Origin of the sequence: Campylobacter armoricus, from assembly GCF_013372105.1 — a bacterium.
In the GTDB taxonomy this organism is placed as follows: domain Bacteria; phylum Campylobacterota; class Campylobacteria; order Campylobacterales; family Campylobacteraceae; genus Campylobacter_D; species Campylobacter_D armoricus.
In genome coordinates, this window is the sequence record NZ_CP053825.1 from 172,318 (window position 1) to 403,003 (window position 230,686).

General features: G+C 28.4%; 220 protein-coding genes, 2 tRNA genes and 2 pseudogenes (2 of these 224 running past the window's edge). 147 read left to right on the forward strand and 77 right to left on the reverse strand.

Annotation, left to right across the window (positions count from 1 at the left end; genetic code table 11):
• From infB to CARM_RS00990, 5 genes are all read left to right on the forward strand, one after another.
• On the forward strand, window positions 1-521 hold the final stretch of the coding sequence (gene infB, locus CARM_RS00970; protein ID WP_139426526.1) for a translation initiation factor IF-2. 2,074 nt of this gene lie to the left of the window's left edge; the window shows 521 of its 2,595 coding nt (coding positions 2,075-2,595); the start codon falls outside the window, past its left edge; it ends in the stop codon at window positions 519-521.
• A complete protein-coding gene (rbfA, locus tag CARM_RS00975; protein ID WP_039665062.1) occupies window positions 518-880 on the forward strand; it encodes a 30S ribosome-binding factor RbfA in 363 nt (120 codons plus the stop codon). Before infB ends, rbfA begins: the two co-directional genes overlap by 4 nt.
• Window positions 870-1,292: a ribosome maturation factor RimP gene (gene rimP, locus CARM_RS00980; protein WP_139426524.1), complete on the forward strand. Its 423-nt coding sequence runs from the start codon at window positions 870-872 to the stop codon at window positions 1,290-1,292. The genes rbfA and rimP overlap by 11 nt, the downstream gene beginning before the upstream one ends.
• 94 nt (window positions 1,293-1,386) lie before the next feature.
• A complete protein-coding gene (locus CARM_RS00985; RefSeq protein ID WP_236633123.1) occupies window positions 1,387-3,654 on the forward strand; it encodes an McrB family protein in 2,268 nt (755 codons plus the stop codon).
• The gene (locus CARM_RS00990) at window positions 3,641-5,044 is read left to right on the forward strand and encodes an McrC family protein (protein WP_139426521.1); all 1,404 of its coding nucleotides are present in this window, start codon (window positions 3,641-3,643) and stop codon (window positions 5,042-5,044) included. Before CARM_RS00985 ends, CARM_RS00990 begins: the two co-directional genes overlap by 14 nt.
• 13 nt (window positions 5,045-5,057) lie before the next feature.
• On the opposite strand, the gene CARM_RS00995 is transcribed toward CARM_RS00990, so the two are convergent.
• A complete protein-coding gene (locus CARM_RS00995) occupies window positions 5,058-6,977 on the reverse strand; it encodes a motility associated factor glycosyltransferase family protein (RefSeq protein WP_139452763.1) in 1,920 nt (639 codons plus the stop codon).
• 110 nt (window positions 6,978-7,087) lie between these two features.
• On the opposite strand from CARM_RS00995, the gene ribD reads away from it, so the two are divergent.
• On the forward strand, window positions 7,088-8,080 hold the full coding sequence (ribD, locus tag CARM_RS01000; protein WP_139424266.1) for a bifunctional diaminohydroxyphosphoribosylaminopyrimidine deaminase/5-amino-6-(5-phosphoribosylamino)uracil reductase RibD: 993 nt from the start codon (window positions 7,088-7,090) through the stop codon (window positions 8,078-8,080).
• Here the strand turns inward: ribD and sppA are convergent.
• The 3 genes from sppA to mqnF all read right to left on the reverse strand — a co-directional run bounded on the left by sppA (window position 8,070) and on the right by mqnF (window position 13,697).
• The gene (gene sppA, locus CARM_RS01005; protein ID WP_139424268.1) at window positions 8,070-8,969 is read right to left on the reverse strand and encodes a signal peptide peptidase SppA; all 900 of its coding nucleotides are present in this window, start codon (window positions 8,967-8,969) and stop codon (window positions 8,070-8,072) included. The two genes, ribD and sppA, sit on opposite strands and share 11 nt — an antisense overlap.
• Window positions 8,970-8,995: 26 nt before the next feature.
• Window positions 8,996-12,397 carry a S8 family serine peptidase gene (locus tag CARM_RS01010; RefSeq protein WP_176300979.1) on the reverse strand — a complete coding sequence of 1,134 codons (3,402 nt, stop codon included), beginning with the start codon at window positions 12,395-12,397 and terminating at the stop codon, window positions 8,996-8,998.
• Window positions 12,398-12,473: 76 nt separating this feature from the next.
• A complete protein-coding gene (mqnF, locus tag CARM_RS01015) occupies window positions 12,474-13,697 on the reverse strand; it encodes an aminofutalosine deaminase family hydrolase (RefSeq protein ID WP_139424272.1) in 1,224 nt (407 codons plus the stop codon).
• A 91-nt stretch (window positions 13,698-13,788) separates the two neighbouring features.
• Between mqnF and aroQ the strand changes: the two genes are divergently transcribed.
• Genes aroQ through mnmA form a run of 11 tightly spaced genes read left to right on the forward strand, consistent with a single transcriptional unit; the run spans window position 13,789 to window position 22,587 of the window.
• Window positions 13,789-14,271, forward strand: a complete 483-nt coding sequence (gene aroQ / locus CARM_RS01020; RefSeq protein WP_139424274.1) for a type II 3-dehydroquinate dehydratase — start codon at window positions 13,789-13,791, stop codon at window positions 14,269-14,271.
• Window positions 14,268-15,293 carry a M24 family metallopeptidase gene (locus CARM_RS01025; RefSeq protein ID WP_139424276.1) on the forward strand — a complete coding sequence of 342 codons (1,026 nt, stop codon included), beginning with the start codon at window positions 14,268-14,270 and terminating at the stop codon, window positions 15,291-15,293. Before aroQ ends, CARM_RS01025 begins: the two co-directional genes overlap by 4 nt.
• A gap of 1 nt (window position 15,294) precedes the next feature.
• A complete protein-coding gene (folK, locus tag CARM_RS01030) occupies window positions 15,295-15,768 on the forward strand; it encodes a 2-amino-4-hydroxy-6-hydroxymethyldihydropteridine diphosphokinase (protein WP_139424278.1) in 474 nt (157 codons plus the stop codon).
• An 8-nt stretch (window positions 15,769-15,776) separates the two neighbouring features.
• Window positions 15,777-17,156 carry a flagellar biosynthesis GTPase FlhF gene (gene flhF, locus CARM_RS01035; protein ID WP_139424280.1) on the forward strand — a complete coding sequence of 460 codons (1,380 nt, stop codon included), beginning with the start codon at window positions 15,777-15,779 and terminating at the stop codon, window positions 17,154-17,156.
• Window positions 17,149-18,012: a P-loop NTPase gene (locus tag CARM_RS01040; RefSeq protein ID WP_139424282.1), complete on the forward strand. Its 864-nt coding sequence runs from the start codon at window positions 17,149-17,151 to the stop codon at window positions 18,010-18,012. The genes flhF and CARM_RS01040 overlap by 8 nt, the downstream gene beginning before the upstream one ends.
• 14 nt (window positions 18,013-18,026) lie before the next feature.
• Window positions 18,027-18,383, forward strand: coding sequence for a hypothetical protein (locus tag CARM_RS01045; RefSeq protein ID WP_139424284.1), 357 nt, complete (start codon window positions 18,027-18,029; stop codon window positions 18,381-18,383).
• On the forward strand, window positions 18,370-19,056 hold the full coding sequence (locus CARM_RS01050) for an RNA polymerase sigma factor FliA (protein WP_139424286.1): 687 nt from the start codon (window positions 18,370-18,372) through the stop codon (window positions 19,054-19,056). Before CARM_RS01045 ends, CARM_RS01050 begins: the two co-directional genes overlap by 14 nt.
• Window positions 19,056-20,147 (forward strand): flagellar motor switch protein FliM, encoded by a 1,092-nt coding sequence (gene fliM / locus CARM_RS01055; RefSeq protein WP_139424288.1) that lies wholly within the window; start codon window positions 19,056-19,058, stop codon window positions 20,145-20,147. The genes CARM_RS01050 and fliM overlap by 1 nt, the downstream gene beginning before the upstream one ends.
• Window positions 20,137-20,976: a flagellar motor switch protein FliY gene (gene fliY / locus CARM_RS01060; RefSeq protein WP_139424290.1), complete on the forward strand. Its 840-nt coding sequence runs from the start codon at window positions 20,137-20,139 to the stop codon at window positions 20,974-20,976. Before fliM ends, fliY begins: the two co-directional genes overlap by 11 nt.
• The gene (locus CARM_RS01065) at window positions 20,973-21,608 is read left to right on the forward strand and encodes an LOG family protein (RefSeq protein ID WP_139424292.1); all 636 of its coding nucleotides are present in this window, start codon (window positions 20,973-20,975) and stop codon (window positions 21,606-21,608) included. Before fliY ends, CARM_RS01065 begins: the two co-directional genes overlap by 4 nt.
• Entirely contained in the window at window positions 21,571-22,587 is a 1,017-nt protein-coding gene (gene mnmA / locus CARM_RS01070) for a tRNA 2-thiouridine(34) synthase MnmA (protein WP_139424294.1), read from the forward strand. Before CARM_RS01065 ends, mnmA begins: the two co-directional genes overlap by 38 nt.
• 44 nt (window positions 22,588-22,631) lie before the next feature.
• Here mnmA and CARM_RS01075 read toward each other — a convergent pair whose 3' ends face one another.
• The gene (locus CARM_RS01075) at window positions 22,632-22,883 is read right to left on the reverse strand and encodes a helix-turn-helix domain-containing protein (RefSeq protein ID WP_139424296.1); all 252 of its coding nucleotides are present in this window, start codon (window positions 22,881-22,883) and stop codon (window positions 22,632-22,634) included.
• Between the two features lie 92 nt (window positions 22,884-22,975).
• Here CARM_RS01075 and CARM_RS01080 point away from each other — a divergent pair, with 92 nt between their 5' ends.
• Entirely contained in the window at window positions 22,976-23,257 is a 282-nt protein-coding gene (locus tag CARM_RS01080) for a hypothetical protein (protein WP_139424298.1), read from the forward strand.
• Entirely contained in the window at window positions 23,254-23,484 is a 231-nt protein-coding gene (locus CARM_RS01085; RefSeq protein ID WP_139424300.1) for a hypothetical protein, read from the forward strand. Before CARM_RS01080 ends, CARM_RS01085 begins: the two co-directional genes overlap by 4 nt.
• Window positions 23,485-23,536: 52 nt before the next feature.
• Here CARM_RS01085 and CARM_RS01090 read toward each other — a convergent pair whose 3' ends face one another.
• From CARM_RS01090 to CARM_RS01105, 4 genes are read right to left on the reverse strand one after another with little or no spacing between them, the layout of a single operon-like run.
• On the reverse strand, window positions 23,537-24,028 hold the full coding sequence (locus CARM_RS01090) for a phosphatidylglycerophosphatase A family protein (protein ID WP_039666543.1): 492 nt from the start codon (window positions 24,026-24,028) through the stop codon (window positions 23,537-23,539).
• Window positions 24,029-24,030: 2 nt separating this feature from the next.
• On the reverse strand, window positions 24,031-25,197 hold the full coding sequence (locus CARM_RS01095; RefSeq protein WP_139424302.1) for a sulfate adenylyltransferase: 1,167 nt from the start codon (window positions 25,195-25,197) through the stop codon (window positions 24,031-24,033).
• Window positions 25,175-26,050 carry a response regulator gene (locus tag CARM_RS01100; protein WP_139424304.1) on the reverse strand — a complete coding sequence of 292 codons (876 nt, stop codon included), beginning with the start codon at window positions 26,048-26,050 and terminating at the stop codon, window positions 25,175-25,177. The genes CARM_RS01095 and CARM_RS01100 overlap by 23 nt, the downstream gene beginning before the upstream one ends.
• Window positions 26,047-27,162, reverse strand: a complete 1,116-nt coding sequence (locus tag CARM_RS01105; protein ID WP_139424306.1) for a bifunctional 2-C-methyl-D-erythritol 4-phosphate cytidylyltransferase/2-C-methyl-D-erythritol 2,4-cyclodiphosphate synthase — start codon at window positions 27,160-27,162, stop codon at window positions 26,047-26,049. The genes CARM_RS01100 and CARM_RS01105 overlap by 4 nt, the downstream gene beginning before the upstream one ends.
• A gap of 107 nt (window positions 27,163-27,269) precedes the next feature.
• On the opposite strand from CARM_RS01105, the gene CARM_RS01110 reads away from it, so the two are divergent.
• Window positions 27,270-28,373 carry an Mrp/NBP35 family ATP-binding protein gene (locus tag CARM_RS01110; RefSeq protein ID WP_139424308.1) on the forward strand — a complete coding sequence of 368 codons (1,104 nt, stop codon included), beginning with the start codon at window positions 27,270-27,272 and terminating at the stop codon, window positions 28,371-28,373.
• Between the two features lie 9 nt (window positions 28,374-28,382).
• Window positions 28,383-29,546: a tetrahydrodipicolinate N-succinyltransferase N-terminal domain-containing protein gene (locus CARM_RS01115; protein ID WP_139424310.1), complete on the forward strand. Its 1,164-nt coding sequence runs from the start codon at window positions 28,383-28,385 to the stop codon at window positions 29,544-29,546.
• A 3-nt stretch (window positions 29,547-29,549) separates the two neighbouring features.
• Here the strand turns inward: CARM_RS01115 and CARM_RS01120 are convergent, their stop codons facing one another.
• From CARM_RS01120 to galU, 4 genes are all read right to left on the reverse strand, one after another.
• The gene (locus CARM_RS01120) at window positions 29,550-30,437 is read right to left on the reverse strand and encodes an alpha/beta fold hydrolase (protein ID WP_139424312.1); all 888 of its coding nucleotides are present in this window, start codon (window positions 30,435-30,437) and stop codon (window positions 29,550-29,552) included.
• Window positions 30,438-30,446: 9 nt separating this feature from the next.
• On the reverse strand, window positions 30,447-30,896 hold the full coding sequence (locus tag CARM_RS01125; protein ID WP_139424315.1) for a Dps family protein: 450 nt from the start codon (window positions 30,894-30,896) through the stop codon (window positions 30,447-30,449).
• Window positions 30,897-31,026: 130 nt separating this feature from the next.
• Entirely contained in the window at window positions 31,027-32,250 is a 1,224-nt protein-coding gene (locus CARM_RS01130; RefSeq protein WP_139424317.1) for a glucose-6-phosphate isomerase, read from the reverse strand.
• Window positions 32,244-33,071, reverse strand: coding sequence for a UTP--glucose-1-phosphate uridylyltransferase GalU (gene galU / locus CARM_RS01135; protein ID WP_139424319.1), 828 nt, complete (start codon window positions 33,069-33,071; stop codon window positions 32,244-32,246). The genes CARM_RS01130 and galU overlap by 7 nt, the downstream gene beginning before the upstream one ends.
• A gap of 74 nt (window positions 33,072-33,145) precedes the next feature.
• Here galU and CARM_RS01140 point away from each other — a divergent pair, with 74 nt between their 5' ends.
• A complete protein-coding gene (locus CARM_RS01140) occupies window positions 33,146-33,727 on the forward strand; it encodes an IMPACT family protein (protein WP_139424321.1) in 582 nt (193 codons plus the stop codon).
• 19 nt (window positions 33,728-33,746) lie between these two features.
• On the opposite strand, the gene CARM_RS01145 is transcribed toward CARM_RS01140, so the two are convergent.
• The 6 genes from CARM_RS01145 to CARM_RS01170 are packed head-to-tail and all read right to left on the reverse strand — an operon-like array spanning window position 33,747 to window position 37,467.
• Window positions 33,747-34,079, reverse strand: coding sequence for a hypothetical protein (locus CARM_RS01145; protein WP_139424324.1), 333 nt, complete (start codon window positions 34,077-34,079; stop codon window positions 33,747-33,749).
• Between the two features lie 50 nt (window positions 34,080-34,129).
• Window positions 34,130-34,462, reverse strand: a complete 333-nt coding sequence (locus tag CARM_RS01150) for a hypothetical protein (protein ID WP_139424326.1) — start codon at window positions 34,460-34,462, stop codon at window positions 34,130-34,132.
• Window positions 34,459-36,033: an ABC-F family ATP-binding cassette domain-containing protein gene (locus tag CARM_RS01155; protein WP_139424328.1), complete on the reverse strand. Its 1,575-nt coding sequence runs from the start codon at window positions 36,031-36,033 to the stop codon at window positions 34,459-34,461. The genes CARM_RS01150 and CARM_RS01155 overlap by 4 nt, the downstream gene beginning before the upstream one ends.
• Window positions 36,034-36,078: 45 nt before the next feature.
• Window positions 36,079-36,603, reverse strand: a complete 525-nt coding sequence (locus CARM_RS01160; protein ID WP_139424330.1) for a hypothetical protein — start codon at window positions 36,601-36,603, stop codon at window positions 36,079-36,081.
• A gap of 14 nt (window positions 36,604-36,617) precedes the next feature.
• The gene (locus CARM_RS01165) at window positions 36,618-37,232 is read right to left on the reverse strand and encodes a toxin-antitoxin system YwqK family antitoxin (RefSeq protein WP_176300980.1); all 615 of its coding nucleotides are present in this window, start codon (window positions 37,230-37,232) and stop codon (window positions 36,618-36,620) included.
• Entirely contained in the window at window positions 37,225-37,467 is a 243-nt protein-coding gene (locus CARM_RS01170) for a superinfection immunity protein (protein ID WP_201736623.1), read from the reverse strand. Before CARM_RS01170 ends, CARM_RS01165 begins: the two co-directional genes overlap by 8 nt.
• A 190-nt stretch (window positions 37,468-37,657) precedes the next feature.
• Between CARM_RS01170 and CARM_RS01175 the strand changes: the two genes are divergently transcribed.
• From CARM_RS01175 to CARM_RS01185, 3 genes are read left to right on the forward strand one after another with little or no spacing between them, the layout of a single operon-like run.
• On the forward strand, window positions 37,658-37,855 hold the full coding sequence (locus CARM_RS01175; RefSeq protein ID WP_039666558.1) for a hypothetical protein: 198 nt from the start codon (window positions 37,658-37,660) through the stop codon (window positions 37,853-37,855).
• Between the two features lie 52 nt (window positions 37,856-37,907).
• Window positions 37,908-38,906 (forward strand): nucleotidyl cyclase domain-containing protein, encoded by a 999-nt coding sequence (locus tag CARM_RS01180; RefSeq protein ID WP_139424332.1) that lies wholly within the window; start codon window positions 37,908-37,910, stop codon window positions 38,904-38,906.
• Window position 38,907: 1 nt separating this feature from the next.
• The gene (locus CARM_RS01185) at window positions 38,908-40,275 is read left to right on the forward strand and encodes a phosphomannomutase/phosphoglucomutase (protein ID WP_139424334.1); all 1,368 of its coding nucleotides are present in this window, start codon (window positions 38,908-38,910) and stop codon (window positions 40,273-40,275) included.
• Here the strand turns inward: CARM_RS01185 and tilS are convergent.
• Together tilS and rimO are read right to left on the reverse strand one after the other, a co-directional pair.
• On the reverse strand, window positions 40,256-41,218 hold the full coding sequence (tilS, locus tag CARM_RS01190; protein WP_176300981.1) for a tRNA lysidine(34) synthetase TilS: 963 nt from the start codon (window positions 41,216-41,218) through the stop codon (window positions 40,256-40,258). The two genes, CARM_RS01185 and tilS, sit on opposite strands and share 20 nt — an antisense overlap.
• Window positions 41,208-42,524 carry a 30S ribosomal protein S12 methylthiotransferase RimO gene (rimO, locus tag CARM_RS01195; RefSeq protein ID WP_139424338.1) on the reverse strand — a complete coding sequence of 439 codons (1,317 nt, stop codon included), beginning with the start codon at window positions 42,522-42,524 and terminating at the stop codon, window positions 41,208-41,210. Before rimO ends, tilS begins: the two co-directional genes overlap by 11 nt.
• A gap of 74 nt (window positions 42,525-42,598) precedes the next feature.
• Here rimO and prfB point away from each other — a divergent pair, with 74 nt between their 5' ends.
• Together prfB and CARM_RS01205 are read left to right on the forward strand one after the other, a co-directional pair.
• Window positions 42,599-43,693, forward strand: coding sequence for a peptide chain release factor 2 (gene prfB, locus CARM_RS01200; RefSeq protein WP_139424340.1), 1,095 nt, complete (start codon window positions 42,599-42,601; stop codon window positions 43,691-43,693).
• Window positions 43,694-43,718: 25 nt separating this feature from the next.
• Window positions 43,719-44,555: a universal stress protein gene (locus CARM_RS01205; protein WP_139424342.1), complete on the forward strand. Its 837-nt coding sequence runs from the start codon at window positions 43,719-43,721 to the stop codon at window positions 44,553-44,555.
• Between the two features lie 642 nt (window positions 44,556-45,197).
• On the opposite strand, the gene CARM_RS01210 is transcribed toward CARM_RS01205, so the two are convergent.
• Together CARM_RS01210 and CARM_RS01215 are read right to left on the reverse strand one after the other, a co-directional pair.
• The gene (locus CARM_RS01210; protein WP_139424344.1) at window positions 45,198-45,800 is read right to left on the reverse strand and encodes a BspA family leucine-rich repeat surface protein; all 603 of its coding nucleotides are present in this window, start codon (window positions 45,798-45,800) and stop codon (window positions 45,198-45,200) included.
• Window positions 45,801-46,015: 215 nt separating this feature from the next.
• Entirely contained in the window at window positions 46,016-47,059 is a 1,044-nt protein-coding gene (locus CARM_RS01215; RefSeq protein WP_139424345.1) for a YeiH family protein, read from the reverse strand.
• 100 nt (window positions 47,060-47,159) lie between these two features.
• On the opposite strand from CARM_RS01215, the gene CARM_RS01220 reads away from it, so the two are divergent.
• A complete protein-coding gene (locus CARM_RS01220; protein WP_139424347.1) occupies window positions 47,160-48,026 on the forward strand; it encodes a LysR family transcriptional regulator in 867 nt (288 codons plus the stop codon).
• Here CARM_RS01220 and murD read toward each other — a convergent pair.
• Together murD and mraY are read right to left on the reverse strand one after the other, a co-directional pair.
• Window positions 48,018-49,217, reverse strand: coding sequence for a UDP-N-acetylmuramoyl-L-alanine--D-glutamate ligase (gene murD / locus CARM_RS01225; RefSeq protein ID WP_139424349.1), 1,200 nt, complete (start codon window positions 49,215-49,217; stop codon window positions 48,018-48,020). The two genes, CARM_RS01220 and murD, sit on opposite strands and share 9 nt — an antisense overlap.
• Window positions 49,217-50,308: a phospho-N-acetylmuramoyl-pentapeptide-transferase gene (gene mraY, locus CARM_RS01230; protein WP_412842179.1), complete on the reverse strand. Its 1,092-nt coding sequence runs from the start codon at window positions 50,306-50,308 to the stop codon at window positions 49,217-49,219. The genes murD and mraY overlap by 1 nt, the downstream gene beginning before the upstream one ends.
• 45 nt (window positions 50,309-50,353) lie before the next feature.
• Here mraY and gpmI point away from each other — a divergent pair, with 45 nt between their 5' ends.
• Together gpmI and fabG are read left to right on the forward strand one after the other, a co-directional pair.
• Entirely contained in the window at window positions 50,354-51,832 is a 1,479-nt protein-coding gene (gene gpmI, locus CARM_RS01235) for a 2,3-bisphosphoglycerate-independent phosphoglycerate mutase (RefSeq protein ID WP_139424352.1), read from the forward strand.
• 14 nt (window positions 51,833-51,846) lie between these two features.
• The gene (fabG, locus tag CARM_RS01240; RefSeq protein WP_139424354.1) at window positions 51,847-52,590 is read left to right on the forward strand and encodes a 3-oxoacyl-ACP reductase FabG; all 744 of its coding nucleotides are present in this window, start codon (window positions 51,847-51,849) and stop codon (window positions 52,588-52,590) included.
• A 20-nt stretch (window positions 52,591-52,610) separates the two neighbouring features.
• Here fabG and acpS read toward each other — a convergent pair whose 3' ends face one another.
• The 3 genes from acpS to CARM_RS01255 all read right to left on the reverse strand — a co-directional run bounded on the left by acpS (window position 52,611) and on the right by CARM_RS01255 (window position 54,210).
• On the reverse strand, window positions 52,611-52,961 hold the full coding sequence (gene acpS, locus CARM_RS01245; RefSeq protein ID WP_139424356.1) for a holo-ACP synthase: 351 nt from the start codon (window positions 52,959-52,961) through the stop codon (window positions 52,611-52,613).
• Complete coding sequence (gene fliL / locus CARM_RS01250; protein WP_139424358.1) at window positions 52,961-53,506, reverse strand: flagellar basal body-associated protein FliL; 546 nt, start codon at window positions 53,504-53,506, stop codon at window positions 52,961-52,963. The genes acpS and fliL overlap by 1 nt, the downstream gene beginning before the upstream one ends.
• 65 nt (window positions 53,507-53,571) lie before the next feature.
• Entirely contained in the window at window positions 53,572-54,210 is a 639-nt protein-coding gene (locus tag CARM_RS01255; RefSeq protein ID WP_139424360.1) for a helix-turn-helix transcriptional regulator, read from the reverse strand.
• A 245-nt stretch (window positions 54,211-54,455) separates the two neighbouring features.
• Between CARM_RS01255 and CARM_RS01260 the strand changes: the two genes are divergently transcribed.
• From CARM_RS01260 to CARM_RS01275, 4 genes are read left to right on the forward strand one after another with little or no spacing between them, the layout of a single operon-like run.
• On the forward strand, window positions 54,456-55,880 hold the full coding sequence (locus CARM_RS01260; protein WP_139424362.1) for a catalase: 1,425 nt from the start codon (window positions 54,456-54,458) through the stop codon (window positions 55,878-55,880).
• 51 nt (window positions 55,881-55,931) lie between these two features.
• Entirely contained in the window at window positions 55,932-56,402 is a 471-nt protein-coding gene (locus CARM_RS01265; protein ID WP_139424364.1) for an ankyrin repeat domain-containing protein, read from the forward strand.
• A 60-nt stretch (window positions 56,403-56,462) separates the two neighbouring features.
• Window positions 56,463-57,866 carry an argininosuccinate lyase gene (argH, locus tag CARM_RS01270; protein ID WP_139424366.1) on the forward strand — a complete coding sequence of 468 codons (1,404 nt, stop codon included), beginning with the start codon at window positions 56,463-56,465 and terminating at the stop codon, window positions 57,864-57,866.
• Window positions 57,866-59,197 (forward strand): anaerobic C4-dicarboxylate transporter family protein, encoded by a 1,332-nt coding sequence (locus CARM_RS01275; RefSeq protein WP_139424368.1) that lies wholly within the window; start codon window positions 57,866-57,868, stop codon window positions 59,195-59,197. The genes argH and CARM_RS01275 overlap by 1 nt, the downstream gene beginning before the upstream one ends.
• Here the strand turns inward: CARM_RS01275 and CARM_RS01280 are convergent.
• Entirely contained in the window at window positions 59,187-59,855 is a 669-nt protein-coding gene (locus CARM_RS01280; RefSeq protein ID WP_139424370.1) for a helix-turn-helix transcriptional regulator, read from the reverse strand. The genes CARM_RS01275 and CARM_RS01280 overlap by 11 nt on opposite strands.
• 166 nt (window positions 59,856-60,021) lie before the next feature.
• On the opposite strand from CARM_RS01280, the gene CARM_RS01285 reads away from it, so the two are divergent.
• The 7 genes from CARM_RS01285 (at window position 60,022) to feoB (ending at window position 68,071) form a co-directional block, all read left to right on the forward strand.
• Window positions 60,022-60,384, forward strand: a complete 363-nt coding sequence (locus CARM_RS01285) for a Rid family detoxifying hydrolase (protein ID WP_139424372.1) — start codon at window positions 60,022-60,024, stop codon at window positions 60,382-60,384.
• Window positions 60,385-60,387: 3 nt separating this feature from the next.
• Window positions 60,388-61,827 (forward strand): C4-dicarboxylate transporter DcuC, encoded by a 1,440-nt coding sequence (dcuC, locus tag CARM_RS01290; protein WP_139424373.1) that lies wholly within the window; start codon window positions 60,388-60,390, stop codon window positions 61,825-61,827.
• Window positions 61,828-61,840: 13 nt separating this feature from the next.
• Window positions 61,841-63,004: a trans-sulfuration enzyme family protein gene (locus CARM_RS01295; protein WP_139424375.1), complete on the forward strand. Its 1,164-nt coding sequence runs from the start codon at window positions 61,841-61,843 to the stop codon at window positions 63,002-63,004.
• A 10-nt stretch (window positions 63,005-63,014) separates the two neighbouring features.
• Entirely contained in the window at window positions 63,015-64,379 is a 1,365-nt protein-coding gene (gene purB, locus CARM_RS01300) for an adenylosuccinate lyase (protein WP_139424377.1), read from the forward strand.
• A gap of 6 nt (window positions 64,380-64,385) precedes the next feature.
• Window positions 64,386-65,726, forward strand: coding sequence for an MmgE/PrpD family protein (locus tag CARM_RS01305; protein ID WP_139424379.1), 1,341 nt, complete (start codon window positions 64,386-64,388; stop codon window positions 65,724-65,726).
• 90 nt (window positions 65,727-65,816) lie between these two features.
• The gene (locus CARM_RS01310; RefSeq protein WP_139424381.1) at window positions 65,817-66,044 is read left to right on the forward strand and encodes a FeoA family protein; all 228 of its coding nucleotides are present in this window, start codon (window positions 65,817-65,819) and stop codon (window positions 66,042-66,044) included.
• The gene (gene feoB, locus CARM_RS01315; RefSeq protein ID WP_139424383.1) at window positions 66,044-68,071 is read left to right on the forward strand and encodes a ferrous iron transport protein B; all 2,028 of its coding nucleotides are present in this window, start codon (window positions 66,044-66,046) and stop codon (window positions 68,069-68,071) included. Before CARM_RS01310 ends, feoB begins: the two co-directional genes overlap by 1 nt.
• 3 nt (window positions 68,072-68,074) lie before the next feature.
• Here feoB and tenA read toward each other — a convergent pair whose 3' ends face one another.
• Window positions 68,075-68,740 carry a thiaminase II gene (gene tenA / locus CARM_RS01320; RefSeq protein ID WP_139424386.1) on the reverse strand — a complete coding sequence of 222 codons (666 nt, stop codon included), beginning with the start codon at window positions 68,738-68,740 and terminating at the stop codon, window positions 68,075-68,077.
• Window positions 68,741-68,885: 145 nt separating this feature from the next.
• Between tenA and acpP the strand changes: the two genes are divergently transcribed.
• From acpP to CARM_RS01340, 4 genes are all read left to right on the forward strand, one after another.
• Window positions 68,886-69,119 (forward strand): acyl carrier protein, encoded by a 234-nt coding sequence (gene acpP / locus CARM_RS01325; RefSeq protein ID WP_039617517.1) that lies wholly within the window; start codon window positions 68,886-68,888, stop codon window positions 69,117-69,119.
• Window positions 69,120-69,147: 28 nt separating this feature from the next.
• Window positions 69,148-70,362 carry a beta-ketoacyl-ACP synthase II gene (locus tag CARM_RS01330; RefSeq protein ID WP_139424388.1) on the forward strand — a complete coding sequence of 405 codons (1,215 nt, stop codon included), beginning with the start codon at window positions 69,148-69,150 and terminating at the stop codon, window positions 70,360-70,362.
• A gap of 1 nt (window position 70,363) precedes the next feature.
• The gene (locus tag CARM_RS01335; protein ID WP_139424390.1) at window positions 70,364-71,299 is read left to right on the forward strand and encodes an acetyl-CoA carboxylase carboxyltransferase subunit alpha; all 936 of its coding nucleotides are present in this window, start codon (window positions 70,364-70,366) and stop codon (window positions 71,297-71,299) included.
• 68 nt (window positions 71,300-71,367) lie between these two features.
• Window positions 71,368-71,443 (forward strand) — tRNA-Phe (locus tag CARM_RS01340).
• A 3-nt stretch (window positions 71,444-71,446) separates the two neighbouring features.
• Here the strand turns inward: CARM_RS01340 and CARM_RS01345 are convergent.
• Window positions 71,447-72,244, reverse strand: a complete 798-nt coding sequence (locus CARM_RS01345) for a ferritin-like domain-containing protein (protein ID WP_139424391.1) — start codon at window positions 72,242-72,244, stop codon at window positions 71,447-71,449.
• 74 nt (window positions 72,245-72,318) lie between these two features.
• On the opposite strand from CARM_RS01345, the gene kpsM reads away from it, so the two are divergent.
• The 24 genes and pseudogenes from kpsM (at window position 72,319) to kpsS (ending at window position 102,179) form a co-directional block, all read left to right on the forward strand.
• Complete coding sequence (gene kpsM / locus CARM_RS01350; RefSeq protein WP_139424393.1) at window positions 72,319-73,095, forward strand: capsule polysaccharide transporter KpsM; 777 nt, start codon at window positions 72,319-72,321, stop codon at window positions 73,093-73,095.
• On the forward strand, window positions 73,092-73,763 hold the full coding sequence (locus CARM_RS01355; RefSeq protein WP_139424395.1) for an ABC transporter ATP-binding protein: 672 nt from the start codon (window positions 73,092-73,094) through the stop codon (window positions 73,761-73,763). Before kpsM ends, CARM_RS01355 begins: the two co-directional genes overlap by 4 nt.
• Window positions 73,753-74,868: a KpsE/RkpR family capsule polysaccharide export protein gene (locus tag CARM_RS01360; protein ID WP_161593861.1), complete on the forward strand. Its 1,116-nt coding sequence runs from the start codon at window positions 73,753-73,755 to the stop codon at window positions 74,866-74,868. Before CARM_RS01355 ends, CARM_RS01360 begins: the two co-directional genes overlap by 11 nt.
• The gene (locus CARM_RS01365) at window positions 74,868-76,526 is read left to right on the forward strand and encodes a polysaccharide biosynthesis/export family protein (RefSeq protein WP_139424401.1); all 1,659 of its coding nucleotides are present in this window, start codon (window positions 74,868-74,870) and stop codon (window positions 76,524-76,526) included. Before CARM_RS01360 ends, CARM_RS01365 begins: the two co-directional genes overlap by 1 nt.
• Before the next feature lie 8 nt (window positions 76,527-76,534).
• Window positions 76,535-77,491, forward strand: a complete 957-nt coding sequence (locus tag CARM_RS01370) for a KpsF/GutQ family sugar-phosphate isomerase (RefSeq protein WP_412842180.1) — start codon at window positions 76,535-76,537, stop codon at window positions 77,489-77,491.
• Window positions 77,488-79,146 (forward strand): galactosyltransferase-related protein, encoded by a 1,659-nt coding sequence (locus CARM_RS01375; protein WP_139424403.1) that lies wholly within the window; start codon window positions 77,488-77,490, stop codon window positions 79,144-79,146. The genes CARM_RS01370 and CARM_RS01375 overlap by 4 nt, the downstream gene beginning before the upstream one ends.
• Complete coding sequence (locus tag CARM_RS01380) at window positions 79,136-80,551, forward strand: glycosyltransferase family 2 protein (protein WP_139424405.1); 1,416 nt, start codon at window positions 79,136-79,138, stop codon at window positions 80,549-80,551. Before CARM_RS01375 ends, CARM_RS01380 begins: the two co-directional genes overlap by 11 nt.
• Window positions 80,541-83,705, forward strand: coding sequence for a glycosyltransferase (locus CARM_RS01385; protein ID WP_139424406.1), 3,165 nt, complete (start codon window positions 80,541-80,543; stop codon window positions 83,703-83,705). The genes CARM_RS01380 and CARM_RS01385 overlap by 11 nt, the downstream gene beginning before the upstream one ends.
• Window position 83,706: 1 nt before the next feature.
• On the forward strand, window positions 83,707-85,293 hold the full coding sequence (locus tag CARM_RS08400) for an SGNH/GDSL hydrolase family protein (protein WP_236103543.1): 1,587 nt from the start codon (window positions 83,707-83,709) through the stop codon (window positions 85,291-85,293).
• Window positions 85,294-86,159: 866 nt separating this feature from the next.
• Window positions 86,160-86,519, forward strand: a pseudogene (locus CARM_RS08405) (alpha-2,3-sialyltransferase); the annotation flags it as partial.
• Between the two features lie 107 nt (window positions 86,520-86,626).
• Window positions 86,627-87,175, forward strand: coding sequence for a dTDP-4-dehydrorhamnose 3,5-epimerase family protein (locus CARM_RS01400; RefSeq protein WP_139424409.1), 549 nt, complete (start codon window positions 86,627-86,629; stop codon window positions 87,173-87,175).
• The gene (locus CARM_RS01405; protein ID WP_176300983.1) at window positions 87,172-88,293 is read left to right on the forward strand and encodes a GDP-L-fucose synthase family protein; all 1,122 of its coding nucleotides are present in this window, start codon (window positions 87,172-87,174) and stop codon (window positions 88,291-88,293) included. Before CARM_RS01400 ends, CARM_RS01405 begins: the two co-directional genes overlap by 4 nt.
• On the forward strand, window positions 88,290-89,351 hold the full coding sequence (locus CARM_RS01410; RefSeq protein WP_139424413.1) for a GDP-L-fucose synthase family protein: 1,062 nt from the start codon (window positions 88,290-88,292) through the stop codon (window positions 89,349-89,351). Before CARM_RS01405 ends, CARM_RS01410 begins: the two co-directional genes overlap by 4 nt.
• A gap of 58 nt (window positions 89,352-89,409) precedes the next feature.
• A complete protein-coding gene (locus CARM_RS01415; protein WP_139424415.1) occupies window positions 89,410-90,423 on the forward strand; it encodes a GDP-mannose 4,6-dehydratase in 1,014 nt (337 codons plus the stop codon).
• Between the two features lie 2 nt (window positions 90,424-90,425).
• Window positions 90,426-91,445 carry a D-glycero-D-manno-heptose 7-phosphate kinase gene (gene hddA, locus CARM_RS01420; protein ID WP_139424417.1) on the forward strand — a complete coding sequence of 340 codons (1,020 nt, stop codon included), beginning with the start codon at window positions 90,426-90,428 and terminating at the stop codon, window positions 91,443-91,445.
• Complete coding sequence (gene gmhA2 / locus CARM_RS01425) at window positions 91,433-92,038, forward strand: D-sedoheptulose 7-phosphate isomerase (RefSeq protein WP_139424419.1); 606 nt, start codon at window positions 91,433-91,435, stop codon at window positions 92,036-92,038. Before hddA ends, gmhA2 begins: the two co-directional genes overlap by 13 nt.
• On the forward strand, window positions 92,026-92,691 hold the full coding sequence (gene hddC / locus CARM_RS01430) for a D-glycero-D-manno-heptose 1-phosphate guanosyltransferase (protein ID WP_139424421.1): 666 nt from the start codon (window positions 92,026-92,028) through the stop codon (window positions 92,689-92,691). Before gmhA2 ends, hddC begins: the two co-directional genes overlap by 13 nt.
• Entirely contained in the window at window positions 92,688-93,581 is an 894-nt protein-coding gene (cysD, locus tag CARM_RS01435) for a sulfate adenylyltransferase subunit CysD (RefSeq protein ID WP_139424423.1), read from the forward strand. The genes hddC and cysD overlap by 4 nt, the downstream gene beginning before the upstream one ends.
• Window positions 93,581-95,005, forward strand: a complete 1,425-nt coding sequence (gene cysN / locus CARM_RS01440; RefSeq protein ID WP_139424425.1) for a sulfate adenylyltransferase subunit CysN — start codon at window positions 93,581-93,583, stop codon at window positions 95,003-95,005. The genes cysD and cysN overlap by 1 nt, the downstream gene beginning before the upstream one ends.
• Window positions 95,002-96,717, forward strand: a complete 1,716-nt coding sequence (locus tag CARM_RS01445) for an SLC13 family permease (RefSeq protein WP_139424427.1) — start codon at window positions 95,002-95,004, stop codon at window positions 96,715-96,717. The genes cysN and CARM_RS01445 overlap by 4 nt, the downstream gene beginning before the upstream one ends.
• Window positions 96,718-96,725: 8 nt before the next feature.
• A complete protein-coding gene (cysC, locus tag CARM_RS01450; protein WP_139424429.1) occupies window positions 96,726-97,310 on the forward strand; it encodes an adenylyl-sulfate kinase in 585 nt (194 codons plus the stop codon).
• On the forward strand, window positions 97,307-98,914 hold the full coding sequence (locus tag CARM_RS08410) for a hypothetical protein (RefSeq protein WP_244948520.1): 1,608 nt from the start codon (window positions 97,307-97,309) through the stop codon (window positions 98,912-98,914). Before cysC ends, CARM_RS08410 begins: the two co-directional genes overlap by 4 nt.
• 62 nt (window positions 98,915-98,976) lie before the next feature.
• Window positions 98,977-101,004 (forward strand): capsular polysaccharide biosynthesis protein, encoded by a 2,028-nt coding sequence (locus CARM_RS01460; protein WP_139424431.1) that lies wholly within the window; start codon window positions 98,977-98,979, stop codon window positions 101,002-101,004.
• On the forward strand, window positions 101,001-102,179 hold the full coding sequence (kpsS, locus tag CARM_RS01465) for a capsule polysaccharide modification protein KpsS (RefSeq protein ID WP_139424433.1): 1,179 nt from the start codon (window positions 101,001-101,003) through the stop codon (window positions 102,177-102,179). Before CARM_RS01460 ends, kpsS begins: the two co-directional genes overlap by 4 nt.
• Here the strand turns inward: kpsS and CARM_RS01470 are convergent.
• A complete protein-coding gene (locus CARM_RS01470; protein ID WP_176300985.1) occupies window positions 102,176-103,711 on the reverse strand; it encodes an SGNH/GDSL hydrolase family protein in 1,536 nt (511 codons plus the stop codon). The genes kpsS and CARM_RS01470 overlap by 4 nt on opposite strands.
• Window positions 103,712-103,875: 164 nt before the next feature.
• On the opposite strand from CARM_RS01470, the gene CARM_RS01475 reads away from it, so the two are divergent.
• From CARM_RS01475 to CARM_RS01485, 3 genes are read left to right on the forward strand one after another with little or no spacing between them, the layout of a single operon-like run.
• A complete protein-coding gene (locus CARM_RS01475) occupies window positions 103,876-105,012 on the forward strand; it encodes a DUF829 domain-containing protein (RefSeq protein WP_139424435.1) in 1,137 nt (378 codons plus the stop codon).
• Between the two features lie 9 nt (window positions 105,013-105,021).
• Complete coding sequence (locus tag CARM_RS01480) at window positions 105,022-106,389, forward strand: cytochrome P450 (protein WP_139424437.1); 1,368 nt, start codon at window positions 105,022-105,024, stop codon at window positions 106,387-106,389.
• Between the two features lie 2 nt (window positions 106,390-106,391).
• A complete protein-coding gene (locus tag CARM_RS01485) occupies window positions 106,392-106,745 on the forward strand; it encodes a M14 family metallopeptidase (RefSeq protein ID WP_139424439.1) in 354 nt (117 codons plus the stop codon).
• Here the strand turns inward: CARM_RS01485 and nusA are convergent.
• Window positions 106,742-107,833 carry a transcription termination factor NusA gene (gene nusA, locus CARM_RS01490; RefSeq protein WP_139424441.1) on the reverse strand — a complete coding sequence of 364 codons (1,092 nt, stop codon included), beginning with the start codon at window positions 107,831-107,833 and terminating at the stop codon, window positions 106,742-106,744. The genes CARM_RS01485 and nusA overlap by 4 nt on opposite strands.
• A gap of 123 nt (window positions 107,834-107,956) precedes the next feature.
• Here nusA and CARM_RS01495 point away from each other — a divergent pair, with 123 nt between their 5' ends.
• Genes CARM_RS01495 through CARM_RS01520 form a run of 6 tightly spaced genes read left to right on the forward strand, consistent with a single transcriptional unit; the run spans window position 107,957 to window position 112,148 of the window.
• Window positions 107,957-108,199, forward strand: a complete 243-nt coding sequence (locus CARM_RS01495) for an HP0268 family nuclease (RefSeq protein ID WP_139424443.1) — start codon at window positions 107,957-107,959, stop codon at window positions 108,197-108,199.
• Window positions 108,196-109,494: a tRNA (N6-isopentenyl adenosine(37)-C2)-methylthiotransferase MiaB gene (gene miaB / locus CARM_RS01500; protein ID WP_139424445.1), complete on the forward strand. Its 1,299-nt coding sequence runs from the start codon at window positions 108,196-108,198 to the stop codon at window positions 109,492-109,494. The genes CARM_RS01495 and miaB overlap by 4 nt, the downstream gene beginning before the upstream one ends.
• A complete protein-coding gene (locus CARM_RS01505; RefSeq protein ID WP_139424447.1) occupies window positions 109,478-110,101 on the forward strand; it encodes a lysophospholipid acyltransferase family protein in 624 nt (207 codons plus the stop codon). Before miaB ends, CARM_RS01505 begins: the two co-directional genes overlap by 17 nt.
• 4 nt (window positions 110,102-110,105) lie before the next feature.
• Window positions 110,106-111,071, forward strand: coding sequence for a hypothetical protein (locus CARM_RS01510; RefSeq protein ID WP_139424448.1), 966 nt, complete (start codon window positions 110,106-110,108; stop codon window positions 111,069-111,071).
• Window positions 111,068-111,619, forward strand: a complete 552-nt coding sequence (locus tag CARM_RS01515; RefSeq protein ID WP_139424450.1) for a hypothetical protein — start codon at window positions 111,068-111,070, stop codon at window positions 111,617-111,619. The genes CARM_RS01510 and CARM_RS01515 overlap by 4 nt, the downstream gene beginning before the upstream one ends.
• The gene (locus CARM_RS01520) at window positions 111,606-112,148 is read left to right on the forward strand and encodes a hypothetical protein (RefSeq protein ID WP_139424452.1); all 543 of its coding nucleotides are present in this window, start codon (window positions 111,606-111,608) and stop codon (window positions 112,146-112,148) included. Before CARM_RS01515 ends, CARM_RS01520 begins: the two co-directional genes overlap by 14 nt.
• Here the strand turns inward: CARM_RS01520 and CARM_RS01525 are convergent.
• Entirely contained in the window at window positions 112,135-112,941 is an 807-nt protein-coding gene (locus CARM_RS01525; RefSeq protein ID WP_139424454.1) for a hypothetical protein, read from the reverse strand. The two genes, CARM_RS01520 and CARM_RS01525, sit on opposite strands and share 14 nt — an antisense overlap.
• Window positions 112,942-113,013: 72 nt before the next feature.
• Between CARM_RS01525 and lgt the strand changes: the two genes are divergently transcribed.
• The 6 genes from lgt to CARM_RS01555 all read left to right on the forward strand — a co-directional run bounded on the left by lgt (window position 113,014) and on the right by CARM_RS01555 (window position 121,391).
• Complete coding sequence (gene lgt / locus CARM_RS01530; protein WP_139424456.1) at window positions 113,014-113,829, forward strand: prolipoprotein diacylglyceryl transferase; 816 nt, start codon at window positions 113,014-113,016, stop codon at window positions 113,827-113,829.
• 79 nt (window positions 113,830-113,908) lie between these two features.
• Window positions 113,909-114,688 (forward strand): fumarate reductase cytochrome b subunit, encoded by a 780-nt coding sequence (locus CARM_RS01535; protein ID WP_139424458.1) that lies wholly within the window; start codon window positions 113,909-113,911, stop codon window positions 114,686-114,688.
• A complete protein-coding gene (locus tag CARM_RS01540) occupies window positions 114,672-116,663 on the forward strand; it encodes a fumarate reductase flavoprotein subunit (RefSeq protein WP_139424460.1) in 1,992 nt (663 codons plus the stop codon). Before CARM_RS01535 ends, CARM_RS01540 begins: the two co-directional genes overlap by 17 nt.
• Complete coding sequence (locus CARM_RS01545; RefSeq protein WP_139424462.1) at window positions 116,656-117,381, forward strand: fumarate reductase iron-sulfur subunit; 726 nt, start codon at window positions 116,656-116,658, stop codon at window positions 117,379-117,381. Before CARM_RS01540 ends, CARM_RS01545 begins: the two co-directional genes overlap by 8 nt.
• The gene (locus CARM_RS01550; protein WP_139424464.1) at window positions 117,359-119,584 is read left to right on the forward strand and encodes a dynamin family protein; all 2,226 of its coding nucleotides are present in this window, start codon (window positions 117,359-117,361) and stop codon (window positions 119,582-119,584) included. Before CARM_RS01545 ends, CARM_RS01550 begins: the two co-directional genes overlap by 23 nt.
• Window positions 119,574-121,391: a dynamin family protein gene (locus CARM_RS01555; RefSeq protein WP_139424466.1), complete on the forward strand. Its 1,818-nt coding sequence runs from the start codon at window positions 119,574-119,576 to the stop codon at window positions 121,389-121,391. The genes CARM_RS01550 and CARM_RS01555 overlap by 11 nt, the downstream gene beginning before the upstream one ends.
• 230 nt (window positions 121,392-121,621) lie before the next feature.
• On the opposite strand, the gene CARM_RS01560 is transcribed toward CARM_RS01555, so the two are convergent.
• Window positions 121,622-122,038 carry a helix-turn-helix domain-containing protein gene (locus CARM_RS01560; RefSeq protein WP_039666620.1) on the reverse strand — a complete coding sequence of 139 codons (417 nt, stop codon included), beginning with the start codon at window positions 122,036-122,038 and terminating at the stop codon, window positions 121,622-121,624.
• A gap of 121 nt (window positions 122,039-122,159) precedes the next feature.
• Here CARM_RS01560 and CARM_RS01565 point away from each other — a divergent pair, with 121 nt between their 5' ends.
• Together CARM_RS01565 and CARM_RS01570 are read left to right on the forward strand one after the other, a co-directional pair.
• The gene (locus CARM_RS01565) at window positions 122,160-124,379 is read left to right on the forward strand and encodes a capsular polysaccharide export protein, LipB/KpsS family (RefSeq protein WP_139424468.1); all 2,220 of its coding nucleotides are present in this window, start codon (window positions 122,160-122,162) and stop codon (window positions 124,377-124,379) included.
• Window positions 124,376-125,542, forward strand: a complete 1,167-nt coding sequence (locus CARM_RS01570) for a glycosyltransferase (RefSeq protein ID WP_139424470.1) — start codon at window positions 124,376-124,378, stop codon at window positions 125,540-125,542. The genes CARM_RS01565 and CARM_RS01570 overlap by 4 nt, the downstream gene beginning before the upstream one ends.
• A 359-nt stretch (window positions 125,543-125,901) precedes the next feature.
• Here the strand turns inward: CARM_RS01570 and CARM_RS01575 are convergent, their stop codons facing one another.
• Window positions 125,902-126,915 carry a hypothetical protein gene (locus CARM_RS01575; RefSeq protein ID WP_139424472.1) on the reverse strand — a complete coding sequence of 338 codons (1,014 nt, stop codon included), beginning with the start codon at window positions 126,913-126,915 and terminating at the stop codon, window positions 125,902-125,904.
• A 688-nt stretch (window positions 126,916-127,603) separates the two neighbouring features.
• On the opposite strand from CARM_RS01575, the gene CARM_RS01580 reads away from it, so the two are divergent.
• From CARM_RS01580 to CARM_RS01595, 4 genes are all read left to right on the forward strand, one after another.
• Window positions 127,604-128,332 (forward strand): gluconate 2-dehydrogenase subunit 3 family protein, encoded by a 729-nt coding sequence (locus tag CARM_RS01580; RefSeq protein WP_139424473.1) that lies wholly within the window; start codon window positions 127,604-127,606, stop codon window positions 128,330-128,332.
• A 3-nt stretch (window positions 128,333-128,335) separates the two neighbouring features.
• On the forward strand, window positions 128,336-130,057 hold the full coding sequence (locus CARM_RS01585) for a GMC family oxidoreductase (RefSeq protein WP_139424476.1): 1,722 nt from the start codon (window positions 128,336-128,338) through the stop codon (window positions 130,055-130,057).
• A gap of 224 nt (window positions 130,058-130,281) precedes the next feature.
• Window positions 130,282-130,611 carry a MarR family transcription factor RrpA gene (rrpA, locus tag CARM_RS01590; protein ID WP_139424478.1) on the forward strand — a complete coding sequence of 110 codons (330 nt, stop codon included), beginning with the start codon at window positions 130,282-130,284 and terminating at the stop codon, window positions 130,609-130,611.
• Entirely contained in the window at window positions 130,608-131,060 is a 453-nt protein-coding gene (locus CARM_RS01595; protein WP_139424480.1) for a lipocalin family protein, read from the forward strand. Before rrpA ends, CARM_RS01595 begins: the two co-directional genes overlap by 4 nt.
• Here the strand turns inward: CARM_RS01595 and CARM_RS01600 are convergent.
• The 3 genes from CARM_RS01600 to CARM_RS01610 form a co-directional block, all read right to left on the reverse strand.
• Entirely contained in the window at window positions 131,057-132,139 is a 1,083-nt protein-coding gene (locus CARM_RS01600; protein ID WP_139424482.1) for an NAD(P)-dependent alcohol dehydrogenase, read from the reverse strand. The genes CARM_RS01595 and CARM_RS01600 overlap by 4 nt on opposite strands.
• 91 nt (window positions 132,140-132,230) lie before the next feature.
• A complete protein-coding gene (locus tag CARM_RS01605; protein ID WP_139424484.1) occupies window positions 132,231-134,123 on the reverse strand; it encodes a DUF1561 family protein in 1,893 nt (630 codons plus the stop codon).
• 67 nt (window positions 134,124-134,190) lie between these two features.
• Window positions 134,191-136,818, reverse strand: coding sequence for an AAA domain-containing protein (locus CARM_RS01610; protein ID WP_139424486.1), 2,628 nt, complete (start codon window positions 136,816-136,818; stop codon window positions 134,191-134,193).
• A 113-nt stretch (window positions 136,819-136,931) separates the two neighbouring features.
• Between CARM_RS01610 and hsdR the strand changes: the two genes are divergently transcribed.
• The 6 genes from hsdR to CARM_RS01640 all read left to right on the forward strand — a co-directional run bounded on the left by hsdR (window position 136,932) and on the right by CARM_RS01640 (window position 146,083).
• Entirely contained in the window at window positions 136,932-139,244 is a 2,313-nt protein-coding gene (gene hsdR, locus CARM_RS01615; RefSeq protein ID WP_139424488.1) for an EcoAI/FtnUII family type I restriction enzme subunit R, read from the forward strand.
• Window positions 139,234-140,166: a HamA C-terminal domain-containing protein gene (locus tag CARM_RS01620; protein ID WP_161593909.1), complete on the forward strand. Its 933-nt coding sequence runs from the start codon at window positions 139,234-139,236 to the stop codon at window positions 140,164-140,166. Before hsdR ends, CARM_RS01620 begins: the two co-directional genes overlap by 11 nt.
• Window positions 140,163-142,262 carry a DEAD/DEAH box helicase gene (locus CARM_RS01625; RefSeq protein WP_139424492.1) on the forward strand — a complete coding sequence of 700 codons (2,100 nt, stop codon included), beginning with the start codon at window positions 140,163-140,165 and terminating at the stop codon, window positions 142,260-142,262. Before CARM_RS01620 ends, CARM_RS01625 begins: the two co-directional genes overlap by 4 nt.
• Window positions 142,263-142,266: 4 nt before the next feature.
• Window positions 142,267-143,493 carry a restriction endonuclease subunit S gene (locus tag CARM_RS01630; RefSeq protein WP_139424494.1) on the forward strand — a complete coding sequence of 409 codons (1,227 nt, stop codon included), beginning with the start codon at window positions 142,267-142,269 and terminating at the stop codon, window positions 143,491-143,493.
• A gap of 87 nt (window positions 143,494-143,580) precedes the next feature.
• Window positions 143,581-144,609 (forward strand): virulence RhuM family protein, encoded by a 1,029-nt coding sequence (locus CARM_RS01635; RefSeq protein ID WP_139424497.1) that lies wholly within the window; start codon window positions 143,581-143,583, stop codon window positions 144,607-144,609.
• Window positions 144,599-146,083, forward strand: coding sequence for an HsdM family class I SAM-dependent methyltransferase (locus CARM_RS01640; RefSeq protein ID WP_133388546.1), 1,485 nt, complete (start codon window positions 144,599-144,601; stop codon window positions 146,081-146,083). The genes CARM_RS01635 and CARM_RS01640 overlap by 11 nt, the downstream gene beginning before the upstream one ends.
• Here CARM_RS01640 and CARM_RS01645 read toward each other — a convergent pair.
• The 3 genes from CARM_RS01645 to CARM_RS01655 are packed head-to-tail and all read right to left on the reverse strand — an operon-like array spanning window position 146,080 to window position 147,925.
• Window positions 146,080-147,258, reverse strand: a complete 1,179-nt coding sequence (locus tag CARM_RS01645) for a molybdopterin molybdotransferase MoeA (protein ID WP_139424499.1) — start codon at window positions 147,256-147,258, stop codon at window positions 146,080-146,082. The two genes, CARM_RS01640 and CARM_RS01645, sit on opposite strands and share 4 nt — an antisense overlap.
• Before the next feature lies 1 nt (window position 147,259).
• Entirely contained in the window at window positions 147,260-147,700 is a 441-nt protein-coding gene (locus CARM_RS01650) for a molybdopterin synthase catalytic subunit (RefSeq protein ID WP_139424501.1), read from the reverse strand.
• 3 nt (window positions 147,701-147,703) lie between these two features.
• Window positions 147,704-147,925 (reverse strand): MoaD/ThiS family protein, encoded by a 222-nt coding sequence (locus CARM_RS01655; protein WP_139424503.1) that lies wholly within the window; start codon window positions 147,923-147,925, stop codon window positions 147,704-147,706.
• Between the two features lie 64 nt (window positions 147,926-147,989).
• Here CARM_RS01655 and nspC point away from each other — a divergent pair, with 64 nt between their 5' ends.
• From nspC to putP, 11 genes are all read left to right on the forward strand, one after another.
• Window positions 147,990-149,153 carry a carboxynorspermidine decarboxylase gene (gene nspC / locus CARM_RS01660; protein WP_139424505.1) on the forward strand — a complete coding sequence of 388 codons (1,164 nt, stop codon included), beginning with the start codon at window positions 147,990-147,992 and terminating at the stop codon, window positions 149,151-149,153.
• A gap of 146 nt (window positions 149,154-149,299) precedes the next feature.
• Window positions 149,300-150,217, forward strand: a complete 918-nt coding sequence (locus CARM_RS01665; protein ID WP_236103593.1) for a formate dehydrogenase subunit gamma — start codon at window positions 149,300-149,302, stop codon at window positions 150,215-150,217.
• Between the two features lie 63 nt (window positions 150,218-150,280).
• Entirely contained in the window at window positions 150,281-150,961 is a 681-nt protein-coding gene (locus CARM_RS01670) for a TorD/DmsD family molecular chaperone (RefSeq protein WP_139424509.1), read from the forward strand.
• Between the two features lie 174 nt (window positions 150,962-151,135).
• Window positions 151,136-151,339: a twin-arginine translocation signal domain-containing protein gene (locus CARM_RS01675; RefSeq protein WP_139424511.1), complete on the forward strand. Its 204-nt coding sequence runs from the start codon at window positions 151,136-151,138 to the stop codon at window positions 151,337-151,339.
• A 15-nt stretch (window positions 151,340-151,354) separates the two neighbouring features.
• Window positions 151,355-154,177, forward strand: coding sequence for a formate dehydrogenase subunit alpha (locus CARM_RS01685; RefSeq protein WP_139493280.1), 2,823 nt, complete (start codon window positions 151,355-151,357; stop codon window positions 154,175-154,177).
• 10 nt (window positions 154,178-154,187) lie between these two features.
• Window positions 154,188-154,757: a formate dehydrogenase FDH3 subunit beta gene (gene fdh3B, locus CARM_RS01690; RefSeq protein ID WP_139424515.1), complete on the forward strand. Its 570-nt coding sequence runs from the start codon at window positions 154,188-154,190 to the stop codon at window positions 154,755-154,757.
• A gap of 57 nt (window positions 154,758-154,814) precedes the next feature.
• Window positions 154,815-155,543 carry a winged helix-turn-helix domain-containing protein gene (locus CARM_RS01695; protein ID WP_139424517.1) on the forward strand — a complete coding sequence of 243 codons (729 nt, stop codon included), beginning with the start codon at window positions 154,815-154,817 and terminating at the stop codon, window positions 155,541-155,543.
• Window positions 155,544-155,591: 48 nt separating this feature from the next.
• Complete coding sequence (yedF, locus tag CARM_RS01700) at window positions 155,592-156,170, forward strand: sulfurtransferase-like selenium metabolism protein YedF (protein WP_139424519.1); 579 nt, start codon at window positions 155,592-155,594, stop codon at window positions 156,168-156,170.
• Window positions 156,167-157,198: a selenide, water dikinase SelD gene (gene selD / locus CARM_RS01705; protein ID WP_139424521.1), complete on the forward strand. Its 1,032-nt coding sequence runs from the start codon at window positions 156,167-156,169 to the stop codon at window positions 157,196-157,198. The genes yedF and selD overlap by 4 nt, the downstream gene beginning before the upstream one ends.
• A 141-nt stretch (window positions 157,199-157,339) precedes the next feature.
• Window positions 157,340-160,837: a proline dehydrogenase family protein gene (locus CARM_RS01710; RefSeq protein WP_139424524.1), complete on the forward strand. Its 3,498-nt coding sequence runs from the start codon at window positions 157,340-157,342 to the stop codon at window positions 160,835-160,837.
• Between the two features lie 11 nt (window positions 160,838-160,848).
• A complete protein-coding gene (putP, locus tag CARM_RS01715) occupies window positions 160,849-162,330 on the forward strand; it encodes a sodium/proline symporter PutP (protein ID WP_139424526.1) in 1,482 nt (493 codons plus the stop codon).
• A 19-nt stretch (window positions 162,331-162,349) separates the two neighbouring features.
• On the opposite strand, the gene CARM_RS01720 is transcribed toward putP, so the two are convergent.
• The 3 genes from CARM_RS01720 to CARM_RS01730 are packed head-to-tail and all read right to left on the reverse strand — an operon-like array spanning window position 162,350 to window position 163,910.
• Window positions 162,350-163,432 (reverse strand): hypothetical protein, encoded by a 1,083-nt coding sequence (locus CARM_RS01720; protein WP_139424528.1) that lies wholly within the window; start codon window positions 163,430-163,432, stop codon window positions 162,350-162,352.
• Between the two features lies 1 nt (window position 163,433).
• A complete protein-coding gene (locus tag CARM_RS01725) occupies window positions 163,434-163,601 on the reverse strand; it encodes a hypothetical protein (RefSeq protein WP_158336262.1) in 168 nt (55 codons plus the stop codon).
• Between the two features lie 12 nt (window positions 163,602-163,613).
• Entirely contained in the window at window positions 163,614-163,910 is a 297-nt protein-coding gene (locus tag CARM_RS01730) for a hypothetical protein (protein ID WP_139424530.1), read from the reverse strand.
• 99 nt (window positions 163,911-164,009) lie between these two features.
• Here CARM_RS01730 and CARM_RS01735 point away from each other — a divergent pair, with 99 nt between their 5' ends.
• The 18 genes from CARM_RS01735 (at window position 164,010) to CARM_RS01820 (ending at window position 178,895) form a co-directional block, all read left to right on the forward strand.
• Window positions 164,010-164,255: a helix-turn-helix domain-containing protein gene (locus CARM_RS01735; RefSeq protein WP_039666645.1), complete on the forward strand. Its 246-nt coding sequence runs from the start codon at window positions 164,010-164,012 to the stop codon at window positions 164,253-164,255.
• An 81-nt stretch (window positions 164,256-164,336) separates the two neighbouring features.
• A tRNA-Sec gene (locus CARM_RS01740) sits at window positions 164,337-164,434 on the forward strand.
• Between the two features lie 24 nt (window positions 164,435-164,458).
• Window positions 164,459-165,709, forward strand: coding sequence for an adenylosuccinate synthase (locus CARM_RS01745; RefSeq protein ID WP_139424531.1), 1,251 nt, complete (start codon window positions 164,459-164,461; stop codon window positions 165,707-165,709).
• Window positions 165,706-166,125 carry a flagellar FliJ family protein gene (locus CARM_RS01750; RefSeq protein WP_139424533.1) on the forward strand — a complete coding sequence of 140 codons (420 nt, stop codon included), beginning with the start codon at window positions 165,706-165,708 and terminating at the stop codon, window positions 166,123-166,125. The genes CARM_RS01745 and CARM_RS01750 overlap by 4 nt, the downstream gene beginning before the upstream one ends.
• Entirely contained in the window at window positions 166,122-166,640 is a 519-nt protein-coding gene (locus tag CARM_RS01755; protein WP_167507498.1) for a MotE family protein, read from the forward strand. Before CARM_RS01750 ends, CARM_RS01755 begins: the two co-directional genes overlap by 4 nt.
• A 61-nt stretch (window positions 166,641-166,701) precedes the next feature.
• Window positions 166,702-167,253, forward strand: coding sequence for a DUF507 family protein (locus tag CARM_RS01760; RefSeq protein WP_139424537.1), 552 nt, complete (start codon window positions 166,702-166,704; stop codon window positions 167,251-167,253).
• Complete coding sequence (gene carA / locus CARM_RS01765) at window positions 167,250-168,368, forward strand: glutamine-hydrolyzing carbamoyl-phosphate synthase small subunit (protein ID WP_139424539.1); 1,119 nt, start codon at window positions 167,250-167,252, stop codon at window positions 168,366-168,368. The genes CARM_RS01760 and carA overlap by 4 nt, the downstream gene beginning before the upstream one ends.
• Window positions 168,365-169,027, forward strand: coding sequence for a sulfite exporter TauE/SafE family protein (locus tag CARM_RS01770; protein WP_139424540.1), 663 nt, complete (start codon window positions 168,365-168,367; stop codon window positions 169,025-169,027). Before carA ends, CARM_RS01770 begins: the two co-directional genes overlap by 4 nt.
• Window positions 169,028-169,132: 105 nt before the next feature.
• Window positions 169,133-170,599: a cytochrome-c oxidase, cbb3-type subunit I gene (ccoN, locus tag CARM_RS01775; RefSeq protein ID WP_139424542.1), complete on the forward strand. Its 1,467-nt coding sequence runs from the start codon at window positions 169,133-169,135 to the stop codon at window positions 170,597-170,599.
• An 11-nt stretch (window positions 170,600-170,610) separates the two neighbouring features.
• Complete coding sequence (ccoO, locus tag CARM_RS01780) at window positions 170,611-171,276, forward strand: cytochrome-c oxidase, cbb3-type subunit II (protein ID WP_139424544.1); 666 nt, start codon at window positions 170,611-170,613, stop codon at window positions 171,274-171,276.
• Between the two features lie 8 nt (window positions 171,277-171,284).
• The gene (locus CARM_RS01785; protein WP_139424546.1) at window positions 171,285-171,488 is read left to right on the forward strand and encodes a cytochrome c oxidase, cbb3-type, CcoQ subunit; all 204 of its coding nucleotides are present in this window, start codon (window positions 171,285-171,287) and stop codon (window positions 171,486-171,488) included.
• On the forward strand, window positions 171,488-172,366 hold the full coding sequence (locus CARM_RS01790) for a cbb3-type cytochrome c oxidase N-terminal domain-containing protein (protein ID WP_139424548.1): 879 nt from the start codon (window positions 171,488-171,490) through the stop codon (window positions 172,364-172,366). Before CARM_RS01785 ends, CARM_RS01790 begins: the two co-directional genes overlap by 1 nt.
• Window positions 172,366-172,578, forward strand: a complete 213-nt coding sequence (locus CARM_RS01795; RefSeq protein ID WP_139424550.1) for a DUF4006 family protein — start codon at window positions 172,366-172,368, stop codon at window positions 172,576-172,578. The genes CARM_RS01790 and CARM_RS01795 overlap by 1 nt, the downstream gene beginning before the upstream one ends.
• Before the next feature lie 2 nt (window positions 172,579-172,580).
• Window positions 172,581-172,682 carry a hypothetical protein gene (locus CARM_RS01800; protein ID WP_139424552.1) on the forward strand — a complete coding sequence of 34 codons (102 nt, stop codon included), beginning with the start codon at window positions 172,581-172,583 and terminating at the stop codon, window positions 172,680-172,682.
• The gene (locus tag CARM_RS01805) at window positions 172,679-173,254 is read left to right on the forward strand and encodes a hypothetical protein (RefSeq protein ID WP_139424554.1); all 576 of its coding nucleotides are present in this window, start codon (window positions 172,679-172,681) and stop codon (window positions 173,252-173,254) included. The genes CARM_RS01800 and CARM_RS01805 overlap by 4 nt, the downstream gene beginning before the upstream one ends.
• A complete protein-coding gene (locus CARM_RS01810; protein WP_139424556.1) occupies window positions 173,255-173,767 on the forward strand; it encodes a FixH family protein in 513 nt (170 codons plus the stop codon).
• Window positions 173,767-176,154, forward strand: coding sequence for a PD-(D/E)XK nuclease family protein (locus CARM_RS01815; RefSeq protein WP_139424558.1), 2,388 nt, complete (start codon window positions 173,767-173,769; stop codon window positions 176,152-176,154). The genes CARM_RS01810 and CARM_RS01815 overlap by 1 nt, the downstream gene beginning before the upstream one ends.
• Window positions 176,151-178,895: a RecB-like helicase gene (locus CARM_RS01820; protein ID WP_139424560.1), complete on the forward strand. Its 2,745-nt coding sequence runs from the start codon at window positions 176,151-176,153 to the stop codon at window positions 178,893-178,895. Before CARM_RS01815 ends, CARM_RS01820 begins: the two co-directional genes overlap by 4 nt.
• Here the strand turns inward: CARM_RS01820 and CARM_RS01825 are convergent.
• Window positions 178,892-179,308: a WG repeat-containing protein gene (locus CARM_RS01825; RefSeq protein ID WP_139424562.1), complete on the reverse strand. Its 417-nt coding sequence runs from the start codon at window positions 179,306-179,308 to the stop codon at window positions 178,892-178,894. The genes CARM_RS01820 and CARM_RS01825 overlap by 4 nt on opposite strands.
• A gap of 171 nt (window positions 179,309-179,479) precedes the next feature.
• Here CARM_RS01825 and rplM point away from each other — a divergent pair, with 171 nt between their 5' ends.
• The 10 genes from rplM to CARM_RS01875 all read left to right on the forward strand — a co-directional run bounded on the left by rplM (window position 179,480) and on the right by CARM_RS01875 (window position 190,566).
• A complete protein-coding gene (gene rplM, locus CARM_RS01830; protein WP_039617653.1) occupies window positions 179,480-179,905 on the forward strand; it encodes a 50S ribosomal protein L13 in 426 nt (141 codons plus the stop codon).
• A gap of 2 nt (window positions 179,906-179,907) precedes the next feature.
• Complete coding sequence (gene rpsI, locus CARM_RS01835; RefSeq protein WP_039617655.1) at window positions 179,908-180,297, forward strand: 30S ribosomal protein S9; 390 nt, start codon at window positions 179,908-179,910, stop codon at window positions 180,295-180,297.
• Between the two features lie 247 nt (window positions 180,298-180,544).
• A complete protein-coding gene (locus tag CARM_RS01840) occupies window positions 180,545-181,531 on the forward strand; it encodes an OmpA family protein (RefSeq protein ID WP_139424564.1) in 987 nt (328 codons plus the stop codon).
• A 3-nt stretch (window positions 181,532-181,534) separates the two neighbouring features.
• On the forward strand, window positions 181,535-182,179 hold the full coding sequence (locus CARM_RS01845) for an HAD family hydrolase (protein WP_139424566.1): 645 nt from the start codon (window positions 181,535-181,537) through the stop codon (window positions 182,177-182,179).
• A 117-nt stretch (window positions 182,180-182,296) separates the two neighbouring features.
• Entirely contained in the window at window positions 182,297-185,851 is a 3,555-nt protein-coding gene (nifJ, locus tag CARM_RS01850) for a pyruvate:ferredoxin (flavodoxin) oxidoreductase (protein WP_139424568.1), read from the forward strand.
• Between the two features lie 3 nt (window positions 185,852-185,854).
• Window positions 185,855-186,178 (forward strand): hypothetical protein, encoded by a 324-nt coding sequence (locus CARM_RS01855; protein WP_139424569.1) that lies wholly within the window; start codon window positions 185,855-185,857, stop codon window positions 186,176-186,178.
• Window positions 186,150-187,541: a pilus (MSHA type) biogenesis protein MshL gene (gene mshL / locus CARM_RS01860; RefSeq protein WP_139424572.1), complete on the forward strand. Its 1,392-nt coding sequence runs from the start codon at window positions 186,150-186,152 to the stop codon at window positions 187,539-187,541. The genes CARM_RS01855 and mshL overlap by 29 nt, the downstream gene beginning before the upstream one ends.
• Window positions 187,522-187,860, forward strand: a complete 339-nt coding sequence (locus CARM_RS01865) for a CDC27 family protein (protein ID WP_139424574.1) — start codon at window positions 187,522-187,524, stop codon at window positions 187,858-187,860. Before mshL ends, CARM_RS01865 begins: the two co-directional genes overlap by 20 nt.
• Entirely contained in the window at window positions 187,829-189,403 is a 1,575-nt protein-coding gene (locus CARM_RS01870; protein WP_161593838.1) for a GspE/PulE family protein, read from the forward strand. The genes CARM_RS01865 and CARM_RS01870 overlap by 32 nt, the downstream gene beginning before the upstream one ends.
• On the forward strand, window positions 189,400-190,566 hold the full coding sequence (locus CARM_RS01875) for a type II secretion system F family protein (protein WP_139424577.1): 1,167 nt from the start codon (window positions 189,400-189,402) through the stop codon (window positions 190,564-190,566). Before CARM_RS01870 ends, CARM_RS01875 begins: the two co-directional genes overlap by 4 nt.
• On the opposite strand, the gene CARM_RS01880 is transcribed toward CARM_RS01875, so the two are convergent.
• Window positions 190,556-190,738 (reverse strand): hypothetical protein, encoded by a 183-nt coding sequence (locus CARM_RS01880; RefSeq protein WP_039666669.1) that lies wholly within the window; start codon window positions 190,736-190,738, stop codon window positions 190,556-190,558. The genes CARM_RS01875 and CARM_RS01880 overlap by 11 nt on opposite strands.
• A gap of 124 nt (window positions 190,739-190,862) precedes the next feature.
• Between CARM_RS01880 and CARM_RS01885 the strand changes: the two genes are divergently transcribed.
• Both CARM_RS01885 and CARM_RS01890 read left to right on the forward strand, forming a co-directional pair.
• Entirely contained in the window at window positions 190,863-191,774 is a 912-nt protein-coding gene (locus CARM_RS01885; RefSeq protein ID WP_139424579.1) for an acyltransferase, read from the forward strand.
• Between the two features lie 83 nt (window positions 191,775-191,857).
• Window positions 191,858-192,091, forward strand: coding sequence for a hypothetical protein (locus CARM_RS01890; protein WP_139493258.1), 234 nt, complete (start codon window positions 191,858-191,860; stop codon window positions 192,089-192,091).
• Here CARM_RS01890 and CARM_RS01895 read toward each other — a convergent pair.
• From CARM_RS01895 to CARM_RS01945, 11 genes are read right to left on the reverse strand one after another with little or no spacing between them, the layout of a single operon-like run.
• Window positions 192,063-192,815 carry a TSUP family transporter gene (locus tag CARM_RS01895; RefSeq protein ID WP_139424581.1) on the reverse strand — a complete coding sequence of 251 codons (753 nt, stop codon included), beginning with the start codon at window positions 192,813-192,815 and terminating at the stop codon, window positions 192,063-192,065. The genes CARM_RS01890 and CARM_RS01895 overlap by 29 nt on opposite strands.
• Window positions 192,800-193,549, reverse strand: a complete 750-nt coding sequence (locus CARM_RS01900; protein WP_139424583.1) for a TIGR02757 family protein — start codon at window positions 193,547-193,549, stop codon at window positions 192,800-192,802. The genes CARM_RS01895 and CARM_RS01900 overlap by 16 nt, the downstream gene beginning before the upstream one ends.
• Window positions 193,549-195,378 carry a flagellar hook-associated protein FlgK gene (gene flgK / locus CARM_RS01905; protein WP_139424585.1) on the reverse strand — a complete coding sequence of 610 codons (1,830 nt, stop codon included), beginning with the start codon at window positions 195,376-195,378 and terminating at the stop codon, window positions 193,549-193,551. Before flgK ends, CARM_RS01900 begins: the two co-directional genes overlap by 1 nt.
• Before the next feature lie 10 nt (window positions 195,379-195,388).
• Window positions 195,389-195,823 carry a flagellar protein FlgN gene (locus CARM_RS01910; RefSeq protein ID WP_139424587.1) on the reverse strand — a complete coding sequence of 145 codons (435 nt, stop codon included), beginning with the start codon at window positions 195,821-195,823 and terminating at the stop codon, window positions 195,389-195,391.
• Between the two features lie 41 nt (window positions 195,824-195,864).
• Window positions 195,865-196,071 carry a flagellar biosynthesis anti-sigma factor FlgM gene (locus CARM_RS01915; RefSeq protein ID WP_139424589.1) on the reverse strand — a complete coding sequence of 69 codons (207 nt, stop codon included), beginning with the start codon at window positions 196,069-196,071 and terminating at the stop codon, window positions 195,865-195,867.
• Between the two features lie 60 nt (window positions 196,072-196,131).
• On the reverse strand, window positions 196,132-196,497 hold the full coding sequence (locus CARM_RS01920) for a rod-binding protein (protein ID WP_176300986.1): 366 nt from the start codon (window positions 196,495-196,497) through the stop codon (window positions 196,132-196,134).
• Window positions 196,497-197,543, reverse strand: coding sequence for a flagellar basal body P-ring protein FlgI (locus CARM_RS01925; RefSeq protein WP_139424591.1), 1,047 nt, complete (start codon window positions 197,541-197,543; stop codon window positions 196,497-196,499). The genes CARM_RS01920 and CARM_RS01925 overlap by 1 nt, the downstream gene beginning before the upstream one ends.
• Window positions 197,544-197,601: 58 nt before the next feature.
• Entirely contained in the window at window positions 197,602-198,264 is a 663-nt protein-coding gene (locus tag CARM_RS01930) for an RsmD family RNA methyltransferase (RefSeq protein WP_139424593.1), read from the reverse strand.
• Entirely contained in the window at window positions 198,257-198,652 is a 396-nt protein-coding gene (locus CARM_RS01935) for an ornithine carbamoyltransferase (RefSeq protein ID WP_139424595.1), read from the reverse strand. The genes CARM_RS01930 and CARM_RS01935 overlap by 8 nt, the downstream gene beginning before the upstream one ends.
• Window positions 198,636-199,340, reverse strand: coding sequence for an HdrB C-terminal domain-containing protein (locus tag CARM_RS01940; RefSeq protein ID WP_139424597.1), 705 nt, complete (start codon window positions 199,338-199,340; stop codon window positions 198,636-198,638). The genes CARM_RS01935 and CARM_RS01940 overlap by 17 nt, the downstream gene beginning before the upstream one ends.
• Before the next feature lie 9 nt (window positions 199,341-199,349).
• The gene (locus CARM_RS01945) at window positions 199,350-199,988 is read right to left on the reverse strand and encodes a DUF5644 domain-containing protein (RefSeq protein ID WP_139424599.1); all 639 of its coding nucleotides are present in this window, start codon (window positions 199,986-199,988) and stop codon (window positions 199,350-199,352) included.
• Window positions 199,989-200,085: 97 nt separating this feature from the next.
• Here CARM_RS01945 and CARM_RS01950 point away from each other — a divergent pair, with 97 nt between their 5' ends.
• The 5 genes from CARM_RS01950 (at window position 200,086) to fldA (ending at window position 203,599) form a co-directional block, all read left to right on the forward strand.
• Window positions 200,086-200,907: a thiamine-phosphate kinase gene (locus CARM_RS01950; RefSeq protein ID WP_139424601.1), complete on the forward strand. Its 822-nt coding sequence runs from the start codon at window positions 200,086-200,088 to the stop codon at window positions 200,905-200,907.
• Entirely contained in the window at window positions 200,876-202,009 is a 1,134-nt protein-coding gene (truD, locus tag CARM_RS01955; protein ID WP_139424603.1) for a tRNA pseudouridine(13) synthase TruD, read from the forward strand. Before CARM_RS01950 ends, truD begins: the two co-directional genes overlap by 32 nt.
• Window positions 202,010-202,094: 85 nt before the next feature.
• Window positions 202,095-202,412 carry a DUF2325 domain-containing protein gene (locus CARM_RS01960; RefSeq protein WP_139424605.1) on the forward strand — a complete coding sequence of 106 codons (318 nt, stop codon included), beginning with the start codon at window positions 202,095-202,097 and terminating at the stop codon, window positions 202,410-202,412.
• Window position 202,413: 1 nt separating this feature from the next.
• Entirely contained in the window at window positions 202,414-203,106 is a 693-nt protein-coding gene (locus CARM_RS01965) for a hypothetical protein (RefSeq protein ID WP_139424607.1), read from the forward strand.
• Between the two features lies 1 nt (window position 203,107).
• Window positions 203,108-203,599 (forward strand): flavodoxin FldA, encoded by a 492-nt coding sequence (gene fldA / locus CARM_RS01970; protein WP_139424609.1) that lies wholly within the window; start codon window positions 203,108-203,110, stop codon window positions 203,597-203,599.
• Window positions 203,600-203,625: 26 nt separating this feature from the next.
• On the opposite strand, the gene CARM_RS08565 is transcribed toward fldA, so the two are convergent.
• From CARM_RS08565 to gap, 10 genes and pseudogenes are all read right to left on the reverse strand, one after another.
• A complete protein-coding gene (locus CARM_RS08565) occupies window positions 203,626-204,684 on the reverse strand; it encodes a methyl-accepting chemotaxis protein (protein WP_425321096.1) in 1,059 nt (352 codons plus the stop codon).
• Window positions 204,685-204,942: 258 nt separating this feature from the next.
• Window positions 204,943-205,545: pseudogene (locus CARM_RS08570) on the reverse strand (cache domain-containing protein); the annotation flags it as partial.
• 166 nt (window positions 205,546-205,711) lie between these two features.
• Entirely contained in the window at window positions 205,712-206,119 is a 408-nt protein-coding gene (locus tag CARM_RS01980; RefSeq protein WP_139424613.1) for a pyridoxamine 5'-phosphate oxidase family protein, read from the reverse strand.
• Complete coding sequence (locus CARM_RS01985) at window positions 206,119-206,823, reverse strand: EI24 domain-containing protein (protein WP_139424615.1); 705 nt, start codon at window positions 206,821-206,823, stop codon at window positions 206,119-206,121. The genes CARM_RS01980 and CARM_RS01985 overlap by 1 nt, the downstream gene beginning before the upstream one ends.
• A complete protein-coding gene (gene dut / locus CARM_RS01990; protein ID WP_139424617.1) occupies window positions 206,820-207,512 on the reverse strand; it encodes a dUTPase in 693 nt (230 codons plus the stop codon). Before dut ends, CARM_RS01985 begins: the two co-directional genes overlap by 4 nt.
• 11 nt (window positions 207,513-207,523) lie before the next feature.
• The gene (locus tag CARM_RS01995) at window positions 207,524-208,072 is read right to left on the reverse strand and encodes an ATP-binding protein (RefSeq protein ID WP_139424619.1); all 549 of its coding nucleotides are present in this window, start codon (window positions 208,070-208,072) and stop codon (window positions 207,524-207,526) included.
• Window positions 208,073-208,199: 127 nt separating this feature from the next.
• Complete coding sequence (locus tag CARM_RS02000) at window positions 208,200-209,831, reverse strand: hydrogenase small subunit (RefSeq protein WP_139424621.1); 1,632 nt, start codon at window positions 209,829-209,831, stop codon at window positions 208,200-208,202.
• A 3-nt stretch (window positions 209,832-209,834) separates the two neighbouring features.
• Entirely contained in the window at window positions 209,835-210,515 is a 681-nt protein-coding gene (locus tag CARM_RS02005; RefSeq protein ID WP_139424623.1) for a triose-phosphate isomerase, read from the reverse strand.
• The gene (locus CARM_RS02010) at window positions 210,512-211,714 is read right to left on the reverse strand and encodes a phosphoglycerate kinase (protein WP_139424625.1); all 1,203 of its coding nucleotides are present in this window, start codon (window positions 211,712-211,714) and stop codon (window positions 210,512-210,514) included. The genes CARM_RS02005 and CARM_RS02010 overlap by 4 nt, the downstream gene beginning before the upstream one ends.
• A 1-nt stretch (window position 211,715) precedes the next feature.
• Window positions 211,716-212,711 carry a type I glyceraldehyde-3-phosphate dehydrogenase gene (gene gap, locus CARM_RS02015; RefSeq protein WP_139424627.1) on the reverse strand — a complete coding sequence of 332 codons (996 nt, stop codon included), beginning with the start codon at window positions 212,709-212,711 and terminating at the stop codon, window positions 211,716-211,718.
• 59 nt (window positions 212,712-212,770) lie between these two features.
• On the opposite strand from gap, the gene nadD reads away from it, so the two are divergent.
• From nadD to CARM_RS02030, 3 genes are read left to right on the forward strand one after another with little or no spacing between them, the layout of a single operon-like run.
• Window positions 212,771-213,316, forward strand: a complete 546-nt coding sequence (gene nadD, locus CARM_RS02020) for a nicotinate (nicotinamide) nucleotide adenylyltransferase (RefSeq protein ID WP_139424628.1) — start codon at window positions 212,771-212,773, stop codon at window positions 213,314-213,316.
• 13 nt (window positions 213,317-213,329) lie between these two features.
• On the forward strand, window positions 213,330-213,659 hold the full coding sequence (rsfS, locus tag CARM_RS02025) for a ribosome silencing factor (protein WP_012661160.1): 330 nt from the start codon (window positions 213,330-213,332) through the stop codon (window positions 213,657-213,659).
• A 10-nt stretch (window positions 213,660-213,669) separates the two neighbouring features.
• Window positions 213,670-216,054 (forward strand): tetratricopeptide repeat protein, encoded by a 2,385-nt coding sequence (locus tag CARM_RS02030; protein WP_139424630.1) that lies wholly within the window; start codon window positions 213,670-213,672, stop codon window positions 216,052-216,054.
• Window positions 216,055-216,086: 32 nt separating this feature from the next.
• Here the strand turns inward: CARM_RS02030 and CARM_RS02035 are convergent, their stop codons facing one another.
• From CARM_RS02035 to CARM_RS02075, 9 genes are all read right to left on the reverse strand, one after another.
• Window positions 216,087-217,451, reverse strand: coding sequence for a M48 family metalloprotease (locus CARM_RS02035; protein WP_139424632.1), 1,365 nt, complete (start codon window positions 217,449-217,451; stop codon window positions 216,087-216,089).
• A gap of 9 nt (window positions 217,452-217,460) precedes the next feature.
• On the reverse strand, window positions 217,461-218,051 hold the full coding sequence (locus tag CARM_RS02040; protein WP_139424634.1) for a LemA family protein: 591 nt from the start codon (window positions 218,049-218,051) through the stop codon (window positions 217,461-217,463).
• Window positions 218,052-218,060: 9 nt separating this feature from the next.
• Complete coding sequence (locus CARM_RS02045) at window positions 218,061-220,343, reverse strand: BspA family leucine-rich repeat surface protein (protein ID WP_139424636.1); 2,283 nt, start codon at window positions 220,341-220,343, stop codon at window positions 218,061-218,063.
• A 147-nt stretch (window positions 220,344-220,490) separates the two neighbouring features.
• Window positions 220,491-220,865, reverse strand: coding sequence for a DUF1090 family protein (locus CARM_RS02050; RefSeq protein ID WP_139424638.1), 375 nt, complete (start codon window positions 220,863-220,865; stop codon window positions 220,491-220,493).
• A gap of 55 nt (window positions 220,866-220,920) precedes the next feature.
• Window positions 220,921-221,988: a DUF4153 domain-containing protein gene (locus tag CARM_RS02055; RefSeq protein WP_139493259.1), complete on the reverse strand. Its 1,068-nt coding sequence runs from the start codon at window positions 221,986-221,988 to the stop codon at window positions 220,921-220,923.
• Between the two features lie 487 nt (window positions 221,989-222,475).
• Window positions 222,476-222,850, reverse strand: a complete 375-nt coding sequence (locus tag CARM_RS02060; protein ID WP_139424644.1) for an HIT domain-containing protein — start codon at window positions 222,848-222,850, stop codon at window positions 222,476-222,478.
• Between the two features lie 42 nt (window positions 222,851-222,892).
• Window positions 222,893-224,284 (reverse strand): class II fumarate hydratase, encoded by a 1,392-nt coding sequence (gene fumC / locus CARM_RS02065; RefSeq protein WP_139424646.1) that lies wholly within the window; start codon window positions 224,282-224,284, stop codon window positions 222,893-222,895.
• Between the two features lie 128 nt (window positions 224,285-224,412).
• Window positions 224,413-226,212, reverse strand: a complete 1,800-nt coding sequence (gene glmS / locus CARM_RS02070) for a glutamine--fructose-6-phosphate transaminase (isomerizing) (protein WP_139424648.1) — start codon at window positions 226,210-226,212, stop codon at window positions 224,413-224,415.
• Window positions 226,213-226,215: 3 nt separating this feature from the next.
• Complete coding sequence (locus CARM_RS02075) at window positions 226,216-228,570, reverse strand: nucleotidyltransferase (RefSeq protein WP_139424650.1); 2,355 nt, start codon at window positions 228,568-228,570, stop codon at window positions 226,216-226,218.
• A gap of 116 nt (window positions 228,571-228,686) precedes the next feature.
• On the opposite strand from CARM_RS02075, the gene mqnE reads away from it, so the two are divergent.
• Window positions 228,687-229,751, forward strand: a complete 1,065-nt coding sequence (gene mqnE / locus CARM_RS02080; RefSeq protein WP_139424652.1) for an aminofutalosine synthase MqnE — start codon at window positions 228,687-228,689, stop codon at window positions 229,749-229,751.
• Window positions 229,752-229,759: 8 nt separating this feature from the next.
• Window positions 229,760-230,686 carry the 5' portion of an NCS2 family permease gene (locus CARM_RS02085; RefSeq protein WP_139424654.1) on the forward strand. Its footprint extends 390 nt past the window's final position, so only the first 927 of its 1,317 coding nucleotides appear in the window; its start codon is at window positions 229,760-229,762; its stop codon lies off the right edge, out of view.

Below are 230,686 nucleotides of genomic sequence, written 5' to 3' on the forward strand. Positions count from 1 at the left end.
TAAATATCATACATAGCGGAGTAGGTGGTATAACGCAAAGTGATATAGAGCTTGCAAGTGCTAGTGAAAATTCTATTATCATAGGCTTTAATATACGCCCAACCGGAGAGATTAAAGAGCGTGCCAAAGATAAGGGTGTAGAAATAAAAACTTATAATGTAATTTATAATTTATTAGACGATGTTAAAGCTTTACTTGGTGGTATGATGAGTCCTATCATCTCAGAAGAGCAACTTGGTCAAGCACAAATTCGTCAAGTTATAAATGTGCCAAAATTAGGTCAAATAGCAGGATGTATGGTAACAGAAGGCACTATAAATCGTGGAGCTAAGATAAGACTTATTAGAGAAGGTGTTGTAGTATATGAGGGCAATGTAAGCTCACTTAAACGCTTTAAAGATGATGTAAAAGAAGTAGCAAAAGGCTATGAATGTGGTGTAGGTATAGAAGGATGTAATGATATGAGAGTGGGTGATTATATAGAAAGCTATAAAGAAGTTGAGGAAAAAGTAAGCTTATGAATCCATCAGAGATTAAAAAACTTCGCACAGAAAGCATTTTAAAAGAGCTTATACCTGAAGCTTTATCAAATTTAGATAATGCAAATTTAAAAAATTTATGCGTTGTTGATGTGGAGTGTAAAAAAGGTAGATATGATGCCTTTGTATATTTAGATAAGATGTTTTTTAATACTCATGAACAAGAAATTATACTAAATCAGCTTAAAAAAGCTTCAAAAGCTTTGCAAAATTATTGTATGAGTGAGCAAGGATGGTATAGATGTCCGAATTTTCATTTTAAATTTGATGATAGATTAGAGTATCAAAACCATATGGATGCACTTTTTGAAAAGATAAAAAAGGAAAGAAATGAATCTTGAAGCTTTGTGTAAAGAAGTCAGACTTAGTTTTTATGATGATGAGTTAGTAAGTGAAAATGGTAGAAAGATTTATAGAATTTATGTGCAAAAAGAAGGTGGTGTAAGGCTTGATGATTGTGCTAAGTTAAGTGAAATTTTATCACCTATTTTTGATGTAGAACCGCCTGTAAATGGAGAATATTTTTTAGAAGTTTCAAGCTGTGGGCTTGAGAGAAAATTAAGCAAATTAGATCATTTTGCAAAAAGTATAAATGAACTCGTAAAAATCACTACAAATGAAAAAGAAAAAATTGAGGCAAAAATCATCGCCGTAGATGATGAAAATATCACTTTAGAAAATTTAGAAACTCAAGAAAAAACTACTATAAATTTTAGCGACATAAGAAAAGCTAAAACCTTCATACAATGGTAAAAATTTAGAAATCTAAATTTTTACTTATCTTTTGTATAATTAAATTTAAATACATTATTTTGTAATTTATTATAAAATAAAATAGGATTTAGATATGAATATTATTTTAGATGAGAAACAAAAAGAAAGTAATAAATTTTTAGAATTTCAAAGAATTTGGACTTTAGAAAAAGTTAAAAGTATGAGTCTTGAAGAATATACAAATCTTAAACATGAAAACCCAAATTATTATTGTTATTGGTTAGATGTTTTATTAAAAGAATATGCAGGATTTGGAGGAAATGATGCTGGAAAATTTGGAATTTATCGTTATAAAAAACCACCTAAAAAAGATGATTATTTGTATGATAATAGATATGCTTGGAGAAAAAATCTTGGAAATACTAAAGATGAAGTTTTTGAAAAAGTAAAAAAAGAAATAGTTAAAGTTATAGAATATTCGCAAAATAATAATTTAAAATGCATTGATAAAGAAATTTTAAATGAAATTTTACCTTTTGGTTTAAAATGGAAGATAGCGTTTCATTATCAAAATCCAAATGATATTAAGATTGTTAATATATTTAAAAAAGATATATTAGAAGCAATATGCAAAAATGAATTTAAAAGCAATTTAGAAATTTATGAATTACATAAAAAGTTGTTAAAAGATAAAATTTATACACTCGATAGTATGAGAAATGAAGTTTCGGTTCCATTATGGGGGCATTATTCAAATTTGAATACTAAAACAACCGAGCAAAATAAAATTAATTTTTCTATATACTTAAATAAAGTTACTAAAAAAGATGGTAGCAAACTAAGTGAAGGAACTAAAGAAAATTATATAGAAGATATTTCTCGAATTTCTACCAAATATTTGAATGTAAATCTATATAAATGTGATATAGAACAATTTGATCTTAAATGTAAAGAATTAGAAAATAATAAAAAATATTTAGATCAGAATTCTACAAATAAAAATAGATATTCAAGTGCTATAAAATATTATAGAGATTTTCTGATTAATTCTTCCGATAAAGAGTTTTATAATAACAAAGAAACAAATAAAGGATTGAATGTAGAAAATCCACCTTTAAATCAAATTCTTTATGGACCTCCAGGGACAGGAAAAACTTATCAAACGATAGATAAGGCTTTAGAGATTATATCAAAAGAAGAAAAAATACAAATTCCAAGCAAAGATGATAGAAAAAATAGAAAAGAATTGTTTGATAAGTATGTAAAAAACGGGCAAATAGTTTTTACTACTTTTCATCAAAGTTATGGATATGAAGAATTTGTAGAAGGCATAAAACCTATAATAAACAATGATGAAAATTCTCAAGAAGTAAATTATAAAATAGAAAATGGAATTTTTAAAGAGCTTTGCGAAAAAGCTTTGGAAAATAGAGATAGTATAAAAAGTTTTAATTTTTATATAAATGATTTGAAAGAAAAAGCGAAAGAAGATGGTAATAATCCAGAAAAATATTTCAAACTACCAAATACAAAATATTCTATTCAATATAGGGGTGGAAAAACATTTAGAATTAAATTTGATGATATGAGTAAAAATCATAAAGATTATCCGGTAAATATAGATAATATAGAAAAATTATATAAAACCTCTAGTGTAGATGAAATATATAATTTAGCGTATGTTAGAGCTATATTAAATTATTTAAAATCGCAAGGTTTAAGAGATTATGAAGAGAAAGATGAAAAAACAAATTTACCTTACATAATCATCATAGATGAGATCAATCGTGGTAATGTAAGTAAGATTTTTGGTGAGCTTATAACCTTGATAGAGCCTAGTAAAAGGATGGGTGAGCCAGAAGGGCTAAAAGTAAGATTGCCTTATAGTGGTGAAGAATTTGGGGTGTCTAAAAATGTTTATATCATAGGGACTATGAATACAGCCGATAGAAGCATTACTTCACTTGATACAGCCTTAAGAAGACGCTTCGAATTTGTAGAGATGATGCCTGATGTAAGCAAATTATCTACAAATTGTGAAGGTGTTAATTTGCAAGAATTATTAAAAGCTATAAATACTCGCATAGAATACTTGCTAGATAGAGAAAAAACTATAGGACATGCATTTTTTATAGGTGTTGAAAATTTAAATGATTTAAAAAATGTTTTTCAAAATAAAATTATCCCACTTTTGCAAGAGTATTTTTATAATGATTATGCATTGATTGACGCGGTTTTAAATGAAAATGGTATGCTAGAAAAACAAGATACAAATAATGATTATTTGAAAAATATTACAAATTTTATAGAAAGAGATAATGGTATTTATAAATTTAGTGATAGTCAAAAATGGGATGAAACTACTTTTAAAAAAATATATATGAATAATGAAAACAAGTAGTACTTTTTCTATCATCGAGCACCAAGATTTTTCTAAAAAAGATTTAAAAGAAATTTTCAAAGAAAAGGCTGAAATTTTCTATGAAGAATTGGAAAATTTTGTCAAAGATAATGAAAATTTTTTAGGATTTAAAAATAAAAATACTTTAAAAGCTAAAAATTATGTGGGTATTATACAAACAAAAAGCGGTGTTTTGGAAATTTTACCAAAATGCACGGATTCGGATAGTTATAAAGAAAAAAAAGATAAATCTTTGAGTGTTTCAAAGAGTAAATTAAAATATGCTTATACAATAAGCAACGATAATAAACTATATACTAATTTTAGCTATTTCCAAGAATATAAAATTTTGAAAAATATCAAAATAAAAAAATGGTATAGTTTAAAAGAAGTAAATTTTGACCCTAAAATTCTTTTGATTAATATGCTAAAAACTTTAAAAAATTCTCCATTTAAAAAATCTCAAATTTCATCTTTGCAAATTTCTAAAATGCCTTTGTTTGAGATTTTCATTAAGATGTTTTTAGATGAATTTGATAGTGTTATTACAAAAGGTTTAAAAAGAGATTATGTAAGTGTTGAAGAAAATAGAGCTTTTTTGAAAGGAAAGCTGCTTTTTAATGAAAATATTAAACAAAATTTAGTCCATAAAGAAAGATTTTTTACCCAAAGTGATGAATTTATTTTAGATATAGCTCCAAATCGCTTGATAAAATCAACACTAAATTTTTTGAAATCAAAAACAACTATGTATAAATTCAAAATCACAAAAGCTTTGCAAATGCTAGATGAGGTGGAATTTTCTACAAATTATGCAAAAGATTTTGATTATAAAATTTCAAGACATTTTGATTATTATGAAAATATACTTTCTTGGTGCAAGATTTTTTTACAAAATCAAAGCTTTGCGCCTTATAAAGGTCAAAAAGAAGCTTTTGCCTTGCTTTTTCCTATGGAGAAAATTTTTGAAGATTATGTAGCTTATATGTTTAAATTTGCAAATCCAAATAAAAATATCAAAACTCAAAGTAGCGGAAAATATCTAGCAAATAAAAATGGTGAAAAATGTTTTATGTTAAAGCCTGATTTGTATATAGAAAATAAAATGATTTTAGATACTAAATGGAAAATTCCCGATCAAAATAGTGAAGATAAAAAGCATGGTATAGCACAGAGTGATTTGTATCAAATGTTTGCTTATGCTTGTAAATTTAAGATAAATGATATAAAGCTTGTTTATCCACTTTGTGAAAGAACTTTTGAATTAAGAAAAAATACCAAAGAAAATTTTATATTTAATGCAAGTAAGCATTTATGGTTTGAAAATGAAAAATATTATTCTAAAGATGATATAAAGGTGCAAATATTTTTCGCACCTTTGCCTTTTTAAAATTTTCTAAACTCTACTCTAAATCCTTAAAATATAATTTAACTTTTTTTATTTTTTGAATATATTGATGTAAATTTTGATTCTCAAGTTCTTTTTCTAAATTGATAATATTTTTTTCTAAAGTAATCTTTAATGCTTTTATATGTTCATTTAACATTAAAATCCATTCTAAATGCTCTTTAATCCAAAGATAATTTTTGTTAAAAACATCTTCTTTTGTTTTAGGGTTTAATACATAAATTCGAGCTAAGTTAAGTTCAAATTGAGTATTTAAAGGATTTGTAAGTTCTTTTGAAATTAAAATTTTATCTATTCTACTTTTAAAATTATCTAATTGCTCTATAATATTTTTAAAATTTTTCTCATCATTGTTTAAAAAATATAAAGTATTATTAATATACAAACATTCTTTTTCTAAAGTATTACAAATTTTTATAGCTTTATGTACTTTATAAAATGCCTTTAGCATTAATTCTTTTTGTTTGTTTTGATTTAATTTTTCAAGTTTTACAAAAGGCTTATTAAGTTTTTTTGTTAGTAATTGTTCGCATATTTGTTTGAAAGGTTTTTCTATGGTGTGATTGATTCTAGCTCCACCTTCAGTGCAATTATAGGTTGTGATATTTAGGTATGTTTTTGCATTAAACACAGCTTCTTCTATTTCTGTTTTAAAAAGTATCCAAGCTTTATGTGTTTTAACTAAACCATTACCACCATAAGCTAAAACTTCTTCATGCTCATAACTAGTGCTTTCGTAATTTGCACTATAGTGATATTCTTTAGGATGAGAAGAGCCATCTTTTGCATAGGCTAAGTCTTGTCCTATAAAAATGATATTTTTGTGTTCTAAATGTAGAGCTAAAATATAAGCCATAGTTGCTACACTATGTCCCATATCCATATAACCAAAGTCATGCAATCCTATAAAATGAGTAAAAAAAGTATAGTATGTAATAGGAAGTATTTTTCTATTATTTGTATCAAGATATTTAAAAGTATTAGGATGAGTTAAAGATTTTAATACAAACACTATATCTTTATCAAATTCTTTAAAATCATTATTAAAAAATTCACTTGTAACTTCAGTTCTTTCCAAAGATAAAACATAATCAGGTTTTATATCATATTTTGCTAGTATAGGATAAGCACTATCAGCACAAAATATACTAGCATAATTAGCATATTGTTTTAACAAAGGAAGTTGTTTGATTAAAGAAGGTCCAGTTGAAACTATAATAGCATTGTTTGCTTGTTTTTTTCTTTTTAAACATAATTGCTTAAAAGAATAATTACTAATAATTTTAGGTAAATTATAGATAAAATTTTCTATACCCATTAGAGCATCTTGGGAAGAATTTCCATATCTATACATAGATTGTTTAATATGAAGTTGCATATTGGAATTAGTATTTAAAATATCTTCTTGATATTTTTCATAATAATCACAATGAATATCTAAAAAATACACACGCAAGAAATTAAAAAAAGGACCATTAGAGCAAATTTCATTATATGAGTTGATATTAATTATATTAGTATCCAAAACAATCAAAGCATTATTTTTTAATTCTTCACTAAAATCTATATAATGAAAACTTAAATAAATAAATTCTAATTCTTTTTCAAAAACAACAATCTTTTGTCTGTTTTTATTTTGTAAAAGAGCTTTATATAAAATTCCATTTCCAAATCCATAAAAATAAAGCACAGGATATAAAAGATATTTATCATTGTATAAATTTAATTTTTCATTTAATTGCAAAAGCACATCTTCATAAAGCCTATACCCCCCCCCATTATTTATAAAATTAATATCTAAAGGATCATTGCCTATAATTACTCTAAAATGATTTTGTTGAAAATTTTTTAATTTTTCTTTTAATGGTATGTTATTTAATGCGTTTATGTTTTTTTCAAATAAAGTTTTTTGCATGGGGTTCCTTATTAAAATTATTTTTTATTCTATCAAATTTCAACTTGTGAATAAATTGTATATAAAATATTTTTTGCTATATTTTTTAAAATAAAACGATAGAAGGCAATATGAATCACGAATTTTATATGAATTTAGCCATAGATGAAGCTTGGAAATATCAGCTTTTAACCTATCCCAATCCAGCCGTAGGTTGTGTGATCTTAGATAAAAATGGCAAAATCTTAAGCATAGAAGCACATAAAGAAGCAGGCAAGGCTCATGCAGAACTTGAAGCAGTAAGCAAAGCCTTAAAAGTGCTTAATCCAAATTTAGATTTACCGCAAAATCCAAATGATTTGCATGAATTTATTTGCAAAAATCATCAGGGTTTATTAAAAGGCTCTATTGTTTATGTGAGCTTAGAACCTTGCAATCATCAGGGTAAAACCCCACCTTGTGCAAAACTTTTTAGTACGCTTGGATTTAGTGAAGTTTTTATCGCTACCAAAGATGAGCATAAGCTCGCAAGCGGTGGAGCAGAGTTTTTAAAAAATCAAGGCATAAAAATTCACATGGGAATTTGCGAGCAAAGAGCCAAAGAGCTTTTAAAGCCTTTTTTAAAATGGCAAAAATCAAGCTTTAAATTTTTTAAACTCGCTCTTTCGCTAAATGGTTCAGCATATGGAAAAATAGTAAGTTCTAAGGCAAGTAGAACTTATGCTCATGCATTACGCTCAAAGCTTGATTTATTGGTAGTAGGTGGTGAAACTATAAGGCATGATAGACCTATTTTAGATGCAAGATTAGCTCAAGATAAGGCGCCAAATTTATGCATACTAAGTCATCAAAATTTAGAAAGTTTTGATCTAAAAATTCCTTTATTTAGCGTGCCTGAGAGAGAAATTTTTACAAGCATTCCTAGTGAAGCTAAGTTTATCATGTATGAGGGCGGGGAGAATTTTTTAAAAGCCTTTAAAGATGAGTTAGATATGCTTTTGATTTTTTCAAGCTCAAATTTAAATACCTTTGAAAATGTTAAACTAGATATGAAGCTAAAGCCTTTATACAAAGGCTTTTTAGAAAATGATACTTATGGATTTTATGAGATTGTTAAATCTTAGTAAATTTTTGTGAGCTTACTTGTGTGAAAAATTGTGCTAAAGTGTTAGCAAAAAAGCTAGCACTTTGCTCTTCTAATCTTTTTAAGAATTTATCTATAGCATCTTCTTTTTGCCAGATAGGGTTTTGAACTTTAGCTAGTTTTTCTAACTCTTTTTTGGCTTGCTCGTAATTGCCTATTTTATCAATGAGTTTTAATTTTAAAGCCTCATTAGCTAAAAACACTTTCGCATCAGCCCATGAGTTTGTTTGGTTTAAGTCTAGCTTGCGATTTTGTGCGACAAATTGTGTAAAAAGCTCATAGCTTTGATTAGCTAAATTTTGTAAAAAGTCTTTTTCTTCTTCGCTCCATTTGCGCATGAAGGTTCCTGCTTCTTTATAGCTTCCTGCTTTGATAGTTTGTTCATTTATGCCAAGTTTTTGTGCAAGCTCGCTTACTTCAAAACCTTGCATAATTACCCCAATAGATCCTACAAAACTAGCAGGATTAGCAATAATCATATCAGCTCCTACTGCACTTAAGTAACTCCCACTTGCTATAGTTCCACCCGCATATACCACTACAGGTTTTTTAGCTTTAAGATCTTGTATAGCAAGAGCTATTTCCATACTTGGAGCAAAAGCTCCACCAGGACTATCTATAAAAAGTAAAACGCCTTTTATGGCTTTATTATCTTTGAGTTTGTAAATTTGCTCTAAAAGATTGCCCGCATCGCTAATTTCACCTTTAAGGTTGATTTGAGCTAAGTTTGCATTAGAAAGCTTAGCATTATCCCCGCTTGGAGCAAGGATTAAAAACACGATAAATAAAAATACAAAGGTTTTAAAATAAGTGTTGATATAAGAAATGATTTTCCCAAGTCCTTTGAAAAATGATTTTATAATTTGCATTTTTTTCCTTATTTTTAGCTATTTCATCAAAAATTAAATCCAAAATTTGAAACTAAATTAACATTATATTGATTTTTGTAAATCTCATTTAATAATTTTATATCAAAAAAGAATGATTTGTTTGGTTTTAAATTCAGACCAAGATTGATATTTAATAAATTAGTATCTAAATTATAATATTGCTTAAATTTTTGATTTTTAAAATCTATAAAATTTGCGGTATTGCTTAATTTTTTCCCTGTTAATCTTCTTTCGTATAATATAGAACTTGTTAAGGTATTATATCCTTCAAAATTTGATAGTATATAAGAAGATGTTATACCTAAAACTACAGAAGTGCTATTGTGTTTGATATCATCATAAGATTTTGAAAAAATTCCACCATTTTCACTAAATGCGTTTTGTTGAAAATAATTATAATTAAAATAAGTTAAAGGAGTAATGTTTAGATTAGTGTTATGATTAAATTCTTTAGCTATCCCTAATTGAGTAGAAGCTATTAATCCTTTGTATGAACCTTGGATATCATTTGAATTTAGTATATATCTTTGCATATTGTTTGAGTATGTTCCAATACCTGCTCCACTTAGAATTTTAAAATGACTTAAATTTAAAATATAATTGCTAGATAAATTAACATTTCTTGTTTTGATATTAGATGTTGAAAAATCAATATTAGAATATGATGTACTTAAATGTGTTACAAGAATTGAAGAATCAATTTCCCCTCCTATACTAACATTAAGTCCGCAAGAACTTCCATGAAAGTCGTCTCCAAATATTTTTTTTAAATTAGGTCCAATTTGAAAAATATACTTTTGATTATCATAAAAATTGAAACCAGTTATATCGTCTTTATATAATATATTTGTTGGGTGAAAATTACTAGCTAATTTTATATTTTCTATAGGTTGGTTAATAAAAGTTGGATTAAGAGCCCAAAGCATATTGTTTTGTCCAAAACTGCTGTAAGTATTCAACAACTGAACTGAATTAGATAAATAATCATTTGATTCTAAACTTTTTAAGTTATCTTGCATGGTCTTTTTGTCTGTATTATCTAAAAAAGCAAAATAATTTTTATAATCATCGCTTAAATTATCCATTGCTCTAATGCTTCGTAATGATTTACCTATTGTGCTGTTTTTGGTATTGTAAGCATTATTTTTTATGATTGGTTTTACTATGATTTGAGAATTATTGTCTGGTTCAGGTTTTGGTTCAGGTTTTGGTTCAGGTTTTGGTTCAGGTTTTGGTTCAGGTTTTGGTTCAGGTTTTGGTTCAGGTTTTGGTTCAGGTTTTGGTTCAGGTTTTGGTTCAGGTTTTGGTTCAGGTTTTGGTTCAGGTTTTGGTTCAGGTTTTGGTTCAGGTTTTGGTTCAGGTTTTGGTTCAGGCGCGGGTTTGTTGATATTAACTTTATCTTTATCTAATACAGCAACAAAGTCAATGTTATTATTTCCTGATATTTCAACTTTTTCAAAATCACTAATGCTATCTTTTAAACCAGCTAAATCAATAGTAACAGCACTTCCGCTAGTATAAAACATAGGCAATGGTATATATTGTAATTTTCCACCTTCTATTTGATAAGTATTTGCTATAAGTTTTGAATTTCCACTATTTCCAAAATCAAGTTGCAAAACAGCATTATTTTTTTGATTATATAAACCTTCTATTATCAAATCACTCAGATCTTGATTTCCAGGTCTTACAATTCCTTGGTTATATAAATTATTTTTTATTAAACCATTTCCACTAAATTTACCATTAGTTAAAACTTTAACTTCACCATTGATGATACCTTTATTATTTTGTGTTTTTATGAGAGAAAGTTCGCCTTCTTTTACTATAGTTTTACCCAGATAAGTATTTTCTCCACTTAAAATTAACTTTCCTTGACCATCTTTGATAAATCCAACATTTAAATTTTGTATTTCATTTTTTGGAGAATTTAAAGCATCAAGTCTGTGTAAATTATCATCCCATTTTTTTTGAGATATGTTATTGCTAAAAATCGCACTATATCCTTTTGTATCTATGGTATAGTATGCTTCTTTCTCTCCATAAATATCAGTTATATCTTGTAAATTTAGTCTATTTGCATCTAAAATACCTATACCATTTATAGCCTTTTCAACATCTAAAATACCTTGCCCGAATAATTCTTCTTTTCTTAAACTCATGATTGCTTTGTAATCATCTTGTGCATTTGCCATTAATTTATAATTATCAATGGTATTTTTTAGAATATTATCTGCTTGAAAACTCCAATAACCAGCTTCGATTAAATCATTTTTTATTTTTTCTTTATCATTAGGAACAGGTGTATCTATATAAATAATAGTATAATAAATTTGTTTTTTTCTAGTGGAAGTATTAAAAAGCTCGGTTTCTTTAATTGTTAGTTTTGGAGCTATATAGTTTTTATTTGCAGTGCTTAATAAAACATCAGCAATTTGTTTTCCGTTTAAAAATGGATATTTTTGTGATACTAAAGCAGCAGCAGCACTTACCATAGGTGCTGCCATAGAAGTACCGCTCATTTTAATATATAAATTTTTATCAGGTCTTCCAAAAACAGGATTAATATCATATGCACCATTAGCTGAATTTATAAAGCTACCAGGTGCTACTAGTGAAAAATTTTCAGCACCTTTTAATCCATTGCTATATGCAGCTATAGCATTAGATGATAAAATTAAATTACCATCTTGATTTTTAGTGATTTTAGATGAATCAATAGCACCTACACTAAGCCATGATCTAACACTTTCATCATAATAAGGAACTACAGCACTTAATCCAGGTGATATTATACCTTCATTTCCAGCCGCAAACACTGATAAAATTTGTTTTTCTTTTGCAAGTTTGGTTAATTCCTCAATCGTTTTGTTTTGATTGGCTAAATTTATAAAATATGAAGAAGAATTTTCTTTATATTTTGGTCTATACCATCCTGGTTCATTCATTCCGACTATAGGATATAAAGATGCATTCCAGCTATTATTGATTATTTTTACATCTTTATTGATGAAATAATTATACACATTATATGGTATTATTTTATTACTTCCATTATTGTAACCAAATACTTGAATCCCATACATTTTTGCATCATATGCAGCCCCATAAGGTTGGTTTTTATTTTGAAACTTTCCTAAAATAATTCCAGCAACATGTGAACCGTGAGTATCTACTGTTAAATCAGGAATATAAGGTTTGTTATTATTTAGTTTAGAATATTGCTGATCAATGATTTGTCCTTGCAAACTAGGATGATTTGCATTAAAAGCAGAATCTATAATGCCTACATTTACATTTTTTCCTGTGATATTAAGATCATGTACTTTATGGATATTAATAACCTCAAAATCACTTAAAGCAAAAGTCTTACTAGTAAAAATAAGTGCTATTAAATATTTTCTCATATCTCTTTCTTGATTCTTAATTTTTTAAATTTGCTATATTTTAATTAAGTATAACAAAAATATTTTAATTTTTATTCTATATCGTTATTTCTTTTCCTTCTATAAAGAGTTTTAAAACTTCTTTACTTTGTAAAATAAATTGCAAAGGAAGTTGATTTAAATTTGCACTATTTGGTAAAGCAAAAAGACTAAAATCTGCTATTTTTCCTTTTTGGATTTGACCTAAGTTTAAATTTATGGCTTTTGCGGCCTTGTTAGTTGCCATTAAAAGCAGTGTTTTGGCAAAATTTTCTAATTCAAAACCATCATGTATAAGTAAATTTGCTCTCATTTCATCAAGCATACTTAAAGATATATTTGAGCTTGAACCATCAGTTCCTAGGTGGATATTAATGCCACTTTTCAATGCAGATTTTAACTTAAAGGTGTTTTTACTTAAAAGTCTATTAGAAAATACACAATGAGTAATAGAATGTAAATTTTTATCTAGTAAATCCCACTCTTTAAAATAAACACAATGAGTAAATAATGTTCTTTGCCCTTTAAAAAGCCTCAAAAAGTTTTGTGGTGTGTAAAATGGCATAGGATTTTTACTAAATTTTGCCAAGCTTTTTTTAAAACCACCTTTTTTAAACCTTAGCCAGTTGTTTTCATGATTACTTTCAAGAAAATGTGTGCTTAGTAAATGATCATTTTTTTTAGCTAGCTTGATAGCAAATTGAGCAAGTTTTAGATGAGTTGAATAAGGTGAATGAATTGAAATTGCTGGAATAAATTTAGAATTTTTAAATTTTAAACTAGCATTGTATCTTTGTAAAAAATCTTTTTCCTTCTCTTTTAAAAAGGTTTCATTAGATCCTAAAATTTCATTAAAAAATACTATTCTAGCTTGTGAATTAGCACAAGGTTTTAAATCACTCCCAAAGCTAGAAATTTCACCTATGGTAGCAGTACCACTTTTTAACATTTTATGAATATTTTGAGAGATAAGTTTTTCTTTAGCTTTTTCATTGAGTATTTCGCGGTTATTAAAAACACTATCAAGCCATTTTAAAAAGTCCCCAAAAACTAAATTTCCATTATTTGCACTAAATTCTAAATGTGTGTGTGGATTGATAAAAGCAGGTAAAAGTAAAGTGTCTTTTGGAATTTGTATAAGTTTAGCTTGTGGATAGTATTTTTGTAAATTTTCTAAAGTGTCTATTTCTAAAATATTATCATTAAAAAGAATAGCCCTTTCTTCTAAAATATTAAATTCATCATCGCAAGTTAATATAATTTTGGGTGCTATTATAAACATTCTATAAATCCTTAAAAAGAAAAAATTATAGCTAAAATTTATCTTTAAAGTGCTACAATATAGTAAATTTTACTAATATAAAGGTTAGATTATGAAAGTTATGGTTATACAAGGTCCAAACATTAATATGCTAGGCATGAGAGAAACTCACATTTATGGCAATATGAAAATGGATGATATTCATGAGCAAATGAAATTAGCTGCAAAACAAGCAAATGCAGAAATTGAGTTTTTTCAGAGTAATTTTGAAGGTGAATTGGTTGATAAAATTCAAGAATGCTTAGGTAGTGTAGATGGAGTGATCATAAATGCGGCTGCTTATGCACATACTTCTATCGCAATTCGTGATGCGATTGCAGCGATTAATCTACCTGTAATTGAAGTGCATATTAGCAATACTTACAGAAGAGAAGAATTTAGACAAAAAAGTATGATAGCTCCAGTTTGTGCAGGTAGTATAGTAGGTTTTGGTCCTTTTGGTTATCATATGGCTTTAATGGGACTTTTCCAAATTTTTGATCAAATCAATGCATATAAAGCAGCTCAAGCAAAAGCACAACAAGCAAATCAATGAATTTTATCTTAAAAAACGAAAATGCACTTTTTTATGAGTGTGGCTATTCTTGTGATAATGCTTTATTTTTAAAACTTGAAGATGAAGCATTTTTCATCACTGATGCAAGATATAGTTTTGAATCTAATGAATTTATAAAAAATGCTAAGGTGGTTTTAGCACAAGATCTTTTTGCTAGTGCTAGAGAGCTTTTGGAAAAAGTAGGAGTTGATAGAGTATGTTTTGACCCAAAAGACTTTAGCTATTTTGAATTTAAAGAGCTTAGCAAGAGTGCAAATATCGTTTTTGAAGAAAAATTAGACTTAAGTAAAAACAAACGCATTATAAAAAATGCCAAAGAATTACAACTTTTGCAAAAGGCTGTAGATTTTGGCAAAGAATGCTTTGAAGAATTTGCTAAATATATTAGTCAAGAAGGTCATGGAAAAAGTGAAAAAGAATTGCATTTTAAAGCATGTGAAATTTTTCAAAAAAAAGGTGCCTTAGGACTTTCTTTTTCACCTATTGTAGCTATTAATGAAAACGCAGCTAAAGCACATGCTTTACCTAGTGATAAATGTTTAGAATATGGAGATTTATTATTAGTTGATGCGGGTGTGGTTTATCAAAGGTATTGCTCTGATCGAACTAGAACAGCTTGTTTTAATGAGAATGGAATAATTTTTGATAAAAATAAGCCAAATTTTAAAGACAAAGAAATCACGCAAATTTATGAAGTAGTTAAGCAAGCTCAGTTTCAGGCCATAGAAAAAGCACGCGTTGGTATGAGAGCAAGTGAGCTTGATTTTATTGCAAGAGAAGTGATTAAAAATGCAGGCTTTGAAAAAGAATTTATTCATAGCTTAGGGCATGGAGTGGGGCTTGATATACATGAACTACCAAACATTAGTCCAAGAAGTGATTATGAGTTAAAAGAAGGTATGGTTTTTACCATTGAACCTGGAATTTATATCAAAGATAAACTTGGCATTAGAATAGAAGATATGGTCTATCTTAATAAAGAAAAGGCAGTGGTATTATAACTTGCTGATTAAAGGAGCTAGAAGGTTAGAAAAAATTCGTTTTTTTCCTTTTTATTCAAAGGCAGATAAAAAAGGAAAATATATAGCTATTATAGGACTTGGAAGTAATATAGAAGATGAAAAAAAACGCTTTCGAGGTTTATTTAGGCTTTTTATACAAGATAAACGCTTGCAAATATTGCAAACATCGCCATTTTTGATTAATAAAGCTTTTGGCTTTGAAGAGCAAAAAGACTTTACTAATGCAGTGATGGTTGTTAGCACAAGTTTGCATGCAAGAGCACTTTTAAAAGTTTTGTTTTTTTATGAATTTAAATTTAGAAGAAAAAGAACTTTTAAAAATGCTCCTAGAACGCTTGATTTGGATTTATTGTATTTTTCAAAAAAGGTGCGAAAAGATGAGTATTGTATGGTGCCTCATGTGGGGGTAAATGATAGAATTAGTGTAATTTTGCCTTTGGGCATGTTAAGATAAGGAAAAATATGGGACAATTGATTCATACTTTTACGGTTGAAAGCACAGATGAGATTATACCTAAAGTTAAACAAGATTATGGCGATAAAGCTTTAATAGTAACTAATAAGCAAATTCGTCCAAAAACTATTAATCAAAAGCCTTTATATGAAGTTATAGTAGCGATTGAAGAAGCTGATTATGAAGAGCATTTAAAACAAAACAATTTACCTATACCACCAAAGAAAAAACCAACTACCCCAAATTTTCCTGAAGCTAAAATTCAAACACCAAAGCTTGAAGATGAAAAAGAAGAAGATGTAGTACTTGATTTTTCTTCAAAAGCTAAACAAAAACCTATAAATCCTTACTTAAATACAAATAAAAAAGATGATAATTTTTTAAATTTAAAAAATAAACTTTCTCAAGTTAGTTCAGAGATTAGTAAGGTTTCTAATTATCAAGATTTCTCCATGCCAAATTCAAATTATGATAAGAAAATAGAAGCCTTTGAAAAACAAATGAATAAACTCAATGATAAAATGAATTTGCTTGTGGATATGATGTGGGATGATAAGACCGATTTACGCAAAGAACTGGTTATACCACCTGAATTTGCAAGTATTTATAAACAGGCTAAGGCAAGTGGTATGCAAGAAGCACATTTAGAAGCTATTATGAAAGCTACTATTGAAAATATGCCAAGCACTATGAAAGCTAATCAAGAAGCGGTTCAAAGATATTTTTACTCACTTTTGCGTAATATGCTTCCATGTCGCTTAGAAAGTGAAATTAAAAAGCAAAAAATTATGATGTTAGTAGGTCCAACAGGAGTGGGTAAAACTACTACTTTAGCAAAACTTGCTTTTCGCTATGCGTATGGAGATAGACGCTATAAAACAGGTATCATCACACTTGATACCTATAGAATAGGTGCAGTAGAGCAACTTTTCCAATATGCTAAGATGATGAAACTTCCTATTATTGATAGTATCGAGCCAACAGATTTAGATGATGCAATAAGAAGTTTAAATACTTGTGAAGTGATTTTAGTAGATACAACTGGAAATTCACAATATGATAAAGCAAAACTTGAAAAGACTAAAGAATTTTTATCACATTCTAATGCACAAATTGATGTAAATTTAGTTCTTTCGGCAAATACAAAATATGAAGATTTATTAGAAACTTATAATAATTTTTCATTTTTAAATATCGACACCTTAATCATTACAAAATTTGATGAAACCAAAGTGTTTGGAAATGTGTTTTCTTTGCTTTATGAAACTGCTACACCAATGAGTTTTTTTTCTTTGGGGCAAGAAGTACCTGATGATATAGAAGTAGCAAATAGTGACTTTTTAGTGCGTTGTGTATTAGAAGGTTATAGGAGAGAAGAAAATGAGTAATCAAGCAGAAAAATTAAAAGATTTGATAAAAAATGATAATTCAAATGCAAAGCATACTCATTTTATAGCAGTAACTAGTGGTAAAGGTGGTGTTGGTAAAAGTACTTTTAGTGCAAATTTAGGCAATATCTTGGCTAAAAATGGTTATAAAGTAGGGCTTTTTGATGCAGATATTGGGCTTGCGAATTTAGATGTAATTTTAAATGTGCGTGTGGAAAAAAACCTTTTGCATGTTTTAAAGGGTGAGTGCTCATTAGAAGATATTTTAATTGAAGTTAAGCCAAATTTATGGCTTATCCCAGGTGAAAGTGGTGATGAAATTTTAAAATATAATGATAAAAATATATATGAGAGATTTTTAAACCAAACAAGCATTTTAGATGATTTAGATTTTTTAATCATTGATACAGGAGCAGGTATTGGTGGCAATATAGGAAATTTTCTAGAAATGTCTGATGAAGTTATAGTAATCACTGTTCCTGATCCTGCTGCTATTACTGATGCTTATGCTACTATAAAAACTACTTCAAAAACTAAAGAGAATTTATTAATGGTGTTTAATGTTGTCAAAAATGAAAGCGAAGCATTAAGAATTTTTGATAATATTAAAAAAGTAGCTGATATTAACATTAAGCATAATTTAGATTTAGAATTTTTAGGATTTTTGGGTCAAAGTAAAGATATTAACTCAAGCATCAAAAAGCGAACTTTGTTTAGCGATGATGATACAAATGCAAGTGATGAGCTAAAAGTTATAGCTTCTAAGCTTTTATATAGATTGGAACAAAAAGTGCTTAATAATGTAGGAGATAAAAGCATTATGAGTTTTTTTAAAAAGCTTTTGGATCGTTTTTAGATTGAAGGAAAAAGATGAGACCAGAGAATTTTGTAGCTTTTTTTACTGTTTGCGGGTTTTTTATAGGCTTAATGTTTACCATAGTTAATATAGAAGATGCGTTAGAAATAGTTGTATATACTTGTTTGATTACTTTTGTATTTTATGTATTAATTCATATAGTGATTATGATTTTTGTAGATGTTAATAAGATTAGTGGTAGAAGTTTTAATAAAGAAAAATATGAAAATGAAAATAATAGCTTTATAGCAGAATTAGCTGCAAGAGAAAAGAAAATGGATTATTTGCTTGAAAAACTTCAAGAAGAGCGTGATGATCTTAAAAAGCTTGAAAGCTCTTCAAAGAGAAAAGTAAAACATGCAGCCGCATAATGCCTATGCTTCTACGCTAAAAAAAGAACAAGATGAATTAGTCATCTCCTATATGCCAGCATTAAAGGCTATGGCTTTTAGACTTAAAGAGCGCTTACCTGCTAGTATTGATGTAAATGATTTAATTAGTATAGGCGTAGAAGAGATGATAAAACTTTCACGCCGTTATGATAAAGAACAAAATGATAATTTTTGGGGTTTTGCGAGAAAAAGAGTTAATGGGGCTATGCTTGATTATCTAAGAAGTTTAGATGTAATGAGTAGAAGCAATAGAAAAATTATCAAAGATATTGATGCTATCATAGATGAGTTTTATCAAGAAAATGAAAAAGAACCTGATGATGAGTATTTAGCACAAAGACTTAATTTAGAAGTAGAAAAGGTAAAAGAAGCAAGAGCAGCTCATGCTATATCGCTTGTTATGCCTTTGGATGAACAGCTAAATTGCTTTAACGATAGCAATATCATAGAGCAAATAGAAAAAGAAGAATTAATAGAAAAAATCAATGCAGTTTTAGAAGAATTCAAAGAAAGAGAAAAGCTTGTAATACAGCTTTATTATTATGAAGAATTAAATTTAAAAGAAATCGCAGAGATTTTAGAGATTAGCGAGTCAAGAATTTCACAAATTCATAAGCGTTTGCTTAAGAAGATTCGAGAAAGGCTAGTTTAATGGCTGAGATACTTTCCCAAGAAGAAATTGATGCTCTTTTAGAAGTTGTTGATGATGATAGTGATGAGAGTACAGCTACATCAAAATTAGAAGAAATAGAAGATAAAAGAGATATAGTTGTATATGACTTTAAGCGTCCAAATAGAGTTTCTAAAGAGCAACTTCGCTCTATTAAAGGGATTCATGATAAACTTGCAAGAAATCTTGCTTCACAAATCTCATCAATGATGAGAAGTATAGTTGAGATTAAACTGCATTCGGTTGATCAAATGACTTATGGTGAGTTTTTGATGTCTTTGCCTTCACCAACAAGCTTTAATGTTTTTTCGATTAAGCCTTTAGATGGAAATTGTGTTTTAGAGATAAATCCAAGTATTGCTTTTCCTATGATAGATAGACTTTTGGGTGGTCAAGGAGAGAGTTTTGATACTTTAAGAGAGCTTACAGAAATTGAGCTTAACTTGCTTGATTCTATTTTGCGTATTATTATGCAAAGATTAAAAGAAAGCTGGATGAATGTTACTGAAATTTATCCAAGTGTGGAAGCAAAAGAATCAAGTCCAAATGTTGTGCAAATTGTTTCACAAAATGAAATTGTCATTATGGTGGTAATGGAAATTATCATTGGAAATTCAAGTGGTATGGTGAATATTTGTTATCCTGTTGTGCATTTGGAAAGTATTTTGAGTCGTTTGGCAAATCGTGATATTATGATGGGTGAAACTTCAGCTAAAAAGTCAAGAAATAAAGAACTTAAAACCTTGATCGGTCGTGCTGAAGTTATATATGAAGCTATGCTTGGTAAAACTTTTATCAATGTGAATGAATTTTTGGATTTAAAGCAAGGAGATATTTTAAAACTTGATAGAAGTGCAGATGATAAAGCAATAGTGGCTATTGATAAAAAGGAAGTATTTTTAGCTCAAGTTGGGCTTCATAGATTTAGAAAATCAATTAAAATCTTAGAGCTTATTAAAACAGATAAAGATGAAATCAAAGAAATGCTTGAAAGATATGAAGATGAAAGACGAGCAAAAGCAAATTCTTATGATGATAATGAAGAACTAGAAGAGGAAGACGATGATCAATGATTTTTTAGGCATATTTGTCAATGAATGCGTAAGTACCATAGAAGGTTTAACTGGAAAAAGTGCTGAATTTAGTGAATATTATGAGTATGATGTAAATTCTCAAGATTCTATGACTCCACCATTAGTTAGTGCTACTTTTAGCATTAATAGTGAAATGAAAATGAAAGTTCTAGCTAGTGCGGTTTTAATGAGTGCAATTGGTGAGTGGATGATGGGAGAAGAAGAAATCTCCAAAAATAGTGAGCTAAATGAAGATGAAATGGATGCAGCTAAAGAAGCTATACAAAATATTATCTCAGCATTTTCCACAACCTTAGGTGCTCAAAAAGAAATTCCAAAAATGGAATTTAGTTTAGAAAATTGTGAATTTGTTGCAGATAGCTTAGAACTTGGTGGTTTTCACAAATTATACTTATATAATGTAAAAATAGCTGACTTAGAAGAAAAAGTTTCTTTGGTTTTTGATGAAAAAATTTATAAAGTTCTAACTAAAACTGATTTAGAAGAAATTGTTGCAATAGATGAAGAACATGTACAAGATCACAAAGCTTTAGCAAATGTTGAAGAATTAAGAAATATTGGTTTAATTATGGATGTACGCTTGCCTATAAGGGTGCGTATAGGTAGTAAAAAAATGCTTTTAAAAGATGTTTTAACTATGGATATAGGTTCAGTAATCGAGCTTGATCAATTAGCTAATGATCCTTTAGAAATTTTAATAGGTGATAAAAAAATTGCTTATGGGGAAGTGGTGATTGTAGATGGAAACTTTGGAGTACAAATTACTGAAATTGGATCTAAAAAAGAAAGATTAGAACAATTAAGATGAAAGAATGTATTATTGAAGATATTACTTATCTTCAAGAATTAGATAAGATTCAAAAGGGTATTACTTTTTTTGGTTCAGCAAGATTAAAAGAAGATGATGAGTATTGTATATTGGCTTCAAGTTTAGCGAAACGATTAGCTGATGAGGGTTATAGTATTATCAGCGGTGGAGGTGGAGGTATTATGCAAGCTGCTAATTATGGTGCTATGCAAAGCCAAACTCCACACTTAAAATCTTTTGGATTTAATATACATTTACCATTTGAGCAAAAAGCAAATGACTTTTTAGAGTATAATATCACTTTTAAGAGCTTAGCCATTCGCAAAATGGCTCTTATTCAAAAGAGTCTAGCTTTTGTGATTTTTCCAGGCGGCTTTGGAACATTAGATGAATTTTTTGAAATTCTTACTCTTAAACAACTTAGTTTTAAAAAAGATGTTCCTATTATTTTGGTCGGGCAAAAATTTTGGCATACTCTTGATAAATTTATCAAAACTTCTTTACTAGAACTTGGAACTATATCTAAAAATGATGAGTTAAAGTATAGTATAAATGATGATTTAGATGAAATTATAAGAATAATAAAGGAAAAAGATGAAAATTCTTGTTGCGATGAGCGGGGGTGTAGATAGTTCAGTTAGTGCTTATAAGTTAAAACAAGCTGGATATGAAGTTCAAGGGTGTTATATGAAACTTCATGGCAAAGCAAACTATCATGAAGAAAATATTCAAAAAGTAGAAAAAGTTGCTAAATTTTTAGACATTAAATATCATATTTTAGACTTACAAGAAGATTTTAAAAATCAAGTTTATATGCCTTTTATAAATACCTATAAAGAAGGAAAAACACCAAATCCTTGTGCTTTGTGTAATCGCTTTATCAAACTTGGTAAGCTTTTGGAATTTGCTAAGAGTTTGGGTTGTGAGAAATTAGCCACGGGTCATTATGCAAGGATAGAAAATGGTTTGATTAAAACTGCAGTTGATGAGAGTAAGGATCAAAGCTATTTTTTGGCAAATGCAGACAAAGAGGCTTTAGAGTATTTGATTTTTCCTCTTGGAGAGATGAAAAAAGAAGATGTGAAAAAATTTGCTTCTACAATTGATGTTTTAAAATCTTTTGCAACACAAAAGGAAAGTTCTGAAATTTGTTTTGTGGAAGATACTTATGTGCAAGTTTTAGATCAGTTTATGGATACTAAAATTCCAGGTATTGTAAGAGATAGTAGTGGCAAAGAAGTGGGAAAACACGAAGGTTATATGCACTATACTATAGGTAAAAGAAGAGGTTTTGAAGTGCGTGGGGCGCATGAGCCACATTTTGTATTAAAAATTGATCCTAAAAAAAATGAAATCATAGTAGGAAAAAAAGAAGAGCTTAAGATAAGTGAATTTAATCTTGATGATATTAATTTATTTATCGATGCTAAAGAGCTAGAATGTGAAGTAAAAATACGCTATAGATCAAGATCAACCCCATGCAAAGTCTTCATTAGTGATGATAAAAGTGCTAAAATCATCTTACAAGAGCCTGTTTATGGACTTGCTAGCGGACAAATGGCGGTATTTTACGACAAAGATTTAGTTCTTGCAAGCGGATTTATAAAATAAAAAAGCTAAAGGGTTGCACCCCTTTGGCATTGTATTCTTAATAGTTATTCTAATAAATCTGTTAATGGAATTTCTAAGCTTTTGGAAATTTTATATAAGTGCTCTAAATTAAAATGTTTACCATATCGATTGCACTCACAATTTGAATAAAACGCAACGGATTTTATGCCTATATCTAACGCTAATTCAAGTTGTGAAATTCCCTTTTTTTCTCTAAATTTTCTTATATTTGATGATATTTTTTTATAAAAATTTAGAATTTCTTCTTCACTAGAATTACTAAAGTCATCTTTCATTTTTTATCCTATAGGATTAATATGAAATTAAACTTTACAAGGATATAATTTTTTTAAATATATCCTATAGGATAAATTAAAGAGGTAATAATATGATAAAGAAAATTATTAGCAATGGTAGAAAGAGAATTTTTGACACGATCAATACAAAAGAAGTTAAGATAAAATATCTTGAAAATAATGAAATTTGTATCACACTAATAAACAAAGAAGATAATGAGTTTAATAATTTTAGATTTAATTGTTTGGAAAAATTTAAAGATGATATTTATAAATTTCTTACAGAAGAAACACAAGAAAACTTAATGGAAATAAAAAATTCTATTGTTCAATTTATTTATCAAGAAAATTTAATGTTAGGAGTTAGTCAATGAAGAAAACTATAATATTATGTGTTTTAGCAAGTATGAGTTTTGGTTATGTTGGTGATTGTAGATATCAAGAAAATATGTATGAACAAGCATTAAAACAATATGAGTATAGTCAAGCTGATTGGGATTATAGAGAGCTTAAAGAAGCTAAAAGAAAATTAGAAAGATGTTATAGAGAAAAACAACAGGAATATCTAAAACAAATGAGTGATTATTTAAATCGATATTAGTGGTTTATTCTAAAGATTTATTTTTAGAATAAATAACTAATAGATATAAGTATTAAAATATCTCCATAATGCTTATATCAAACCATAAAAGATCAAATTTAAGTAAAATTCCATAAATTACTGCACTAAACAATCCTGCGAAAATTCCCGCTAAAACATCATCTAGCATTACGCCTAAACCGCCTTTAGTTTTTTTGTCAATTTTACCTATGATAGAAGGTTTTGTGATATCAAAAAATCTAAACAAAACAAAAGAAAGTAAAAAAGTAAAAACACTCTGCCCACAAATTGCCAAAGCTAAAAACACACCTACAACTTCATCTATAACGATGTGTTTATCATCATGTTTGCCTGTTTGTTTTTCGTATTGATCGATGATTTTTATAGAGACTAGGAAAAGTAAAATTGCAAGTAAAATTAAAGTGCCTATGCCAAGATATCTTAGTATAAAAAAAGCAGGGATGAGTGCTGCTATCGTGCCAAAAGTTCCTGGAGCTTTACTTACACTACCTGAATAAAAAAAAGTTAAAAATAGTTTTTGCATGATTACACCATATATGACATTTGATGGAGTTTTATAAGTTGCTCGTAAAATTCTTTATCGCTTCTATATTCTAAAATACCATGCGTAGGAAAAAGGTTGCTATAAATATTTTGTTTATTATGGAAGCGATTTGGAAAAAGCTCAGATAAAATCAAAGCCGAAATTTCTCTTCTTATAAAAACTGCTGGTGGAATGATACCAAGTCTAAGTAAATTTTTTAAAGAATCTCCGTGGTATTTCATATGATGATGAGCTCCATGTGGGCATGATTTTGTGCTAACTATCATTTTGCACTCATCACAAAATACGAACTCAGGAAGTATAGTTACTTCTATATTATAATCTTTTGCAAAATCATCAAGAACGGTAAATGCTTTATTTTGGTTAAAATACATTCCAAGCCCTGCGTGATTTTGTCCTACGAAAAGTTTATTACAATCAAAACTTTTAGCTAAAGCACATTCAAGTATAGGATTTAAATGTGAGGCAAATATTTTTATATTATATAAAGGTATAAGTAAAACCCTAGAAGATGGTAGGTAATTTTGTGCAAAAATATCAAAACAACGCTTTTTGAGTTTTAAGTTTAAGCCATTATTTTCATAAGATTCTATAAGGAAAATAATCACTAGATCAGATTGTTCTATGGCCCATCTTAAAATTCTCTCATGTGCTCTATGAAAAGGATCAAAGCTTGAAACAATAGCTGTGATATTAGAAGGATTTAGTCTTTTTTTAATTTTTTCAAAATCTTCTTTAATGGCTTTAATGCGATTATTGTAAATTTCAAATTCACCACTTATGCAAGTTTTTCCAAAATCATCAATCAAACACGCATTAGGTCTAAAAATATCATTAGTATTTTTATCGTTTTTGAATTTGCTTTCTAAGATTATATGTCCTATAACTTTATCATCACATATAAATTCGATTTTTTCACCAATTCTTGCATTTTCTAAAGTTTTTTCATTTTCTTTTGTGTTTGCTGGAGCAAAGGTTAGAGTGTAAGGAATTTTTTGATTATGGATCATTCCTGTAGCTAAAACTTCATCTCTTTCTTTTTCATTCATTAATTTTGTAAAAGAACCAAAAATACCTTCTTTTATAAAACATAAAACTTCGTATTCTTCTTCTGAAATTATAATGCTATTTTTTCTTTGTAATGCCATATTTTTTCCTTTTTTCCCATAAAGATTTTCTTGAAATTCCTAATTTTTTTGATAAATCAGTATCAGGAAAGACATTTTGATAACTAATAATAATATGTTTAACATAATCATCAATAGTTAAAATTCCATTACTTTCAAAAGTTTTTTCATCAGTGTTTAACTCTACAACTTGGAATTTATCACATTCGATATTTGAATTTGTATGAATGATAACTGCTTTTTTTAAAGCAAGATTTAATATCTTCTCTTTTTCTAAAGCTTTTAAATTTTGAAAATTGACTAAATAATATAAAGAATTATCTTTAAAAATTTTATCTAAATTTTGATGATGAGAAAGATCAATATATATATTTGCAATATTATGTTCATTAGTATAATTAAAAACAAAATGATCAGCAAAAATTTGATTATTTGTTTTTAAAATCAATGGAAGTTTTATTTTTTTATAATCAATAGCAGGTAGTTTTGCTGTCTCGAATTTATGTTTTAAATAAGATTGATAAGTATGATTTAATATACTCATTTTTTTAAATTCTTGAAAATGCTTGATTTTGCGCGTAAGTTCTTCTATCATAAAAGGTTTTTGTATATAATCACTAGCTCCTGCTTTTAATGGTGTTAAAACCGTATCTGAACTAATATAAGAAATAAGCAAAATAATAATTTTGTGTTTAAAAATTTCTATAATATGTTCAAAATTATTCATACTAGTAGAAAGTAGAATGATTTCATAATCATATTCAGTAAGTTCATTAATATTTGCTATTATATTACATTCATAACCTATAGAATTAAGTTTTGAACCTATACTTTGAGCTAAATAAAATTCATTTTCTACAATTAAAACTTTCATAATTTCATCCAATCAAAATATTTTAAATTTACACTTGCTAAAACAGCAATCCCTTCTTTTCTTCCTATAAATCCTAAGTGTTCTGTGGTGGTAGCTTTAATATTGATTTTATTTGGAGTAGTTTTTAAAATTTTGGCTATATTAAATGCAATATCTTCTTTAAAATCTTTCATTTTGGGTGTTTGGGCTATGATGGTAATATCAGCATTTACAAGCTCAAAACCATAATTTTGCACTAAAGTATAAGCACTTTGTAATAAAAGCATAGAATCAGCGTTTTTATACTGCATATCATTATCTGGGAAAAGCTCACCAATATCTCCAAGTCCTGCCGCGCCTAAAAGTGCGTCAATTAATGCATGAGCTAAAACATCTCCATCAGAATGTGCTTTTAAACCCATACTTTCATGCACTTTTACTCCACCCAAAAGTAAGGCTCTTTGCTCTCCAAATTCATGCACATCAAAGCCACTTCCATTAAAAATATCCCAAGATGGCTTTGGCAAATTTAAGTTTTTTAAATCTTCTTTAAAAGTGATTTTTTTAGCTAGTTCTTCACCTTGCACATACCAAATTTTACCGCCTATGGCTTGAATTGCCGTGCTATCATCAGTAAAACTTGTATTTTGTTCTAAAGCTTTTTTTAGCATATTTGTGCGAGAAAGTTGTGGGGTTTGTATGAGTTTGATTTTATCTCTTTCTATAGCTTCTTGAGCATAAATTGTTGTATCACTTACCTTTAAAACAGGGGTGATACAATCAGCTTTATCATAATTTTCTATGATATTATCAAAAAGGTTTTTAGAGATTAAAACTCTTGCTACATCACTAACTAAAACATATTCACTTTGCACTAAATTTAAAGCATTAAGTAAAGATTGTGCTCTAGTTTCACCACCTTTAACAAAATGATATTCAGGGGCAAATTTTTTCATATAAGAAATATTACTAGAAGTAACAACTACCTGTTTAAAAGGATAAAAAGAACTTAAATTTTTAGTAACATACAACCATAATGGTTGATCCCCTAGTCTTAAAAATTGTTTTTTCACTGGGGAATTAAATCTTGAAGATTCTCCGGCAGATAGCATAATCAAGGAAATATCTAACATTTGTTACACCTTAATTTTTTGTTGATGTTACGATATTATACACCATAAAAGCCAAAATTTATATTTATGTTAGTAGAATTAATTATTTTAAATAAAAGGAGAAAACATTGAAGGAAAAAATAGAAGAAAGACTAAAACAAGTTGTATATCCAGGATTTAAAAAGGATATAGTAAGTTTTGGTTTTGTTAAGAAAATTGAGATTAACGAAAATAAAGCTCATATTATAGTAGAAATTGTTTCGGCTAATACTCAGGTTTCACAAGAGCTTAGAGAGAATATTGTAAATGTTTTAAAAGATTTAAATTTAGAACTTAATTTAGAAATTATTCAACCAAAAATACCTGAAGAAAAAAGTAATTCAAGAAGTGGTAAAAATATTGCTCCACAAATTAAAAATTTTCTTATGATTTCAAGTGGAAAAGGTGGAGTAGGCAAAAGTACTACAACTTTAAATTTAGCTATTTCTTTAGCTAAAATGGGTAAAAGAGTAGGGCTTTTAGATGCTGATATTTATGGACCAAATATACCAAGAATGTTAGGTGAGAGTAAAAGTAAACCTGAAATTGTAGGGCAAAAAATTCGTCCTATTTTGTCTCATGGAGTTTATATGATGAGTATGGGTGTGCTTATAGAAGAGGGTAAAGGTTTAATGTGGCGTGGTTCTATGATTATGAAGGCTATTGAGCAGCTTTTATCTGATGTGCTTTGGCCTGAACTTGATGTATTATTACTTGATATGCCTCCTGGAACGGGTGATGCACAAATTACTCTAGCTCAAAGTGTACCAGTGAGTGCAGGGGTGTGCGTAAGTACTCCACAAGTAGTATCTTTGGATGATAGTAAAAGAGCACTAGATATGTTTGAAAAATTGCATATTCCTGTTGCAGGTATCATAGAAAATATGAGTGGTTTTTTATGCCCTGATAATGGTAAAGAATATGACATTTTTGGAAAAGGTACCACAGAAGAAATGGCAAAAGCTTATAAATGTGAAGTTTTAGCTCAAATTCCTATTGAAATGAGTGTAAGAGAAGGTGGAGATAGTGGAAAACCAGTGAGTTTTTATATGCCTGAAAGCGTAAGCTCAAAAAGATATTTGCAAGCTGCTGAAAAAATTTGGGAATTTATAGAAAAGGTTAATCAAGAAGGTAAAGTAGATAATTCAGCTATTCAACCTGTAATGAATGGCAAAAGCGCGTGCTCGCAATAAGGAGAAACAATGGCAATAGAAAATAAAGAAGAGTTTTTAAATTTAATCAAACAAATCGAACAAAGGATTAATTATAAAAAGCCTAAAGCTTTTGCTATAGCAAGACTTGATCTAAGTCAAGTTGATTCTAGTAAAAAGCTTCAAGCTAATTTTGGTGTGATTAATTTTGAGCAAAATTATGCTGCTGCTGCAGTGATGTTTGAAGCATTTTTTAGAAGAGGGGTTGATATTGATTTTAATGAAAGTGAATTTGTAGCTACTTTGATCAAAGAAGATTTAGATTTTGCACTTGAATGTTTTGCACCATTTTTACAAGAACAAGGCCATAAAAATATAGAAGTTATAAAAGCAGCAAAGGAAAATTTTAGAGAAAATACTTTTTCTTTTGTTTGTATTTTTGAAGATGAAGCACCAAAAAGCTTAGAAAGTGTGTATTTAAAACTTTACTTGCTTTCAAACAAAAAAGTGCCTTTAAGAAGCTTAAATTTAACAGGTGCCTTTGGAATTTTACCAAATGTTGCATGGAGTGATAATAAGCCTATTGATTTAGACTTTTTAAGAGAAAATGAGATTGATTTAAAAATGAGTGGAAGATATCCAAGGATTGATTATGTGGATAAATTTCCAAGATTTCTAGCTCATGTAATTCCTGAAGATAATACTAGAATTTTAGAAAGTTCTAAAGTAAGAATGGGTGCGGTCTTGGCTGCAGGTACTACTATAATGCCAGGTGCTGCTTATGTGAATTTTAATGCAGGAACAACTGGTGCTTGTATGGTGGAAGGTCGTATTAGCTCTTCAGCTGTGGTAGGTGAGGGAAGTGATGTAGGAGGCGGTGCTTCTATACTCGGTGTTTTAAGTGGTACCAGTGGTAATGCTATTAGTATAGGTAAATCTTGTCTTTTGGGTGCAAATTCAGTTACAGGAATTCCTTTAGGGGATAATTGTATAGTTGATGCAGGTATTGCTGTTTTAGAAGGGACTAAATTTGCTTTAAGAAATAAAGATGAACTTCAAAAAATCAATCCTGACTTTAACTTTGATAAAGATATATACAAAGGTTTAGAATTAGCAGGATTAAATGGTTTGCATTTTAGACAAGATTCTCAAAGTGGAGTGATGATAGCAGCTTTTAATAAAAAGGCTGTAAAACTTAATGAAGATTTGCATTAATTCTTAGCCCTTATGGGTTAAGAATTTTAAAAATTCATCTAGTTTGTAAATGCAAACGCTAGGATGATGCTTGATACTTCCTATACGCAATAAAATTTCTTCGCTATCTTTTTCATAAAGCTTTTGCACAAAATTAAAATTCCACCATTTGTAAGTTTTGAAATTTAAATTATAAGTAGTATTTATATGAAAATTTATATAAGAGTATTTTTGAAAATTCTGTCTTAAACCAGGTGCTTGAAAAGCATAGACTTCTTTTACTACACTAGGAAAGGTTCTTGCAAAAGTTTGAGCTAAATATCCTCCTAAAGAATGTCCTATGATTATGAGATTTTTATCGATGGTGTATTTTTGTTTGAGTTGGTTGTAAAAATACTGCATGGATTGAATTTGGCCTTTTGGAGTTTTGTTGAGTAAAATCAAAAAATCACTATAAAAATCTTTAAAATCAAAACACAAAGGATTTAAATCACTTCCTGCGAAAGCTAAAATGTTGTTTTTTCTTTTTTTATCATAAATAAAATTAGCTCTAAAACCCATTTTAGATTGTGGATGTGTTTCATTGATGTGTTCAAGTATTTCATAATTTTTTACAAATTTTAAAGCTAAAAATGCATTGTTTAAACCACCTACAGGGATTTTTTCTTTTTTATAAAAAGGATTAGTTAAAGCTTTTATAATGGCTTTGTGTTTTTGCAAACCTTCTTTTTTCAAGCTTTGATTTAAATATACATTAGCACAATAAGCTACTAAACTATAATCATATAATTTTTGCAATAAATCGATATTTTTTTTAAAATGAATTTGAAATTTAAATAAGAGTAGTTTTTCTTGAGAGGTTAAATTTGTTTTTTGACTTAAAGCAATAAAGCTTTGCAAGTCAAAAAACATTATAAATTCTTACATAGAGCAAGTATTTTGGATAGTTGAATTAAGCATCCAAAGAACTTTTTCATATTTTGCGATATTTTCTTGAGCAAAAGCTGCAGTTGTAGTATCACTTGCTTTTTCAGCTTCTTCATTTAGTTTTTTAAATTCAGCTAAAAGGTATTTATAATCTTCTCTAATAAGCTCTAAAACTTCTATTGGAGTAAAGCAATCTTTTTGAGCCTTAGGTGCTTTTGCATTTTCTAGTAATGTTTTTGAGCAAACGATAGCTTTTTCTCCAAGTTGCAAAGCCCTTTCAGCACAATCATCAAAAAGTTCAGCCATTTCTTCATAAGCTTTTTCTGTATATTCATGAATTGAAAAAAATTGCAAACCTTTTACATTCCAGTGATAATTGTGAAATTTAATCCATAAGCTATGAGCATCCGCTTGTAATTGTAATAATTGTTTTGTTACTGACATGTTATCTCCTTTTTTTATTTTTGAAAATTATAACACAAAATTCTTAAATAATAATTATTATTATATAATAAATTTTAATGTTAATAATTATTATATATTCATTATACTCTTTTTTTATAATAAAGCAAATTTATTTACTTAACATATTTTTGAGTATTAATTTCCCCACTTCCACACCAGGTTGATCATAAGTATTAATCCCAAGCATAATTCCACAAGCTGAGGTAAATAACTCATAATAATACATCAAATATCCGCAATGATAAGCATCTAATCTTTCAAGTTCTATCACATCAACACTTAAATTTTCAGCAATCAAAGCATGCATGGTTGCATCACATTGAGCATTTAAAAGATCGTGTAAATTGACTTCATTAGTAAAATCACAATTTTGCAAATGATTAAAGCTTATATTTGGGATACTAGGGGATTTTTGACTATCTTTGATTTTTAAAAAAGTAACGGTTTTATCTTTGGGTCCATCCATGATAAGTTGCAAAAAGCTATGCTGATCTCTAGCGCCAATTAAAGCAACAGGAGTTAAACCTATGCGTTTAAAGCCTTGTTTTTTACCTAGGCTTTCAGCAATTAGTTGAATATACCATTCATTAAAACCTTTAAAAGCATCTCCATAAGAAAAAAGTACATTAATATGCGCACTTTTATGTGTGCAATAATGATAAGCTTTTTGCAAAATTTGATCACATTTTTTTTCAAAAAAATCCACATAACAAGCTTTTGCACCTTCTAATAAGGCTTTGGTATCATAGCCACAAAAGCTCAAAGGAACAATACCAATAGCAGATAAAACACTAAATCTACCTCCAACATTTTTAGGTATAAAAAAGCATTTTATATTTAATTCTTCACCTAGTTTGTGAAGTTTTGATTCAAAATCAGTAATAAACACAAAGTTTTCGTGTAAATTTTCATTTTTAAAATTAAAATGAGCAATGATGAGCTTAAATAAAGAAATCACTTCTATAGTTGTGCCTGATTTACTTGCTATAATGAAAAGTGTTTTTTGTGGGTTTATTTTTTGCATAGTTTGGGTAAAAGTATGTGAGGAAGTATTGTCAATAATAAAAAGTTTTTTTTCTTCTACTTGATCAAATAAAAGCTCTTTTAAAGCTTTAACCCCACAACTTGATCCACCCATACCAACTAAAACAATATTTTCTATATGAGTTTTAGTAGTAATAAATTCTTTGCTTTCTTTGATTAAATCAAAGCTTGTATCTACTAAGTGATAATATCCTATATCGCCACTTTCCAACTCATCATTCATTCTATTTGCATAAGCGGTGATTTTTTTAAAATCTTGGGTTTTAAAAAATAAAGTGTTATTTAGCATTTTTTGCTTTTCTCATAAAAATAATTAGTTGCCTCGACAAAGCCTTCTACGCTTCCACAATCAAATCTTTGTCCTTTAAATTTATAAGCTAAAACCATATTATTAGTTGCTTGTGAAAGTAGTGCATCGGTTAGTTGAATTTCTCCGTTTTTACCTGCTTTAGTATTTTCTAAAATACCAAAAATATCAGGTGTTAGAATGTATCTTCCTATGATGGCTAAATTACTCGGAGCATCTTTTGGATCAGGTTTTTCTACCATAGAATTTACCATGATTAAATCTTCTTCCACGGCATTTCCGGCTATAACTCCATAATTTGAAACTTGATCAGGTTCAACTTCCATCACAGCTATAATAGAGCAGCGGTATTTTTCATAAATTTTTACCATTTGAGCTAAGACATTTACCCCATCTTCATTCACACATAAATCATCTGCCAAAATCACTCCAAAAGCTTCATCTTGCACCAAAGGCTTTGCTTTTAAAACTGCATCTCCTAAACCTTTCATTTCATTTTGTCTTGTAAAAGTAAAAGTGCAGCGATCTATAAGTGTTCTTATTTCGCTTAAAAGGTATTCTTTTTTAGTGCCTGCGATTTGATGTTCAAGCTCATAAGAAATATCAAAATAATCTTCCAAAGCTCTTTTTCCACGCCCTGTAACAAAGCCCATAGTTTCCATACCAGCTTCTAAAGCCTCATCTACTCCATAGTGAATTAAAGGTTTGGTTAGTATGGGTAACATTTCTTTAGGTAGGGTTTTTGTAGCAGGTAAAAATCTAGTCCCATAACCTGCTGCTGGAAAAATACAAGTTTGAAGCATATAAATTCCTTAAAATTTTATAAGTTGTTTTGATTATAATTTTATTTAAATATTATAGCTAATTTAAGGAAAAAATGAAAACCATTGATCAAATTTATCAAGAAAAAATAGAAATCAAAAAATCAACTTTTTTATCTTTTTTATGTCCTTTTGAAGATTTTCAAACTTTAATGCAAAAACTAAGAAGTGAGCATTTAAAAGCTGTGCATTTTGTATATGCTTATAGATATTTAAATGAATTTGATCAAATTATAGAAGATAAAAGTGATGATGGTGAGCCAAAAGGAACTTCTGCTATGCCTTGTTTAAATGTCTTAAGAGGAGCTTTGCTTGTTAATTGTGCTGTGATTGTGGTGCGTTATTTTGGAGGGATTAAGCTTGGCACGGGTGGGCTTGTAAGAGCTTATAGTGAAGCCACAAATGAAGTCATCTTAAAGGCAACACTTTTAGAATTTGAGGCTAAAAATATTTTAAAGCTAAATATACCTTTTCATCTTTATGCAAGATTTGAGCATTTTTTAAATAAAAATAACATTTCATATGAAAAAAAATTTCAAGAAAATGTTGAATTGATTTTAAGTGTTAATGCAAAAGAAGAAGAGGAATTTAAAAAATTTGCAAAAGAGTTTGAATTTAGCGGACTTGTTTGGAAGTAAGCAGTTGCTTACTTCATTTTTATAAAGAACTTAAAAGATCTTTTACTATATCTTTTTGCGGCTCTTGTTTTTCTTCTATATTAGCTTGCATAGGAGTTTCGTTTTGTCCTCTAAAACGATAATTATAAATATTTGACATATTTGAGCTAAAAATTCCTGTGCTAAATTGATCTTGACTCATAGCTTTTGAAAAAAGCTCATCAAGTTTTAAACTTTGCTCGTTTAAATTTTCACTATTGTTTTGACTAAGTAAAGACATAAAGTCTTCATTAGCTCCTTGAGTGCTTTTATAAGCACCACTTTGGCCATATCCATACTCTTTAACCGATAAATTATCATGGCTAACTTGCATGTTTTCTCCTTTCAAAATATTACAAGGAAAAAACAAGCAAAAATCATTCCTTAATCACCATGAGTTGGGTAGTATTCAGCTTCTATTTCGTTGTTTTTGATAAACTCTTCTCTAGCTTTATTACAGCGTTCATCTCTTAATTTTCTATAAGCATTTCTACTTTCTAATTCTTGAGGTTTTAAGGGGCGATCTTCCAAAAAAGAAATGTGAAAATAAGTATCATCTTCTTTGCTAAATTTCTCATAAAATTCTACATAATCAAAATAATCTTTTTCACTTTGAAAATCTACGCTTTCTTCTACATAAATAGTTGGACCAAAACCTCTGTGATTTTGAGTAAAATGCCCAAAACCAGCTGCATATTTTATCTTAAACGAATTCACTCTAAACCTCCTAAAAATTCGTCATAACTTCCTTTGAAATCTGTTAATTTCCCATTTTCTAAAAACCATATACGATTAGCAAAAGCACTAATTAACTCTCTATCGTGGCTTATGCATATCACACAGCCTTTGAAATTATACAAGGCTTCGCCTAATGCAATGATACTTTCAAGATCTAAATGATTATCCGGTTCATCTAAAAGCAAGAAATTTCCACGCTCTAACATTAACTTTGAAAGCATTAAGCGGTGTTTTTCACCTCCACTTAAACTAGAAGCCATTTTTTCTTGATCGCTTCCGCTAAAAAGCATTCTACCAAGACATTTGCGAATTTCATCTAAATCTTTGAATTTTTCACTCATTAACCATTCGTAAAGTTTCAAATCTTCATTAATTAAATTTGTCGTATCTTGAGCAAAATATCCCATTTCTATAGTAGCACCAAGGTGAATGTGACCACTATCAGGCTCTAGTTTTGTAGCAATGATTTTAGCCAAAGTACTTTTTCCTACACCATTTGCACCGATTAAGGCTATTTTATCACCTTTTTCTAATTTTAATTCTAAATTTTCAAATAAAGTTTTATCATAAGCTTTGCTAATGCCTTTTAATTCTAAAACTTCATTTCCTATTTCTCTATTAGTTCTAAAAACTATGCTAGGATCACGCCTGCTTGAAGTTTTAATCTCTTCAAGTTCAAGTTTTTCTAAAGCTTTGGCTCTACTTGTAGCTTGTTTGGCTTTTGAGGCATTGGCACTAAAACGGCGTATGAAATTTTCTAATTCTTCTCTTTCTTTTAAGGTTTTATCGCGTTTGAGTTCAGCTTGTTTAGCAAGTAAGGTTGAAGCCATATACCAATCATCATAATTTCCAGCAAAATCGCGTATTTGCTTAAAATCCACATCTAAAATTCTTGTACAAACTTTATTTAGAAAATGTCTATCATGGCTAATTACTACTAAGGTTCCCTCATGTCTTAAAAGCTCATTTTCAAGCCAAGAAATAGCTTCTAAGTCAAGGTTGTTTGTAGGCTCATCTAAAAATAAAATATCTGCACCTAAAAACAATACTTGAGCTAGTAAAACTTTAAATTTATCTGCACTTTGTAAAGTGCTCATGAGAGCATTAAAATCTTTAATATTTAAAGAGCTTAAAATTTTTTCACATCTAAGCTCACAATCATAGTTTGGATCTTCTTCTGCTGTTATGATTTCAAGCTCGCTTAATCTATCATTGATTTCATCGGTAAATTCTTCACTCATATAAAGTTTTTCTTTTTCTTTTAGTGCATCATATAATCTTTTATTTGCACACATTACCGCATCTTTGATAGTGTAGTTTTCAAAAGCAAATTGATCTTGACCTAAAACAGCGATTTTTAAATTTGGATCTATGCAAATTTCTCCACTACTTGATTCTATTTGACCTGAGAGAATTTTTAAAAAGGTTGATTTACCAGCTCCATTTGCTCCTATAAGTCCATATCTTTCACCGCGATTTAGTTTTAAATTAACATCTTCAAATAATAACTGATTTGCAAAACGCATCGTAAGATTTTTAACTTCTACCATTAATATTCCTAAGTTTTTGCTTGCAATTGTATCAAATAATGAGTATTATTTAAAATCTTTTGCAACTATTTCTTTTAAAATTTTCTTATGTTCTTCAAGAGAATCATAAAATACATCTATTGCAAAACCCGTAATAATTGCAATATAAATTTCTGATTCTAGTTGTGTTATGCTATAAATTCCTTCTATTTTTATATATTGTAGTGTATTAATATCTGCTGGTAGGGTGGGTGAAGATAAAAAAGGTGAAGAAGTTTTAACACTACAAAATCTAGTATTTGGAAAATTATTGCTATTAATGATAAATTTAAAATTTTGAAAATCAAAGTTAAAATTTTTAATTTCATCGAAAGTTTCGATTTTGCTTTTTTCAAAAAATGTAGCTGTTTCAAAATCATTTTGATTTAATTTTTCTTTTATAGCCATATTAAACATTTCATCATAATGTGAGATATAAAAATCCTTTAATTGTTGGTCTAAAAGAGTGATGATTTTTGGATCATCACATCTTGGTAAAAAATTTGCAAAAATAAAAGTTTGGAAAAACAAAAGTAAAATTATTTTTTTCATAAAAATCCTTTTGCTTATTTTTGAATTAATCTTCCATTTTCAAATTTTTGTTCATTTACTATAGCACCATTTCTATATGTTCTAAAAATACCATTTTTTAAATCATTTTTATATTCTTCTTCTGAAATTAAGGCTCCATCTGGACTATACTCTTTAAAAATTCCATCCTTTTTGCCATCTTTATTATAGTTTTGCTCTGAAATAATATTCCCATTAGAGGCATATGCTTTATAAGCACCAATGAATTTTCCATTTTTATAAGTTCCTTCAGCCTCTATTTTTCCATCATCATAATAAGATTTAAATTGTCCATCATATTGATTGTTTTTAGTTTGTGCCTCAAGTTGAAGTTGTCCATTTTCAAAATATTGTTTTATAAATCCTTCTTTTTTACCATCTTTGTATTCTTCTTCGCTTTGTAATTGTCCATTACTAAAAAAAGTTCTTTTAATTCCATGAATTCTAGATTGAGAATTATAAGGAATTTCTTCTTTAAGATTTCCATTTTGATACTGGCTTTGATTTACTTTAACCGTATCACTTGGTTGTCCTGGAAATTTCTCTCCACTGCACGCTACAAATAAACTCATTAGTCCTATTAAGGAAATAATTTTAACTTTTTTATTCATTTTTATCCTTTGATGTTATTTTTTCGTTTTGTATGATTATTGTTTGCTGTGATTTATTTATGAAAGACCATATTAAACACACAATCCATACTATTAAAGTCCATCCTAGTAATAGATTTAAAGCAATAATTGCAAGCCAGTTACTATGTTTTCTACAAACTGCTATTACCGATGGAAGCATATATAAAGTCAATAATATAATAGCTGTAGTATTGCCTATCTCTTCAGCACTCACATTCAACTCCTCCTTAATTTTTAATTCAGATTTTATTTTCAAAATTATAGAAAATAAATATAAAATTAATCTTAAAAAACATAATATTTATTTATTTTTTTAAAAAAAAGAATAAATATTATGCTGTTTGCTTTTAAATAATTTTCAAGTATTCTCAAAAATATCAATTAAAATAAAGAAGAATATAAATATGACAAAACGAGATATAGCAGGCTTTTTAGGAGTTGATGTGCAAACATTGCGTAATTGGCAAAAGACACGCCCTAACCTTTATCGCGTGATTATGCAAGGTTTGGCTATTGAAGAAGCTGTAAAAGAAAGCAAAGAGCATTATGAAAAACTTTCGTCTATTGCAAAGGATGCACAAAAATATGTATTAAAAAAATAATTCAAAATTGTTGTATAATTTTTAAAATTATTTTTAAGTTAAGGTTATTTGATTGAGTTTAGTTTTGTTATCTTTTTTACCTTCTTTTAGTCTTGTTTTGGAGTTTTTAGCTTTATTTTTAGCTTATTTTTTTAAGCAAAATAAGATTTTTTTCTTGCTTTTGTTGATTTTATGTGCTAGAGCTTTATCTTTAGTAGCAAGTGAGTATCAAGCACATTTGTTTATCTCGGTGTTTTTGCCTTTTTCTTTTGTGCTTTTTGTGTTTTTGCAAGATAGTAAGCTTGTGTTTGAAAGAATTAATCTCATTAAATTTGCTTATTTAGCCTTTATGGGGCTAGTAGCATTGATACTTAGTACAAGTACTAATTTTAACGCAAGCATTACAAGTGAAATTTTTGGCCTCTCAATACAATTTTTTAAGCCTATTAGCGAGTTAAGTTTTTGTGTGTTTTGGGTAGGATTTGTATTTTTATTATTTTCATATTTTAAAAATAATGATTTTCATTTTTTACTAGCTTATATGGGTTTGAGTGTGCAATTTTTATTTTATAATAATGTCGATTTGGGTTATTATGAATTTGCCTCTTTAGTTCTAATAGGATTTTTGGTATATAAAGCTTATAAAATAGCCTTTTTTGACACTTTAACTAATTTACCAAATTTAAAAGCCTTAAGAAGATATGCACAAGGGCTTGAAAATTTTCATCTAGCTTTGATTGAAGTAAAAAATATCAATGAAATTTATCATCAAAAAAGCTTAAAAATGGGTGAGTTTATAATGCATGAATTTGCTAGGATTTTAAAAAAAGCTTTACACGCTAGGGTTTTTAAAGATGATAAGGATTATTTTATCATTGTATTTGAAAATGAAAATATGGCCTTTGTGCAAAGTAAGCTTCAAATGCTTGAAAATTTTATGCAAAAATATACTTTTGAATTTAAAGAGCAAAGTGTAAAATTAGAAATTAAACTTTGTTTATCAAGCAAAAATGAAAACATAGAAGAGAGTTTAAAACAAGCAAAATTAGAACTTAGAAGACAAAAGGATTAAAATGCTAGATTTGATTTTTAGAGAGTATGATATAAGAGGACTTTACCCAAACGAATTGAATGAAAAAAGTGTAAAAGCCATAGGCTATGCTTTGGGTTTAGAAATGAGAGCAAGAGGTTGTGAGAAAATAAGTGTGGGTTATGATGCAAGATATAGCGCAAATGAACTTTTCAACTATTTAATTAGTGGTTTAAATAAAGCTAATATGCAGGTATTTAACATAGGCTTAGCACCAACTCCTATGGGGTATTTTAGTTTATTTTTTGATGATATTTTTGATGCAAATATCATGATAACAGGCTCACACAATCCAAAAGAATACAATGGCTTTAAAATTACAATTAAAAAAGAAAGTTTTTTTGGTGCTGATTTGAAAAAACTTTCTTTAAAAGTGCAAGAGTATTTAGAACTTGAAATCAATGATGATTTAAGATATGAAAATTATGATATTAAGAGCTTGTATATAGACTTTTTAGTTAAGCATTTTTCACATCTTAAAAGCTATAAAGAAAAAATCATTATTGATTGTGCAAATGGAGCTACTGGAGTGATTATAAAGCCTTTGGTGGAAAAATTAAATCTTAATGCGCAAATTTTATTTGAAAATCCTGATGGAAATTTCCCAAATCACGCGCCCGATCCAACAGAGCTTGAAAATTTACACGCATTGCAAGTTGCATTAAAAGAAAATGAAAATGCAAAAATGGGCTTTGCTTTTGATGGAGATGGAGATCGTTTAGTAGTCGCAAGTAAAGATTATGTATTTAAGGGCGATGAGCTTTGCTATTTATTTGCTAAAAATATAAAAAATCCTAGAGTTTTAGGTGAAGTAAAATGCTCTAAAAATCTTTTCGATGAGGTAGCTAAATTTGGTTTTATCATGATGGGTAAGACCGGACATTCTAATATTAAAAAAATGATGAAAGAGCAAAATATCGACATAGCAGCAGAGCTTAGTGGGCATATTTTCTTCAAAGATAGATATTTTGGCTATGATGATGGAATTTATGCATTTTTAAGAACTTTAGAACTTTTAGTAAATGGTTTTGATATAGAAAAATTAGTTAAAGAGTTGCCAAAACTTTATGCAAGTGAAGAGATTAAGCTTAAAGTCAGTGAGGAAAATAAATTTCAAATCATAGAAAGATTTAAAGAAAAAGTAAAAGCAAATGCTTTTGAAAATGTGCTTGATTGTAATGAAATTGATGGAGTTAGAATCACCTTTAAAGAAGGCTGGGCACTTTTGCGTGCTTCTAATACAAGTCCATATCTTATCATGCGTACTGAAGCTACAAGTGCTGAATTTAAAGACTTTTTGGAATTAAGAGTAAAAGAACTTTTTGAAGAAATTATAAAAGAGCTTGCATAAGTTCTTTTACATCAATATTTTTTGTGTATAAATATGCTCTTAAGAATTTAGGGATTTTTGCTTTTCTATAAATTTCTTTAAATTCTTTTGGCATTTTCTCACAACTTACAAAAGGAAAAATCAAAGCTTTTTCTTGCATATAAACAATACCTATTTTATGAGAAATCACCCCATCGCTTTTTAATGCTTCTTGTCTTTGTTTAGCACTTAAAAGTACTCCAAGTTTTTTAAAACATTTTGCGATTAAGCTTTCATCTTTTTGAGTTATATAAATATTTTTAAATTCACAAATATTCTCTTCTTTTAAGTCTTTTTCTAGGTATTTAAAGCTTTTTTTTACTCCATTTGGATAAAGCTTTAAAAACTCATTAGCAAAATTTTTGCGTATGAAATTTCTAAAATATTTCTCATCATAATTACTCTCATCATGAAAATAAGTGATATTATTTTCTTTTAGGTAGTTTGAAATTTCTTCTTTTGGAGTTTCAAGCAAGGGTCTTATGATGGTAAAATATTTTCTTTTTTCAATATCTTTAAAACCAAGTAATTCTCTAAGCCCTGCACCTTTAGAAAACTGCATTAAGAACCATTCTAGTTTATCATTTAGATGATGAGCTAATAAAAGATTGTCATAAGAGTGATTTTTGCAAAGTTTTTCAAAAAACTCATAACGCAAAGCTCTTGCATGGGCTTCGAAATTTTTTGTTATTTTGGGTGCGGTTTTGATATAAATTTTTTTATGAAAACGCTTGGCTAATTTTTTAGCACTTTGCTCTTCTTTGTCGCTATTTTTGCGAGTTTTATAGTTTATAAAAGCAAGGTCAAAATCTATATTTTTTTCTAAAAGCATGAAAAATAAAGCACTAGAATCACTCCCATGAGAAAATGCTAAAAGATTTTTCCCCTGCTTTAAATGATTTAAATATTTGCTATCAATCATCAAGCTTTCTTAAGGCTTTGGCAATAAGTTTTTTATCTAAGCTCTGCGTAATTTCACACTCATAAAGCTCACCCATTTCTAAATCGCTACAATCACTTTCATTGATGAGAATTTCTCCGTCTATATTTCTATCCCAACGAATATCTTTTGCACCGATGAAAAATTCTCCTTCAGAGCTTTGACCTTCACAAAATGCTAAGGTTTTTTTACCAACTTGTTGATTAAAGCTTTTTTCTATGCATTCATCTACGATTTTTTCTATCACTTTTAATCTTGCATTGATGGTTTTACTAGGAATTTGTTCCATGTCAAAAGCTGCAGTATCTTCTTCTTTAGAATAAGCAAAGACACTAATTCTATCAAAACCAAATTCTTTTATAAAAGCACATAATTCTTCAAAATCCTCATTACTCTCTCCAGGGTGTCCTACTATAAAACCTGTGCGTAAAAATGAATTTGGGGCTTGTTTCATTAAATTTAAAAGTTCGATTAATTTAGCTTTGTTAGCCCCGCGTTTCATGATTTTAAGCATATTGTCACTGATGTGTTGCAAAGGCATATCAAAATAATTTACAAAAACTTTTGATTGAATGATTTTTTCTATCACTTCTTTGCTAATGCTTGTTGGATATAGATATAAAATTCTAGCAGCTTTTATACCTTGGATATTTTCTATAGCTTCAATAAGCTTTAAAAGCCCATCTTTTTGGCCTTGATCAAATAAATACGAGCTTGTATCTTGAGCGATAAAAGAAAAATCTTTATAACCTTTACTAACAAGTTCTTTTACTTCATTTATAATGCTTTTTAAATTTCTTGATTTGAGTTTGCCTTTAAAACTTGGTATGGCACAAAATGAGCATTTTTGATTACACCCTTCAGCTATTTTGATAAAAGCATGATAATTTGATCCAGTAATCACACGATTTGTGTTTTCATCTTGCAAGTAAGTAGAAGTTGAAAAAAGATTAGTTTTTTTAAGTATCATTTCATCGATTTTTTCATAATCTCCTACACCGGTAAAAAGATCAACTTCAGGTAGTTCTTTCATCAATTCTTCGCGGTAGCGTTGCATTAAGCATCCTGTTACAACCAAGAGGGAATCTTTTTTTCTTTGCTCATGTAAATCTAAAATCGCATTTATGCTTTCTTTTTTAGCGCTATCTATAAAACCACAGGTATTTACAATTAAAACATCAGCCATACTTGGTTCATCACAAATTTCATAATTACTCAATCTTCCAAGCATAATTTCACTATCAACTAAATTTTTATTACAACCTAACGACATTAAAAAAAGTTTTGGCATATTTCTCGCTTTAAATAATTTATTTTGCTAAAATTATGAGATTAAATTATATCAAAATTAGAAAGAAAATTTTTATGGATAATTATGAATACAGCGAACTTTTAAAAAAATTAAAAAATAAAGTTGGAAATATAGCTTCTATTATTAAACCTGAGGAGATAAAAGCAAGATTAAAAGAAATAGAAAATTTAGAAAATTCTCCTTCTTTTTGGAGCGATGTAAAACAAGCAGGAGTAATTGGAAAAGAAAAAACTAAAATTTCAAATTTACTTAAAAATTATGAAACTGCTTTTAATGCCTTAAATGATGCAAGCGAGCTTTTTGATCTAGCAAATAGTGAAAATGATTTAGATACCATAGAAGCTTTATTTGAAGATGCAAATAAGCTAGAAGATCTTATTGTAAATCTTGAAATTTCTATGCTTTTAAGCGGAGAAAATGATGGCAAAAATGCCATAGTTTCTATCCATCCAGGAGCTGGTGGAACAGAAAGTAATGACTGGGCAAGTATGCTTTATAGGATGTATTTAAGATTTTGCGAAAGAGAAGGTTTTAAGGTAGAAACGCTTGATTTTCAAGAAGGCGAAGAAGCAGGATTAAAAGATGTAAGTTTTTTAGTAAAAGGTGAAAATGCTTATGGGTATTTAAAAGCTGAAAATGGAATTCATCGTTTAGTAAGAACTTCTCCTTTTGATAGTGCGGGGCGTCGTCATACGAGTTTTTCTAGTGTGATGGTTTCTCCTGAACTTGATGATGATATAGAAATAGAAATTGAAGAAAAAGATATAAGGATAGATTATTATAGAGCAAGCGGAGCAGGTGGACAGCATGTTAATAAAACAGAATCAGCTGTGCGTATCACGCATATGCCAAGTGGTATAGTAGTGCAATGTCAAAATGATAGAAGTCAGCATAAAAATAAAGCCACAGCCTTTAAAATGCTAAAATCACGCCTTTATGAGCTTGAACTTATGAAACAACAAGATGAAGCAAATTCGAGTGAAAAAAGTGAAATAGGCTGGGGTCATCAAATTCGCTCTTATGTTCTTTTTCCTTATCAACAAGTTAAAGATACACGCTCAAATGAGGCATTTTCACAGGTTGATAATATCTTAGATGGAGATATTAAAAAAATCATAGAAGGTGTTTTAATAGCACAAAAAGCATAAGATTAATACTACAAAAGGATATTAAATGGAAAAAATTCTAGTTTGTGTGGATGTTTTAGAGCCTTGTAGGGATAGTTTGTATTATGGAGTGTATTTAGCTAAAAAGCTAGATTTACCTTTAATGTTTTTATACACTATAGAGCCAAATTTTACTAATGCTGAATTAGCTTGTAGTTTTGGCATTGGTGCTAGTGGGTGTGTGATTGAAGATTTGGTAGAAGAGCAAAATCAAAAAAATGAAAGTCTTTTCAAAAAAGGAAAAAGAATTTTAGAAGAATTTTGTGCTTATGCAAAAGAACAAGGTGTAAAAGAATGCTTTAGCGTGCAAAGAGATGGAGATTTAGAAGATATTTTAAAAGAATATGATAATCAAATAAGATTAGCTATTGCAGGTTTAAAAGGTGGTGGCAAGAAAAATAAAATAGGCATTCATACTGAAGAATTAGTAAGAGCTTTAAATGTACCTATTTTACTTGTAAATTCCACATTTAAAGAGATAAAAAGTGTGATGATGGCTTACGATGGAAGTAATTTGGCTAAAAAGGCTATAGAGCAAGCTATTAAAAAGCCTATTTTTAAAGAAGCTAAGCGTTATGTGGTAAATGTATCCAAAGATGAAAAAGCTTCTTGTGAGTTATTAGCTCAAGTGAGTCAAATTTTTAAAGAAGCAAGTTTAAGTGTGCAAACACAGCACTTAAATGGCGATATTACTCAAGCATTGTTTGATTTTGGTGAGCAAAATGATATAGATTTGTTGATTATGGGAGCTTATTCACACCATTGGTTAAAAAGTATTTTATTTGGTAGTTTGACAAATGAGATTTTAACTAAAGCTAAAAAACCTTTATTATTGATACGATAAAAATGTATTATCAAAGATTTTGAATTATTTATTCATACATATTAAAAGATTCCAAACGATTTTTATTTGTTTGGATTTTGCTTATTATCTATGTAACTGAAAAATTACTTCTGAAATTTTATTTTTAATTTTTAAATATCATTCTTATTATGTGGCTTAGCATTGATGTTTTTGTTTATAATATTTGAACTGCTTTTTAGTAGTAAGATTAATATTAAAAAAATTTCTATTATTTTACGCTTATGTTTTTGATATGATTTGTGATAGAAATTTGTATTATTTTTCTTGTGATGTGGATAATTATAATAAAATGTTAATTACTACTCAAAAAATAAAATCTAGATATTATAAATTTACAAGAAAAATCACCTAGAAGTGTAATTTCAACTCTTATAAGAAATATTTATAATTTTTTGTTTGTTAAGCAATGAGTTAAAATCTCAAATTTAAAATAGAATTAAAGACTTAGTTGATATTTTAGTGAAGTTACTATACTAATGATAGGTTTTTTGGTGATGTAATATTAATTGGTTTTTTGCTAAGAATATTTATAATATTTTCTAAGGATTTTAGAGCAAGTTATCAGATTATATTATAGTGTTTTGGATAATCAAATAGGTAAGCCAAGTAGCTTACCTATGATTAATATTTTAAGGCGTATTTGTTTTGAATTTCTTCATGGCCTAACATTTTTTGGATATTGCAATTTTTGTCAATATCTAATTTTTTAACATCATGATGAAAATTGGTGCAATTATGAAGTAAAAATGCCATCGTTTTTGCATTATGCACATCCCATCTTGATAAATCTTGATTAAATTGTTTGCAATTTTCAAACATATGTGCCATTGTAATGGCATTATGCACATCCCAATTTTCAACCTTATGGTTAAATTTAATACAATTACAAAGCATATATTTTGTATCTTTTACATTAGACATATTCCAAGAAGATAAATCTTGATTAAATGCTTCACAATCAAAAAACATTCCTTCCATATTTTCAACATTTTTAACATTCCATTTTGAAATGTCGCTATTAAAATTTTTGCAACAATAAAACATATAAGACATATCTTTAACATTTGATACATTCCATTGTTCTATACCAGAAAAATCAGTTCTAGTGGAGTAATAGAACAAATAAGACATATCAGTAATTAAACTTACATCAATTTCGCTCAAAGCTATAAGCTCTTCTCTTACAAGGGCAACTAATTCATATTTTGATTTTGGCGTAAACATGTTAGCTCCTTTTATTAATATTTTCATTGTAATTATAATATTATTTAAATATAAAATATAAAAAAATAAATATAAAATTAATAAAATATAATTTATTGTATCATTTAGTAACATAAAGTAAAAAATATAAGAATAAAAATAAAATATTTAGTTTAAAATAAGAAAAATTATATAAATGAATATTAATATTTATCCTAGTTTTTAAACTAGGATAGTTACATCAAAATATTGATAAGAAAAATCCCAGAAGCTATAAGCCATATAAAAAGTATAAATGCCATTAAGAAAGGTTTTAATCCTGCATTTTTTATAACATCTTTATGAATATTAACACCAAGTGCTACCATAGATATAGAAAGCAATAAAGTGTCTATAGTTTCAATATTTGATTTAATATGTTTTATAGCAAAAGGTGTGTTTAATATATCTAAAGAGCTAATAACACTTGCAACTAAAAATAATAGAGCAAAGTAAGGAATATTGTTTTTAATAGATATTTTTTCTTTTCCTTTGTTTAAAAATTTCAAAGAATAAAACGCTAAAAATATTAAAAAAGGAACTAGCATTAAAACTCTAATCATCTTTTCAATCACAGCACCATCGCCTGCTTTGATAGCTTCACCAGCTGCAACTGCGTGTGCAACTTCGTGTAAAGTAGCTCCCATAAAATATCCCATTTGTTCGGTATTAAAAAAATCAAACCAGCCAAGATTCCAAGCTAAAGGATATAAAAACATTCCCAAGGTTCCAAAAACTACAACGGTGCAAATTGCTACTCCAACTCTTGAGGATCCACCCTTTACTATGCTTTCACTTGCCATTACAGCAGCAGCCCCACATATACTTGAACCACTACTAATTAAAATACTCTCTTTTAAATCAAGTTTGAATAATTTTCCTAGGATAAGTCCTATAAAAAATGTAGAAAATACTATGATAAAAGCTAAAGTTATGCCTTCTAAACCTGCTTTTTGAATATCATTAAATGTAATTCTAAAACCATAAAGAATAATACCAAGCCTTAAAATTTCTTTAGTGGCAATACCCAAAACACCTGTTTTTTTTAGTAAATTTGCATTTTGGTGTGCAAAATTTCCTATTAAAGCTCCAAGACATACTGCTATAATCAACGCAGAAATCCCTATATTTTTAAAGAAGTTAAGCTGTGAAATGGCATAAGCACAAAATGCTAAAACAAATAATAATAAAAACCCTTCAAATTTACGACCTTTGTATATTTTTTTATGTCTAGTATGCATATTTATCCTTTTGTTTTTTTATAATTTTAGCTATTTTTTTATGATAAGAAAAATTAATTTTATTTGTTATAATGATTAAAAATATTTATCAAGGGAAATAATGACTTTTAAACAAATTAAATATTTTCAAGCTTTAAGTAAAAATTTGAATTTAAGAGCTTGTGCCAAAGAATTAAATATAACTCAATCTGCTTTGTCTTTAGCTATTTTTGAACTTGAAAAAAGTTTAAACACCAAGCTTTTTGATAGAAATGCTAAATTTTTAAGCTTAAATGAAAAAGGAAAGGTTTTTTTAAAACAAATCACACCTTTAATTTTAGAATTTGAGCGCATTGAAAAAATGATGCAAAATGATGAGAATTACGAGTTGAATATAAAAGTGAGCCAAAATATAGGAACTTTTTTAATGGCAAATGTTTTAAATCATAAAAATGATAAGATTAAATTAGAATTATCTTTGGATAATAGTAAAAATATTATAAAAAGTGTTTTAGAAAAAGAGATTGATTTGGGTATTATTGAAGGAATTTGTAAAGATAAAGATTTAGAAAAAATCAAAATTTGTAATGATGAGCTTATAGTAGTTAGTCGTAATGAATTTAAAAATGAATGTTTTATTGATGAATTGAAAAATTATCAATGGTTAAGTAGAGAAAAAGGTTCTGGAGCTAAAGAAGTTTTTTTAAGTGCCTTACCAAAAAATGTGACATTAAATTTAATATATGAGCTAAATTCTACCGCTATGATTAAGGAATTAGTAAAAAAAGGAAATTTTTTAGCAGTATTGCCTAAATTTAGTGTCAAGGAAGAATTGGAAAATAAAAAATTATTTCAAGTGAGATTAAAAAATTTTAAAATTTCAAGGGAGCTTTTTATAATTTATCATAAAAACAAAGAGCTTAATGAAAATTTTTTAAATTTTTGTCAATTTTTATTAAAACAAATACAAAAAGATATTTTAGAATAACTTTTTAATGCATTCTTTAAAAACATTACCTCTTTCTTCGTAGGACTTAAATTGATCTAAGCTCGCACAAGCAGGACTTAGCAAAGCCACTTCATTATTAGCTAGGTTTTGATTGATTTTTTCAACTGCATTAGGTAAAAATTCACAAAAATGTACTTTTAAGTTTGCATTTTTAGCATAATCTATCATTTTGTTTGTGCTTTTACCTATGGCATAAAGCTCTATGTTAAGATTTTTCATAAAAGAAAATAAAGTACTTAAATCAACCCCTTTATCATCTCCTCCTATGATAAGATGAATTTTTTTATCTTTGTAGCGTTTTAGTGCTGCTAAAGTAGCATCAAGATTTGTTGCTTTGGTGTCATTTACCCAAAGTCTATTTTTGCAATCAAATATCTCTTCAAGTTTATTTTTTTCTATTTTAAACTCATTTAAAAGTTCATACGAACAACGATCAAGTATGATTTTTTCTATACTTAGTGCTATTATTGCATCTAGTAAAAAAGGAGTTTTGAAGTTAATTTTTTCAATATCAATTTGCATTTTTTTAGCTAAATCTTGCTCATCTTCATAGCTTACAACATAGGCATGAGTTGGATAATTTTCGTATTTTTTGGGCAAAATTACAACATCATTTTCATTCATTCTATCAAGCACGCTAAGTTTTGCTTGCTCGTAAGCTTTAAAAATCTTATGCCAAGAAAGATGATCTGGCGTAATAGGTAAAAGTGCGTAAATTTCAGGTTTGGCTATTTTGGTGTAAAAAAGCGAAAACGAGGAACTTTCTAAAATCCATAATTTTGCATTAGTATCCATTTGTGCTAAAGGGATTCCTATATTTGCCCCCATTTGTGCATTGATATGTTTTAAGAGATGGTGCGACATTTGGGTAGTGGTAGTTTTGCCATTTGTACCACTTATCCAAACACTTTTTGGCATACCATCATAAAAAAAATCATACTCGCTACTTAAATTTTTTGCTTGTTGTACAAGAAAATGATCATTAGGAAAACCAGGACTTGGTATTTCTAAATCACTCTTTAAAGGATCAAATTCACAAGGTGGTAAAAGAGTATTTCCAAATTCATCTTTACTAATGCTTGTAAAATGATCATCATAAATATCGCAATTTCCAAAACGCTGTGCAAAAGCTTTGGTTGTTTTTCCGTATCCAAAAAGTGAAATTTTCATTATCTTAACTTTATACTAATTAATGCTATGATATTAGCAAGTAAGGCTATCATCCAAAAACGCACAATGATTTTATTTTCTACCCAACCTATTTTTTCAAAATGATGGTGAATCGGCGCCATTTTAAAAACTCTTTTGTTAAAAATTTTAAAACTTCCTACTTGCAAGATCACTGAAATGGTTTCTAAAACAAATACAAAGCCTATGAGTAAAAGTAAAATTTCATTTTTACTTACTATGCCAAGATAGCCTATAAATGCACCTATGCTTAAACTTCCACTATCTCCCATAAAAACTTGTGCAGGATAGCAGTTATACCATAAAAAGCCCATTAAAGCGCCAATTAATGCTGATGTTAATACAACAAGTTCTCCTAGACCTTGAACTTTAGGTAAAAATAAATAAGAGCTATAAATAGCATTTCCACATAAATATAAAAAAGCTCCAAGGCTTAAGAGGGAAAATATAGAAGGCACGGTTGCAAGACCATCAAGTCCATCGGTTAAATTTACAGCATTAGAACTTGAGATAATAACTAAAACCCATAAAAATAGCATAAATACACTGCCATCAAAAATAGCATACTTATAAAATGGTAGATAAAATTCAGTATTTATATTAAAAAAATATAGTAATAAAACACATATAAAAGCAGCGCTAAATTGCCCTAAAAGTTTCATTTTTGGACTAAGACCCGCATGATTGTCTTTTTTTAAAATTTTACCCAAATCATCTACTAAACCTATAGTACAAAATAACACTAAGCATAATAATCCAACAATAACAAAGCTATTGTTTAAATCAGCACTGAAAACACTAGCTATGATGGTGGCAAAGATAAAAACAAGTCCGCCCATAGTAGGGGTATGAGATTTAGCCTTATGTGATTGTGGAGCGTATTCATAAATAGGTTGGTTTGCTTTTTTATTTTGAGCCCATTTAATAAATTTTGGCATTAAATATAAACTCAAAAATAAAGCAATGAAAAATGCAAAACCAGCACGCACGCTAATATAAGAAAAAAACATATAATTTGTATATTCTGTAAGATAAAGCAAAATTTTAACCTTGTATTTGTTTTTTAAAAGCATAATTTTAGTAAAATCATATTAAATAAATTATAAAAAAGAGTAAAAATGAGTCAAAAATGTATTTTGATAATCACAGATGGTATAGGACATAATATAAATTCAAACTATAATGCTTTTTTTCATGCTAAAAAACCAACTTATGACAAGCTTTTTAAAAATACTCCTAATGTTTTGATAAAAACAAGTGGCTTAGCAGTTGGCTTGCCTGAAGGACAAATGGGCAATAGCGAAGTAGGGCATATGTGTATAGGAAGTGGCCGTATAATTTATCAAAATTTGGTTAAGATAAATAAAGCTATAGAAAATGATACTTTAAAAGATAATAAGGCTTTAAAAGAATTATTACAAAAATGTAAAAGAGTGCATATCATAGGGCTTTATAGTGATGGTGGCGTGCATTCTATGCATACGCATTTTAATGAACTTTTAAAAATTTGCAAACAAGAAAATAAAGAAGTATTTGCACACGCAATTAGCGATGGTAGGGATTGTCCGCCAAATTCAGGTTTAGAATTTATAAAATCTTTACAAGAATTTTGCGAAAAAGAAAGGGTTGATTTTGCTTCTTTATCAGGAAGATTTTATGCCATGGATAGAGATAAGCGTTATGATAGAATAAAACTTTATTATGATGCTTTATTTGCCAAAGCGCCAAGATGTGATGATTTTGTGCAATTTATACAAAAAAACTATGATGAAAATATCACAGATGAATTTTTAACCCCAGTTATTAGTCAAACTTTTGATGGGATTAAGGCTGAAGATGGTGTGATTTTTATCAATTTTAGAAACGATAGAATGCGTCAATTGGTTGCTTCTTTAACCCAAAAAAGTTTTAATGAATTTTTAAAAGAAGTGCTTGTGGAAAATGCTATCACCATGAGCTTATATGATGAGAGTTTTAAGTTGCCTGTGATGTTTGAAAAAGAAGAGTTAAACAATACTCTAGCTTCTGTAATAGCTAATGCAAATTTAACTCAACTTCACACAGCTGAAACTGAAAAATATGCTCATGTAACCTTTTTCTTTAATGGAGGAAAAGAAGAGTTAGAATACAATGAAACTAGAGTTTTAATTCCAAGCCCTAAAGTAAAAACATATGATGAAAAACCTCAAATGAGTGCTAAAGAAGTTACAGATGAGGTACTTAAGGGTATAGAAAATGGTATGGATTTTATCGTAGTAAATTTTGCAAATGGTGATATGGTAGGACATACGGGTGATTTTAATGCAGCTATAAGTGCAGTAGAATGTGTGGATGAGTGTTTGGGTAGGGTTATAACTAAAGCAAGAGAGTATGGATATGCTTTTATTATCACTTCAGATCATGGAAATTGCGAAGCGATGAGGGATGAAAATGAAAATATACTTACTAATCACACTATCTTTGATGTTTTTGCTTTTGTAGAGGCTAAAGGAGTGAATAAGCTCAAAGAAGATATGGGGCTTAGTAATATAGCACCAAGTGTGCTTAAAATTTTAAATTTGCCCATCCCAAAAGAAATGGATGAGGCTTTATTTTAATTCAAAGGAGAACAATGAAATTTAGTGGAAAAAATGTTTTAATAACAGGTGCAAGTAAAGGTATAGGTGCTGCAATAGCTAAAGAATTAGCAAGTTATGGTTTAAAAGTTTGGATTAATTATAGAAGCAAACCTGAACTTGCCGATGCTTTGAAAGAAGAAATAGAAAAAAATGGTGGCATTGCAGCGGTGATTAAATTTGATGCAAGTGTTGAAGAAGAATTTGTAAGTGCTATAGCTACTATTGTTGAAAGTGATGGTGAGCTTAGTTATTTGGTTAATAATGCAGGTATTACAAATGATAAATTAGCACTTAGAATGAGTATGCAAGATTTTTCAAATGTAATCAATGCTAATTTAAATTCAAGCTTTTTAGGTTGCAGAGAAGCATTAAAGACGATGAGTAAAAAGCGTTTTGGAGCAGTTGTAAATATCGCTTCTATAGTTGGAGAAATGGGTAATGCAGGCCAAACTAATTATAGTGCTAGTAAAGGTGGTATGATAGCTTTAACAAAGTCTTTTGCAAAAGAAGGTGCTGCTAGAAATATAAGATATAATTGTATTACTCCAGGCTTTATAAAAAGCGATATGACTGAAGTTTTAAGTGATGAAATAAAACAAAATTATATTAATAATATCCCTTTAAAACGCTTTGCAGATGCTAGTGAAGTAGCTCAATCTGTGGCGTTTTTATTAAGTGATCATTCTTCTTATATTACTGGTGAAATTTTAAAAGTAAATGGTGGTCTTTATATGTAAAAAGCAAGGTTATTCCTTGCTTAATTTTTTTCTATAGCAACTACAGCTATAGCAAATCCACCATCATGAGCTATACTTACGCTTGTTGATTTTATATTAAATTCTTTCATAACTTTTGTAGAAAATTTAATATGAGGGGCATTTTTTTTATCTTTAAAAATAATGATGTCAAAAAATGAACATTCTTTTGAAATTCCTACTCCTAAAGCTTTAGAAGCTGCTTCTTTTATAGCCCAAAATCCTGCTAAAGTATTGGTGTTTTTAATATAAGTTTGCTCTTGCTTGGATAAAAATTTATCCAAGAAAAGCGTTTTGTGTCTTTTGTAAATTTTTTCTATGCGAGAGCATACGACTATATCACATCCAATCATTAAGAAACAACAAAGTCAGTAAAATAAATATTTTTGATAAAACCATCGGTTAAAACCTCATTGATTTTACCAGTTAATTCATCTTTTAATCTTTCTTTACCTTTGGTTGTGCTTACTTCTTCAAAAGTTTTTGAGGTAAGCGTTCTAATGATAATATCTCTAATAATAGCAACTTTTTTATCAAGCTCAGGAGTTAAAGTTTCAACATTTTGTTCAAGCTGTATCGTGCATTTTACATATCTTGATCCACCATCACTAAGCAAATTTAATGTAAAAGGTGCTAAAGGATACATAATACCAATATTTGTATAATCACTCCCTCTGGTTGATACGGCATTTGTTTTTTTAGGAGTTTGGGCAACTTGTGCATTTTCTTCAGCTTGTGGAGCTGGATTTTCTTCAGAATTTCCGCTAAACATTAAATAAGCAATTGCTCCTACAATAACAAGTAAAAATACAAATAAAAATACTACTATTATAATTACTAAAGTATTGCCACCTTTTTTCTTTGATTCTGTTTGTTCATCTAATGCTTCATCAGCCATATTTTTCCTTTTTTATTGAAATTTAATGTAATTGTATCAAAAATTATTTTTTTTAAAAACCTTTATTATTTAATCTTTTGTAAATGTCTATAAACACTAGGTTCTGAAATATTTAAAAGTTCAGCAACTTTAGGGATGACACCTTTTACATTAAAAATACCTTTTTTGTATAAGTCTGCTATCATTTTTTGTTTTTCTTTTGGTTTTAAATTTTTATTTTTAAAATTATCTATGCTTGTACCGATAATATCTTCTACTATTTCTTCTAAATCAAATTTTATATATTCTTTGTTGTCTTGCTCGGTAAGCTCATAAGTATTATCATATATATTTCCAAGACTTAGAATTTCATCAGAAATCTTTTTAAAAGCTGAAGTATCGTGATTAATACAAAGTAGGCCTTCAAGCTTTTCATCTTTTTTGATAAAAAAAGTAGAACCTGACATTATTTGTGAGTTTTTAGCAGAGGTTTTATAATGTGTTATATAATCACGCTCTAAATAGATTTTATTTTTAATCATTTCTATTGCAAAACCACTAAGAGGTGAATTTATGGTTCTTTTGCTAATATGATTATTAGCAATTTCTGCTATATTAGTTCCATCTTCACTTACATCATGTAAAACTATTTCGTAATTTCTCCCTAAAGCCTCAGCTAGAAATTTTACCAATTTAATGTAATATGTGCGTGTTTCTTTGTCCATGAATCCCCCTCCTTTTTTTTGTTATTAGAATGTTGTAGTAAATTTTTAAATAAGAATAAATAATCTTATTTTTAACAATTTTATTACAAAAAGAAAATATTTATGCTTAAAAAAATATTATATTTGAAAAAATAATAATTTTTATGCCTTTAAATAATAAAATTTATTAATTAATTTTATTTTAATTTTTTATAGATATAATTTATTAAATAATAAAAATTATTATTTATATAAGGAGATAAACAATGAAGAAATTAACTAACGATTTTGGTAATATAGTTGTGGATAATCAAAATTCATTAAGTGCAGGTGCTAAAGGACCGCTTTTAATGCAAGATTATATTTTACTTGAAAAACTTGCTCATCAAAATAGAGAAAGAATTCCAGAAAGAGCAGTGCATGCAAAAGGAAGTGGTGCTTATGGAGAGCTTAAAATTACTAAAGATATTTCTCAATACACTAAAGCAAAAGTTTTACAGCTTGGAGAAAATACACCCTTATTTATAAGATTTTCAACCGTTGCAGGTGAAATGGGTGCAGCTGATGCAGAAAGAGATGTGCGTGGTTTTGCAATTAAATTTTATACCAAAGAAGGAAATTGGGATTTGGTAGGTAATAATACCCCAACATTTTTTATAAGAGATGCATATAAGTTTCCTGATTTTATTCACACTCAAAAAAGAGATCCAAGAAATAATTTAAGAAGTAATAATGCTGCATGGGACTTTTGGACTTTATGCCCTGAAAGCTTACATCAAGTAACCATTTTAATGAGTGATAGAGGAATTCCTGCAAGTTATCGCCATATGCATGGTTTTGGAAGTCATACTTATAGTTTGATTAATGATAAAAACGAAAGATTTTGGGTGAAGTTTCATTTTAAAACAAGGCAAGGCATTAAAAATTTAACTAATGAAGAAGCTGCAAATTTAATAGCTAATGATAGAGAAAGTCATCAAAGAGATTTATATGAAGCTATAGAAAAAGGAGATTTTCCAAAATGGACTTTCCAAATTCAAGTTTTAAAAGAAGATGAAGCAGAAAAACTAGGTTTTAATCCTTTTGATTTAACTAAAGTTTGGCCTCATAGCATTGTGCCTTTAATTGAAGTAGGAGAATTGGTACTAAATAAAAATGTGAAAAATTACTTTAATGAAGTAGAACAAGCTGCATTTAGCCCAAGCAATATCGTTCCTGGTATTGGTTTTAGTCCTGATAAAATGCTACAAGCTAGAATCTTTTCTTATCCTGATGCACAAAGATATCGTATAGGGACAAATTATCATTTATTGCCAGTTAATCGTGCAAAAAGCGAAGTAAATACTTATAATGTAGCAGGAGCTATGAATTTTGATACTTATAAAAATGGTTCAGCTTATTATGAACCAAATAGTTATGATGATAGTCCAAAAGAAGATAAAAGCTATCTTGAGCCTGATTTAACTCTTGAAGGTAGCGCACAAAGATATATTCCACTTGATGATGATTTTTACACCCAGCCAAGAGCCTTGTTTAACATAATGAATAAAAATCAAAAAGAGCAGTTATTTAAAAATATAGCAGCTTCTATGAATGGAGTTGAAGAAAAAATCATACAAAGAGCATTAAGTCATTTTGAAAAAATTTCAAGTGAATATGCAAATGGTGTTAAAAAAGCTTTAAAAATGTAATTTTTACTTGCCACTTTTAAAGTGGCAAACTAAAGATTATAAAGGAAAAATATGTTTAGTGATGAAGAAGAAAAAAGAATTCAAGAACTTTGTACTATGGCTTTTGATTTTGCAAGAAAAAATGATTTACAAAATTTAAAGATCATGATAGAAGCAGGTTTGAGTGTAAATTTAAAAAATCATAAAGGTGATAGTCTTTTAATGCTTGCAAGTTATCATAACGCTTATGAATGTGCTAAGTTTTTACTAGAAAATAATGCTAGTGTAGATGAGAAAAATGATAAAGGACAAACCCCATTAGCTGGGGTGTGTTTTAAAGGGTATCTACCTATGTGTAAGCTTTTGGTTGAATATGGAGCAAATATAGATGAAAATAATGGTCTTGGTATGACGCCTTTTACTTTTGCACTAATGTTTGGGCATAGTGATATAGTAGAGTTTTTAACAAAGCACTCTAAAAAAAGTTTTTTTAAAAAAATAGCTTTTGGTGTATTAAAAATTTTCAAAAGAAATAAAAGTTAAACTCTTTGAAAAAATAAAAATTATAAAATTATCCTTTGATTTGCAAATAAAAGGATAAATATGTCGCAAAAAGCAGAGAAATTATGGGGTGGGCGTTTTGATTTGCCCACAAATAAATTAGTTGAAGAATACACTGCTTCATTGTTAGTTGAACCTAGACTTGCTCCTTTTGATATACAAGGAAGTATAATCCACTGCACTATGCTTGCAAAACAAGGCATCATAAAAGAGGATGAAGCAAAAACTATTATCAAGGGTTTAGAACAAGTTAGAGAAGAAATTCAAAATGGAACTTTTGTTTTTGATATAGCTGATGAAGATATTCATATGGCTGTAGAAAAAAGAATGACACAAATTGTAGGTCCATTGGGTGGAAAACTACATACCGCAAGAAGTAGAAATGATCAAACTACGCTTGATTCAAAAATGCATATGAGGGCTGTTATTAAAGAAATTTTAAGCCAAATCATTGCTTTGCAAGAAGAAATTATTCATCAGGCTCAGAAAAATATCAAAGCTATTATGCCAGGTTATACACATTTACAAACAGGCCAACCTATTTTATTTTCACATTGGATTATGGCGTATTTTTGGATGTTAAGTAGGGATTATTCTCGTTTTGAAGATTTGCATAAAAGAATGGATGAGTGTCCTTTAGGAGCAGCTGCTCTTGGTGGAACTACATTTGATATAGACAGACATTTTTGTGCCAAAGAATTAGGTTTTACTAAACCAACGGAAAATAGTATTGATAGTGTTAGCGATAGAGATCATATGATTGAATTTACTTCTGTAGCAGCAATGTGCTTTATGCATCTTAGTCGTTTTTGTGAAGAGCTTGTACTTTTTTCAAGTCAAGATTTTAAATTTATAGAATTAAGCGATGATTTTTGCACAGGCTCAAGCATAATGCCTCAAAAGAAAAATCCCGATGTTGCTGAAAAAATGCGTGGCAAAACAGGTAGAATGTATGGTAATGTTATGGCTATGCTTACAATTATGAAAGGTATTCCACTTGCTTATAATACTGATATGAGTGAAGATAAAGCTCAAGTTTATGACTCTATGGATACTTTAATGGCTAGTTTAAAAATAATAACCCCTATGATAGAAAAAATGCAAGTAAATGCTGAAAAAACTAGAGCTGCAGCTGCAAAAGGTTTTTCAAATGCCACAGATATGGCTGATTATCTAGTGAGAAAAAATATACCATTTAGAGAAGCTCATAGTATAGTAGGTTTGGCTGTGAATTATTGCATTAAACATGGAAAAATGCTTGAAGAGCTTAGCATGGAGGAATTTCATCAGTTTAATAAAAATATTCAAGAAGATATTTATCAAGCAATTGCCTTAGAAACTTGTGTTGATGCAAGGCTTTCTTATGGTGGTACAGGAACTAGGGTGGTTCTAGAGCAAATTAAACACGCAAAAGAGCTTTTGGAACAATATAAGGCACAAGATTAATGGATATTATTTTTATATTAGAATTTTTCATTATTTTTTCTATGATAGCCATAGGTGGTAGATATGGTGGTATAGGACTTGGGGTTGCAGGTGGGCTTGGTATGTGTATTTTGGTTTTAGTCTTTGGTATGCAACCAGCTTCACTTCCTGTGAGTGTTGTGTTTATTATACTTGCTGTGATTACTTGTGTGAGTGTTTTACAAAGTGCAGGTGGACTTGATTTGCTAGTAAAAATAGCAGAAAAAATTCTAAAGAAAAAACCTCAAGCTATTGTTTTTATGGGACCTTTGATTAGCTCTATTTTTACAATATTTTGTGGAACTACTTATGTAGCTTTTTCTATTTATCCAGTAATTGCAGAAGTTGCAGCTGATGCTAAAATTCGTCCAGAAAGAGCACTTTCGGTTTCGGTTGTAGCCGCAGGTATAGGGGTTGTAGCTTCTCCTATGAGTGCTGCTACTGCTGCTATGGTGGCTATTTTGGCTTTTAGCGGTACAACGATAGTGCAAATTCTAATGGTAAGTTTGCCAGCGTTTTTTATAGGGGTATTTTTTGCGTGTTTGAGTGTGTATAAAAGAGGTAAGGAACTTGAGCAAGATGAGGAATTTCAAAGAAGGATAAAAGCAAGAGAGTATCATTTTTTAAACGAAGAATTGCAAAATAAAGACAGCGAGCATGATCCTATGGCAAAAAGATCTTTATATATTTTTTCTTTGGGAATTTTAACTATTATTTTCTTTGGAACTTTTACAAATTTATTACCTCATTATGAGCTTGCAAATGGTGATATAGAAAGACTTTCTACTCCAAATTTAATCCAAATGATTATGCTTGCAACGGCTTGTTTAATTATGCTTTTTGCTAAAGTTTCTGCTAATAAGCTCGGCGAAGCTTCTGTATTTAAATCAGGACTTATAGGAGTTGTGGGAGTTTTTGGTATAGCTTGGATGACGGGGACATTTTTTGAAGCTTATAAACCTTTATTTAGTGATTCTTTATCGCATATTGTAGAGGATTATCCGTATTTATTTGGAGTGGCTTTATTTGCCTTTTCTATGGTGATTTTTTCTCCTTCAGCAACTGTAGCTGCTTTAATGCCTTTAGGGGTAAGTTTGGGAATTCCACCTCAAATTCTTATTGTGCTTTATCCTTGCGTATGTGGGGATTTTATAGTGCCAGGTGCAAATCAAATTGCTTGTGTATCTTTTGATAGAACAGGGACAACAAAAATAGGAAAATTTGTTATTAATCATTCCTATTTAAGACCTGGTTTTGTTTTGATTATTAGTGCGACAATTGCTAGTTATCTTATCTCGCAAATTATTTTTTAAGCTTTTGTAAATACCTATAAACGCTAGGTTCTGATATATTCAAAGATTTAGCTACTATAGGTATGCTTCCTTTTATATTAAATATTCCTTTTGAATGAAGATTTTTGATTATTTCATCTTTTTGTTCAGTGCTTAAACTATATCCTGAATTTAAATATTTTAAATCTATATTTTCAGCTAAAATATCTTCTATAGAATGACTAAGTGTTTCTATATTACTCATATTATGTAAATTTACATTGTTTTGGTTTTGAATGTTTAATAAGTCACTAAAATCGTTGATTTTTTCAAGTTCTATGATTTTGCTAATAGCACTACGAATTTCTGTAGTATCATGGTTTATGCATAAAATTCCTACAATTTTATTTTGGTTTTTGATAAAAAAAGTTGATCCTGTAACTATTTTAGATTTGCCTACTTTTGCTTTATAATCACATAAAAAATCTTTATTTAAATATTCTTTTTCTTGTATAAGTTCGCTTGCAAATGAAGTCAAAGGAGAATTTATGGTTCTACCGCTTATGTGATTATTTGCAATAGCTGCTATATACGAACCTTCTTCAGAAATTACATGAAACACTATCTCATAATTACTCCCAAGTACTTGTCCTAAAAATTGAGTTAATTTTATAAATAATTCTTTTTGTTGTTCATCCATGATCTAGACCTTTTTGTTGTTTTTTGTTATTTTACAAAATATTTCATCAAAGTTGTTAGTATTTATCATAATAAAAAAAATTATTATCATGATAAAAAATATTGACAATTTATTATTATGATGATAATATTATATTACATTAAAATTAAAATTACAAGGAGAAATCATGGCAAATTATCCAAAAGCTATAGGACCATATTCAGCTTATAGAGAAGCAAATGGTTTATTGTTTATTTCAGGACAACTTCCAATTAATCCTGAAAGTGGCAATATTGAAAGTGAAGATATAAAAGAGCAAACAAGGCAATCATTGTTAAATATCAAGGCTATATTAGAAGAAAATAATCTTTATTTTAATAATGTAGTTAAAACCACTTGCTTTTTAGCAAATATTGATGATTTTTTAGCTTTCAATGAGGTTTATTCTGAATTTTTCGCAGCTCCATATCCTGCTAGAAGTGCTTTTGCAGTAAAAGATCTTCCTAAGGGGGCAAAAGTGGAGATAGAGGTTATTGCTCATAAAGGATAGAGCATGTTGGGTTTATTTTTTGCAGGATGTTCTGTAGTATTATTAGTTTTTATGCTTTATAAAAAAATCAACGCTCATATGGCGTTGCTTTTGAGTGGTTTATTGTTACTATCTTTAGCGGGAATTTTTGGTCTTTCTCCTATAATTAGTGAAAATAAATCTTTACATTTAGGTCTTTTTGATATTTTTCAAGTGGTTAATACAAATATGTCAAGTACTTTAGCAGGACTTGGACTAACTTTGATGTGTATAGCAGGATTTTCTGCATATATGGATCATGTGGGTGCTAGTTATGCTTTATTTAAAGTATTTGAAAAACCTTTAAAAGCAGTAAAATCCCCATATATTTTATTATTGGTTTCATATTTTGTAGTTCAATTTTTAGTGCTTTTTATTCCATCACATGCAGGTTTAGCACTTTTGCTTATGGTTACAATGTATCCTATTTTGGTGCGTTCAGGTGTTTCTAAGCTTTCAGCACTTTCAGTTATTGCTATATGTCAATACATTGACCATGGTCCAGGTAGTGGGAATGTAATTTTAGCTGCAGAAAAAGCCAAAATTGATCCAGCTGTGTATTTTGTGCATTATCAGTTGCCTACAACTATACCAATTATTATAGCTGTAGGTATTGCAATTTATTTTTGTGCTAAATATTTTGATAAAAAGGAAAATTTTGTTTTTAATCGTGATGAGATAGAAAAAGAATTATCAGAACATGATGGCAAAAAAGAAGAGATGAAAAAACCTCCTAAAATTTATGCAATATTGCCTATTATACCTTTGGTATTGATTTTAGGTTTTAGTAGTGTTTTAGATAGTATTATGGTTTTGATGGGATTTACTACTATGGAAGAAGTTAAAGCAGCTTCATCTACTGCCATTAAAATGAATGTTCCAGTTGCTATGATGATTTCAACCTTTATAGCAATTATTTTTGAAATCATTCGTTATAGAAGTTTGATTGATACTTTAAATTCTATTATGGTTTTCTTCAAAGGTATGGGACATTTGTTTGTAATCACAGTTTCTTTGATTGTTTGTGGTCAAGTTTTTGCAAATGGACTTTTATCAGTTGGTTTTGTAGATACTTTAATAGGTTTTGCAAAAGATGCAGGTTTTGGAGTGCTTGCTATTATCATAGCAGTATCTATTTTGCTTGCTGTGTGTGCATTTTTAATGGGTTCTGGAAATGCGGCATTTTTCTCTTTTGCACCACTTATCCCAAATATAGCAAAATCTTTTGGAGTTGAAACCATAGCTATGATAGCACCTATTCAAATTATGACAGGTTTTGGTAGATGTGTTTCACCTATTGCACCAGCTATTTTAGCAATTTCAGCTATGGCTAAAGTAAGTCCATTACAAGTTGTAAAAAGAACAGCTATTCCTATGCTTGTAGCTGCTATTGTAAATGTGATCATGACTTATGTTTATTTATAAAAAGGAGCAAAAAATGAATAACAAAACTAAATTAATCCATCTAGGAAGAGGCGATCAAAACGCTGAAGTAAGATCAGTCAATCCAACTCTAATGCGTGCATCAACTATACTTTTTAAAGATCATGCTACTTGGCAAAAATACCGCGAGCTAAGAAAAACAGATCGTGTTTTGAGTTATGGTGCTAGAGGGACAGCTACAAATTTTGAGCTTGAAAAACTAATTTGTGAGCTTGAAGGGGGCTATAGAGCGCAACTTTTCCCAACAGGACTTGCAGCACTTGCTATGGTGCTTTTAAATTATGCTAGTAAAGATGCTCATTTTTTAATCACCGATGCTATTTATGGACCTGTTAGAACAATTTGTGATTTATTTTTAGCAAAAATGGGTGTAGAAATTGACTTTTTAAAAGCTGATGCAAGTGATGTGGAAGAAAAAATTAAACCAAATACAAAATTAATCCTTTGTGAAAGTCCAGGCTCTATACTTTATGAAATCATAGATTTACCAAAACTTTGTGAAATTGCACATAAGCACAATATCCCAGTAGCTATTGATAATACTTATTCAAGTGGATATTTTTTAAATCCACTTGAGCTTGGAGTGGATATTTCAGTGATTGCTGCGACTAAATATTTAAGTGGACATTCAGATGTTACTATGGGTATAGTGGTAATTAATGAAAAAGAATGGAAAAATTTTGACAAATTACCTGAAGCTTTAGGATTTACTACAAGTCCAGATGATTGTTATTTAGTGCTTCGTGGTATGAGAACTTTAGATGTTAGAATGAAAGCTCATGAAAAAAGTGCAGATGAGGTAGTAGAGTTTTTGCAAAGTAGAAAAGAAGTTAAAACCATCTTTTATCCAAAATTAAAAACTCATCTAAACCATGAAGTCTTTATGCGTGATCACAAAGGTGCTAATGGTATGGTAACTATTGAATTTGCAGATGGTATTTCTAAAGAACAAGCTATTAAATTCGTAGATGATTTAGAGTATTTTTCAATCGGTGCAAGCTGGGGTGGATATGAGAGTTTAGCTACCGTTACTACTCCACCTAGAACTGCAACAGATTGGAGTGCTAGAGGTCCTTTTGTGAGATTTCACATAGGTCTTGAAGATAGTAAAGATTTGATTGCTGATTTAAAACAAGCATTTGAAAAAATAAATTTTTAAAGGATAGGCTATGGGTGTGAGTGTATTTGATATGAGGTTGCTTCAAGATTCTTGGAGCACCCCTGCAATGAGGGCTATTTTTAGTGAAGAAAATAGAATTCAAAAATGGCTTGATGTAGAAGCTGCTTTGGCAAAGGCTCAAGCAAAACTTGGCATTATCCCTAGTGAAGCAGCTACAGAAATAGCTAAAAAAGCTCATTATAAATTTATGGATATGGATTTTATTTTTGCTGAGTTTAAAAAAACCAAACATCCTTTAGTTCCGACCGTGCGTGGTTTGGAAAAAGCTTGTGAAAATGGTTTGGGAGAATATGTGCATTTTGGAGTTACTACTCAAGATATTATAGATACAGGCATAGTTTTGCAATTTAAAGAAGCTATGGCTTTAATTAAGCAAGATTTAAAAGATATAGCTAAAAATTTAGTAAAAATCGCAAAAGAGCATAAAAACACTGCGATGATGGGAAGAACTTTAGCTTTACAAGCTTTACCTATAACTTTTGGACACAAAGTTGCAATTTGGCTAAGTGAGCTTAATCGCCATTATGAAAGAATAAACGAGCTTGAAAAAAGATTATATGTGGGATTAATCGTAGGTGCAGTAGGAACTAAAGCAAGTTTGAGTGAAAAGGCTAATGAAGTAGAAAAACTTACTTTGGAAAGCTTAGGTTTAGAAGTTCCTGATATTTCTTGGCAACCAGCAAGAGATCGTTTCATCGAGCTTGGTTATGTTTTAGGCAATATAAATGCAACCTTTAATAAAATTGCACATCAGCTTTTAATTTTAGCTCATAATGAAATCGATGAAATTGCCGAACCTTTTGGAAAAGGTCAAGTAGGAAGCTCTACTATGCCACATAAAAGAAACCCAGCGGTAAGTGAAAATGCAGTAACGGTAAGTAATGCTCTAAGAGCAAATATTGCAATTTTAAGCGATATAGAAAGACATGAGCATGAAAGAGATGGTCAAGTTTGGAAAATGGAATGGAAGCTTTTGCCAGAAGCGTTTTTAATGCTTTCAGTAGTATTAGCAAATATGAAATTTGTCTTTGATGATTTAGAAGTTAAAAAAGACAAAATGTTAAAAAATCTTAATACGCTTAATGGCTTTGTATTAGCAGAACGCGTGATGTTTGCTTTGAGTGATCATTATGGTAAGCAACACGCACATGAAATTGTTTATGAAAATGCTATGAGAGGTATAGAAAATCATAAAACTTTCAAAGAGGTTTTACTTGAAGATGAGCGTGTGAGTAAGGTTTTAAGTGAAAAAGACATTGATGTTTTAATGGATGCTACAACTTATGTAGGATACGCACCAAAATTAGTAGATGAATTTTTGGAAAAAATTGCAAATTCTGAAATTTTAAAGTAGGAAAAAATGTATTTAAGTGAAAAACTAGCCGAATTTATCGTAAATTTAGACTATGAAGCTATTCCTAGTGAAGTAAAGCAAAGAGCAAAAGAGCTTATGCTTGATGCACTAGGAACAGCCCTAGCTGCTAAAAATGAATCTTGTGTGCTAAATGCAACTAAAGCTTTTGAAGCTTTAAGCATAAATCCTAGTGAAAAAATTTGGAGTGAAGATAAAAAGCTTGATGTAATATATGCTGCGATGGTAAATGCTATTGCAGCACATGCCCTTGATTTTGATGATACTCATACTGAAGCTATTTTGCACGCTAGTGCTATTTTAACTCCACTTTGTTTAACTTATGGATTTAGTGTAAGTAAAGATGGAAAGAAAGTTTTAAAAGCCTTTATTGTTGGTTGGGAAATTGCTGCTAGAGTGGGTATAGCAAGCAAAGGAAGTTTCCATAAACGCGGGTTTCATACTACAGCTATAGCTGGAATTTTTGGGGCAGTTAGTGCATGTTGTGTTTTGCTTGATTTAAATAAAGAACAAATCATAAATGCGCTAGGCTTAGCAGGAAGTTTTGCAAGCGGTGTAAATGAGTTTTTATCTAATGGATCTAATTCTAAAGTTTTACATATAGCTAATGCTTTGAAAAATGCAATTTTAGTAGCAAATTTTGCAAAAGCTAATATGAGCGGTCCTTTGAGTATATTTGAAGGAAGGGATAATATCTTTAGAACTTTTGGTTTAGAAGAAGAATGTGATAAAAATGAGCTTTGTAAGGGTTTAAATGAAATTTGGCAAGTAATGCAAGTTTCGTTAAAACCTTATCCGTGTTGTCATTTTGCACATGGACTTATTGATTGTGCTATGAGTTTAAAAAATGATGGTTTAAAAGCACAAGATATCAAAAGCATACATTGCTTTGTAGATGAGGTGCCAATTTCATTTATATGTGATCCAATCGAAGCAAAATATGCTCCACAAAGTGCTTATGCTGCTAAATTTTCTATGCCTTTTTTAATGGCTTTGGCATTTTTTGATGGTAAGATTACTTTAAAATCTTATGAAGATTTAAATAGAGCCAAATTAATAGAATTTGCCAAAAAAATTAGCTATGAAAAGAAAAAATCTAGTGGTTTTCCTAAATACTTTCCAGGACATTTAGAAGCTGTTTTAAATGATGGAAGAGTAATTAAAAAAGATGTACTGATTAATAAAGGAAATTTTGATAATCCTTTAAGTTTTGATGAATTAAAAGATAAATTTCTTTCTAATGCTAACATAGCACTTTCTTTAGAAAAGGCTGGGGAATTAGTTAAAAAGCTCCAAAATTTAGAAAATCTAAGTGATTTTAGTTTTTAGCAATCTCAAAATGAGATTGCTTATTATTTTAAAAAAGAAATAATTTAATTTTTTATATAATATTACATCTTAGTTTTTGTAAGGAAAAACATGACTTTAGATGTTTTAAAAGATAATGAAGAGGCTATTATAGTAGGTTTTGAAGCAGATAAACAACTCCAAGCAAGACTTTTTAGTTTTGGTTTTGCAAAAAATAAAAAAGTTAAAAAAATTCGCTCTTCTATAGCAAATTCTACTATTATGGTAGAACTTGATACGACTTGTGTAATTTTAAGATCAAACGAAGCAAAAATAATACAAATTTCAAAAGAGTTTTAATGAAAGAAATCATCGTTGCTTTAGTAGGTCAACCAAATGTTGGTAAAAGTTTATTAATAAATGCACTTTGCAAATCTAATATGAAAGTTGGAAATTTTAGTGGTGTTACAGTAGAAAGAGCTGAAGCTAGATTAGTTTATAAAAATTATGAGTTTAAATTTATAGATTTACCAGGAACTTACGCATTAGATGGTTATAGCGAAGAAGAAAAAATCACAAAAGAATTTTTAAAAAAGGGTAAATTTGATCTTGTGGTAAATGTGCTTGATTCTACAAATTTAGAACGCAATTTAATTTTAAGTGCTAGCTTAATAGATGCTAAAATTAAAATGATTATGGCTTTAAATATGCAAGATGAAGCAAAAAGTGAAGGTTTCAGCATAGATTTTAAAATTTTGTCACAACTTCTAAATATACCTTGCCTTGGTGTATGTGCTAAAACTAAAGAAAATCTAAATACACTTTTGGATTTAATCATTTCAACTTATGAAACTAAATTTGAAGCTAAAGAGCGAATTTATAGTGATATCATAGAAGAAGAACTTGCAAAAATAAGTGAATTTTTAAATCAAAATGAAATTACATATTTAGATTTTTCTACAAAAGATTTAGCACTTGCTTTACTTAAAAATGAAGCTAATATAGTCATTTCGCACGCTTTGAGAAAAATACTTGATGAGGCTTTAGAAAAAATTTATATGGCATATCATAGTAAGGATATAGAAAGTATTCTTAAAGAAGAACTTATTGCTTTTGCAAATGGTATATGTGCTAAAGTTTTAAGTAAGGGTGTCAAGTATAAAAATCATACGAAAGAAATTGATTCTATTTTAATTAATAAATATTTAGGGATTCCTATTTTTTTATTTTTTATGTGGGCTTTGTTTCAGCTAACCTTTACTTTAGGCCAAATTCCTATGGATTACATAGAAATGTTTTTTGCTACTTTAGGTGAGATAGTAAAAAGTAATATTAGCAATGAACTTATTGCTTCAGCCTTAGCTGATGGTGTTTTAGGTGGAGTTGGTGCTGTGATAACTTTTTTGCCAAACATTGTGATTTTATTTTTTGGTATATCCTTGCTTGAAACAACCGGATATATGGCTAGAGTTGCATTTTTATTAGACGGAATTTTATATAAATTTGGATTACATGGTAAAAGTTTCATACCTTTAATTACGGGTTTTGGTTGCTCGGTGCCTGCATTTATGGCTACAAGAACTTTAAAAAACAAAAAAGATAGATTATTAACTCTTTTTATTATTAATTTTATGAGTTGTGGTGCAAGACTTCCTGTATATGTGCTTTTTGTTGGAGTGTTTTTTCCTGCTGATGTAGCTGGGAATTATCTTTTTGGGATTTATCTTTTGGGTGCGTTTTTGGGTTTGATTGCAGCTAAGATTTTAAGAATGAGCGCTTTTAGAGGACAAGATGAACCTTTTGTAATGGAAATGCCAAAATATAGAATGCCAAACTGGAATTTAGTATGGTTTATGGTATTTAACAAGGCTAAAATGTATCTTAAAAAAGCAGGAACTTTTATTTTAATGGCTTCTTTGCTTATTTGGTTTGCAAGTAATTTTCCTATGCAAAAAAATAATAGTCAAGATATTACAAATCAAGAAATTCAGATAGAATATAGTTATTTAGGGCAATTTGGTAAAGCTATAGAACCTATTTTTACACCACTTGGGTTTGATTGGAAACTTAGTGTTTCTTTGATCAGTGGTTTAGCTGCTAAAGAAGTAATGATTTCTACCATGGGAGTGCTTTATTCTTTAGGTGATGAACTTGATGAAACTAGTTTAGATTTAAAAGAGGCCATAAAAAACAACATTCCTTTTAGCACAGCGGTTGCTTTTATACTTTTTGTGATGATTTACAACCCTTGCTTTGCAGCTACTATAGTATTTAACAAAGAATCAGGAAATAAAAAATATACTTTATATTTATTTTTATTTACTTGTTTAAGTGCATATTTTATTGCATTTATAGGAGTAAATATAGCAAATCTAATCATTGGTTGATGACTAGATTTGCATTTTTTGTTCTAAAGAGTGTTGCCAAAAGGCTGTTTCAAGTCTTACAGTAGTATAAAAAATTTCATTTAATTTTTTAAATTTTTCTTCACTAATGCTATTTGTATAAGAATTAAAAAAGTCTTTAAATTCTTTAATTTCATCTTGAAATTCTTTACCTGCATAGGTTAAAATCCATTCTTTATAAGGATGATTTTCTAAGCTTTGTTTATTAAGTCCTTTATAAATTTCTTCTCCTATATATGCATAACCTATAGCACAAGCACTCAAAGCACACAGCATATCCAAATAATCTCCATTTTGTCCCACACTTAGTAAGTATCTTGTATAAGCAATATTAGTTAAACTTTCATCTTTATAATCTAGTTTTTCTACATCAATACCTAGTTTTAAAATACTTCTATGAAGCTCTAATTCTCCTTCTAAAGTGTAGTTTTGATTTTTAATAGCAAATTGAATTTCTTTAGCATTGTTTGCATTTAAAGCAAGCAAGGCATAGCATTTTGCATAATTATTTAAAAAGATATAATCTTGCTTTAGATAAAACAAAAATACATCTTTTTCTAAAGTACCATTTTGAAGTTTTTTTACAAATTCATGATGGATGTATTGATCCCAAATTTTTTTATTTTCTTTTATAAGTTTATCAAAAAGCATAATTTTCCTTTGTTATAAAATAAGCTTTTATTTAAACACATATAATTAAATTTTTCGTAATAATCTTTAATTTTTAACTTTTTAAACAAGAAATTTATTTTTTTATTGTAAAATGTGGTTTAATTTTTTAAACTAGGAGATAAAAATGGCAATTTTTGATGATGTAAAAAAAGTAGTTGTTGAGCAACTTAGTGTAGATGAAGATGCAGTTAAAATGGAATCTAAAATTATTGAAGATTTAGGTGCTGATTCTTTAGATGTTGTTGAGTTAGTTATGGCTTTAGAAGAAAAATTTGATGTAGAAATCCCAGATAGTGATGCTGAAAAACTTGTAAAAATTGAAGATGTTGTTAATTATATAGAAAATCTTCAAAAATAATTTTTAATTTTTTAATAAGGAGTGCGGTTTGAAACGCGTTGTAGTAACAGGTATGGGAATGATCAATGCTCTTGGCTTAGATAAAGGTAGTTCTTTTAAAGCTATTTGTGATGGTAAAAGTGGCGTTGATAAAATCACTCTTTTTGATACCACTGATTTTCCAGTGCAAATTGCTGCTGAAGTAAAAAATTTTGATCCTTTGAGTGTGTGTGATGCTAAAGAGGTCAAAAAGATAGATCGTTTCATACAACTTGGTATTAAAGCAGCTAGAGAAGCTATGGAAGATGCTAAATTTGATGAAAATTTAAATAAAGAAGAATTTGGCGTAGTTTCAGCAGCTGGTATAGGTGGTTTGCCAAATATTGAAAAAAATTCTGTTACTTGCGCACAGCGTGGACCACGCAAAATCACTCCTTTTTTCATACCTTCAGCTTTAGTTAATATGCTTGGTGGGATTATCTCAATTGAGCATGGATTACAAGGACCAAATATCTCATGTGTAACTGCTTGTGCGGCAGGAACTCATGCTATAGGTGAGGCTTATAAAAGTATAGCCTTGGGTAATGCAGATAAAATGCTTGTAGTAGGAGCTGAAGCGGCTATTTGTGCTGTAGGCATAGGTGGTTTTGCTGCTATGAAAGCACTTTCTACTAGAAATGATGATCCATCAAAAGCTTCAAGACCATTTGATAAAGAAAGAGATGGTTTTGTTATGGGTGAGGGTGCTGGTGCTTTGGTTTTTGAAGAATACGAAGCAGCTAAAAAGCGTGGTGCTAAAATTTATGCTGAATTAATTGGATTTGGAGAAAGTGCAGATGCACATCATATTACTTCTCCTACCTTAGAAGGACCATTGCGTGCTATGAAAAAAGCTTTAAAAATGGCTGGGAATCCCAAAATAGATTATATTAATGCACATGGAACTTCTACTCCAGTAAATGACAAAAATGAAACAGCAGCTATTAAAGAGCTTTTTAAAGATCAAATTCCTTTAGTGAGTTCTACAAAAGGTCAAACAGGACATTGCCTAGGTGCTGCAGGTGCAATTGAGGCTGTTATCTCTTTAATGGCACTTGATCAAGGCATACTTCCGCCAACTATCAATCAAATTTCAGCAGATGAAAATTGTGATCTTGATTATATACCAAATGTTGCAAGAAAAAGTGAAATTAATGTAGTAATGAGCAATTCTTTTGGTTTTGGCGGAACAAATGGTTGTGTAATTTTCAAAAAAGTAGATTAATATGGCTTCTTATTTAGATTTTGAAAAAAATATTCAGCAAATTGATGAAGATTTGGCAAATGCTAAAATCAAAGGCGATGATGAAGCAGTAAAAATTTTAGAAAAAAATCTTGAAAAAGAAACTCAAAAAGTTTATAAAAATTTGAGTGATTATCAACGCTTGCAGCTTGCAAGACATCCAGATCGCCCTTATGCACTTGATTATATTCAAGCTATATTAAGTGATGCCTATGAAATTCATGGTGATCGTGCTTTTAGAGATGATCCTGCTATTGTGTGTTATGCAGGTTATATAGGTGGAAAAAAAGTTATTGTCATAGGCGAGCAAAAAGGTAGAGGTACTAAGGATAAGCTTCATAGAAATTTTGGTATGCCTCATCCTGAAGGTTATAGAAAAGCCTTGAGAGTAGCAAAAATGGCTGAAAAATTTGACATACCAGTGTTATTTTTGGTAGATACTCCAGGTGCTTATCCAGGAGTTGGTGCTGAAGAACGCGGACAAAGTGAGGCTATAGCTAGAAATTTATATGAATTAAGTAATCTTAAAACAATTACTATAGCAGTAGTTATAGGTGAAGGTGGAAGTGGTGGTGCTTTAGCTATAGGAGTAGCTGATAAACTTGCTATGATGAAAAATTCAGTTTTTTCCGTAATTTCACCTGAAGGTTGTGCTGCTATTTTATGGAATGATCCCTCAAAAATAGAAGCTGCTACTAAAGCGATGAAAGTAACTGCAGATGATTTAAAAAATCAAGGTTTAATAGATGATGTCATCGAAGAACCAATAAGTGGAGCTCATAGAGATAAAGAAAATGCTATAAAAAATTTAAGTGATTATGTTTTAAAAGCTATAGAAGAATTAGAACAATATGACAAACGAGAATTAGCGGCTATAAGAATGCAAAAAGTATTTAAATTTGGAGCTTTTTCAGAGTAATTTGTATTTTTATATAAATTTCAACTTTTTTTAAAAAAAATATTGTATAATTACAACTTCAATTCAATGGTTGGATAGCTCAGTCGGTAGAGCAGCAGACTGAAAATCTGCGTGTCGGCAGTTCGATTCTGCCTCTAACCACCATCTTTATTTTTTATTATAAAAATCATCTAATTCTTTAAGCTCTATTTCTTTAAAACCAGCTTGAATTCTAGCTGTTTTATTATATATTTTCCCCAAAAGGTTAAAATCTTTATATATTTTGCAAAGATTTATATAATTTTCATTTTCGTTTTTTGCATAATTCCACCAAAAATTACCTTTATTTACATGTTTTATTTCATCATTTAATATAATGGTAAAAATCTCGTTAAATAAACTTTTTATGGGATGATTTGTTGTATTTAGTTTTTTTAAAACAAAAGGATTAGCATCAAGTCCTTTTGCCTCAAGTCCTCTATGAACTATACCCATTCTATGAGCAAGATTATCTTTAGTTAAAAATAAGGCTTTTTCAAGATTATCATGTGCATAAAAATCTCCATATTTAAAACCTAACTCATTTAAAGTTTTTTCTAAAAGTAAAAAATGTTTGATTTCCTCATTGGCCACCTCAAGCCAATCTTGATAAAATTTCAATGGTAAGTTTTTAAACCTATAACTAGCATCTAAAGCTAAATTTATAGCACTATATTCTATATGTGCGACTGAATGTAAGATTTTAGCTAAAGATAAAGTGCTATTTGCTTCTTTTGGACGCCTTATTTTCATAGGATGAAGGATTTTAACTTGTGAGTTTTCACAAATGATAGCTTTGTGTGTATGATCAAAATCATATAAATTAGTTTTAAAATTTTCATAAAATTCATTAAAATCTTGAATTTTTTCGAAAATATCTTTTTTATATAAAATTTTTTCTAAATCTATAAAAAAATTTCTTTTCATTTTTAAACCTTGTTAAATATTATATAAGATAAAAAAGTATAATATAAAAATTTTTAAAAAGGTTTGCTAAAATTATGTTTAATGTCATACATGCTCTTTTTTTTAGAGAGTTAAAAACAAGATTTGGTATTAACAAATATTTGGGTTATTTTTGGGTGATTGGTGAACCTATGATGGTGGTTTTGGTGATTACTTCTATTATAGCGGCTATTAGAGAATTTCACCATCAAATCATGCCAGAAGGAATTTCTATTTTTATGTTTTTAGCAGTAGGTATTATACCTTTTTTTATGTTTAGAAGTATTATTACTCAACTATTAAATGGTATTGGTGCAAATTTAGCACTTTTTGCTTATAAACCTATTCGTCCTATACATGTGTTTATTGCTAGAACTATGCTTGAATTTTGTATTTATTTTACTATTTTTATTTGTGTGATGTTTTTAGCTGGATGGTTTTTGCATATGCAAGTTATTCCTAAACATTTTTTAGAGGTAATGTTTTCGCTTTTTTTACTTGTGGTGTTTGGTTTTGCTATGGGGATGTGTTTTGCTATAGCAGGACATTTTGCTGAGCCTTTAAAAATGGCATTAAATTATTTAAATATAGTTTTATATTGGACAGCATTGGTTGTATTTCCTATATGGATAGTTCCAAAACCTATTTTAGATATTTTATATTATAATCCACTTTTACATATTATGGAGCTTTTAAAATATAATTTTTTTCAAAATTATCCATTACTTGATGATTATAATTATTACTATCCTATTATATGTTTGGGTGTGATTTTATTTTTAGGTTTGTTTTTTTATTATTTTACTAGAGAAAAGTTGATAGCAGTGCGATGATAAAGTTAGTTAATTTAACCAAATCTTTTCCTTTGCGTAATGGTGGTAGACATTATGTTTTTAAAAATTTAAGTTTTGAGTTTCCTGAAAATTGTAGTATAGGTTTAATGGGTCGTAATGGTGCTGGAAAATCTACTCTAATGAAGCTTCTAAGCGGATCTTTGCTTCCAGATAGAGGTAAAATTATAACCAATAAAAAATTATCCTGGCCTTTAGGTTTAGCAGGTGCATTTCAACATAGGCTTTCAGCAAGAGATAATGCTCGCTTTGTGGCTAGAGTGTATGGTTATAAAGGAAAGGCTTTAGAAGAAAAAATTCGTTTTGTAGAAGATTTTGCCGAACTTGGTAAATTTTTTGATGAACCTATGAATACTTATTCGGCTGGTATGAGTGCTAGAATATCTTTTGGTTTAAGTATGGCATTTGACTTTGATTATTATTTAATTGATGAAGCAGGAGCTGTAGGAGATCCTAAATTTAGAGAAAAAAGTTCTAAAATTTATAAAGAAAAACTAAGCCAATCAAAAGTTATTATGGTTTCGCATAATGTAGCTGAAATTAAAGAATGGTGTGATAAAATTATATTTATGCAAGATGGACAAGCTACAATATATGATGATGTGGATGAAGGTATAGCGATATATCAAGGAAAAATAAATGCAAAATGAGTTATTGACAAAATTTAAAAATTTAGAAATATTTAATTCTTTTAAAATTGTATTGATTTTAACAGCATTTGTTGTATTTTATTATGTTTTTATAGCAGCAAATCGCTATGTGAGTGAAAGTGTTTTAAGTGTGAAATCAACTACAGGAGATAGCGGTGCTATTACTGGTATAGCAGCACTTTTGACAAATAATTCTTTTTCAAGTGATGATATTAATTATTTGAAATCTTATATTCACTCTTTAGATATGTTAAATATCTTAGAGGAAAAAATTCAAATCCGTGAGTTATATCAAAAACAAAAGCTTGATTTTTTTTATAGTATTTCCTCATCGGCTGATCAAGAGGATTTTTTAAAATATTATAAAAATCGCGTTAAGATTACTCAAGAAAATTCAGCTAATGGGCTTTTGCGTGTGGAAGTTGAAGGTTTTAATCCTCAAAGTGCACATTTAATAGCTTCAACCATAGTTAAAGAAAGTGAAAAATTTATCAATGAAATTTCACATAAAGCTGCAAGAGATCAAATGCAATTTGCTGAAGAAGAGCTTTTGCAGTTTAAAAAAAGATATCAAAAGGCTAAAGATGAACTTTTAGCTTTTCAAAATAAATATGGAGTATTTGATCCGCTTAAACAAGCAGAGGGTACACTGAAACTTATTGGTGAGCTTGAGTCAAAAATAGCTGCCAAAGAGGCGGAACTTTTAATGATGCAAAGTTATATTAATGATAATGCACCACAAATTATTACCATAAAAAGTGAAATTACTGCTTTAAAAAAACAACTCCAAAAAGAAAAATCTAAAGTTTCATCACCAAAATCATCTCAAAAACTTAATGATCTTGCAGCTAAATTTCAAGATTTAACCATAGAGGTTGGTTTTGCAGAAAGTGCATATACGGCTGCTTTAAAAGCCTATGAGAGTGCAAGAATAGAAGCTTTAAGAAAGATAAAACAAGTAGTTATAGTTCAAAGCCCAAGTTTGCCTCAAAGTGCAAAATATCCAGAATCTTTATATAATATACTCACGGCTTTTATGATTTTATCCCTAATTTTTGGAATTGTTAAATTTATTAAAATGATTATAGAGGAGCATAGATACTAATGAAAAAAGTATTTTTATTTTTAATTTTACCTTTGTTTTTATTTTCTGCAGTTGATGTTTCTCAAATTGCAAAAATTCAAAACCAATCATTAAGTCCAACTATAGAACCACAAATTATAAATTATGATAGTAATCAAAGTGATTTTAATCAAACTCAAGCTTCAGTAATTAAAGTTTTCGGAGCTCATTTATTTAATGGTAATTTTACTAAATTTACTCAGCATGTTTATAATCCTGATTATAAATTAGCAGTAGGTGATAGGATAAATATCAAAATTTGGGGTGCGGTAGAATTTATACAAACTTTAACAGTAGATTCTCAAGGAAATATTTTCATACCAAAAGTAGGTGCTATTAATCTTTTGGGGGTAAAAAATAGTGCTTTAGTGCAAGTTATCACAAAAGCTATTAATAAAATTTATAAAAGTAATGTCTATGTATATGCAGATATGGATATTTATCAAAATGTGTCAATTTTTGTTACAGGAAATGTTAATCAGCCTGGACTTTATCAAGGTCTAAGTTCAGATTCTATCATACAATATTTAGATAAAGCAAAAGGTATAAATTTAGAATATGGTAGTTTCAGAGATATACAAATTTTAAGAGATAATAAAGTTATAAAACATGTAGATCTATATGATTTTTTACTTAAAGGACAACTTGATCTTTTTCCATTTAGAATGGGAGATGTGATTTTAGTTGGTAGTGTGCAAAAGTATGTTTTTGTAGAGGGAGATGTGCAAAAACCTTTTAGATTTGAACTAAGTAATGATATTTTAAATTTAGAAGATATAGCAAGGGTTGCAGGGGCTAAACCTATAGTAACTAATGCTGTGGTAAAAAGCTATAGAGATGATCATAAGCTTCATATAGATGCTTATAGTAAAAAGCAATTTTTGGGTGTGAAATTATACAATGGTGACGAGATAGAATTTAGACCTGATTATACAGCACAAAATATTAATATCAGTATAGAAGGCGAGCATAGCGGTTTGCATTCGGTGGTAGTAAAAAAAGGCACCACCTTAGCTGAACTTGCTAAAATGATCTTAGTTAATGATCAATCAAACATTAATGCTTTGCAAGTGTTTAGAAAAAGTGTTGCAGCTACTCAAAAACAACTTATAGAAGCCCAGCTTAAAGAGCTTGAGACACTAGCACTAACAAGTTCTTCGGTAAATGCTGAACAAGCTAGTATTAGAGCAACACAAGCAAAAACTATATTAGAATTTATTGAGCGTGCAAAACAAGCCCAACCAAAAGGACAAATCGTTATAGACAATGTTAAAGCGTATAATTCTATAGTTTTAGAAGAGGGTGATATAGTGAATGTCCCTAGTAAAAATAATATTGTTTTAGTTCAAGGTGAAGTTTCTATACCTGGTGCATTTGTGTATATGGATAAAGAAAAATTAAGATATTATATCAACTTAGCTGGTGGTTTTAGTGATAGGGCTGATATATCAAGAGTTTTAGTAATTAATGCTAATGGTAAAGCGACTAAATATAGTGGTAGAAGTTCAGCAGATATCAAAGCAGGAGATTCTATTTTAGTCTTACCAAAAGTTGATAGTCAAAATTTACAAATCTTTAGCATGCTAACACAAATTTTATATCAAATAGCTATTGCAACTAATGTAGTATTAAATATATAGGAATTTAGATGAGTCAAATAGATGCGATTAAAATAGCCAAAGAAGTTTTTGAAATAGAATCTAAAACTATTTTGGATTTGTGTGATAGCCTCAATGAAAATTTTAGCAATGCAGTTGAGTTGATTTTATCTATCAAAGGTAGATGTGTAGTAAGTGGTATGGGTAAGTCAGGTCACATAGGAGCTAAGATAGCTGCAACTTTAGCTAGCACAGGCACTCCAAGTTTTTTTATGCATCCAGGTGAAGCTTTACATGGAGACCTTGGTATGCTTACGAGTGAAGATGTGCTTGTAGCTATTTCAAATTCAGGAGAAACTGAAGAGGTTTTAAAACTTATACCCGTAATAAAAAAAAGAAAAATTCCTTTAATTGTCATGGCAGGTAATGAAAAATCCACTTTGGCTAAACAAGCTGATGTTTTTATTAAAATATCAGTAAAAAAAGAAGCTTGTCCGCTTCAACTTGCTCCAACTTCCTCAACTACTGCTACATTGGCAATGGGTGATGCTATTGCAGTAGTTTTAATGAGAGCAAGGAAATTTAAACCAGATGATTTTGCTTTATTTCATCCAGGAGGAAGCTTAGGTAGAAAGCTTTTAACTAGAGTGAGTGATTTAATGGTATCTAGTAACTTACCTATAGTAAGTCTTGAGAGTGAATTTAATGAGCTAGTTGATGTGATGACTAGTGGTAAATTAGGACTTTGCATAGTACTTGAGGATGAAAAACTAGTTGGGATTATCACAGATGGAGACTTAAGAAGAGCTTTAAGAGCAGATGATAAGCCAAGATTTGATTTTAAAGCTAAAGAAATTATGAGCGAAAATCCAAAAACTATAGAAGCAAATGCTATGGCAAGTGAGGCAGAAGAGCTTATGTTAAAACATAAGATTAAAGAAATAGTTGTTACTCAAGATGAAAAAATAGTAGGCATCATACAGCTTTATGCGATAGGAAATATGTGAAACTTTCTATTGTTATACCTTTTGGTTTAAGTCAGGAAAGGATTTATATAAAAGATCGTGTTATCCAAAAAGCATGTGAATTTAAAAGTGATAATAGGATTGAATATATTTTTGTTGAAGGATATTCTTCTTTAAAAAATAATTTAAAATGTGTTATTGAAGAAAAAGGACATATTTATCTTAAAGATGAAAGTCAAAAAGAATTTTTCTCACAAGGCAAATGTCGCAATCTAGGTGCATCATTTGCAAACTCTGATGTAGTGATGTTTTTAGATGTGGATTATTATTTATCATGGAAATCCTTAGAATGTATTTTAGAACTTATTGATATAAAAGAAATAGCTTCAAAGCCAAATCATATTTTATCTTTACCGGTTATGTTTTTAAATAAAGAAGGTAGTGAATTTATTTATACTCAAGATAAAAAATTATGGGATGGTTTGATAAAAAACGATCTGATTAGTGGAAAAAAAGAATGGATTAAGTTTTTTGCTCCAAGTTCTACTTCTAGTGTAGTGGTTAATAAGCATAAATTTTTAACACTTGGTGGAAATGATGAGCGATTCGTAGGCCATGGATATGAAGATTTTGATCTTTTAGCAAGAATTTTATACTCTTGTGTTGATTTAGAGCAAATGCCAACTAATTTAAGCTACGATGCAAGAAATTGGAATTTCAAAAATTTTGAAGGTTTTAGAGCTTGGCTTGCTTTGCTTGGATATGAAGCAAGTTTTCATGGGGTGTATTTATATCATTTTTATCATGATGAACCAAATCAAAATGGCTATATGGATAATAAACACAAAAATCATCAAAGATTTTATAAACATATATCAAATATCAAAGTGCATTCTATAAGGCACTTATGTGATAAAAGTGTTTATCGACATAATGTTTTATTTATCCATGCTCAAGAATTATTATATTCTATAAAAGAAATATTGCCTTATGTAGGCAATATTATACATATTAAAGAAAATGATTTAACTTGTAAACATCAAAAGGAACTTGAAGATATAATTGTAGAAAATCAAATTTGTAAAGTTTTGTTGATAGATGAATATATCAAAAATAAACACTTGTTAGATTTTTTTAAAAAACTAGATTTAGAGATTATTTATTTTGAAAAAGGAATTTTACCTGAGTCATATTTGATAACCAGTGATAAAAATAAAATATTAGAATTTGATAAAATTTTACTACAGCAAGATCAAATAGCACAAGTAAGATTATATTTAAAAAACTTATCAAAAAAAGATAATGAAAAATTTTTAAATTTTATGATAGAAAAAAATATAGATAAAAATGATATGGAAGTTTTTGCAAATTTTTTAATTAATGATTTATATTGTTTTGGTAAAAAAGAACAAGGGATTATAAAATTTTATAAAATAAATTTAAAAAATAAAAAATGTTTTTTTAAAAATATTCAAAAAAGTAAATATAGTTTAAATTCTTTGGTTTATAAGCCTTTCATATATGAGATTTTATCATTTTCATTGATAAAAATGTTGAGTAAATATACAGGTTTGAAATTTATGCAAGCTAAAATTTCTCATACGAAATTTTATCGTTTATTTCAAAAGTTTTTCTATAGCACAAAACTAATTTTTAGTGATTCTAAATTTTTAAAGCAGTTTAAAAATGCAGACTAAAACCGTAGTAGGCGTAGTAATCCCCATATACAATGTAGAAAAATATCTAAAAGAATGTTTAGATAGTGTAATCAATCAAACTTATACTAATTTAGAAATCATACTAGTAAATGATGGCAGTACAGATGAAAACTCACTCAATATTGCAAAAGAATATACTCTAAAAGATAAAAGAATAACTCTTTTTGATAAAAAAAATGGTGGACAAAGTACAGCTAGAAATACAGGTATAGAATATTTTAGCGGAGAATATAAACTCAAAAATAAAACTAAAAATTTAAAAAAAAATTCTTTAATAGAATTTAACATAGAAGGTAATAATCCTTATGAAATATATACTGTATATAAAAGCTATAAAGCTTTTAATGACGAACAAGATTTAACTAACTTTACTTATCCTATTATAGATTATATTATTTTTTTAGATTCTGATGATTATTGGGAATTAAACTGCATAGAAGAATGTGTGCCTAGAATGGATGGGGTAGATGTGGTGTGGTTTGATTATAAGGTCTTGTATGATAAAGTTAAAAGAAAACACATTAGTCAAATGACTTATTTTGATTACAAAAGTGAAATGATTATCACACCTAAAGAGTGGCTAGAGAAAGCTAGAGAAAGAAAACTTTTTTATTTTTGGTTTGCTTGGCAAGGTATGATAAATTTTAATTTTTTAAAAAATATAAAATTAAAATTTATTGATGGAATTTTTGCAGAAGATTGTCATTTTGGAGTGATGCTATTTGCTTTAAGTAAAAATATTAATATATTACCAAAACAAATATATATTTATCGCTTAAGAGAACTAAGCTCTATGAATTTTACCAATAAAAAATGGATAATACGTCCAGATTCACATCTAAAAAAAATAGATGTTTTTGAGAATTCAAATACGACTAGATTGTATTATGAAAGTGCAAGTTGGATGCAAATTGCATTAGAATTTATAAAATTTATTGATTCTAATCATTGTTTGAGCGAAGATATAAAAGTATATTTTTTACCAGTGGTATGTAATAAAGCTTTGACTTTACAAAGGTTTGATAAAGACCCGTTGTGTTTAAAAAAATATGCTAAAGATTTAAAAATATATATACAAAATCAACCTTTAGGTGCAGTTGCTAGAGTGAAAGAATATCTTTCATATAAACTTACAAAAGAACTCTCTAAAAAGAAAGGGATAAAGAAATTAATGTTGCCTTTTAGTATTGTTAGAATATCTTTACGACACCAAAAAGAAGTTAGAATGTACAAAAAAAGTATTAAAAGAAATGTTTTAAATAAAAGATTGCCACTAGAATTTTATAAAGACTATCAAAAAGCTTTATGTTTAAAAAATCAAAAGCTAATCAAAGTATTGTATAATACAAAAAATATCTACTTAAGGTTGATTCATGATTTTTAATTCTAGAAAGTTAAAAAAGTTTAAAGCTAACCCAAGATTGTTTTTCAAAGATGCTATAAAAAAAAAGATTTTTTACTTAGGTAGTATGTATAAAAAATATCTTCCTAAAAAATATAAAGCTTTTGCTCGATATACTATAGTTTCAGCTGTGTATAATGTAGAAAAGTATTTAGATGATTTTTTTAATTCTATTATAAATCAAAGACTTGATTTTAAAGCAAATATTTTTATGATATTAGTAGATGATGGCTCCACTGATAACTCCGCCAATATCATTAAGAAATACCAAAAAAAATACCCAAAAAATATTGTTTATATTTATAAAGAAAATGGCGGGCAGGCTAGTGCTAGAAATTTGGGTTTAAAATATATGCAAGAAAATGAATATAAAACTCCTTGGGTTACTTTTACTGATCCAGATGATTTTTTAGATATAAATTATTTTTATTCAATTGACTCAGCTTTGCAAAACTATCAAGATAGTAAGATAAGCTTTGTTGCCAGTCAATTAATATTTTATTACGAAAAGATTAAAGTTTTTAATAATGATAATGTTTTAAAATTTCTTTTTGGGAAAAATGATATAAAATTGGTAAATAATAGCAGTTTGGAGTGTATCCAATTAAGTGCTCCCTCGACTTTTATAAATTATGATTTGTTGGTTGATAAAAATATAGTATTTGATGAAAGTATAAAACTATGTTCTGAAGATGCTAATTTTATTGCACGCATTATGATAAATAGTTTAAATTACCAGTCTTTATATGTGGATAATGCTTTGTATTTTTACCGCAGAAGATCTGATGGAAGTTCTACTATGGGAAATCAAGATGCAATTTTAAATAATAAAAATTTTTATATTAATACAGTTGAGAGAGCTTATGTTGGTATTCTAAATGAAACACTTCGAATTAATACTTTTGTTCCTTTAAGTATTCAACGATGGTTTTTATGTTTGTATATACTTCAATTTATTCATTTGCGAAAGGCTATTAATAAATCTAAAATATTACACATATTGTCAAAATCAGAAGTTTATTATTTCTTTCAAATGTGGGAGCAAATTTTTTATTATATACAAGATGAGATCATTTTACTAGAAAATGATATTGTTTTGTTTGATGTTTTTGAAAAGATTCTAACTTTTTTGTTATTTAAACCAAAAAGTAAATATCATCAATATGTTTTTGTTGATAAAAAAAATGATAAAATACAAATTTTATACCTATCATTAAATCAATGTAAAGTGAAGATTTGTGTAGATGATGAAGTAATTTATTTAAATGCTCAGCAAGAGTTGTTTTTAGATAAAAAAATATTTAAATATCATTATGAAATTCAATTAGAAGATATAAGAAATAAAATTTATATAAAAATAAATGATGAGTATGCAGATATATTATATGAAAAACAGATATTAAAGTTTGTAAATTTTAATAAAATTAATGTAGCAAAAGCAGCAATTGTTTCGGCAAAACCAGATGGATTTGGCATGAGATTAAGCTCTATGCTAGTAGGATTGTATTTATCTAAAAAATTGTCTTTTAATTTTTATTTTTTATGGCCAAAGACAACAGATTTGGAACAATATAATATTAGAAATCATGGTGTGTCGTTACCTGATGTTTCTACTGTTTTTAAATTCAATTTTATAGATAAGTATTTATTAGACAACGGTAAAATTAAAGAGAATTATGGTACAGAAATTTGGTCAAAAAAACGTACTGTAGAAGAATTAAAAAATATTAATTTACAAGAACAATGGGGGTGGTTTTCTACAGAACAAAATCCTAGCGAATGGATTTATAATATTGATAAAGAAAAATGTCTTCAGGAATTAAGTTTTATCTATAAAAATATTCCTTTTTCTTATCGTTTTAGAGAATTGATGTTTTTGGCTGATGAGTATTTGGGTAAAATTGGAAAAGATTTTATTGCCATACATATTAGAAGTGGTGATGTTGTATTCTCGGATACTAAAAATTTAATATTTCATCCAATGATGGAAGAGAGATATTTTCCTTATGAGATAGCAATTGAATTAATAAAAAATATAGGTTTAAATCAGAATGTTGTCATCTTTGGTCAGGATCAGCAGTCAAATAGAAAGTTGATAGATTTTTTTAAAAAATATCATAAGAATGAATTTAATATTTTTGTTGTCGAAAAAAATGAGAAATGTCATGATGATAATGAGCAGATGTTCTTTGAAGTTAATCTTTTGTCTAAGGCAAAAGCTGTATATTCATCTAAAGAAAGTGCATTTTCTAGACTTGCAATGTATATAGCAGGTAAAAATATTTTGATTTCGTATCATAGTATTTTAGATCAAAAAATTCAGATTAATGCAATTAAAAAATATGGTAATTTGCTGAAGCTGGATAATATACAACGAAGTATGTCTTATTTTTTTATTGCACTACACTATTATAATTTAAAAGAATTTTTAAAATCTTTAGATTATACAAGACAAGCTATTAATTTTGATGTAGAGAATTATGGTTATATTTTATTTTTAATATACAGTTGTTTATTAACAAATAATTTACAGGAGGCAGAGCAGGTCATTTGTTGTAATATGGATAATTTTAGTGTATTTAAAAAAATTTTATTTTACCTGTGTCATTGGTCTAATTTACGAATTAGAGAAAAAATTATAGAACTAAATTTTGATAATACTTTCTATGGCTTAAATTTTTTGAAAATGGTTGTTTTATTTGAAAAAGGTGATCCTATGGCCTCTAAGTTTCTTGATAAAATGTTAAAAAGAAATAAAGATAAAGACTTTTGGGAGAGATTTTATTTGATTTGTTTTTTATGTCCTGATGTAAAATTAAAACTACATTTATCCTATAGGCTAGGTTATATTTTAATTCATTCGGGAATTAAAATATTTAATCCTTTTTATTTAATAGATTCTTTTAGAAATGAATTAGTGTGCTATAGAATTAGAATAAATAAAACAAAAGAAATACTAGACAAAACTATGATTTTTAATGATGAATCGAATGTTTTAAAAATAAAAAATCATCTTTCTTATAAGTTAGGAGCACTGTTGATACAGACCCATAAGAGTCGTTTTAAGATTGGTTATTGTATTTTATTATTTCGAATTGTAAAGTTATTTTGTAAGCATTACTACAAAAGGAAATAAGATGAAAAAAAATATTATATTGCTTGGAGGAAGTAGCTTTTTAATCCAAAATGGATTTTCATCTGTTTTTAACATAGATGAAATTAGTTTTGCTAATTTATCTCTTGGAGGTACAACATCAATCCAATTGTTATATGAGTTAAAAAAAGAAAAAAATCGTAAATTATTTGAGAATGCTGATTTAATTATTTTAAATTCCAATGTAAATGAAATTCAAAGTTGTGCAAATGAGTACGAGAGGTTACCATTAGAATTGATTTATCGAGATATGGAATTTTTATTTTTAGAATTAAATAAATTAAATAAAAGAACTCTTGTGCTTATTACTCCATTTTTCTTTTACTGCGATATAGTCAATAAGGTAAATAGTATTGTTAAATATTTGACTAAAAAATACTCATTTAATTTAATAGATATGCAAAAATATTATGAAAAATATAATCTTGAAGATATTGCAAAGGCTTGGGATGGCAGTCATCAATTTGGTTTTATTATGAGAGAGTTAGCTACTAATATTTTAGGACAAATCGAAAATTTTAAAAAAACTATTTGCTTAAGTAATTATCCAAAACTTGAATTTAAAATTTATTGTTTTAGTGAGCATAGAAAACATACAATTCAAAATTCTTTTATGAGTGAACAATATTTACGAATAAAAAATGGAAATAGAATAAAATTTGATAAAAAATATTATGGCTATAAAATTCTCGCAATTCATACTTGGAATAACACAGATAATACAAATATGAATAAAATTATGAAGAAAGATTGGAATACATTAGTACACACTATATCCCCTTTTGTATTGGAAAATAGAAAGATACGAATAAGCAAACCAACTAATTTTATGAATATGATTGTTTCTATTCAGAAAGAAATTTATGTGGATGATTTTACTTTTATTTTTAACTCTGAAGAAAATAATTTTAGTGAATTTTATCATAATGCTAGAACTTGGGAACCATTTAATACTGCAAATCATCTAGATTTAGTTTCGGTGCTCCTTTTAAATGGAGAGTTGATTCAAGATGATTTGGATAAAGTATTTGCAAGCGATAATACACTTTCATCTTGTTATGATTTTGAGTACTTAATACCGCCTATTGAAAAATATAAAGAAATTATTAATGAATATTGTCTTATAGCAAATTCTAGAACATTAAAACAAGATAATCAAGCGAGTTTTCTAAAAGATGTTTTAATTAAAATAGAAGAAAAACTATCTTTCCAAACCAAATATGGCACAGCTAAAACAAGAATTCAAAACCAACTTTCATATAAACTAGGCCAATCTATGATAGCAAATTCTAAATCTTTTTTAGGCTACTTAATAATGCCTATAGCATTATTAAGTATAATAATTTCATTCAAACAAGAACAAAAAATATACCAAGAAAAAATAAAAGAAGACTTTTCTTTAAAATTACCTCCTTTGGAAAACTATCCTGATTATAAAGAAGCTTTAAAAGAAAAAGAATGCTTAACATATAAACTAGGTCAAGCTCTTATACAAGCTAATAAAAATTGGTATGGGGGGGGGTATATCAAATTGCTGTTTGAAATTAGAAAGTTGAAGAAGAGAAAATGAAATATATCAAGGATGAGAATAATAATATTATATATTACTATTTAGAGAAAAGTTTAAATAGTATTACTATTGATTTTAATGCTTTTTGTAATAATATTATTTTTATTGCTGGTAATATTAAAAATATAAAAGTTAATTTTTATGGCTCAAATTCAGTAATATTTTTAGGTGAAAATTGCCAATGTTTCCATATAGAAGTTGCTTCTGATTCTTTGTGTTATATAGGAGATAATACAACATCTGGTGGGGCAAATTTAGTTGCAATTGAAAATCAAAACATTTTAATAGGGAACGACTGTTTGTTTTCTTGGGAAATTTTATTAACAACTAGTGATTATCATGGTATATATGATATTCGTAGTAAAAATAGAGTTTCTTTTGGAGGTGGAATTTATATAGGAGATCATGTCTGGTGTGGTAGGAGAGTATCTATTTTAAAAAAATCTAGAATTTATTCTGGTTCTATAATAGGTTTTAATTCAATATTATGTTCTAAAAAAGTGTTTTCTAATAATATTTTTGCAGGAATTCCAGCAAAGAAAATTAAAGAAAGTATTTTTTGGATTAAAGATAATATTGATAGGCTAGATAAAAAAAACACATTGAAATACAATTATTATTTTAAGGATGATTATATTTTTCAGGAAGATATTAATGAGTATATTGATTTTGACTTTATAGATAAAGAAATAAAATCTTTAACATCATCACAAGACAAATTGCATTTTGTATATGATGTTATTTATAAGAATAATTTTAAAAATAGATTTGTGAATTTTGGAAATATAGGTATGAAAAAAATAAATAGGATCTATTATTTTTCTAAAGAAGTTCAAACCATTATTTCTTTCCAAACCAAATATGGCACAGCTAAAACAAGAATTCAAAACCAACTTTCATATAAACTAGGCCAATCTATGATAGCAAATTCTAAATCTTTTTTAGGCTACTTAATAATGCCTATAGCATTATTAAGTATAATAATTTCATTCAAACAAGAACAAAAAATATACCAAGAAAAAATAAAAGAAGACTTTTCTTTAAAATTACCTCCTTTGGAAAACTATCCTGATTATAAAGAAGCTTTAAAAGAAAAAGAATGCTTAACATATAAACTAGGTCAAGCTCTTATACAAGCTAATAAAAATTGGTATGGGGGGGGGTATATCAAATTGCTGTTTGAAATTAGAAAGTTGAAGAAAGAATTTAAGAATAGAAAAATTTGATATAATCTTTTAAATTAGGTCAAGTTCTTATGTAAATTAATAAAACTTAGTATAAGGGTGAATATGTTAAGATATTGCTAGGAATTAGGGAATTGAAAGGAAAAATTATGGCGATAGAGTTTAATATAAAAGAATCAAAAAAAATAAAAGGTATTTACATTATTACTCCAAATAAATTTAGGGATTTAAGAGGTGAAATTTGGACAGCTTTTACTGAAGAAATATTAGGGGATATTATCCCAAAAGGTTTGAAATTTAAACATGATAAATTTATAAATTCGCATTTTAATGTATTACGAGGTATTCATGGTGATATTAAAACTTGGAAGCTTGTTACTTGTGTTTATGGAGAAGTACATCAGGTTGTAGTTGATTGTAGAAAAGATTCACCTACATACTTAAAATGGGAAAAATTTATTATTAATCGAGATAATCAACAATTAATTTTACTACCGCCAAATATGGGAAATTCGCATTATGTTAGTTCCAAAGATGCTGTTTATTATTATAAACTTGCGTATGAGGGTGAGTATTTGGATGCACCGGATCAATTTACTTATGCTTGGGATGATGAAAGAATAGGCGTTGATTGGCCGACTAATTCACCAATTCTCTCAGAAAGAGATATTTTAGCTACAAAAAAGGAAAATAAATGAATAAAGATTCTAAGATTTATATTGCAGGACATACAGGGTTAGTTGGATCGGCATTATTAAAAGAACTGACAAAACAAGGATATTATAATATATTAACTAGAACACACAAAGAATTAGATTTATTAAATCAACATGATGTTGATGGTTTCTTTAGAGAAGAAAAGCCAGATTTTGTATTCTTTGCTGCTGCAAAGATGGGTGGAATGATGGAACAGATTCAAAGAAGAGCAGATTTTTTATATTTAAATTTGATGATGCAAACAAATATTATACAAAGCTCCTATATGCATAATGTCAAAAAAATGCTTTATCTTGGAAGTATTTGTGTTTATCCTGAAAAAGCATCTTTGCCTATTCATGAAGATAGTATGTTGACAGGAGAATTGCAATATATTAATGAGCCTTATGCTTTAGCTAAAATTACTGGTTCTAAGATGTGTGAATTTTATAATCAACAATATGGTACAAATTTTATAAGTTTAATGTTGACATCTATATATGGTCCTAATGATAATTTTAATCTTGAAACAGCACATGTTTTTCCAGCTATTTTTAGAAAGATTTATTTAGGAAAGTTATTGAAAGAAAAACAATATGATTCTTTGTTGAATGAGCTTCAAGTTGAGCAATTAGAATATGCTAAGGAGTATTTGTCTAAAATGGGAATTTCTGAGGAGTTTGTGATATTGTTTGGTACTGGTAATCCAAAACGAGAATTTATTTATATAGATGATGTTGTTTCGGCTGCTATTTTTTCTATGTATAATATTAATTATAAAGACATTAAAAAAGATAAAAATGTACATATTAATATTGGAACAGGAGTTGAATTTTCTATTAAAGAAGTTGCTTTTGAAATTGCTAAAGTTATGGGATACAATGGAGATATTTTATTTGATTCTTCAAAGCCAGATGGTACTATGAGAAAAATTATAGATTGTTCTAAAATTCATTCTTTGGGGTGGAAGCATAAAATCGAACTCAATGAAGGAATAAAAATGATGTATGATTGGTATTTAAATAGTCGTAATAAAGAAGTAAAAACTCACATACGGGGGGGGTATAGAATAATTTGCATTTATTCTCCTTATAGTGACACCTATAAGGAGGTAGCATGACAAAAAACTCCAAAATATATATAGCTGGACATAATGGTTTAACCGGATCAGCTATTTTAAAAAAATTACAACAACAAGGTTATAAAAATTTTATTTTAAAATCTCACAAAGAACTAGATTTAACAAATCAACAAACTGTGAAATATTTTTTTGAAAAAGAAAAACCAGAATATGTTTTTTTATGTGCTGCAAAAGTAGGTGGGATATTAGCTAATAATACTTATAGAGCAGATTTTATATATCAAAACTTGCAAATTCAAAACAATGTTATTCACAGTGCTTATTTAAATAATGTAAAAAAACTTCTATTTTTAGGAACAGCTTGTATATATCCCAAAAACTGTTCTCAGCCTATGAAAGAAGAGTATCTTTTGACAAGTATTTTGGAATATACAAACGAACCTTATGCTATATCTAAAATAGCAGGTCTTAAAATGTGTGAGTCTTATAATTTACAATATAACACAAACTTTATTTCTGTTATGCCTTGTTCTTTGTATGGTTTAAATGATAATTTTAATTTAGAAAAATCACATGTATTACCAGCATTGATTAGAAAATTCCATTTGGCTAAGTTACTTAACGAAAAAAAATATGATCTTGTATTAAAAGATGTACAGATGGATGATATTATTCAAGCTAAAGAGTATCTTCAAAAATTTGGTATTAGTGAGGATGAAGTTGAAATTTGGGGAACTGGAAATGCAAGAAGAGAATTTTTACATGCCGATGATATGGCAGATGCTTGTATTTATGTGATGGAAAATATCAACTTTAATGACTTATATAATTCTCAATATAGCGAAATAAGAAATACGCATATCAATATAGGCTCTGGTAAAGATGTGGCAATAAAAGATTTGGTTTCTTTAATAAATAGAATTATTGATTTTAAGGGAAATATATTTTATAATAGTATAAAACCAGAAGGGACTTTTCAAAAACTTAGTAGTTGTGATAAAATCTATTCTCTGGGTTGGAAACATAAAATCGAACTTGAAGAGGGTGTTAGAATGATGTATGATTGGTATTTAAAGCAAAAATATATAAGGAATTAAGATAAAAATGTTATTATTTTCATAAAAAAAGGTTTATTATGAAAAAAAAAAAACATTAATTACAGGTTTTACTGGACAAGTTGGCTCACAAATGGCGGATTTTCTATTAGAAAATACTGATTATGAAGTTATTGGCATGATGCGTTGGCAAGAACCTATGGATAACATTTATCATTTAAGTGATAGGATTAATAAAAAAGATAGAATTAATATTTTCTATGCTGATTTGAATGATTATTCAAGTATTCAAAAGCTTTTTGAGAGCAAACGACCGGATGTGATCTTTCATTTAGCCGCACAATCTTACCCAAAAACTTCTTTTGATATACCTATAGAAACTTTACAAACTAATATCATAGGTACAGCAAATATTTTAGAAAATATTAGATTATTAAAAGCCAAAGATGGTTATGACCCTGTAGTGCATATATGCTCTTCTAGCGAAGTTTATGGTAGAGCAAAGGCTGGTATTAAGCTAAATGAAGATACAACTTTTCATGGTGCAAGTCCTTATAGTATAAGCAAAATAGGAACTGATTATTTGGGAAGATTTTATGGTGAGGCTTATGGCATAAAAACTTATGTCACTAGGATGGGGACTCATAGTGGTCCAAGACGCTCTGATGTGTTCTTTGAAAGCACTGTTGCAAAGCAAATCGCGTTGATTGAAGCAGGTTATCAAGAACCTATTATTAAAGTAGGAAATTTATCAAGTGTGAGAACTTTTCAAGATGCAAGAGATGCTATAAGGGCTTATTATTTGCTTTCATTAGAAAGTGAAAAGGGCAAAGTTCCTTATGGTGAAGCTTTCAATATAGCAGGTGAAGAAGCTTTTAAACTTCCTGAAGTTATCGACATACTTTTGAGTTTTTCTACAAGAAAAGATATCAAAGTAGAACAAGATGAAGAAAGATTGCGTCCTATTGATGCAGACTACCAAATGTTTGATAATACTAAAATCAAAAGTTATATCAATTGGAAGCCAGAAATTCCAGCTAGGCAGATGTTTGAAGATTTATTAAATCATTGGAGAAAAGAAATCTCTATGGGTAGAATCCCACTAAATAGGTAGTAATCATGATAATTCGTTCTCAAACTCCTTTGCGTTTAGGTTTAGCCGGTGGAGGCACTGATATAAATTTATATTGTGATCAATATACAGGTTATGTTTTAAATGCAACGATATCTTTATATGTGCATTGTACTTTGACAGAAAGAGATGATGAAAAAATTATCTTTGACTCATCAGATACTAATGCAAAAGTAGAGTATAAGAGTAAAGATTTTTTAGAAAATGATGGCAAGCTAGATCTTTATAAAGCAATTTATAATCGCTTAGTAAAAGATTACATTAAAAAACCTTTAAGTTTTTCTTTGCATACTTACTCAGATGTGCCAAGTGGTAGTGGGCTTGGTGGTAGTTCTACTTTGGTAGTGGGTATCATTAAAGTATTTGTTGAGTGGTTAAATTTGCCATTAGGTGAGTATGAGATTGCGCGTTTGGCTTATGAAATTGAGCGAGAAGATATGGCTATAGTAGGTGGAGCACAAGATCAATATGCTGCCACCTTTGGTGGTTTTAACTTTATGGAATTTTATGATCAAAAAAGAGTGATAGTTAATCCCTTGCGTATAAAAAATTGGATAGCAAGCGAACTTGAAGCTAGAGTTTTGTTATATTTTACAAATATTACCAGAGAAGCTAAAGACATAGAAGAGCATAAAAAAGGGAAACTAGGAGATGAAAACTCCCTTAATGCTATGCATGCGATAAAACAAGATGCCTTAGATATGAAAGAAGCATTATTTAGAGCTGATTTTGATAAAATAGCTCAAATTTTAGGAAAATCATGGCAGTCAAAAAAGATTATCTCTGATATAGTAAGCAATGATGAGCTTGAAAGAATTTACCATTTAGCTATAGAAAATGGTGCTTATAGTGGCAAAACAAGTGGAGCTGGTGCCGGAGGATTTATGTTTTTTATGGTTGATCCTATAAAAAAATATAAACTTAAAAAAATTCTAAACGAACAACAAGGATATGTGCAAGAGTTCTATTTCACTAAAGAAGGAGCAAAGTCATGGAAAATTTAAATTTATATATAAAATCTCATTTTAGTGATTCAATCGATATTAAAACTAAGATTTTAAACGATGATAATATAGTTGATCTAATTAAAGAAGTTTCTTTAAAAGTAATTAGTGCTTATAAAAATGGCAATAAAACTTTACTAGCAGGTAATGGAGGAAGCGCAGCTGATGCACAGCATATAGCAGGGGAATTTGTGAGTAGATTTTACTTTGATAGGCCTGGTATTGCAAGTATTGCCTTAAGTACTGATACGAGTATTTTAACAGCCATTGGCAATGACTATGGTTACGAAAATTTATTTGCTAGACAAGTGCAAGCTCAAGGTGTGAGTGGAGATGTATTTATAGGAATTTCTACAAGTGGAAATAGTAAAAATATTTTAAAAGCTTTGGAAATTTGCAAAGAAAAAGGAATTTTAAGTATAGGTTTAACCGGAGCTAGTGGTGGAGCTATGAATGAACTTTGTGATTATTGTATCAAAGTACCATCATCTTGTACGCCAAGAATCCAAGAAGCACATATTTTGATAGGACATATCATCTGTGCTATAGTAGAAGAAGAGCTTTTTGGCAAGGGGTTTGATTGCAAGCTATAGTTTTAGCAGGGGGGCTTGGCACAAGATTAAAAAGTGTGGTACAAGATCTCCCAAAGCCTATGGCGCCCATTAATGGAAAACCATTTTTAGTTTTTGTTTTGGAATATTTAAAAAAACAAGGAATCACTGAAATTGTTTTAAGTGTTTCGTATAAATATGAACTTATCCAAGAATACTTTAAAGAAAAATTTGAAGGTATGAAAATACACTATAATATTGAAAAAGAGCTTTTAGGTACAGGTGGAGCTATAAAAGATGCCTTGAAATTGATACAAAATCAAGCTTATGTTTTAAATGGAGATACTATATTTGATATTGATCTAAAAAAGCTTGTTTTAAATGATAGTAAAATTTGTATCGCACTCAAACAAATGCAAAATTTTGACCGATATGGCACTGTAAATGTTGATGATCAAGGTATTGTAACATCTTTTGAAGAAAAGGTGTTTAAAAAGCAAGGTCTAATCAATGGTGGTATATACTTGCTAAAAAAAGATATTTTTGATGAATTTGATTTAGAGAAAAAATTTTCTTTTGAAGAATTTTTGCAGATAAATTATAAGATATTGAAAATACAAACCCAAGTTTTTGATGATTATTTTATTGATATTGGAATACCGCAAGATTATCTTTTATTATGTGATAAAAAATGACCTATTTAGAATATTTAGAATCGCAGTCCATTTACATCATCCGTGAAGTTATAGCTGAGTTTGAAAAACCAGCTATGCTTTATAGTATAGGTAAAGATAGCTCGGTTATGCTTCATCTTTTGCAAAAAGCATTTTACCCAAGTTTACCTCCATTTCCTTTAGTACATGTAGATACTACATGGAAATTTAAAGAGATGATAGAATTTAGAGATAAAAGAGTCAAAGAGCTTGGTATGGAACTTATTATCTATCAAAATCCTAAAATCAAAGAATTAAATCTTTCTCCATTTGTGCATGGCTCATCTATGCATACAGATATTGCCAAAACGCAAGGTTTAAAACAAATGCTTGATCTGTATCAATTTGATGCAGTATTTGGTGGTGCAAGAAGAGATGAAGAAAAATCGCGTGCAAAGGAAAGAATTTATTCTTTCCGTGATGAAAACCACTCATGGGATCCAAAAAATCAACGCCCAGAATTATGGGATATCTACAATGGTCGTCATAAAAAAGGTGAATCCATAAGAGTTTTCCCGCTTAGTAATTGGACTGAGCTTGATATATGGCAGTATATTTACAAAGAAAATATTCCCTTACCAAGTCTTTATTTTGCTAAAAAGCGACCGATAGTAGAATATATGGGGGCTAAAATTTTAGTTGATGATGAGCGCATGCCAAAAGAACTTGCCAAAAATGCCAAAGAAGAATTGGTTCGTTTTAGAACTTTAGGTTGCTACCCGCTAACAGGAGCTATAAATTCAAGTGCTAGCAATGTTTTAGAAATTATCGAAGAGCTTTTGTTTTCTAAAACAAGTGAAAGACAAGGTAGGCTTATAGACACTGATGAAGAAGCAAGTATGGAAAAAAAGAAAAAAGAGGGATATTTTTAATGAAAACAAATGTAGAAAAATACCTAAAAGAACATGAAAATAAAGAGCTTTGTAGATTTATCACTTGTGGTAGTGTAGATGATGGCAAATCTACCCTTATAGGTAGAATGCTTTATGATGCAAAAATGCTTTTTGAAGATCAAATTTTATCTTTAGAAAAAGATAGTAAAAAGCTTAGTAATGCAGGAGAAAAGCTTGATTTTGCGCTTTTAGTGGATGGCCTTGCAAGCGAGAGAGAGCAAGGTATAACTATAGATGTAGCATATAGATTTTTCACAAGCGAAAAAAGAAAATTCATTATAGCAGATACCCCAGGCCATGAGCAATACACTAGAAATATGGCAACAGGTGCTAGTACAGCTGATGTAGCTATCATACTTATAGATGCTAGAAAAGGAGTTTTAACTCAAACTAAAAGGCATTCTTATATAGCGAGTTTGCTTGGTATAAAACAATTTATTATTGCTGTTAATAAAATGGATTTGATTGATTATAATCAAGAAATTTTTAATACAATCTGCAAAAATTATCAAGAAATTTTACCATGCTTAAAAAATTATGAGTGTATTAAAACCCATTTTGTTCCTATATGTGCATTAGATGGAGACAACATAGCTTTTAAAAGTATTAATATGCCTTGGTATGATGGAAAAACTTTATCTGAGCTTTTAGATACTTTGCCTATTGCTACTAGCTTGAGTGATGAGTTTATCATGAATGTGCAATATGTCAATCGTCCTCATTTAAATTTTAGAGGTTTTTGTGGAAATATTGCTAGTGGTAGTATAAATACTAAAGATGAAGTTGTAATTTTACCTTCTTTAAAAACAAGCAAAGTAAAACAAATTATCACACCTGATATTAAAAACCTAAATGTGCCTGATAAAAATGAAAAAGTTCAAAGTGCTAAAAACGCTAGCCTTCCAAGTGCTATAACTTTAACTTTAGAAGATGAGATAGACATTTCAAGAGGTGATGTAGTAGCTTCTAAAAATCATAGTATAGAAATTTCAAATTCTTTTAAAGCTATGGTGATATGGATGAGTGAGGTTAAATTTAATTTAAATGAAAACTATCTTATCAAAATAGCAAATTTAACTACTAATGTAGTATTTGAAAAAATTGATTTTAAAAAAGACATTAATACTTTCAAAGAATTTCAAAGTGATGAATTAAAACTCAATGATATTGTTAAATGTACCTTAAAGCTTAATAAAAAAATAGCCCTTAAAGCTTATAAGGACAATAAAGCCTTAGGAGGCTTTATCATCATAGATAAATACTCTAATGAAACTTTGGCAGCGGGTATGGTAGAAGAAATTTTAGCAAGCGAAGAAAAGAGTAGAATTTATACTCAAGCAGAAATAGAACTTAATGCTTACATTAGAAAAAACTATCCTGAGTGGGAATGTAAAAAAATATGAAAATCATTGTCACATTAAGTATTTTATTTTTGCTTATTTTGCTAATTAGTAATAAAATTAAACCTTTTGTTTTATTTGGTAGTGTAGCTGTGCTTTACTATCTTTTGGGGTATTTAAATTTAAATATTTGGCTTAGCTCTTATACGAGCGAATCTTTAATAGTGCTTATTTTGCTTTTGTTGGTTTCGCTAGCTATAGAAAAAAGCGTTGTGATAAGTTGGTGTTCTAAATTCATCATAGGTAAAAATTATCATCTATCGCTTTTAAAACTTGGAGTTGTTACAGCTAGTATTTCAGCTTTTTTAAATAATACTGCAGTAGTGGCAAGTTTTATGAGTATTATAAAAAATAACAAATTTCAAGCTCCTTCTAAACTACTCATTCCGCTTTCATATTTTTCCATAGTTGGTGGAACGATGACTTTGATAGGTACTTCAACTAATTTGATAGTCAATTCTTTTGTAGTGCAAAATGGCTTGGAAAGCTTAAAGATTTTTGATTTTTTTGCGGTGGGTTTTTGTATAAGTATTGGTGTGCTTATAGTGCTTTTGATTTTTAACTTTTTATTGCCTGAGTATAAAGAAAGAGAAAATGTCATTAATGAGTATTTAATCGATGTTAAAGTGTTGAAAAATAGCCCATTAGTGGGAAAAACTATACAAGAAAATGGCTTAAGAAATTTAGAGTTTTTGTTTTTACTTGAAATTCAAAGAAAAGATGGGCTTGTCACTCCTGTTAGTCATAATGAGCTTATAAAAGAAGATGATGTATTAGTTTTTAGTGGAGATATTACACATTTAGAGACTTTGAAAAAATTTGATGGCTTACAAATTGGCTCACAAGATTTAAAATTAGAAACATTAAATTTAGTAGATGTTGTTATAAATTCTGAGTCAAATTTGATAGGAAAAAGTGTTAAAGAAGCAAACTTTAGAGCTAAATTTGATGCTGGGATTGTAGCTCTAAAAAGGGGCTCAAAAAATATTTCAAAAATTGGCCAAAGTTTATTGCGAGCTGGAGATAGGCTTGTTTTAAGTGTAGGTAAGGATTTTCACTCAAGAGATAATATCAATAAAAACTTTTACATTATCTCAAATATCATGCAAAATCAAAAGTTAAGCAATACTCAAAGTTTTATAGTTATTTTTGCGTTTTTAGCCATCATTGCTTTATCGGCTTTGGAGTTAGTGTCTTTGCTTAAAGCACTGTTAGTGTTTCTAGCTTGCTTGTTTATATTTAAAATTATAAGTTTTGATGAAGTAAAAAGACGCTTTCCTTTGGAAATTTTTATTATAGTAGGATCTTCTTTGGCTATTACTAAAGTTTTAGTTGATAGTGGTTTAGCTAGAGATTTGGCTGAATTTATTATAGGAACTTTTGGGGTGTATGGATTATATGGTAGTTTTGTAGGGATTTATCTTCTAACTTTGCTTTTAACTGAAATCATTACTAATAATGCTGCTGCAGCTTTAGCTTTTCCTATCGCTTATAGCACTGCTTTAGCACTTGAAGTTAATCCAACTCCGTTTATATTAGCAGTTGCTTATGGAGCAAGTTGTGCGTTTTTAATGCCACATGGTTATCAAACTCACTTGATGGTAGGTTCAATTTGTGGGTATAAAACTACTGATTTTATAAAAATAGGATGGATAGTTTCCTTGACTTATTCAGCTATTGTTTTAACTATAATTCCAGTATTTTTCAGTTTTTAAGGAAAAAAATGAGTAAAAATTTAACTTGGCATGCAAGTAGCATTACAAAAGCCCAAAGAGCTAAACTTAAAAATCAAAAACCATGTGTTTTATGGTTTAGCGGGCTTAGTGGTAGTGGTAAATCTACTTTGGCAAATGCGGTTGAAAAAAAACTTTTTGAGCAAGGTTTTCATACTTATCTTTTAGATGGGGATAATGTACGCCATGGACTTAATAAAGATTTGGGTTTTGATGAAGCTTCAAGAGTAGAAAACATAAGACGCGTAGGAGAAGTATGTAAGCTTTTTGTAGATGCTGGCATGATAGTGCTTTGTGCTTTTATATCGCCTTTTGAAAAAGATAGAAAACTTATAAAAGAACTTTTAGATGAGGATAAATATATAGAAATATTTGTTGATACACCTTTGGAAATTTGTGAAAAAAGAGATCCAAAAGGACTTTATAGAAAAGCAAGAAATGGAGAGATTAAAAATTTCACAGGTATAGATAGCCCTTATGAAAAACCTAAAAATCCGCATATACATATAATAAAAGAAGATCTTAATGAGAATGCAGATATGATTTTGAAATTTTTAGATAGGAAAGTTAAATGACTGCTTATGTACATATAGGAACTCCAAAAACAGGAACCACAACTATACAATATTTTTTAACTCAAAATACTAGATTGCTTGAATCAAAAAATATAATTTACCCACTTTCTATAGAATCTTTATATCAACATTGGGAGCTTGTTAATCTATGTTTTGAAATTTACCAAAATATAGACTCATTTCATAAAATAATAGAATATTCCGATGTTTTCAGAAAATTATCACTAGAAATATTAAATCATCCAAATAAATCTTTTTTATTTTCAACAGAAGGATTAACTTGGTGGGTCGATGATGTAAAAAAAATTAAGATTTTAAAAGGAATATTTGATAATTTAGGGTTCAATAAAGTATATATAATAGTATATTTAAGAAATATTTATGATTTTACATTATCTATGGCATCACAGAGTGTTAAAGAAAATTATACTTCACCTTTTGATGTATTTCCTTGGAAATATTTTAAGAGACATATTTTCGATTATCAATTTATATGTAAATGCTACTCTGAAGTTTTTGGCAAAGAAAATATGATAGTAAGACTATTTGATAAAAATGAATTTTATCAAGGAGATCTGTTAAAAGATTTTGTTCATGCTATAGGCTTAGAGTGGAATAATGATTTTACTGTACCTATAAAACAAAATAAAAGTATGGATTTATTAGGAATGGAGTTGTTTAAGAGAATTAATAAATTGTCTTTTGAGTATAGTCAAATAAATTCATTTGTTCAAAATTATTCTGAAAAATATTTTGATTCAAAAGAAATTTTATTACAATACAAACCATCTAAAAAAATAATAGAGTCTTATATAAATTATTTTGAAGAATCAAATGAATGGGTAAGAAAAGAATTTTTTTCTCACAAAAAGAGTTTATTTCCTAAAAAAGATTTAACCAAATATAAAGAAAATTATGAACTTAAAGAAATGAAACCAGAATATTGGGATAAAATAGCTGAATTTATAGCTGATATTGTTAAAACTAAAAATCAAATTATTATAGATAAAACTAATATTATTCAAAATAAAGATAAAATTATTATTGAACAAACTACTCAAGTAAAATCCTTGCAAACAACCATAAAAGATAATGAAACAAAATTAATACAATATCAAACTTCTAATAATACTTTTAGTAATACTATAAAAGAAAAAGATAATATTATAAATTCTAATATAAATCAAATCAACCAATTGAAAAATAATATACAAGAAAAATCAACCCAGCTCAATCAAATTCAATCTAAACTATCTTTCCAAACCAAATATGGCACAGCTAAAACAAGAATTCAAAACCAACTTTCTTATAAGCTAGGTCAAGCTATGATAACAAATTCTAAATCTTTACTAGGTTATATAAGAATGCCTTTTGTATTATCTTATATAAAAGACAAACATAAACAAGAACAAAAAATCTACCAAGAAAAAATAAAAAAAGATCCTTCTTTAAAATTACCTCCATTAGAATCTTATCTTGATTACAAAGAAGCTTTAAAAGAAAAAGAATGTTTAACTTATAAATTAGGCCAAGCTCTTATACAAGCTAATAAAACTTGGTATGGGGGGGGTATATCAAGTTGCTGTTTGAAATTAGGAAATTGAAGAAAGAATTTAAGAATAGAAAAATTTGATATAATCTCTATTTGATAATATAAAGAGAAATTATGAAATTTTACACCACATCCAAAAAACTAAAGAAAAATATTAAAAATTTTTATAATATAACTTTGTATCATACCTACAAAAACATTATTAAAGAAGATGTTTTTGTAGGTTGGGGTAGAAAAAAGTCAGGTTTAAAAGCCATAGCATTAGCTAAAAAGCATAATGTAAAATTTTTGCTTTTAGAGGATGGCTTTTTACGCTCGCTAAATTTAGGTGTAGAAAATAGTCCGAGTTTTTCTATTGTCAAAGATGATGTGGGAATTTATTACGATGCAAGTGCTCCATCTAAACTTGAAAATATTTTAAATACTTATGAGTTTAGTACTGAAGAATTAGAGCAAGCAAAAAAAGCTATAGAGTTTATAAAAAAAGAAAAACTTAGCAAGTATAATAATAATCTTTGCGTGCCAAAAGAGCTTTTTGGTGCTAATGAAGAACGCGTATTAATCATCACTCAAGTAGCAAATGATGCTTCGTTAAAATTTGGTTTAGCTGATAGTTTTTCAACTCAAGATATTATAAATGAGGCTATTGAAGAAAATCCAAGTGCTAAAATATACATTAAAATTCATCCTGATGTACTAAGTGGCAAAAAGCAAAGTGATTTTAATGTACAGGATTTACCAAGTAGGTATGTGATTTTAAAAGAAAATTATAATCCCATAGAATTACTAAGTTATTTTAAAAAAGTTTATACCAAGACTTCTGGTATGGGTTTTGAAGCATTGATGCTAGGAAGAGAATGTGTATGTTATGGTATGCCATTTTATGCAGGATGGGGTTTGACACAAGATAAGTTAGAGTGTAAAAGAAGGCTAAAAAAAAGAAGCTTAGAAGAAATGTTTTACGCCACTTATATTTTATATAGTGAATATTTTAATCCTTATCTAAAACAAAAAAGTGATATTTTTGATACTATTCATACCCTAGCAAAGTATAAAAAGATAGAACAAGCTAATTCAAATACTTTATATTTTTTAGGTTTTACTTTGTGGAAGCGTTGGTTTATGAAGCCATTTTTTAAAGCCAAAAATAATAAAATCATTTTTTTAAACTCACTAGATGAGCTTTATAAAGTCCATCTAAAACCTAAAGATAAAATTTTTATCTGGGGTAAAAAATACGACAAGGCTTTATTAGTAAAAGATTTTAGCAATGAAATATTTCTAGTAGAAGATGGCTTCTTGCGCTCAGTTTTTTTGGGTTCAGATCTCACACGCCCTTTTTCTTTGATAGTAGATAGTAAAGGTTTGTATATAGATCCAAGCAAGCCAAGTGATTTAGAAGATATTTTACAAAATTATGAATTTGATGAAAGTTTGAAGCAAAGAGCTAAAAAACTCATCGCCACTATCACAAAAAATAAATTTTCAAAGTACAATGGCCTAAAACATGAAAGATTAAATTTCAACACAAGTAAAAAAGTTATTTTAATCCCTGCTCAGGTGGAAGATGATGCTTCTATGATCTTAGGTGGTGCAGGGTTTGATACTTTAAAACTTTTACAAAGTGTAAGAGAGGCAAATGAAAAAGTCTTTATAGTTTTTAAACCTCACCCTGATGTTTTAAGCGGTAATCGCAAGGGTTTAAAAGATAAAAACATTATTTTAAAATATTGTGATGAAATTATAGAAAATGTCAGTATAGATAGTGCCATAAATGCTTGTGATGAAGTACATACTATAACCTCCACAAGTGGTTTTGATGCTCTTTTGCGTGGTAAAAAAGTGGTAGTGTATGGCAAGCCTTTTTATGCAGGTTGGGGTTTGACTACGGATTTACATCAAATTCCAAGACGCACAAGAAAACTTAACCTAGAAGAGCTTGCAGCAGGAGTTTTGATTCTTTATCCAAGATATATTCATCCAAAAAGTAAAATTTTATGTGAAGTTGAGCTTGCGTTAGATATAATGCTAAAAATGCAAAAAGATTATTTTTTTAAATTTTATTTGCGTTGGTTTATAGATATAAGAATTTATATATTAAGAAAAATAAGAAGATTAATAGAATTTATTTTGATTAGATGAATTTAAGTAAAAAGTTAAAAAAATTTTCTGGTAAAAATGTTTTATTGCTCCAAGGACCTGTGGGAAGTTTTTTTCGTAAAATTTCTACAAAAATACCAAAAGCTAAGGTTTATAAAGTAAATTTTAATGGTGGAGATTTTTTCTTTTATCCTTTTAAAAGCATTAATTACACTAAAAGTTTAGCTAAACTTGAAGACTTTTATAAAAAGCTTTTTGAAGAAAAACAAATTCAAGTTGTCTTGATGTATAATGATTGTAGAAAAGTTCATGAGATAGCCATTAATGTAGCTAAGCAAATGGGTATTGAGGTATGGATTTTTGAAGAAGGTTATATAAGACCAAATTTCATTACTTTTGAAAAAGATGGAGTGAATGCAAACTCGACCCTACCAAGAGAAAAAGAATTTTATCTAAGTCAGAAAAAATTTAACAAAGATTTTAAATTTAAAACTTTTTCAAACACTTTTAGAAATATGGCTTTTGCTTCATTTTTATACTGGTTTTTTGCTTTTTTATTTTCCTGGTATTTTAATAATTCCTTACACCATAGAAGTTTAAAATTATTTGATTTTTTACCTTGGTTTTGCTCAGTATATAGAAAAAACAAATACAAAATCACAGAAAAAAATTTAAATGAAAAAATTCTTTCATTAAAACAAAAGTATTTTTTAGCTATTTTGCAAGTGCATAATGATACACAACTTTCGCATCATTATAAAAAAAGCATAGAAAAATTTATAGAAGAAGTGATTATTTCTTTTGCTAATCATGCTAAAGCAAAGTCTTATTTAGTTTTTAAGCATCATCCTATGGATCGTGGCTATAGGGATTATACTAAGCTTATAGAAGATTTGAGTTTAAAATACAATGTTGAAGGTAGAATTTTGTATATACATGATTTGCATTTGCCCACGCTTTTGATTAATGCAAGAGGCACAATAGTCATAAATAGCACAGTAGGTCTTTCTGCTTTATATCACAATAGTCCTTTAAAAGTTATGGGAAAAGCATTTTATGATATAGAAGGCTTAACTTATCAAAAAAGCTTGCATACTTTTTGGAAAGAATGTAGAGCATATAAACCTGACATAGTTTTACATACTAAATTTAGAAATTATGTGATATATAAAACTCAAATCAATGGAAATTTTTTTAAAAATACTAGTTTAGACTAAAATTTCTTTTTATAATTTTTAGCAATCTTTCTAAGTTTAAAGGGTAGGCTAAGATAGCCTATTTTAAAAGGGGTTCTTGAAGCTTGTAAAAGCGCATTGCCTAAAAGATAGGGTAAATGTGTTTTGGCTATTTGAGCGTGTTTATAGTCTGCATAGGCTTTTAGAGATGGTAGATTTTTTTGATCTTTTTGATTTTTAAAATGTTCTTTTTTAACTTTTCTTAATTCAAAAGGTATTTTAAAGTAACCTAGATAACTTTGGCTATTTTTTATGATAGCTTCTCCAAGCTTATAACTTAATCTTTCCTTTATCCTTAAACTAGCTCCATAAAGCTGATTATTTTGATGGATAAATATTTCATATTCATTTTTTAAACCCTTGTGATTTAAAAAGCATAAAAGATTATGATTTTGACTTTGTAAAAATGTTTGTGTATCAAGTTTAGTTAGCTCATGGTATTCTAACGCTAATTCTTTATAAAATACGATAGGTGGAATTAAAATTTCATTAGTATTTATAATATGGTAGTAGTAGTAGTGGTGGTGGGGGGGGGTAATTGTGTATTCATTTTTTACTACTTCCTTTTTTACAAGTAGAATTCCTATTAAATCTACATAATCAAGTCTAAGTGTTTTTTCATTTGCTGAACTTAAACCTAAACTTTCTTCGCTTTGTTTGGTAATTTGTGTATTAACATATAAAAAAGTTTTATCATCACAAATTGCTTTTTCATTTTGTATATCTTGAAAAGTATTGATAAGCCCAAAATTTTTTACTAATTTAAAAGATGAGTTTTCAATATTTATAGATGATATAGTGTGGGTTGTTAGATTGGTTTGATTCCAAGTGTGTATGCCTAAAATTTGATAATCTTTTAGCTCTTTTGGAAAAAAGACTTTTTCATTAGCTTTGATTTTTACAACTTGCTCACAAAAAAATGAGTTTTTATGCTCTATTTTAGTTAAATTTGATGGTGTAAAGATATAAAATTTTCTTTTTGAACAAATGATATTTTCTTTGGATTTTTTAAAAGTATGTAAATTTTTTATAATATTTTTACCAAGCTCTTGCATTGCTAGTGGCATAGGATGAAATTTGTAATTTTGATCAAAATCATAAAGATTATTTTTTTGATAGTAAAGATCTATATCGATTAGATTAAACCCATAATAAGCACAATTTTTCCTGTGGGCTTCATTGATAGCTTTTGATTTATCATTATAAGCTGGTATGGGGAGTATAAGCACTATGGTGATTTTATTTGTTTTGTAAAGTTCTTCATAAAAATAGTCAATATTTCTAAGTATAATATTTAAACTCATTGGGTTTAAATAATCATTGATATTTGATTCGCTGATGATATAAGTGCTTTTATTTATATTTTCTTTGTGGCGTATTAATTCATAAAGATTTTGCAAAGAAGTACTAAGTCCTAAAGCGTAGTTATGTAGTTTGATGTTTTTATTTTCAAGACCTACTCGGAGTCCATTTTTAACTACACTATTACTACCACCTAGTAAGATTACATCCATAATTTCTTTCTTTATTATTATAAATTTATATTAATTTTACAAAATATTTTTTAATGAATAATTTCAGAGTAAAAACACCTCATTTTGCCTTTAAATAAGCATTTGACAAAGATAACAACTTTAGCTATATTTTTAAATTCATTTTGAGTTTATTTGGGATTTTAATGGATAAATTGTGTCAAAAAAGAGATGTTTTTTATATAGCTGGTTATGATCCTAGGGGGTATAGGCACTACTATACTATGTTTAAAAAAAACCTTTCTTTGCAAAATGAATTTTTAGCTTATGATTATACTTTATCAAAAGCTAAAGTAAAAGAAAATACTTATCCATTTTGGCAAATTCAAACTCCATATACAAATACTACTTATACTTTTTTAAGTTGGAATGATATAGTCAAGAAAAACTGGTCAGAAGGTATAAAAGATGCTTTGAGTGATTGTTATAGTTTTTTTAGAATTTATACCATCACAGGACTTTTTTTAAAATTTGGCAAAGAATCCCCACATCAACTCATCACAGGCTATTATCCGTTTTTTTATGTGTTTTTGAGTTTGATTTTTACTTTATTTTTTGCTTTTGGAAGTTTATTTTATTTACAAAATTTTCATATTGTTTTAGCAATTATAGCTTTTATTTTGAGCATGGTGCTTTTACCAAAAATGTTTTATAGATTAGGAAAAAAACTAGCTGTTTTTTGGATAGCTAGAATTTGTTCTTTTTGTGCAAATTGGGAAAAAAATAGACAGGGTCAATTAGAACAAAGAATGCAAGAATTTTCTCAAACAATTTTTGAAAATTTAAAAACTCATTCTAAAGAAAAAGATTATGAATTAATTTTAATAGCTCATAGTGTAGGAACGATTTTGTGTATTAATGTTTTGACCAAAGTGCTAAAAAAATGCGAACAAGAAAATATTGATTTCTCAAATTTAAAAATACTCACTTTAGGAGAGTGTATTCCACTAGTGAGTTATCAGAAAAAATCACATGAGTTTAGAAAAGACTTGGAGTATTTGGGAAGTAAAAATTTAATATGGTATGATTTTACTTCTATTATTGATGGTGCTTGTTTTGCACAAATTGATTTTATACGCACAAGTGGAGTAAAAGCTAAATTTAGTCCAAAGTACTTTTCGGCTAAATTTCATACCTTATATAAAAGTAAAGATTATAAAAAAATCAAAAAAGATAAATACAAAGCACATTTTTTATATTTATTTGCTACACAAATTCAAGGAATATATAATTTTTTTGAATTTATTGTAGGTAAAAATAAATTAGAAGAAAAAATTAGATAGGAGAAAATTATGGGTCAATGTCCTTTTCATCCAAAGCCTTATAAAAATAAAGCTTCCACTCTTACGACTTTTTTATTCAAAAGAAGATCTTGGCTTGATGGATTATATGAAAGAAGCTATAAAATGATGATGGGTAGAGTCCAAATGCCTGGTTTTGATCTTTATGTGGTAAATGATCCAAAAGAAGTAAGACGCATTATGGTTGATGAGGTAAGAGAATATCCAAAAAGCCAACTTTTACATGAATTACTTGAACCGCTTTTGGGTGTTAGTATTTTTACTACAAATGGTAGAGTATGGGAAAAACAAAGAGAGCTTTTAAGACCTTCTTTTGAAATGACAAGGATTTCTAAGGTTTTTGGTTTGATGAGTGAGGCAGCTTCTGATATGATGGCTAGATTTGCAAAGTATGAAGATAAAGCGATTATAGAAGTAGATGAAGCTATGACTTTTGTAACTGCTGATGTGATTTTTAGAACTATCATGTCATCAAAACTTGACGAGCAAAAAGGCAAAATTGTTTTAGATGCTTTTGTAACTGTGCAAGAACAAACGGTTAAAACAGCTATGCGAAGAATGTTTCGTTTTCCAACTTGGCTTTCAAATCTTTTAGGTGAGAGAAAAAGACTTAAGGCAGGTGGAGTTATACGCAAGGTTTTATCTGATATTATCAAACCAAGATATGAAAATGCTTTAAATGATCAAGGAAAATACGAAGATATTTTATCTTCTTTGCTTATGGTGGTAGATGCAGATACTAATGAAAGATTTTCTTTTGATGAAATTTTAGATCAAGTTGCCATGCTTTTCTTAGCAGGTCATGAAACTACCGCAAGCTCACTTACTTGGACATTGTATATTTTGAGTATGTCTCCAAATGAACAACAAAAAGCTTATGAAGAGATTATGCAAGTTGCAGGTGATGAAAAATTTACCATAGAGCATATTAAATCTATGAAATATCTGACTAATATTTTCAAAGAAAGCTTAAGACTTTATCCTCCTGTGGGATTTTTTGCTAGAGAAGCAAGAAATGAAAGTAAAATGAGAGATAAACTTATTAAAAAAGGTTCAGGTGTAGTGGTAGCTCCTTGGCTTATCCATAGACATGATAGTTTTTGGGAAAATCCTCATGAATTCGATCCAAGTCGTCATGAAGATAAAAGTAAAATTAAAAAAGATACTTATATGCCTTTTGGTATGGGAGAGCGTATTTGTATAGGGCAAGGTTTTGCTATGCAAGAAGCAATTTTAATTTTAGCAAATATTTTAAGGACTTATAAGTTAGAATTAGAAGAAAATTTTGTACCTGATATTGTAGGAAGGCTTACTATAAGATCAGCAAATGGTATGAATATAAGATTTATCAAAAGGTAAAAATGAAAGAAAAATTAGCAGGAACCATACTACTTTGCGCTATTGTTCCTTTGGCTGTAATTAGCTATCTTTTTATAGTTATAGTAGGTACTTTTGGAAATCCTGCTAGAGTTAGACAGGGTGTGAGAGCGCTTGATCATTTTGTTAATGCGACTTTGTTTAATGGTTATGCTTGGGAGTCTTTATCTTCACATGCTTGGAGAGAGCGTCATAAAAGATGGGCAAAAATAGTTATTAAAATTACAGATTTTTTCGATAAAGATCATTGTCAAAAGGCCAATAAAAGAGAACAAGCTATAGTTGATTTGGTATTGGAAAAAAAACTTACCGAGCAAACAGTCGGTAAGCAACTTTAGTTTTCTCCAAATAAAGCTTTAAGGTTTTTAAATGCTTCTTCTTGGTTAGCTGTTTTATCTTCATTGTTTATTTCGTTTAGTTCTATTTCATATCCAAGAAGCATGCTAGCTAAGCGTATATTAATCCCACTTTTCCCTATGGCTTTGCTTTTTTGCTCACTATTTAGCGTTACAATAGCTTTTTTATCTTCAATACTAACAGAATTTATAATTGCTGGAGCTAAACTTCTAGTGATTAAAATTGCCATTTCATTAGAATACTCAATGCAGTCAATATTTTCATTTTTTAATTCTTTACTTACAGCATTGATTCTAACTCCTTTTATACCTACAGTAGCACCTACTGCATCGATACTAGAACTATTAGTTTGTAATATAATTTTTGCTCTTTCACCCGGAATTCTAGCACTTGCATAAATACTAATAAGCCCATCTTTAATTTCAGGAACTTCAGCTTTTAATAGAGCTTCTAAAAATTTAGGACTAGTTCTACTAAGTTCCATTCTTATTCCTGATTTATCAATATACACATGTCTAATAACAGCTTTAATCACATCACCAACTTTAAATTTTTCACCTTTAATGCGGTTTTTTCTTGGTAAATATGCACGAAATTCATCAATTTCTACATAAGTATTTTCTTCGCTATCTACTCTTACTACACTACCAAAAACCATATGTCCTACCATTTTTTGATATTTTTCATAGATTTTTTCTTCTAAAAGTTTTTGGATGTTATATTCTAATTCTTTATGCAAAGTATTTACTGCAGTGCGACCTAAATTTTCTAAAGAACACTCATAAGTTAGCTCATCACCAATCTCTACATCTTTAACCTCAGCTTTTGCTTTACTTAGAGCAATAAAATGTTCATTTTCATTTTTTAATCTTTCATCATTGTCAGCTACTACGATGATTTTTTGATAGAGTTGTAAATTTTTACTTGAATCAACAAAAAATTCATATTTATCACCATAAATTTTCTTAGCAGTATTGATAAGTGCTTTTTTAACTCTTTCCCTTACATCTTCTATTTGTAAATTTTTTTCATTAGCAATGGATTCAATTATATCTGTGATTTTTTCCATAATGACAATACAACCTTAATTTTGGATTTTTATTTTTGAAGAATAAAATTATATCTTTAATAAGTTTAATTAAAAGTAAAATTTGCTATAATTTCAGATTAAAAAAGCTTGAGGATGATGATTATGGATTTAAAAATAGCAAGAACCTCTGTTGATGAAAAGCCAAAAAGTATAAGTTTAGAAAACATTGAAAAGGCTGTAGATAAAGAAGGTCAAAAATTTTTTTATTTTGATAAAGATAATGCTCATAAACAATTAATTGCTTTAGTGGAGCATTTTGAAAAAAAAGGAAAATGTGTTTATCATAGAACAATTAAATATGGTTTAGATGATGCAGATTTTATGTATGAGGTACATATTCTTTGAGTAAAAAGCTTTTTATACAAACTTTAGGTTGTGCTATGAATGTTAGAGATTCAGAGCACATGATAGCTGAACTTAAAGAAAAAGAAAATTATGAATTAACTCAAGATGCCAAAGAAGCAGATTTAATTTTAATCAATACTTGTTCAGTGCGTGAAAAACCTGTACATAAACTTTTTTCAGAAGTTGGAAGTTTTGAAAAAATTAAAAAAAATGGTGCAAAAATAGGAGTTTGTGGATGTACTGCTTCTCATTTAGGAGATGAGATTTTTAAGCGTGCTCCTAATGTGGATTTTGTTTTAGGAGCTAGAAATGTTTCTAAAATTACAAAAGCTATAAATACTCCAAAATTTTTAGGCAATGATATAGATTTTGATGAGAGTAATTATGCTTTTGCAGATTTTAGAAATAGTCTTTATAAAACTTATGTTAATATTTCCATAGGTTGTGATAAGCATTGTACTTATTGTATAGTACCTCATACAAGAGGTGATGAAATTTCTATACCTTTTGAGATTATTAAAAATGAAGCCTTAAAAGCAGTTTCAAATGGTGCTAAAGAAATTTTTTTATTAGGACAAAATGTTAATAATTATGGTAAAAGATTTTCCAATACACACGAGAAGATTAATTTTTCAGATCTTTTGGAAAAATTAAGTGAAATTGAAGGTTTAGAACGAATTCGTTTTACAAGCCCTCATCCTTTACATATGGATGATAGATTCTTAGAAGTTTTTTCTAAAAATCCTAAAGTATGTAAATCAATGCATATGCCTTTGCAAAGTGGTTCGAGTGAAATTTTAAAAGCTATGAAGAGAGGTTATACTAAAGAATGGTATTTAGATAGAGCCTTAAAGCTTCGTTCTATGTGTAAGGATGTGAGTATTTCCACTGATGTGATAGTAGCTTTTCCAGGTGAGAGTGATAAAGACTTCGAAGATACTTTAGATGTGCTTGAAAAAGTAAGATTTGAGCAAATGTTTTCGTTTAAATATTCTAAAAGACCACTAACTAAAGCAGCAACTATGCCAAATCAAATTCCTGATGATATAGCTTCAAAGCGTTTGAGTATTTTGCAAGCTAGGCATACAGAAATTTTAGATGAAATCGTTGCAAAACAAAAAGATAAGGAATTTAAAGTTTTATTTGAAGAGTTAAGAAGTGATGGTTTTGTAGCGGGTAGAAGTGATAATAATTTTTTAATTCAAGTAAAAGGAAGTGAAGAATTATTAGGACAAATGAAAAAAGTTAAAATCACCAATCCTAGGCGTATGGTGTTAAATGGTGAAATCTTTTAAGATTAATCTTCTAGCTTTTGGAATTTTTTTATTACAATGGCTAGTTTTTTTAACTTGTAAAAAAGTTTATTTGGGAAAAGAATTATCACAAAAACCTTGTGTGATACTTTTTTGGCACGGGCGTCTTGCTTTGATGCCATTTGCATATCGTAAAATGGGTATTAAAGGTAAAAAAGCTTATGTGATGATTTCGCACCACAAAGATGGAGAAATCATTGCTAGAAATATAGCTTTATTTGGTTTAAATGCTTTGAGAGGTAGTACCAGCAGGGGTGCTTTATCTTTATTAAAACAAGCTTTTAAAATTTTAGATCAAGGTGATGATATTATTATTACTCCAGATGGTCCTAGAGGACCATATCATAGTCTTTCAGATGGTTCTGTAATGATTGCTTTGAAAAAAAATGTCCCTCTCTTTTTGTTAAATTACGAGGCAAGTTCTTTTTGGGAATTTAAAAGTTGGGATAAAATGATATTACCAAAACCATTTTCTAAAATTACTTATAGATTAAGTGAAGAAATCAAAATAAAAAATTTAAATTTAGAAGAAGCTAAAGTATTGATAAAAGAAAAATTTGATATGATAAGTCAAATAGATAGAGGTTAATACTATGTTATCTTTTTTTAGAAAGTATATATTACAACTTTTGGTTTGTATATGTTATGATGAAAAACAATATATTATAAGATGTCATACTTGGAAAAAATCTCAAGCTATTGATACTTTTGAAAAAAGTTTTGAAGATAAAGAAAAAGCCATAGAATATGTAAAAAATTTAACCAAAGATTTTCAAATTTATTATATAAGCATTTTCTTTACACCTATTGCTCAAGGTATAATTCCAAGTTCAAATTTTAAAGACTTACCTAAATTTGGTGTAGATGAAAATAGTGTTAAATGTGTTTCGTTTAACAATAGCTTATTGTATGCTTCTAGTGTTTCATTACAATCTTGTCAAGAAGATTATGAGAGCTTTGGGGGATTAGATTTAATTTATTCCCCTTTTTCTCTGCTTTATTATTGTATGGAAAACAAGGGATTTGGAGATAAAATTGGGCTTTATGTGTATAGATATCATGATTTTGTTGCTATGTTAATTTGTAAAAATAATTCAATTTTATTTGGTAGTTATTTTAATATTGCTAGTCAAAATTACGAAGATGATGAAGATTTTCTAGATGAAATAAAAGAAGAGTATGCTGCTTTAGATTTAGATGATGAAAATAATAATGAAGAAGAACAAAATTTTGATTTAAAAAGTTTAGAAGAAATGAGTCAAGAACTTGAGAAGATAGATGAATTAGAAGAGCAAGAAGAAATTCCTATGGAGTCTTTAGAGAATTTTAGTTCTGATATGAAAATGATAGAATATATCATTTCCAGTGTAAAAGAATTTTACCAAAATCCCTTGTATGAAAATAACTTTTTAGAAGAAATTATTATATTTGATGAAGAGAGTTTTAGCCATACTTCTTTGGATTATTTAGAAAATGAACTTTTTATCAAGCCAAAGGTAGAGCTTGTAGATACTTTAAATTTAATGAATGAACTTATGGTAAAGGACTTAAAATTATGAAATATAGTCTTGTAAAGCCAAATATAAAACCTGTTTTTAATCTTTTTACGCGTATTTGGATTTATTTTACCGGTATTAGTGTTGGTGTAATATTTATAGTTTTTATAGTAGTTGCATTTAAAAGTTATTATGCGACAATTCAACTTAATAATAAAAAAGAAGAATTGGTTCAAATTATATCTTCAATTAATGCAAATAAACTTAAATACCAAGAATTAGTTAAGCAAAACAATAAAGCAGAGATTGTTTTAGGTGATTTTGAACAAGAAAAAGAAAATGGCAAAAATAGAGTTTTATTAAAAAGTATTCAAAATCTTTTTACTTTAGTTCCTAAAAGTATTTCTTTAGAGGAGGTATTGATGGAAGATAGATCATTGGTTATAAGAGGTATTACTCCTACTAAAGAAATGTTTGCTTTGTTATTAGAAGCTCCATTAAGAAGTATTTTTTCAAATTCTCAAACAAGTTATTATCAATTGGAAAATGGTTGGTATCGCTTTGTTAGTGTAAATATTATTATACCAGAGGAAATGTATGAACAAAAATGATAAAAGTTTAGAAGAAGCTGATATATTAAAAATATTAATTTATTCTTTTTCTTTTGTTGCTATATGTGCTGTATTGATTTTATTTTTAATTATCCCTTTTTTAAAAGATTATAAAATAGAGTATTCAAGATTAGCAAAACAGCAAATTCAAAATACCAAAGCATTAAACGAGCTACAAGCAATAGAAAATGTTATTGCAAAATTCCAAAATACTTATAAGCAAAATTTATCGCAAATTAATACTGATTTTTCTCAAAAAGAATTTATAGATTATATGAAAAACTATTTTGATGATGTTAAAATCAACTTAATTCCCATTAAAATAGAACAAGAGTATTTGAAATATCAATTTAATGTAAATGCAAAAATCAAAAATCCACAAGCCTTTTATTCATTTTTAAAAGATTTACAAAAATATAAAAATTTAATAGAAATTTCAACTCCAGTAGAATTTAAATCAGAGGGAAAACACATAAATCTTAAATTTAAAATCAAAGTGTTTTATGCTCCATCTGTTATTCAAAAATAATGATTTCATTGTTTTGGTAAGGACTTGTATTTTCGTTAGTGTTTGTTTTATTGATAGTTTTTTCTTCATGAGATTCTAGTTTGTCTTCATTTATTTCATGTTCATCTTTGAATTCTTCTATGTTTGTTTTTAAAGTTGATGTGATTTCTTTGTAAAAACTAACAAATACTTTATCTACTTCCAAAGCACTAGCTGCGATACTTTCATTTATTTGTGTTGGAACAGCACTATAAACTTGTCTAAAACTTTCTATGGTAGCATCACCTTTGATGGGATAGTTTAAATTTATTGGTTCGTTTAATTTTGTAGAGCTTGTTGTGGTATTGAATGTTTGGTCTTGTTTTAAATTGATAAAATTGCTTTGAGCTTCTAAAATAATCATAAAAGAAGATTCAATACTATTACCCCCAAGACTTGAATTTCTTGAAACTTTATCTTCATATAAATTTGCACTAATAATAATATTAAAAGTATAATCAGGATTTTCATTATTTATGGTATATCCTTTACTTTGAAGTAGTGTTTTACTATCTTCTAAAAGTTGATTTTTGAGTAATTCTAGGCTTTTATTGATTCTTTGATTTAGAGTAGATTGTTCAAAATAAGAACTATAAAATGTGTTTTTGATGATTTCAATATCAGAAATTTTGACTTTTAGGGCATTTTTATTTGTAATATTGTGTTCTTTAAAAGTACTTTTGAAAGTTGGCATAGAAATATAATAAGTTTTTTGATTACTAGTGCATGCACTAAAAAATAAAACTACACTTACAAGAAATAATATTTTTCTCATATGTTCTCCTTGTGATTTTTATAATTATAACAATTTTTTGCTATATTATGGATTTTACAATAAAGGTATTTTATGGATTTTTGGCAAAATATTTATGCAAATTTTGATGTTGTAGCTTTTGAAATTTTTGGTTTAAAAGTACATTGGTATGGCATTATGTATGTATTAGCTTTGCTTGTAGCATTAATGGTAGCAAAATACTATGCTATTAAAGACAATATGGGAATTTCAAAAGCTATGCTTGATAGTTATTTTATATGGGTAGAAATTGGAGTTATTTTAGGCGCAAGAATAGGTTATATTTTAATCTATGATCCAAATACTTTGTGGTATTTTACACATCCTTGGCAAATATTTAATCCTTTTTATAATGGAGAATTTGTAGGAATTAGAGGTATGAGTTATCATGGTGCTGTTGTGGGATTTTTAATAGCCACTTATGCTTTTTGTAAAAAAAATAAACAAAATTTATGGAAATATTTAGATTTGGTAGCTATTAGTGTGCCATGTGGCTACATTTTTGGGCGTATAGGAAATTTTTTAAATCAAGAATTATTTGGTAGGGCTACTGATATACCTTGGGGCATTTATGTTGATGGAATATTGCGTCATCCTTCACAGCTTTATGAGGCATTTTTAGAGGGTTTTGCTGTTTTTGTCATTTTACTACTAATAAAAAAATATAAAAAATATAATGGGGAATTGATTGCTTATTATACGATTTTTTATGCTCTAGCTCGTTTTATTTGTGAATTTTTTAGAGAACCTGATTTTGGGATAGGTTTTGTTGTATTAAATTTAAGTATGGGGCAAATCCTAAGTATTTTTATGTTTTTATTAGGAGTGTTTTTATCTTTTTATTTAAGAAATATTAAAAGAAATTTATAAATTTTTATTTATTTTAAGAATAAAAGTTTTATAATTGCTCCGATATTTAAAACTTATCAACTTTTTTAAAGGAGTAAATATGAGCCAACTCATTGAAGGTTTTTTAGGCAAGAGTATTGATGGTAAAAAAAGTAAAATACCAGCAAAACTTGACTATATTCAAAGTGCAACAGGCTTAATTTTAGGTTTGTTTATGTGGGCACATATGTTTTTTGTTTCTACCATTTTGGTTAGTGATGATTTTTTTGATTCAGTGGTTCATTTCTTAGAGCTAAAATTTATTATCAATAGTCCTATGATGAGCTATATCACTTCTTTCTTAGCAGCCTGTGTTTTGGTTATTTTCTTTGTTCATGCTGGTCTTGCAATGAGAAAATTTCCAATTAATTTCAGACAATATCAACTTTGTAGAACACATTTAAAATATATGAATCATGGTGATTCATCTTTATGGTGGGTTCAAGCAGCGACTGGTTTTGTAATGTTTTTCTTAGGTTCTGCACACCTAATTTTTGTTATTACTAATGCAGATAAAATTAGTGCTGATATGTCAGGCGATAGAGTTGTAAGCCATTTTATGTGGTTATTTTATATTGCTTTATTAATTTGTGTTGAGTTACACGGAAGTATTGGTCTTTATAGACTTTGTGTGAAGTGGGGTTGGTTTGAAGGAGAAAACGCTAAAGAAAGTCGTAAAAAACTTAAAAAAGCAAAATGGTTTATCAGTATTTTCTTTTTGGTTTTAGGTGTATTAAGCTTAGCTGCTTTTGCAAAAATAGGCTTTAGTAATTACCAAAATAATTCTGTGGCGCAAATAGTAAAAACTTATGATGGAGCTAAATATGAATATACAATATAGTGATGCTTTAGTTATTGGTGGTGGTCTTGCAGGTTTAAGAGCTGCTATTGAAGTTGCAAAAAGTGGTCAAAGTGTAACTTTATTAAGTATTTGTCCAGTTAAAAGATCTCACTCAGCTGCTGTACAAGGCGGTATGCAAGCTAGTTTAGGAAATAGTATCAAAGGTGAGGGAGATAATGAAGATGTGCATTTTGCAGACACAGTAAAAGGGTCTGATTGGGGCTGTGATCAAGAAGTTGCAAGAATGTTTGCCCAAACTGCACCAAAAGCTGTTCGTGAGCTTGCTGCTTGGGGTGTGCCATGGACTAGAGTTACAAAAGGCCCTAGAAGTGTAGTTATTAATGCTCAAAAAACTACTATTGAAGAAAAAGAAGAAGCACATGGTCTTATAAATGCAAGAGACTTTGGTGGTACTAAAAAATGGAGAACATGCTATATTGCTGATGCAACAGGACACTGTATGTTATATGGTGTAGCAAATGAAGCGATTAAACATCAAGTTAAAATCATTGATAGAATGGAAGCAGTAAGAATTATCCATGATGGTAAAAAATGTCTAGGAGCTATTGCTAGAGATTTAACTAATGGAGAATTGATTGCTTATGTTGCTAGAGGGACTATGATTGCAACTGGTGGCTATGGTAGAATTTATAAACAAACAACAAATGCTGTTATTTGTGAAGGAACAGGTGCTGCTATTGCACTTGAAACAGGACTTTGCAGGCTTTCAAATATGGAAGCGGTACAATTTCACCCAACTCCAATTGTCCCAAGCGGTATTTTATTAACCGAAGGTTGTAGAGGTGATGGTGGTATTTTAAGAGATGTTGATGGATATCGTTTTATGCCAGATTATGAGCCTGAGAAAAAAGAACTTGCAAGTAGGGATGTTGTAAGTCGTAGAATGATGGAGCATATTAGAAAAGGAAAAGGTGTAAAAAGCCCTTATGGAGATCACTTATGGCTTGATATTTCAATTCTTGGTCGTGCTCATGTTGAAAAAAATCTTCGTGATGTTCAAGATATTTGTAAAACATTTAATGGTATTGATCCTGCTGATGAGGGTCCAAAAGGTTGGGCACCGGTTTTACCTATGCAGCATTATTCAATGGGTGGTATTAGAACAAAACCAACCGGTGAAAGTCAATGGTTAAATGGTCTTTTTGCATGTGGTGAGGCAGCTTGCTGGGATATGCACGGATTTAACCGCTTGGGTGGAAATTCATGTTCAGAAACCGTTGTTGCAGGTATGATTGTGGGAGATTATTTTGCACAATATTGTAAAGAAAATGGTAATGATATTGATACAAATATCGTTAAATCTTTCCTTTCTAAAGAGTATGATTATTTAAAATCTCTTGTAAGTAAAGAAGGAAAACACGATGTATTTGAAATCAAAAACAGAATGAAAGACATCATGTGGGAAAAAGTAGCCATCTTTAGAACAGGCCAAGGTCTTGAAGAAGCGGTTAAAGAACTTGAAGAGTTATATCAAAAATCACTTGATTTAAAAGTACATGATAAAGAATTAAAATGTGCAAATCCAGAGCTTGAAGAAGCTTATAGAGTTCCAAGAATGTTAAAAATTGCTTTATGTGTAGCTTATGGAGCACTTTTAAGAACAGAAAGCCGTGGAGCACACTATAGAGAAGATTATCCAAAAAGAGATGATTTAAATTGGATGAAAAGAACAAATACTTACTGGGTAGAAGGTGAAAGTATGCCAAGAGTTGAGTATGAAGATCTTGACATTATGAAAATGGAAATCCCACCTGCATTTAGAGGTTATGGTGCTAAAGGAAATATTATTGAAAATCCATTGAGTGAAAAACGCCAAGCTGAAGTAGATGCGATCCGTGAAAAAATGGAAGCAGAAGGCAAAGGAAGATATGAAATTCAAAATGCTTTAATGCCTTATGAATTACAAGCTAAATTTAAAGCACCAAATCAAAGAATAGGAGTTGATTATGAGTAGAAAATTAACAATAAGAGCATTTAAATATAATCCATTAAGTAAAATTTCTAAACCTCATTTTGTTACTTATGAGCTTGAAGAAACTCCATTTATGACTATTTTTGTGTGCTTAACTCAAATCAGAGAAAAAATGGATGCGGATTTGAGTTTTGACTTTGTATGTAGAGCAGGGATTTGTGGAAGCTGTGCTATGATGATTAATGGTAAGCCAAAACTTGCTTGTAAAACATTAACAAAAGATTATCCAGATGGCATTATAGAGCTTATGCCATTACCTGCTTTTAGACATATAAAAGATTTAAGTGTTAATACAGGTGAGTGGTTTGATGGTATGTGCAAACGCGTTGAAAGCTGGGTTCATAATGAAAAAGAAACTGATATTTCTAAACTTGAAGAGCGTATTGAACCAGAAGTTGCTGATGAGACTTTTGAGCTTGATCGTTGTATAGAGTGTGGAATTTGTGTTGCTTCTTGTGCGACTAAACTAATGAGACCTGATTTTATCGCGGCGACTGGACTTTTAAGAACAGCTAGATATTTACAAGATCCGCATGATCATAGAACTATAGAAGATTTTTATGAATTAGTGGGTGATGATGATGGTGTGTTTGGTTGTATGTCTTTGCTCGCATGTGAAGATAATTGTCCAAAAGAATTACCTTTGCAAAGTAAAATTGCGTACATGAGAAGACAGCTTGTCGCTCAAAGAAACAAATAATTCTAACCCCCAAGAAAAGGGGGTTCTTAAAACATTACTTAAACAAATTTGGAAAAATCATAGTGTATATCTTGATATAAATGCTCTTTTTGATGATAGTTTAATTGATACTCAAAAAGCAGCAATTATTTTAAGCACTAATCTTGATAATTATGAGAGATTTAGCACTCTAAAAGAATTTAAAAGTTTGATGAAAAGTTTAAATTTACGCTTAGATCTTTATGCTATACAATATGCACAAGTTTGTTTTATTAATGCTTTTAGTTTGGGAATTTTAGATAAAAATGAGCTTTTAAGGGCTTTAGAAAAACTTCAAAAAATTACTGATAATTCTTTAGTTTATACTTTTATATCTAGACAAAAAGTTATCCAAAAAGATTACAAACAAGAAGTTAAAAACTCTCATCAAACATTAGATCATATTAATCAAAACCTACAAGAACTTTATGAAGATGAAAAAGGTCAAAAACTCTTACAAGAAGCTTTAGTTAAATTTAGTAATATTGATTTTTCTATCGCAGTAACTGGTGTAGTAAATGCAGGTAAATCAAGTATGTTAAATGCACTTTTAAAAAAAGATTTTTTAGGTGTATCTAATGTTCCAGAAACTGCAAATTTGACTATTTTAAAATATGGACAAAATCAAATAGCCAAGATTTATTTTTGGAATGAAGAAGAATGGCAAGGTATTCTAAAAAGCTCTCAAGATAATCAAGATATGCAAGAACTTATAAAACATCTAGAGCAAAATTTTAAACTTGATGAATACATTAAACAAGAAAGTAAGAGTATAGAAATAGATTTTAATGGATTAAAAAATTACACTAGTGCAAAAAATAAAATTTCAGCTCTAATTAAAAAAATAGAACTTTTTTCTATGCTTGATTTTTTAAAAGATAATGTCTATATAGTTGATACTCCAGGGCTTGATGATGTCATTATTCAAAGAGAATTTTTAACAAAGGATTTTATTAAAAAGGCTGATTTTTTAATCCATCTTATGAATGCTTCTCAAAGTCTTAGTCAAAAAGATTGTGATTTTATTATAGAATGCTTGCTAACTTCAAGAGTAAGTAAGCTTTTGATTGTGCTTACTAAGGCTGACTTGCTTAGTCAAAAAGACTTGCAAGAAGTAATTAACTATACTAAAAATAAGCTCAAAGAAAATTTAGCACAAAAGCAGTTGAGTCAAGAATTATTAGATAATGTAGATTTTGTGTGTATTTCTTCAAAACTGGCTAATGATTTTTATCAAAAAAGAGGTGGAAATTTAGAACAAAGCAACATTTTAATATTAGAAGAACATATAGCTAAAAGTTTATATGATAAAAATAAAATTGCTTTAAATGCTTATAAAAAAGAATTATTATTACATTTGGAAAAAATAGAAGAAAAAATTAAATTTTCTAATAAAATGCTAAATTATGAAAATTTTGAACTTGATAAACAAAGCAAAACCATCATTGATGATTTTAAAGCGAAAAAAGAAAAGTTAAACCAAGTAAAAGCAGAATTAAGTGCTATTTTTAATACAAAAGATGAGAATACTCAAGAAATATTGATGCTTTTACTTTTGTTGGCTAAGAAGCTAAAAGAAAAATTAATAGATGAATTAAAATATATCCAGAGTAACAAAAGTCAAATTAATATTCAAAGATTAAATACCATCATTGATACGACTTTAAAAGATGGTATTTTTGATCTTTTAAGAGAGTTAAAACAGCAAAGTGAGTATAAAATTAATGAGGCAAAAAATACATTAAGTTTAAAATATAGTTTTTTAAAAGATATTTTAGAGCAAAGTTGTGATGATTTTAAAAGTAAGGTTGAAGCAAAAATAGAGAGTATTTTTAATGATAAAATTTTTTTTGCTTTAAAATCAGATCTTTTAGAAAGTATTACGAAAAATAAAGATATTTATAAATTACAAACCACATTGGAAGATCAAATTTTAAAACAATTACAAACTTTTGGTATAGAAACTATAGCAAATGAACTAAAAAACAATCAAGAATTTTTTACAAATTTAGAGCATAGTCTAAATTTATATGAAAAAGAACAAGAAGAACAAATCAAAGATTTAAAGGATTTAATTTTACAAATAGAACAAAATGAACAAAATTTCAAAGAACTTTTAGAAAAAAACAATGCAAAATTACAAAGTCTAAAGACTTTAAAAACGGAGCTTTTAAATGCAAAATGATTTGATTGATGATTTTTTAAAGGCTTATGAAAACACTTATTGTAAAAGGTTTGATGATAGTTTTGAAGGAAAAATTCTTGCAATAAAAAATGCCTTTTTAGAACCAAGTTTGCATTTAAACGATACTTTTCTTAAAGATCTTGAAATGATTATTACTAGTTATAAAAAAGCTGTTAATGTAGCTATTATAGGGCAATTTTCTAGTGGTAAATCTACACTCTTAAATTTGATTTTGCAAAAAGAATGCTTGCCAACAGGTGTGGTTCCTGTTACATTTAAGCCTACTTTTTTGCGTTATGCTAAAGAATATTTTTTAAGAGTTGAGTATGATGATGGTAGCGATGAGATTGTAGATATAAGTGAGCTTTCTAAATTTAGTGATCAAAGAAATGAGTTAAAAGAAACCAAAAGTTTGCACCTTTTTGCGCCTATTGAGCTTTTAAAAAATATTACCCTGATAGATACTCCAGGACTTAATGCAAATGATATTGATACACTAACTACTTTTAAAGAGCTTTCTTTTATGCATAGTGCTATTTGGCTTAGTTTGATTGATAATGCAGGTAAGAAAAGCGAAGAAGATGCCATAAAAGCAAATGCTAAACTTTTAGAGCGTGGTGGAATTTGTGTGCTTAATCAAAAAGATAAACTAAGTCAAGATGAGCTAGAAAATGTTTTAAACCATGCACATTTAGTGTTTGATAAATATTTTAAACAAATCATAGCAATTTCATGCAAAGAGGCAAAGTTTGATTTACAAAAGTCAAATTTGCCTTTGCTTTATGAGTATTTAAAAGGGCTTGATTATGAGCGTATTAAAAAAGATTTTATCAAAGAAAAACTTAGCAATTTATGCGAGCTTTTGTCAAATCAATATGATTTGTTTCAAAATGCTCTAGAGCAATTAGAGCTTAAATTTAATACTATTTTGCAAACTTTTGAAGTAAGCAAACTAGAGCAAAAAATCAAAATTTTAAATCATAATTGTTTGGATAAATTAAAACTTGTTGGAGAAAAAATCGCCCAAGAAATTTTAAAATTTATCAAAGAAAAGGATAGTAGTTATTATAAAGAAGCTAAGAGTTTATTTAAGAAAAATCTTTATGAGAAAGTCGTTTATAAAGCACCATATCTTTCAAGTGATGATGCATTTTTAGCTATGTTTTATAACTCTGAAGCAATGAATAAAGAATTTAAAAAGCTAAAAAATGAAATCGCTTTAGAGTTTAGTCAAATTAAAGATGATTTTTCGTTATTTTTTACTAATTTAGAAGAGCAAATTTTGCTTTTTAAGGCTCAATTTTCAAATTTACAAAAAGAAAATGCATTAGAAAGTGAAAAAGAATTTGCTAGCTTTAGAAGCTTTGCTAGTGCTAGCGAAGAACTTTTTGTAAAAGACTTTAAACAATTATTATTTAAAAGTCAGCTTGAACTTGATTTATTTTTAGAAAAACTTAATTTAAAAGCTTTGGCAAATTATGAAAGTGCTACTAAGCTAGCTTTAGGATTTTTTAGCGCTAAAATAAATGCAAGTAGAGAATTTTATGAGCTGGATAGTGCAGAGTTTAGCTTGTATCACCCAAAAGCGAGTGAAGTTCATCAAAGAGTATTAACCGAGCTTAATGTATATGAGTTTGAAGATTTGCTTTTAAATAAGCCTGTGGTTTTAAAAATTTATAAAAATTATATACAAAACTTTGCTGAATTTATAGAAGTTAAAAAGCAATTTATTTCAAATTTAAAAAGTGAATTTGATGCTAAAAAATCAATGATTTCTAGTATCAAATCTCAAATTTCTAAACTTTAAAAGTTTCTAATAATATTTTTTAAGATTTTATAAAATTATCTATTTGAGAGTTTTACTACATCATTTGTTATAAAAGTATGCAAAGACTTAGTTTTTGTGGTATTTTGTGGAAAGTTATGTAATCTTGTATTAATTTTTTTAACTTTAAAGTTTGCTAAAGTCTTTTTGCTTTATTTGGCAAAAAATGTTTTTATATTTATCTTTATTTGCAGTGAATAAACGGAAATGGACTAAAGATTTTTTCTAAGCAAAGAGCTGATTTCTAAACTTTTTGCTTTATTTTGAAGTAAAATTTCTTCTAAAATTTCTAAATTCTTTGGCGAAAGAAATTCTAGAAGTTCTAAGAGATTGCTATAATTTTGATGAGAAATTTTGTTTTTATAAAGTTTGCGGACAATTTTAAAATTTTCTTCTTTTTTATCACTGAAAAGCTCTTGCTCAAAAACCCCTAAAGCATCAGCAATAAAAGGTATCATATCTGCTTTTATGTCAATATTTCCATTTAAGTAAGCATAAATACTTGAAAGTGTAGGAATTTCTCCTGTTTTATTCGCTCTCATTCCTAAATTTATCAAGCGATTAGCCAATTCTTTTTTGCTAATATTTTTTTCTTTTAAAATTTCATTAATTCTATTGACAACTTTCATTTTCTTACTTTTAATCTATAGTTTATCTGTAATTTTAAGCTAATTTATTATTGTAAAAGTATAATTTAAGTATTGATTATCTATAATTTTATAGTTTTTCGATAAAAACTAGGAGTTATATTTGACAAAATTATCTATCATCATTCCTTTTGGCACGAGCAAAGAACGACCTTATATCAAAGAAAGAGTGATAAACAAGGCAAATGAATATAAAAGTGACGAATTAGTGGAATATATTTTTGTAGAAGGTTTTTCATCTTTAGAACACAAAGAGCTTAAAAGTCTTATTGAAAGTAAAGGACATCGTTATTTTAAAGATGAAACTCAACAACTTAGCAAAGCTTTTTCACTAGGACAATGTAGAAATTTAGGCATTATTAATGCAAAAAGCGATGTAGTGATGTCTTTGGATGTTGATTATGTGATAAGCGAAAAAAATTTAGGAAATATTTTAGAGTTAATAAGTATAAAAGAAATAGATAAAAATCCTAATGCTTTTTTGGTCTTACCTTGCGTATTTTTAAATGAATTTGGAACCGAAATTTTACAAGGATATAAACTTTCATTGTGGGATAATATCATTATACACGATATGAATTTTGATCGAAAATTTATCAAATTTCTTACACCAGCTTCAAGTACCATCATAATGAATCGTTTTAAATTCTTAGAGCTTGGTGGAAATGATCAAGAGTTTATAGGACATGGTTATGAAGATTTTGACTTAATGATGCGAATTTTAAAAAGTTGTGCCAATTTTGAAGCAATGCCTACTAATTTAGAATTTGATTATAGAAATTGGAGTTTTAATGATTATAAAGGTTTTAGGGCTTTGTTTTCAGTAGTCGGAAATGAAGCTTGTGTGCATGGAATTTATCTTTATCATCTTTGGCATACCGAACCCAATCAAAATGGATATTTAGATAACAGAGAGATCAACCATCAAAAATTCTATCAAAAACTTAAAAACTATAAAGATATTTTTGATGGTCCTGATAGCTTAATAGAAAATGAAGCTAAAGATCGCAATGCTTTAGTATTTTTTCGGCAAAACTCAAATTTATATAGTGGTTTGCGAGCAATAATGCCTTATTTTGAAAAAATTATTTCAGCTAAAGAATACTATTTTTTCGATGAAAAAGATAGATTTGATTCTAAAAGTTTTTTAAAATTTTATCATCAAAATAATATCACACATATCATTTTTCCAAATTCTCACGCTAATGAAAAAAGACTTGAAATTTTTAATTTTGTAAGAGAAGAAAATTTACCTTTTATTGTTTATGATAGGGGTGCTTTACCTGATTCTTGGTTTTTTGACGATAAAGGCTTTAATTATGATTCTACTTCTTATGATGAAAAAAATTGGAACAAAGCTTTAAATGAAGAACAAATTGCCAAAACACTTGCCTATATAGAAGAAGTTTTAAAAGGAGAAAAATTTTTAGAAAAGCAAGGATTAAGCAAAGGAAGTGATAATCTAAAACGAAAATTAGGTTTAAGACATAAAAAGATTTTCTTTGTGCCTTTGCAGGTTAAAGATGATTCTGTGCTTAAAAATTTTACTTATGAACCATTTTTATATGAGAATTTTTTAAATATTTTAAATGAACTTGCAAAAAAGCTATTTATAGAAAACATTGTTTTTGTGGTTAAAAAACATCCTTTAAGTTTGGACTTGGATAAAAAACCTTATGATAATTTAGTTTTTGCACCTGATGATACAAATTTAAACGACCTTTTAGGGCTTTGTGATGCTGTTTTGACTTTAAATTCTGGAGTTGGTATTTATGCAATTTTAGCTAAAAAGCCTTGTATAGTTTGTGCAAATGCGTTTTATAGGTTTGATAATCTTAATTTACAAGCAAACAATGAAAAAGAGCTTTTAGAACATATCTTAAGCATATCTCAAGGAAAATTTAATTTTGATGAAGAAAAAGCCTTAAGATTTATATATTATTTAAGATATGAATTTTACAGCTTTGGGAAAAGTTATTATAAAAAAAGTGAAGAAAATGGACGCATTTTCACTAGAGTTTATAGAATAGAATTTTATTCTTTGATACTTTTTGGCAAAAAAATACTTGATTTTAATAGTGTAGAAAAACAAAATTATAAACTTAATTCTCCTATTTATAAACCTTATATTTATGAAATTAAAGAAAAAAAATTAAAAGGAAGTTTAAAGGATAATTTAATTGTTACTACACAAGCTAAATTTTCACATTTTAAATTTTACAGACTTTTTAGAAAATTTATCACCAATCCAAAAGATTTCATAATGGATAGTAAAAAACCTTTTATGAAACCTATCAAATTGATTTTAAGGAGGGCTTTATGAAGTATCTTTTAGGAATTTTGCTTGCTGCTACCAAAGATAGTGCTTTTACCATAGGAACTTTGCTTATAAATATTAAAGATAAAATGGATATTTCACAAATGATATTTTATATCATCAATGATGGCTTTAGTCAAAACGATAAAAGAATTATGCAAGAACTTGTGCCAAATATCAAATTTATAGATTTTACAATAGATGATTTTGAGACAAATATTAGAAAATTCAATACTGAATTTAAACTTGATAGGCAAAGCACTATATTAAATCGCTATACTCATATGGCTTATGCAAGATTTGAGGCTTTGAAATTTTTAAAAGAATGTGAAAGTATTATTTATCTTGATTTTGATATGCTTTTGCTTAAAGGTATTGATGAATTAAGAGAAGTTAAAAATAAGGGATATGATATTGCCTGTTTTAGAGGCTCTGCTACAATGAGTATGGGGGGGGGTAAGCTTACTCCTATAAAATTCACTCGCACTAATAATTATTCTACAGGTATTATCGTCTTCAATGACAATCTTAAAAATTCTCAGGAATTTTATGATTTTATTTATCAATTTATTGCTGAAAATGAAGATTATTTTCTTGAAGTCAAACTTGGTGATCAGTTTTTGTTTTCTTTGTATTTGCTAGAAAAAGATTTAAAAATTTACGAATTAGATGATAATTATTATGGAAATATTTCTTGGGTAAAAAGTAAAGATGCTTCTATTATACATGCTTGGGGACAAAATAATCGTTTTTGGAATAATAAACTTTGTGCTCTTGCTTGGCCTTCTTGGAATGTGTATTATCAAAAATGGTTAAGCTTAGGTGGAAGTGCTTATGAGAAAGGTTTTGTAAGCTTTTTAGAAGTTCCACAAAGTGGTGGGGAAGTGTTTCAGTATTTTGAAAAAATTGCTTTGGCTAAAAGAATTTCTCAAATCAAATTAGAAAAGCAAGAACTAATTATCGATATTGACTTTAATAAAAAAATTAAATTTCATCTTGCTTTTGTTGAAGATTTTGTCTTTTATGTGTATTCAAAATCAATTTTTACCTTTATACTAGAATGCGAATTTCAAGGTAAAATTATACAAAGTATTACTATAAAAAGACCCGAACTTGAAAAAGATTTAAAAGAATTTATCACTAGCAATTTAAATAAATATCCAATTTAAGCAAGGAAATTCCTTGCTTAAAAACTTATTTAAGTATTGGAATGATAAAAAGTAATAAACATTCATATTGAAAAAATCTAATAAAATTTTCAAGTATAGTTTAACAATTAAAATATAAGTCATAGAGTTTTATTAAAATATAAAATTTGCAAACTTGTTTAAAATATTCATTTTGAGGTAATTTGCTAGTCTAAAGGAAATTTTTGGAAATTTAAAATAAAAAGAACCTACTAAAACCAAGGAAATATACTAGTCAGATTTGTTAAATCTTAAATGCTGTGATAAAACCTATAAAAATATAGTGACAATAAATTATATAAATAGCATTCTTTTGTATTTCCTTAAATTTTTCTTTAAATTTATTTTATCTTATTTAAATCTTTGGTATTCAAAATACTAAAAATGCTTTTTTTATCCAATGAAAAAGTATTATTTTCATCGTTTTTAATCAAATAACTTTCTTCAATATTTGAAAGTACATACAAATCTTTTACAATTAAGGTGGCATTGTTTTCTTTGATGATGGGGATATGATTAAAATCTAATAATTCTTTGATTTCGTTTTTATTATAAAGCATAAAGCTTTGATTATAATTGCCTATTTTAGCTGTTTTCACAATATAAGGATTTAGCATAATAAACACTAGTATAAAAGCGGGTATGCTACTAGTTAGTAAAATTTTGAAAAAATTGTATTTTTTATAAATAGAAAAATACATTACAAAAATAATCAAATAGTAGACAATACACGCAAATATAGAGATAAAGAATTCTTCTACTTTAAAAAATATAATAATAAAGCAAAAATTAAAAAATAGAATACATAAAATGCAAAAAAATAACATTATTTTTAAAACAAATTCTTTTTTGAAAATTTTTTTGATACCAAATAAAAATAATGTTGCAGTGATAATAGGTAGTAAAGGGGCTATAGTGTGTATTAAAGATTTTAAATTCGGAAAGAAATTAGCAATGTTATCTAAAAAATAAATAATTAAAAAAGCCCCAATGCCGGATAATATAATAGGCAACAATATAAAACACCAATTTTGCCAAGTTTTAATGCTTGAAACATCATTTAAAAATTCTTTAAAATATATCAATGGTATAGTATAAAAAATAACAAAAAATGGAATAAATATAAATCCTATCCAAGAGACTAAAAAAATATTAGAAATAATTAAATCTTTACTAAATTCAGGGATAAAATTAATCGTAAAAACATAATACCAAGTTAAAATTAAAATTCCTAAAATAAAACTTATAAAAATAATACTAGTGCTTATTATCCCTAAATATTTTTTCAAAAAATTCATTGCAAGAAAGAATTGTTGTTTAAAATTTTCAAATTCATTTATATTTTCTTTGTTCATTTATTTATCTTTTGTAATTTTATAAAAAGTTATTTTACAAAAAAATACTTTTTAATTTTTTAAGTAATATTTAAATCAAATAAAACTAAAAGATTTTCAAGAGTTTAAATTTTTATAGTTTCCTCAATCTTAAATGTTTCTAATAATGTTCTTTTTAAGATTTATAAATTTATTTATTTATGGATTTTCATTCCATCATTTGTTTAAAAATATATAAAGACTCATATCTTATGTGTTTTTAATCATATAAGGTTTTTATCTATTTAATATGCTATATAAAGCACTCATTTAGATTTTTTACCCCATCATTTATATTATAATCTTGATTTATGTGTATTTATTAGGTTTGTAAGCTAAATTCTTGTAAGGTTTTAAGTGTAATATATAAGCTTGAATTTAGTTCTATATTAGAGTATCTAGAGTCTTTTACTCCATTTAGTAATAATATTTTTCTATATTTATCTATTGTGTTTTTTGAAATTATAATTTAACTATAATTTTATTTCAATACTGAAATTTATGTAAGATACTATGCTATAAGAAAGTGTAAAACAAATATGTTACTTTTTATGATTGATTTTTTAAAAATAATATAAAAATTGTATTATTTTTTCTATTTAAGACTAGATTAAAAAAGCAAGGAATAGAATGAATATAAGTTGATACTATCAACAAAAAGGAGAAAAATATGCAAGATAATGTTATCGACCGTAGAAATTTTTTTAAATTAAGTCTTTTGGGTGGCGGTGTGGTTGCTGCTAGCACCATAAGTGGTGGAGCTATATTGCATGCTGCAGAATTAACTCATGTGCATAAAAAATCACAAGGAAGCTCAAATAAAATAAGAGGAAAAATGTTTTTTCAAATGCAGACTGATTTTGATAATCTAAGTGCAGCGTGTGAAAGAATTTATCCAAAAGATGAACAAGGTGAGGGTGCTATAGGTTTAGGCGTGCCTTATTTTATTGACAATCAACTGGCTTCAGCTTATGGTTATAATGATAGAGAATACCTACAAGGACCATTTATAGAAGGAATTGTTGAACAAGGTTATCAAACCCCAATGAAACGCAATGAGATTTTCTTAGAAGGCGTTAAAGCTTTGGAAACAATATCTCAAAAGCGTTATAAAAAAACTTTTTCATCTTTAAAAGGAGTTGAGCAAGATAAAATTTTAGTTGATTTAGAAAAAAATAAAATCGATTTCATAGGATTTAAATCTTCTGAATTTTTTACTCTTTTAAGGGATATGACAATAGCTGGAGTTTTATCTGATCCAATCTATGGTGGCAATGATAATAAAAATGGTTGGAGAATGATGCAATATCCTGGTGCTCAAATGAGTTATATTGACAAAATTACAAGTGATGAGTTTTTTGACATAGAACCTATGAGCTTGGCTGATATGGAAGGATAAATTATGGCAGAAGTATTAAAAAAAGTAGATGTGGTAACAGTAGGGGCTGGTTGGACAGGTGGTATAGTTGCAGCAGAACTTACCAAGGCTGGATTGAATGTCTTGAGCTTAGAGCGTGGTATGATGCAAACTACGGAAAATTTTGCGATGATTCATGATGAGTGGAGATATGGTATTAATTATGGTTTAATGCAAGATTGCTCAAAAGATACAGTAACTTTTCGTCATAATATTAATGGCTTAGCCTTACCATATAGAAAAATGGGTTCATTTTTACTTGGAAGTAATGTTGGTGGTGCAGGGGTGCATTGGAATGGTTGGACCTTTAGATTTTTACCTTATGATTTTGAGATTAAAACAAAAAGTTTTGAAAGATATGGCAATAAATTAGGCGATGATTATACTTTGCAAGATTGGGGTTTAACCTATAAAGATATGGAGTCTTATTATGATAAGTTTGAAAAAACCTGTGGAATTTGTGGAGAGGAAAATCCACTAGCTGAAAAAATGGGTTTATTTAGATCAAATCCTTATCCACAAGAACCTTTAGAAAATACTAAAATGCTTAAACGCTTCGAAAAAGCTGCAAAAGAAATGAAATTACACCCATTTAGATTACCTGCGGCTAATTCAAAAGGTGGCTATACTAATCCAGATGGTCAAGATCTAGCCCCATGTCAATATTGTGCTTATTGTGAGCGTTTTGGTTGCGAATATGGTGCTAAAGCAAGTCCTATCAATACTGTCATACCTAAAGCTATGAGTACGGGAAAATACACCATAAGAACCCATAGTAATGTTATAGAAATATTAAAAAAAGATGGAAAAGCTACAGGGGTTAGGTTTGTAGATACAAGAACTATGAAAGAATATATTCAACCAGCAGATATTGTTGTGCTTACAAGCTATATGTTTAATAATGCAAAACTTTTAATGGTAAGTGGTATAGGTGAGCAATATGATCCAAAAACAGGCAAGGGAACTTTGGGTAAAAATTATTGTTATCAAATTAATATGGGAACAACAGCGTTTTTTGATGAACAATTTAATACATATATGGGTTCAGGTGCTTTGGGTACAACTTGTGATGATTATAATGGGGATAATTTTGATCACTCAAAAGAGAAGTTTTTACATGGAGCCATGATTTATAGTGTGCAACTTGGAAATCGCCCTATTCAATCAGCTCCGTTGCCAAAAGGAATTCCAAGTTGGGGAGCTGAATTTAAAAAAGCTTTAAATTATAATTTTACAAGAGCTATTAGTGTAGGTGGGCAAGGTGCGTCTTTGCCACATAAAAACAATTATTTAAGTTTGGATCCAACTTATAAAGATGCCTTTGGAATGCCATTAGTAAGACTTACTTATAATTTTACAGAGCAAGATCGTGCTTTGCATAAATTTATAACAGATAAAACAGCCGAAGTGGCTAAAAAAATGCAAGGAGTAAAGTCGATTAAAAAAGGAGCTTATTTAAAAGATTATAGTATAGTACCTTATCAATCTACACATAATACGGGTGGAACCACAATGGGTGCTGATCCTCAAACAAGTGTTGTTAATACTTACTTGCAACATTGGGATATGGATAATCTTTTTGTTGTAGGTGCGGGGAATTTTCAGCACAATAGTGGATATAATCCTACTGATACAGTTGGAGCTTTGGCTTATCGTTGTGCAGAGGGTATTTTAAAATATCATAAAAATGATAGACAATTAGTATAGATATATGTGAAGCATTTGCTTCACATGCTATTTTTCGCTACTATCTTTTTCTTTTTTCTTTTTCCACAAGTGAAGTGCAACTCCACAAGCACCACCAACAATAGCAGCAATGATAAGATTTGTGATGAAATCCATCGAAATCCTTTTAATTTGTTTTCATTTTGATAAAAAATGATTTTGGATTATAATATAAAAAAGCATAATACTATATTAAAGGAAAGTATATGGAAGAAAAGTGTGATTTTGCAGAATGTGGGTTTAACTATACTTTATCTTTGATTTCGGGTAAATATAAGATGAGTGTTTTGTATTGTTTATTTTGCTATGAAGTTGTAAGATATAATGAGCTTAAAAGATATCTTGGTAATATTTCTTTTAAGACTTTAACGCATACTTTAAGAGAGCTTGAAAATGATGATTTAATCACGCGTAAAGAATACCCGCAAATCCCTCCAAAAGTAGAATATCGCCTTGCTAAAAAAGGACAAAGTTTAATTCCTATTTTACAAGCAATGTGCGATTGGGGTGAGGTAAATCAAAAGGAAGAAAAATGATAGAATTGTTAGATGGTATAAATTTAGAAAAATACATGGGCACATGGTTAGAAATGGCTAGAAAACCTGCCTTTTTTCAAAAAACTTGCAAAAGTGCTAAAGCAGAATATGAATTAGAGTATAAAGGCTCTATACCTATAATTAAGGTTAAAAATATATGCACAAAGGAAAATGGAGAAATCTCCCATGCAAATGGTAAAGCTAGGGTAAAATCTCCAAGAACTTTGGCGGTTAAATTTAGTATTTTTATGAATATCTTTAATAAAGCAAACTATGAGATTATTTACATTGATACAAATTATCAAGTTTCTATAGTAGGTAGTCCTGATAAAAAATATCTTTGGATTTTGTCAAGGCAAATTTTAGCAAAAGAGCAAATAAACTCTTTGCTTGAAATAGCCAAGCAAAGAGGATTTGATATAAGCGATGTGATTTTTGATGAGTATTAATCCTCTGCACTCATATCAATTACATAGCGGAATTTGGCTTTTCCTGAAGTGAGATTTTCATAAGCTTTGTCAATCTCGCTTGGTTTGATGAGTTCTATTTCAGGGTAAATCCCATGTTCTAAAGAAAAATCAAGCATTTCTTGAGTTTCTTTAATGCCCCCAATAAGCGAGCCATATACTTTTTTACCTGCTTTAAATACAAAATTAATAATATTTATATTAGGGCTTACTTCATATGGAGGTAGTCCTACTATAGCCATCTCACCGCCAAATTTTAGTAAATCCATATAAGCTAGTGGATCATAAGGGGTTGGTATGGTTGAGATGATAAGATCAAATCTTTCTTTAACTACGCTTTTGTCTGTACTAGTATAAAAATTACTCACGCCCATAGCTAGAGCTTGTGCTTTTTTGTTTTCATTTCTTGCAAAAACACTCACCTTTGCACCCATTTTTACAGCGTATTTTACCGCCATCATGCCAAGCCCGCCAAATCCTGCTACGGCTACGCTTGAGCCTTCTTTGATGTTTGAAAATTTAAGCGGTGAATAGGTGGTGATACCCGCACAAAGCAGGGGTGCTACTTTTTCAAGTGGAGCGTTTTTTGGTACATTGATAGCAAATTTTTCACTTACTACGATGTTGTTTGAATAGCCTCCATAGGTGTTTTCATTATCATGAAATATATCTTTGCAGTTATAAGTGTAGATAGTTTTACCATTTTCGCAAAATTGCTCTTGAGACTTTTTACATGCTTCACATTCTCCGCATGAATTTACCATACACCCAACCCCAGCAAAATCACCTACTTTAAATTTGCTCACATTTTCGCCCACAGCGATAATCTCACCTGCTATCTCATGCCCAGGTATGCAAGGGTAGGTTGCCTCACCCCATTCGCTTCTTGCAGTGTGAATGTCGCTATGGCAAATTCCTGCGTATTTGATAGCGATTAAGATGTCGTTTTTGCCTACTTTATGGCGTGTGAATTCAAAAGGTGTGAATTTAGAATCCTTGCTAAGCATAGCATAACCTTTGCTTTTAACACGACCATTTTCTAAAAAGATTTTTGAGTCCATTTTTTTCTCCTTTGTGGTTTTTGAAATTATATTAAAGCTAGATTTTTATTGCAATAGGGAAAATAAAGTAAGATACTATACTCAAGGGAAGTTATAAGGAATCTTCCCATTCCATCAATGAACATCTAGCAGCATTGCAAGAATTTGCATTTCTTGTATTAAGGTTTAATCCATTACCTCTTCTCCCATCACTTCCTTCTCCACTGCAATTATTTTGACTTAGTAAAGAACTTAGTGTATCCTCGATAGGACCTTGCATTTGTATAAAATTTAAAGCTGTAACTTCATAAGAATTGTTTGTTGAAAGACGAAGCATTATTTCTTCTATGGTATTTACAGGTCTTATAAAATCAGCATAATCAGTAAAACTAATATTTCTAATATTTGTAGGTATAATTATAACTCCTTGGTTTGTTCTAATAATTGGCATAGCATGCCCATCAAATGCAACATTAGGATTTGTATTTAATAAAGCGATAAAAACACTTCCAGCTGGAGCATCTAATAAGTCTTGGATTCTTTCAGCAACTAAATCTCTTGAAAAAACAGGATTTCCAATTTCCCAGCTTCTTCTAGGTAGTGTTATCCTTGTTGCTGATTCTACAGCTCTTGATGCTCTAAGATATAAAGGTTCGTTGGTGTAAAAAGAATCTCCCCAGTAATTTAAAGAAAAGAGTAAAGTATTGCTTAAAGTTGGAAATCTAAGTCTGAATGATTCTAAAGGGTTTGTGTTTAATCCGTAATTAAAAAAATATCCCATATTTCCTATAGGTGCTTGATCGTTTCTTGGAAATACTTCAGTTAAAAGAGCTAAAATTTCATAAGTATGTAATAAGCAATATCCGCAAATTCCATTAAATGCATTATTACCATCAGTTGATGTTGATATGTCAAAAAATTTCCTTCTCCATCCACCTTTTAAAGGATCAAAATTCGCAAGAGAATCATTGATTATATCTCTTTTAAACCTTTTTTCATTACCACAAGTATCATTTTGAAAGGATATGTTGCGTGCTATAAAATTTCTAAGAGAATTAAAATATCTATTAAAAATAAAAATTCCACTAAAATCAGAAGTATGTAACCCTTGTTTTGCAAATTCTTTTTTTGTAGTAATAAAAAGCTTTCCAAAATCACTCCCTCTAGCAACATCTAAAATATTTCCATTTACATCAAGTATGAAAGAATTGACTGAAATGTCAAAATTCCAAGTGTAGGGATCAGAACTAGGCGGTAGGTTAATTTGAGGACAATTTGTCCAAGAGATCGAAGAGCTTGTTTTGTTATCGAGATTGCTCATTAAGCAATAAAAATGAGCATTGCTTGGATTGTAAGTTTTTAAATATCCTTTGGTGGGATCATAAAAAAAGTCATAACTATTTCTTCCTGCACCATTTGGATGTATAAAAAAAGTTTTGATGGCTCTTGTTTGTGGGTTGATTGTATTAAAAGCTATACTAGTTTTAATGTCGTAATTTATAGGAGGAGCTAAAGATTCTAACCATTCTTTCATTATAGGTTTAAATATTTTAACTTTATTTCCAAAATTTACTTTACTTGCTAAGATTAAATTATTAAATTCAAATAATTTGATATTTGGATATTTGCTAAGAGAAAATTCATTATTTTTTATATCAAACCATTGAGTATCATCGTTTAAAACACAAGGTCTTAATACTAAATGATCTTTATCTCCTCTTCCTTTTGTTAAACCTTCTCTTAGTGATAAGCAAAGCCATTCATTTTTATATTTAAATGCTATTCTTTTAAATATATCATATCGTGCAATACTTGCACCTTTACATTCTTGAACTCTTAAAAAAATATCATCATCAAAAGATACTGGACTTAAACATCTTGGTTTTTCACCATGTGTTTGAACTAGCAATCTAGAATCTTGTATAACATTAGCTCTTTTTTGAACAACTGAATTTTGAGCATATAGTGTGGCTATTAAAAGTGTTAAAAATAAAATAATTTTCATTTAAACCCTTAATTTTAAATATATTTTATCAAAGTATTAATAAATTAATTATTTTAAAAGCTATTAACTATAAATTATCTAATCTGTTTTTGATTTGTTCTTTTTCTCCGCTACCAATAGTGCTTAAACGCAATAATGGAATATTGTATTTTTTTAGAATCGAGTTTTTTATTTTATCTCTTTCATATTGTTTGTTATTTTTGTTATGAAAACCATAACCATCTATTTCAATAGCAAGAATAAGATGTTTATCCATTTCATGATAAATTAAAAAATCAATATGCGTTAAAGCATTGTTAATATATGTTTTTTCTGTTATATCTAATAATGAAAAATCTTTTATTAAAATTCCTAGACGAACATGATTAGCAACTTTAAAACTAGGATAATCTTGTAAAACCTCTAAAATTGCATGATAAGCTAAATTTTCAGAATCATATAAAGAAATTTTCTTCTTTCCTTTGAGATATTCTTTTCTTACACCTTTGTTTGCATCATATAACAAATCAAAAATAGAATTAATATTACTTTTTACAACTTCAAAATTGTTATATTGTGCATAGCGTATGAAATCTGATATATTGCTTTTGGTATCTATAGTTTCGGAATTTGTTACTAGATATAAAAATTTTTTAGCTCTAGTGATTGATACATTTAACATCTTTGGATCGTCTATAAAACTGCTTGGCTTGTTATCGACAAGACTGATAATAATCCCATCTTTTTCTCTTCCTTGAAATTTATGTATAGTATCTACTTGAATATTTTTATCAAGCTGTAATTTAAGTTCATCTTTTTGATTATTGTAAGGAGAAATAATTCCTAAATTTTTAAGCTCTATTTTTGTGTTTAATTCAGGAATAATTTCTTCTTTTATAATTTCTATTTCTCTAGAATTGCAATTATTTCTTGCATGATTACCCGCTTGTGTTAATATCACCTTGATTGTATTATCTTGTTTTTCATCTTTAGAAAATATAAGCAATTCATTATTATAAAACTTTTTATTGCAAAATCCAATTATTTTAGGATGACATCGATAATGTTCTCTTAATAAAATTTTTGGAGAGTTATGAAAAATTTTACACACTGAATCTAGGAAACTATGTGTTAAGTAATTATATTCCTCTTTAACATTAAATTGCTTATTAAAATTTTTAACTTTCTCTAAAATTTTTGAATCCACAATATATGATAATTGCTTTTTATCTCCTACAATAACAGCATTTTTTGCAATACTTAGGGCTAATGCTCCAGTTACAATATCTACTTGAGAACTTTCATCTACGATAATATAGTCAAATAAATTATTTTTCATATTTAATGAGTTGATGATAGAATGAGTTGTGCTAAATATAATAGGATATTGTCTTAAGAATTCATCGACATTTGTATTTAAGTCTTCAAGGGTAAAAATTTTTCTTTTATTTTTATATTTTGAGACTAGATAATTTTTTAGGAATTTAATGGAGTTGTTTTGTAAATTTTTAATTTTATTTTCGTAATCTAATTGTACAAGTTTGTTTTTGTGTGCTTGGATATCATTTTTTAGTTCATTAATTGAATTGATGTAAAAATAAGATTCTAATGTTTGTAAAATTACTTCCTTTGTATTTTTAAAAAAACTAAAATTTGCAATACCATCTAATAAAATAATTTTTATTTTGTGAAAAAATGAAATGTATTGTAATTCTTCTAGATAAACTTTTACTTTTAATATTTTTTTTGATGAAAAATTTAAGAATTTTTTATTTTGTATAGCATTAAAAAAATTTGTATATTTTTTTTGAGTTTTAAATTCTTCTAAAAGTTCTTTGTCTTTGGCTAATTTATTTTGCAAGATGAATATTTCTTGTATATCTTGATTTAATTGATTTATGATATTAGATGATATTGTGTTATCTTTGAAAGTATCAAAATTTTGCGGTAATTGAGGTTGGTTGCTAATAAAATTTTGTTTATTATCTGCTTTTCCTAAAGTAGCACAAAGAAAATCTAGATTATAGTTTTTTAATTTTTCAAAAACATTTTGTGTGGCATCATTGTTGTTAGAAACTACTGCAACATTTTTTCCTTGTGTAATAAGATTAGCAATGATATTTAAAATAGTTTGTGTTTTTCCAGTTCCTGGCGGTCCTTCTATGATACTAACTTGCGAATTTAGGGCATTTTTAACGGCTTGATATTGAGATTGATTTGTTCCAAATGGAAATAATAAAAAATCTCTATTGTGTGATAATGTGTTAGCATTTTTTGTTAAATAAGCGTGTAATGCAGAATGTTTGTTAATATTTTTAATTTTTTTGTAAGATCTTTCAATTATAGATTTTTCATTATCTTGTATAATCATTTCTCTTGCAATGCTTTGATAGTAGTTAAAAATATTATTATCTGTATGTGAGCTTTGTGATAAAGAAGATAAAATCAATTCCACACTATCGTCATTGTAAAATATTTTATAATAACAATCAAATTGTAAAATGAATTTTATATTGCAAAAAATGATTCCATTTATTTGATTAGCATTTATTTTTTTAGGATTGTCGTAAATTTTACAAGTATTGATATTATAGTCATAAATTTTCTCTGATGTATTAAATTTAATTGATACTGTTTGCTCGCATTTTTTAAATGAATAAATTTTTTCTGTTTCATCTTTACCTTTAATGATTATTAGAAATTTTTCTATATCCATTTTTAGTCCATAAGTATTATATTTTATTATCTATTGTATTTTATTTAATTTTTTTTAAAATGAAGTTATACTTACAATTATAAATAAATTTCTATTTTAAAATTAAGGAAATTATGAATACTAAATTATTTTCAGAAGATGATACTAGAGTCAAATTTATAGATACAAAGCTTTATGAGAGTTCTTATAAAGAAGAAAATATTAGACGAAATTATTATTTTACAGATGGTAGAAAACTTTTAGGTGGCAAAAGAGGTGAAAGAAAATTTGCAGATTATTTGCTTAGATATGAAGGCAATAACCTTGCTATAATAGAAGCAAAAAAACTCAGCAAAGATCCACTAGATGGCTTATCTCAAGGTATAGAATATGCAAAAATTTTAAATATATCTTTTGTATATAGTAGCAATGGAGAAAAAATTTACGAATACGATATGAGAAGCCACAAAGGAGAATACATAGACAAATTCCCAAGTCCAAAAGAGCTTTTTGATAGAATTTATGGCAATATCAAAGAATGGCAATACAGGCTTTTAACTCAAAATGTTATGTATATTCCGCAAAAAGAATTAAGATATTATCAAAAAATAGCCATAGATAAAGTCATAGAAGCCATCATAAATGATAAAAATAGAATTTTACTCACTCTTGCTACTGGTACAGGAAAAACTACTATAGCTTTTAATTTGTGCTATCGTTTGCTAGAAGCAAAATGGAATAAAGAAAACAAAGATCAAAAACCTAAGATATTGTTTTTATGCGATAGAGTAAGTTTAAGAGATCAAGCCTTAGGAGAATTTAATCCCATAGAAAGTGATTGTAAGGCAATTAGCGCTGAGGAGATAAAGAAAAATAATGGAAAAATCATAACAAATGCAAATGTTTTCTTTGGAATTTATCAAAGCTTAGCTGCAAATTCAAAAGAACAAGAAAACACTCAAGAAGAACAAGAGAGTAAATTTTATCTTCAGTATCCAAAAGATTTTTTTGATCTTATCATCATAGATGAGTGCCACAGAGGCGGAGCAAACGAAGAAGGAAGCTGGAGAGCTGTGCTTGAGTATTTTTCTTATGCAACTCAGCTTGGCTTAACTGCTACTCCAAAAAAAGAAGAAAATATAGACACTTATGAGTATTTTGGTGAGAGTGTTTATGATTATAGTCTTAAAAGTGGCATTGAAGATGGATTTTTAACACCTTATAAAGTCAAACTCATAAAAACAACTTTGAGTGATGGCTATACTTATAATCCTGATGATTTGATACAAGGTGAGCTTGAAAAAGGCTTTTATAAACAAAGTGAATTTGAAAGAAATATCTTTTTACCAAACTATAATGATTTTATCGCTAAGAAAATTTTAGAGCTTATAAACCCTATGGATAAAACTATAATTTTTTGTGCAAATCAAACTCACGCAAGCGAAGTAAAAAGAGCTATAGATAAATATAAAAGTGTTAAAAGAGATGATTATTGTGTAAGAGTTACTAGTGATGAAGGCAAAATAGGGCTTGATTATTTGAAATTGTTTCAAGATAATGATAAAAGCTATCCTGTCATACTTACAAGCTCTAAAATGCTTACAACTGGAGTGGATGCAAAAAATGTGCGAAATATAGTATTGCTAGCAAATATAGGTTCTATGGTGGAATTTAAGCAAATCATCGGGCGTGGCACTAGGGTTTATGAAGGTAAGGACTTTTTTACTATACTTGATTTTGTAGGCACTACTAAGCTTTTTTATGATCCAAAATGGGATGGTGAAAAAATAGAAGATTTAAAAGAAAATGATGAAAAAGAAAAAATTACTAAAGAGCATATAAAACAAACAAAAGAAGAAAATAAAGAGAAAAATAGCGTAACTATACATTTAAAAGGCACAAAATTAAAGGTTTTAGATATCACCACAAGTTATGTAGGAGCACAAGGAAAGCCACTTAGCACTAAAGAATTTTTGGAATTTTTAATAGGAAAGCTTGGTGAGTATTATGATGATGAAGCAAAATTGCGTGAAATTTGGAGTGATCAAAAAAATAGAGAAAGATTTTTAAAAGCCCTTGCAAATGATGGAATAGATGAAGATGCTTTAAAAGATCTAAGAGAAATTTTTCAAAAAGATTGTGATATATATGATGTTTTGGCGCATTTAGGCTTTAATAGCGAGATAAAAACAAGACAAGAGCGTGTTTTGCAAGTAGAAAATAGTGAGTTTTTAAAACGCTTTCAAAAAGAAAAGGCTATAAAATTTATAGAATTTTTACTAAATAGATATCAAGAATACGGCATAAAAGACTTTGATGATGGCTTAAAACCGCTTATAGAGCTTAGTTCTTTAGGCAATGTAAGAGAATTAGCCGATGAATTTGGTGGCTTAGAAATTCTAAAACAAAGCTTTGATGATTTACAAAGGGAGATTTATGCAAGATAAAGAAATAGAAAATACAACGGCAATAAACACCTATGTGAAAAATAAAAATGATGTTGCTTTTGAGATTTGCCTTGATTCTGTAATGGATGACTCGTGTAGTAGATTTTTATTATCATTAATTAACGACTTTGAGGAAGGTGAGTGGAGATTTGAGAAATTTAATCAATATATAATGAATGCATTGGCTGAAACTGCCTTATCGAAAACAGAAAGAGAAGCTTTAGCTTCAAAAGAAGAGTATTATTCCATAATACAACGATCTGTTGCAAATCTAAATAAAAAAGAAGGAGAGATAGGAGAAATTTTTCTTTATGGTATTATGAAGAAATACTATAATGCTTTACCTATTGTGCCTAAGATTTTTTATAAACAAAATGCCAATGATAATGCAAAAGGCGCAGATAGCGTTCATTTAACTATAGAGAATAAAGAATGTCATTTGTGGCTAGGGGAATCTAAATTTTATACAGATATAACCAATGCAATTAGTGAAGCTATAAAATCCATTAAAGACCTTTTAGTAAAAGACAAGCTAAATAAAGAAAAGTCTATTATTATGGATATAAATGATGTTGAATCTTTTATCAAAGATAAAATCTCTGAAGAAAGTATAGATAAAATAAAAAGAGTTTTAAAACAAGATACTTCCATAGATGAACTAAAGAATATCTTACATATTCCAATATCAATCATTCATCAATGCGAGATAACTAAAACATATAACGAGTTATCAGAAGAATATAAACAAAAAATAGTAAATTTTCATCAAGAGAAAGCAAAACAAGTTATTACAAAAATTACCAATGAGCTAAACAATGTGCATAAGATAGAAAAAATAAAATTTCATATCATTTTATTTCCTGTACCAGATAAAGAAAAAATCAAACGCGATTTTGCCAAAAAACTAGAGGCAGCCAAATGACCAGTGAGCAAATTTTTAATGAATGTGTAAAGATATATGAAAATCTAAATGATAACAACAAAGAAACAGAAGCTAAAGAAAAGCTTTTTTATTTGCTTGATAAAATTCAAGATAAAGCTTTATATCCGCCTATATTAAATCATCTAATCAGACAATTTGGCTTATATCCTTATATGAATCAATCTACTTCAATTTTAGAAGACAAATTCTTACTAGAATGTTTTAAAACAAATATAGGAGAAGATGAACCAAAGGTTTTACATAGGGAGCAATCAAGGGTTTTAAAAAGACTTTTAAGTAATGATAGTCTTATTTTATCTGCTCCAACAAGCTTTGGCAAAAGTTTTATTATTGATGCTTTAATAGCTATGAAAAAACCAAAAAATATATTAATCATTGTCCCTACAATTTCTTTATTAGATGAAACTAGAAGAAGACTTGTAAGGAAATTTTACGACTATAAAATAATTACAACTACACAACAAACCAATCTTGAAAATAATAATATCTTTATTTTTTCTCCAGAAAGAGCAGTTGAATATTTTTCATTTATTCGCAAAGAAAATATAAAGCTTGATTTTTTTATTGTTGATGAGTTTTATAAGATATCAAAGGAATACGAAAATGAAAGATTTGCCCCATTGCAAAATGCTATTTTGAAATACACAAATATCTCCAGTCAAAGATATTATGTTTGCCCTAATATAGATAAGATAAATAATAAAAATAGTATTCTTTGTGAAGGAATGGAATTTGAATGCCTGAATTTTAATACTGTTTTTATCAATATTAATAAATGTTACAAGGAGCAAAATTTTAAAAAAGAACAAAAAATTATAGATATAATAAAAAGAGACGAAAAAACTCTAGTTTATACTAAAAGTCAAAATAGTATAAAGAATGTTTATGCTATTTTGTCAAAAAATGATGTTGTAGAAAATTCAAATACTTTATTAGAAAATTTTTCAAAATGGCTATCAAAATATTATGGAAAGTATTACCTTAATGATGCATTAAAAATTGGTATAGGAATACATCATGGAAAACTTCATAGATGCCTATCACAATTGCAAGTAAAACTATTTGATGAGAAGGATTTGTTAAAAACTATCATTTCCACCTCTTCTTTAATAGAGGGAATTAATATTCCAGCAAAAAATCTTATTTTATGGGATAATAAAAATGGGTCGAAAATTATAAATCATTTGACTTATAAAAATATTATAGGCAGAAGTGGAAGGATGTTTAAATATTTTATAGGTGAAGTATATTTATTTGAATCTCCAAACGAAGATAATAATCAAGAAAAAATATTAGATGTAGAAATCAAATCAGAATCCTTGTCTATTAATGATGAAATAAACAATGAAATTCCGAATAATATACAAGTAGAAGTTGAAAATAATCAATTAGAAATAATAAAATTAATAGGAAAAGATAAATTTAATTTACTTAAAAAAGAAGCTTCACTGAAAAATGATTTAGAAGTTATTATAAAAATAATTCAAATACTACAAAGTGAAGATTTTAATAGTGAAATTTTTACATATTTATTTAATGATGAACCGGATAAATGGTATATATTGTCTAAAATTGCAATTATAAGAGAGTTTCATTGTAGAAATATTAATGATATTAATAATGTTGAGTTGGTAAAAAAAATATCACGAAATTGGATTAAACCATTGCCAGAACTTATTAAAGATATGCAAATTGATTTAGATGATTTTTTTAAATTTGAAAACCATGTGGCTTTTAAAGTTGCATCGTTATTTTCTGATATTAACATTTTGCAAAAGATACTTTATCCTGAAAAGTGGATAGATATTTCAAGTTTTGTTACAAAACTTTCAAATGCTTTTTTACCATCAGTGGTATATACTCTTGAAGAATTTGGATTACCTAGAATCATTTCTAAAAAACTTCATCAATGTGGATTTATTGATTTTGAAAATAATGATTTAACAATAGAGCAAGCGTTAAACAAATTTAAAGAACATACAGCTGATGATATAATCAATATATTAAAAGAAAAAAATCTTTACGATAATTTTGAAGATTATATATTAAATTATTTTTATGAAGGTTTGGGATAATAAAATGACAAATTTACCGCGGGGTTGGGAAGTTAAAAAGCTTGGTGAAATAGGTGAAATTGTTACAGGTTTAACACCTAGTAAGAATAATTTAGATTTTTATGGAAAAGATTACCCATTTTTTAAGCCAAGTGATTTTGAACAAGGATATTTTTTAGAAAGTGCTGTAGATAATTTGTCTAAGTTGGGTTTTGAAAAAGCTAAACAACTTCCATCAAAAACAATTCTTGTGGTTTGTATAGGTTCTTTAGGTAAAGTAGCATTAACTAGAGTTATTGGAAGTTGCAATCAGCAAATAAATGCAATTATCTCAAATAAAAATATAATTCCAGAGTATATTTATTATTATTGCATATCTTCTAAATTTCAGTCTATATTATTTTTAAAAGCACCTCAAACAACTTTACCTATTTTAAATAAAACTGAATTTTCTAAGCTAGAAATTATGTATCCAAAAAATGTAAAAGAGCAAGAAAGGATAGTGGGAATTTTAGATGAGAGTTTTGCAAATATAGATGAGAGTATAAAAAATTTAGAGCAGGATTTGCTAAATTTAGATGAGTTAATGCAAAGTGCTTTACAAAAGGCTTTCAATCCTTTAAAAGACAATGCTAAGGAAAATTATCAACTTCCGCATGGTTGGGAATGGAAAAGCTTAGGGGAAATATGTTTTATTACAGACGGAACACACAAAACACCTAACTATATAAAAACAGGGATTCCTTTTTTATCTGTTAAAAATATTTCTAAAGGTTTTTTTGATTTAAGCGATGTCAAATACATTTCACTAGAAGAGCATAACAAGCTCATAAAAAGAGCTAAACCTGAATTTGGAGATATTTTAATTTGTCGTATTGGAACTTTAGGAAAAGCTATAAAAATTTCTTTAGAATTTGAATTTAGTATTTTCGTTAGCTTAGGGCTTTTAAAACCAAAAGTTAAAATTATAAGTGATTATTTGGTTTATTTTTTAAATTCTTATTTTATTGAAGGGTGGATTAATAATAATAAAGTTGGTGGTGGAACACATACTGCAAAATTAAATTTAAATATTTTAGAAAAATGTCCTGTTGCACTGCCCCCACTCAAAGAGCAAGAGCAAATCGCATCATATTTAGATGAGCTTTCTTTAAATATAAAAGATTTAAAGCAAAATTATCAAACACAGATAAAAAATTTACAAGAGCTTAAAAAATCATTGCTAGATAGAGCTTTTAAAGGAAGATTATAAATGTTAAAAATTTTATCAAATTTTAACACATTAGCTAGATATGTTAAAAATTTTTGATTTTTTTAACATATTTTTTGAAGGATAAAAATGCAAAAAAATATAAAACGAAATCTTGCTATGGATTTTTTAAGTTTTAGCTTGGAAAATCAGAAAGATTTTTTAGAAGTGATTTATAAAGATGATGATATATGGCTTAGCGTATCTTTAATGGCTAAGCTATTTGAATGTTCTAGTGATAATATTTATCTACACCTTAATAATATTTATAAAGAAAATGAGCTTGATAAAAATTCAACTTCCGAGGAAATCTCGGTAGTTCAAAAAGAAGGAAAAAGAGAAGTTAAAAGAAAAATAGCATTTTATAATCTTGATGCTATTATAAGCGTAGGATATAGAATAAATTCTTATAAAGCTACAAAATTTAGACAATGGGCTACGGCAATTTTAAAACAATTTAGCATTAAAGGGTATGTGCTAGATAAAGAGCGTTTGAAAAATGGTAGTGCGATAAATAAAAATTATTTTGATGAGCTTTTAGAAGAAATTAGAGAAATAAGAGCTAGCGAGAGATTGTTTTATCAAAAAATAACAGATATTTACACAACGGCGATTGATTATGATAAAAACGATAAATTAACTAAAGAATTTTTTGCTAGTGTTCAAAATAAACTTCATTTTGCTATACATAAACATACCGCAGCAGAGCTTATAAAACAAAGAGCAGATCATAAAAAAGAAAATATGGGACTTTATACATGGAAAAATGCCCCTGAAGGAAAAATTTTACAAAGCGATGTGGTGATTGCTAAAAATTATCTTAGTCAAGATGAGCTTTTAGAATTAAATCGTATAGTTGGTATGTATCTTGATTATGCTGAAGATAGAGCAAAGAAAAATATAGCTATGAGTATGCAAGATTGGAAAGATAGATTAGATATTTTTTTGGAATTTAATGAAAGAGAAATCTTAAAAGATAATGGCAAAATAAGTAAGAAATTAGCAGATGATTTTGCTAAAGAAGAATTTTATAAATTTAGAATTATTCAGGATAAAAATTATAAATCAGATTTTGATAAAACTATTTTAAAAATTTTGAAGGATAAAAATGCAAAATAAAATAGATAAAATCACAGATATTTTAAGAAGAGATGATGGTATAAGCGGTGCTATGCATTATAGTGAGCAAATTAGCTGGATATTGTTTTTGAAATTTTTAGATGATTATGAGACAAATTTAAAAGATTTAGCCTTTTTAGATGGTAAAGATTATAAAAGCATTTTAGAAGAAAAATTTAGCTGGAGTGTTTGGGCAGCACCAAAAAAAGATGGCAAACTCGATGTAAAAAATGCTTTAAGTGGTAAGGATTTGCTTGATTTTGTAAATAATGAATTGTTTGTTTATCTTAAAAATTTTAAAAGCAATGATGATTTTAAAAGTATAGAATACAAAATAGGCGGAATTTTTGAATTTATAGACAATCGCATCGCAAACGGCCATACCTTAAGAGAAGTGATAAATATAGTCGATGAGATGAGTTTTAACAAAGAAGATGATGTTTTTGCCTTGGGTGAAGTTTATGAAAAGCTTTTAAAAGATATGGGGAGTGATGGTGGAAATAGTGGAGAATTTTATACTCCGCGTCCTTTGATAAAAGCTATGGTAGAGGTTATAAACCCTAAAGCAAAAGAAAGAATTTATGATCCTTCTTGTGGGAGTTGTGGCTTTTTAGTGGAGAGTTTTTTGCATATTTTATATGAAGATAGAGCTAAAGGAAAAAAGGCAAATTTGAGTGTAGAAGAGCTTGAATTTTTAAAAAATGATGCGCTTTTTGGACAAGAAAAAACCCCGCTTAGCTATGCAATGGGCGTTATGAATATGATACTTCATGAAATTTCAAGCCCAAATATCATAAAAACAAATACTTTAAGTAAAAAAATCACAGATATAACAGAAAGCCAAAGATACGAAGTAATACTTGCAAATCCACCTTTTGGTGGCAAAGAAAAAGAGCAAATTCAAGAGAATTTTCCTATAAAGTCAAATGCTACTGAACTTTTATTTTTACAGCATATTTTAAAATCTTTAAAAAACAACGGAAGATGTGCTATAGTAGTGCCTGAAGGTGTGCTTTTTCAAAATTCAAATGCCTTTGTGAGTGTAAAAAAAGATTTATTAGATGATTTTAATTTAGAGTGCGTTTTGAGCTTGCCAAGCGGGGTATTTTTGCCTTATAGTGCGGTTAAGACTAATGTGCTTTTTTTCTCTAAAGGTAAAAAGTGCATTTGTGAAGGCGATGGGGTGTATTATTATGAACTTATACCACCTTTTAAACTTACTAAAAATAAGCCTTTAGAATATGCACATTTTAAAGAATTTCTAAAATGCTATAAAGAAAGAAAAATTACGCCAAATTCTTATATAGTAAGCTTAGAAGAATTAAAAAATAGAAACTATGATTTAAGCGCTAAAAATCCAAATGCAAAAGAAGAAAAGGCTTTGCGTGAAGTGGAAGAAATTTTAGATGATTTAAAACAAAATCAAGAAAAAGCCAAAGAGCTTTTAGAAAAAATTCAAAAAACTCTTGTTTAAGGCATCAAAAGTATATCTACTAAATCATTTTGTTTTATATCATCATTTGCTATCATAAGCGCAGCTTTGTTATTTAGGTTGTTTATGATGGCACTTGAGCCTTCTTTTTTGCCTTTTAAATTCGCATAAATTTTTCCATCTTTAAATTCCACATTGCAAGCTACAAATTCTAAATGTGGGCTTTTTTTCTTATAATCAGTATTTAAAAATGCTTTAAAGGCATAGTCTTTTTCTTGCAAAAGCCAAGCATTTAAAAGTTCTCGAACATATAAATTAAACATTACCATCGCTGAATATGGAAAACCAGGCAAGGCAAAGATAAATTTATCTTCAAATTTAGCTATTTTTATATGTTTTCCTGGTTTGACATTTACTTTATCTATAATGATTTGATATTCTTTTATAGCTTGTTTTAAAAAGTCAAAATCACCCATAGAAACTCCACCTGTAGTGATTAAAATATCGCAAGAATTTAAAGCTTGTTTTAAAGTAGAATTTGTTTTTTCTTTATCATCTTTTAAAAGTGGAAAAATTCTAACATCACAATTTAATTTTTTTGCCATATTTGCTATGGCTACATGATTTGATGAGCGAATTTGTGCAGGATTGTCTAAGCTTTCTCCAAGATCTTTTATCTCGCTACCACTACTTAAAACACCTATTATAGGTTTTATGAAAACACTTATATGAAAATATCCAAGTTCAGCTAAAAGTGCTATTTCACTATAATTTATCTTTGTGCCTTTTTTTAGCAAAATTTCACTTTTTTTATAGCTTTCTCCTATTTTTCTTACAGCAAAGCCTTCGCTAACTTTTTCTTTTATGATTAAAGTATCTTCTTTTACTTCTACTTTTTCTATAGGTATTAAAGTATCACTTCCTTCGCTCATCAATGAGCCCGTAAAGGTTTTAACACATTCTTTATCTTTTAAATTAAAACTAGGAAAAATTCCTGCAGGAATTTCTCCTATGATCTTTAAATTCTCATTTTGATCTTTAAATTTTATAGCATATCCATCCATAGCTGAAGTTGGAATTTCAGGATAATCTTTTAAAGCTATGATATCTGTTGCTAAAATTCTATCTAAGCATTCTGTTAATGCTATTTTTTCTATTTTTTCATAAGAATTTATCGCTTGTTTTAAGCTTTTTAAACTATCTTCATAATTTTGCATTTTAATCCTTTAAAATTCCAGCGCCTTTAAGTTTTAAAGAACGCTCTTTTGCATAAATTTTTTCTCCATTTATAACATCGTATTTCCATATAGGAGCACTAGCCTTAAAATCTTCTACAAAATCATTTATAAGCTTTAAGCCTAGTTTTCTTTGTTTGCTTAAAACACCAGCAAAATAAGAGCTTTCGTGAATTTTAACTTCACCGATAGAATGAGCAAACATTAATATAACATTATCATTTTTTACTCTTTGACACCATTTTTCAAACCAATTTTTAAGCAAAGGCTCGTATATATCAAAGCTTAATGCACTTATGCCACCTTCATCTCTTACTATGCCGCAAAATGTTATTAAAGCTCCGCAATTTTGATTTTTAGAAAATTCATACCATTTTGCATAAATTTCATTTATATCTAAAGATCCATTATATAGTTCAAACATTTATCAACCTCCACAAACTGGTGGAAGTAAGCAGATTTTATCTCCATCTTTAAAATTTATATTTTCATCAAAAAGCATTTCATCATTTAAAGATATAGCACAAAGTTCTAGCCATTCTTTTAAACTTTCGTCTTTTTTTAAAATTTCTTTTAATTGTTTTAAATTTTTTACATCAATTTCTATGTTATCTTTGTTGATTGGGCCTAAAAATTCAATTTTTACCACTAATTTTCCTTAAAATTATTTATTAGTTTATATAATATCAAAAATCAAATAAAAAAGGTCATTAATGCAAATTAAAAATTATTTAGATAATGATTTTAAAACGCCAGCTTATATAGTAGAAGAAAATAAGCTGAGAAAAAATTGCGAACTTTTAGCTAAAGTAAGTGAGCAAAGCGGTGCAAAAATTTTACTTGCTTTGAAAGGTTTTGCTTTTTCAGGTGCTATGGATATAGTTGGTGAGTATTTATCAGGATGCACTTGTAGTGGTCTTTGGGAAGCAAAATTTGCAAAAGAATATATGAACAAAGAAATTCATACTTTTTCACCTGCTTTTAAAGATGATGAAATAGATGAGATTATAGAGCTTTCACATCATATAGTATTTAACTCTTTTAATCAGTTTAAAAAATTTAAAGGCAAAGCAAGTCACAAACCTCTTGGTTTGCGTTGCAATCCAGAGCTTTCTGTGGCCCCAAAAGAAATTTATAATCCTTGTGGAAGGTATTCAAGACTCGGTATCCGTGCTATTGATTTTGAAAATGAAGATTTAACTTATGTAAGCGGACTTCATTTTCATGCTTTATGTGAAGAAAGTGCTGATTCTTTAGAGCTAGTTTTAAAAGCTTTTGAAGATAAATTTGAAAAATATATTAAAAAAATGAAATGGATAAATTTTGGTGGCGGTCATCATATAACTAAGCAAGGTTATGATGTAGAAAAACTTATAAATCTTTGTAAGAATTTTTCTGATAAATACGGAGTGCAAGTATATCTTGAACCAGGAGAAGCTATTGGATGGCAATGTGGTACTTTGGTAGCAAGTGTAGTAGATATAATAAAAAATGAAAAAGATATAGCTATTTTAGATACTTCAAGTGAAGCTCATATGCCAGATACCATAATAATGCCTTATACTAGCGAAGTTTTAAATGCAAGAATTTTATCAAGTCGTGATGGTGAAAAATATAATGAGTTATCAAAAGATGAATTTGCATATTTGCTCGGTGGTAATACTTGTTTAGCAGGAGATATAATGGGAGAATATGCTTTCAAAGATAAGTTAAAAATAGGTCAAAAGATAGTATTTTTAGATCAGGCTCATTATTCCATAGTAAAAAATACAACATTTAATGGCGTTATTTTACCAAATTTAATGTTCTTAGATAAAAATGGAAGATTAAATATGGTTAGAGAATTTGGATATGAGAATTATTCAAAAAGAAACTAAAAGTAATATTTCTTTAAAGTTTTTTTTAAATTTATGTTTTTTAAATAAAACTTTTTTTAAAATAGAAATGGAAACTGAAAATTAATAAAACTACAATGCCATTTTAGTAGGCTTGTAATATTTAGGAGTGATTGATGCATAGGATTATGTTGGCTCTTTTAGCCTGTTTTAACTTTCTATTTGCTCAAGATATGTTTGATGCAAAAAACACTCAAATTTGGGATGTTCAAAGAGTGTTAAATATAGAAAGTTATCAAAATTTTGGTGCCTTGTGGACTAAATTGCAAGGTGAGTATATTGCAAGTGCTGTTTTGATTATACTTATAGTGGTTATTTCGGCTTTTGCATTACATTATATGGTTATAGGACCAAAGAAATTTTCCCATGATGGTAAGAAAATTTATGCTTTTTCAGTATTTGAAAGATTGTTTCATTTTGTAGCGGCAATTTCTTGGATTATACTTGTGCCAACTGGACTTATAATGATTTTTGGCTCATATTTTGGTGGAGGATTTTTCGTAAGAATGTGTAAAAACTTACATGGTATCGCTACTATTTTGTTTATCATTTCTATTATTCCTATGTTATTGTGTTGGATTAAAAGAATGCTACCTGCAAGTTATGATTTAAGATGGATGATGATAGTTGGCGGTTATTTAAGTAAAGAAAAACGCCCCGTTCCGGCAGGTAAATTTAATTTTGGACAAAAATCTTGGTATTATATAGCAGTTTTTGGTGGTTTTGTGATGATAATTACCGGTGCATTTATGTTTTTCCTTGATTTTAATTCTACTTCACTTCAGTCATTTTTTGGGGTTTCTCATATAGATATTTTAAGAGCTTCAGCTATTATACATAATATCCTAGGAATTTTATGTGCAGTATTTTTTGCCATTCATATTTATATGGCTGTATTTGCTATTAAAGGAAGTATCCATTCTATGATTAATGGTTATAAAGAAGAAGAAGAAGTTTATATTTTACATTCTTATTGGTATAAAGAATTAAGTGATAAAAAGCAAATCAATCCATCTTTTACTTATGATTCGAAAACAAAATTTTAATTTTTCTTGATTTTTTTGAATTTTCCTTGTTATAATCTAATAAAAATATAACAAGGAAAAACTATGATTGAAGATATCGATCTTTCGCGTAAATATTTTTATGAATTTTTTTCAAAAGCTTTTAATTTTATTGATGAAAGTGAATTTGAAATTTGGCACGAGCAAATTTTAGTTTTAGCTCAAAATCCTTTAGATGATAGTTTAAAACCTGATTTTGAAAAGCTTGGCGCGTGTGATTTTACTAGTTTTAAAGAAGAACAAAATGGGGTTTTTTTTGATTTTTCTTATGTAAATGTTCCAATCAGCGCTTCTTTTTATGATGAGGGTAGAGATGATGGTAAAATGAAAATACAAGCTTGTGATATTATCAGAAAAACAAAATTTAGAAAAAATGAAGAATGCAAACAAAGTGAAGATGAATTTGGATTTTTATTTGCTTTTATGGCAAGTATTATAGAATATGATTTAAAGATAGCTCAGCAATTATTTCGCTTTGTAATTAATCCTGTTGTTGATGAATTTATAGAAAAACTTCAAATTCATAAAAACTCAAATCTCTATATATCCATAGCAAACATTATGAAAGTTTTTTTTCAAAATGAAAGAGCTTATTTAGAAGTACAAGCGCCTGCTAAAAGAGAAGGTAAAAGCATTGCTGATGAAGCTTTACAAAGACTTCCTTATGAACCGAGGCTTCCAACCAAATTTAGCAAAACAAACATAGAAGAACTAAGTAAATTATAAAATAATATGTATTTTGTTACAAAAATACATATTATCAAAATCAACTTTTTATGAAAATAAAAATTAAATAAAATATTAAGTGAAAATATGCGAAATTTATCTCGTTTAGTGTGCAAAAGTTTAGAAAATAAACCTTTGTGAATTATTCTTTACTTTTATTTCAAAGGAGAGAGCATGGAGGCTAACCAAAGAAGAGATTTTTTAAAAAAATCTTTAAAAATTGGTGCTTTAGGTGTGGTAGCTGGTGCAAGTGTTAGTGCTTTAGCTAAAGAAGACTGCCAAGAACAAAATAGTGTAGTTTTGGGTAAAAGTACAAAAAAAGAGATACTTTATAAAAAAACTATGCACTGGGAAAAGTATTACAAAATAGCTTATTAAAAGGAAAGGAAAGTCATGGCATTGGCAAGAAGAAATTTTCTAAAGCTTGCTGGTATTGCTAGTCTTGGAAGTGCAGCTTTTGGTAGTGAAAATAAAGCTATTAGAGCTGCTAGTGAGCAAGAAGTAGCAAACCCTTATCCAGATTCTAAGATTGTAAGAACAATCTGTAGTATCTGTAGTGCAGGCTGTGGAATCAAAGCAGAAGTACAAGATGGAGTTTGGGTGCGTCAAGAAAACGCTATAGAACATCCTATTTCACAAGGATCGCACTGCTGTAAAGGGATAGATCAAATTGATCTTACTAAATCAAAACAGCGTATTAAATATCCTATGAAAAAAGAAAACGGCAAATGGGTGCGTTTGACTTGGGAGCAAGCTATCAATGAAATTGGTGATAAAATGCTTGAAATCCGTAAAGAAAATGGACCCGATAGTGTTATGTTTTTAGGTTCGGCTAAATTTAATAACCAACAAGCTTATTATTTTAGAAAATTTGCAGCATTTTGGGGTACTAATAATATAGACCACGTTGCTAGAATTTGACACAGCGCAACAGTCGCCGGTGTGGCGAATACATGGGGTTATGGCGCTATGACAAATCATTTTGGTGATGTGACTAAACACTCAAAAATGATGATTATTTTTGGTGCAAATACTGCTGTGGCAAATCCTATTGGATTTAAACACTTATTGCAAGCAAAAGATCGTAATAATGCTAAATTAGTAGTTGTAGATCCTGTATTTACAAAAACTGCAGTACATGCTGATGAATATGTAAGAATTCGTCCAGGAACTGATATAGCTTTAGTTTATGGTATGCTTCATTTAATATTCAAAAACAGTTGGGAAGATAAAGAATTAATCAAAACTAGAACTTATGGGGTTGAAGAAATAAAAGCAGAAGCTGCAAAATGGACTCCAGAGATTGTAGAAGATGTAACAGGTGTTCCAGCTACTCAACTTGAAAAAATTACAAGAATGTTAGCTACAATCAAACCTGCTACGCTATTTTGGGCTTTAGGTATTACTCAACACTCAGTAGGTAGTTCTAATACAAGAATTCTAGCTATCTTGCAACTCGTTCTTGGTAATATAGGCAAACCAGGTGCGGGAACAAACATCATCAGAGGTCATGATAATGTTCAAGGTGCTACTGATATGGGTTGTTTAGCTGATACTTTACCAGCTTATTATGGACTTGATGATAATGCTTGGAATCATTTTTCTAATGTATGGAATGTAGAAAGAGAGTATTTAAATTCAAGATTTTATTCTAAAGAATGGATGCATGAAAAAGGCTTTTCACTAGCAAAATGGTGGCAAGGTGTTTTACATGAAGAAAAAACTTATTCAAACTCACCTATTAGAGTGCTTTGGGTGCAAGGAACGGGTATTACTTCTATGGCACATACGGTAAAAATTCAAGAAGCACTTAAAAAGCTTGATATGATAGTAATTGCTGAGCCTTTTGTAAATGAAGTAGCAGTTTTAGCAGATCGTCCTGATGGTATTTATATTATTCCTGCTTCAACTCAATTTGAAACAGAAGGTTATGTGACTGCAACTAACCGTGCTATGCAATGGCGTTCTCAAGTAGTAAAACCAATTTATGAAAGTAAAGAAGATCAAGAGATTATGTTTGCTTTTGCTAAAAAATTCGGTTTTTATAAAGAATACACTCGTGGCATGAAAATGGAATTAAAAGATCATAAACTTATACAAACAAGAGATGATAATGATGATAATTTCATATGGCCTGATGATGCTACAAGAGAAATGAGCAATGGTCTTTTAAGCATAGGTTTAAGAGGTATTTCAGCTGAGCGTTTAAGAAAGCATCAACAAAATTGGGAACATTTTGATCCTGATACTCAAAGAGGTCTTGGTGGAGAAGTTAAGGGTGAGTATTATGGTTTACCTTGGCCTTGTTGGGACAAGCAACATCCGGGAACTTCTATCATGTGGAATACAGATATTCCTTATGAAGAAGGTGGTATGGGCTTTAGAAATCGCTTTGGTTTAGAACATGATGGACATTCTCAGTTAGCAGATGATAGTTTTACTCCAAAAGGATGTAAAGTTAAAGGCGGATACCCACAAATTACTAAAGAAAATATCGAAAAAGTGTTTAATATCAAACTAAGCGATAAAGAAAAAGAGCTAATGGGTGCTAGTTGGAGCACAGATATTTCAGGTATTATCTTAGAAAAATGTAGGGAAAAAAGTGCTTGTTGTTTAGGTAATGCAAGAGCTAGAATGAAAGTTTGGGAATTTGCTGATCCTATTCCACTACATAGAGAGCCTATACACTCACCGCGCTGGGATTTGGTTAAAAAATATCCTACTTGGGGTGATCAAGAGAAAAACTTTAGGGTTGAAAGTAAATTTATTAGTGAGCAGCAAAAAACAGATTGGAGTAAAGAGTTTCCAACTATTATTTCAAGTATGCGCTTAGTAAATTTAAGTGGTGCGGGTATGCTTGAGCGAACTAGTAAATATCTTGCAGCTATTACACCTGAGATGTTTGCTAATGTACATCCTGAACTTGCTTTAAAATATGGTATCAATGATGGTGATATGATGTGGATTCACTCTCCACAAGGGACTAAAATCAAAGTAAAATGTGTTCATAATCATTCTGTAACGCCTGATAGAATTTGCTTACCTTATAATTTTGCAGGTATTATGCAAGGGGTAGATTTAAGTTACAATTATCCAGAAGGAACTAAACCTTATACTATAGGTGAGAGTTCAAATACTGTTACCAACTATGGTTTTGATATTAATACGCAAATTTCTGAATTTAATGCAGGACTTTGCAGACTTGAGAAAGCGTAAGGTGTAAGTTATGGCTAGAATGAAATTTTATGTAGATAATAATCGCTGTATTTCTTGCTTTGCTTGTCAAGTAGCTTGTTCAAGTGCTCATGAAGTACCAGTAGGTATTAATAGAAGAAAAGTAATTACTTTAAATGATGGTATAGAAGGAAAAGAATTTTCAACAACCATTGCGTGTCAGCATTGTACTGATGCACCATGTGAGCAAGTTTGTCCTGTGAAATGCTTTTATATTAGAGCTGATGGTATTGTTTTGCATGATAAAAAAACTTGTATAGGTTGTGGATATTGTCTTTATGCATGTCCATTTGGTGCGCCACAATTTCCAAGAGATGGTGCTTTTGGTATCAAAGGAGAAATGGATAAATGTACTATGTGCGCAGGTGGTCCAGAGCCTACAAATTCTTATGAAGAAAGAGAACTTTATGGACAAAATCGTATTGCAGAAGGTAAAGTACCTATGTGTGCTGCGGTTTGTTCTACAAATGCACTTTTAGTTGGTGATGCAGCTGAAGTTAGTGCTATGTATAGAAAAAGAGTTTTGCTCAAGGGTCAAAATTTAGGACTTGATGCAAAATAACTCAAAGGGTGTTTATAAACACCCTTTTTTTTACTACTTACAATTCAAGGCTAATTCATGGAAGAGCTAATTTTACAAATTCAACAAAATCTTGATGAAAATAATAAACTTACTTGTAAAAAAGCACTAGATCTTTTAAAGCAGCATTCTAAAGAAGATTTGCAAAATGCCATTAAAGACTTAAATGTAAAAATTTTAGATTGCGAATTGGGTCAGTTTGGTAAATTAAGTAAAAATATAGCAAGAAGTGAAATTTTAGAACTTTTAGAAAACAAATTAGATCAAAATCGAAAAATAAATTGTAAGGATGCTTTAGAGTGTGCTGCTAATTTTAACATAGAAGATGTAAGGGCCACACTTAAAACTTATAAAATTGATGTTAAATATTGTGAGCTTGGTTGCTTTAAAGAAAAAAAAGGTAAAAAATTTCATATCAAAAGTAAAATTTGGGTGGAAAATTCTGAAGGAGAATTGCTTTTTGGTAAAGGTAAGACAGATATTTTAGAATTAGTGGGAGAATGTGGAAGTATTTCTCAAGCAGCTAAACAACTAGGAATTAATTATAAAAAAGCATGGCTTTATATACAAGATTTAGAAAAAAATATGAAAGAAGAATTACTCATTGCTAAAAAAGGTAGAGGAATTGATTCTGGCAGTAAGCTTACTCCAAGAGCTTATGAGTTAATTAAAAATTTTAAAATTTTACAACAAGATGTAGAAGAATACACAAATAAGCGTTTTAGGGAATTATTTTTCAAGAAAAATCAAGAAAAAGACAAAACTTAATTTGAATGCAAGTTATAAAAATATATCATTAATTAAAAAAGGTAAAAAATGAAAATTGATTGTAGAGATTTAGCTTGTCCGCGTCCTGTGATAGAAACAAAAAAAGCTTTAGAAGAATTAAAAGAAAATGAAAATTTAGAAATTCTTTTAAACTCCCAAGCTTCCAAAGAAAATGTAACGAGATTTTTAAAATCTTTAAATTTGGAATTTAGCATTGAAGATGTAAATGATGAGAGTATTATTAGCATCATAAAAGATTTTAATTTAACACAAGCCCAAGAGCAAAATTTGCAAGAATACAATGTTTTATTTTTAAAAAGTGATAAGGTGGGCGATGGAGAACTTGGAAAAAATTTAATGTTAGGATTTTTAAAAACTTTAAAAGATTTACCTAATAAACCTAAAAAAATTCTTTGCGTTAATGATAGCGTTTTGATTAATACTGATTGTTCTCATATGGCTTTTGAAGCTATGAAAGAGCTTGAAAATTTAGGGATTGAGATTTATAGTTGCGGAGCTTGTTTAGAATTTTTTGGCAAAAGTGCAGATTTGAAAATAGGTAAAATAGGTAATGCTTATGAAATTTTAAATGAACTTTTTGGAAAGGCTAAGATTATCTCTTTATGATATATAAAGATCAAAAATTAACTCAATATGTTAAAGCTGCGGGTTGAGCTGCCAAATTAGACTCGGTGGGTCTTGACAAAATACTTGGCATTCTAAAACCGCATAAAAATATTTTAAGTAGTATTGGCAATAATGAAGATGCTAGTGTTTATAAGCTAAATGAAGATTTGGCTTTGGTGCAAACACTTGATTTTATTACCCCAGTGGTTGATAGTGCATATCATTTTGGTGCTATAGCTGCTGCTAATGCTTTAAGTGATGCATTTGCAATGGGTGCTGAAGTGATTAATGCTTTAAATATCGTAGGTTTTGATACTTGTCATTTTGGAAATGAAATTTTACTTGAAGTTTTAGAGGGTGCTAGAGCTAAGGTTGAAGAAGCAGGAGCTGTTCTAGTGGGTGGTCATACTATAGAAAATGATGAATTTATTTTTGGTCTTAGTGTGACAGGTATAATACATCCTAAAAAATTTATAGCGAATAATAATGCAAAAGATGGTGATGTAATTTTACTTACTAAGCCTATAGGCAGCGGTATTATTAGTACCGCTATAAAAGCTAATCTGCTAGAAAAAGAAAAGATTCTAAAAGCAGTAGATCAAATGAGTTTTTTAAATGTATATGCAAGTCGTATATTAAAAAGATTTAAAAGTTTAAATGCTTTAAGTGATGTGACAGGTTTTGGTCTTTTGGGGCATTTAAAAGAAATGTTAAATAAAAATATTATGATTGAGGTATATAAAAATGAAATTCCCTTAATGGACGGAGTCTTATCAATGGCTAATATGGGAATTATTCCTGCAGGGGCTTATAAAAATAAAGATAGTTTAAAATCTTGGGTTGAAAATTTAAATGAAAATGATAAAGATATAGTTTTTTTTGATCCTCAAACTTCAGGAGGACTTTTAGCTGCTATGAGTGAAAAGGAAGCTAATGAAGCTATAAAAGTTCTAAAAGATGAAAACATAGAAGCAAAAATTATTGCACGATGTGTAAAAAATACTCATAATTATTTATTATTACGCTAATATTTTATTTACAATCAAAAATATATGTTTATATTTGTTACTTTTTAACATATAAAGACAAATTATAATTAAATATATGTTGATTTTTGTTGCATTTTTTGTATCATAAGTACATATTAACTATCTAAAGTGGAGGAAAAAATGATACAAAAAGCTTTGCAATTAGCAGAAGAGTTACAAAGAAAGATAGAAAGTAATATCTCTCAAAGTGAAAAAGAATTTCACGCCAAAATGCAAAAACTTTTAAATAATCCTAAAAATAAAGTAATGTTGATTGAGTTATTAGACCGATCTTTTAGATGTAAGGATAAAAGTGCAAGTTTTGAACTCATAGAACATACTTTAAATAAATATGGTATAGCAGATTTTTTTAGTGCTTTTGAAAAATTCTTACTTTTCTCGTTTTTAAATTTTGGAAAATTTGCACCAACGCTTAGTGTGCCATTTTTCATTAAACATTTAAGAGAAGATACCAAAGCTATGGTTTTAGATGCAAATCCTAGCATTTTAGAACCTCATATGCGTAAAAGAAAAGATGAAGATAAAATTACTTTGAATGTAAATTTAATTGGAGAGGAAGTTTTAGGTGAAGCTGAAAGTGCTTATAGAATGAGAAAATATGAAGAAGCTTTAAAAACAAGTTATATCACTTATATTTCTATAAAGATTACTACTATTTTTTCCCAAATTAATATTATTGATTTTGAATATTCTAAAGATGAAGTGGTAAAAAGATTAGATAAATTATATGCTCTTGCATTAGAAGAAGAAAAAAGGCAAGGTGTATCTAAATTTATCAATCTTGATATGGAAGAATTTAGAGATTTAGAATTAACTGTTGAAGCTTTCATGGAAAGTGTTGCTAAATTTGATATTAAAGCAGGTATTGTTTTACAAGCTTATTTACCTGATTCTTATGAGTATTTGAAAAAACTTTTTGCTTTTTCAAAAGAAAGAGTTTTAAAAGGTATGAAGCCTATAAAAATTCGCTTTGTTAAAGGAGCGAATATGGAAAGCGAAGAAACTATAGCTTCACAAAGAGGTTGGGCTCTGCCGACCTTTTATAAAAAGATTGATACAGATAGCAATTATAATAAAATGTTAGATTTTATTTTAGAAGGAGATAATTATAAATATATCAATATAGGTATAGCAAGTCATAATTTATTTGAAATTGCTTATGCTTATACTAGAATTTCACAAGCAGGAGCTTTATCATCTTTTACTTTTGAAATGCTTGAAGGTATGAGTTTGCAGTGTTCTTATGAGCTTTCTAAAATGCATGATCTTATACTTTATGCTCCAGTTTGCGATGAAGCACATTTTAACAACGCTATTGCGTATTTAGTTAGAAGACTTGATGAAAATACAAGTGAAGATAATTTTATGAGATATTTTTTCAATCTCAAAGTTAATGATGCTAATTGGCAAGCACAAAAAGAATTATTTGTAAAATCTTTAGAGGGCATCGCCAGTTTAGATAATTCCACTCATAGAACACAAGATAGAAACAACGAAGCAAAAGCTATTAGTTCTTACGAAAGTAAAGAATTTAAAAACGAACCTGATACTGATTTTATCTTAAAGGCAAATAGAGAGTGGGCTAAAGATATAAGAACTAAATATGAAAATTTAGAAAATTATGATGTATATCCAGTTGCAAAAGAGCAAATTAAAAATGAAAATTTACAAGTAGTGGAAGTAAAAGATAAAATCAATAATCGCACCATAGGAAAAGCATACTTAGCTGGTGAAACAGAGATTAAATATGCTTTAGATGTGGCTAAAAATTCAAATTTTAGCGAGTTAAGTCATGATGAAATTTATAAAATTTTAGCAAAAACTGCTCAACTTGTTAGAGAACGCAGAGGTGATTTAATAGGTATAGCAGCATTAGAAGTTGGAAAAACTTTCTTAGAAATTGATCCTGAAGTTAGTGAAGCAATAGATTTTTTAGAATTTTATCCACATTCTTTAGAAAAATTAAAAGAACAAAATCCAAATACTACATTTAAAGCAAAAGGCATAGGTGTGGTTATTGCTCCATGGAATTTCCCAGTAGGTATTTCAGTAGGAACCATAGCTGCTCCGCTTGCTGCAGGAAATAGAGTGATATATAAACCATCATCTTTGTCTATGCTAACAGGTTATATGCTTTGTAAATGTTTTTGGGATGCAGGAATTCCAAAAGATGCTTTAATTTTCTTGCCTGCTAAAGGTAGTGATATATCAAAATACTTGCTTGTTGATCAAGGTGTGAAATTTTCAGTATTAACAGGTGGAGAAGAAACTGCTTATGCAATGCTTAAAGCTAATCCAACACTGCTTTTAAGTGCTGAAACAGGCGGTAAAAACGCAACTATTGTTTCTAAATTTGCCGATCGTGATAGTGCGATTAAAAACATCATTCATTCAGCATTTTCAAATTCAGGTCAAAAATGTTCAGCTACTTCTTTACTTGTTTTAGAAGAAGAAGTTTATGAAGATGAAGAATTTAAAAAGACTTTGGTGGATGCTGCAAACTCTATGGCAGTAGGAAATCCTTTTGTGTTTAAAAATAAACTTGGTGCCTTAGCGGATAAACCAGATGCAAAATTACAAAAAGCTTTAGATGAGTTAGCTCCTTATGAAAGTTGGGCTTTAAAGCCAAGATTTGTAGATAACAATCCTTATCTTTTAACCCCGGGTATTAAATATGGTACTAAGAAAGGTGATTTTACACATATGAACGAGCTTTTTGCGCCAATTTTAACTGTAATGAAAGCAAAAAATTTAAAAGAAGCTATTGATATAGTAAATTCTACAGGTTATGGACTTACAGCAGGATTTGAAAGCTTAGATGAGCGTGAGTGGGAGTATTTTCATACTCACATAGAGGCAGGAAATATTTATATTAATAAACCAACAACAGGTGCTATAGTTCTTAGACAACCTTTTGGTGGTATTAAAAAATCAGCAATTGGTTTTGGTAGAAAGGTGGGAATTTATAATTATATCACCCAATTTATGGATATAGAACAAAGTCAAGCTGATCAAAATGTTTTGGACAATGAATTAGTATCAAATTTAAATGCTTTAAGCTTAGATTTAAATGAAAAAGATAAAGCCGATTTTGAAGTCATTAAAGCTATGGCAAGAAGCTATGCTTACCATGCAAAACATGAATTTGCGAGTGCGAAAGATTATGTCAATATTAGAGGTGAGGATAATCTTTTCTCTTATACAAAGGTTAAAAATATCGCTTATAGAGTGCATAAAGATGATAGTTTAAAAGATATTTTAGGGGTTGTTTTAGCAGCAAGTGTGTTAAATATCGATCTTTTATTAAGTTATGATGAACATGAAAAAATTGATCTTGTGCAAAAAATCAATCAAAAAATAAGCACAAAAACTTTACTATGCAAAGAAAGTGAAGAAAATTTTCTTAGAAAAATAGCTGATTATGAAAGAATTCGTTATTTTGCTCCGTTAAATGTAAATGATGAAGTTTTCAAAAAAGCAGCAAGTTGTGCAAAAGTTATTGCCAATGCTAAGCCTTTAATAAATGGACGTTTTGAGTTGCTTTTGTATCATAATGAGAAAGCTTTAAGTATATCTTTCCATCGTTATGGAAATTTAGGTATTCGTGCTTTAAAATAAAAGGAGAATAAATGGAGGTAGTTCAAATCAATACACAAATTGCGATAATGTTTGTCGCATATTCAGCATTAATGCTTTTTATAGGTTTTTATTTTTATAAGCAAAATAAAAATTCAGAGGACTATTTTTTAGGTGGTCGTTCTATGGGACCAGTAGTTTCTGCACTTAGTGCAGGAGCTTCTGATATGAGCGGTTGGCTTTTGATGGGTTTACCAGGAGCTTTATATGTAAGTGGCTTGGCTGAAAGTTATATTGCAATAGGACTTAGCATAGGTGCGTTTTTAAACTGGACTTTTGTAGCAAAAAGACTTAGAATTTACACTAGTGTGATTGCAAATTCTATTACAATTCCAGATTATTTTGAAACAAGATTTGATGATGATAAACATATTTTAAGAGTAGTTTGTGCTATTGTTATCTTGATATTTTTTACTTTTTATGTTTCTTCTGGACTTGTAGGTGGAGCAAAGCTTTTTGAAGCAACATTTGGAATCCAATATGACTATGCACTTACCACAGGAACCGTGATTATAGTTGCTTATACATTCTTGGGTGGATACAAAGCAGTTTGTTGGACGGACTTGATTCAAGGTCTTTTAATGATGAGTGCTTTGATTATCGTGCCTATAGTAATGATTTATCATTTGGGCGGATTTGGTGAAGCTGTTAATATAGTCAAAGAAATCAAGCCAAATACTTTTTCTATGGGAGAAGGATTGAGTTTTTTAGGTATAGTTTCAGCACTTTCATGGGGACTTGGATATTTTGGACAGCCACATATTCTAGTGCGTTTTATGTCTATAAGATCAACTAAAGATATTCCAACTGCTACTTTTGTAGGAATTTCTTGGATGATTATATCTTTAATTGGTGCTTGTTTTATAGGTATTTTAGGTATAGCTTATGTGAGTAAATTTGAACTTAGTTTGCAAGATCCTGAAAAGATTTTTATCGTAATGTCTCAACTTCTTTTTAATCCTTGGATAGCTGGTGTTTTACTTAGTGCTATATTGGCAGCTATTATGAGTACTGCAAGTTCACAATTGCTTGTTTCAAGTTCAACTATAGCAGAAGACTTTTATAAAAGAATTTTTAATAAAGAAGCTTCAAACAAAATGGTTATGACTTTAGGTAGATTTGGAGTTTTAGCTGTTGCGGTGATTGCTTTTATCATTTCTACTGATAAAAACTCAAGTGTTTTAAGCATAGTAGCTTATGCTTGGGCAGGATTTGGTGCAAGTTTTGGTTCAGTGATGTTATTTTCGTTGTTTTGGTCAAAAATGACTAGATATGCTGCCATTGCAGGTATGATTACAGGCGCTGCTATGGTAGTAGTATATAAAAATTTCTTAGCTGAGTGGCTTAATTTCCCAATTTATGAAATTATCCCTGGATTCTTAGCTGCTTCTGTGGTGATTGTTTTAGTTAGTTTAGTAACAAAAGTGCGTCCAGGAACCAAAGCAGCTTATGAAACTATGTTAAAGCATTTGTAGTTAGATAAACTAATCTTTTTTAGATTAGTTTATCTATAATATTGCTTGCCGTATTTTCTACAAAAAATTTAAGCTCTACATCTTGAATCCATGGTGTAAAAATTTTTAAAAGTTTTTCAAAAAGAGTATCGAATGAGTTTTCAATATCAAAATTATCATTAAATAGCTTTTGTAAAAAAATCAACAATTTTTCGTTTTGTAAATGTTGTTCAATTTCTTGTGGAAATATTATTTTCTCATAAAAATTGTTTAAAAACATTTTTATGGAGAAACATTCTATTATGTTATATATATTATAATCATATGATTGCATATTTATATTTATTAAATTGATCATTTTTCGATCTTGCATTAATTTATATAAACCTTGGTTTATTATATTTTTTAAATTATTTTCTTGTATATTGAAATTTGTTGCAATTTCTCTTTCCAGTAGAATGGTTAACATTGTTATTATTTCAAAATATGCAAAATCATTTTTAAAATATTCTTTTGTTTGATTGTTTATGTATTTTTTTTGTATATATGTAAAGCTATTAATATAATACTTAGATATTAAATCACTAATATTATTTGATTCATCATATGTAAAATATTTTAATCCTTTAACTAAAAGGCTATTATGTATTTTAAAAATATTTTCTAAATTATTTCGCGATATATTTTTAAATATACATAGATTTTGATTTGATTTTGTTGATATATCAATAAAATCTTTTTGATTTAAGTATAGTTTTATGTTTTTAAAAATATTTTCTAGTTCATTAAAACTAGCTTGTGTGAATGTCATAATATATTTTTCATTAATATATAATTTATTACCTGTCAGTCCTTTTTTTATTTTAAAAGATTGTAAATTTTGAAGCTCTATAGAGTATATATCTTCAAAATCTTCTTTACAAATAAAATATACTTGTGTAATAATTGCTCCATTTTTAGAACTTCCAAATAGTGTTTCATCGATTAAAATTTCTACTTCATTAGGATCTATTCCTAAGGCATAAGAATTTATTGCATTAAAAAGTTTAGGCTTTGGTATATTTGGCTTTATGTAAATTTTATCAGAGTTGTTTATAGATACAAATGTGCTTAAATTTTTCATTTTAATTAAAAAACCATGATAATAATTGTATAGGCCATCCCAAACCAACACCTATTACATAACCTATTCCATAACTACTTGTATCTGTATTTGTTGTAAGTTGGTAGTACATACCTCTAATAATTGCTATTATAAAATATATAATAATTATTTTTACTTTTAATGACATTATTTTCCTTAATTACTTAATACATTTTTCAATTAGACTTTGATCATTCATTAAATACATTATTTTTTCCTGAATACGATTAAATTCTTGAGGATGTTTTTGTAGTTCTATAGAATTCATGCCTATTATTTTTAATTCATCTTCTGTAAATTTTTTTACAATTTCCTTAGATAAACAAGAACATATTTTTCTATCCATACTTACATATTCGCATGCATTGGTTATTTGTTTTGTTATTTTTTCTTCTGTAGAAGATGAACAAGCGCAAAAAACTAATACGCTAGATAGTAAAGATAATTTTTTTAACATAATCTTTCCTTTATTTGTAAAATAAAAACTTGTTATAACAAGTTGAAAACATATTTTATTAAAAATAAAATTAAAAAAAACTTACTATAACAAGTTGTAATGAAAAATATAGATAAAGATTATATTGAGAATGCTTATAAAACAATAGGTTTAAATGTTAAAAAAATTAGAGAAACAAAACACATTACTCAATTAGAATTATCATTAGCTATGGGTCATAAGTCAGTGAGTCTTGTATCTTGTGCTGAAATTTATCATAAAAAACAACATTTTAATATAGAACATCTGTTGAAAATTTCACAAATTTTAGAAGTAGATTTGATGGAATTTTTTAAAGGGATATAAAAATAAACCACATTAATTTAGACATTTCATTGATTTAATTTTTGTTTTAATTAAAAAATGTTAAGGTATAATAATTCTTTTGGAAGGTTAGCTTATCTGGTGATGGCCACTGACTTCAAATCAGATGAAAGGGTAGTTGACTATTCTTTGGGGAGTTCGATTCTCTCACCTTCTCGCCAAATTTAAGTCGAAATGGAGTTTTTATGAGTAAAGCAGATATTGTCGTTGGAATCCAATGGGGTGATGAAGGTAAAGGCAAAATAGTAGATAAATTATGCGAAAATTATGATTATGTATGCAGAAGTGCAGGTGGGCATAATGCGGGTCATACTATATGGGTTGATGGTATAAGATATGCTTTACATTTAGTTCCTTCTGGTGTTTTGAATAAGAAATGTATTAATGTTATTGGAAATGGAGTTGTGGTTAATCCTGATGCATTAATTAGCGAAATGGCTCAATTTGAGAATTTAGAAGGAAGATTATTTATAAGCGATAGAGCACATTTAAATTTAAATCATCATGCTTTAATTGATCAGGCAAGAGAAAGACTTAAAGGCGATAAAGCTATAGGAACAACGGGTAAGGGTATAGGTCCAAGCTATGAAGATAAAATTAGCCGTAATGGGCATAGAGTAGGTGAGCTTTTAGAACCTGAAAAATTATGTGAAAATTTAATGAAAGATTTCGAACTTAAAAAAGCTTATTTTGCTGCACTTGGTATTGATATGCCAAATTATGACGAAATTTTAAAAGATTTAAAACGCTTTAAAGAAGTTTTAGCACCATATATTACAGATACTACAAGAATGCTTTGGAAGGCTTTAGATGAAGATAAAAAGGTGCTTTTAGAAGGTGCACAAGGTTCTATGCTTGATATTGATCATGGAACTTATCCTTATGTAACTAGTTCAACAACTATTTCAGCTGGAGCGTTGAGTGGTTTGGGATTAAATCCAAAGGAAATTGGAAAAGTTATAGGTATAGTAAAAGCTTATACAACAAGAGTAGGAAACGGAGCGTTTCCAAGTGAAGATTTAGGTGAAGATGGTGAAAAAATAGGACTTATTGGAAAAGAAATTGGTGTGAGTACCGGTAGAAAAAGAAGATGTGGTTGGTTTGATGCAGTAGCTGTAAGATACACTGCAAGATTAAATGGATTAGATACTTTATCTTTAATGAAACTTGATGTTTTAGATGGATTTGAAAGTATTAAAATTTGCAAAGCTTATGAATATAAAGGACAAGAAATAGATTATGTGCCTTGTGATTTAGAAAATGTTAAACCAATTTATGAGGTAATGGAAGGTTGGGATAAGGTTGCAGGGATTAGAGATTATGATTTATTACCTGAAAATGCAAAAAAATATATTAAGCGTTTAGAAGAATTAAGTGGAGTAAAAGTAGGCTATATCTCTACAAGTCCTGAAAGAGAAGATACTATCATTTTATGAAAAGCAAATATTCTTCTGTGATTAAGCTTAGAAAACAACAGCTTGATAAAGCAGAAGCGAATTTAACAAAAACAAGACAAAAGCTTTTGCAATGCGAAGAAGAATTTAAAGAGGCTTCGAAAACTTGTGAAAGCTTAACTTTGGCTGATAAGGGCTCAATAGCACTTCTAAGATCTTCTTTAAAATTGCAAGAAATTGCAAGAGAGGGCAAGCAAAGAATTAAACAAAAATTAGATTTAACTAAAAAAGAACTTGTCCATCATCAGCATCTATATAAAAAAGCCCATTTAGAATTTGAAAAAATAAAAGTATTAGAAAATGAAGAATTAAAAAAAATTCAAAAGGCTTTACAAAAAGAAGAAGAAAAATTTATAGATGAGCTTGCCATAACAAGACATTTTAATAAGGATAAATAATGAAAAAAATAATATATCTATTAGTTTTTTTAAGTATTTTAAATGCACAGCAAAATTGCGAGCAGTATTTTGAAGCTAGAAAAGAGCAAATGCAAGATCAAATTAGAGAATATGATGAAGCAAAACAAAGCTTAGAAGCATATAAAGCATCTTTTGAAGCTTTGCAAAAAGAAAAAATGCAAGCTTTAGTACAAAAAGAGACTGATATCAATGCAAGTTTAGAGCAAATTAAAATTTTAAAAGAGCAAAATGAACGGATTTTAGAAGCGACTAAGCAGAATTTGCAAGTAATTAATGATAAGACAATGGGGCGTATCACAGAAATTTATGCAAAAATGAAAGATGTTGCAGTTGCTGGCATACTTAGTGAAATGGATAGTGAAGAAGCATCTAAAATTTTGCTCTCGCTTGATCCTAGAAAAATTTCATCTATTATGGCTAAGATGGATCCTAAAAAAGCTTCCGATTTAACACTACTTCTTAAAAATTTAGATCAAAATGCAAGTTCGCAGTAACTTTTAAGCAGTTTTTACCTTTTTTTTAGTATTATTTCAATAAAAATAAAAAGGTGGATAAATGCGTATCAAACCAGCCCATATACCTTATATAGCAAATAAAATAATACTTGATTTAATGCATTCTTCTTTTGTTAAAATTAAAGATGATAATCAAAAGCTTATAAAAGTTACGAAGGATATTTTAGAAATTGATGTATTAAATGAGCGTAAGCTTGATGAAAAAGCTAAAGAGCTTTTAGAAAGTCAAGAAGATGAGATTGAGTTTATGCAAATAGATAGAAAAAGTATGTTTTGGATGATCAAAAAGAAGTTAGCAAGTGAGTTTAAATTTATACTTGATAGTGAAGATAGATATAATAATCTTTCTCATAAAATTTTAGAAAATCTAGTAGAAGGGGATTTGATAAATTATAATGTATCTGAAAATCGTGTAAAAAATCTAATATTTTCAAGTATTATGGCATATTTAAAAGAATATGAAAAATTAGAAGATGTGGTTTATGAAAAAATTTCAAACTATAAAAGAAAGCTTATTCCAGGCTCTGAAGAGTATGAGTTGGTATTTGAAAAACTTTATCAAGAAGAGCTTAGAAAAAAGGGACTTTTATGAAAGCGTATATTTATATAGAAAATGATGTTTTTTTAAGCGCTAAAGCTTTTGGAGAAAGCGGAACTTTTTTTGGAGAACTTGTTTTTAATACTTCTTTAACAGGTTATCAAGAAATTATTTCTGATCCTTCATATGCAGGACAATTTATAGTTTTTTCAATGCCTGAAATTGGTATAGTTGGTGTAAATGATGAAGATAATGAAAGCAAAGAAGTATTTGCTAGTGGAATGATTGTAAGAGAATTAAATGAACAATATTCTAATTTTAGAGCAAATAATTCTTTAGATGCATATTTAAAAAAGTATAAAAAAATAGGACTTTGTGAAGTTGATACAAGATTTTTAGTTAAAATGATTAGAGATTATGGCAATTTAAGAGCTGTTATTTCTACTGAAATTAAAGACAAAGAAGAATTAAAAAAAATGCTTTTTTCAAGTGCAAAAATTGATGAGGTAAATTATGTAGCACAAGTAAGCACTAAAAATTCATATAAACATAATAAAGGTGCTTGGAATCATATTACTAAAAAATATGAAAGCATTAGTTCAAGTGGTAAAAAAATTGCTGTGTTAGACTATGGTGTCAAAGAAAATATTTTAAATGAGCTTGTAAATGTTGGTCTAGAAGTAGAGGTTTTTCCTTATAATACCAAGGCAAAGGATTTGATTGATTTGTATCAAAAGGGCAAAATTCATGGAGTATTTTTATCAAATGGTCCAGGAGAGCCAAAAATTTTAAAGGATGAAATAGTTGAGATTAAAAAACTAGCAGAAGCTAAAATTCCTATGCTCGGTATTTGCTTAGGGCATCAACTTTTAAGTAATGCTTTTGGCTATGAAACTTATAAGATGAAGTTCGGTCAGCATGGTGCAAATCACCCTGTAATTAATCTTATAAATAATACTGTAGAAATTACTGCCCAAAATCACAACTATAATGTTCCAGAAGAAATAGCAGAGGTTGCAACCATCACTCATAGAAATTTATTTGGTGATAATGTAGAGGGTGTAAAATATAAAAACTATCCTATTATATCAGTACAACACCATCCAGAAAGTTCCTCAGGACCACATGAGAGTAAGTACATTTTTAAAGAATTTTTAGAGCTTTTGTGAATTTAGATTTTATTGCTTTGGCGAGTATAGCCTTTCTTTCAAGTTTAGGACATTGTTATGGAATGTGTGGAGGTCTTATATTGGCTTATACTCAATTTTCAAAGCAAATCAAACTTCCTTTTTTTTTATTGATTCTATCATATCATTTTTCAAGAATTTTTGCCTATGTTTGTTTAGGTATTCTTTTTGGAATTTTTGGAAATTTAATTTCTTTTAGTGAATTTGCAAAAGGTATTATGTTTTTTGTAATTGGAATTTTTATGATAATTTTAGCTTTTGCTTTGATTTTTAAAGGAAAATTACTATCTTTTTTTGAAAATTCAATATTTTTTGATTTTTTTATAAAAAATAATATTTTAAAACTAATGAAACAAAAATCTCTAAAAAGTACTATTATACTCGGTTTTTTAAATGGTTTTGTTCCTTGTGGATTGGTGTATTTTTATATTGCATTTAGTATGAGTGTGCAAGATATATATTTAGCTGCTTTAATTATGTTGGTATTTGGACTTTCTACTTTACCTGCTCTTGTATTTTTTGCATATTTTTCTAAAGTATTAAATGATAAATTTCAAAAAATAGCAAGCCTAATTTCTTATATCTTAATCTTTGGTTATGGCTTATATTTTTCATATATTGGTTTTACTTTTACAAGATAGTTTATTAACAAATGATAAATACTTAAAAGAATTTAAGCAAAAAAAGATATTAATTATCATATAATATATGGATTGCTTATGCATAAAAAAAATTAAGGAGAGGAAATGCACCCAGGAAATGCATTGAACTATGACTATACGGTTGCTAAATATTTCATGTTTGCTACCTTATTGTTTGGTGTTATTGGTATGGCCATTGGAACATTTATTGCCTTTCAAATGGCTTATCCGGATTTAAACTATTTAGCTGGTGAGTATGGCACTTTTTCAAGACTTAGACCATTACACACTTCAGGTGTAATTTTTGGTTTTATGCTTTCAGGAATTTGGGCTACTTGGTATTATATTGGTCAGCGTGTGCTAAAAGTTAGTATGGCAGAATCAAGCTTTTTAATGTTTGTTGGTAAATTACACTTTTGGCTTTATATGATTACTATGATTATAGCTGTTATTACTTTGTTTGCAGGTATTAGTACATCAAAAGAATATGCTGAACTTGAATGGCCGCTTGATATATTGGTAGTTTTAGTTTGGGTTTTATGGGGTGTGAGCATTTTTGGGCTTATTGGAATCCGTCGTGAAAAAACCTTATATGTTTCACTTTGGTATTATATTGCTACATTTTTAGGAATTGCAATGCTTTATTTGTTTAACAATATGTCTGTACCTACTTATTTTGTAAGCGGAATGGGTGATTGGTGGCATAGCGTTTCTATGTATGCAGGAACAAATGATGCCTTAGTTCAATGGTGGTATGGACATAATGCGGTTGCATTTGTATTCACCGTTGGTATTATTGCTCAAATTTATTATTTCTTACCAAAAGAAAGTGGGCAGCCAATTTTCTCTTATAAATTATCTTTATTTGCATTTTGGGGCTTAATGTTTGTTTATCTATGGGCTGGTGGTCACCATTTGATTTATTCAACTGTGCCTGATTGGATGCAAACTATGGGTTCTGTTTTTTCAATTGTTCTTATTTTGCCTTCTTGGGGTTCAGCGATTAATATCTTGCTTACTATGAAAGGTGAGTGGGGTCAATTAAGAGAAAGCCCATTGATTAAATTTATGATACTTGCTTCAACTTTTTATATGTTCTCAACTTTAGAAGGTCCTATTCTTTCTATAAAATCAGTAAATGCATTAGCACACTTTACAGATTGGATTCCAGGCCATGTTCATGATGGAACACTTGGATGGGTTGGTTTTATGACTATGGCAGCTCTTTATCATATGGTTCCAAGAATGTTTAAAAGAGAACTTTATAGTAAATCACTAATGGAAGCTCAATTTTGGATTCAAACTACAGGTATAGTATTGTACTTTAGCTCTATGTGGATAGCTGGTATTACTCAAGGTATGATGTGGAGAGCAACTGATGAGTATGGTAATTTACTTTATACTTTCATTGATACTGTTGAGGCTATTGTTCCTTATTACTGGATTAGAGCTGTTGGTGGCTTGTTATATTTAGTAGGATTTTTCATGTTTATTTATAACATTTATAAATCAATCGCAGTGGGTAGAGTACTTGATAAAGAGCCAAAAAGTGCTTCACCTATGGCAGCATAAGGAGGAAAAATATGTTTAGTTGGTTAGAAAAAAATCCATTCTTTTTTGCTGTAGCGGTATTTATTGTGATTGCTTATGCAGGAATTGTAGAAGTTTTGCCTGATTTTGCACAAAATGCAAGACCAATTGAAGGAAAAAAACCTTACACTGTGTTACAGCTTGCAGGGCGTAATGCCTATATAAAAGAAAGTTGCAATGCATGTCATTCTCAACTTATTCGTCCTTTTAAATCAGAAACAGATCGTTATGGTATGTATTCAGTAAGTGGTGAATATGCTTATGATAGACCATTCTTATGGGGTTCAAAAAGAACAGGACCTGATTTATTGCGTATAGGCAATTTTAGAACCACTGATTGGCATGAAAACCATATGTGGGATCCAGTATCTGTGGTACCTGGTTCTATTATGCCAGCTTATAAACATATGTTTAGCAATAATGCAAATATAGAAACAGCTTATGCAGAAGCACTAACTGTTAAAAAAGTTTTCAATGTGCCTTATGATATGGAAAATGGTACTAAACTTGGCACTTGGGAAGAAGCACAAGCAGAAGTTAAAGCAGAAGCTCAAGCTATAGTAGATCAAATGAAAAATCAAGATGTTAAAGATGCGTTTGCTAGAGGTGAGATTAGAGAGATTGTGGCTTTAATCGCGTATCTTAATAGTTTAAAATAGGAAAAAAAATGAATTTAGAACTAATGAGAGAATTACAAGCTTATGGCTTTTTTGCTCTTGTTGTTTTTTTAGTAGTAGTTTTATATTCTTATTTATTTCATTTGTATAAATCTGAAAAAACAGGTAGAAGAAACTATGAAAAGTATGCTGATTTAGCATTACATGATGAAATCAGCGATCGTGTTTTAGAGCAAAATAAAAGGAGTGCTTAATGCAATGGTTGAATTTACAAGATAATGTTAATTTATTATCTTTTATTGGAGCAATTCTTATCATCTTAATTACTCTTGTTGTGGTAGGAAAATTGTTTAAAAGTATGAAGGAAGAAAAGAGTCAAGGTGAGCTAAGTGAGCATAATTGGGATGGTATAGGTGAATTTAAAAATCCTATACCACTTGGTTGGGCTGTAGTATTTTTCTTGTCAATTGTTTGGTGTATATGGTATTTTCTTTGGGGATACCCTTTAAATAGTTATTCTCAAATTGGTGAGTATAATAAAGAAGTACAAGCTCATAATGAGAAATTTGCGCAAAAATTCTCAAATTTAAGTGCGCAAGATAAACGAGAAATGGGAAAAAATATTTTCTTAGTTCAATGTTCTTCTTGTCATGGAATTACAGGTGATGGAATTAATGGAAAGGCACAAAATCTTAACATATGGGGTTCTGAAGAAGGTCTTATAGAAGTGATCACCAAAGGTTCTAAAGGTATGAATTATCCTATGGGTGAAATGTTAAGTGCAGCAGAAAATGGTATAGAGGAAGCTGATATACCTGCCATTGCTGCTTATGTTGCTTCTGAAATTTCAGCAATTAAAAAAACTGAAAATCCTCAACTTGTAGCAAAAGGAAAGGAACTTTTTGTAACTTGTAGTGTTTGTCATGGTGAAAATGGAAATGGAACTATTGATGGACAATTGGTAGCTCCAGATTTAACAAAGTATGGTAGTGCTGAATTTGTAGTAGATGTTTTAAATCGAGGTAAAGCAGGAAGTATAGGTGTAATGCCTCACTTTAATAATGGTCTATTAAATGAGCTTCAAAAAGAAGCAGTTAGCGAATATGCTATTTCTCTTTCAAAGGGTGAATAATGGAAAATTCAAATAGATGCGTATTTTCACTTTCAGGTGTAAGTGGAATGTTAATAGCAACTGTTTTATTGCTATCAATTTTAGCAGGACTTACTATTTTGGGACTTCAAGCACAGCAAAATGTTATGCAAAAACCATATAAATTAGAAAATGCAGAGCAAATTAAAATGTTTGATTCTAAAAGAAACGAACACATTATTATAAAGGAATGATTATGGCGAAAGTTCTTGAATATTTAATTGTGGTAGGTTTAGTTGTAGCTGCTGGTATCACTGCTTGGTCAGTTTTGACAACAAATCATCTTTTTATAGGATGAGAAAATTATTCAACGGCGGTTTTTTAACCGCCATTTTTATTTTTTTTGCTAATTTCTCCTATGCTGAAATTTTATTAAATGATAATATCTTAAACACAGCCATAGAACAAAATATCACTGCAAATTCCAAACAAATATATGATTTAACCGGAGTTAATATAGCTTTAGCTTTGAGTGATAAAAAAGATTTTGATAGTTTAAGAATGTATGAATCTAATCTAACAAATCCATATATTTTACTTATTTTTTCCAAAGCATCACATAAGGTAGATATACTTGCAAGTGATGATGCGTTAAAATTTTTCGATAAAGAAGCGGTGTTAAGTCCTTATCCTGAAAAAGGAACAATTTTGCCTATACTTGCAAACCCTAAGCAAAAAGATATTTATAATGCAGCACTTTTTAATGGTTATGCAGATATAGCTGATCAAGTTGCAAATCATTTTAATATCAATCCTTTTTATGGAAATTCAAATCGTGATACTTTAAATATTATGCGGATTTTAATTTATGGCTTTTTATGTGTTGCTATTTTAATGTTAGTTCAAAGAAAAGTTAAAAGGAGAAGATAAATGCAAAAACAGAAAACATTTTGGCCTTATGGAATTTTAATTTCTTTGTTGCTTATTGTGCTTGCTTGTATTATCACTATTTTTGTTGCAAGTAAAGCTCCTGTTTATGAAGATAATTTTTATTTTGATTCTTATCAAAATGTAGAATTAAATTACAATGAAATTCAAAAAAATCAAAAGACTTTTGACGAAAATTTTCAACTAAGCATAAAAGATAAAGAAAGTTTTATACACAAGAAAAATCAAGTTTATTATATTAATGAAGGACAAAATGAACTTAGAATTAGTATTGATAATTTAAGAAATTTTGATTTAAATAAACTTCAAATCCAAACTTTGCTTTCACGCCCACATACAAATGAGAATGATGAAAAATTACAAGCAATTATAGATGGAAGTGATTTGGTATTTAATTTTAATATCAAAGAAAAAGGCGTATGGCAATTACTTGTAAAAATCACTCAAGATAAAAATAGTGTAGGTTTTTTTAAATTCTTTTTACAGACTAAATAATGAAACTTTTCGTTTTTAGCTCATTAAGAGCTTTAAGAAAATATTATGAGAAAAAATTACAAGTAGATACTTTGGTAGATTCAGCTATGAGTATAGCTGAATTTATGCAAAAGGTAGTATTTTCTAAATATTTTCAAGCAACACATTATGAATGTTTGCTTTTAATGAAAAAAGCTTGTGAGCAAACTAAAAATTTAGAACAAAACTTAAAAATACCAAGTAATTTTTTTGCATTTTTAAAAAATAATGCTTATTTGTTTAGTTTTTTTAAAGAGTTAAGTTTAGAAAAAAAAGACATTAATTCACTAAAATTTTATGATGCATATGCACAATATGATGAGCATTTACAAATTTTAGAAGAACTTTTTAAAAACTATCTTGCCTTGTTAAAAGAACAAAATTTATATGATGATATTTCTTTGCCGTTAGATTATGAAATTAATACTGATTTTTTAAAAAATTATGATGAGATTATTTTTGATTTTCAAGGTTTTCTAAATGCTTTTGAAGTAGAAATTTTACTAAAAATCAAAGAATTACTTTCTATTAAGATACATTTTAGTTGCACTAAATTTAATAAAGATTTTTTAAACTCTCTTGATTTTTTACAAGGAGTTAAAATTAAGGAAAATTTTACTTATTTGTATGATTTAAATTATAAGCAAATTTTAAATGAACATATATTTTTGCAAGAAAGTAAAATTAGTTATAAAAGCTTTAATTTAAGATCCATACAAGCTGCTTTTGTTTTTGAAAAAATCAATACTTTTTTAAAAGCAGGTATTCGTGCAAAAGATATTGTAGTGATTACACCTGATGAAAAATTTGTAGATATTTTAAGACTTTATGATAAAAATAATGTTTTAAATTATGCAAGTGGAGAAAGTATCAAAAATACACCCTTTTATCATAGATTGAAAACATTATATGAATGTGCTAAAGATGATGAGTTTGAGTATGATGCAAATGTAGAATTTTACGAAAGATATAATCTAAACAAACATTTATGTAATTTACATTTTTTTCCTTCTAATGTTGATTTTATAGAATTTAAAAAGCTTTTTGATAAAAATATTTCTTTTGATTTTTTTGAAAATTTTATTTTAGCTTTGCTAGAAGATGGTAATGAAGAACTTAAAAGTTATATACATCAAGAGCTTATTTTTATTAAAGAACTTATAAAAACCCATGAATTAAGTTTTGTACAAATTTTAGAATTATTCTTTATGCAAATTGATGATATAAAATTAAGTAGTGTTGGTGGTGGTGAAGTTACTGTAATGGGGCTTTTAGAAAGCAGAGGACTTAGTTTTGATGGGGTGATTATAGTTGATTTTAATGATGAATTTATCCCAAAAAGAGTTTCAAGTGAGTTATTTTTAAATAACGAAATTCGTAAAAAAGCAGGACTTATCACTCATGTGCAAAGAGAAAATTTGCAAAGACATTATTATTACACCTTAATAGCTAAGGCAAAGTTAGTAGGAATTTCTTATGTGGAAAATGAAGAAAAAATCAAGTCAAGATTTTTAAATGAGCTTGAATTTCCACTTTATGAAGACAAGACTTATAGTAATAAAGCTTATGTAAAATACTTTCAGACTTACCCATGTGCTTTTAATCTTGAACCTATTACAAGCATTAAAGCAAAACATGATTATTTTCAAAACGATTTTTCTTTTTCAAGACTTCATTTTCTTATTCATTATGGCTTGGATTATTATTATAAATATGTTTTAGAATTAAAAGAACCAAAGGTTTTAGATGATAATCTTAGAGCAAATGAGCTAGGAAGTTTTATCCACAAAGCTTTAGAAGAATATTATAATCAAAATAAAAAATTAAGATATTTTGACTATGAAAAATTTATAAATATAGTTAAGAATTTAAAAGATTATAAAATTGATGCTTTAAATTTAGCTTTAATACAAGTAATATTTAAAGAATTTCAAGTCCTTGAAAATGAACATTTTAAGCAAGGCTATATTGTTAGAGATTGTGAATTTCCACAAAAAAAAGAATTTATTACAGAAAATGGAGTTAAAATCACTGCTTTTGGGCGTTTGGATAGATTAGATGAAAATGATAATGAAAGATTGATTGTAGATTATAAAACTGGAAAAGTAGATGAAAAATCTTATCAGCTTGCTTTTTATAAGTTTTTGTTAGAAGATAAATATTCTTTAGAAAATATAAAGACTTGTTTTTATGATTTAAAAAATATGAAAATTATATACGAAGATGCTAAAAGTGAAAGCGTACAAGAGCTAAAAAATTTGCTAAATGAACTTTCAAAAGAGTCTTTAGAAAAAGAATTTTCCAATCAAAAAAATGATAATACTTATAGTCCTTATGCTATGCTTTATAAAAAGGAGTTTAAACTTTGAGTTGTAATTTTGAGCCTTTTTTGGCTTTAGAAGCTAGTGCAGGAAGTGGTAAAACTTTTGCTTTAAGTGTGCGTTTTGTGGCTTTAGTTTTAAAGGGGGCTAAAATTAATGAGATTTTAGCCCTTACTTTTACCAATAAAGCTACAAGCGAGATGAAGGAAAGAATTTTTAAGACTTTTTTAGAATTTGATTTGCTTGAAAATGGAGAAAATAAAGCAGAATGTAATGAACTTATGAAAATGCTAGGCAAAAGTAAAGAAGAGCTTATAGTTTTAAGAGAAAAATATAAAGATGAGTTTTTAAGATCTAAGCTTAATATTTATACTTTTGATAGTTTTTTTTCGCAAATCATTCGTTCTTTTGCTTTAAATCTAGGTTTTATGAGTGATTTTGAGATTATAGAAAGTCAAGATAGCTATAAAAATTTTATTGCTAAATTAGATGAAGAAGAGTTGAGGGCTTTGGCTTATTATATCGTTCAAACTAAAAGCAAAAGTGATTTTTTACAAAATCTTGAAAGCTTATATGAAAGATCTTGTGAAATTAAGCCTAGCTTAAACGCTCACTTTCCAAGTAAGACCATTTTAGAAAAAGACCTTGATAAATTCATAACTTATGCAAGAAATTTAAGCACAGATAAAAATTACCAAAAAAACTTTAATTTTGAAAACATAGAAGATTTTTTTGCTAAGCCTATCATCAGTAATTTAGATAAAAATTATTTTAAAAAAGTCATCGATGATGAATTTATGCAAAAAAGAGCAGAATTTTTACAAAATGCAAAAGAGTATTTTACTCAAATAGAAAATTATCGCATTAATATGCTCGCAAAACTTTTGAAGTATTTTAAAGAGGCAAGAAATGAAAATTGCGCTAAACAAAATGCATTGACTTTTTCAGATATAGCTTTAAAAACATATGAATTAATTAGTGATGAAGCTAATAAAGATTTGATTTATTTTAGACTTGATGGCTATATTTCACATTTGTTAATCGATGAATTTCAAGATACTAATGTCTTGCAATATCGAATTTTAAAACCCATCATAGCCGAACTTGTTTCAGGTGAGGGAGTGAAAAAAGATAGAAGTTTTTTTTATGTAGGTGATAAAAAGCAAAGTATATATGGTTTTAGAGGGGGTAAAAAAGAGCTTTTTGATAAACTTTTAAAAGACTTCCCGCAGATTAAATTAGAGCATTTAGATACTAATTATCGCAGTAAAAAAATCATTGTTGATTATGTAAATGAAATGTTTAAAGATAAATTTTTTGACAGCTTTTTAAATCCTAGTTTTACTTTACAAAAAAGTATTAAAGAAGGTGGATATGTGGAGGTTTTGCAAAATCATATCCCATCAAAAAGTTCTTTACATGAAGCAAGTGGCAAGGAAGTTTTAAAAATCATTCAAAAACTTTTAGAAAAAGGTGTAAAGCTTAATGAAATTTGTATTTTAGTGTGGATTAATAAAGACGCAACTTTAATGAAAGAATTTCTTGAAGAAAATGGCATTAAAGCTTATACGCAAAGCAATGTAGCTTTGTTAGATTGTATTAGTGTAAGAGTGCTTTTTGAGTATGCAAAAGCTTGTGTGCTTAAAGATGAGTTTAGTTTGTATTTTGCAAATAGTATTTTAGAAAAAGAATTTGAGTTCATCACACTTGATTTAAACCGCAGTGTAGGTGAGATTTTAAAATACCTAGTGCATGTTTTAAAACTTGATTTAAGTGATATTAATCTCATTGCGTATTTAGAATATGCTAGTACTTTTGATAATTTCTTTGATTTTTTATTTACTCCGTGTGAATTAAAGTCTTTACAAGCTCAAGAAGATGGTGTGATTATCATGACCGTGCATAAGTCTAAGGGGCTTGAATTTGAAAATTTAATTGTGCTTGATAGATTTAGTAAAAAAGCTCCAGATAATGATACTTTGCTTTTTGATTATGATTTGGAGCAAGGTTGGGAGGTAAAATACAGGCATAGTGCTAGAAAATATCTTGAAGATCAAAGTTACAATGCCTTTTTAGCAAAAAGAGAAAAACTCCAAGCAGAAGATGAGATAAATTGTCTATATGTAGCACTTACTAGAGCAAAAAATTCTCTTTTTATTATAAAAAATGATGAGAATTTCACAGCTTTTAAAGGATGTTTTAAAGACTATGAAGAAAAACAAATAGGTATTTTAGAACAAAAACTTTCAAATCCAAACGAGTTTATAGAAAATTTAGAGCAAATAGAAAGCTTTGAAGAATTTCAAAAGGTAAATTTACAAGAAGTTAAAGTAAAAAGTCATCTTTCAAGTGTGCAAATACATTTTGGCTTAGCTTTGCATGAGTTTTTGCAATATTTTGATTTTAACACTAAAAGCAATTTTGAATTTTGCAAGCAAATGGTGTATAAAAAATACCGTTTTTACTTAGATGATGAAGCTTTTAATGAGCTTTTTAAAAGACTTACTATGCTTTTAAAAGATGAGAGTTTTAATGCGCTTTTAGTGGGTAAAAAATTACTAAAAGAGCAAATCATCACTTATAAAGGTGAGCAAAAACAGCTTGATATGCTTGCATTTGATGATAATGAAGCTATCATTATAGACTATAAAACAGGCTTAAATTTAAACGAGCATAAAAAGCAAGTTTTGCTTTACAAAGAAGCCATAGAAAAAATCTTAGCTAAAATTTCTACTAAGGCTTTTTTGGTATATGTTTTAAAGGATAAAGTGGAGATAGTGGATGTTTAATAATAATCTATATCATCAAATATAGGTTCTACTATAAAATTTCCATTTTTATCTATAAAGCCATATTTTCCATTTAGTCTAACACTTGCCAAATCTTCTTTAAAATCCCAAGCCCAATCAAAATTAGCTTCTATTGCAAATTTTCCATTTTTATCTATAAAACCCCATTTTCCATTTAATTTAGCTTGTATGGGCTTTTTATATTTAATAGGATAGGAATCTAAGCACGCTTTAATATCCCCACTGTTGCACTTTTCTTTTAAAATTTCATATTTGTTATTCTGTTTGTTTGGGTTAGTTGTATGAATTTCATTTTTATTTGTATTATAATAAATATCAAAACCAAAAGCTAAAATAGGTAGTACAAAAGCAATAGCAAATTTTATTTTATGTTTAGCAAATAAATTTAACATTATTTCGCCTTATAAAGTATTTTATATCACAATTGTAATATAAACTATTTAAGAATAAGTTACAATATAAAAAAGATATCATTTAAACTTTAAATATTCTTAAATTAAGTATTAATTAAGCTAAAATAATTATAATCTCATTTTAAAAAAATTTTTGGCAAAGGTAAGATGATGACAAAGATAACAAAGCCAAACGAAGTAAAACGCGAATGGATCGTTTTAGACGCTGAAGGAAAGCGTTTTGGTCGTCTTTTAACAGAAGTAGCGACTATTTTAAGAGGTAAAAATAAACCTTGCTATACTCCAAATGTTGATTGTGGAGATTATGTAATCATTATCAATGCTTCTAAAGCAGTTTTCACAGGTGCAAATAAAGCAGAAGATAAACTATACCACAGACATTCAGGGTATTTTGGAAGCGTAAAAAGTGAAAAATTTGGTGATTTATTAGAAAAAAATCCAGTTAAATTATATAAATTAGCAGTTCGTGGTATGCTACCTAAAACAAACCTAGGTAGAGCTATGCTTAAAAAATTAAAAATTTATGCAGGTAGCGAACACCCTCATACTGCTCAAATTGCTAATAAAGGAAAATAATCATGGCAACAACATACGCAACAGGTAAAAGAAAAACCGCTGTAGCTAAAGTTTGGGTAAAAGCTGGTAGTGGTAAAATCATCGTTAATGGTATGGATTTAAACACTTGGCTTGGCGGACATGAAGCTATAAAATTAAAAGTAGTTCAGCCTTTATTAGTAACTAAGCAAGAAACTTCTATGGATATTAAAGCAACAACTTTAGGCGGTGGGTATAGTGCTCAAGCTGAAGCTTTAAGACATGGTATTTCAAGAGCTTTAGCTGCTATGGATGCAGATTTTAGAGCATTATTAAAACCAAAAGGACTTCTTACTAGAGATAGTAGAACTGTTGAGCGTAAAAAATACGGCCGCAGAAAAGCAAGAAGAAGCCCACAATTTTCTAAACGCTAATTTTTTGGATCCATTTTTGGATCCATTCTCTCTTTCAATTTTTAAAATTACATTTTTTCATATATTTTTGTTTTGTTTAAAATCAAAGGATTTTTTATTTATAATAAACTTTTATAATTTCAAAGTCCGATCAGGGAAACCTCCTTTTTGTAGTAAATTTAAGCTCCTTACCCAAAAGGAGCTTATTTTATTTTAATATTCTTTTTATATAATATCTAGAACTTATTTTATTTTTTAAGGATAGTTTATGAAAAAAATTATAGGCTTAGTTAGTTTGGCTAGCGTTTTGTTTGCTTTTGATGCTAGTAAAATAGAAATTACCCCAACTTTTAGCTATACAACACCAGAAGGAAATTTAGATCTTAAAAATTATGGTGGAGTGGGCTTAAGATTTGGTTATCACTATGATGATTTATGGATAGATCAAGCTGAACTTGGGTTAGAGTATTATGATAATGCAAAATATAATAACCCAAATGATAACACCCATACAGATACAAGTGTATCAAGATTTTATATAAATGCGATTAAAGGGATTGATTTAGCAAATCATGTGTATTTATATGGTTTATTAGGAACAGGTTATGAGTATTTAAGTCATGGTGCTTATGAGAATAAAAGTGGTATGTTTGCTCAATATGGTGCAGGTTTTAAATTTGCTCTTGGAGAAGATTTGGCTTTAAGACTTGAAGCAAGAGATCAAATTAAATTCAACAATGGCGATCATAATTTGATTTCTAGTGTTGGTTTGAGTTTTTATTTTGGTAATAAAGCTCCAAAGACACCTCAAACTACAACAAAACAAATCGAAGAAAAACCACAAACAAAACAAATTGATAAGTCATGTCCAGAGCCAAGAAAAGGTGCTTTGCTTGATCACATAGGTTGTGAGAAAACGATAGCGCTTGAAGGACATTTTGGCTTTGATCAAATTTCTATTAACCCAGAATTTGCTCAAAAAATTCAAGAAGTGGGTAAGGTTTTAGAGGAAAATCCTCAATATTATACTATTTTAGAAGGTCACACAGATAGCACAGGCTCTAAAGCTTATAATCAAAAATTATCATTAGAGCGTGCTAAGGCAGTTGCAAAAGAACTTGAAAAAACAGGTGTTGCTAAAGAAAAAATTGCAACTAAAGGTTATGGTTTTGAAAAGCCAAAAGCTAGCAATGACACTAAAGAAGGTCGCGCACAAAATAGACGCGTGGAAGCAAAATTTTTCATCAAAGAATAAACTTTGTTAAAAAAAACGATTTTATTTGATTTAGATGGCACTTTGATAGACTCTACAAGTGCCATTTTAGATGGATTTGATGCCGCTTTTAAAGCATTTAATGAGCCTTTACGAGATCATGAATCCATCAAAGCTCTTATAGGATTTCCTTTAGATGTTGCTTTTGAAAAGCTTGGTGTGGCAAAAGAAAAAATAAATGAGTATATTAACGCATATAGAAGTGTATATCAAAAAATTTATATAGAACAAACTTCTTTACTCCCATTGGCAAAAGAAAGTGTGCATGAGGCTAGTTTATTTGCTGATTTAGCTGTTGTAACGACTAAAAGTTCTAAATTTTCCAAACCTTTATTAGATTCTCTAGGTGTAGGAGAATATTTTAAAATTATTATAGGCAGAGATGATGTGGTAAATCCAAAGCCACATGCTGAACCAATTTTATTAGCTTTGGATAAACTTTCTAAAAATAAAAACAATGCTTTTATGATAGGTGATACTCATTTAGATATTAAAGCAGCTTATAATGCAGGTATTATACCTATAGCTGTAAGTAGTGGTTATGAGAGTAAAGAAAGCTTGACTAAATATAAAATTTCCATTTTTGACAATACTTATAAAGCTGTGCAGTATTTAAAAAATATCCTATAAATTCACACTTTCTTTAGTAGTTTTAATATAATAAAAAATTTTTATCATTGTTTAAGATAATTAAAGATAAAGTAGTTATTGATTTTAAGTAATTATTTTAATTATAAGGATAATTAAATGAGTAAAATAATGAAAACAATGGATGGTAATGAAGCAGCAGCTTATGCCGCCTATGCATTTACAGAGGTTGCTGGAATTTATCCTATTACGCCAAGCTCTCCTATGGCTGATTATACTGATATATGGGCCTCTCAAGGTAAAAAAAATCTTTTTGGGGTACCGGTTAAGGTTGTGGAAATGCAAAGTGAAGCAGGAGCAGCAGGGGCAGTTCATGGATCTTTACAAGCAGGTGCTTTAACTACTACTTATACAGCATCTCAAGGACTTTTATTAAAAATACCAAACATGTATAAAATAGCAGGACAGCTTTTACCCGGAGTAATCCATGTAGCGGCTAGAGCTTTGGCTTCTCAAGCATTATCTATCTTTGGCGATCATCAAGATGTTTATGCAGCAAGACAAACAGGCTTTGCAATGCTTTGCTCACATTCTGTGCAAGAAAGTATGGATTTAGCTGGTGTTGCACACTTAGCAGCTATCAAAGGTAGGGTGCCTTTTATGCACTTTTTTGATGGTTTTAGAACTAGCCATGAAATTCAAAAAATTGAAGTAATGGATTATGCACATTTTGATAGATTGTTGGATCGTGAAGCTTTATTAGAATTTAGAAATTCCTGTTTAAATTCAGAAAATCCAAAAACAAGAGGAACAGCACAAAATGATGATATTTATTTCCAAACAAGAGAGTTGGCAAATAAATATTATGAAGCTATCCCTGATATTGTTAATGAGTATATGCAAGAAATTTCAAAAATTACTGGAAGAGAATATAAGCCTTTTGTATATTATGGAGATAAAAATGCAACGCGTATTGTGGTAGCTATGGGTTCGGTAACTGAAGCTTTAAAGGAAGTTGTGGATTATCTAAATGATAAAGGCGAAAAAGTAGGGGTTTTAAAAGTTCATTTGTATAGACCATTTAGTTTAAAATATTTATTTGATGTAATGCCTCAAAGCGTTGAAAAAATTGCTGTTTTGGATAGAACTAAAGAACCAGGAAGTTTAGGTGAGCCACTTTATTTAGATTTAAAAAGTGCATACTATGGAAAAGAAAAAGTACCTTTAATCATTGGCGGTAGATATGGACTTTCTTCAAAAGATGTTGACCCTGCTCAACTTTTAGCTGTATTTGAAAATTTAAATCAAGCAAATCCAAAAGATGGTTTTACCATAGGAATTAATGATGATGTAAGTTTTACTTCATTGCCTGTTGGAGAAAAAATTTCTTTAGGCGATGAAAGCACAATAGAATGTTTATTTTATGGTCTTGGAGCCGATGGAACTGTAGGGGCAAATAAAAACTCTATTAAAATTATAGGAGATAAAACAGACTTTTACGCACAAGCTTATTTTGCTTATGATTCTAAAAAATCAGGTGGTTATACAAGAAGTCATTTAAGGTTTTCTAAAAAACCTATTACTTCAACTTATTTGGTTTCTACACCGCATTTTGTAGCATGTTCTGTAGCTGCGTATTTAGAAATTTATGATGTATTAGCTGGCATTAGAAAAGGTGGAACTTTTCTTTTAAATAGTATTTGGAGCGCAGAAGAAACTATTAAAAAAATTCCTAATGCGGTTAAGAGAGTTTTAGCTCAAAAAGAAATTAATTTTTATATTATCAATGCTACAAAACTTGCTAGAGAAATAGGATTAGGCAGTAGAACAAATACAATTATGCAATCAGCATTTTTTAAACTTGCTAATATCATTCCTTTTGAAGATGCGCAAAAATACATGAAAGAATTAGCTTATAAATCATATAGTAAAAAAGGCGATGCTATAGTTGAGATGAATTATAAAGCCATTGATGTGGGTGCGGATGGACTTGTAAAAGTTGATATTGATCCTTCTTGGGTAAATTTGATTGATGAAGTAAAAGAAGAAACAATAGCTTATAAAGGTACAGAATTTGTTGAAAAAATTGCAAAACCTATGAATGCAGCTAAGGGTGATGATTTACCAGTTTCAGCATTTTTAGGCTATGAAGATGGTAGTTTTGAGCATGGTACAACTGAGTATGAAAAAAGAGGTGTTGGTGTTATGGTGCCAAGATGGATAGAAAGTAATTGTATCCAATGTAATCAATGTGCTTCAGTGTGTCCTCACGCAGTTATTAGACCATTCTTGATTGATGAAGAAGAATTAGAAAATGCTCCAGCGGGTGTAAAAGAACATAGCTTAAATGCAAAAGGCGTTAAAGATCAAAAATTGAATTTCAAAATTCAAGTTTCACCACTTGATTGTACAGGTTGTGAGCTTTGTGTGCATGAGTGTCCTACCAAAGAAAAATCTTTAGTAATGGTACCGCTAGGTGAAGAGCTTGATCATGGTGAGCAAGAAAATGCTGATTATTTATTTAAGAAAGTAAGCTATAAAGACAACATTCTCAATAGAGAAAACACTAAAGGTATTCAATTTTCTCAACCTTTATTTGAATTCCATGGTGCATGTCCAGGGTGTGGAGAAACTCCTTATATTACTTTAATTACTAGATTATTTGGTGAGAGAATGATTGTTGCTAATGCAACAGGTTGTAGTTCTATTTATGGTGGTTCAGCACCTTCAACTCCTTATAGAAAAAGCAATAAAAATGGTCATGGTCCAGCTTGGGGTAATTCTTTGTTTGAAGATAATGCTGAATTTGGTTTAGGTATGAAAATAGCAACTGAAACTACAAGACATAAAATAGAACAAATTATGAATGAAAGTATGCAAGAAGTTCCTAATGCACTTTCGGCTTTATATAAAGAATGGATTGTAAATAAAGAAGATTCTAAAGCTTCATTGGAGTTAAGAAATAAATTAATTCCTTTATTAGAAGAAAATAAAAAGATTGAATCTGTTAATGATATTCTAGAGTTAAAAAATTTTTTAAGTAAAAAATCACACTGGATTTTTGGTGGCGATGGTTGGGCCTATGATATAGGATATGGTGGTCTTGATCATGTTTTAGCAAGTGGTGAAAATGTAAATATCCTAGTACTTGATACTGAAGTTTATTCAAATACTGGAGGTCAAAGTTCAAAATCATCAAGAACTGGTTCAGTAGCTCAATTTGCTGCTGCAGGTAAGCCTGTGCAGAAAAAAGATTTGGGGCAAATTGCTATGACTTATGGTTATATATTTGTTGCTCAAGTAAATTCTAATGCAAATTATTCTCACTTGTTAAAGGCATTAATTGCTGCTGAATCTTATAATGGACCATCATTGATTATTGCTTATTCTCCTTGTATAGCCCATGGTATTAAAGGAGGGCTTGGAAATTCAGGAAATCAAGCAGAGCTTGCTACAAAGTGTGGATATTGGCCAACTTATATTTATGATCCGCGTTTAGAATCAGAAGGAAAAAATCCTCTAGTAATTTCTTCTAAAGAGCCTGATTGGGACTTATATGAAAGCTTTTTGATGAATGAGGTTCGTTATACTTCACTTAAAAAATCAAATCCAGAACAAGCAAAAGATTTATTTGAAAGAAACAAAGCGGATGCGCAACGCAGATATAGGCAATTAAAGCGTTTAGCAAGTGCTGATTTTAGCAATGAAAATTGAGTTTTGTTTAGAAAATTAATTATATTTTTTTGGGTAATTAGTGCTTTTAGCATTGATTATCCATTTTTTAATGATGATTGTAAAATAATTAATTTCGATTCAATTCAAGATCCTTTTTATCAAAATACTGCAAAATCAAAATCAGATTACTCTTTGCAAGCTATTATTTCTAATAAAGCTAAAATTAATGGCAAATGGTATGTTTTAAATGATGAAATTGCAGAATTTAAGATTGTAGAAATAAAAGATTCTTCGGTTGTTTTGATAAAAAAAGATAAGGTAGTGGTTTTAAATTTATATGATAAAAATAATATTCTTATTTATTAGTATTTTTACTTTTGCTAGTGCATCTATAAATCAATGCAATCAGCGAGTATTCGATATAAGTATAGAAGATAAAACTTCTTTACTTGAAATTTTAAATGAACTTGGTAGAGAATGTAGTTATAGTATTATTATAAAAGATTTGGTGGCTAAAGAAAAACTTGATAATATGCAAAATTATTTACATATAAAAAAAATGACTTTAAGAGAAATTTTTAATTTGTTATTGAAAGAAAATAATCTTTCTTATGAATTTGAGAAAAATATTTTAAAAATTTATGGAAAAAAAGTAAAAACTTTTAAAATTCATTATATTAGTTCTATTAGAGAAGGGCAAAGCATCACAAAAGCTTCAGTAGATTCAAGACCTAGACAAGGTGATTATGATAATGCTAAAGAAGCAGATAACTTAGTAATAAGCACAGATAGATTTGATTTTTGGGAAAAAATATCTGAAGAAATTCAAGCTTTATTGGATGAGAATACATCAAAACCTATTATTAACATTAACGCAGGGATTATAACTTTAAATGCAACACCATATGAGCTTGCAAGAGTTGAAAAATATTTATATGATTTGAATAATAGGCTTAAAAAGCAGGTGTTAATTGATGTAAGTATAGTTGCAGTGCATTTAAATAAAAGTCATTCTAGTGGGATTAATTGGCAAGAACTTGCTATTAAACTAAATGGTGATGATAATGATTTTATTATTAACAAAGGTGGAATTAGAAATATAAATTTAAAGGCTAATATAGAAACAAAGGCTATTTTAAATTTATTACAGGAAAATGGAAAAACAACAGTGCTTTCTAATCCTAAATTAATGGCTTTAAATAATCAACAAGCTATTATTTCTATAGGAGATACTATAAATTATCAAGTAAAAGAAAGCTCTAAGGGTACTGAAAATGGAACAACTATTAGCGAAACTTTTAATAATTATTCTATATTTGTAGGAATTTTGCTTAATATTTTACCAGAAATTTCAGATGATCATAAGATTATGCTTAGGATAAATCCAAGTTTAAGTGATTTTAAATATAGTGTTGATAATTATCGTCAAAATAAACCTAGAAATATAGCTCCTGACACTATACAAAAAAAGCTTTCGACGGTGGTTGAGATTGATGATGGCCAGACTTTAATTTTAGGAGGATTGATTAGTAAAAATACTATTACTAATAATAATGAAATTAGTGCTTTATCTAAAATACCACTTTTTGGATTTTTATTTCAAGGTAAACAAAATTTACAAGATAGTAGTGAAATTGTTTTTATTATTAAACCCAAACTAATTAAAGAAGATAGAAAAATTTTAAGTTTAAAAGAATTAGGTTTTGAACATGAAGATGGTATGTTTTAAAATTTTACTGAGTTTATTTACTTTTTCTTTTGTATGGGGAATTGAGGTTAAAAACGATATTTACGATACTACATTTTTTTATGAGAGATTTATAACACAGCCAAATTATGAAAATGCTTTAAATTTGGCAAAATATTTCTATCAAATCAAATCTTATGAAAATGCTATTTATTGGGCTATAGAGGCAAACGAGTTTGATTTGAAACAAAAGGAAGCATGGTTGATTTTTATCAATGCTAAGATTAAGCAAGGTAAATATGAGCAAGCTTTAAAAGCAAAAGATGAATATGAAAAACTTTTGGAAAATTACTTTGAATAATAAATATATTTCTTTAAAGCAAAATTTACTTACAAAAAAAGAATTAAGAGAGTTAAGCGAAGATTTTTTTAAAGAGTTAGCACAAGATTATGGTCTAGATTTTGTAGATTTAAAAGAAGACATGGGATTTGAAAAATATCTCAATTCTATACCAGTTACTTTGATAGAAGAATATGAAATTTTTTGTTTTAATGAAGATGATGAAAATGTTTATATAGCTTCTTTTAAACCTTTGCAAGAAAATACTATAGAAAAAATACAAAATCTATATCGATATAAGAATATACGAGTATTTATTTGTATGTATGTGCAATTTGAATATTTTTTTAACAAAATTCATTTTTTGATAAAAGTTAAAGATTTTACAGATATTTTAGATAAAAATTTAAGCAATCAAGAAACGCAAGAAGATGCAATTTTAGAGCAATTTTTACTATTGATTTTATCCCATGCGTGTTTCCTAAAAGCAAGTGATATACATTTTGAGCCTTTAGAAAATAGTGTTTTAATTAGATTTAGAATTGATGGAGTTTTAAGAAGTATATGTGATTTAAATTTTAGAGTGTATCAGGCTTTGCTTTTGCATATAAAAATCATTTCTTTGTTAAATGTAGCAGAACAAAGAAATTCTCAAGATGGTAGTTTTAGTAAAATCATTTTAGAGCAAAAATATGATTTTAGAGTATCTATTATGCCTTTACTTTTTGGACAAAGTATTGTTCTTAGAATTTTAAAACAAGAAGAACAAATTTTTGAACTTGATAAGCTTTTTATAGAAGATAGTATTTTATTAAAATTAAAAAAGCATATTCAAGCACCTTATGGTTTAATTTTATTTTGTGGGCCAACTGGCAGTGGAAAAAGTACTTTTATGCATGCAATTTTAAATCAACTTGATAGTAATAAAAAGATTATTACTTTAGAAGATCCTATAGAATATAAATTAAAACATGCACAGCAAATTCTTTTAAGTCCTAAAGCCAGCTTTGATTTTCATAGAGCATTAAGATCTGTTTTAAGACAAGATCCTGATGTAATTATGGTAGGCGAGATTAGAGATGAAGAAAGTTTGGATATAGTTTTAAAAGCATCACTAAGTGGTCATTTGGTATTAAGCACCTTGCATACTAATAATGCTTTAGAAGCAATTTATAGAATGATGCATATGGGTGCAAAATCTTACTTGATAGCATGTTCTTTGAATTTAATTATAGCTCAACGCTTAGTGAGAAAATTGTGTAAATATTGTAAAGAGAAAATTTATGAAGAATATATTTTTCAAAACCAAACAATTCAAGGAAATTTTTATAAAGCAAAAGGATGTGCTAAGTGTTTTAATAGTGGATATAAAGGTCGCTTAATGGTTGCTGAATTTTTATTTTTAGATCAAAATATTAAAAATATGATAGAAAATAATGCAAATTATGACATCATACTAAAATATGCCATAGAGAAAGGTTTTTTAACTTTAGGTGAAGATGCTATACAAAAAGTTAAATTAGGCTTAACAAGTTTAGAAGAATTAAAAAAGATAAGTTTTTGAAAAAATTTATTATTACTTATATTATAAATGAAAAGACAAAACAATGCGTTATTAAAGCTAAAACTTTATATGAAGCTAGACTTTTAGCTTTGAAAAAATACTCTAAATTAGTTGATATACAAGAGTATTCTTCGCAAATAAAAGAAAAATTAAAAGATGAAGAGCTTATATTTATTTTAAAAGATTTAAGTGTTATTTTAAAAGCAGGAATGAGTCTGCAAGAAGCAGTTTTAGAATTTAAAAACTATACATATGATAAAAAAGTTTCCAATAAGTTCGGAGAAATTTATAACAAACTTATAAATGGGTATTCTTATGAAAAATCTTTTATGTGCATATTAAATTCTAGAGAATTAGCAATTTTAAAAATATGTGAAGGAAAACAAGAATTAAGCAAAGCTTTTGATATTATTGTTGATTTAAAAGAAAAAAATTTAAAAAATATAAAACAATTTAAAAAGGCCATATCTTATCCAACTATAGTATTTGTTTTTATCGTTGCAGCTTTTTTTATTCTTATGACTTTTGTTTTACCTGAATTTAAAATTTTATTTGAGCAACTTGAATTAAATTTACCAATAATTACAAAAATTCTTTTTTCGATAGCGGATTTTTTCACTAATTTTATAGTGTATATTGTATTAGGAATACTTGCTTTTGTAGTTTTTATTGTATTTTTAAAAAACACATTATTTTTACATAAAATGATATTTTATTTTCCAGTTTTTGGAAAAATTATACAAAGTCAAGATAAATTTTGTTTTTTTATTATTTTATCTCACTTGTTAAATGCAGGAATAGATGCAAAAAAAGCTTTTGAATTATCTATTGAAGGTATAGAAAATTTATTTTTGAAAAATAAAATGTTTGAAGCTATGAGATTATTTGAATCAGGACTAGATATAGCACAGGCGTTTTTAAAAATAGATATATTTGAACCTTTTGTTATAAGAATGTTAAAATTAGCTTTAAAAAGTTCAAAATTAGATAAAAGTTCTTATGAACTTGCATTGTTTTTTGAATATAAAAAAGAAAATTACACTCAAAAACTTCTTACTTTACTTGAGCCATTAATGACGATTATCATGGCAAGTTTGATTTTAATTCTTGCTTTGGGTGTATTTTTACCTATGTGGCAAATGAGTCAAGGTGTTAGTTTTTAGAATTTTCAATGATGCTTTCTAGTTCTTGATAATCTTTTTTAAGTTTTTCTAGTATTTCTTGAGCTTTTAAACCTATCATTAGTAATTCATAAACTTTTGGTCGATCTTTTTTCCACTTACGCAATGTTTTAACATTAATATCTAATTTTCCTGCTATATCTCTTTGAGTCATCAAAATCCATTTTTTTATTTGATTTATATCAATAATGGCTTTAAAAGAAAACAAGGTAAATTTAGGATTTTTTAATTATAAAAAGGGTAAATTTAGGACTTAATTTATTTTTTAAGGTTTTGGTGTGTTAAAATCAATTGACGAAAAAGATAATATTACCTATGGAGATTTATCCGCTCAAAAGAATTTGAATATTGAATTTTATGGTAGAAAAAATATTGTTTTTTTCGCAGGATCTAGTGTAAATATTAATATTATTTTTCATGGAGATAATTCTTTAGTTTTTATTTGCAATAATTGTTGGTTGAATGGAAAAATTGAAATAAGAACAGGTGGAGTTTTTTACGCAGGTGAAAATTGTACTTCAAGTGGGACTCATTTTCGTGTTTATGAGGGAAAGAATATTATATTAGGTAATGATAATATGCTTTCTTGGTCTATTTGGATGCAAACTTCTGATCATCATTTAATTTTTCATTCAAATTCTTATAAAAGAATTAACTTTGCTAAAAGTATTTATATAGGTGATCATGTTTGGTGTGCCCAAGAAGTTGCTGTATTAAAAGGTAGTTTTGTAGCAAGTGGAAGTATTTTAGGTACAAAAAGCGTTAATGCTGGATATAAGTTTTCTAATAGTATTTATGCTGGAAATCCTAGTAGAATAATTAAGAGTAATTGTTTTTGGAGTAGAGAAGATCCAGTTACTGGTAATTGGTATAAGAATGAAATTGCACAATATTCTACAATGAATACTAAAGAATTTAAATTTGACTTTGAAGAACAAAAATTTTTAAATCCTGTTTTATTAGAAAAAGAACTTGAAAAATTAGAAAATGCACATGATAAATTAGAATTTATATACGATTATATTTATAATAATACTCATAAAAATCGTTTTGCTTTATTTGAGAATAGCAATCAAAGCAAATGCAAACTTTATAAAGACAAAAATAAAATTTCTTTTTCAAGATTAAAATTTCAAAATTCTAAAAGACAGGATGAATTAGTACTCAAGTATAAAGTGCTGTATGTATAGTAAAAAATCATTTATCCTATAAATTAGGATTTGCCATAATAAAAAACTCAAAAAATTTTAGAAACTATATAAAATACCCCTTTGTGCTTTTAAAAATTGCAAAAGAACATAAAAGTACGACCCAAAATAAAGTAAATTTGCAAGATTTTTGTGATTATGAAGAAGCAATAAATATTAAAAATAGTCTTTTATATCAACTTGGAAATGCTTTGATTAGAGCTCATAAAATTCGATATAAAGGCGGATATTTAAAATTTTTTATTGAAATAATAAAAATTATAAAGAAATTTAAGCAAGATAATCATAAGCAACTTTAGCTATAGTTAATGCAACCATAGTTAAAAAAAGCTTTTTAATGAAAGTTCCTTGAGTTTTTAAAACAAGTTTAGAGCCTACGAAAGCACCTAAAATTTGACCTACACCCATTAAAAAACCAACCTTCCATAATACTTCATAAGAATATAAAAAAACTCCCAAGGCTACTATATTGCTGGTGAAATTTAAGATTTTGGTATTAATGCTTGCATTTTTCATACTAAAACCAAGAAATATTACACAAGCAAAGATCCAAAATGACCCAGTTCCTGGTCCTAAAAAGCCATCATAAAAGCCAAGCAACAAACCAAAAGTGATTTGAAAACTTGTAGTACTCATTTTGGCTTTATTATGGATATGACCCAAATCAGGTTTAAAAATAGTATATAAAAAGATTAAAACAAGACAAATTAATACAATGATTTTAACAGCATTTTGATCTATGATTAAAACAGCATAAGTTCCAATAGCTGCACCAATGGCGGTAAATAAAATTCCCAAAGCAATTTTTTCTATATGCATAGATTTTCTATAGGCTAAAACAGCTGTTAATGAACCAAAAGTACTTTGAAGTTTATTTGTAGCTAGTGCTAAATGAGGAGGAATCCCGCAGGCAAATAAAGCAGGTATAGTAATAAGCCCACCACCACCTACTATAGCATCAACACATCCTGCAAAAGCTGCAACAAAAAATAAAATCACATAATAAGTTAATTCAAGCTCCATAAGCTTTCCTTGTTTTGTCCGATTCTATATAAAGCAAAATCATATTTTATAGGATCGTGTGGATCAAATTTTTTAAGATTTTGCGTAAGTTCTAATACACTTTTGAAATCATAAATCTTACGCTCTAAAAGCTTAATTTTTAATGAAACTTTATGAGTATGTGTATCTAAAGGTATAAGCAAATCTTTTTTATCTATGTTTTTAAATAATCCAAGATCAAGTTCATCTTTTCTAACCATCCATCTTAAATACATATTATATCTTTTTAAAGGTCCTTTAGGGAATGTAAAATTTTTAGAAAAGAAAAACTCATAACCATAACTTCTATATGAATTGATTTTATAGATTTGTTCTATAAAATATTTTATAGCGTGTGTGATATTTTGTTCTTTTTTATAGGCTGTGGTGAAAATATTTTCAATGCTATTTTGATTTTTTAAACGCTTTAGAGTAATAAAAATTTGAGCTATATCTTGTGAATTTTGAAAACGATATTTTAAATTTTTACATTCTTTTATAATATATTCATCACTTTTTTCTAATAAAGTAAAATCAAGCTTTTTTAAAAAATTGACAATATTTTTGGCATTCCCATAAGCAAATAAAGCACAAAGTAAAGCTATAGTTTCATCTTTATATATGCTTGCAATTTGCAATGGATCAGGATGAGAAAAAAGCTCTTTTTGAGTATTTTTACTTAAAATAGCTTCGTCTAAAAGAGCTTTAATTTGCATTAAGATTTTAAACCAAGAAGAGTATCTAGCATTTGATCAACGGTGGTTACTATTTTAGCTGCAGCACCATAGCTTGCTTGATATTGTATAAGCGAAGCTAACTCTTCATTGGTATTTACACCACTTTTTGATTGATATTCTGCATAGACTGTGTTATAAACTGTCATATTGGTTGAATGTGCAAAACCATTGCTTTCAGCATTTGATGCAATTTGTCCTGTAAATTTTCTATAATATCCATCTAAAGTTAAAGTATCTACCGTGCCATCTTTATTATAAAAATTTACTTTTTGAGTTTGAAGTTGTAGCATAGCATTGGCTACATCATTGTTTCCATCAACTCCATTAGAGCTTGCTTTTAGGCTATTTGGATCATTTCTAATGCTTGAATTTACATTGATACTACTAGCATCTTGTCCATTAAAAAATGAAGATACATTTAAAGCACCTGGAAAATTTGTGCCATTATCTTTAAAAGCTATCTTGTAACCTTTTTTTAAGCCATTGATTTGGAAATTTCCAATATCACTTTGTCCATCATAATGATAAAATGCCTTAAAATAGTCATTTAAATCATCTCCTTCTTTACCATTTTTATTATCATCAATATTTGCATTAATTTGCTTGATAATATCTTCTATGGTAGTATTAACATCTATTTTTATAGTTCTTGTGGCAACTGGCTCACCTTTTTCATTATAAACCGTGAGATCAAAACTTCCTGCTTGAATATTTTTATCATAACCCATTAAAGAATTATTAGGTTTTAAGCTTTTTAAGTCATCTGAATTAACTCTATCTGTAGCTGCTTGAGCATAGACATTGTTGGTTTGAGTAATGAGTGTTTTAGTAAAAGTATTTAACATATCTTTATAATCTTGTATGATTCCATCACTATAGGTATCGTGATTTCCATCATAATTTCTTCCTCTAAGATCAAGTTGTGCTCCAAGTTGTCCCCCGGTAATTTTACTTGTTAAATCATAGCGATTTTCATCATTTACTTCATAATAAATTTGGAAAAAACCATTGGGATTATTATCATCTAATTTTAAAGGATGAAAACTAGATCCATTTACTATACTAAATCCTTGAATGCTTAAATCATAATATCTTCCAGAATCTGTCATAGTTGATTCTAAAGTGCTATCTTGTGTGCTTTTACCTTTCCAAGCTACTGCATCAACTAATTTTGAAAGTCTAAGCTCAAGCTCATCTCGTCTATCTCTTAATTGATTTGCGTTATCAGTTGGTAAAACTTCTTCGTTTTCAAGTTGTTTATTAATATTCGCAATTTCTTGACCAATATTATTAATCTCATCTACAGTTTGTCTAATTTCTTCATTGATAGTCTGTTGCATTTTATCTAGATCTTGTAAAGTTTTTTGTATATTTTTTGTAAGAGTATTTGCGCTTTCAACAAGATCTATTTTGCTTGCACCATCACTTGGATTAGAAGCAAAATTATTCCAAGCATCGTAATAATTTTTATAATCTTGTAAAATACCAGTTCCTTGCATATCAGGAAATCTTTGACTTGCTTCTTGTAAAATTTTTCCCAAGTAATCTGTGTATTGTTGTTGGGTTGTAGCATTTTTTAATTTGTAGTAAGAATGCTCATCATGCAATCTTTTAATAGTGTCTATTTGAGTTCCTGTGCCTAAATGCAAGCCACCTCTATCAATAGACATTCCAGTGCCTTGTACTGCTCTTTGTCTAGTATAAAATACTGCATTTGCGTTAGAGATATTATTACCAGTTGTGTTGATTTGGAGTTCAGCAGCTTTAATTCCACTAACTCCTGTATATAAGCTATCAAAAATTCCCATAATTTAGCCTTTAAACATTAATCTTAAATAATGAATCTGGAATGGTTTTTTTATCTCCATAAGCATTATTTGTTCCATTTTGTTCAAACATAGTGTTTAAAAGATTGTCGTAAAAATCTTTAATTATAAGGACCAATTTGGCATATTCTTTGTTTTTTTGATGTAGGGTATTTAAATTTTGTTTTAAAAGAGCTAATTTTTCTTTATCTTCATCATCTAACAGCTCATCTAAACCTTTATTATTTCCTTGATTACTAAGATCTATCAAAGCTTTATCTAGGTTTTTTTTAGCAACTTGAAAATCACTTACTAATTTAGTTTTATTTTCTACACTTTTATTTACATGTTGGTGATTGGCAGCTTGAATTTGTGTTATATCTTCTATAGTAAGATTGATGAGTTTTTCTAATATAGAATTTGTTTCATCTAAATATTGCTTAATCATTTTTTATCCTTTCTTAGGCTAAACCCAAAAAAGGATAAAAATTATAATAAAGAATCCGCTATTGCTTTTGAAGTGGCTTGTAAATCTATTTTATACTCACCATTTTTTATTTGAGAAGCAATCAAAGATACTTTACTTTCTTCTACTTTTTGGGTTTCTTTTGCCTTGTTGTTTTCTTTATTTTCTGTTTTATTTAAATCATTGGTAGCAACTTGAGCTACATAACTTTGATGTATAGGGTTTATCATTTTAAGCCTCCAGTTCTATTGAAAAACTCTAAGAACTATATCGGCATTTAAAAAAATAACTTAACCCCTTTCTTTTAAATAATCAAATAATAATTTTGAAAAACCTAATCCCCCGCTTAATGCTTTACTCATAGTATCATTATACATAGATGAATAAATTTCATCACTTGCATCTTTTCCAAATAAAGAATTTTCTTGTTTTAAGGAAATATCTAAAACGCTTTTAATTAAAAAAGCTTCAAAAGCGTCTGTTTGTTCTTTTAAAGCTTTGTCTTGATCGCTTAATGCTTGTATATGAGTTAAGTCGTTTTTAAAAGCACTATCTGCATAATTTTTAGCAGCCTTATAGCTATTGTTATGCTTGGTAATGTTTTCATAAAGCTCGCTACTATAATTTTTACTAGCTAAATAATTATCTACTCTCATTATATCACCTCTAATTCAGCACTAATTGCACCAGCTCTTTTTAGATTTTGCATGATAGCTATAATATCATTTGGAGCCGCTCCAAGTTTATTTAGCATTCTTGCTATATTTGCTACTGTTGTTTTGGTGTTTGTGATTTTTAAAGTATTTGAAACAGGATCTAAAATTCCACCATCTTTCATATCTATTTCATTTTGTGCTAATGCTGTATTGTTATTTGGATCGATTTTTATAGTAATATCTTTATGGGTGATTAATATAGGTTCTACTTCTATATTTACCCCAGCTACGATAGTGCCAGTTCTCTCATCAATTATAACTTTGCTTTCAGGAGTATAAGCTATATCTTGTTCTAAAACCCTAGCCATAAATTCAACATGAGAAAATTCTTCAGGTTTAACGAGTTTGATAGTTCTAGAATCTAAAGCTTTTGCTATATCTGTATCAAAAACAGCATTTAAAACTCTTTCTATATTATTTGCTGTTTTAAAATCAGCTTCTTTTAAACTTAGTATTAAATCATCATTTTGACTAAAATTTTGTGGAATTTCTCTTTCGACAACTGCACCATTGATAACATTAGCTGAAGTTGAGTGTGTTCCTGCAGCACCTGGTCTTGGGCTAAGCCCACCAATAGCTAATGAACCTTGAGCTACTGCATAAATTTCACCATCTACACCTTTTAAAGCAGTCATAAGTAAGGTTCCGCCTTGTAAAGATTTAGCATCGCCTAGTGAAGCCACGCTAACATCAAGCTTATCCCCACTTCTTGCAAAAGCAGGAAGTTTTGCTGTTACCATTACAGCTGCTGTATTTTTTGATTTGATATCTCCTGGACTAACTTTTACATTCATACCTTGAAGCATATTTGAGATTGATTGTAGGGTAAATTCACTACTTGTTCCATCACCACTTCCGTTTAAACCAACAACCAAGCCATATCCTATAAGTTGGTTATCTCTAACTCCTACTACATTGGTTAATTCTTTGATAGTAGCTGCATATAAACTAATGCTAAAAGCTATGAAAAATAATAATATTCTCATTGATTCTTCCTTTAATCTGTTGCTTTTACATTAGATTAAAGCAAAAAAAGTTCCAAATTTATATTAAAGTGTAAAAGCTTAGAGTGGTTGAACCAAATTTTTTTTCTTTGGTTTTTTTGTAATTTTGTATTTTATCCGGAGTTTTAAAAGTGCTGTGGTGTTCTATGATGATGATTTTTACATTAGAATTTTTTATATTTTCTATCAATTTTAAAGTTTTTTTATAAATATCAAAAAAACCTTCTCTAATATCAAAGGGCGGATCAAGGTATAAGATGATATCTTCTTTAGAATTTTGAATGATTTGTGGTGTTTTTTTAAAGGTATCATCATTAAAACAAATAGTATCTTGATCAATGCTAGAGGCATTTTTTGAAGCTATTTCATAAGCTTTTTTGTCTTTTTCTATAGCATAGCTTTTTAAACAACCATTACTTCTTGCCTCTAGTGCCATTAAAGCACTTCCTCCAAAGACTTCTATGAAAACCTTATCTTGCAAAGAAAAACGCAAAACATTAAAAACACATGATTTTACTATACTTTTGGTGCTTCTTGTGGTATCTAGATTAGGAAGTAAAATTTTTTTACCCTTATAGATTCCACTTTCTATGGTGGTGTAAATTTTTTGATTTTGCTTTTTTGAATTTACTTGCTTGCTTTCTTTTTCTTTATATTTTTTTAAAAACTCTTTAACACTTTGGTATTCTTGTGTTTTATGCATTATGATTTTCTTCTTTGATAAGGTTTTTTAGCTCTGTTTTATAAAAATCAAATATTGCATCGATTTTTTCATGACTTTCTTGACGCAATTTTTCTAAAATAGCTTCACATTTTTGATTCATGATTTTTTTTTCTCGCATAGCAATTTTATAAGCAATGTTTTGCAAACTTGTATTGAAATCATTTAAAGCACAAAGCAATTCTTCTGTATTAAAAGGTAATGTTAGAAAATTTGATTTTTTATTAATAATAAATTGTGGTTTTTGTGTGTTAATTTTTTCATCACTAATGATAAAATCACAATCTTTTTTCATCACTAAAAATTCTTTTAAAATTGTCTCTAAAGTTTTTTCTAAAATTAAATCTTTACATTCAATGGCAATTTTCATTTATTAAACTCACTTTTAATTTATGTTTTTTTAAAGTATATGGTACTATACCCAAGGATAAATTTGCAAGCTCTGCAAAACTTAAAATATAAAAATCTTCAAAATTTCTATTTGAAATAGTTTGTAATTCTTTTGAACACTTGTCAAACATATAAAAAGAATAAAAATCTTCCACAACTAAAAAATCACATCCATTATCATAAGCATCTAGGATAATTGCAGTTGCACTTTTATAAGCTAATTCTATATTTAAATTCAAAAAACTATATCCACAACTTTTATGTTTTCTCTCATAATCTATTACATTAGCTTTGAGAATTTTGGCTAATTCTAGTGAGCAATTAGCATTTGAGAATCCTTGATATATGCCTATATTAAATTGTTCAAAAAAATATTTAATATGCTCTATTTTTAAGTATTGTAAAAAAATATCTGGTGCGTATTTAATTTCTTTAATTTTATTCATAAGCTCATAAGAACTATATTCACATGCTAAAATATTATCTTCATCCATCATTCTTGAGTATTCTTCTAAAATATCACTAGGATCATAATCAATAATAAAATAATTTTTTCCTAAAGGTTTTTCGCATAGTGTGGTTTGAATATCAACTTTTTGCAAAGCATCTTTGATAATATCAAAATAACAAAATAAATCATTATTGCTATTGGTGTAAAGCTTATACATTTTAAATCCTTAGAAAATTCTTTTAGCTAAACCTGATTTTACAAGCATAACTTTTAGTTCTTTAATATAAGATTCATAATCAAGTGCATTAGAGGTAATAAAATTTGTAAATTTAGTATGATAGTAAATTCCTCTATCTTCATCAGCTACTAATTTTAAAAATTGTGGAGTTTTTTCTGGATACTTTAATAACATTTTATAAGCAAATATAAAAAAACTATCACCAAGATATTCAGGTAAAAATTCCCTAACCTCACTCATATAATATAAAAAATCATATTGCTTATAAAGTTCTACATCGTGAATATCAATAAGGCCTTTGAAAAGATCTAATTTTTCCAAAAAATCGCTTTTATCCATAATAAGATCTTTTGTAGCTCTTTTTGTATCAAGTGGTTCTATGGTGAGCTCGTTTCCAAACTGCTCTATAATGTTGTTTAAAATTCTTCTTTGTCGAATAGCTAATTGATTGATTTTAATACAAGCTTCTGGATTTTCTTCAAAGTCAAAATATATATCATCTTTTTTGATTTGAACTAAAACATCATAAATGCGTTTAAAATTATTGCTTTCATAAACATAAGGTTTATAATAAGCTAAATAATCACTATTTTTATCAAAACGGAAAATTTTTAAAGTTATTTTCATTTTTTAATCCTTAGGTATTATTTGATTATATACATTTTAAACTTATAAAAATTTAATTCTTATATAAAATTAAAAGCTTTTTGTATAAAATATTCACATGGATAAAGAAAAATTTATTATAAGTGCTTTTGCTAATCATATTAATGGTGATGATGGCGCTATAGTGGATGGGTATTGTTATTCTAAAGATTTATTTTGCGAAGATGTGCATTTTAAACATCCATGGATGAGTTTGGAGCAAATTGGAGCAAAGGCTATGCTTGTAAATATTTCAGATGCTATAGCTATGAATGCTACGCCAAAATATGCACTTTTAGGGCTTTCTTTGCCAAAATATTTAGATATAAAAGAAATTGAAAATTTACAAAAAGGATTGTTGGATACTGCAAAAAGATTTGGTATTTTAATTATAGGCGGTGATACAATCGCAGATGAAAAAATAAATATTAGCATAACTATTATTTCTAAAGTTAATCATAAAGCAGTTTTTAGGAAAGGTTTAAAAAAAGGAGATTTATTTGCTTTTAGCGGAAAATTGGGTGATAGTTTAAAGGGCTTAAATATTTTACTACGGGGTGGAAAATTACACTCTAATCATCGTTTTATAAAGCCTAATTTAAGACAAAATTTTTTTTATGATATAGCGAAAAAAGTTAGAGTGAGTATGGATATTTCAGATGGTTTAAATAAAGATTTATCAAGAATATTGTCTTTAAATTATCTTAATGTGAAATTTCTCAAAAAATTAGATAAATTTAGCCTAAATAGCGGGGAAGAATATGAAATTTTATTTGCTTTTGATAAAAAACACAAGGCATTTATACAAAATATGGCAAAAAAACATAGAGTTAAATTAAATATTTTTGCAAAAACAATAACGGGAAGGTATAAATTTTATGGAAGAGAACATCATTTTTAAACCCTTATATACTTTAAAACATAGTCCTATAAATGTGTATTTTTCTAAAAATAGTAATGATTTTGTTGTTAGAGAAAAACCTTTATATGAATTTAGTGGTAAGGGTGAGCATCTTATTTTGCATATACAAAAAAAAGATCTTAGCACTAGTGAGGCTTTAAGAATTTTAAGTGAGCATAGTGGTATTAAAATGAGAGATTTTGGTTATAGCGGTCTAAAAGATAAACAAGGTTTAACTTTTCAATATATTTCTTTGCCTAAAAAATTTGAGGAAAGCTTAAAAAATTTCAAACACGATAAGGTGAAAATTTTAGAAAGTTTTTATCATGATAATAAGCTTAGAATAGGGCATTTAAAAGGAAATTCGTTTTTTATAAGATTAAAAAAAGTTTCTAAGGTAGATGCTTTAAAAATAGAACAAGCTTTTAAAAATATTCAAGAGCAAGGATATGCTAATTATTTTGGATATCAGCGTTTTGGTAAATTTCAAGATAATTTTTCACAAGGTTTAGAAATTTTAAAAGGCAAGAAAATCAAAAATAAAAAAATGCAAGAATTTTTGATTTCTGCATTCCAAAGCGAACTTTTTAATAGATATTTAAGTAAAAGAGTAGAACTTTCACATTTTATCAATGATTTTAATGATAAAGAAATAAAACAAATTTATAACTTGGAAAAAGAGAAAATTAAAAGTTTAAAAAGTCAAAAGCAGTTTTTTAAGCTTTTAAAAGGTGAAATTTTAGGGCATTATCCCTTTGGAAAATGTTTTGTGTGTGAAGATTTATTAAGTGAAGTTGAGAGATTTAATAAAAGAGATATTAGTGCAATGGGGCTTTTAATAGGTTCAAAAGCTTTTGAGACAAATGAAGGTTTAGCTAAAAGATTAGAAGATGAGGTTTTTGCTGTCGCATATGAGTTTAAAAATAAAATGCAAGGTTCAAGGCGATTTATGTGGTCATACTTGCAAGATTGTAAAAGTGCTTATGATGAAGAAAAAGCTCATTTTACTTTGGAATTTTTTTTGCAAAAGGGTTCATATGCCACAGTAGTCTTAGAAGAAATTTTACATACAGACATTTTTGAACAAATCCATAAAATATAATTTATAAAATTGATATTGAGTATCAGAAAAAATTTATCTTTTATAGATTATAATAACAATTATCATTTTTATAAAAGGAAACTCAATGTCAGTTTTAGTTATTGGAGCAGATGAGATTACGCCAATAAAAGCGGTTTTAACAAATTTAGGTGCAAAAAATATAGAACATTGGGATGCAAGAAATGAAAATAGAGTAAATAGAAAACCTATCCCACAAAATACAGAGTGTATAGTTATGCTAACTAGCTTTTTAAATCACAACACTATGAAAAAAATCAAAACAGAGGCAAAAAAACGCAATATTCCTTTGGTTTGTGCTAAACGCAGTGTTAGCTGTGTTTATTGTGAGTATTGTAAGATTTTTGGCTTAAACCAAACATATGAATGCACAAAAAAGGCATGATATGTTCGGTTTTGATTTAAAGGGTGATATTATTCCTATGATATTTAAGGATTTAGAACAAGTAAGTATTAATCACATATTTTTAAATTTATATAATGCATTAGTAGAATGTGAATTAAAAATCTCTTATAAATATGCTACTAGAGCATACAGTATAAAAAATATTTTTGAATTAAAAATTCAAGATATGTGTAAAGACAAAATATTAAAAATAAATAAAATTAAGCATTTTTGCCCTTATTCACATCGAATAATCAAGGCTTATAAAGAAGGAAAATTAAATTCAATAAAACTTGAAAATAAAATTCCAAGATACACAGTAGCTCAATTGATTCAAAATATATTTTTATCTTCAAATTTTATTATAGATTCTCAAGTGGCTTTTGAATCTTTCGTGTATGATAAAATATGTAAAAGTAATGATAAAGCTAAAATCAATATTCAAGATAATATCATTATTATTAATGATAAAATGGCTGTTATGCCATTATTTTTTGAAAATTATAAAAAAGATATAAATGTTGCTTTAAATTTGATAGGTAAAAATTCTTTTGAAAAATTTTATATTGTGTATCCAAGAAATAAAAATTTTAGTCAATATAAAGAAATAAGATATTTTTCATATGAAAATAACAAAACTTTGCTAAAATTAGTTCCATACACTATTAATAATCAAATTTTAAGGAGATGTTAAAATGTCAATAGCGGTAATTTATGGTAGCTCTATGGGAAATACTGAAAGTGCAGCGCAAATGATTGCACAAAAGTTAGGAATTTCAGAAGTATTAAATATTGCAGATATAAATGCAGAAAAAATTAATTCTTATGATAGATTGATTTGTGGAACTTCTACATGGGGTAGTGGTGATTTACAAGATGATTGGGATGGATTTGATTTTTCATCATTAAATCTTAGTGGTAAAACAGTTGCTGTTTTTGGTATGGGTGATAGTGAAAGCTACTCAGATACTTATTGTAGTGCTATGGGTAAGCTTGCTCAAGGTTTAAAATCAGCAGGTGCAAATTTAGTAGGTGCTGTTTCTACTGGTGGATATACTTTCGAAGCAAGTGATGCGGTTGAGGGAGATAAATTTGTAGGACTTGCATTAGATAACGATAATCACGAGGATTTAACTGAAAGTAGAATTAATACTTGGATAGAGCAAATTAAACCTTATTTTTCTTAAAAATAAGATGCCTTTATTAAGGCATCTTAAAATCTTCTCTTTTTTGTCTCGCTTAGAATTTCGTGTGCTAAAGTTCCTACCTCATTTGCTATAGAATTAGTTTCTACTGCTGTTTTAGAATTTTGTTGAGTTAGTTGTCCTATAGTTGATACAGAATCATTAATTTGACTTATATCATTTGCTTCTTCTTTTATAGCATCTCCCATATCGTTAATGGATTGAGCTAAGATATTAGTATTAGCTTCTATTTCACCTAAAGACTTTTGAGTTCTTTCGGCAAGGTTTCTAACTTCATCAGCAACAACAGCAAAGCCTCTACCATGCTCTCCAGCACGAGCAGCTTCAATAGCAGCATTTAATGCAAGCAGGTTAATTTGATCGGCTATATCTGAAATAACAGTAGTAACATTTTTTATATCATTGCTTTGTTTAACTACATCTTGAGCTTTGATTGAAATTTCGCTCATAGCCGAATTCATTTGTTCTAAGGCTCTTGCACTTTCTTGTAAGGAAGATGTTTGGTGTGTTGCATCATTTGTTAATTCTTGCATACTTTGTTTTAAAGCTTCTGCTTTTTGGTTTAATAATTCACCTTGTTTTAGTGATTGCAAAAGCATATTTTTAATTTCATTACCTAAAGCATTAATTGCTTTTTCTATATCTCCTTTTGGTGCGTTAATTGAAGCGGTAAAATCAAGATGTTTGTAGCTATTAAATACAGACTCAATATCATTTAAATTACTACCAATTTTTATTTGTAAAGTTGCAAGCATACTATTTAAGACTTCGATAAGTTCTTGGATTTGTGGATTATTTGCGTGTGAAGTGATTTGTAGATTAAGTTCTCCTGTTTCTATTTTTTTAGCTACTTTTACTGATTCTTCTATAGCTTTAGCGTCTTTACTAAGTGCTTCTTTAATCGTGTTTATATTTTCATTTATTTCATCTGCCATTTTTCCAAATTCATCTTGTGTTTTGAGTTTTATAGGATGAGAATGTGCATCTTTGTGATTTAAATAATTAAAGAAGTTATGCAAACCTGAAGAAATAATAGCTATAGGTTTGAGATTATAAGAAATAATCATTCTAATAAAAATTAATGTTATAAAAATAGCAATTAATGATATAATGATTTGTTCTGTTAATGTTTGTTTTGCTGCATTGTGATAAAAATCATAATCAGCAATACTACAAATAGTATATTTTGGATTAATACTACCATTGCAAATTAAAGCTTTTGTTCCATCTTCTGTTTGTAATTTAAAAATATCTTTAGAAAGACTTTTGCTATTTCCTTCCGGTGTTTTAAAATAACTATCAATTATGTTTTTACTAATTTTTGTCGAAGTTAAAATTTTAGAAGAATCCGTATGAAAAAGATATGTTCCATCACTGGCTAAAACTGCAGCGTGTGAATATGGAGTTTTACCTATAGCTAAAACTTCTTCTGAAAATTTTTTTAAATCATAGTCAGCTGCAACCACACCTATGACTTTTCCATTTTCTATAATAGGGCTAGCATAAGAAATGGTAGGCTTTTTCATACTAGATGATATATAAGGCTCAGTAACAACTAATTCTTTTTTCTCTTTGGCTTCTTTATACCAGCCTCTAGTTCTTGGATCATAACCACTTTCTGCGGTTTGATTGTTTCCATTAGACCTATACATAAAACCATTTTCAAATCCAACATAGGTTAAATCAAACCCTAAAGAATCTCCAAATGATTTTAATAAACTAGTATATTGTTCTGAATTTAAGTTATTTTGATTTTCTTTTATATATTTTGTTAAGGAGTTAATAACATTGCGTCTATCGCTTGCGTATAAATCAAATCTTTTGCTAACATCAAATGCAACTTTTTGTTGAAATTGAACCAAAAGAATATGGGTATTAGATTTAGATTTAATATAATTAAAAACACCTAAAACACATAATAACAACACAACAAAAATACATACTAAAAATGCTATTTTGTTAGAAAAATTACCTAATAAATATTTTTTAGCGAAGAAGACATTTTAGCTCCTTTAAGATAATATTTTTAAATATTCATTTAAAAATAATTAAATTTTACTCAAAAAATATTTAAAAATATATAAAAATACTATTTTAGATAAAAAATTCTAATTTTTTAGAAAGCAAAATTTTATTATCTGTGTATTTTGCCCAGTAAATATTTGAAGCAAAAATTGATGCTTTTGCAAATTTTGCAAAAGGAAATTTTTCATAGTATAATATTTCTTGTTCTTTGGTAGCCTTTTGAAAAATAGCTTTAATTTGAACTCCTTTAATAAGGTTGATAATATCTGTATTTAGTGCTATATTAACAGCTATTTTTGGAGTTTTATATGCAAGTTGGATATGTTTAGTATGTTCTTCGCTGGCAAAAATAAGAGCTAATTTTTTTTCATCAAAAGCATAATAACAGCTTGCACAATATATTCCGCCGTCTTCATCAAGCATACTTAAACTAAGAAGTTTTTGTGAATGAATAAATTTTTTAATTCTTTCATCCATTATTTTTTAACTTCTAAGTTTAAAATTTTTTGATAGCATAAGTGTGCTAAAAAAATCACATAAAAAACTTGCAAAAATATTCCGATAAAAGGAATACTTGAAATTAAAAAAAATATTAATGTGTATATTTTAAAATATAAAGGTGATGAGTTTTTATAGAAATCTCTAAAAGTTTCTTGATCTAAAACATTGCTAACTACATCTAACACAAGTAATTTGTGAAATAAGTAATAAAATACAACATAATATATAACAATACTAATAAAAGGTATAATAAGTAAAAAAGTTGCTAAACAAAATAAAATACAAAAAACAATAATAAATTTAAGAGTTTTTATTAGAACTTCAAGAAAATTTACTTCTTTGTGTATAATGTAGTTATAATATTTCTTATTAATTTTTTGAATAATATATGGAGTTAAAAAAGAAATGATTAGCATAGTTAAGAAAACCGAAGCAAATATTACTATAAAAAATCCACCAATAGCGCTTAAAAAAGCAAGTGAAAATTGAACTATAGAAAAGCTAAAAAACCAAGCTAGAAAACTTCCATTTATTAAACCATCAAAATAAGAAAAAAATACATCATAGGTAAAAAATACAAGTGAAACTAAAACTACAATGCTAATAAACAAAGGTAAGAGTGAAAATTTTAAAAAAGGTCTACTAAGAAAATCTTGCAAACTTAAGTATAAAATATTCATTTGGTCTGATTATAAGTTTCTTGAAGTTTTTGATAAATTTTTTTATATTCTAGTGTTTCCTTTAAAATTTGATTTAAAACTTCATTATCTTCTATACCATTCCATATTTTTTTATAACTACCTTCTTTATAACCATTTTCTTGTCTAAATTGATTAAGGATATTTTTACCTATATAAATTTTATAAAGTTCAAAGAAATTCAAACCACATTTTCTAGCTAATACAAAATATACACTTAAAAGTTCCCCTAAGTCATAATCAAATCCACTACACTTATGGATAATAAGTTCAATATCATTTAAAATTCCATAAATATCTGTATCTGATGGATTAGAAGTTTCTTTGCAAAAATCATCAAAAAAAGTTACAGAAGAAACTTCTTCTGCAATAAAATTTTTATCAAGAATTTGCCTTTCTTTATATTCTTCTAAAATTAAGCTTAAAATAAAATGCCAAATATCTACTATTTCAATGCGTACATTATCCCAATTTGCAGGAGTGTGGATATTTTTCCAATGTTTCCAAGCAAAAGAATCAATAAGCTCCGCACACTCCATATAAATACATCTTCTAAAACTAATTAATTTACCTTCTTTGGTATAGCCATTTTCCCAGCCTATACCATTAGTATCATCATTTAGTTTTTGCTGGAGTTCTAGCATACTTTTTAAAATATCTTTTACTTCCATTTGCTTCCCTTTTAAGCATAAAATCCAAATTCTTTATTATTTTCTTCTTCGTTTTTTTGTTTTTGTTTGTTATATTGTTCCCAAATTTCTTCTAGTAATTTAGTGCTATCTTGGAAAATTTGTTTTTTAATGTCATCAAGATCAGTTTTTGCTATTTCTTTATTTAAACTTTTATCCATAGTATTAAATAATTCGTGTAATGTAGCTTTTTTGTGTTCTTCATCTTTTGGTTCAGGCAACGCATTGCCTATTTTCATAGCTGTTGTGATAAGTTCTTTTGGTTTTAAAGTTCCTACTCTTGAGTTTTTCATAAATTCATCAATTTGAGGTTGTATTTTTGCAACCGCATCTTTTATTTCATTGATTTCATCTTGTGTAAGTTTGCTCCCACTATATGAAAATGAAAAACCAAATTGATTTCTTAGGCTTAAAGATGCTGAATTTCCATCTTTATCTAATTTTGCTTCTTTTTTATCATACATAGAAAAAGATAAGTGATTACCATTTTTTGTTTTAATGTCCATAGAAAAATTTTGAGAATTATAACTAGAAATTTGCATTGTGTTCCTTTCATACAAGATAAACCTACATCGGCAAAATAGGTAAATCTTAAATAAAAATTTGCAAAGTTTTTTAACTTTGCAAATTTCAAATATTTAGGGAGATAAATATTTTAGCATTAACTATTTAAATGCTAGTTAAATCCCAAAATAATTTTAATAATGTTTCATTATTAGAATGAATTAAAATTTGCTCTTTATTGTGTTTATTTTTACATGCTTTTAGAGCTTGTTTTAAATGTTCTTTCAAAGAGAAAATTAAGCCAAAAGCAATAGCTTCTTTATCTAATCCACCTAAAATATAAATTAAAGGCATACGCAATGATTTAGAAACATCAATTTTTGCTTGCTCATTGATAGTGGTTTTAAAATCAAATTTACTAGGGTGTTTAAATTTATAAGCTAAGGCCAGATTTAAAAATTCATCTATATATTTTAATTTTTCTCCACATATAAAAGGATAAATAAAATAAAATAAATCTTGTATGTTATTACTAATTTTGCTTTCATCGTTATAATTTGTCTGTATAAAATCATAATATGTTTTAAATTGTTCTTGATAATTTTGCACTAAAGTTATAGCTATTTTTGTTTTAGCGAAATTATTTAGGAAAACTTTAGGATTAGCCTCAAAGCTAAAATCTAAGAAATTAGTTTTTGTTTCATTTTGGTAAAAAATACTAGTGTTGTTGCTAAATTCTAGTAAGATATTTTGTGAGTTTAAATCATTTGATGAGGCATTATAAACTACTTTATTATTTAAAGTAATAGAAAAGTCATTGTAAGCAAATTCATTACTCATAGGTTTTTCATAAAAACCAAAATCATCCCAAAAATTCTCTTCACTACAAGCAATACATCCATGTCCTGCTGCTACTGGCCAAGAAGTTTTGGAATTAAATTTAACTTTAGGGCAGTTATTGTAAGCATAAGGTCCTTTGCAGCCCACTTTAAAAAGACAATAACCTTGTTTTATATTTTCATCATTAAAACTTTGAGCAAAATTTCCCGCTTCAAATTCGGCTTTTCTTTCGCATAAATCATGCAAACACTTGCCATAAAAGGCTAAAGGTCTATTTTGTTCATCTAAAGCCATATCTTGCTCAAATAATATATAAAAACAAAGTGTTGCGATGATATTTACATCACTTGGAGGACAACCTGGTATATTGATTACCTTTTCTTCTAAGACTTTAGAAATTCCTATGCTTTTAGTAGGATTTGGATGTGCAGCTTGAATTCCTCCATAACTTGAGCAAGTTCCCATAGCAAAAATTGTTTTAGCATTTTTGGCACATTTTTGCAAAATTTCATATCCATTTTCTCCATGTGCTCCTATGGTTAGAAAAAATGGATCTATAGCACAAACTCCACCTTCAACTGCTAAAAGAAAGTCTTTTTTTTCTAAAATTTCTTCCAAATGTGATTCTGCTTGATGTCCGCTTGCGCTCATAAAGGTTTCATGATATTCTAAGGAAATAAAATCAAAAATCAAATCCAAAAAATCAGGCAATGAAGTTCTAAGTAAGCTCTCACTACACCCTGTGCATTCACTTAAATGAAGCCATATAAGGCTAGGTGGGGTGTGAAGTTGAAAATATCTATGCGCCAAAGGGCTAAAGTCATTAGGCAAACCCAAAACTTTGATAATGGAATTTACTGCTTCTATAGAGATATTTTTTTCTTCTTTGTGTGAGTTTTCTAATAGAGCGATTTTATGCTCTAATATGCTTTTTAATTCTTCATTGCTTAAAGACATTTTTTAACCTTTAGCTATTTGTATCATATTTAAAAAATCATTCGCGTTTAATGCAGCAGAACCTATTAATACTCCATCGCAGTTTTTTAAAGCACAAATTTCTTTAATATTGTTTTGATTAACACTTCCGCCATATAAAAGCTTAGCCTCTGTAAATTCTCTTAAAAAATTAAGTATAGTGTTGATATCGTTAAGATCTGCGCTGACTCCTGTGCCTATAGAATAAATAGGCTCATAGGCTATAATGAGTTTTTTATAAGATAAATCAATATTTTCAATTTGTTTTTTTAAAAAATCTAAGCTTTTGTTGGAGTTTTTAGTTTCTAAACTTTCACCTATACAATAAATGATATTAAAATCAAAACTTTTAGCAAAATCAAATTTAGCTTTTAAAAAGCTTTCATCTTCATTTAAAGCTCTTCTTTCAGAATGACCGATTAAAACACTTTTTATATTAAACTCTTCTAAGTGAATTTTACCTATTTCTCCCGTATAAGCCCCATTTTCACAAGGATAGAAATTTTGAGCTCCTTGATGGAAAGAAAAATTTTCTTTTAAAAAAGCTATGCTAGGAGGGAAGATGAAAACTTCATCTTTGCAATTTAGTTTTTGATTTAATTCTTGAGCGTAAAGTTCAAAGCTTGATCTTGTGTGATTGCACTTTAAATTTGCTGCAAAAATCATTCATTATCCTTTATAGTTAAAGGTTTTACACCAGGAAGTTCTTTTCCTTCTATAAGTTCTAATGATGCTCCACCGCCAGTTGAAATAAAAGTCATTTCATCAGCATCACCTGCTCTTGCTACAACATCAGCAGTATCACCACCACCTATTACAGTAGTTGCATGAGATTCGCTAATATAATGGCTCATTTTAATGCTACCTTTTGAGAATTTATCGATTTCAAAAACTCCCATAGGTCCATTCCACCATATGGTTTGCGCATCTGAGAGTGCTTCTTTAAATAATCTCACACTAGCAGGACCTATATCAAGCCCCATCCAACCCGCTGGAATTTCTTGCACTGGAGTATATTTCATTACTGCTTCTTGAGAGCAAGTTTGAGCTGCTGTAACATCAACAGGAAGATAAATTTTTACTCCTAGATTTTTACCTTTAAGTAAGATTTTATTTGCTTCTTCAATTAGATCTTCTTCTAAAAGAGAATTTCCTATATCATAACCTTGAGCTTTTAAGAAAGTAAAGGCCATACCTCCGCCTATGATTAATTTATCTACTTTTGGAAGTAAATTAGTCAAAGCTTGTAATTTTCCACTTACTTTTGAACCACCTACCACAGCTACAAAAGGACGCGCTGGGTGTTTAATAAGATTGCTTGCAAATTCTATTTCTTTTTGAAGTAAAAATCCCGCACCTTTGTTTGTGTTATCAAAGTATTTTGTAATAGCTTCAACACTTGCATGAGCTCTGTGGCAAACTCCAAAAGCATCATTAATATAAACATCAGCCATAGAAGCAAGTTCTTTGGCTAAGTTTTCATCGTTTTTGGTTTCACCCTTTTCAAAGCGTAAATTTTCTAAAAGTAAAATTTCACTCGATTTTAATTCACCAGCTTTTTTCTTTGCGTCCTCACCTATAACATCTTTAGCCATGATGACTTCTTTAGTCATTAAGCGTGCAAGTCTTTTCGCAACCGGTTCTAAAGAGTATTTTGAAGCTATTTCTTTTGGACGACCCAAATGCGAAGCCAAAATAACTGCACAACCATTATCTAAACAATATCTTATAGTAGGAATGGCTGAACGGATACGACGATCATCTGTGATATTTAAAAACTCATCTTGAGGAACATTAAAATCACATCTTATAAATACTTTTTTCTTTGCAAGATCAACATCTTTGATTGATAAAATACTACTCATCTTAAGCCTTTGCAACAAATACTGCCATATCTACCAAACGAGAAGAATATCCCCATTCATTATCATACCAAGCAACCACTTTAACAAAATCATCACAAATTACTTGAGTTAAATCACTTGCTACGATTGCACCATATGAGCAGGTTATAAAATCACTTGAAACTCTTTCTTCATCATCTACTAACAATAAGCCTTTTAAGTTACTAGCAGCTGCTTTTCTAAAGGCTTCGTTGATTTCTTCTTTATTTACTTTTTTCTTTAAAGTTGCAGTCAAATCCACGGTTGATACATCAGCTACAGGCACACGCATGCTTTGGCCGTGCAATTTTCCATCAAGTTCAGGCATAACAAGCTTCATAGCTTTTGCTGCACCAGTTGAAGTAGGGATAATATTTTGAGCGGCAGCTCTGCTTCTTCTTTTATCTCTAGCTTTTGCATCAATAATGCTTTGTCCATTTGTATATGCATGAATAGTTGTCATCAAACCTTTTTCTATGCCAAAATTATCTTGTAAAACTCTGCAAATTGGACCTAAGCAGTTGGTAGTACAACTTGCATTTGAGATGATGTTTTCACCTTTATATTCATGCGCATTTACCCCTAAAACATAGGTTGGAGTTTTGTCTTTTGCTGGTGCGCTCATAATGACTTTTTGCACTCCATTATCTAAAAATCCTTGGCATTTTTCCATAGTTAAATGTGCCCCTGTGCATTCTAAAACAATTTGTGCCCCATATTTTACAAAATCTAAATCTGCTATATTTCTACTTTTTAAAACTTTTATTTTTTTATTATCAATTATTAAATCATCACCTTCATTCTCAACGCTACCATCATATACCCCATGAACAGTGTCATATTTAAAAAGATATTTTGTAAGCTCAATATCAGTAGTATCATTAATTGCTACAAGTTCGATATCATCGCGTTTCATGATAATTCTTGCAACACATCTTCCAATGCGTCCAAAACCATTTATTGCAACTTTTACAGCCATTTTCATTTCCTTTTTATGATTAAGTAGATAAAATTCTACTAAAAAAAGGTTAAATTTTAATGAAAATCGCACTTTTTGGTGGCAGTTTTGATCCACCCCATTTGGGGCATAACGCTATAGTTTTGAATGCATTAGCAAATTTAGAGCTTGATAAATTTATTATTATGCCTACCTTTATTAGTCCATTTAAGCAAGAATTTACAGCAGATGAGCAAAGACGCTTGAAATGGTGTAAAGCGATTTGGGGGAATTTAACTAAGGTTGAAATTTGTGATTTTGAAATAAAAGAACAAAGACCTGTGCCTAGTATAGAAAGTGTTGATTTTTTATATAAAAAATATAAAATTTCAAAATTTTATCTTATTTTAGGAGCTGATCATTTACAAAGTCTTGAAAAATGGCATGAATTTCAAAGATTACAAAATTTGGTAGAATTTGTTATAGCTAAAAGAGATGGTATTTTTATACCAAAACATTTTAAAACTTTAGACACTAAAGTAAATATTTCTTCTTCTTTTATAAGGCAAACCTTGCAAACAACACAAGTTTGCGAGCAAATCAAAGAAGAAGTTAAGCTTTATTATTCTAAATTTAAAAATATTTAACAAAAGGAAAAAAATGCAAGAAAGAATTAACAATATAGTTCAAATTTTAGATGACAAAAAAGCAGATTTAATAGAAACTTTTGATATGCAAGATAAGGATTATTTTGTTAAATTTGTAGTGATTGCTACTACTATGGGGGAAAGACATGCACTTTCTTTGATTGATGATTTAAAAACTAATCTTAAAAGCAAAGGTGAGGAGTTTTTGAATATAGAAAGTAGTGAAGAATGGACTGTGCTTGATTTAGGAGATATTTTGATTCACTTAATGAGTGAAACTTATAGAGCAAAATATAATATTGAAGAATTTTTAAAAAGTTTAAATAAAGAAAATCAAAACTAGGAAAAAAGATTTGGATAATTTAATCATTGAACTATCAGATTTAGCTAAAGAATATTTTGAAAATTCAGAATTTGAAAAATGTGATGAGATTTTAAGCGAGCTTATAGCTTTTTGCAAAGGTGAAGTTACACTTGCACAAGATGGTAAAATGATTTTTATAGATGAAGAGGATAAAGAGCGTTTGCTCTTAGAAGCTTACCATAATAGAGCACTTTGTAGATTTTATTGCTTGAAATTTCAAGAAGCACTTGAAAATGTAATTTTAGCAATAGAATTTGATCCTAATAACGCATTATTATTTAATCTTTTGGGTTTATGCAATTTTAAATTAGATTTATTACAAGAAGCACTTTTAGCTTTTAACAAGGCAATAGCTTTAGATAATGCATATCATTTAGCATATTTTAATAGAGCTAGAGTTTGGTTGCTTTTAGATAAACAAACAAAAGCTTTAAAAGATTTGCAAGCTTGTATTGACTTGGCTCCAGAATATCATGAAGCTTATTATACTAAGGCTATTGCCTTACTTGATGTTGATCCAAAACAAGCTTTGCTTGAATTTGAAAAATTACAAGATTTAGGTTTTGAATCCGCACAATTGCTTTATTGCCAAGGTATAGCTTATGAGAATTTGGAAGATTATCAAAAAGCTATAGAATTTTTTACTAAAACGATTGAATATGATGAAAAATATGCTGATGCGTATTATAAAAGAGCTAATAATAAACGCAAAATAGATGATCTAGAGGGGGCTTTGCAAGATTGCTTAAAATCAATTGAATTAGATAATGAAAATGCAATGGCATATTTGATTTTGGGACATATTTATAAAGATTTAGAAAAGATAGAATTATCAATAGATGCTTTTAAAAAATCAATTGAATTAGATGAAAATTTACAATATCCATGTTTTGCATTAGCTAGGGTTTTATATGATTTAGAAGATTATGAACAAGCGTTGAAGTATTATGATAAAACAATTGAGCTTTATGAAGAATATGCTCAAGCATACATTAATAGAGGTAATACTAAAATTAATCTAAAAATGATTGAAGAGGCTATAGAAGATTTTGACTTAGCGGCTAAATACTATCGAGAAAGAGCAAGAAAACATGATTTTACCCCATCAGAATTAGCAGAACTTGAACAAGCAGTTCCTTATGGTTTTTATCATTTAGGTAATAGCTTGTATGAGATAGATAAATACGATGAAGCTTTGATAAGTTATGAAAAAGCTTTGAAATATCAAAAAGAATATCCTGATGTGTTTTTTAATAGAGCTTATTTAAAATCTGATCTTGGAAAATATGAGGAAGCTTTAGAAGATAGCGAACTAGCTGTAAAATACTATAAAAAGCAAAATAATACTCAAGATTATGTTAATTCACTTTCTCAAAGAGCTTGGATTAAAAGCAAACTTGAAAGATTTCAAGAAGCTATAGATGAATACAATGAGCTTATAAAATCATATAAAGATTATATTGATTTAAAAGATGTGTTATTTGAAAGAGCATATTGTGCAAAAGAGCTTGAATCTTATGAAGAATTAATAGCTTATTGTAATGCAGCACATAAGGTAGATAAAAATAATTTTAAGCTTTATTTTTGGCGAGGAATTGCTAAATATAATTTAAGTTTAGAAGAAGAGGCTATAGAAGATTTAAACAAGGCTTTAAAAATTGATAAAAATCACAATGGAGCAAAGTATTATAAAGGCCTTTGTTATGAAGATCTTTATATGTTTGAAGAAGCTATAAAATGTTATGATAGTGTGATTTTAAGTAATGAAGAGGATGATGAATCATATTTTCATAGAGCAAAATGCAAAAGAAATCTTGAAAAATATAATGAAGCTTTAAAAGATATTGATGAATGCTTGAAAATAATTGATGATATTGCGGAGTATTGGATAGAAAAAGCACAAATTTTAAGCTTTTTAGGAAAATATGATGAAAGTTTTGAAGCAGCAAAAAAAGCAAGTGAGCTTGAACCAAAATCATATGAATGTTACCATTTTATGGGTGCGGTTAAAGTGTATTCGCAAGATTTTAAAGAAGCTATAAAATATCTTAATATGGCTTTAAATTTAGATGAAAGTCAAAATTGGACACATTATTATAAGGCAGAATGCTTAAGAAATTTGGGTGATTTTCATGATGCGTTGCAATGTTATGAAGATTGCTTAAAGATAGTAAATGAAAATACCGATGCTTTAGTGGGAAAAATTCAGTGTTTAGAGCAGTTAAAAGAATATGAACAAGCTTTAGAATGCACAAAAGAATTGCTAAAACTCGATGAGGAAAACGAGTTTGCATTAAAAAATCAAAATATTTTAATGCAAAAACTAAAACAGCAAAATAAAAAATGGTGGCAAATTTGGCAGCCAAAAGAATAAATTTTTGTTTATTAATCACAATTTATGTCATTTTAGTAACTTCCAAAATGTTTTTCTAAATATTTTATGCGTTTTTCAAGACTTGGATGTGTAGCTAAAATACCATCAAAAGCTTTTAAGAAAAACATATGCGCGCAATCTTTTGCTTTTGTATTATTAATATTTGTTTTCTTTTGAAATAATATTAGTTTTTTTAAAGCATTGATTAGAGCTTGTGGATTTCTAGTATATTGCACACTTGAAACATCAGCCAAATATTCTTTTTGGCGTGAAATGCTTGCTTGTAATATTCTAGCAAATAAAGTCCCCAAAGCACCTAAAATAAAAAACACCAAAGCTATTGCTCCTAAAACAGCTAAAGCCTTATTACGATCTTTTGATTTGCTTGTGTTTGTTTTACTTAAACCTCTTAACATTATATCTCCTATTAAAGAAATACAATTTAGAGCAAAAATTAACGAAAAAAGTTTTAAATTTAGCGCCACATCTTTATGAAAAGCATGAGAAAATTCATGTCCGATGACTGCTTGTAGTTCTTCTTTATTGAAAAAATTCAATGCTCCTTTTGTAATAAAAATTGCTATTTTTTCATCTTTTTTACCAAATCTTTCACCTGTGCAGAGTGCATTGATTCCTTTTTCTTTAAGCATAATAAAAACTCTAGGAAGTGGCATACTTGAAGCTATCGCCATTTCTTCTATAGCAAAAAGTGCATTTTTTTCTTTAGTAGTAAGATTTTTTCTATCAAGTGAAATTTCTCTTGCTTCTAAAATTTTGGCAAGTTTATCAATGCTTTTATTTTTCATTATAAAAACTTTAATTAAATAAGCAAAGAAAATTATCATAAGCACAAAAAAGCTAAGTAAAAAAGATATTATGTGATAAACTTCATAATTTCTATTGTCAAAAAATTTAATACCACGATAGGTATAAGGTATATGATGCGAAAAATCCTCACGGCTTTCATAAAATTCAGGTGTAAATATATAAAAAACTTTTAAAATTAAAGAATAAGAAAGTAAAATGATGAAAAAAAGTAAAGCAAAAAATAATAAATTTAGCCACAAAATCTTAAATTTAGAAATATTTTGAAGTTCGTAAATATCGCCTTTTAATTTGCTTTGCTTACCTAAGATAAAATGAGTCATGATTAAAATCACTAAAAAACTTATAAAAACAAAACAAAGACTTATAAATAAGTTATTTGCTATAAAATAAAATGTATCAATTACAATTGAATTTTGCCTTAATTCTTCAAAAACCAATAATAAATATTTTAAAATAGGTAATATTTTTTCTATGATTATATCTGCTGATTGCTCAAGTGTTATTATAGTTATAAGTAGAACAAGCACAATAAGAAGCAAGATGAAAATATTTATTATTTGTTTTAGCAATTTTTATCCTTAAAAATTTACTTTTGGTGTTTTGCTGATTTCTTGTTTATCTTCAAATTCAAGCATAATTAAATTTTCTCTAAATTTAGGAAAATATTGCACGATTAAATTTGCCGGAAAACTTTCTCTAGCGGTATTATAATGCATAACACTATCATTGTAAGCTTGTCTTGCAAAAGCGATTTTGTTTTCAGTGTGAGTAAGCTCCTTGCTTAATTGTGTCAAATTTTCATTAGCTTTTAAATTAGGATAATTTTCTAAAACCATATTAAAATTTGAAAGTGCAGAATTTAACGAATTTTGTGCCTCGCTTAAATCTTGCAAACTTTTAGCATTTTTTAAATTAGCATTAGAACTTGCATTTAAAGCATTGTTTCTTGCCATAGTAACTTTTATAAGCGTATTTTCTTCGTGTGAGAGATATTTTTGAGCTATTGTAACAAGATTTGGGATTAAATCATATCTTCTTTTGAGTTGTACATCAATTTGCGAAAAGGCATTATAAGCACGATTAAATAAAGTTACAAGATTATTATAAATACTTACGATATAGATAACTAAAGCTAATATAATTGCTAAAAATATCACAGAAATTATCATTCCATCTCCTTAAAATAAATTATTTTTGCTCCATTTAGGCAGATTTTTTTCTAAACCAGAAGAATGAAACATAAAAAATAAATCATTTTCTTCAAAATCTTTTACTTTCCAATTGTCTATATTTTGCCTAAAAGAACTAGCATTGGCAAAAATAAGATCCATTTTTACAACATTACTCACATCCCATTTATCCAAAGGCTGATTAAAGCTTGAAGCTTTATTAAACATCATTCTCATGTCTCTTACCTTAGAAACATCCCAAGAATTAATGTTTTGATTAAAAGAACTAGCATTTGCAAACATTGCGTCCATTTTTATAACCTTACTTGTATCCCATTTATCAAGTGCTTGGTTAAATTTTAAAGCTCCTGCAAACATTTGCGACATAATTTTAACGCTACTCACATTCCAGTCATTTAAAGGCTGATTAAAAGAAATAGATTCTGAAAACATACCCGCCATATTTTCAACCTTGCTTACATTCCAAGAACTGATATTTTCATTGAAGTTTTTTGTTTGTGCAAACATATTACTCATATCAATAACATTACTTGTATCCCATTTATCAATCCCACTAAAATCTTTTCTAGTAGTTCGTAAAAATAAAGATTTCATATTTGTGATTTTACTTGTATTAATATCACCTAAATTTATACTTTCATCGTTTGCAAACTTATTAAGTTCTTCCCAAGTTTTTGGATAATATTTAAATTTCTTATCAATCTTGTCTATGTAGCCTTTCAGCCATACTGGTGGTTTGTTTTCTATGGCAGATAATTTAAAGGCATCTTTTTTGTATTCAAGTTTATCTGTATTCCAATCATTTAAATTTTGACTAAAACTTTTTGCTTCATAAAACATTGCGCTCATATCCACAACCTTACTTGTATCCCATTTATCAAGTGCTTGGTTAAATTTCAAAGCTCCTGCAAACATTTGCGACATAATTTTAACACTACTCACATTCCAGTCATTTAAAGGCTGATTAAAAGAAATAGCTTCTGAAAACATACTCGCCATATTTTCAACCTTGCTTACATTCCAAGAATTAATGTTTTGATTAAATTTCTTTGCTCCATAAAACATAAAACTCATATCCACAACCTTACTTGTATCCCATTTATCAAGTGGTTGGTTAAAAGCTATCGCCTTGTAAAAAACATTATCCATTTTTCTTATTTTAGAAACATCCCAAGTATTGATATTTTGATTAAAAGACGAAGCGTTTTGAAATATATAGTTTATATTTTTAAGGCTAGTTGTATTCCATTTATTTAAAGGTTTGTTAAAAGCACTGGCATTATAAAACATCGCTTCCATACTTTCGACTCTGCTTACATTCCAAGAATTAATGCTTTGATTAAATTTCTTTGCTCCATAAAACATAAAACTCATATCTGTTACTTTACTTGTATCCCAAGAAGATAGTTTTTGATTGAAATTACTAGCACGGTTAAACATTCCACTCATACGCATAACTTTAGCGGTATTCCATTTATCTAAAGGTTGGTTAAAAGATTTTGCATCTTGAAACATTGCTGTCATAGTTTCTACATTAGAAACATCCCAAGAATTGATATTTTGATTAAAAGAAATGGCATTTGAAAACATTGCGATTGCTTTTCTAAGTTTGCTTGTATTCCATTTATTTAAAGGTTGATTAAAGTTACTTGCACCTTCAAATATACCCGTCATAGTTTCTACATTACTAACATTCCAATCGTTTAAAGATTGATTAAAAGAACTAGCTCCCGCAAACATTGCATTCATATTTTTTACTTTGCTTACATTCCATTTATTTAAAGCTTGATTGAAATTTTTCGCTCCCGCAAACATACTTTCCATATTTTCCACATTAGATACATCCCAAGAACTGATATTTTCATTGAAATTCTCTGTTTGTGCAAACATACCTTCCATATTAGTAACTCTACTTGTATCCCATTTATCAATTCCACTAAAATCTTTTCTATCAAATTTATCATCACCAATATATATAGGATTGTAACCAAACAAACTAAGATTTATTTGTTTAATTTTATGTTCTTTTGCAACTTCCAAACAAGCATCCTTAGCTTGTGCAAAACCACAATCTTCTTTGGTAATATTTGCAAATAAAAAACTCATATCTGTAATTTTACTCGTATCAATCTCGCCTAAATTTATACTTTGATTTTGTACAAGCTTTATGAGTTCTTTTTTATCTTTTGGATGGTATTTAAAATCACTTGCATTTAAAGTAAAAGCTAAAAAGGTAACTCCAAACCCAATGATTTTCAGCAAATTTTTCATATATTTCCTTGTTTAAAAATTTTAAAAATTAAAACTGAAATAGAATTAATAATTTTTATGGTTTTTGTCAAAAGATAATTTAAAAATTGCGATTTTAAATTAAAATAAGCTTTAAAAAAATAGAGCTTTTATCGTGGTTCGAAATTTTTATAGATTATCAATATATTCTTCAATCTCTTTTTTGATTTTGTCTTTTTTATCTTTTAAAGCTTGTTTTTTACTTTTATATTCTGTTTTACTCATATAATCTTTTTGTTTTTTTAATTCTTTTAATTCTTGTTCGATTTTTTCTATTTCTTGCTCTTTAAGTTTTTTAGCTTCTAATTTTTTATCATAATAATAAGGATCTTTGGCACAATCTGCTTGAACTTCCTTTAAAGCGAGTTCTAAACTTAAAACTTTTTCTTGATGATTGTAATTTTTAGCATAAGCTATTTCTTTTTGAATTTGTGCTATCTTTTTTTCACATTGTGTGGAAAAAGCTAAAGAGCAAAGAGCAAGTAAAATAAATATTTTTCTCATATTATACCTTTTTTAAAAATTTTTCTAAATTTTAAACCAAAATATTAAATATTTTTTATTTGGTATTTTTTATAAAAATATGAGTTTTAAATTTTGTTACATTTCCTCTTGCATCTATGTTAAACATTAAAGGTATAAAAGTTATAGTAGAGCCATTGTAAAGCTCATAATCTAGTTGAGAATTTTTTTGATAGGTTTTTAAAATTTTATCAAAATCTATAATTTTTAAAATTTCTTGTTCTTGTAAGTAAAAGTATAAAGTATTATCTTGTATTTTCATTGAGTATTTAAAATTACTTTTATTAGTGAAATTAAATAATACTTCATCATAGTCTTTTTTTAATTTTAAGTATTCAGGATTAAAATTTTTATATATAGAAAGATTAGGATTGAAAGGTTTTGCTTGATTTTTTAAATGATTTAAATTATTTGTCTTTAAAAATTCATCAAAACTATAGTTGTTATTATAATTTTTATCAAAATTATGTAAGGTGTTTTTGATACTTTTAATTTGATTGTAGTATTGCTTACTTTGAATATAGTCAAGATCTAAAGAGTGTATAGAGTTTTCTAGTTTTTGCAATTGGTATTTTTGCGAAGAAAAACTTATGTAATTTGCAAAGAATCCTAAAAATAACGCCATAAACGCAAGTAGATAAAAAGAAAATTTTAATGCTATTTTTTGTTTAAATACGCTTAGATAATTTGCAATCAAAAGCCATAAATTTAAAGCCAATACTGCTAAGCGTTCTGGCGTAAAGCCATATTGTGCAATTCTAATTATAATAGCATAAAATACGAAAATATTTAATGATAGCACTACAATAAAAAAGGCATAGAGTAATGATTTTTTGATTTTATAAAAAGATAAATTTATCCAAAGATTAATTAATAAAAAATTACCAAACCAAAGACATAAATGAACTATACTAAGATTTGTTAAAAGATTAAATAACGCTACCAAGCCATAGGTAAAAAGCATGATTATATATAAAATACTAAAAGTATTTAGTATAAATATAAAAATTTTATTAAAATTAAATGAAGTAAAATTACCAAGTAAAAATAAAGAAAAAATTCCAGCGCTAAAAAGCCATAATGATAGAACACAAGAATCTAACATGCTTGAAGAAATATTAAATAAAAAATCAAACGAACCATAAAATATGGCCAAAAATATACCAAAAATCAGCCAAAAGCCTATACTAAAAGAAAGGGCAGCTAAAAAATTATGAAAATAATTAAAATCATATAATTTTCTTGCGCATACTAAAGCTATAAGAGCTGTTGTTAAGGAAATATATAAAGAATTATTAGTAAAAAATATTAAATAATTTTCTATGTCATCTTTAAAGATAAAATTTAAAAATATATAAAAAATTAGTCCAAAAAATCCAACCCATAAATTTTTCAGACTTTTATAATTTTGTATTAAATTGCTTTTTGTATTAGTAAATGTTTCACAAAAAATTATAAATAGGGTTAAAAGTAAAAAAATACTAGTTTGATATGAATTATAAAAAAATGCTATAAAAAACCAAAAACATAAATAAAAAATAACTCCAAGTGGATGATGTAATAAAGCTATATAGCTAGAATTAATAAATTTTTTAAACATGAATATTTTTTACTTTTTTAAGTAAAATTGATACAAATCCTTCAAAATCAGGCAATTTTAAATCCTTAATTTCTCTTTGTTGTTTTCCCCACATACATTCGGGAAAAAACCCATCTTCTTTAAATCTTGCCATAATATGAAAATGCACTCTTGGTACATAGTTCGCAAAGGAAGCTATGTTGATTTTTTCTGGGTTATAGTATTCTTTAAGACTTAATTCACAAGCTAAAACATATTGAAAAAGCATATTTTGTAAAAAGGTTGGACAATCACTTAATTCTCTGTAGTTTTCTTTAGTAAAAATTTTTACCCAAGGAATTTGAGAATTTTCTTTTTCTATAAATAAAAAATCGTTTTCATAAATCATACTAACTCTTAAGAAAAGACTAGGATAATCCTAGTCTTTTGTTTATTTTTTTGGTCCTATCATTTTTGTAGGATCTACAAATTTAGCAAAATCCTCTTCGCTTACTAAGCCAAGCTCCATAGCACTTTCTTTTAAAGAAATACCTTTTTTGTGAGCATTTTTTGCTACTTTAGCTGCATTTTCATAGCCAATATGTGGATTTAATGCAGTTACTAGCATTAAAGAATTATGTAGGTTAAAATCAATTTTTTCTTTATTTGGTTCTATACCAACAGCACAATGGATATTAAATGAATGCATGGCATCGGCTAATAAATCAAGACTTTGTAAGAAATTATAAATAATTACAGGTTTAAATACATTAAGTTCAAAATTTCCTTGACTTGCTGCAAAACCAATAGTTGCATCATTTCCCATAACTTGTACTGCAACCATAGTTAAAGCTTCACACTGAGTAGGATTAACCTTGCCTGGCATGATAGAACTTCCTGGTTCATTCTCAGGTATGTTTAACTCTCCAAGACCACATCTAGGACCACTTGCTAGCCATCTAATATCATTTGCTATTTTCATTAAATTTGCGGCCAAACCTTTCATAGCCCCATGGGTAAAATTAATTGCATCATGACTTGTTAGTGCATGAAATTTATTTGGACTTGAAATAAATTTAGTGCCTATTAGTTTGCTTAATTCTTCGCTTACTTTTTCACTAAGTTCTGGATGAGCGTTTAATCCTGTACCAACAGCTGTTCCACCTATTGCAAGTTCTCTTAGTGTAGGTAATGAAGCTATGATTTGTTCTTTTGAGTGAAGCAACATAGAAAGATATCCGCTAAATTCTTGTGCTAAGGTAAGTGGTGTAGCATCTTGAAGGTGGGTTCTTCCTATTTTAATAATTCCATCAAATTCTTTTACTTTCTTTTCAAAAGTTGCAATAAGATCATCTAAAGCAGGGATAAGTTTTTTTTCTACCTGCTCTACTGAAACTATACTCATAGCAGTTGGGAAAGTATCATTTGAACTTTGGCTCATATTAACATGATCGTTTGGATGGACGAGTTTTTCTTTTCTAAAATCTCCACCCATGATTTCTGTAGCACGATTTGCTATAACTTCATTCATATTCATATTGCTTTGTGTGCCTGATCCTGTTTGCCATATAGCCAGTGGGAAGTTATCGTCAAATTTTCCTGCTATAATTTCATCGCAAGCTTGTACGATAGCATCTTTTTTAGCATCGTCTAATTTGCCAAGTTTGTTATTTACTAAAGCCAAAGATTTTTTAAGATTTGCAAAAGCATAAATTAAAACTTTTGGCATTTTTTCGCAACTAATTTTAAAATTTTCAAAACTTCTTTGCGTTTGTGCACCCCAATATTTATCATTAGGAACTTTAATCTCTCCCATAGTATCGTGTTCGATTCTATATTCCATGGCTTTTCCTTGTAATAAAATAAGATATTGATATTTAAACCAAATAAACCCTAAAGTTTGCTTATAATTTAAAAAATATTTATAAAATTTTTTAAAAAAGTGTAGTTTTTTCAAAACTACACAAAATATTATTCTACAGTAACACTTTTTGCTAGATTTCTTGGCATATCCACATCATTACCAAGTCTTATAGATACTTCTAAGGCTAGAAGTTGTAAAATCACCATCATTTCAAAAAATTCACACATATAATGTTCTTGATTAGAAGTTTTAATAAAATCATCACTTAAATCAAAATCAAGTGGAGAGATAGCAAGCAAGGTAGAATCTCTTGCAGCTAATTCTTCTACATTTGATTTTGTTTTTTCATAAAGGCAATTTTTCGGTATCAATGCGACAGTAAAAAGCTCACTATCTGCCAAAGCTATAGGTCCATGTTTCATTTCGCCCGCTGGATATCCTTCAGCATGTAAATATGAAATTTCTTTGAGTTTTAAGGCTCCTTCTAAAGCTAATGGATAAAATACATCTCTACCTATGAAGAAAAAGCCATGACCATGTAGATATCTTTTTGAAATTCTATGAACCTTTTCATGTAAGCTCTGCTCAACTTTAACTATACTTGGTAAGCTTCTTAGAGCTTTAATTTCTTTATTCATATCTAAATTTGCTTTTTGTGCAAGGTAAATTGCAAGCATCCATAAAGTCGCTACTTGGGTAGCAAAAGCTTTAGTTGAAGCTACGCCTTTTTCAATTCCTGCTCTAGTAAGTAATGATATATCAGCCAAACGCACGATGTTAGAATTATCTACATTGCATATTGCTAAAGTTTTAATTCCTTGTGCTTTTGCTATTTTTAAAGCTTCTAGCGTGTCAGCTGTTTCTCCACTTTGTGAAATTACCACAAAAAGAGTGTTTTTACCTATAATGGCTTCTCTATATCTAAATTCACTAGCTACTTCAACTTTAGTTTTAATTTTAGCAAGTCTTTCAAGCAAATAAGCTCCACTTAATGCTGCATGATAGCTTGTACCGCAAGCACAAAGTGTTATTTCATCAATATTTTGTAAAAGTGATTCATCTATGTTTTCAAAAACTATTTGCTCACCTTGCAAGCGTCCCATTAAAACTTCGCCTAAAACTCTACTTTGCTCATAAATTTCTTTTTCCATGAAAAATCTATAGCCATCTTTTTGAGCATAACTTTTATCTTGACTTAGAGTTACAAAAGTAGGTTGGATGCAAGCTTGATCATGGCAAATTTTGCATTCGTTTAAATTAACATATCCATAATCTCCATCTTCAAGATAAGCCACTCTATCAACCAAGGAAACTAAAGGCGCATCGCTTGATGCAAAATAGTATTCATTTTCATCGCCGTTTTTTCCAATGATAAGTGGCACTGCATTTTTAGCAAAATAAATAGTATTTGGATCTTTTTTACTTACAAGTAAGATTGCAAAAGCACCTTTTAGCTCAGCTATAGTCTTTTTAAAAGCTTCAAATGGCTCTAAATTACTCGCATAGTATTCAAATAAATGCACAATAACTTCAGTATCGGTTTGACTTAGAAAATTAATGCCTTCTTTGATAAGTTTTGTTTTTAATTCTTGATAATTTTCTATAATTCCATTATGTATTACGCAAGAATATTGTCCTAGGTGAGGATGAGCATTGATTTCAGTCGGTTTTCCATGTGTAGCCCAGCGTGTGTGTCCTATAGCAAGTCCAAAACCATCACTAGTAAAATTAATAGTTTTGTTTGCTAAATTTTCTAACTTTCCAACAGCTTTGAAAAAATCAAGCTCCCCGTCCTTCATTACAGCTATGCCAGCACTATCATAACCTCTATACTCAAGTTCTTTTAAACCATCTAGTATGATTTTTTTCTTTTCCTTGGTTCCTATATATCCTACTATTCCACACATTTTTTACTCGCTTATTAGTGATTTAAGAATTTGATCTTTATGATCTTGCAAGCTTTTGTTTTTATGCAAAATCAAAACATTTCTTGTTCTTTCTTTTATAGTTTGAATTTTTGCTGCACTTAAAATAATATCATATCTTACAAGCACATCCATTACATAAGCCATTAAACCTTTTTGATCTTTGGTGTTTAAAGTTATTTTGGCATAATTTTTGGAATAATTCATATCTAATTTTAGTTCATCTTTTTTAATGTTTGGTTTTTTTGCTTTTTTTTGTACCTTTAAGTGCAGTTTAGAATTGAGTAAATTTTCTAAACTTTGTTTTTGATTATCACTAACTATATCTGAATATTCAAATTTAAGATAAACCTTTTCTTCAAATAGTTCAAAAAAACTCATAAAGACTAAATTTAAAGAACTTAAAGTATTAAGTATGTTTTCAAGATTATTTTTTCTATTCATTATAAGTTCTAGAGTGAAATTATCTTGATTATCAAGCCAAAAAATAAAATTTTCTTTTTGGGCAATTTGTATTATCTTAATGATTTTTTCAAAGCTATTTTTTATAAAAAATAAATTAGATTTAATATGAATTATATTATTTTGTGTTTGTTCATCAAGCTCTAAAAAAGCTTTACTTCTTTTTAAAGTCTGTTCTTTTTTAACTCTTCTTTGCCCCTCATCAATCAAATTTTCATCTTCAAAGCCTTCTAACGCATTTTGAAATAGCCTTTCAAGACTTTTGTAGTAAAAATGATTTGTGATATTTAATGCTTTGGCATTATAAAAAGATAAGATATGTAAAATTTTTAAGGTTTTTATATCATTTAGTTTAGAGATGAAATTTAAAACTATAGTAGAGTTGTAAATATCTTCTTTTTCTATAATGTCTTTAAATGTATTGAAATTTTTAAGTAATCTTAATCCAAGATCTTGTAAATTAATGTTAATTTGAAATTTTCCCACATAGGCTCTATAAATATTTGCTAAAGAAATTTCATTTTCTTCACGAATTGCACTTAAAAGTATCGTTAATTTTAAAATCAAAGTCATATTTTCATCAAAATTATGCTCACCTTCTTCAAAATATCTTAAACAAAGCAAAGCTCTATCCAATGCACTATAACATCCTTCTTCTTCAAGTAAAAATTTGCTTTGGATAAGTGGCTTACAAAAATCTTTTAAAACATTTGCATCAGATAAAAGTTTTAAGATGCTATATGAATGTTTTCTTTTTAATATATTTCTAAATAACTCTAGATTTTCATTATTATTTTTTACTCTTTTTAAGGTAAAAACTAAACGAATATCAAAATTATAATCTTGATCTTTTAAATTTAAAAGATCATTTAAGATGATTTTTAAATCTTTCTCGTTTTTTGAGTAAATAAAATTATTTTCAGTATTTTGAAATACTACTTGCTCTTTATAGTGTTTTTCTTGAATACACCTTGCTAAAAAATGCGTATAAAATCCACAAGTTTGTATGCATTGCATTGCTTTTTGAGTGAGTATGGATTTAAGATCTAAATTTTTCTTTTCTTTTCTTTGCATTAAATTCGCTAATTCTTGTGAATTTTGTATCAAAAATAAGTCAGTATTTTTGTTTTCTAAAAGATTCATTGCACATTTAAGCGAAAACAAAAAATCACTAGAAAGCTTAAATTCGCTTAATTCTTTTTCGTCAATAAAAGAGAGCATATAGTTTTTAGGAGAATCTTTAAATAAGATATTTAAATTCTCTAATTCTAATTGCTCGTCTAAGCCACCAAAATTCTTGTTTATATTAAATTCTTGATAGATTAAAGGTTGATAAAAAGGATTAAAATTTTGTAAAATTTTTAAAGCAAAATCATCCTTAAATTCTTCTTGGGCTTGATTGATTTTTTCTTTAACTTGTTTAAATAAAATTTTTGAACCACAAATATATCTATTTTGTAGTATATTTTGCTTTAATTCGTTTTTGGCTATATTGTATAATCCATTTATTTCACAAATTTGGTAGTTGATGCTTAAATTAATATCATTTAAAGAAGTGATAAATGCTTTCATTAAAGGTTTTATATTATAAGCTTTAATATCTTTATATATCAATAACAAATCTATATTTTCTTTTATACTTAAATTCATTTTGGCATATTGTTTTATAGCTATTACACAAAATGGTATTTTATCATTATGTGGATAAAAATCATCAAAAAAATCATTTAGAATAAGTTCATAAATATCTTCTATAAAATGATCAATTTCTTTAGAGTGATAAAAGCTAAAAGAGCCTTGTTTTAAAAAAAGTCTAGAACTATATGATTCATAATCTTTTAAAGAATTTTTTAGTTTCTGAATTTTTTGCATATTCATAATTGAAAATAATTCCTTATTTTAAGTTTTTAATATCATACCAAAAAATACTTTGTATTAAATTTTAAGTAAGTTGAAATTATAATTATACTTTAAATTTCAAAAATGGTAAGAATATGCAAGCAATTATAGAAAAACTAGAAAAACAAGAAAGGTTAAACGAAGAAGAGGCAAATAAGCTTTGGGATTTAGAACTTTTTACTTTAGCTAAATATGCACAAAAAGTCCGCTTAAATTTGCATGACAAAAAGGTTTATTTTAATATCAATCGTCATATAAATCCTACTAATATTTGTGCAGATACTTGTAAATTTTGTGCTTTTTCAGCACATAGGAAAAATCCTAATCCTTACACTATGTCGCACAAAGAGATTATGAAAATAGTTGATGAAACGGTTCAAAGGGACACTAAAGAAATTCACATTGTCTCAGCACACAATAAAAACACATCATGGCAGTGGTATTTAGAAATTTTTAAAATGATTAAAGAAAAATATCCATTTTTACACATTAAGGCTTTAACTGCTGCTGAGGTTGATTTTTTAAGTAGAGCTTTTGATATGAGTTATGAAGAAGTTATAGAAAAAATGCTTGAATATGGTGTGGATTCTATGCCAGGTGGTGGAGCTGAAATTTTCGATGAGGAAGTTAGAAAAAAAATTTGCCATGGTAAAGTAAGTAGTGAAAATTGGTTAAAAATTCATAAGCTTTGGCATGAAAAAGGTAGACAAAGTAACGCCACAATGCTTTTTGGGCATATAGAAAGCAGAGAAAATAGAATTAATCATATGATAAGATTAAGAAATCTTCAAGATCAAACCGGTGGGTTTAATGCTTTCATCCCTTTGGTTTGGCAACAAGATAATAGTTTTATTATAGGTAAAAAACCACTTGGTTCGGTAGAAATTTTAAAAACCTTGGCTATTGCAAGGATAGTGCTTGATAATATTAAAAATATCAAAGCTTATTGGGCAACTATGGGTATAAATTTAGCTATGGTAGCTCAAGATTTTGGTGCAAATGATTTAGATGGTACTATAGAAAAAGAAAGCATACAAAGTGCAGGTGGCGCAAAAAGTTCAAATGGCTTGAGTTTAAAAACTTTTATAGAGATGATTAAAAGTTCAGGTTACATTGCTGTGGAACGCGATAGTTTGTATAATGAATTAAAAACTTATTAAGGATAAAAATGGATTTTTTTAAACTTAAAGAGCATAATAGTGATGTAAAAACTGAAATTTATGCAGGTGTTGCTACTTTTTTAGCAATGATTTATATTATACCAGTTAATGCAAATATTATGAGTAATTCAGGTATGCCACTAGAAGCTTTAATTGTTGCAACAGCTTTAGTAACTATTATAGCTACTACTTTTAATGCCTTTTTTTCAAATACTCCAGTAGCTATGAGTGTGGGTATGGGTTTAAATGCGTATTTTACTTTTAGTGTGTGCTATACCTATCAAATTCCTTGGCAAAGTGCTTTAGGAGCTGTGTTTTTATCAGGTATTGTTTTTACTTTATTATCTTTTACTAATTTTAGAATTTGGGTTATAAAAAGCATACCTAATGATTTAAGAAAAGCCATATCAGCAGGTATTGGAACCTTTATAGCCTTTATGGGGCTTGTGCAAATGGGGGTTATTACCAAAAGTGAAGCAACTTTAGTGGGTTTGGGTGATTTTTCAAACACTAAAGTGCTTTTTGGCTTGTTTGGGTTATTTTTGGTTTTTGTTTTTTGGGCTTGGAAGGTTAAAGCGGCTTTTATTTTAGCTGTTTTTGTGAGTGCTTTATGTGCTTGGATTTTTGGTATTGATGGAGCTAAGTTTCCTGAACAACTTTTATCTTTACCAGTTATTAGTGGAGATAATGGTTTAAGTGCTATATTTGGTAAGCTTGATATTAAAGGTGCATTAGAGCTTAGTATGATACCTATAGTTTTGACTTTTTTTGTAACTCAACTTTTTGATAGTGTAGGTACAATCACAGGTGTAGGTTCAAGAGGAAAAATTTTTGATGATCCAGAACAAGGAGAAAAAAAGCTAGGTAAAACCCTAGGTGCAGATGCGGTAAGTTCAGCTATGGGGGCGGTTGTTGGTACTTCTACTGTGACTGCT

What these genes read in the sequence shown, in the direction of transcription:
- rbfA (WP_039665062.1), top strand. Translation starts at nt 518, where the DNA reads ATGAATCCATCAGAGATTAAAAAACTTCGCACAGAAAGCATTTTAAAA.
- rimP (WP_139426524.1), top strand. Translation starts at nt 870, where the DNA reads ATGAATCTTGAAGCTTTGTGTAAAGAAGTCAGACTTAGTTTTTATGAT.
- CARM_RS00985 (WP_236633123.1), top strand. Translation starts at nt 1,387, where the DNA reads ATGAATATTATTTTAGATGAGAAACAAAAAGAAAGTAATAAATTTTTA.
- CARM_RS00990 (WP_139426521.1), top strand. Translation starts at nt 3,641, where the DNA reads ATGAAAACAAGTAGTACTTTTTCTATCATCGAGCACCAAGATTTTTCT.
- CARM_RS00995 (WP_139452763.1), bottom strand. Translation starts at nt 6,977, where the DNA reads ATGCAAAAAACTTTATTTGAAAAAAACATAAACGCATTAAATAACATA.
- ribD (WP_139424266.1), top strand. Translation starts at nt 7,088, where the DNA reads ATGAATCACGAATTTTATATGAATTTAGCCATAGATGAAGCTTGGAAA.
- sppA (WP_139424268.1), bottom strand. Translation starts at nt 8,969, where the DNA reads ATGCAAATTATAAAATCATTTTTCAAAGGACTTGGGAAAATCATTTCT.
- CARM_RS01010 (WP_176300979.1), bottom strand. Translation starts at nt 12,397, where the DNA reads ATGAGAAAATATTTAATAGCACTTATTTTTACTAGTAAGACTTTTGCT.
- mqnF (WP_139424272.1), bottom strand. Translation starts at nt 13,697, where the DNA reads ATGTTTATAATAGCACCCAAAATTATATTAACTTGCGATGATGAATTT.
- aroQ (WP_139424274.1), top strand. Translation starts at nt 13,789, where the DNA reads ATGAAAGTTATGGTTATACAAGGTCCAAACATTAATATGCTAGGCATG.
- CARM_RS01025 (WP_139424276.1), top strand. Translation starts at nt 14,268, where the DNA reads ATGAATTTTATCTTAAAAAACGAAAATGCACTTTTTTATGAGTGTGGC.
- flhF (WP_139424280.1), top strand. Translation starts at nt 15,777, where the DNA reads ATGGGACAATTGATTCATACTTTTACGGTTGAAAGCACAGATGAGATT.
- CARM_RS01040 (WP_139424282.1), top strand. Translation starts at nt 17,149, where the DNA reads ATGAGTAATCAAGCAGAAAAATTAAAAGATTTGATAAAAAATGATAAT.
- CARM_RS01045 (WP_139424284.1), top strand. Translation starts at nt 18,027, where the DNA reads ATGAGACCAGAGAATTTTGTAGCTTTTTTTACTGTTTGCGGGTTTTTT.
- CARM_RS01050 (WP_139424286.1), top strand. Translation starts at nt 18,370, where the DNA reads ATGCAGCCGCATAATGCCTATGCTTCTACGCTAAAAAAAGAACAAGAT.
- fliM (WP_139424288.1), top strand. Translation starts at nt 19,056, where the DNA reads ATGGCTGAGATACTTTCCCAAGAAGAAATTGATGCTCTTTTAGAAGTT.
- fliY (WP_139424290.1), top strand. Translation starts at nt 20,137, where the DNA reads ATGATCAATGATTTTTTAGGCATATTTGTCAATGAATGCGTAAGTACC.
- CARM_RS01065 (WP_139424292.1), top strand. Translation starts at nt 20,973, where the DNA reads ATGAAAGAATGTATTATTGAAGATATTACTTATCTTCAAGAATTAGAT.
- mnmA (WP_139424294.1), top strand. Translation starts at nt 21,571, where the DNA reads ATGAAAATTCTTGTTGCGATGAGCGGGGGTGTAGATAGTTCAGTTAGT.
- CARM_RS01075 (WP_139424296.1), bottom strand. Translation starts at nt 22,883, where the DNA reads ATGAAAGATGACTTTAGTAATTCTAGTGAAGAAGAAATTCTAAATTTT.
- CARM_RS01080 (WP_139424298.1), top strand. Translation starts at nt 22,976, where the DNA reads ATGATAAAGAAAATTATTAGCAATGGTAGAAAGAGAATTTTTGACACG.
- CARM_RS01085 (WP_139424300.1), top strand. Translation starts at nt 23,254, where the DNA reads ATGAAGAAAACTATAATATTATGTGTTTTAGCAAGTATGAGTTTTGGT.
- CARM_RS01090 (WP_039666543.1), bottom strand. Translation starts at nt 24,028, where the DNA reads ATGCAAAAACTATTTTTAACTTTTTTTTATTCAGGTAGTGTAAGTAAA.
- CARM_RS01095 (WP_139424302.1), bottom strand. Translation starts at nt 25,197, where the DNA reads ATGGCATTACAAAGAAAAAATAGCATTATAATTTCAGAAGAAGAATAC.
- CARM_RS01100 (WP_139424304.1), bottom strand. Translation starts at nt 26,050, where the DNA reads ATGAAAGTTTTAATTGTAGAAAATGAATTTTATTTAGCTCAAAGTATA.
- CARM_RS01105 (WP_139424306.1), bottom strand. Translation starts at nt 27,162, where the DNA reads ATGTTAGATATTTCCTTGATTATGCTATCTGCCGGAGAATCTTCAAGA.
- CARM_RS01115 (WP_139424310.1), top strand. Translation starts at nt 28,383, where the DNA reads ATGGCAATAGAAAATAAAGAAGAGTTTTTAAATTTAATCAAACAAATC.
- CARM_RS01120 (WP_139424312.1), bottom strand. Translation starts at nt 30,437, where the DNA reads ATGTTTTTTGACTTGCAAAGCTTTATTGCTTTAAGTCAAAAAACAAAT.
- CARM_RS01125 (WP_139424315.1), bottom strand. Translation starts at nt 30,896, where the DNA reads ATGTCAGTAACAAAACAATTATTACAATTACAAGCGGATGCTCATAGC.
- CARM_RS01130 (WP_139424317.1), bottom strand. Translation starts at nt 32,250, where the DNA reads ATGCTAAATAACACTTTATTTTTTAAAACCCAAGATTTTAAAAAAATC.
- galU (WP_139424319.1), bottom strand. Translation starts at nt 33,071, where the DNA reads ATGCTTCAAACTTGTATTTTTCCAGCAGCAGGTTATGGGACTAGATTT.
- CARM_RS01140 (WP_139424321.1), top strand. Translation starts at nt 33,146, where the DNA reads ATGAAAACCATTGATCAAATTTATCAAGAAAAAATAGAAATCAAAAAA.
- CARM_RS01145 (WP_139424324.1), bottom strand. Translation starts at nt 34,079, where the DNA reads ATGCAAGTTAGCCATGATAATTTATCGGTTAAAGAGTATGGATATGGC.
- CARM_RS01155 (WP_139424328.1), bottom strand. Translation starts at nt 36,033, where the DNA reads ATGGTAGAAGTTAAAAATCTTACGATGCGTTTTGCAAATCAGTTATTA.
- CARM_RS01160 (WP_139424330.1), bottom strand. Translation starts at nt 36,603, where the DNA reads ATGAAAAAAATAATTTTACTTTTGTTTTTCCAAACTTTTATTTTTGCA.
- CARM_RS01165 (WP_176300980.1), bottom strand. Translation starts at nt 37,232, where the DNA reads ATGAATAAAAAAGTTAAAATTATTTCCTTAATAGGACTAATGAGTTTA.
- CARM_RS01175 (WP_039666558.1), top strand. Translation starts at nt 37,658, where the DNA reads ATGACAAAACGAGATATAGCAGGCTTTTTAGGAGTTGATGTGCAAACA.
- CARM_RS01185 (WP_139424334.1), top strand. Translation starts at nt 38,908, where the DNA reads ATGCTAGATTTGATTTTTAGAGAGTATGATATAAGAGGACTTTACCCA.
- rimO (WP_139424338.1), bottom strand. Translation starts at nt 42,524, where the DNA reads ATGCCAAAACTTTTTTTAATGTCGTTAGGTTGTAATAAAAATTTAGTT.
- prfB (WP_139424340.1), top strand. Translation starts at nt 42,599, where the DNA reads ATGGATAATTATGAATACAGCGAACTTTTAAAAAAATTAAAAAATAAA.
- CARM_RS01205 (WP_139424342.1), top strand. Translation starts at nt 43,719, where the DNA reads ATGGAAAAAATTCTAGTTTGTGTGGATGTTTTAGAGCCTTGTAGGGAT.
- CARM_RS01210 (WP_139424344.1), bottom strand. Translation starts at nt 45,800, where the DNA reads ATGTTTACGCCAAAATCAAAATATGAATTAGTTGCCCTTGTAAGAGAA.
- CARM_RS01215 (WP_139424345.1), bottom strand. Translation starts at nt 47,059, where the DNA reads ATGCATACTAGACATAAAAAAATATACAAAGGTCGTAAATTTGAAGGG.
- CARM_RS01220 (WP_139424347.1), top strand. Translation starts at nt 47,160, where the DNA reads ATGACTTTTAAACAAATTAAATATTTTCAAGCTTTAAGTAAAAATTTG.
- murD (WP_139424349.1), bottom strand. Translation starts at nt 49,217, where the DNA reads ATGAAAATTTCACTTTTTGGATACGGAAAAACAACCAAAGCTTTTGCA.
- mraY (WP_412842179.1), bottom strand. Translation starts at nt 50,308, where the DNA reads ATGCTTTTAAAAAACAAATACAAGGTTAAAATTTTGCTTTATCTTACA.
- gpmI (WP_139424352.1), top strand. Translation starts at nt 50,354, where the DNA reads ATGAGTCAAAAATGTATTTTGATAATCACAGATGGTATAGGACATAAT.
- fabG (WP_139424354.1), top strand. Translation starts at nt 51,847, where the DNA reads ATGAAATTTAGTGGAAAAAATGTTTTAATAACAGGTGCAAGTAAAGGT.
- acpS (WP_139424356.1), bottom strand. Translation starts at nt 52,961, where the DNA reads ATGATTGGATGTGATATAGTCGTATGCTCTCGCATAGAAAAAATTTAC.
- fliL (WP_139424358.1), bottom strand. Translation starts at nt 53,506, where the DNA reads ATGGCTGATGAAGCATTAGATGAACAAACAGAATCAAAGAAAAAAGGT.
- CARM_RS01255 (WP_139424360.1), bottom strand. Translation starts at nt 54,210, where the DNA reads ATGGACAAAGAAACACGCACATATTACATTAAATTGGTAAAATTTCTA.
- CARM_RS01260 (WP_139424362.1), top strand. Translation starts at nt 54,456, where the DNA reads ATGAAGAAATTAACTAACGATTTTGGTAATATAGTTGTGGATAATCAA.
- CARM_RS01265 (WP_139424364.1), top strand. Translation starts at nt 55,932, where the DNA reads ATGTTTAGTGATGAAGAAGAAAAAAGAATTCAAGAACTTTGTACTATG.
- argH (WP_139424366.1), top strand. Translation starts at nt 56,463, where the DNA reads ATGTCGCAAAAAGCAGAGAAATTATGGGGTGGGCGTTTTGATTTGCCC.
- CARM_RS01275 (WP_139424368.1), top strand. Translation starts at nt 57,866, where the DNA reads ATGGATATTATTTTTATATTAGAATTTTTCATTATTTTTTCTATGATA.
- CARM_RS01280 (WP_139424370.1), bottom strand. Translation starts at nt 59,855, where the DNA reads ATGGATGAACAACAAAAAGAATTATTTATAAAATTAACTCAATTTTTA.
- CARM_RS01285 (WP_139424372.1), top strand. Translation starts at nt 60,022, where the DNA reads ATGGCAAATTATCCAAAAGCTATAGGACCATATTCAGCTTATAGAGAA.
- dcuC (WP_139424373.1), top strand. Translation starts at nt 60,388, where the DNA reads ATGTTGGGTTTATTTTTTGCAGGATGTTCTGTAGTATTATTAGTTTTT.
- CARM_RS01295 (WP_139424375.1), top strand. Translation starts at nt 61,841, where the DNA reads ATGAATAACAAAACTAAATTAATCCATCTAGGAAGAGGCGATCAAAAC.
- purB (WP_139424377.1), top strand. Translation starts at nt 63,015, where the DNA reads ATGGGTGTGAGTGTATTTGATATGAGGTTGCTTCAAGATTCTTGGAGC.
- CARM_RS01305 (WP_139424379.1), top strand. Translation starts at nt 64,386, where the DNA reads ATGTATTTAAGTGAAAAACTAGCCGAATTTATCGTAAATTTAGACTAT.
- CARM_RS01310 (WP_139424381.1), top strand. Translation starts at nt 65,817, where the DNA reads ATGACTTTAGATGTTTTAAAAGATAATGAAGAGGCTATTATAGTAGGT.
- feoB (WP_139424383.1), top strand. Translation starts at nt 66,044, where the DNA reads ATGAAAGAAATCATCGTTGCTTTAGTAGGTCAACCAAATGTTGGTAAA.
- tenA (WP_139424386.1), bottom strand. Translation starts at nt 68,740, where the DNA reads ATGCTTTTTGATAAACTTATAAAAGAAAATAAAAAAATTTGGGATCAA.
- acpP (WP_039617517.1), top strand. Translation starts at nt 68,886, where the DNA reads ATGGCAATTTTTGATGATGTAAAAAAAGTAGTTGTTGAGCAACTTAGT.
- CARM_RS01335 (WP_139424390.1), top strand. Translation starts at nt 70,364, where the DNA reads ATGGCTTCTTATTTAGATTTTGAAAAAAATATTCAGCAAATTGATGAA.
- CARM_RS01345 (WP_139424391.1), bottom strand. Translation starts at nt 72,244, where the DNA reads ATGAAAAGAAATTTTTTTATAGATTTAGAAAAAATTTTATATAAAAAA.
- kpsM (WP_139424393.1), top strand. Translation starts at nt 72,319, where the DNA reads ATGTTTAATGTCATACATGCTCTTTTTTTTAGAGAGTTAAAAACAAGA.
- CARM_RS01355 (WP_139424395.1), top strand. Translation starts at nt 73,092, where the DNA reads ATGATAAAGTTAGTTAATTTAACCAAATCTTTTCCTTTGCGTAATGGT.
- CARM_RS01360 (WP_161593861.1), top strand. Translation starts at nt 73,753, where the DNA reads ATGCAAAATGAGTTATTGACAAAATTTAAAAATTTAGAAATATTTAAT.
- CARM_RS01365 (WP_139424401.1), top strand. Translation starts at nt 74,868, where the DNA reads ATGAAAAAAGTATTTTTATTTTTAATTTTACCTTTGTTTTTATTTTCT.
- CARM_RS01370 (WP_412842180.1), top strand. Translation starts at nt 76,535, where the DNA reads ATGAGTCAAATAGATGCGATTAAAATAGCCAAAGAAGTTTTTGAAATA.
- CARM_RS01380 (WP_139424405.1), top strand. Translation starts at nt 79,136, where the DNA reads ATGCAGACTAAAACCGTAGTAGGCGTAGTAATCCCCATATACAATGTA.
- CARM_RS01385 (WP_139424406.1), top strand. Translation starts at nt 80,541, where the DNA reads ATGATTTTTAATTCTAGAAAGTTAAAAAAGTTTAAAGCTAACCCAAGA.
- CARM_RS08400 (WP_236103543.1), top strand. Translation starts at nt 83,707, where the DNA reads ATGAAAAAAAATATTATATTGCTTGGAGGAAGTAGCTTTTTAATCCAA.
- CARM_RS01400 (WP_139424409.1), top strand. Translation starts at nt 86,627, where the DNA reads ATGGCGATAGAGTTTAATATAAAAGAATCAAAAAAAATAAAAGGTATT.
- CARM_RS01405 (WP_176300983.1), top strand. Translation starts at nt 87,172, where the DNA reads ATGAATAAAGATTCTAAGATTTATATTGCAGGACATACAGGGTTAGTT.
- CARM_RS01410 (WP_139424413.1), top strand. Translation starts at nt 88,290, where the DNA reads ATGACAAAAAACTCCAAAATATATATAGCTGGACATAATGGTTTAACC.
- gmhA2 (WP_139424419.1), top strand. Translation starts at nt 91,433, where the DNA reads ATGGAAAATTTAAATTTATATATAAAATCTCATTTTAGTGATTCAATC.
- cysD (WP_139424423.1), top strand. Translation starts at nt 92,688, where the DNA reads ATGACCTATTTAGAATATTTAGAATCGCAGTCCATTTACATCATCCGT.
- cysN (WP_139424425.1), top strand. Translation starts at nt 93,581, where the DNA reads ATGAAAACAAATGTAGAAAAATACCTAAAAGAACATGAAAATAAAGAG.
- CARM_RS01445 (WP_139424427.1), top strand. Translation starts at nt 95,002, where the DNA reads ATGAAAATCATTGTCACATTAAGTATTTTATTTTTGCTTATTTTGCTA.
- cysC (WP_139424429.1), top strand. Translation starts at nt 96,726, where the DNA reads ATGAGTAAAAATTTAACTTGGCATGCAAGTAGCATTACAAAAGCCCAA.
- CARM_RS08410 (WP_244948520.1), top strand. Translation starts at nt 97,307, where the DNA reads ATGACTGCTTATGTACATATAGGAACTCCAAAAACAGGAACCACAACT.
- CARM_RS01460 (WP_139424431.1), top strand. Translation starts at nt 98,977, where the DNA reads ATGAAATTTTACACCACATCCAAAAAACTAAAGAAAAATATTAAAAAT.
- kpsS (WP_139424433.1), top strand. Translation starts at nt 101,001, where the DNA reads ATGAATTTAAGTAAAAAGTTAAAAAAATTTTCTGGTAAAAATGTTTTA.
- CARM_RS01470 (WP_176300985.1), bottom strand. Translation starts at nt 103,711, where the DNA reads ATGGATGTAATCTTACTAGGTGGTAGTAATAGTGTAGTTAAAAATGGA.
- CARM_RS01475 (WP_139424435.1), top strand. Translation starts at nt 103,876, where the DNA reads ATGGATAAATTGTGTCAAAAAAGAGATGTTTTTTATATAGCTGGTTAT.
- CARM_RS01480 (WP_139424437.1), top strand. Translation starts at nt 105,022, where the DNA reads ATGGGTCAATGTCCTTTTCATCCAAAGCCTTATAAAAATAAAGCTTCC.
- CARM_RS01485 (WP_139424439.1), top strand. Translation starts at nt 106,392, where the DNA reads ATGAAAGAAAAATTAGCAGGAACCATACTACTTTGCGCTATTGTTCCT.
- nusA (WP_139424441.1), bottom strand. Translation starts at nt 107,833, where the DNA reads ATGGAAAAAATCACAGATATAATTGAATCCATTGCTAATGAAAAAAAT.
- CARM_RS01495 (WP_139424443.1), top strand. Translation starts at nt 107,957, where the DNA reads ATGGATTTAAAAATAGCAAGAACCTCTGTTGATGAAAAGCCAAAAAGT.
- CARM_RS01505 (WP_139424447.1), top strand. Translation starts at nt 109,478, where the DNA reads ATGGTGAAATCTTTTAAGATTAATCTTCTAGCTTTTGGAATTTTTTTA.
- CARM_RS01510 (WP_139424448.1), top strand. Translation starts at nt 110,106, where the DNA reads ATGTTATCTTTTTTTAGAAAGTATATATTACAACTTTTGGTTTGTATA.
- CARM_RS01515 (WP_139424450.1), top strand. Translation starts at nt 111,068, where the DNA reads ATGAAATATAGTCTTGTAAAGCCAAATATAAAACCTGTTTTTAATCTT.
- CARM_RS01520 (WP_139424452.1), top strand. Translation starts at nt 111,606, where the DNA reads ATGAACAAAAATGATAAAAGTTTAGAAGAAGCTGATATATTAAAAATA.
- CARM_RS01525 (WP_139424454.1), bottom strand. Translation starts at nt 112,941, where the DNA reads ATGAGAAAAATATTATTTCTTGTAAGTGTAGTTTTATTTTTTAGTGCA.
- lgt (WP_139424456.1), top strand. Translation starts at nt 113,014, where the DNA reads ATGGATTTTTGGCAAAATATTTATGCAAATTTTGATGTTGTAGCTTTT.
- CARM_RS01535 (WP_139424458.1), top strand. Translation starts at nt 113,909, where the DNA reads ATGAGCCAACTCATTGAAGGTTTTTTAGGCAAGAGTATTGATGGTAAA.
- CARM_RS01540 (WP_139424460.1), top strand. Translation starts at nt 114,672, where the DNA reads ATGAATATACAATATAGTGATGCTTTAGTTATTGGTGGTGGTCTTGCA.
- CARM_RS01545 (WP_139424462.1), top strand. Translation starts at nt 116,656, where the DNA reads ATGAGTAGAAAATTAACAATAAGAGCATTTAAATATAATCCATTAAGT.
- CARM_RS01555 (WP_139424466.1), top strand. Translation starts at nt 119,574, where the DNA reads ATGCAAAATGATTTGATTGATGATTTTTTAAAGGCTTATGAAAACACT.
- CARM_RS01560 (WP_039666620.1), bottom strand. Translation starts at nt 122,038, where the DNA reads ATGAAAGTTGTCAATAGAATTAATGAAATTTTAAAAGAAAAAAATATT.
- CARM_RS01570 (WP_139424470.1), top strand. Translation starts at nt 124,376, where the DNA reads ATGAAGTATCTTTTAGGAATTTTGCTTGCTGCTACCAAAGATAGTGCT.
- CARM_RS01575 (WP_139424472.1), bottom strand. Translation starts at nt 126,915, where the DNA reads ATGAACAAAGAAAATATAAATGAATTTGAAAATTTTAAACAACAATTC.
- CARM_RS01580 (WP_139424473.1), top strand. Translation starts at nt 127,604, where the DNA reads ATGCAAGATAATGTTATCGACCGTAGAAATTTTTTTAAATTAAGTCTT.
- CARM_RS01585 (WP_139424476.1), top strand. Translation starts at nt 128,336, where the DNA reads ATGGCAGAAGTATTAAAAAAAGTAGATGTGGTAACAGTAGGGGCTGGT.
- rrpA (WP_139424478.1), top strand. Translation starts at nt 130,282, where the DNA reads ATGGAAGAAAAGTGTGATTTTGCAGAATGTGGGTTTAACTATACTTTA.
- CARM_RS01595 (WP_139424480.1), top strand. Translation starts at nt 130,608, where the DNA reads ATGATAGAATTGTTAGATGGTATAAATTTAGAAAAATACATGGGCACA.
- CARM_RS01600 (WP_139424482.1), bottom strand. Translation starts at nt 132,139, where the DNA reads ATGGACTCAAAAATCTTTTTAGAAAATGGTCGTGTTAAAAGCAAAGGT.
- CARM_RS01605 (WP_139424484.1), bottom strand. Translation starts at nt 134,123, where the DNA reads ATGAAAATTATTTTATTTTTAACACTTTTAATAGCCACACTATATGCT.
- CARM_RS01610 (WP_139424486.1), bottom strand. Translation starts at nt 136,818, where the DNA reads ATGGATATAGAAAAATTTCTAATAATCATTAAAGGTAAAGATGAAACA.
- hsdR (WP_139424488.1), top strand. Translation starts at nt 136,932, where the DNA reads ATGAATACTAAATTATTTTCAGAAGATGATACTAGAGTCAAATTTATA.
- CARM_RS01620 (WP_161593909.1), top strand. Translation starts at nt 139,234, where the DNA reads ATGCAAGATAAAGAAATAGAAAATACAACGGCAATAAACACCTATGTG.
- CARM_RS01625 (WP_139424492.1), top strand. Translation starts at nt 140,163, where the DNA reads ATGACCAGTGAGCAAATTTTTAATGAATGTGTAAAGATATATGAAAAT.
- CARM_RS01630 (WP_139424494.1), top strand. Translation starts at nt 142,267, where the DNA reads ATGACAAATTTACCGCGGGGTTGGGAAGTTAAAAAGCTTGGTGAAATA.
- CARM_RS01635 (WP_139424497.1), top strand. Translation starts at nt 143,581, where the DNA reads ATGCAAAAAAATATAAAACGAAATCTTGCTATGGATTTTTTAAGTTTT.
- CARM_RS01640 (WP_133388546.1), top strand. Translation starts at nt 144,599, where the DNA reads ATGCAAAATAAAATAGATAAAATCACAGATATTTTAAGAAGAGATGAT.
- CARM_RS01645 (WP_139424499.1), bottom strand. Translation starts at nt 147,258, where the DNA reads ATGCAAAATTATGAAGATAGTTTAAAAAGCTTAAAACAAGCGATAAAT.
- CARM_RS01650 (WP_139424501.1), bottom strand. Translation starts at nt 147,700, where the DNA reads ATGTTTGAACTATATAATGGATCTTTAGATATAAATGAAATTTATGCA.
- nspC (WP_139424505.1), top strand. Translation starts at nt 147,990, where the DNA reads ATGCAAATTAAAAATTATTTAGATAATGATTTTAAAACGCCAGCTTAT.
- CARM_RS01665 (WP_236103593.1), top strand. Translation starts at nt 149,300, where the DNA reads ATGTTGGCTCTTTTAGCCTGTTTTAACTTTCTATTTGCTCAAGATATG.
- CARM_RS01670 (WP_139424509.1), top strand. Translation starts at nt 150,281, where the DNA reads ATGATTGAAGATATCGATCTTTCGCGTAAATATTTTTATGAATTTTTT.
- CARM_RS01675 (WP_139424511.1), top strand. Translation starts at nt 151,136, where the DNA reads ATGGAGGCTAACCAAAGAAGAGATTTTTTAAAAAAATCTTTAAAAATT.
- fdh3B (WP_139424515.1), top strand. Translation starts at nt 154,188, where the DNA reads ATGGCTAGAATGAAATTTTATGTAGATAATAATCGCTGTATTTCTTGC.
- CARM_RS01695 (WP_139424517.1), top strand. Translation starts at nt 154,815, where the DNA reads ATGGAAGAGCTAATTTTACAAATTCAACAAAATCTTGATGAAAATAAT.
- yedF (WP_139424519.1), top strand. Translation starts at nt 155,592, where the DNA reads ATGAAAATTGATTGTAGAGATTTAGCTTGTCCGCGTCCTGTGATAGAA.
- CARM_RS01710 (WP_139424524.1), top strand. Translation starts at nt 157,340, where the DNA reads ATGATACAAAAAGCTTTGCAATTAGCAGAAGAGTTACAAAGAAAGATA.
- putP (WP_139424526.1), top strand. Translation starts at nt 160,849, where the DNA reads ATGGAGGTAGTTCAAATCAATACACAAATTGCGATAATGTTTGTCGCA.
- CARM_RS01720 (WP_139424528.1), bottom strand. Translation starts at nt 163,432, where the DNA reads ATGAAAAATTTAAGCACATTTGTATCTATAAACAACTCTGATAAAATT.
- CARM_RS01725 (WP_158336262.1), bottom strand. Translation starts at nt 163,601, where the DNA reads ATGTCATTAAAAGTAAAAATAATTATTATATATTTTATAATAGCAATT.
- CARM_RS01730 (WP_139424530.1), bottom strand. Translation starts at nt 163,910, where the DNA reads ATGTTAAAAAAATTATCTTTACTATCTAGCGTATTAGTTTTTTGCGCT.
- CARM_RS01735 (WP_039666645.1), top strand. Translation starts at nt 164,010, where the DNA reads ATGAAAAATATAGATAAAGATTATATTGAGAATGCTTATAAAACAATA.
- CARM_RS01745 (WP_139424531.1), top strand. Translation starts at nt 164,459, where the DNA reads ATGAGTAAAGCAGATATTGTCGTTGGAATCCAATGGGGTGATGAAGGT.
- CARM_RS01750 (WP_139424533.1), top strand. Translation starts at nt 165,706, where the DNA reads ATGAAAAGCAAATATTCTTCTGTGATTAAGCTTAGAAAACAACAGCTT.
- CARM_RS01760 (WP_139424537.1), top strand. Translation starts at nt 166,702, where the DNA reads ATGCGTATCAAACCAGCCCATATACCTTATATAGCAAATAAAATAATA.
- carA (WP_139424539.1), top strand. Translation starts at nt 167,250, where the DNA reads ATGAAAGCGTATATTTATATAGAAAATGATGTTTTTTTAAGCGCTAAA.
- ccoN (WP_139424542.1), top strand. Translation starts at nt 169,133, where the DNA reads ATGCACCCAGGAAATGCATTGAACTATGACTATACGGTTGCTAAATAT.
- ccoO (WP_139424544.1), top strand. Translation starts at nt 170,611, where the DNA reads ATGTTTAGTTGGTTAGAAAAAAATCCATTCTTTTTTGCTGTAGCGGTA.
- CARM_RS01785 (WP_139424546.1), top strand. Translation starts at nt 171,285, where the DNA reads ATGAATTTAGAACTAATGAGAGAATTACAAGCTTATGGCTTTTTTGCT.
- CARM_RS01790 (WP_139424548.1), top strand. Translation starts at nt 171,488, where the DNA reads ATGCAATGGTTGAATTTACAAGATAATGTTAATTTATTATCTTTTATT.
- CARM_RS01795 (WP_139424550.1), top strand. Translation starts at nt 172,366, where the DNA reads ATGGAAAATTCAAATAGATGCGTATTTTCACTTTCAGGTGTAAGTGGA.
- CARM_RS01800 (WP_139424552.1), top strand. Translation starts at nt 172,581, where the DNA reads ATGGCGAAAGTTCTTGAATATTTAATTGTGGTAGGTTTAGTTGTAGCT.
- CARM_RS01805 (WP_139424554.1), top strand. Translation starts at nt 172,679, where the DNA reads ATGAGAAAATTATTCAACGGCGGTTTTTTAACCGCCATTTTTATTTTT.
- CARM_RS01810 (WP_139424556.1), top strand. Translation starts at nt 173,255, where the DNA reads ATGCAAAAACAGAAAACATTTTGGCCTTATGGAATTTTAATTTCTTTG.
- CARM_RS01815 (WP_139424558.1), top strand. Translation starts at nt 173,767, where the DNA reads ATGAAACTTTTCGTTTTTAGCTCATTAAGAGCTTTAAGAAAATATTAT.
- CARM_RS01825 (WP_139424562.1), bottom strand. Translation starts at nt 179,308, where the DNA reads ATGTTAAATTTATTTGCTAAACATAAAATAAAATTTGCTATTGCTTTT.
- rplM (WP_039617653.1), top strand. Translation starts at nt 179,480, where the DNA reads ATGACAAAGATAACAAAGCCAAACGAAGTAAAACGCGAATGGATCGTT.
- rpsI (WP_039617655.1), top strand. Translation starts at nt 179,908, where the DNA reads ATGGCAACAACATACGCAACAGGTAAAAGAAAAACCGCTGTAGCTAAA.
- CARM_RS01840 (WP_139424564.1), top strand. Translation starts at nt 180,545, where the DNA reads ATGAAAAAAATTATAGGCTTAGTTAGTTTGGCTAGCGTTTTGTTTGCT.
- nifJ (WP_139424568.1), top strand. Translation starts at nt 182,297, where the DNA reads ATGAGTAAAATAATGAAAACAATGGATGGTAATGAAGCAGCAGCTTAT.
- mshL (WP_139424572.1), top strand. Translation starts at nt 186,150, where the DNA reads ATGATAAAAATAATATTCTTATTTATTAGTATTTTTACTTTTGCTAGT.
- CARM_RS01865 (WP_139424574.1), top strand. Translation starts at nt 187,522, where the DNA reads ATGAAGATGGTATGTTTTAAAATTTTACTGAGTTTATTTACTTTTTCT.
- CARM_RS01870 (WP_161593838.1), top strand. Translation starts at nt 187,829, where the DNA reads ATGAAAAACTTTTGGAAAATTACTTTGAATAATAAATATATTTCTTTA.
- CARM_RS01880 (WP_039666669.1), bottom strand. Translation starts at nt 190,738, where the DNA reads ATGACTCAAAGAGATATAGCAGGAAAATTAGATATTAATGTTAAAACA.
- CARM_RS01895 (WP_139424581.1), bottom strand. Translation starts at nt 192,815, where the DNA reads ATGGAGCTTGAATTAACTTATTATGTGATTTTATTTTTTGTTGCAGCT.
- CARM_RS01900 (WP_139424583.1), bottom strand. Translation starts at nt 193,549, where the DNA reads ATGCAAATTAAAGCTCTTTTAGACGAAGCTATTTTAAGTAAAAATACT.
- flgK (WP_139424585.1), bottom strand. Translation starts at nt 195,378, where the DNA reads ATGGGAATTTTTGATAGCTTATATACAGGAGTTAGTGGAATTAAAGCT.
- CARM_RS01910 (WP_139424587.1), bottom strand. Translation starts at nt 195,823, where the DNA reads ATGATTAAGCAATATTTAGATGAAACAAATTCTATATTAGAAAAACTC.
- CARM_RS01915 (WP_139424589.1), bottom strand. Translation starts at nt 196,071, where the DNA reads ATGATAAACCCTATACATCAAAGTTATGTAGCTCAAGTTGCTACCAAT.
- CARM_RS01920 (WP_176300986.1), bottom strand. Translation starts at nt 196,497, where the DNA reads ATGAGAGTAGATAATTATTTAGCTAGTAAAAATTATAGTAGCGAGCTT.
- CARM_RS01925 (WP_139424591.1), bottom strand. Translation starts at nt 197,543, where the DNA reads ATGAGAATATTATTATTTTTCATAGCTTTTAGCATTAGTTTATATGCA.
- CARM_RS01930 (WP_139424593.1), bottom strand. Translation starts at nt 198,264, where the DNA reads ATGCATAAAACACAAGAATACCAAAGTGTTAAAGAGTTTTTAAAAAAA.
- CARM_RS01935 (WP_139424595.1), bottom strand. Translation starts at nt 198,652, where the DNA reads ATGAAAATTGCCATTGAATGTAAAGATTTAATTTTAGAAAAAACTTTA.
- CARM_RS01940 (WP_139424597.1), bottom strand. Translation starts at nt 199,340, where the DNA reads ATGTATAAGCTTTACACCAATAGCAATAATGATTTATTTTGTTATTTT.
- CARM_RS01945 (WP_139424599.1), bottom strand. Translation starts at nt 199,988, where the DNA reads ATGAAAATAACTTTAAAAATTTTCCGTTTTGATAAAAATAGTGATTAT.
- CARM_RS01950 (WP_139424601.1), top strand. Translation starts at nt 200,086, where the DNA reads ATGGATAAAGAAAAATTTATTATAAGTGCTTTTGCTAATCATATTAAT.
- CARM_RS01960 (WP_139424605.1), top strand. Translation starts at nt 202,095, where the DNA reads ATGTCAGTTTTAGTTATTGGAGCAGATGAGATTACGCCAATAAAAGCG.
- CARM_RS01965 (WP_139424607.1), top strand. Translation starts at nt 202,414, where the DNA reads ATGTTCGGTTTTGATTTAAAGGGTGATATTATTCCTATGATATTTAAG.
- fldA (WP_139424609.1), top strand. Translation starts at nt 203,108, where the DNA reads ATGTCAATAGCGGTAATTTATGGTAGCTCTATGGGAAATACTGAAAGT.
- CARM_RS08565 (WP_425321096.1), bottom strand. Translation starts at nt 204,684, where the DNA reads ATGATTATTTCTTATAATCTCAAACCTATAGCTATTATTTCTTCAGGT.
- CARM_RS01980 (WP_139424613.1), bottom strand. Translation starts at nt 206,119, where the DNA reads ATGGATGAAAGAATTAAAAAATTTATTCATTCACAAAAACTTCTTAGT.
- CARM_RS01985 (WP_139424615.1), bottom strand. Translation starts at nt 206,823, where the DNA reads ATGAATATTTTATACTTAAGTTTGCAAGATTTTCTTAGTAGACCTTTT.
- dut (WP_139424617.1), bottom strand. Translation starts at nt 207,512, where the DNA reads ATGGAAGTAAAAGATATTTTAAAAAGTATGCTAGAACTCCAGCAAAAA.
- CARM_RS01995 (WP_139424619.1), bottom strand. Translation starts at nt 208,072, where the DNA reads ATGCAAATTTCTAGTTATAATTCTCAAAATTTTTCTATGGACATTAAA.
- CARM_RS02000 (WP_139424621.1), bottom strand. Translation starts at nt 209,831, where the DNA reads ATGTCTTTAAGCAATGAAGAATTAAAAAGCATATTAGAGCATAAAATC.
- CARM_RS02005 (WP_139424623.1), bottom strand. Translation starts at nt 210,515, where the DNA reads ATGATTTTTGCAGCAAATTTAAAGTGCAATCACACAAGATCAAGCTTT.
- CARM_RS02010 (WP_139424625.1), bottom strand. Translation starts at nt 211,714, where the DNA reads ATGAGTAGTATTTTATCAATCAAAGATGTTGATCTTGCAAAGAAAAAA.
- gap (WP_139424627.1), bottom strand. Translation starts at nt 212,711, where the DNA reads ATGGCTGTAAAAGTTGCAATAAATGGTTTTGGACGCATTGGAAGATGT.
- nadD (WP_139424628.1), top strand. Translation starts at nt 212,771, where the DNA reads ATGAAAATCGCACTTTTTGGTGGCAGTTTTGATCCACCCCATTTGGGG.
- rsfS (WP_012661160.1), top strand. Translation starts at nt 213,330, where the DNA reads ATGCAAGAAAGAATTAACAATATAGTTCAAATTTTAGATGACAAAAAA.
- CARM_RS02040 (WP_139424634.1), bottom strand. Translation starts at nt 218,051, where the DNA reads ATGATAATTTCTGTGATATTTTTAGCAATTATATTAGCTTTAGTTATC.
- CARM_RS02045 (WP_139424636.1), bottom strand. Translation starts at nt 220,343, where the DNA reads ATGAAAAATTTGCTGAAAATCATTGGGTTTGGAGTTACCTTTTTAGCT.
- CARM_RS02050 (WP_139424638.1), bottom strand. Translation starts at nt 220,865, where the DNA reads ATGAGAAAAATATTTATTTTACTTGCTCTTTGCTCTTTAGCTTTTTCC.
- CARM_RS02055 (WP_139493259.1), bottom strand. Translation starts at nt 221,988, where the DNA reads ATGTTAGATTCTTGTGTTCTATCATTATGGCTTTTTAGCGCTGGAATT.
- CARM_RS02060 (WP_139424644.1), bottom strand. Translation starts at nt 222,850, where the DNA reads ATGATTTATGAAAACGATTTTTTATTTATAGAAAAAGAAAATTCTCAA.
- fumC (WP_139424646.1), bottom strand. Translation starts at nt 224,284, where the DNA reads ATGGAATATAGAATCGAACACGATACTATGGGAGAGATTAAAGTTCCT.
- glmS (WP_139424648.1), bottom strand. Translation starts at nt 226,212, where the DNA reads ATGTGTGGAATAGTAGGATATATAGGAACCAAGGAAAAGAAAAAAATC.
- CARM_RS02075 (WP_139424650.1), bottom strand. Translation starts at nt 228,570, where the DNA reads ATGAATATGCAAAAAATTCAGAAACTAAAAAATTCTTTAAAAGATTAT.
- mqnE (WP_139424652.1), top strand. Translation starts at nt 228,687, where the DNA reads ATGCAAGCAATTATAGAAAAACTAGAAAAACAAGAAAGGTTAAACGAA.